This window comes from Catenovulum sediminis (genome assembly GCF_007289895.1).
Taxonomy (GTDB): Bacteria; Pseudomonadota; Gammaproteobacteria; order Enterobacterales; family Alteromonadaceae; genus Catenovulum; species Catenovulum sediminis.
The window spans coordinates 749,726-980,411 of record NZ_CP041660.1 but is presented as its reverse complement, the minus strand read 5'-3'; the positions used below and the strand labels follow the sequence as shown (position 1 = coordinate 980,411).

Annotated in this window: 159 protein-coding genes, 6 tRNA genes, 2 other RNA genes and 3 pseudogenes (2 of these 170 cut by a window edge); 112 read left to right on the top strand and 58 right to left on the bottom strand. The window is 41.1% G+C overall.

What is annotated here, in order from left to right:
* The 8 genes from FNT16_RS03815 to araA form a co-directional block, all read left to right on the top strand.
* Positions 1–206, top strand: the 3' portion of a protein-coding gene (locus FNT16_RS03815; RefSeq protein WP_185976677.1) for a TonB-dependent receptor. It extends 3,052 nt beyond the left edge of the window; only the last 206 of its 3,258 coding nucleotides appear in the window; its start codon lies beyond the left edge, outside the window; its stop codon occupies positions 204–206.
* Between the two features lie 103 nt (positions 207–309).
* On the top strand, positions 310–1,869 hold the full coding sequence (locus FNT16_RS03810; RefSeq protein ID WP_143870300.1) for a tryptophan halogenase family protein: 1,560 nt from the start codon (positions 310–312) through the stop codon (positions 1,867–1,869).
* 19 nt (positions 1,870–1,888) lie between these two features.
* Positions 1,889–2,620: a SapC family protein gene (locus FNT16_RS03805; RefSeq protein WP_143870299.1), complete on the top strand. Its 732-nt coding sequence runs from the start codon at positions 1,889–1,891 to the stop codon at positions 2,618–2,620.
* A 12-nt stretch (positions 2,621–2,632) separates the two neighbouring features.
* On the top strand, positions 2,633–3,349 hold the full coding sequence (locus FNT16_RS03800; RefSeq protein ID WP_143870298.1) for a DUF6445 family protein: 717 nt from the start codon (positions 2,633–2,635) through the stop codon (positions 3,347–3,349).
* A gap of 257 nt (positions 3,350–3,606) precedes the next feature.
* Complete coding sequence (locus tag FNT16_RS03795; protein WP_185976676.1) at positions 3,607–4,443, top strand: DUF2059 domain-containing protein; 837 nt, start codon at positions 3,607–3,609, stop codon at positions 4,441–4,443.
* 453 nt (positions 4,444–4,896) lie between these two features.
* Positions 4,897–6,561: a ribulokinase gene (locus FNT16_RS03790; protein WP_143870296.1), complete on the top strand. Its 1,665-nt coding sequence runs from the start codon at positions 4,897–4,899 to the stop codon at positions 6,559–6,561.
* Positions 6,558–7,256 (top strand): L-ribulose-5-phosphate 4-epimerase, encoded by a 699-nt coding sequence (locus FNT16_RS03785; protein WP_143870295.1) that lies wholly within the window; start codon positions 6,558–6,560, stop codon positions 7,254–7,256. The genes FNT16_RS03790 and FNT16_RS03785 overlap by 4 nt, the downstream gene beginning before the upstream one ends.
* 119 nt (positions 7,257–7,375) lie before the next feature.
* Positions 7,376–8,878 carry an L-arabinose isomerase gene (gene araA / locus FNT16_RS03780; RefSeq protein ID WP_143870294.1) on the top strand — a complete coding sequence of 501 codons (1,503 nt, stop codon included), beginning with the start codon at positions 7,376–7,378 and terminating at the stop codon, positions 8,876–8,878.
* Between the two features lie 87 nt (positions 8,879–8,965).
* Here the strand turns inward: araA and FNT16_RS03775 are convergent, their stop codons facing one another.
* Positions 8,966–10,141 carry a multidrug effflux MFS transporter gene (locus FNT16_RS03775; protein WP_143870293.1) on the bottom strand — a complete coding sequence of 392 codons (1,176 nt, stop codon included), beginning with the start codon at positions 10,139–10,141 and terminating at the stop codon, positions 8,966–8,968.
* A gap of 163 nt (positions 10,142–10,304) precedes the next feature.
* Here FNT16_RS03775 and FNT16_RS03770 point away from each other — a divergent pair, with 163 nt between their 5' ends.
* Entirely contained in the window at positions 10,305–11,225 is a 921-nt protein-coding gene (locus FNT16_RS03770) for a type 2 periplasmic-binding domain-containing protein (RefSeq protein ID WP_143870292.1), read from the top strand.
* Between the two features lie 127 nt (positions 11,226–11,352).
* On the opposite strand, the gene FNT16_RS03765 is transcribed toward FNT16_RS03770, so the two are convergent.
* Both FNT16_RS03765 and FNT16_RS03760 read right to left on the bottom strand, forming a co-directional pair.
* The gene (locus FNT16_RS03765) at positions 11,353–12,933 is read right to left on the bottom strand and encodes a sodium:solute symporter family transporter (protein ID WP_143870291.1); all 1,581 of its coding nucleotides are present in this window, start codon (positions 12,931–12,933) and stop codon (positions 11,353–11,355) included.
* A 965-nt stretch (positions 12,934–13,898) separates the two neighbouring features.
* Complete coding sequence (locus FNT16_RS03760; protein ID WP_143870290.1) at positions 13,899–14,426, bottom strand: RDD family protein; 528 nt, start codon at positions 14,424–14,426, stop codon at positions 13,899–13,901.
* 185 nt (positions 14,427–14,611) lie between these two features.
* On the opposite strand from FNT16_RS03760, the gene FNT16_RS03755 reads away from it, so the two are divergent.
* Together FNT16_RS03755 and FNT16_RS03750 are read left to right on the top strand one after the other, a co-directional pair.
* Positions 14,612–14,698, top strand: a tRNA-Leu gene (locus FNT16_RS03755).
* Positions 14,699–15,198: 500 nt separating this feature from the next.
* Positions 15,199–17,403, top strand: a complete 2,205-nt coding sequence (locus FNT16_RS03750) for a PEP-CTERM sorting domain-containing protein (RefSeq protein ID WP_143870289.1) — start codon at positions 15,199–15,201, stop codon at positions 17,401–17,403.
* Positions 17,404–17,457: 54 nt separating this feature from the next.
* Here FNT16_RS03750 and FNT16_RS03745 read toward each other — a convergent pair whose 3' ends face one another.
* The 3 genes and pseudogenes from FNT16_RS03745 to FNT16_RS03735 form a co-directional block, all read right to left on the bottom strand.
* Positions 17,458–18,486 (bottom strand): LacI family DNA-binding transcriptional regulator, encoded by a 1,029-nt coding sequence (locus FNT16_RS03745; protein ID WP_143870288.1) that lies wholly within the window; start codon positions 18,484–18,486, stop codon positions 17,458–17,460.
* A gap of 69 nt (positions 18,487–18,555) precedes the next feature.
* Positions 18,556–19,667 (bottom strand): annotated as a pseudogene (locus FNT16_RS03740) (polysaccharide lyase family 7 protein).
* 159 nt (positions 19,668–19,826) lie between these two features.
* Positions 19,827–22,727 (bottom strand): TonB-dependent receptor, encoded by a 2,901-nt coding sequence (locus tag FNT16_RS03735; protein ID WP_143870287.1) that lies wholly within the window; start codon positions 22,725–22,727, stop codon positions 19,827–19,829.
* Between the two features lie 652 nt (positions 22,728–23,379).
* Here FNT16_RS03735 and FNT16_RS03730 point away from each other — a divergent pair.
* The 4 genes from FNT16_RS03730 to FNT16_RS03715 all read left to right on the top strand — a co-directional run bounded on the left by FNT16_RS03730 (position 23,380) and on the right by FNT16_RS03715 (position 28,290).
* Positions 23,380–24,147, top strand: a complete 768-nt coding sequence (locus FNT16_RS03730; protein WP_143870286.1) for an SDR family NAD(P)-dependent oxidoreductase — start codon at positions 23,380–23,382, stop codon at positions 24,145–24,147.
* Positions 24,148–24,189: 42 nt separating this feature from the next.
* Positions 24,190–25,437, top strand: coding sequence for an Nramp family divalent metal transporter (locus FNT16_RS03725; RefSeq protein WP_143870285.1), 1,248 nt, complete (start codon positions 24,190–24,192; stop codon positions 25,435–25,437).
* 88 nt (positions 25,438–25,525) lie between these two features.
* Positions 25,526–26,020: a gluconokinase gene (locus FNT16_RS03720; protein ID WP_143870284.1), complete on the top strand. Its 495-nt coding sequence runs from the start codon at positions 25,526–25,528 to the stop codon at positions 26,018–26,020.
* A gap of 29 nt (positions 26,021–26,049) precedes the next feature.
* Complete coding sequence (locus FNT16_RS03715; RefSeq protein ID WP_143870283.1) at positions 26,050–28,290, top strand: polysaccharide lyase 6 family protein; 2,241 nt, start codon at positions 26,050–26,052, stop codon at positions 28,288–28,290.
* Between the two features lie 44 nt (positions 28,291–28,334).
* Here FNT16_RS03715 and FNT16_RS03710 read toward each other — a convergent pair whose 3' ends face one another.
* Positions 28,335–29,039, bottom strand: coding sequence for a SapC family protein (locus FNT16_RS03710; protein ID WP_143870282.1), 705 nt, complete (start codon positions 29,037–29,039; stop codon positions 28,335–28,337).
* A 358-nt stretch (positions 29,040–29,397) separates the two neighbouring features.
* Here FNT16_RS03710 and FNT16_RS03705 point away from each other — a divergent pair, with 358 nt between their 5' ends.
* From FNT16_RS03705 to FNT16_RS03665, 9 genes are all read left to right on the top strand, one after another.
* Positions 29,398–30,219, top strand: coding sequence for a DUF6174 domain-containing protein (locus FNT16_RS03705; protein WP_143870281.1), 822 nt, complete (start codon positions 29,398–29,400; stop codon positions 30,217–30,219).
* 288 nt (positions 30,220–30,507) lie between these two features.
* On the top strand, positions 30,508–41,949 hold the full coding sequence (locus FNT16_RS03700; RefSeq protein WP_143870280.1) for a non-ribosomal peptide synthetase: 11,442 nt from the start codon (positions 30,508–30,510) through the stop codon (positions 41,947–41,949).
* Positions 41,940–48,044: a non-ribosomal peptide synthetase gene (locus FNT16_RS03695; protein WP_143870279.1), complete on the top strand. Its 6,105-nt coding sequence runs from the start codon at positions 41,940–41,942 to the stop codon at positions 48,042–48,044. Before FNT16_RS03700 ends, FNT16_RS03695 begins: the two co-directional genes overlap by 10 nt.
* A complete protein-coding gene (locus tag FNT16_RS03690) occupies positions 48,044–48,799 on the top strand; it encodes a thioesterase II family protein (RefSeq protein ID WP_143870278.1) in 756 nt (251 codons plus the stop codon). The genes FNT16_RS03695 and FNT16_RS03690 overlap by 1 nt, the downstream gene beginning before the upstream one ends.
* Positions 48,799–49,563, top strand: a complete 765-nt coding sequence (locus FNT16_RS03685; RefSeq protein ID WP_143870277.1) for a sulfotransferase-like domain-containing protein — start codon at positions 48,799–48,801, stop codon at positions 49,561–49,563. Before FNT16_RS03690 ends, FNT16_RS03685 begins: the two co-directional genes overlap by 1 nt.
* 1 nt (position 49,564) lies before the next feature.
* The gene (locus tag FNT16_RS03680) at positions 49,565–52,114 is read left to right on the top strand and encodes a penicillin acylase family protein (RefSeq protein ID WP_143870276.1); all 2,550 of its coding nucleotides are present in this window, start codon (positions 49,565–49,567) and stop codon (positions 52,112–52,114) included.
* Positions 52,105–53,802 carry a cyclic peptide export ABC transporter gene (locus FNT16_RS03675; RefSeq protein ID WP_143870275.1) on the top strand — a complete coding sequence of 566 codons (1,698 nt, stop codon included), beginning with the start codon at positions 52,105–52,107 and terminating at the stop codon, positions 53,800–53,802. Before FNT16_RS03680 ends, FNT16_RS03675 begins: the two co-directional genes overlap by 10 nt.
* Before the next feature lie 41 nt (positions 53,803–53,843).
* A complete protein-coding gene (locus tag FNT16_RS03670) occupies positions 53,844–56,756 on the top strand; it encodes a bifunctional diguanylate cyclase/phosphodiesterase (RefSeq protein WP_143870274.1) in 2,913 nt (970 codons plus the stop codon).
* Positions 56,722–57,354: a biliverdin-producing heme oxygenase gene (locus FNT16_RS03665; RefSeq protein ID WP_185976675.1), complete on the top strand. Its 633-nt coding sequence runs from the start codon at positions 56,722–56,724 to the stop codon at positions 57,352–57,354. Before FNT16_RS03670 ends, FNT16_RS03665 begins: the two co-directional genes overlap by 35 nt.
* Positions 57,355–57,442: 88 nt before the next feature.
* On the opposite strand, the gene FNT16_RS03660 is transcribed toward FNT16_RS03665, so the two are convergent.
* A complete protein-coding gene (locus FNT16_RS03660; RefSeq protein WP_143870272.1) occupies positions 57,443–60,586 on the bottom strand; it encodes an efflux RND transporter permease subunit in 3,144 nt (1,047 codons plus the stop codon).
* Complete coding sequence (locus tag FNT16_RS03655) at positions 60,583–61,791, bottom strand: efflux RND transporter periplasmic adaptor subunit (protein ID WP_185976674.1); 1,209 nt, start codon at positions 61,789–61,791, stop codon at positions 60,583–60,585. Before FNT16_RS03655 ends, FNT16_RS03660 begins: the two co-directional genes overlap by 4 nt.
* Before the next feature lie 379 nt (positions 61,792–62,170).
* On the opposite strand from FNT16_RS03655, the gene FNT16_RS03650 reads away from it, so the two are divergent.
* Genes FNT16_RS03650 through FNT16_RS03630 form a run of 5 tightly spaced genes read left to right on the top strand, consistent with a single transcriptional unit; the run spans position 62,171 to position 70,841 of the window.
* Entirely contained in the window at positions 62,171–63,037 is an 867-nt protein-coding gene (locus FNT16_RS03650; protein ID WP_143870270.1) for a homoserine O-acetyltransferase/O-succinyltransferase family protein, read from the top strand.
* Positions 63,038–63,040: 3 nt separating this feature from the next.
* On the top strand, positions 63,041–64,060 hold the full coding sequence (locus FNT16_RS03645; RefSeq protein WP_143870269.1) for an MBL fold metallo-hydrolase: 1,020 nt from the start codon (positions 63,041–63,043) through the stop codon (positions 64,058–64,060).
* A 5-nt stretch (positions 64,061–64,065) separates the two neighbouring features.
* The gene (locus FNT16_RS03640; RefSeq protein ID WP_143870268.1) at positions 64,066–64,674 is read left to right on the top strand and encodes an MBL fold metallo-hydrolase; all 609 of its coding nucleotides are present in this window, start codon (positions 64,066–64,068) and stop codon (positions 64,672–64,674) included.
* Positions 64,664–70,018 carry a non-ribosomal peptide synthetase gene (locus tag FNT16_RS03635; RefSeq protein WP_143870267.1) on the top strand — a complete coding sequence of 1,785 codons (5,355 nt, stop codon included), beginning with the start codon at positions 64,664–64,666 and terminating at the stop codon, positions 70,016–70,018. Before FNT16_RS03640 ends, FNT16_RS03635 begins: the two co-directional genes overlap by 11 nt.
* A 31-nt stretch (positions 70,019–70,049) precedes the next feature.
* On the top strand, positions 70,050–70,841 hold the full coding sequence (locus FNT16_RS03630; RefSeq protein ID WP_185976673.1) for a phytanoyl-CoA dioxygenase family protein: 792 nt from the start codon (positions 70,050–70,052) through the stop codon (positions 70,839–70,841).
* Here FNT16_RS03630 and FNT16_RS03625 read toward each other — a convergent pair.
* On the bottom strand, positions 70,798–71,655 hold the full coding sequence (locus tag FNT16_RS03625) for a 4'-phosphopantetheinyl transferase family protein (RefSeq protein ID WP_143870265.1): 858 nt from the start codon (positions 71,653–71,655) through the stop codon (positions 70,798–70,800). The genes FNT16_RS03630 and FNT16_RS03625 overlap by 44 nt on opposite strands.
* Before the next feature lie 98 nt (positions 71,656–71,753).
* Between FNT16_RS03625 and tpx the strand changes: the two genes are divergently transcribed.
* Positions 71,754–72,248: a thiol peroxidase gene (tpx, locus tag FNT16_RS03620; protein ID WP_143870264.1), complete on the top strand. Its 495-nt coding sequence runs from the start codon at positions 71,754–71,756 to the stop codon at positions 72,246–72,248.
* 119 nt (positions 72,249–72,367) lie between these two features.
* On the opposite strand, the gene FNT16_RS03615 is transcribed toward tpx, so the two are convergent.
* Entirely contained in the window at positions 72,368–73,321 is a 954-nt protein-coding gene (locus FNT16_RS03615) for a D-2-hydroxyacid dehydrogenase (RefSeq protein WP_143870263.1), read from the bottom strand.
* 96 nt (positions 73,322–73,417) lie between these two features.
* Between FNT16_RS03615 and FNT16_RS03610 the strand changes: the two genes are divergently transcribed.
* From FNT16_RS03610 to FNT16_RS03580, 7 genes are all read left to right on the top strand, one after another.
* Positions 73,418–73,702, top strand: coding sequence for a putative quinol monooxygenase (locus FNT16_RS03610; protein WP_143870262.1), 285 nt, complete (start codon positions 73,418–73,420; stop codon positions 73,700–73,702).
* 49 nt (positions 73,703–73,751) lie between these two features.
* The gene (locus FNT16_RS03605; protein ID WP_185976672.1) at positions 73,752–74,036 is read left to right on the top strand and encodes a 2-dehydropantoate 2-reductase N-terminal domain-containing protein; all 285 of its coding nucleotides are present in this window, start codon (positions 73,752–73,754) and stop codon (positions 74,034–74,036) included.
* A gap of 11 nt (positions 74,037–74,047) precedes the next feature.
* Positions 74,048–74,569 (top strand): Rossmann-fold NAD(P)-binding domain-containing protein, encoded by a 522-nt coding sequence (locus FNT16_RS03600; RefSeq protein WP_185976671.1) that lies wholly within the window; start codon positions 74,048–74,050, stop codon positions 74,567–74,569.
* A 199-nt stretch (positions 74,570–74,768) separates the two neighbouring features.
* The gene (gene xdp1 / locus FNT16_RS03595; protein ID WP_143870259.1) at positions 74,769–75,548 is read left to right on the top strand and encodes an exosortase-dependent surface protein XDP1; all 780 of its coding nucleotides are present in this window, start codon (positions 74,769–74,771) and stop codon (positions 75,546–75,548) included.
* A gap of 122 nt (positions 75,549–75,670) precedes the next feature.
* A complete protein-coding gene (gene prsT, locus FNT16_RS03590; protein WP_143870258.1) occupies positions 75,671–78,469 on the top strand; it encodes an XrtA/PEP-CTERM system TPR-repeat protein PrsT in 2,799 nt (932 codons plus the stop codon).
* Positions 78,470–78,485: 16 nt separating this feature from the next.
* Positions 78,486–78,998 (top strand): hypothetical protein, encoded by a 513-nt coding sequence (locus tag FNT16_RS03585; RefSeq protein ID WP_143870257.1) that lies wholly within the window; start codon positions 78,486–78,488, stop codon positions 78,996–78,998.
* A gap of 98 nt (positions 78,999–79,096) precedes the next feature.
* Positions 79,097–85,936 carry a glycoside hydrolase family 30 protein gene (locus FNT16_RS03580; protein WP_143870256.1) on the top strand — a complete coding sequence of 2,280 codons (6,840 nt, stop codon included), beginning with the start codon at positions 79,097–79,099 and terminating at the stop codon, positions 85,934–85,936.
* Positions 85,937–86,037: 101 nt separating this feature from the next.
* Here FNT16_RS03580 and FNT16_RS03575 read toward each other — a convergent pair whose 3' ends face one another.
* Positions 86,038–86,721: an FMN-dependent NADH-azoreductase gene (locus FNT16_RS03575; protein ID WP_143870255.1), complete on the bottom strand. Its 684-nt coding sequence runs from the start codon at positions 86,719–86,721 to the stop codon at positions 86,038–86,040.
* Positions 86,722–86,855: 134 nt separating this feature from the next.
* Here FNT16_RS03575 and FNT16_RS03570 point away from each other — a divergent pair, with 134 nt between their 5' ends.
* Positions 86,856–87,707 carry a LysR family transcriptional regulator gene (locus tag FNT16_RS03570; RefSeq protein WP_143870254.1) on the top strand — a complete coding sequence of 284 codons (852 nt, stop codon included), beginning with the start codon at positions 86,856–86,858 and terminating at the stop codon, positions 87,705–87,707.
* A 166-nt stretch (positions 87,708–87,873) separates the two neighbouring features.
* Positions 87,874–88,389, top strand: a complete 516-nt coding sequence (locus FNT16_RS03565) for an O-acetyl-ADP-ribose deacetylase (protein WP_185976670.1) — start codon at positions 87,874–87,876, stop codon at positions 88,387–88,389.
* On the opposite strand, the gene FNT16_RS03560 is transcribed toward FNT16_RS03565, so the two are convergent.
* The 4 genes from FNT16_RS03560 to FNT16_RS03545 are packed head-to-tail and all read right to left on the bottom strand — an operon-like array spanning position 88,364 to position 91,995.
* Positions 88,364–89,821: a sensor histidine kinase gene (locus FNT16_RS03560; RefSeq protein ID WP_143870252.1), complete on the bottom strand. Its 1,458-nt coding sequence runs from the start codon at positions 89,819–89,821 to the stop codon at positions 88,364–88,366. The two genes, FNT16_RS03565 and FNT16_RS03560, sit on opposite strands and share 26 nt — an antisense overlap.
* Before the next feature lie 3 nt (positions 89,822–89,824).
* On the bottom strand, positions 89,825–90,514 hold the full coding sequence (locus tag FNT16_RS03555) for a response regulator transcription factor (RefSeq protein WP_143870251.1): 690 nt from the start codon (positions 90,512–90,514) through the stop codon (positions 89,825–89,827).
* Positions 90,515–90,570: 56 nt separating this feature from the next.
* Entirely contained in the window at positions 90,571–91,281 is a 711-nt protein-coding gene (locus FNT16_RS03550; protein WP_143870250.1) for a spondin domain-containing protein, read from the bottom strand.
* Positions 91,282–91,290: 9 nt separating this feature from the next.
* Complete coding sequence (locus tag FNT16_RS03545) at positions 91,291–91,995, bottom strand: spondin domain-containing protein (RefSeq protein WP_143870249.1); 705 nt, start codon at positions 91,993–91,995, stop codon at positions 91,291–91,293.
* A 613-nt stretch (positions 91,996–92,608) separates the two neighbouring features.
* Here FNT16_RS03545 and FNT16_RS03540 point away from each other — a divergent pair.
* Genes FNT16_RS03540 through FNT16_RS03530 form a run of 3 tightly spaced genes read left to right on the top strand, consistent with a single transcriptional unit; the run spans position 92,609 to position 100,036 of the window.
* A complete protein-coding gene (locus tag FNT16_RS03540; RefSeq protein ID WP_143870248.1) occupies positions 92,609–95,761 on the top strand; it encodes a glycosyl hydrolase family 18 protein in 3,153 nt (1,050 codons plus the stop codon).
* Positions 95,762–95,816: 55 nt separating this feature from the next.
* A complete protein-coding gene (locus FNT16_RS03535) occupies positions 95,817–97,379 on the top strand; it encodes a lytic polysaccharide monooxygenase (protein ID WP_143870247.1) in 1,563 nt (520 codons plus the stop codon).
* 32 nt (positions 97,380–97,411) lie between these two features.
* Entirely contained in the window at positions 97,412–100,036 is a 2,625-nt protein-coding gene (locus FNT16_RS03530; RefSeq protein WP_185976740.1) for a glycosyl hydrolase family 18 protein, read from the top strand.
* 86 nt (positions 100,037–100,122) lie between these two features.
* Here the strand turns inward: FNT16_RS03530 and FNT16_RS03525 are convergent, their stop codons facing one another.
* Positions 100,123–101,082: a glutathione S-transferase family protein gene (locus tag FNT16_RS03525; RefSeq protein ID WP_143870245.1), complete on the bottom strand. Its 960-nt coding sequence runs from the start codon at positions 101,080–101,082 to the stop codon at positions 100,123–100,125.
* A gap of 172 nt (positions 101,083–101,254) precedes the next feature.
* On the opposite strand from FNT16_RS03525, the gene FNT16_RS03520 reads away from it, so the two are divergent.
* Entirely contained in the window at positions 101,255–101,989 is a 735-nt protein-coding gene (locus FNT16_RS03520) for a glutathione peroxidase (RefSeq protein WP_143870244.1), read from the top strand.
* Positions 101,990–102,093: 104 nt separating this feature from the next.
* Here the strand turns inward: FNT16_RS03520 and folD are convergent, their stop codons facing one another.
* Both folD and mutS read right to left on the bottom strand, forming a co-directional pair.
* A complete protein-coding gene (gene folD, locus FNT16_RS03515; RefSeq protein ID WP_143870243.1) occupies positions 102,094–102,951 on the bottom strand; it encodes a bifunctional methylenetetrahydrofolate dehydrogenase/methenyltetrahydrofolate cyclohydrolase FolD in 858 nt (285 codons plus the stop codon).
* A 57-nt stretch (positions 102,952–103,008) separates the two neighbouring features.
* The gene (gene mutS, locus FNT16_RS03510) at positions 103,009–105,597 is read right to left on the bottom strand and encodes a DNA mismatch repair protein MutS (protein WP_143870242.1); all 2,589 of its coding nucleotides are present in this window, start codon (positions 105,595–105,597) and stop codon (positions 103,009–103,011) included.
* Between the two features lie 35 nt (positions 105,598–105,632).
* Here mutS and FNT16_RS03505 point away from each other — a divergent pair, with 35 nt between their 5' ends.
* From FNT16_RS03505 to FNT16_RS03490, 4 genes are all read left to right on the top strand, one after another.
* Positions 105,633–106,136 (top strand): CinA family protein, encoded by a 504-nt coding sequence (locus FNT16_RS03505; protein ID WP_143870241.1) that lies wholly within the window; start codon positions 105,633–105,635, stop codon positions 106,134–106,136.
* A gap of 860 nt (positions 106,137–106,996) precedes the next feature.
* A complete protein-coding gene (locus FNT16_RS03500) occupies positions 106,997–107,839 on the top strand; it encodes a hypothetical protein (RefSeq protein ID WP_143870240.1) in 843 nt (280 codons plus the stop codon).
* 157 nt (positions 107,840–107,996) lie between these two features.
* Positions 107,997–109,040 (top strand): recombinase RecA, encoded by a 1,044-nt coding sequence (gene recA / locus FNT16_RS03495; protein WP_143870239.1) that lies wholly within the window; start codon positions 107,997–107,999, stop codon positions 109,038–109,040.
* 190 nt (positions 109,041–109,230) lie between these two features.
* Positions 109,231–109,560 (top strand): hypothetical protein, encoded by a 330-nt coding sequence (locus FNT16_RS03490; RefSeq protein ID WP_143870238.1) that lies wholly within the window; start codon positions 109,231–109,233, stop codon positions 109,558–109,560.
* 28 nt (positions 109,561–109,588) lie between these two features.
* Here the strand turns inward: FNT16_RS03490 and ssrS are convergent.
* Positions 109,589–109,769: non-coding RNA, 6S RNA (gene ssrS, locus FNT16_RS03485), on the bottom strand.
* 222 nt (positions 109,770–109,991) lie between these two features.
* On the opposite strand from ssrS, the gene FNT16_RS03480 reads away from it, so the two are divergent.
* The 4 genes and pseudogenes from FNT16_RS03480 to FNT16_RS03465 all read left to right on the top strand — a co-directional run bounded on the left by FNT16_RS03480 (position 109,992) and on the right by FNT16_RS03465 (position 114,408).
* Positions 109,992–110,582, top strand: coding sequence for a UPF0149 family protein (locus tag FNT16_RS03480; RefSeq protein ID WP_143870237.1), 591 nt, complete (start codon positions 109,992–109,994; stop codon positions 110,580–110,582).
* Positions 110,583–110,626: 44 nt separating this feature from the next.
* A pseudogene (pepP, locus tag FNT16_RS03475) lies at positions 110,627–111,954 on the top strand (Xaa-Pro aminopeptidase).
* A complete protein-coding gene (ubiH, locus tag FNT16_RS03470) occupies positions 111,951–113,165 on the top strand; it encodes a 2-octaprenyl-6-methoxyphenyl hydroxylase (protein WP_143870236.1) in 1,215 nt (404 codons plus the stop codon). The pseudogene pepP and the gene ubiH overlap by 4 nt, the downstream one beginning before the upstream one ends.
* A gap of 1 nt (position 113,166) precedes the next feature.
* On the top strand, positions 113,167–114,408 hold the full coding sequence (locus FNT16_RS03465; protein ID WP_143870235.1) for an FAD-dependent oxidoreductase: 1,242 nt from the start codon (positions 113,167–113,169) through the stop codon (positions 114,406–114,408).
* A 411-nt stretch (positions 114,409–114,819) separates the two neighbouring features.
* Here the strand turns inward: FNT16_RS03465 and FNT16_RS03460 are convergent, their stop codons facing one another.
* The 3 genes from FNT16_RS03460 to FNT16_RS03450 form a co-directional block, all read right to left on the bottom strand.
* Positions 114,820–116,019, bottom strand: a complete 1,200-nt coding sequence (locus FNT16_RS03460) for an IS4 family transposase (protein WP_185976664.1) — start codon at positions 116,017–116,019, stop codon at positions 114,820–114,822.
* A 687-nt stretch (positions 116,020–116,706) separates the two neighbouring features.
* Positions 116,707–119,859, bottom strand: coding sequence for a bifunctional proline dehydrogenase/L-glutamate gamma-semialdehyde dehydrogenase PutA (gene putA / locus FNT16_RS03455; protein ID WP_143870234.1), 3,153 nt, complete (start codon positions 119,857–119,859; stop codon positions 116,707–116,709).
* Between the two features lie 122 nt (positions 119,860–119,981).
* Entirely contained in the window at positions 119,982–120,587 is a 606-nt protein-coding gene (locus tag FNT16_RS03450; RefSeq protein ID WP_143870233.1) for a TIGR04211 family SH3 domain-containing protein, read from the bottom strand.
* A 211-nt stretch (positions 120,588–120,798) separates the two neighbouring features.
* Between FNT16_RS03450 and FNT16_RS03445 the strand changes: the two genes are divergently transcribed.
* Positions 120,799–122,328 (top strand): CYTH and CHAD domain-containing protein, encoded by a 1,530-nt coding sequence (locus FNT16_RS03445; protein ID WP_143870232.1) that lies wholly within the window; start codon positions 120,799–120,801, stop codon positions 122,326–122,328.
* 30 nt (positions 122,329–122,358) lie between these two features.
* Positions 122,359–123,849, top strand: coding sequence for a glycerol kinase GlpK (gene glpK, locus FNT16_RS03440; RefSeq protein WP_143870231.1), 1,491 nt, complete (start codon positions 122,359–122,361; stop codon positions 123,847–123,849).
* Between the two features lie 9 nt (positions 123,850–123,858).
* Here glpK and zur read toward each other — a convergent pair whose 3' ends face one another.
* Positions 123,859–124,302, bottom strand: a complete 444-nt coding sequence (zur, locus tag FNT16_RS03435; RefSeq protein ID WP_143870230.1) for a zinc uptake transcriptional repressor Zur — start codon at positions 124,300–124,302, stop codon at positions 123,859–123,861.
* Between the two features lie 257 nt (positions 124,303–124,559).
* On the opposite strand from zur, the gene glgX reads away from it, so the two are divergent.
* On the top strand, positions 124,560–126,728 hold the full coding sequence (gene glgX, locus FNT16_RS03430; RefSeq protein ID WP_143870229.1) for a glycogen debranching protein GlgX: 2,169 nt from the start codon (positions 124,560–124,562) through the stop codon (positions 126,726–126,728).
* Between the two features lie 36 nt (positions 126,729–126,764).
* Here the strand turns inward: glgX and FNT16_RS03425 are convergent, their stop codons facing one another.
* On the bottom strand, positions 126,765–127,700 hold the full coding sequence (locus FNT16_RS03425) for a hypothetical protein (protein ID WP_143870228.1): 936 nt from the start codon (positions 127,698–127,700) through the stop codon (positions 126,765–126,767).
* Between the two features lie 189 nt (positions 127,701–127,889).
* Between FNT16_RS03425 and FNT16_RS03420 the strand changes: the two genes are divergently transcribed.
* Complete coding sequence (locus FNT16_RS03420) at positions 127,890–128,660, top strand: ThuA domain-containing protein (RefSeq protein WP_143870227.1); 771 nt, start codon at positions 127,890–127,892, stop codon at positions 128,658–128,660.
* A 116-nt stretch (positions 128,661–128,776) separates the two neighbouring features.
* Here FNT16_RS03420 and FNT16_RS03415 read toward each other — a convergent pair whose 3' ends face one another.
* Positions 128,777–129,487 (bottom strand): NUDIX hydrolase, encoded by a 711-nt coding sequence (locus FNT16_RS03415; RefSeq protein ID WP_246072342.1) that lies wholly within the window; start codon positions 129,485–129,487, stop codon positions 128,777–128,779.
* A 537-nt stretch (positions 129,488–130,024) separates the two neighbouring features.
* Between FNT16_RS03415 and FNT16_RS03410 the strand changes: the two genes are divergently transcribed.
* Positions 130,025–132,610 carry a glycoside hydrolase family 3 protein gene (locus FNT16_RS03410; protein WP_143870225.1) on the top strand — a complete coding sequence of 862 codons (2,586 nt, stop codon included), beginning with the start codon at positions 130,025–130,027 and terminating at the stop codon, positions 132,608–132,610.
* An 89-nt stretch (positions 132,611–132,699) separates the two neighbouring features.
* On the opposite strand, the gene FNT16_RS03405 is transcribed toward FNT16_RS03410, so the two are convergent.
* On the bottom strand, positions 132,700–133,872 hold the full coding sequence (locus FNT16_RS03405) for a XylR family transcriptional regulator (RefSeq protein ID WP_143870224.1): 1,173 nt from the start codon (positions 133,870–133,872) through the stop codon (positions 132,700–132,702).
* A gap of 170 nt (positions 133,873–134,042) precedes the next feature.
* Here FNT16_RS03405 and FNT16_RS03400 point away from each other — a divergent pair, with 170 nt between their 5' ends.
* The 3 genes from FNT16_RS03400 (at position 134,043) to FNT16_RS03390 (ending at position 139,178) form a co-directional block, all read left to right on the top strand.
* Complete coding sequence (locus FNT16_RS03400; protein ID WP_143870223.1) at positions 134,043–135,479, top strand: sugar porter family MFS transporter; 1,437 nt, start codon at positions 134,043–134,045, stop codon at positions 135,477–135,479.
* Positions 135,480–135,893: 414 nt separating this feature from the next.
* On the top strand, positions 135,894–137,066 hold the full coding sequence (locus FNT16_RS03395; RefSeq protein WP_143870222.1) for an FAD-dependent monooxygenase: 1,173 nt from the start codon (positions 135,894–135,896) through the stop codon (positions 137,064–137,066).
* Positions 137,067–137,345: 279 nt separating this feature from the next.
* Complete coding sequence (locus FNT16_RS03390; RefSeq protein WP_143870221.1) at positions 137,346–139,178, top strand: polysaccharide lyase family 7 protein; 1,833 nt, start codon at positions 137,346–137,348, stop codon at positions 139,176–139,178.
* Positions 139,179–139,327: 149 nt separating this feature from the next.
* Here FNT16_RS03390 and FNT16_RS03385 read toward each other — a convergent pair whose 3' ends face one another.
* From FNT16_RS03385 to FNT16_RS03375, 3 genes are all read right to left on the bottom strand, one after another.
* Positions 139,328–141,268, bottom strand: coding sequence for a glycoside hydrolase family 97 protein (locus FNT16_RS03385; RefSeq protein WP_143870220.1), 1,941 nt, complete (start codon positions 141,266–141,268; stop codon positions 139,328–139,330).
* A gap of 100 nt (positions 141,269–141,368) precedes the next feature.
* On the bottom strand, positions 141,369–142,529 hold the full coding sequence (locus FNT16_RS03380; RefSeq protein WP_143870219.1) for an aldose epimerase family protein: 1,161 nt from the start codon (positions 142,527–142,529) through the stop codon (positions 141,369–141,371).
* Positions 142,530–142,561: 32 nt separating this feature from the next.
* Positions 142,562–143,455, bottom strand: a complete 894-nt coding sequence (locus FNT16_RS03375) for a type 2 periplasmic-binding domain-containing protein (RefSeq protein WP_143870218.1) — start codon at positions 143,453–143,455, stop codon at positions 142,562–142,564.
* A gap of 618 nt (positions 143,456–144,073) precedes the next feature.
* Here FNT16_RS03375 and FNT16_RS03370 point away from each other — a divergent pair.
* The 3 genes from FNT16_RS03370 (at position 144,074) to FNT16_RS03360 (ending at position 152,332) form a co-directional block, all read left to right on the top strand.
* A complete protein-coding gene (locus FNT16_RS03370) occupies positions 144,074–147,541 on the top strand; it encodes a LamG-like jellyroll fold domain-containing protein (protein WP_143870217.1) in 3,468 nt (1,155 codons plus the stop codon).
* A 137-nt stretch (positions 147,542–147,678) separates the two neighbouring features.
* Positions 147,679–150,594 carry a TonB-dependent receptor gene (locus tag FNT16_RS03365; protein WP_143870216.1) on the top strand — a complete coding sequence of 972 codons (2,916 nt, stop codon included), beginning with the start codon at positions 147,679–147,681 and terminating at the stop codon, positions 150,592–150,594.
* A 256-nt stretch (positions 150,595–150,850) separates the two neighbouring features.
* A complete protein-coding gene (locus tag FNT16_RS03360) occupies positions 150,851–152,332 on the top strand; it encodes an aldehyde dehydrogenase family protein (RefSeq protein WP_143870215.1) in 1,482 nt (493 codons plus the stop codon).
* An 82-nt stretch (positions 152,333–152,414) separates the two neighbouring features.
* Here the strand turns inward: FNT16_RS03360 and FNT16_RS03355 are convergent, their stop codons facing one another.
* Positions 152,415–153,176, bottom strand: a complete 762-nt coding sequence (locus FNT16_RS03355) for an IS5 family transposase (RefSeq protein ID WP_143870214.1) — start codon at positions 153,174–153,176, stop codon at positions 152,415–152,417.
* Positions 153,177–153,616: 440 nt separating this feature from the next.
* Between FNT16_RS03355 and FNT16_RS03350 the strand changes: the two genes are divergently transcribed.
* The 6 genes from FNT16_RS03350 (at position 153,617) to FNT16_RS03325 (ending at position 159,841) form a co-directional block, all read left to right on the top strand.
* Positions 153,617–154,417, top strand: a complete 801-nt coding sequence (locus FNT16_RS03350) for a PAS domain-containing protein (RefSeq protein WP_143870213.1) — start codon at positions 153,617–153,619, stop codon at positions 154,415–154,417.
* The gene (locus tag FNT16_RS03345) at positions 154,417–154,785 is read left to right on the top strand and encodes an STAS domain-containing protein (RefSeq protein ID WP_143870212.1); all 369 of its coding nucleotides are present in this window, start codon (positions 154,417–154,419) and stop codon (positions 154,783–154,785) included. The genes FNT16_RS03350 and FNT16_RS03345 overlap by 1 nt, the downstream gene beginning before the upstream one ends.
* A complete protein-coding gene (locus FNT16_RS03340; RefSeq protein WP_143870211.1) occupies positions 154,782–155,204 on the top strand; it encodes an anti-sigma regulatory factor in 423 nt (140 codons plus the stop codon). The genes FNT16_RS03345 and FNT16_RS03340 overlap by 4 nt, the downstream gene beginning before the upstream one ends.
* Entirely contained in the window at positions 155,194–155,766 is a 573-nt protein-coding gene (locus FNT16_RS03335) for a SpoIIE family protein phosphatase (protein ID WP_143870210.1), read from the top strand. Before FNT16_RS03340 ends, FNT16_RS03335 begins: the two co-directional genes overlap by 11 nt.
* 31 nt (positions 155,767–155,797) lie before the next feature.
* The gene (locus FNT16_RS03330) at positions 155,798–158,509 is read left to right on the top strand and encodes a response regulator (protein WP_143870209.1); all 2,712 of its coding nucleotides are present in this window, start codon (positions 155,798–155,800) and stop codon (positions 158,507–158,509) included.
* Between the two features lie 240 nt (positions 158,510–158,749).
* Positions 158,750–159,841, top strand: a complete 1,092-nt coding sequence (locus tag FNT16_RS03325; protein WP_143870208.1) for an HD-GYP domain-containing protein — start codon at positions 158,750–158,752, stop codon at positions 159,839–159,841.
* Between the two features lie 4 nt (positions 159,842–159,845).
* Here the strand turns inward: FNT16_RS03325 and FNT16_RS03320 are convergent, their stop codons facing one another.
* Complete coding sequence (locus FNT16_RS03320; RefSeq protein WP_143870207.1) at positions 159,846–160,850, bottom strand: helix-turn-helix transcriptional regulator; 1,005 nt, start codon at positions 160,848–160,850, stop codon at positions 159,846–159,848.
* A gap of 274 nt (positions 160,851–161,124) precedes the next feature.
* Positions 161,125–162,093: a glycoside hydrolase family 43 protein gene (locus tag FNT16_RS03315; RefSeq protein WP_143870206.1), complete on the bottom strand. Its 969-nt coding sequence runs from the start codon at positions 162,091–162,093 to the stop codon at positions 161,125–161,127.
* Between the two features lie 254 nt (positions 162,094–162,347).
* Between FNT16_RS03315 and FNT16_RS03310 the strand changes: the two genes are divergently transcribed.
* From FNT16_RS03310 to FNT16_RS03295, 4 genes are all read left to right on the top strand, one after another.
* Positions 162,348–163,769 carry an MFS transporter gene (locus FNT16_RS03310; protein WP_143870205.1) on the top strand — a complete coding sequence of 474 codons (1,422 nt, stop codon included), beginning with the start codon at positions 162,348–162,350 and terminating at the stop codon, positions 163,767–163,769.
* Positions 163,770–163,786: 17 nt separating this feature from the next.
* Positions 163,787–164,740: a glycoside hydrolase family 43 protein gene (locus FNT16_RS03305; RefSeq protein WP_246072340.1), complete on the top strand. Its 954-nt coding sequence runs from the start codon at positions 163,787–163,789 to the stop codon at positions 164,738–164,740.
* 86 nt (positions 164,741–164,826) lie between these two features.
* Positions 164,827–167,202 carry a glycoside hydrolase family 127 protein gene (locus FNT16_RS03300; RefSeq protein WP_143870203.1) on the top strand — a complete coding sequence of 792 codons (2,376 nt, stop codon included), beginning with the start codon at positions 164,827–164,829 and terminating at the stop codon, positions 167,200–167,202.
* 89 nt (positions 167,203–167,291) lie between these two features.
* The gene (locus tag FNT16_RS03295; protein WP_143870202.1) at positions 167,292–168,683 is read left to right on the top strand and encodes an MFS transporter; all 1,392 of its coding nucleotides are present in this window, start codon (positions 167,292–167,294) and stop codon (positions 168,681–168,683) included.
* A 134-nt stretch (positions 168,684–168,817) separates the two neighbouring features.
* Here the strand turns inward: FNT16_RS03295 and FNT16_RS03290 are convergent, their stop codons facing one another.
* Both FNT16_RS03290 and FNT16_RS03285 read right to left on the bottom strand, forming a co-directional pair.
* Complete coding sequence (locus FNT16_RS03290; protein WP_143870201.1) at positions 168,818–169,531, bottom strand: FadR/GntR family transcriptional regulator; 714 nt, start codon at positions 169,529–169,531, stop codon at positions 168,818–168,820.
* Between the two features lie 202 nt (positions 169,532–169,733).
* On the bottom strand, positions 169,734–170,792 hold the full coding sequence (locus FNT16_RS03285) for a glycoside hydrolase family 43 protein (protein WP_221935058.1): 1,059 nt from the start codon (positions 170,790–170,792) through the stop codon (positions 169,734–169,736).
* A 145-nt stretch (positions 170,793–170,937) separates the two neighbouring features.
* On the opposite strand from FNT16_RS03285, the gene FNT16_RS03280 reads away from it, so the two are divergent.
* Complete coding sequence (locus FNT16_RS03280; protein WP_246072339.1) at positions 170,938–171,963, top strand: arabinan endo-1,5-alpha-L-arabinosidase; 1,026 nt, start codon at positions 170,938–170,940, stop codon at positions 171,961–171,963.
* Between the two features lie 235 nt (positions 171,964–172,198).
* Entirely contained in the window at positions 172,199–174,124 is a 1,926-nt protein-coding gene (locus tag FNT16_RS03275; protein WP_143870200.1) for a family 43 glycosylhydrolase, read from the top strand.
* Here the strand turns inward: FNT16_RS03275 and FNT16_RS03270 are convergent.
* Both FNT16_RS03270 and FNT16_RS20330 read right to left on the bottom strand, forming a co-directional pair.
* Positions 174,103–175,380, bottom strand: coding sequence for a DUF2252 family protein (locus tag FNT16_RS03270; protein ID WP_221935057.1), 1,278 nt, complete (start codon positions 175,378–175,380; stop codon positions 174,103–174,105). The two genes, FNT16_RS03275 and FNT16_RS03270, sit on opposite strands and share 22 nt — an antisense overlap.
* Before the next feature lie 116 nt (positions 175,381–175,496).
* Positions 175,497–175,670: a hypothetical protein gene (locus FNT16_RS20330; RefSeq protein WP_185976765.1), complete on the bottom strand. Its 174-nt coding sequence runs from the start codon at positions 175,668–175,670 to the stop codon at positions 175,497–175,499.
* Here FNT16_RS20330 and FNT16_RS03265 point away from each other — a divergent pair.
* Together FNT16_RS03265 and FNT16_RS03260 are read left to right on the top strand one after the other, a co-directional pair.
* A complete protein-coding gene (locus tag FNT16_RS03265; protein WP_221935056.1) occupies positions 175,669–177,927 on the top strand; it encodes a glycogen debranching protein in 2,259 nt (752 codons plus the stop codon). The two genes, FNT16_RS20330 and FNT16_RS03265, sit on opposite strands and share 2 nt — an antisense overlap.
* Positions 177,928–177,941: 14 nt before the next feature.
* Positions 177,942–178,787 carry a hypothetical protein gene (locus tag FNT16_RS03260; protein ID WP_143870198.1) on the top strand — a complete coding sequence of 282 codons (846 nt, stop codon included), beginning with the start codon at positions 177,942–177,944 and terminating at the stop codon, positions 178,785–178,787.
* 72 nt (positions 178,788–178,859) lie between these two features.
* Here FNT16_RS03260 and FNT16_RS20690 read toward each other — a convergent pair whose 3' ends face one another.
* Together FNT16_RS20690 and FNT16_RS20685 are read right to left on the bottom strand one after the other, a co-directional pair.
* A complete protein-coding gene (locus FNT16_RS20690; RefSeq protein WP_246072454.1) occupies positions 178,860–179,045 on the bottom strand; it encodes an SOS response-associated peptidase in 186 nt (61 codons plus the stop codon).
* A 36-nt stretch (positions 179,046–179,081) separates the two neighbouring features.
* A complete protein-coding gene (locus FNT16_RS20685; protein WP_246072338.1) occupies positions 179,082–179,294 on the bottom strand; it encodes an SOS response-associated peptidase in 213 nt (70 codons plus the stop codon).
* 176 nt (positions 179,295–179,470) lie between these two features.
* On the opposite strand from FNT16_RS20685, the gene FNT16_RS03250 reads away from it, so the two are divergent.
* The gene (locus FNT16_RS03250; RefSeq protein WP_143870197.1) at positions 179,471–180,196 is read left to right on the top strand and encodes a carboxylesterase family protein; all 726 of its coding nucleotides are present in this window, start codon (positions 179,471–179,473) and stop codon (positions 180,194–180,196) included.
* 143 nt (positions 180,197–180,339) lie between these two features.
* On the opposite strand, the gene FNT16_RS03245 is transcribed toward FNT16_RS03250, so the two are convergent.
* The gene (locus tag FNT16_RS03245) at positions 180,340–180,624 is read right to left on the bottom strand and encodes a type II toxin-antitoxin system RelE family toxin (RefSeq protein WP_143870196.1); all 285 of its coding nucleotides are present in this window, start codon (positions 180,622–180,624) and stop codon (positions 180,340–180,342) included.
* Positions 180,614–180,865: a type II toxin-antitoxin system Phd/YefM family antitoxin gene (locus tag FNT16_RS03240; protein ID WP_143870195.1), complete on the bottom strand. Its 252-nt coding sequence runs from the start codon at positions 180,863–180,865 to the stop codon at positions 180,614–180,616. The genes FNT16_RS03245 and FNT16_RS03240 overlap by 11 nt, the downstream gene beginning before the upstream one ends.
* A 535-nt stretch (positions 180,866–181,400) precedes the next feature.
* Between FNT16_RS03240 and hsdR the strand changes: the two genes are divergently transcribed.
* The 9 genes from hsdR to FNT16_RS03195 all read left to right on the top strand — a co-directional run bounded on the left by hsdR (position 181,401) and on the right by FNT16_RS03195 (position 193,448).
* Positions 181,401–183,872 carry an EcoAI/FtnUII family type I restriction enzme subunit R gene (gene hsdR / locus FNT16_RS03230; protein ID WP_143870194.1) on the top strand — a complete coding sequence of 824 codons (2,472 nt, stop codon included), beginning with the start codon at positions 181,401–181,403 and terminating at the stop codon, positions 183,870–183,872.
* A gap of 118 nt (positions 183,873–183,990) precedes the next feature.
* Positions 183,991–185,463 (top strand): N-6 DNA methylase, encoded by a 1,473-nt coding sequence (locus tag FNT16_RS03225; RefSeq protein ID WP_143870193.1) that lies wholly within the window; start codon positions 183,991–183,993, stop codon positions 185,461–185,463.
* Positions 185,463–187,142 carry a restriction endonuclease subunit S gene (locus FNT16_RS03220; RefSeq protein WP_246072337.1) on the top strand — a complete coding sequence of 560 codons (1,680 nt, stop codon included), beginning with the start codon at positions 185,463–185,465 and terminating at the stop codon, positions 187,140–187,142. Before FNT16_RS03225 ends, FNT16_RS03220 begins: the two co-directional genes overlap by 1 nt.
* On the top strand, positions 187,139–187,276 hold the full coding sequence (locus FNT16_RS20680) for a hypothetical protein (protein ID WP_246072335.1): 138 nt from the start codon (positions 187,139–187,141) through the stop codon (positions 187,274–187,276). The genes FNT16_RS03220 and FNT16_RS20680 overlap by 4 nt, the downstream gene beginning before the upstream one ends.
* A 9-nt stretch (positions 187,277–187,285) precedes the next feature.
* A complete protein-coding gene (locus FNT16_RS03215; protein ID WP_143870192.1) occupies positions 187,286–189,202 on the top strand; it encodes an ATP-binding protein in 1,917 nt (638 codons plus the stop codon).
* 143 nt (positions 189,203–189,345) lie between these two features.
* Positions 189,346–190,818: a KAP family P-loop NTPase fold protein gene (locus FNT16_RS03210; RefSeq protein ID WP_143870191.1), complete on the top strand. Its 1,473-nt coding sequence runs from the start codon at positions 189,346–189,348 to the stop codon at positions 190,816–190,818.
* Positions 190,819–190,820: 2 nt separating this feature from the next.
* A complete protein-coding gene (locus FNT16_RS03205; RefSeq protein ID WP_143870190.1) occupies positions 190,821–192,149 on the top strand; it encodes a GIY-YIG nuclease family protein in 1,329 nt (442 codons plus the stop codon).
* A 363-nt stretch (positions 192,150–192,512) separates the two neighbouring features.
* Positions 192,513–193,037: a type IV toxin-antitoxin system AbiEi family antitoxin gene (abiEi, locus tag FNT16_RS03200; protein ID WP_143870189.1), complete on the top strand. Its 525-nt coding sequence runs from the start codon at positions 192,513–192,515 to the stop codon at positions 193,035–193,037.
* 15 nt (positions 193,038–193,052) lie between these two features.
* On the top strand, positions 193,053–193,448 hold the full coding sequence (locus tag FNT16_RS03195) for a nucleotidyl transferase AbiEii/AbiGii toxin family protein (protein WP_246072333.1): 396 nt from the start codon (positions 193,053–193,055) through the stop codon (positions 193,446–193,448).
* Between the two features lie 21 nt (positions 193,449–193,469).
* Here FNT16_RS03195 and FNT16_RS03190 read toward each other — a convergent pair.
* Positions 193,470–194,230, bottom strand: a protein-coding gene (locus FNT16_RS03190) for an IS5 family transposase (protein WP_143870188.1) whose coding sequence is annotated in 2 segments (ribosomal slippage) — positions 193,470–193,681 and positions 193,681–194,230 — 762 coding nt in all. Because the reading frame shifts where the segments join, the coding sequence is not laid out codon by codon here.
* A 100-nt stretch (positions 194,231–194,330) separates the two neighbouring features.
* On the opposite strand from FNT16_RS03190, the gene FNT16_RS03185 reads away from it, so the two are divergent.
* Complete coding sequence (locus tag FNT16_RS03185) at positions 194,331–194,828, top strand: nucleotidyl transferase AbiEii/AbiGii toxin family protein (RefSeq protein ID WP_246072331.1); 498 nt, start codon at positions 194,331–194,333, stop codon at positions 194,826–194,828.
* A gap of 105 nt (positions 194,829–194,933) precedes the next feature.
* Here the strand turns inward: FNT16_RS03185 and FNT16_RS21200 are convergent.
* From FNT16_RS21200 to FNT16_RS03170, 3 genes and pseudogenes are all read right to left on the bottom strand, one after another.
* Positions 194,934–195,026: pseudogene (locus FNT16_RS21200) on the bottom strand (integrase arm-type DNA-binding domain-containing protein); the annotation flags it as partial.
* Positions 195,027–195,211: 185 nt separating this feature from the next.
* Positions 195,212–195,576, bottom strand: a transfer-messenger RNA (tmRNA) gene (gene ssrA / locus FNT16_RS03175).
* Positions 195,577–195,664: 88 nt separating this feature from the next.
* Complete coding sequence (locus FNT16_RS03170; RefSeq protein ID WP_143870186.1) at positions 195,665–198,004, bottom strand: reprolysin-like metallopeptidase; 2,340 nt, start codon at positions 198,002–198,004, stop codon at positions 195,665–195,667.
* A gap of 253 nt (positions 198,005–198,257) precedes the next feature.
* Here FNT16_RS03170 and FNT16_RS03165 point away from each other — a divergent pair, with 253 nt between their 5' ends.
* Positions 198,258–200,525, top strand: a complete 2,268-nt coding sequence (locus FNT16_RS03165; RefSeq protein ID WP_143870185.1) for a YgiQ family radical SAM protein — start codon at positions 198,258–198,260, stop codon at positions 200,523–200,525.
* Positions 200,526–200,566: 41 nt separating this feature from the next.
* Here the strand turns inward: FNT16_RS03165 and FNT16_RS03160 are convergent, their stop codons facing one another.
* From FNT16_RS03160 to FNT16_RS03150, 3 genes are read right to left on the bottom strand one after another with little or no spacing between them, the layout of a single operon-like run.
* Entirely contained in the window at positions 200,567–202,666 is a 2,100-nt protein-coding gene (locus FNT16_RS03160; RefSeq protein ID WP_143870184.1) for a TonB-dependent receptor plug domain-containing protein, read from the bottom strand.
* A 43-nt stretch (positions 202,667–202,709) separates the two neighbouring features.
* On the bottom strand, positions 202,710–202,877 hold the full coding sequence (locus tag FNT16_RS03155) for a DUF2496 domain-containing protein (protein WP_143870183.1): 168 nt from the start codon (positions 202,875–202,877) through the stop codon (positions 202,710–202,712).
* Entirely contained in the window at positions 202,878–203,153 is a 276-nt protein-coding gene (locus FNT16_RS03150) for a late competence development ComFB family protein (RefSeq protein ID WP_143870182.1), read from the bottom strand.
* Positions 203,154–203,368: 215 nt separating this feature from the next.
* Here FNT16_RS03150 and FNT16_RS03145 point away from each other — a divergent pair, with 215 nt between their 5' ends.
* Entirely contained in the window at positions 203,369–203,953 is a 585-nt protein-coding gene (locus FNT16_RS03145) for a sigma-70 family RNA polymerase sigma factor (RefSeq protein WP_143872852.1), read from the top strand.
* The gene (locus tag FNT16_RS03140; protein WP_143870181.1) at positions 203,946–204,626 is read left to right on the top strand and encodes a ChrR family anti-sigma-E factor; all 681 of its coding nucleotides are present in this window, start codon (positions 203,946–203,948) and stop codon (positions 204,624–204,626) included. Before FNT16_RS03145 ends, FNT16_RS03140 begins: the two co-directional genes overlap by 8 nt.
* Positions 204,627–204,688: 62 nt before the next feature.
* Here the strand turns inward: FNT16_RS03140 and FNT16_RS03135 are convergent, their stop codons facing one another.
* Positions 204,689–205,921: a cystathionine gamma-synthase family protein gene (locus FNT16_RS03135; protein ID WP_143870180.1), complete on the bottom strand. Its 1,233-nt coding sequence runs from the start codon at positions 205,919–205,921 to the stop codon at positions 204,689–204,691.
* A 52-nt stretch (positions 205,922–205,973) separates the two neighbouring features.
* Between FNT16_RS03135 and FNT16_RS03130 the strand changes: the two genes are divergently transcribed.
* Complete coding sequence (locus FNT16_RS03130; RefSeq protein ID WP_143870179.1) at positions 205,974–206,402, top strand: OsmC family protein; 429 nt, start codon at positions 205,974–205,976, stop codon at positions 206,400–206,402.
* 149 nt (positions 206,403–206,551) lie between these two features.
* Here FNT16_RS03130 and FNT16_RS03125 read toward each other — a convergent pair whose 3' ends face one another.
* Complete coding sequence (locus FNT16_RS03125) at positions 206,552–206,812, bottom strand: DUF1289 domain-containing protein (protein ID WP_143870178.1); 261 nt, start codon at positions 206,810–206,812, stop codon at positions 206,552–206,554.
* A 178-nt stretch (positions 206,813–206,990) separates the two neighbouring features.
* On the opposite strand from FNT16_RS03125, the gene FNT16_RS03120 reads away from it, so the two are divergent.
* The 13 genes from FNT16_RS03120 (at position 206,991) to FNT16_RS03060 (ending at position 219,099) form a co-directional block, all read left to right on the top strand.
* Positions 206,991–207,458, top strand: a complete 468-nt coding sequence (locus FNT16_RS03120) for a chemotaxis protein CheX (RefSeq protein ID WP_143870177.1) — start codon at positions 206,991–206,993, stop codon at positions 207,456–207,458.
* Between the two features lie 20 nt (positions 207,459–207,478).
* Positions 207,479–207,901 carry a secondary thiamine-phosphate synthase enzyme YjbQ gene (locus tag FNT16_RS03115; RefSeq protein ID WP_425456697.1) on the top strand — a complete coding sequence of 141 codons (423 nt, stop codon included), beginning with the start codon at positions 207,479–207,481 and terminating at the stop codon, positions 207,899–207,901.
* A 310-nt stretch (positions 207,902–208,211) separates the two neighbouring features.
* On the top strand, positions 208,212–209,699 hold the full coding sequence (locus tag FNT16_RS03110; protein ID WP_143870175.1) for a methyl-accepting chemotaxis protein: 1,488 nt from the start codon (positions 208,212–208,214) through the stop codon (positions 209,697–209,699).
* 321 nt (positions 209,700–210,020) lie between these two features.
* Positions 210,021–210,097 (top strand) — tRNA-Pro (locus FNT16_RS03105).
* Positions 210,098–210,130: 33 nt separating this feature from the next.
* A tRNA-Arg gene (locus FNT16_RS03100) sits at positions 210,131–210,207 on the top strand.
* Between the two features lie 25 nt (positions 210,208–210,232).
* Positions 210,233–210,308 (top strand) — tRNA-His (locus FNT16_RS03095).
* A gap of 22 nt (positions 210,309–210,330) precedes the next feature.
* A tRNA-Pro gene (locus FNT16_RS03090) sits at positions 210,331–210,407 on the top strand.
* Between the two features lie 234 nt (positions 210,408–210,641).
* Positions 210,642–211,940 carry a trigger factor gene (gene tig, locus FNT16_RS03085; RefSeq protein ID WP_143870174.1) on the top strand — a complete coding sequence of 433 codons (1,299 nt, stop codon included), beginning with the start codon at positions 210,642–210,644 and terminating at the stop codon, positions 211,938–211,940.
* Positions 211,941–212,038: 98 nt separating this feature from the next.
* A complete protein-coding gene (clpP, locus tag FNT16_RS03080; protein ID WP_143870173.1) occupies positions 212,039–212,671 on the top strand; it encodes an ATP-dependent Clp endopeptidase proteolytic subunit ClpP in 633 nt (210 codons plus the stop codon).
* A gap of 64 nt (positions 212,672–212,735) precedes the next feature.
* Complete coding sequence (gene clpX, locus FNT16_RS03075) at positions 212,736–214,025, top strand: ATP-dependent protease ATP-binding subunit ClpX (RefSeq protein WP_143870172.1); 1,290 nt, start codon at positions 212,736–212,738, stop codon at positions 214,023–214,025.
* A gap of 159 nt (positions 214,026–214,184) precedes the next feature.
* Positions 214,185–216,533, top strand: a complete 2,349-nt coding sequence (lon, locus tag FNT16_RS03070) for an endopeptidase La (RefSeq protein ID WP_143870171.1) — start codon at positions 214,185–214,187, stop codon at positions 216,531–216,533.
* A 236-nt stretch (positions 216,534–216,769) separates the two neighbouring features.
* Positions 216,770–217,045 carry a nucleoid-associated protein HU-beta gene (hupB, locus tag FNT16_RS03065; protein ID WP_143870170.1) on the top strand — a complete coding sequence of 92 codons (276 nt, stop codon included), beginning with the start codon at positions 216,770–216,772 and terminating at the stop codon, positions 217,043–217,045.
* Positions 217,046–217,203: 158 nt separating this feature from the next.
* A complete protein-coding gene (locus tag FNT16_RS03060; protein ID WP_143870169.1) occupies positions 217,204–219,099 on the top strand; it encodes a SurA N-terminal domain-containing protein in 1,896 nt (631 codons plus the stop codon).
* A 52-nt stretch (positions 219,100–219,151) separates the two neighbouring features.
* On the opposite strand, the gene FNT16_RS03055 is transcribed toward FNT16_RS03060, so the two are convergent.
* Genes FNT16_RS03055 through pspF form a run of 6 tightly spaced genes read right to left on the bottom strand, consistent with a single transcriptional unit; the run spans position 219,152 to position 225,464 of the window.
* Entirely contained in the window at positions 219,152–219,937 is a 786-nt protein-coding gene (locus tag FNT16_RS03055; RefSeq protein ID WP_143870168.1) for a peptide ABC transporter ATP-binding protein, read from the bottom strand.
* Position 219,938: 1 nt separating this feature from the next.
* On the bottom strand, positions 219,939–220,928 hold the full coding sequence (locus tag FNT16_RS03050; RefSeq protein ID WP_143870167.1) for an oligopeptide/dipeptide ABC transporter ATP-binding protein: 990 nt from the start codon (positions 220,926–220,928) through the stop codon (positions 219,939–219,941).
* Positions 220,925–221,815: an ABC transporter permease subunit gene (locus FNT16_RS03045; RefSeq protein ID WP_143870166.1), complete on the bottom strand. Its 891-nt coding sequence runs from the start codon at positions 221,813–221,815 to the stop codon at positions 220,925–220,927. Before FNT16_RS03045 ends, FNT16_RS03050 begins: the two co-directional genes overlap by 4 nt.
* Positions 221,808–222,833 carry an ABC transporter permease gene (locus tag FNT16_RS03040; RefSeq protein ID WP_143870165.1) on the bottom strand — a complete coding sequence of 342 codons (1,026 nt, stop codon included), beginning with the start codon at positions 222,831–222,833 and terminating at the stop codon, positions 221,808–221,810. Before FNT16_RS03040 ends, FNT16_RS03045 begins: the two co-directional genes overlap by 8 nt.
* A complete protein-coding gene (locus FNT16_RS03035; RefSeq protein WP_246072328.1) occupies positions 222,830–224,446 on the bottom strand; it encodes an ABC transporter substrate-binding protein in 1,617 nt (538 codons plus the stop codon). Before FNT16_RS03035 ends, FNT16_RS03040 begins: the two co-directional genes overlap by 4 nt.
* The gene (gene pspF / locus FNT16_RS03030; RefSeq protein ID WP_143870164.1) at positions 224,436–225,464 is read right to left on the bottom strand and encodes a phage shock protein operon transcriptional activator; all 1,029 of its coding nucleotides are present in this window, start codon (positions 225,462–225,464) and stop codon (positions 224,436–224,438) included. Before pspF ends, FNT16_RS03035 begins: the two co-directional genes overlap by 11 nt.
* 166 nt (positions 225,465–225,630) lie before the next feature.
* Here pspF and pspA point away from each other — a divergent pair, with 166 nt between their 5' ends.
* From pspA to FNT16_RS02995, 8 genes are all read left to right on the top strand, one after another.
* Positions 225,631–226,308: a phage shock protein PspA gene (gene pspA / locus FNT16_RS03025; RefSeq protein WP_143870163.1), complete on the top strand. Its 678-nt coding sequence runs from the start codon at positions 225,631–225,633 to the stop codon at positions 226,306–226,308.
* A gap of 11 nt (positions 226,309–226,319) precedes the next feature.
* Positions 226,320–226,556 (top strand): envelope stress response membrane protein PspB, encoded by a 237-nt coding sequence (pspB, locus tag FNT16_RS03020; RefSeq protein ID WP_143870162.1) that lies wholly within the window; start codon positions 226,320–226,322, stop codon positions 226,554–226,556.
* On the top strand, positions 226,553–226,975 hold the full coding sequence (gene pspC, locus FNT16_RS03015) for an envelope stress response membrane protein PspC (protein ID WP_143870161.1): 423 nt from the start codon (positions 226,553–226,555) through the stop codon (positions 226,973–226,975). The genes pspB and pspC overlap by 4 nt, the downstream gene beginning before the upstream one ends.
* 24 nt (positions 226,976–226,999) lie before the next feature.
* Complete coding sequence (locus FNT16_RS03010; RefSeq protein WP_143870160.1) at positions 227,000–227,344, top strand: 4a-hydroxytetrahydrobiopterin dehydratase; 345 nt, start codon at positions 227,000–227,002, stop codon at positions 227,342–227,344.
* Between the two features lie 76 nt (positions 227,345–227,420).
* Entirely contained in the window at positions 227,421–228,485 is a 1,065-nt protein-coding gene (nadA, locus tag FNT16_RS03005) for a quinolinate synthase NadA (RefSeq protein ID WP_143872850.1), read from the top strand.
* Between the two features lie 128 nt (positions 228,486–228,613).
* Positions 228,614–228,704 (top strand) — tRNA-Ser (locus FNT16_RS03000).
* A gap of 127 nt (positions 228,705–228,831) precedes the next feature.
* Entirely contained in the window at positions 228,832–229,143 is a 312-nt protein-coding gene (locus tag FNT16_RS20515) for a hypothetical protein (RefSeq protein ID WP_221935055.1), read from the top strand.
* Complete coding sequence (locus FNT16_RS02995) at positions 229,104–229,679, top strand: type 2 periplasmic-binding domain-containing protein (RefSeq protein ID WP_221935054.1); 576 nt, start codon at positions 229,104–229,106, stop codon at positions 229,677–229,679. Before FNT16_RS20515 ends, FNT16_RS02995 begins: the two co-directional genes overlap by 40 nt.
* Here FNT16_RS02995 and FNT16_RS02990 read toward each other — a convergent pair.
* Both FNT16_RS02990 and FNT16_RS02985 read right to left on the bottom strand, forming a co-directional pair.
* Positions 229,676–229,954 carry an amphi-Trp domain-containing protein gene (locus FNT16_RS02990; RefSeq protein ID WP_143870159.1) on the bottom strand — a complete coding sequence of 93 codons (279 nt, stop codon included), beginning with the start codon at positions 229,952–229,954 and terminating at the stop codon, positions 229,676–229,678. The genes FNT16_RS02995 and FNT16_RS02990 overlap by 4 nt on opposite strands.
* Positions 229,947–230,686, bottom strand: partial view of a metallophosphoesterase gene (locus FNT16_RS02985; RefSeq protein WP_143870158.1) — the 3' portion only. Its footprint extends 580 nt past the window's final position; the window shows 740 of its 1,320 coding nt (coding positions 581–1,320); its start codon lies beyond the right edge, outside the window; the stop codon is at positions 229,947–229,949. The genes FNT16_RS02990 and FNT16_RS02985 overlap by 8 nt, the downstream gene beginning before the upstream one ends.

Here is a 230,686-nt window from a genome sequence, read left to right as displayed (position 1 = left end):
ATGGTGACGGGGTTGTCTTTGTTGATGATTACGCTCAGTGGGATGCCAGTGGTAGTTTAGAGCTAACAGAAAACTTCTCTGTTTTCTTTGAAGCACTTAACTTAACGGGTGAAACAACTTCTAAGCATGGTCAGTATGCTAATCAATTCTTAGAAGCAGAAGACAGTGGAACTCGATACGCTGTGGGTGTTCGAGCCAGCTTTTAATTAAGCAATTTCATTAGCAGGCACCTAATGAATGAAGTGGGCTATTCAATAGCCCACTTATTTAATTGTCGACGGATACGAGAACTTTCATATTGAGCGAGTTATGAACCGTAAAAATAAAGTGGTGGTATTAGGCGGAGGCACAGCCGGTTGGTTAACAGCAGCCCGAATTGCCGCGCAGCATAAATGTCAATTAGAAACTTCAAAGGTTGAAGTGTGTTTAATTGAATCGAGTGACGTACCGCCCGTTGGGGTGGGCGAAGGGACTTGGCCAACGATGCGCAATACTTTAAAAGCGATTGGCATTAGTGAAACTGAGTTTCTGCGCGAATGTGATGCCTCTTTTAAACAGGGCGCAAAATTTGCCAAATGGCGAACGGGGGCAGAAGATGACTTTTACTATCATCCTTTGATGTTACCACAGGGTTTTACCCAGTTTGATCTGACGCCGTATTGGCAGATGCAATATCAAGATAAAATTTCATACTCTAATGCAGTGTGTTTTCAAGAAGCCCTGTGTGAACAAGGCCGAGCACCTAAAAATGTTACCACAGCCGAATTCGCCAGTATTGCCAACTACGCTTACCATTTGGATGCGGGTAAATTCGCCAGCTTATTGAAAAAACATTGTGTCGAAAAACTAAAGGTACGGCACATAGTGGACCATGTTGTGCAGGTTAACAACACCATTGATGGCAATATCGCCAGTTTAAGCAGCCAAAATCATGGTGAAATTAGCGGTGATTTGTTTGTTGATTGTAGTGGTTTCGCCTCATTGTTATTAGGGCAGCATTATCAAGTTCCTTTTGTTGATAAGCGTGATGTTTTATTTATCGATAAAGCCTTAGCCTTACATGTGCCTTACGCATCAGAGCAGGAAGATATCAGCTCGCATACTATATCGACAGCACAAAAAAATGGCTGGATATGGGATATAGGTTTAACCAGTCGTCGTGGTGTTGGACATGTTTATTCAAGTAAGCATACGTCAGAACAAAGCGCGGCAGATGAATTATACGCTTATGTAAAACAGCTTAATCCAGCAATAGCACAAAATTTTGATTATCGAAAAATTGATATCCGCAGTGGACATAGAAGCCATTTTTGGCATAAAAACTGTGTTGCGGTGGGATTATCCGCAGGCTTTTTAGAGCCTTTAGAGGCCTCTGCTTTGGTTTTGGTTGAGCTTTCAGCCAATATGATTGCACAGCAGTTACCGTTTTCAGGACGGGAGATGGAAATTGTTGCAAAGCGTTTTAATGAAACATTTTTATACCGCTGGGCACGTATCATCGATTTTCTGAAGTTACATTATATGCTGACGCAGCGCACCGACAGTGCATTTTGGCGCGATAACTGTGACCAAACCAGCATCCCGGATAGCTTGTTGGAGCTATTACAGCTTTGGCAAAAACGACCACCCGCTGATTTTGACTTTAGCAGCAACAATGAAGTCTTTCCTGCAGCCAGCTATTTATATGTTTTATATGGAATGGGCTTTAAAACAGACTTTGCACAACAGTCATATCTGTATCAAGATGAAAAGCAAGCACAGCAGTGGTTTGCACGCAATCAACAGATGAGTCATCAACTGGTTAAAAGTCTGCCTACTAATAGAGAATTATTAAATAAAATCCGCGAATTTGGATTGAGTAAAGTTTAACAGCACACAGAAGGTCATTATGAGCAGCACAAACAACAATATTGTCGCATTAAATCCAGAACATCATCGCGATATCCGAATAAAATCAGAGTTAATTGAGCAGCACGGCAGTCAGTTGCATTTAGTACCCGCTGTCTTATCTGAGTTTATCAAACTGGCAGTGCACTACCCCATTGTGATCACAAAAAATAGTCAAACGGGACAGTTTATGTGTAGTGCAATGTTAGGTCTGTCACAAGGAGAGAACTTGTTTTGGCAAGCGGATAAATGGAATGCCGTGTATGTACCCTTGCAAGTTAGGCGACAACCCTTTTTTGTTGGACAAGAGAAAGAGGAAGGAGCAGATAAAGCCAGATTTGTATTGTGCATTGATGAAAACAGTCCTGCAATTAGCCAAACAGAAGGTCAGGCTTTGTTCGATGATGCAGGTGAAGAAACAGAATTTTTTAAAAATAGCCGCAGCATTATCAGCGAAATATTGCAAGGTGAACCACTCACTCGAGATTTTTTAACCCATTTAGAGCGCTTAGATTTGATTGAAGCCATCAGTTTGGATATTACGCTGGCAAACCAGCAACAAATGAAAATTAATGGTCTTTATACAATATCGCAAGATAAACTCGCTGACTTAGATGCAGAGCAACTTAAACAATTGCAAACTAAAGGATACTTAGGGCCAGCCTATTGTTTAGCACATTCTGTGGCGCAAATTTACGCGTTAATCGATCGCAAAAATCAGCAGCTTACGTAACTTGAAATTGTGATGAGTGAATTAGACTCTCAATACCTAAATACACAAGCAAAAAGTGAAATTGTGTATTTAGGTGAGCATAAAACCCCAGTCTTAGTGATTGATAACTTTTCCCGTTGCGCACTTAAGTTAAAACAAGATGTGATAGCACACAATCAGTTTAAACAAACCCCCAGCGATTATTATCCGGGCCTTAGAATGCCCGGACCAAAACAATATGCAGAAGAAATTTGCAGTTTATATGCACAGCAATTAAATCAAGTATTTACGATGCATACGGGCTTATGGCAAAGTAATTTATGCGCCTATTCGTTAACAACTACCCAACCCGAAAAACTAAAACCGATTCAAATGTTGCCACATTTTGATACAGCCAACGACAATCAATTGGCCGTTGTCCACTATTTATGTGATGAAACATTTGGTGGTACTGCATTTTTTCGTCATAACAGTACAGGTTACGAGCGTATTAACAAAGCACAGTTGAACAACTATGCGACACAACTTAAACAGCAGGCAATGGCTGCAAGGTTACATGAAAAGCCAGGGTATTTAGCCGAGCAAAACAGTTTGTATCAAAAAATTGGCCAAGTAGATGTGGTGTTTAACCGAGCGGTTGTTTATCCGGGGAATCTTTTACATTCGGGGCTGATAAAGCCGGCATTATTGTCTGACGATCCGACAACCGGACGCTTAACGCTCAATACCTTTATTGTTAATACGCCCTAAAATAGCGTTAAACTTAGACGTGAAAATTACCATATATTAAGAAATACTACATTTAACATTTAACATTTAACATTTAACATTTAATATTTAACTTTAAATTAACGATTTTTCTCAATAGAATGGCTGCGCTAAATAGATGTGTTAGATCATTTTGTACGGTAAAAGTTTACCTCTGGCAAATCAGAAATACCGATACAAACAATTAATACACCTAAGGAATTAGTGAATCAACTCAATTAGAAATGGAATCAAACTATATGAAAACACTCACGTTAAAATCTGCTTTTTTACTACTAACTGCATTTTGTTGTTCGGCAATCGCACAACCTAGTGACGAAGCAATTGAAAAACTATTAGATGCATCCGGTATCTCAAAACAAGCAGCACAATACCCGCAAGCCGTGCAAGCTGGTTTTATGCAAGGTGTGCAGCAAGGTGCACCTATACCTAAAAAAACCGTTGATTTAATCTTAGGCAGCGCACAGCAAAAAATTTCACCTGAAGTTGTACTGGGCAAGGTTAAAGAGCGTATTAAATCTTCTTTAACACAGGCTGAAATAAATCAATTAATGGATTGGTATCAATCTGACACGGGCCGAAAAATAGCGCAAGCCGAAGAAAAAGCATCGACTATGCAAGGGTATCAAGAAATGATGTCACAAGCGCAAACTTTGCTCGGCCATACTAAACGCGTTGAGACTGCTAAACGAATTGATGACTTGGTTGGTGCAACTCAATTTACCATGGCCGTTCAAGAGCAATCGGGTGTTGCTGTATATAGTGCAATTATGTTTGTAGTCGCGCCTAATCAACCGTTAGATCTAGCACCGTATGAAGCACAAATGCAAGCGATGGCGCCGCAGATGAAACAAAGTATAGAGCAAATGGTGACAGTTTCTTTTGTTTATTCGTATCAGGATATTGCAGATAGTGAACTGGCTTCTTATGAAAAATTCTTAGCCAAACCTGTAACCGCTAAATTTAATAAATTAGCTATGCAAGGTGTTAATCAAGGCTTTCAAATTGTATTGGCAGATTGGGCGGCCGATATAGGTAAAATTATTGTAGAAGAACAAGCCGCGACAGCAGGCTAAATTCTTACGGGCGAAACCCGACTGTGGTTTCGTCTATTTAACCGAGCTTTATTTCCTTTTCCTCTTTCTTCTTTGTTTTTCTTCTTGTACTTCTTCTTTCCTTGCCTTCGCTATTTTGCTCTTTCTTTGTTTTCATTTTAAATTTTTCTTTGCCACTGGTTTGTATTCGGCCTACATGTTAATTAAAAGTAATATTTAATTTTTATAATGCTTTATTTTTGTTGGTTTAACTGTAAGACTTTAAGTTTAATTTATATTTATATTTTTCATATGGTTAGGTTTAATAATCGCTAGGAATGAAATAATTGTTCACTTCAACTTATTTAAAATTCATATTTACCTCGTTGACATATCATTCATTAGTATTACTATATAGTGGTAGTATTTAATTGGTGGGGATTAACGAAAACCAATTAAGCCAACTTATTTAGTGATAAAGGTTACGGTGAAATTATGACGTCTTATGCATTAGGCTTGGACTATGGTTCAGACTCAGTCCGGGCATTGCTGGTGGATACCCAAAGCGGCAAGGAAGTAGCAACCAATGTGGTGTATTACCCCAGATGGAAACAAGGTTTGTATTGTCAACCGGCAAACGATCAGTTCCGTCAACATCCATTAGACTATATCGAAAGTTTGCAAGCAGTTGTGCAAGGCTTGTGGCAAGTCGCCCCAGTCGGCGCTGCAGAGCAAGTGGTTGGCATTAGTTTTGATACCACAGGCTCTACACCGGTAGCAGTCGATGAAAATGGTTTAGCCTTAGCGTTAAAAGCAGAATTTGCTGAAAACCCAAATGCAATGTTTGTATTGTGGAAAGATCACACAGCAATAAAAGAAGCGCAAGAGTTTACAGCAGCCGCTGAAAAAGCGGATGAAAATTACCTTAAATACGAAGGTGGTATTTATTCATCAGAGTGGTTTTGGGCGAAAGCATTACATGTTTTACGTCAAGATGAGGCTGTTCGCGCTGCGGCATATACTTGGGTAGAACATTGTGACTGGATGTCAGCACTGATTACAGGTACGACTCATCCTAAAGATTTCAGAGCCAGTCGCTGCGCAGCAGGGCATAAACAAATGTGGCATGAAAGCTGGGGGGGATATCCGCCAAACACATTCTTCACGTCAGTCGATCTGGTATTAGATGGCATTCGCGATAGATTACCGGCACAAACCTACACAGCCGATCAAGTCTGCGGAAAACTGACCGCAGAATGGGCCGAAAAACTGGCTTTGCCAGCAGGTACGGTTGTCACTTTTAGTGCATTCGATTGTCACATGGGGGCTGTCGGTGCGAATGTTAAACCAGGTGTACTGACAAAAGTGATGGGGACATCAACCTGCGATATCGCAATCGCCAGTGCGCAGGACATTGGCGACAAATGCATTAAAGGGATTTGTGGGCAAGTTGATGGGTCTGTTATGCCGGGCATGATAGGGCTGGAAGCCGGACAATCTGCATTTGGTGATTTGTATGCATGGTTTAGAAACCTGATTAACTGGCCGCTTAAAAATATCGAAACCTCAGATGTACTGACCGCCGAACAAAAAACGCAATTGGCACAAGAATTAGAAGATAAAACCCTGTTTAAACTAGGTGAAGAAGCCGCAAAACTGCCCATTGGCTCTACTGGCATTACCGCTTTAGATTGGGTTAACGGACGCCGTACACCTGATGCAGATCAAACAGTCGCAATGGCCATTACCGGTTTGAAAATGGGCAGCCAAGCACCGCAAATTTATCGTTCATTGGTTGAAGCAACCGCATTTGGGGCACGTGCCATTATCGAAAGATTCAAAGCAGAAGGTGTTGATATCAGCTCTGTTGTGACGATAGGTGGGATTTCGAAGAAGTCTGATTTTGTGATGCAAACCTGTGCAGACGTTTGGAACTGCCCAATCGACGTATTAGAAAGTGAACAAAGCTGCGCATTAGGTGCGGCGATATTTGCCTCGGTTGCTGCCGGTGTTTATCCCAGTGTTTCAGCCGCGCAGGAAGTCATGGCATCACCAGTTTGTAAAACCTATCAGCCGAATGCCGAAAATGCTGCGCTATACGAAAACTTGTACAAACAATATCAGGCGTTAGCTGCCTACGTAGATGGAGGTCAAGCATGAGCCAATATTTAGAGCTTAAACGTGAAGTATATGAGGCCAATATGGAGCTGGATAAGCGTAAATTGGTGACTTACACCTTTGGCAACGTTTCTCAAATTGACCGAAAAGCAGGGGTTGTTGCGATAAAACCCAGTGGTGTCGCGTATGAGGTATTAAAGCCAGAAGATATTGTGATAGTTGATTTAGAAAACCAGCGTGTTGAAGGCAAACTGAATCCATCTTCAGACACTAAAACCCATACTTATTTGTACCGTACTTGGTCAGAAATTGGCGGGGTCACACACACACACTCTACCTATGCAACTGCATGGGCGCAGGCACAAATTGCCATCCCATGTTACGGCACAACGCAGGCAGATTATGTTTATGGTGAAATTCCGTGTGCGGCCGTGATGAGTGATGAACGTATCAATGGTGATTATGAAGAAGAAACCGGCGCGCAAATTGTTGAGTGTTTTGCAGATCGCTCACCACTTGAATCGCCAATGGTTATTGTCGCCGGACACGCGCCCTTTACCTGGGGTAAAGATGCCGCTAAATCTGTCTATCACGCAGTATTACTAGAAGAAATCGCCAAAATGGCTTACCTCACCAAAACTTTAACGCCTTCAATTAGGGATTTAAAACAAGGTTTGGTCGACAAGCATTATTTACGTAAAAACGGCAAAGATGCGTACTACGGACAAGGTAAATAGCGGACAAGGCAAGTCACGGACAAGGCAAGTCGCGGTCAAGGTAAAACAGGCTGGGCAAATAAAAACCAGCATTCAATCTGATAAATACAGATTAAAGCATTAATTAAAGGTGAAAACTCATGAGCGTATTCGGTCAAAAAGAAGTGTGGTTTGTGACAGGCTCACAACACTTATATGGTCCAAAAGTATTAGAACAAGTCGCTAAAGACAGCGATCAAATCTCAGCTGGCTTTAATCAATCTGATAAGGTTTGTGTCAATATCGTCAACAAACCCACGGTGAAATCACCAGAAGAAATTCACGCAGTATGTCAGGCTGCCAATGCGGACAAAAACTGTGTTGGTTTAATTTTGTGGATGCATACCTTCTCACCTGCAAAAATGTGGATACAAGGTTTAAACGAACTACAAAAGCCGTTTATGCACTTGCACACCCAGTTTAATGCGGCTTTGCCTTGGGGTGAGATTGACATGAACTATATGAATACGCACCAAAGTGCGCACGGATGTCGTGAATTTGGCTATATCGGCACACGAATGCGTAAAGAGCGCAAAGTGGTTGTTGGCTATTGGCAAAATGCGGATGTACAACAACAAATAGATGATTGGTGCCGAGCGGCGATTGGCTGGAATGAAAGCCAAAATTTAAAAATTGCGCGTTTTGGTGACAATATGCGTCAGGTTGCCGTGACTGAAGGGGATAAAGTTGCTGCGCAAATTCAATTTGGTTATCAGGTACATGCATACGGATTGGGTGATTTAAGTGCTGTTGTGAATGAGGTATCAGAGGCCGATGTCGCGGCACAAATTGACCTCTACGCGCATGACTACGAGATAGCTGAAAGCTTATTTAAAGATGAATATCAATTAAATATGCTGAAAAATGAAGCCAAACTAGAACTGGGTATGGCTAAGTTTTTACGAGATGGCGGATTTGGTGGTTTTACCAACTGTTTTGAAAACTTAACGGGTTTAACCGGATTACCGGGGTTAGCAACACAAAGATTAATGTCTCAGGGTTATGGTTACGGCGGCGAAGGTGACTGGAAAACGTCTGCCATGGTGCGCATTATGAAAGTCATGTCACAAGGCATAAGTGGCGGCACATCATTTATGGAAGACTACACCTATAACTTTGGCACAAAAGATCAAGTTTTAGGCGCACATATGTTAGAGGTGTGTCCATCGATAGCAAACGCTAAACCTAAACTCGAAGTGCATCGCCATACCATTGGCATGAAATGTGACGTAGCAAGATTATTATTTGCCGGTAAAGCCGGCCCTGCAATCAATGTCTCACCCATAGATATGGGTAATCGATTCCGCATTATTGTCAATGAAGTGAACGCGGTTGATCTACCAGAAAATACACCGTATTTACCAGTTGCATCTGCGCTTTGGGAGCCAAAGCCGAATCTGTCCGTTGCCGCTGCGGCGTGGATCCATGCGGGTGGTGCGCACCACACGGCGTATAGTCAGGCGATTACCACGGATAACATTGCGGATTATGCAGAAATGGCAGGTGTAGAGCTTGTGGTAATTGATGACAGTACAAATATCCGTCAGTTCAAAAATGAATTGCGCCAAAACGCAGCATATTATGCATTATCACAAGGTTTATAAGTTGTTTATGTAAGTCTTAAATCACATTCCCATGTGTATTTTTAGCCGGCGAAAGCCGGCTTTTTTGTCACTATCGAACTTAATAAATTATGATGTGCTCCGTTTTTGTTGGCGCGCATTCACCGCAATCACAGCACAACTACTGCAAAGCACCAAGACGATACTCACTGGCAATAAGGTCATATTGTACAAAGCGGCAGATAATGCACTGACTGACGCGCCTGTCATATGCTGAGAAAAGCCAAATACCGCAGAAGCCGAACCTGCATTTTTAGCAAAGTAGTCAAAATAACAAGCCTGCGCGTTCGGGCCAATCCCGCTGATAGCACCAACAGCAAGCGCAAAACCAATAAAAACCAAAACGATATTATTGGCAAAATAGAGTGCGCATAGCAGTATCATTAAGCCACCACTGAGCTGTATTAATAAAAATGCACATAATAAAGTATGCGGCTGATAATAATTTAACAACCAGGCATTCAGCCGGTTGCTGATAATAATCACCAGCACATTTAGCGAAAAAAACAGCGCGAAGTCATTCGCCGATAACGCAAAATATTGCATGTAAATTAACGGAGAATTGGTTAAAAACACCATCAATACGGAATAACCAAAACATTGCGCCAATAGATACTTGATAGCTTGCCGGTGGCTCAGAATCTCTAAAAAAGATGATCTGGCGACATTTGTATGGGGTGACTTTCCGACATCCGGCAATAATTTTATGGTTGCAAATGCGATTGAAAAGGCGAATACCGCTAAAAAAATAAAAATCGCAGGCCAATTGGCAAACTGTAAAATTAACGAACCAATACCGGGTGCAATTGCAGGTGCGATCATCATTATCAAAGCGACCAATGCAAAAAGTTTGGCGGCATCTGCACCTGAAACCCTGTCTCTGATTAACGCGGGTACACAAACAGATGATATTCCGCCACCCAAAGCTTGCACTACTCTAAAAATCCAGAAACTCTCGATATTCTGTGTGGTGGCTATCAGGCAGGACGAAATCGCAAAAATGCTGATCCCCAATAACATGATATTGCGCCGGCCATGGATATCCGATAATGGCCCACCTATCAGTTGACCAAAAGCCAAACCAAAAACATATAAACTAACGGTCACGCTGACCCATTCAGCTTCACTATTTAAATCCTGTGCGATTATTGTTATCGCAGGTAAATAGGTGTCAATGGCAAAAGGTGATAGCGCAAAAATAGAAGCGAGCAAAACCGTAAGCGCTTTTGAAATATGAGTTGTCATACGACTCCGTTTTTGCTTTTTAAATCATCTACTGAGTATTTAAAAGTCTTTGGAATGAGGAACATTATAACGTGATTAGTTTTATACATCGAAAATAATAGACTATCCTTAATGTTAAGATTTTTAAACCTGCCTAATCAACAAGAGCGATTTAAATAACTTGATGAAAACATTGCAAATTGCTTTTTTTTCAATATTTTCTGCATTTTTTCAATCTGCCGTGAGTGCCCAATCGGCCAGTCGTGCGCTATCTAAGGTTGAAACTGTTACCATTTTTACGCATATGGGGAGTGAGAGTAGTACAGATACACGTAATTTATATGACAAAAAAATACTGAAACTGGCATTAGATAAAACCGTTGATGAATATGGCCCTTATCGCATGGTTGCCAGCGAAAAAGGTTTAACTTTACAGCGTTTAATGAAATTGGCTGAAACCGGATTCTATCATAATTTTTTCTTTAAATTTTCAGCAACCGATGAAATGACAAAACGTTTTCTGGCCATACAAATCCCGGTCGATCGCGGAATTGTCGGTTTTCGTGTCGCGTTTGTCCATGCCGACAGTAAAAATAAATACGCCAACGTGCGCACCACAGAAGACCTGCAAAAATACTCTATTATTCAAGGGATAGGCTGGCTTGATAGCGATATTCTAAAAGAAAATGAGTTAAGTGTTTTTAAAGTTTCAGGTTACGACAATATGTTTGAGATGATCTCGCGCAAACGGGCTGATTTGTTTTTTCGCGGTATTAATGAAGTAGAAGAAGAGTTACACAATTTTCAGCAACAGCACCCAAATTTAATCGTTGAGCCTAATATTTTGTTGCAATATCCGTTGCCCCGATTTTTTATGACAGCAAAAAGTAATACAGAACAAGCTAAAAGAGTGGAATTGGGATTAAAACGTGCTTTTGCTGATGGCAGTTTTGTTGAACTTTGGAAAACTTATTATTTACCCAGTATTGAGACTGCCCAATTGTCCGGCCGTCGTATCATTCAGCTAGAAAATCCCTATATTAAAAACCTTGATTCAGGTTATACACAGTACAACTTTTCAGTCAGTGAGTTGTTGCGAGAGTAAAGGCGCTAAAATCTTGTGAATAATGTTTAGCACTGAATCATCGGGTGAGGGAACAAAGAGTAAATAAATCGAATAGAAAAAAACGGCCCATGAAGAGCCGTTATTCGTTTAATTTTTTGCTTATCTTTTATCCAAGCGTGACATATAAACCAATTAAAATTAAGAACACACCTAACCCCGCAATACGGAAGCTGGGCGTTGTCGCCATATCTATGCCTTCTAAATCTAATGCCTTCGGATCGTCTTTATTACCCATTAGTACGGTTACCAGTACAGACAAGATTAAACAAATCACAAAAATAATCGCCATACGATTTAAGAAAGGTATTTCAGGGGCCAGCACTTTTAACAATATCGACAGAGCAAACGAACCTATTGCGGCAATCAAAGCTGAATAAACATTGGCTTTTTTCCAAAACATACCTAATAAGAAGATAAGTAAAATACCCGGTGTAAAAAAGCCGGTATATTCCTGAATATATTGGAATGCCTGTTTAGAACTGGCCAACAAAGGCTGAGCCGTCAACATGGCTAATATAAGTGATACAAATACCGTGATACGACCCACTTTTACCAATTGCTGCTGCGACTGATTTTTCTTAAAGTGGCTATAAATATCCATCGTAAAGATGGTTGAAATACTGTTACACATAGAGGCAATCGAAGATACGATAGCAGCCACTAGAGCAGCAAACGCCAGACCGCGGAAACCTTCAGGTACCAGTTTTAACAGCTCTGGATATGCTTTATCAGGCGTATCTGCAATTTCAGGTGACAATAAGAAAGCGGCGATACCCGGAATAACCACAATTATCGGCATAAAAAGCTTCATATAGGCCGCAAAACAAATACCTTTTTGTGCTTCTTGTAAACTTTTAGCTGCCAATGCGCGTTGAATAATATATTGGTTGAAACCCCAATATGCCATGTTGACTATCCACTGACCACCCAATAACATCCAGATGCCAGGTAATTGATCGTAGCCGTGTTGGTCTTCTTCTAAGAGTAAATCAAACTTATCGTTCGCGTGATTAAACAGATAATCCATCCCTTCGCTTGCACCAGCTGTTGGCGCAACAAACTGAATACCTATTGCTTCCAGTGCCACATATAAGGTGACTATGCCACCAATGACCAATAGAACAACTTGCACAATATCGGTTAAAGCAACCGCTTTTAGACCACCATATAGAGAGTAGGCAACCGACAAAACGCCCAAAAATATCAAGCCGTAAATAATGTTTACATCTGCCACTGTATTCATGGCTAATGCACCCAACCACAGCACTGACGTTAAGTTTACAAATATATAAATGCCTAACCAGAAAATAGCCAGTACGGTTCGTACGTTCGTGCTATATCTGTGCTCAAGAAATTGCGGCATGGTGTAGATATTTTGGTGCAGATAAATCGGTAGAATCCATTTCGCAATGATGATGAGTGACGCGGCAGCAATGAGCTCATAAGCTGCAATTGAAAGACCAATGTCGTAACCTGCACCCGTCATACCAACGATTTGTTCGGCCGATATATTAGATGCGATTAACGAGCCACCAACAGCCCACCAAGGCAGTGATTTACTTGCAAGGAAATAATCTGAAGCGTTTTTATCATGGCCGGGCTTTTCACGGGAAACCCACGAAGCCAGCGAAATGATAAAAACGATATACATAGCAAATATCGCTACGTCAATTGTTGATAAATACATAAAAGGCCAAACCTCTCGTCATAAGTATTGCTGCTTATTGACGCCGCAGGCGCCAAACTATCTAAAAGCGTTAAGTCCAATGAACGAACGCCTATTCGTTAACAAGATAATACGAATAAACAATGGTTAATATTATGTTTATGGTATTACTAAATGTAAATATAACGGTTTTTTAAGCAATAAAATAGGCCTTATAGATAAAAACTGTAAAATAGTAGTACTAATTGGGTGATCTAGAGGTCAGCATCACTCGAAACTCGAAACTCGAAACTCGAAACTCGAAACTCGAAACTCGAAACTCGAAACTTGAAACTCGCAGCTAAAATGTAGGTCGGGACTTTAGTCCGACACAAGCAGGAAGCACAAATATAGAAATAAAACCGCCACCCCAAAGGAACACCCCCAAGCTCGATGCTCTCAACTCGTCGCTCGCAACTAAAATGTAGGTCGGGACTTTAGTCCGACACAAGCAGGAAGCACAAATATAGAAATAAAACCGCCACCCCAAAGGAACACCCCCAAGCTCGATGCTCTCAACTCGTCGCTCGCAACTAAAATGTAGGTCGGGACTTTAGTCCGACACAAGCAGGAAGCACAAATATAGAAATAAAACCGCCACCCCAAAGGAACACCCCCAAGCTCGATGCTCTCAACTCGTCGCTCGCAACTAAAATGTAGGTCGGGACTTTAGTCCGACACAAGCAGGAAGCACAAATATAGAAATAAAACCGCCACCCCAAAGGAACACCCCCAAGCTCGATGCTCTCAACTCGTCGCTCGCAACTAAAATGTAGGTCGGGACTTTAGTCCGACAAAAGCAGGGAGCACAAATGTAGAAATAAAATTGTCACCCTAAAGGAACACCCTACAATGAACTTGAAACTTGAAACTTGAAACTTGAAACTTGAAACTTGAAACTTGAAACTTGAAACTTGAAACTTGAAACTTTTTGCTCGTCGCTCAAGTCACATATAACCTTTCCAATTAACGTGCTTGTTCTCTTCTTTACTTAAAACAACAACCTCGGTACCAGACATAATATCGTGCAAAGCGCGTTTTTTACTCCACGGAAAAATAACCCACAGATTACTCAAACCAAACAAAGAAAAGAGCAAGCGTAAAACACATTGCAAATGCGTTAATTTGTCACCATCTAAACTGCGCAACTGCAAACGCCAGGTTTTCATTCCAGCGGTTTGACCACCACGGCGCCAAAACCAAATATAAAATCCAAAAAAGCAGAATATTAAATAAAAACGATAAAGCCAGTTCGTTCGTGCATACTCAGACACATCCATACCCATTGGCAGTTCAATCAACTGCATCGCATTTAAAGCATAAATAAAAGCCAAAGCTAAAGACGAAGCCAGCAACATCAAGGCGGTAATAATTAATGCATCATATACCCAAGCACCTAAACGGCGAACAAAACCAGCTCGCTTTGTAATTGGAGAAGTAGAAGGGGCATGAACATGATTTGATTGCGAAGACATAAAATATACTTACTAAAAACAAGCTGCGAATAAGGCCATATATAATACGGTTTATCACGCATACTGCAATTTAATATAAGCTTGCATGAAATTTAATCAAACAAACATAAAAATTAAAAAAACTACTTGCCAGAAACACTTAGCTTTGTATAATGCGCGTCACTCTTTCGAGTTATCTCCCCAGTGCCTGGGTGGCGAAATTGGTAGACGCAGCGGATTCAAAATCCGCCGGAGTAACATCCGTGACGGTTCGAGTCCGTCCCTAGGCACCATATTCAAACAAAAAAATTTTGATAAAAATCATCTAATTAAAGAAACTAAGATTAAATCTTAGTAACTGAAAATAATCTATCAATTTTTCTTAATTTAACGGTTAAGTCCTGTGCCACCCCAGCAATTGAGCTGAAGTTATAATATGAACCTGTTTCGTTTGAAGCTTGTTTAAATATTCGTCACACCAGTCAATTTGAGCATTTAAAGTCATAAACTCTTTTCTCAATGTCATATAAACCAGAGCATCAAGTGGTTTAAATATCGTTAGGCCTCTATTTACCAATCGATACCCAAAATACATTGAATTGAAAAGTTGCTTAGCGTTTTATATTACTCTTTGACCATTACACATAAAACTGTCAGCTTTTTTTACATTAAAACGCGGGGATATCAATAAGTAACTCCATGTAACTGAAAAATATAATAAAAAATTAAGTGGCCCTTTTTTTGCTTTGACTTTTGTTTGTTAAATTTTTCAAAAGCAGGATTGCTAATTCTAATGATAAACCCCGATTCGCCTCTAAACCAACCCTTAAAAAACTCTAACCACTCTAGTTTTTTGTGTTCAATACTATTCGCGTTTGTTTTTTTTAATACCCAAACTGTGTTCGCCACGCCAACTTGTGAGCCAATTCCTTCTCCACTAATTGGAACATATACTATAAGTGCGAGTGAGTGCAGGAGTAACGCGACAGCACTCGATATCTTTGGTCAACTATACAATAGGGGGACTGTTACCAATACAAGTGACGGTGATATCAATATCGGTTCAGGCTTTACAGGCGAATTTTACAACGAAAATACCCTAATTAATTATGGGCGTATCGTTAGTCAAGCCTTCTATTTTGAAAATGATAAAACGTTTATCAACGAAGGGACGATGAATTACGCTGGAGGGGTTGTGAGCAATTTAGGTGAGACTAATAACAAGGGGGATATGACCGTTAGCTTCTTTTCAGAATACCATAATGAGGGGACTGTAACCAATCAGGGTAATTTTATGAATGATGGTCACTTTTTCAACACTGGCAACATAGCAAATACAGGTGCTTTTATAAATAATGGTATATTGGGTTACCCGTACTTGAGTTATGGTGTCCCTACTGTCAACGACATTGCTAACAGCGGCATCTTAGTCAATAACGACAACCTCAGTAGCACGACTATAACTAACATTGGGGCGCTGACAAACAGCGGTACGTTAACGAATACTGATGCTTTTACCAATAGTGGAACCATAACTAACGATGGTATCTTACTCAGTGGAAACACTCTGACCAATTATAGCACCATAACTAACGATGGTATCTTACTCAGTGGTAACACTCTGACCAATTATGGCACCATAACTAATAGTGGCTCATTTAGCTTTAATGAAGATGAAGAGTATCTCTCTATCGCGAGGTTAGACAACGCGGGTATTTTAATTAATACAAGTGATGGTGTTTTAAATTGGAATACAAACGCCCTGATTATTAATAGTGATACAATCGAAAACCATGGTGATATCAATATCGGTTCAGGCCTTACAGGCGAATTTTATAACGAAAATACCCTAACTAATTATGGGCGTATTGTAAGTCAAGCCTTCCATTTTGCAAACGATAAAACGTTTAACAACGAAGGGACGATGCATTACGCTGAAGGTATTGTGAGTAATTTAGGCGAGACCGATAACAAGGGTGATATGACCGTTGGCCTATTTTCAGAATACCATAATGATGGGACTGTAACCAATCAAGGTAATTTTATTAATGATGGTCGCTTTATCAACACTGGCAATATAGTAAACACGGGTGCTTTTGTAAATAACGGTACCTTGGATAACCCGTACGTGAGTTTCGGTGTCCCTATTGTCAACGAAATTGCCAACAGCGGTATCTTAGTAAATAACGGCGACCTCAGTAGCAAGACTATAACCAACAGTGGTACTTTGACGAACAACGGTACGCTAACGAATGCCGATGCTCTTAACAATAATGGCATATTGGATAACCAAGGTACGATTCACGTAAATGTCAATGCGAGTATCAACAATACAGGCGGCGTCGTTAATAATACCGGTACCATTGAGTATGCTGGGTCTTCTTTGTTAGATGGTACCCTTCACAATAGTGGGATTATCCATATTAGCCCAGAGGAGGTGTTAACGTTATCGGGTAACCTATCTGGCTCAGGTGGTTTTGTCGGTGACACCTACTTAAATGATATTACAATTAATCCGGGTAATAGTCCGGGGCAATTAAGTTTCACTGACAGCATTTGGGATGACGTTGTTTTAAACATTGAATTTGGTCGTGCCTCGGATGGCAGCTTATTATTTGATAGTATTTTTATCGACGGTGATCTGACTTTGTTTAATCCGATAAGTCTTAGCTTTAATTTGCTCGATGGCCTAAGTTGGGATGATTTGAGTGGTACGTCGTTTGACTTCTTTGCGGTTACCGGCAATGTCGCAGATGCTGATGGTGCGCCATTGGCGATTACTGACTGGTTTAATGGTTTAAGCGATGGTATGAATATAAGTATCACGACCTTAAGCGAGGGCTGGTCGTTTGCGTTGAATTTTGTCGATGATTCAGGTTCATCTGATGGTGACTCCAATCCTTCAAGTCGACCCACTGCAGTGCCTGAACCAAGTACTCTAGCTTTGTACTTCATTGCAATATTCACATTATTTTTGTGGCGTCGCCGAGCCATTTAAAAATGAAAGGCGCTGTTAGCGCCTCATCTTAATCTGTGCATGTTAAATCTTTGGCTAACGAAGTTGCTTTTCACTCGGGCTGGCGCAGGATTCACGTGTGACCAATTCACAAGGTATTTGAATGCGAGTATTAAAAGATTTGGGGTGGTTAAGTTTATTAATCAGCAACCGGGCTGCTTCTTCGCCAATTTCGTAAGGTTGCTGTTTAATAACGGTAATCGGCACTTTAAAAAACTCTGCATTCGGGATTTCTTCAAAGCCTAATAACGAAACACGGTCGGGAATGCTAATATCGGCATCGTTTAATGTTTTTAACACATCAATGGTAATGGCAATTTGCTGGGTAAAAAATGCGGTCGGTGGTGTATCCGATTTTAAAATTTCAAGCGGACAGCGCTGTAAACCTGTTTGCCGGTTCCAGTAAACGATTAAATCTTCATTAACCGTCAGGTTAAACTTATTATGCGCTTCTACAAAACCCTGAAACTTATCGTGTCTTGATTTCACCGTTTCAAACTGCTGTGTCACAAAACATATTTGTTTGTGGCCCAATTCCAGCAGGTATTTGGTCGCTTCACACGAGGCGCGTTTATAGTCGGCAACCACAACACTGGTATCACAATCTTCGTGCTCTAACTGAAACTGAATGACAGGCACAGTATTGCGCGAGGTTTCTTCGATAAGTGATGCATTGGTTCCGCACGAGGCAATAACGATACCGTCAACGTTTAACAGGCAGAGTGCTTTAATGGCACTTTCTTCTGTTTTGGGGTCAAAATCGGTATTGTAGATAATCAGATCATAACCATGATTTTTGCAATAATCGTCCATACCGCGAATTGCTTGCCCGGTGTAATTACTTGAGATATCCCTAACAATCACACCCAGCGTGCGGGTTTTATTGGTTTTAAGGCTGCGCGCAATGTTGTTTGGCACATAGTTCAGTTCTTCGACTGCTTTTTGAATTCGCAAGCGTGTCTCTAACGACATAAAATCAAAACGTCCGTTTAAAAATTGTGAAGCCGTGCTTTTTGAAACACCGGCTTTTGTCGCTACATCTATTAATCTTACTTTTTTATTCATTTATATTGCTACCTTGCTTGCTGGCATCTGTAAACTGATGCCAGAAGTTGGTTTTAATTTATATCACAGTTATTCCGTCATCGCTTTGGGCGCACTAAGCTGCAAGTGTGAAAATGTTACGCTGGTATAATTGCCATCTGCTTTATCGGTTTGCCAGTCGCCCGTCCCAGGACACGCAGGGTAGCGAAAGCTGGGGCATCTTTGGTGCTGCACTGGTTGTATGCACCGGCTTTAAAAAATAACCAGTCTTTTAAGTAACCTTGCGGATGATCATACTGATCAATATCGCCGTTTGCATCTTGATTATTCGCTAAATTTATTTTGTGTTTAACCGTCGGATGATTTTCTGATGAAAATTCCAAGTACATAGTATCGCCATATACGTTTACGATGTAACTAAACTCTTCACCCAATGCAATGCCTTTTGCACCCGGATCTTCATCACTTTCCCAACCATGGCCCCATACTGGGTAATCAATATCGATACGGTTGGGATCATCTTTGACTAGATTTCGTTCATAATTCCAAAATACCGAGCCAGTTGCATGATGCGGAAATTTTTTGTAATAAATTTTAAGTGGCTCATTGCCCCAGCCAAAACCTGAGCCTTCTTCTTTTATCTCGTCTAACTTGCCAGCATGAATTTGTCCAACCACAACAGAATAGGCAGGTGGTTTGTCGGCATATTTAGCATTTAAAGAAACATGATTAACTTTTAAGCTGGCTTCCATGCGTGCGCCCACCGAGGCAAATTGTTTTGCTTGCGGGTGTGAAGCTAGCGCAAAATAACTTTTCGGGTTACGCTCACCGACTTTGTCATCTGTATCTTCGTCAAATACCTGTCTCAATTCGCTGCGAGTGTTGGTTGAATTCGGGGTGGTAATCGCTTTATTCGGCGATGCAAAAACCATATGTTGGTTGTCATCCAGATAAAAATAGTTGGCAATTTGATAGCTTGCTAAATCTTTGGCACTGATGGTGTCGGCATTGCCACTTTGGTCTAAATCGAGTGGGATGGTTAAATTCCATTTACTCAGGTCAAAAACCTGTCCGGGTGTTTTGTGTGCGCTACTGGTTTTGCTGGTCGCGCTTGCAGTACTGGCAGATAAAGCTGTGTTTGTCGGTTCAGCAGTATGACTTGTACAGGCTGTTAAGCTAATCAGTCCGGTGACCGTTGCCATACAGGCAAGGCGTGTTTGCTTTAATGTAATCATTTTTTGTGCTCCATTTAACTTGGCTTACAACAACAGGTTGTGAATGGCGACAGAGAAAAAGCAAAAATCCAGGAGGCAAGACAAGGGGGGGAAGCCTACCTCCCAGATTTTTACTAAAAATTGTGGTTAAAACTTACCGCGTACACCAAAGGTAATGCGGCGATCGGCTTCACTGTATAACCAAGGGCTGTCAAGCTCGGTGACTTGACGAATTGGCTCACCTGTTAAGTTAACGGCATTCGCTATCACGGTGAAATGTTCATTGACATCGTAGCTGGCAGAAACGTCGAACTGACCACGTGAATCCCGATAGTTATTCCCTAATGTTGGGTCAAAGAAAGGGGCATCCGGATCGGTTCGGTTGTATATACCAGTGGCAAGTGCACCGACTGGACGAACACGTTTTTCATCTTGGCTATCTAGATATTTGTCACGCCAGTTATAGGCGACACGCAGCTGAATACCATCACTTTCCCAGTAAATCTGACCATTGAAGGTATGGTTTGAGATATTCAGTAGCGGGTTGCCATCAGGTTGTTCACTGTCGGCATAGGTGTAGTTAGTTGCAAAACCTAAACCTGGAATAAAGTCTAATTGTTGCTGGTACGCTAATTCTAAACCGACAACTTCACCGCTGCCGCCGTTCACGTCGGTATCTATTACAATACCGGTCAAGCCGGCATCGCGCTGCGCTTCAACATAGGCTAAATCTTGGTTGCCGGTTGCGTATGTTACGTCAGATTGGCTCACGCCGGCTGTATCCAACAAACAAACATTGACGTATTCTGTTACGTTTTGCCCTGTGATAGTATCCGGATCGGCAACACATGAGCTGCTGCTAACGGTAAAAGATTGTACATCTTTATAGAAAATCGCAGCGGAGGCCATCCCCCCATTGGCAAAATAATGCTCAGCTGAGAAGTCATATTGAGTAACACGGTAAGGGTCTAATTTATACGAACCTTGAGTCCCCGTTACCAGTGAGTTATCGACACTTAGGGCAGGGCTTAATTCGCCAAAGTCGGCGCGGCGCATAACTTTTGCCGCAGCAAAACGCAAGATGGTTTCATCACTTAGGTTATAGCTTAGGTTTAAGCTAGGTAAAAAGTCAGAATAGTCATACTGGCCTGTTTCATCATAGGTATTTGAAACCAGTTCTGTTGCAACATAACGTGCGCCTACTACTGCGGTAATATAATCAAAATCTAAATTAAACTGAGTATACAAGGCTTGCGTTTTTTCATTGATGTTAGCGTATGAACCTGTATTGCGAACCATGTTGTCGTCTAAGCTGCCGGTTAATGCATGGCTACTGCCATCTAACATTTGTTTAACTCTGTCGTAAGTACCATTAATGTCGTACGCTAACAATGCACCATCGTATACCCAGTAATGGGTTAGGGCGTTATTGCCGGAAATGCCGTTTTGTTCAAATGAATTTGCGTGGTTAATTTCTTTAAATCCGCCGTATGCGTCATCAAATTCGTCGGCCCAGGTTGGTCGCACAACCCCATTGTATGAAACACTGGTTTGCAGGTTTTTCAGCTCGCTGCCATTGTTGCGTAAATCATGTCTGTCCAGTTCGTAGTCTCTATCTGTTGTGCGCACACCGGCTTTGACAGAGCGGATAAATGCGATGCCAAAAGGTTCGCTGTATTCAAGGTCGAGCCGTATCGCAGTTTCTTCATTATCTATCGTATATCTTTGGTGGGTAAATTGGCGAATGGCCAAATTATCTGGATTTAACAAGGCATCAGAGTCTGAGAAGGCGATACCAGGTACTTTATCACCCTCTTGTGTCATGGTAATGGTAAACAAATGTTCTGTAATTGTACCGTCTGCTTCGTATTGTTCACGCGAAATGGGGCGTAAATTAAATTCTGATTTGGTGCGTAAGGCTTCCGATTTAGTGTAAGCCACTTCGCCGGATACTTTCAGTTGATCTGTTAACTGAAATTCGCCCCCAAGCGCGTTTGAAGTCGATTCATTGGTGGTAAAATCTGCCCAGGTTTTGGGTTGCACAAAAACACTGCCCGAGCCAAAGTTATGTAATTGGCCGTGGTTGTCACCGTATGCACTGTTGAGTACTAAATCAGAATAATCTTTGCTGTCATTGAGTACTGAGTAGGCTTCTTGTCCACCGTCCAGTTCGGTTGCATTGATATCTAAATAGACAAAGCCTTCTAACTCTTTTGGTGCCCACTGCAATGAGATACCGTATGCGGTGCGGTCGCGTTTTTCTGTTTTTTGTTCAGCGGTATTCTGGCTTCGGACTAAAAAGTTACCGCCTGCATTGTTGGCTTGTTCGCTGATGCCGTCGCCGTCTAAATCTAATTCTGTTGGGGTCACTAGGTTAAAAAATTCATCGCGGCGTAAAGTTCTGTCTTGTATGGCTAGAATGGCGGACGCACCAAATGAACCCGCATCACCTAGATCCCAGTTTGTGCCTGCTGATATGTTAAAGCGGGGTGCCCAGTTTTCGGTTTTATCGGCATATTCAGCATCTAAAGTAAAAGCGACCAGTGGTTCTTTTAATTCAAGTGGGCGAACGGTTTTCATATTAATGGTACCGCCCAGAGCACCTTCTATCATTTCCGGCGTAGGTGATTTAATCACTTCTACGGTTTTTAAAAAGGTAGAAGGAAAATCCTCTAAGCTGATGCCGCCGCGGCCACTGCCAGAAGTTGAACGACCATTAAGTTCAACCCGGTTTTGTGAAATACCACGAATGGTGACAGACTCGCCGACACCAAAATTTGAGCTAATGGATACCCCGGTAATACGTTGCAGCGCTTCTGCAATATTATTATCTGGTAGTTTGCCAATGTCTTCAGCCACGACCGCATCTACAATGCGCGTATTAAAGCGTTTTTGCCGAGCTGATTCAGCCATACTGCCAGCTAAACCTTTTACTTCGATAACTTCTACGTTTTCATTTTGTGCATCTTGAGCTTGTGCCATTAAAGGCAATCCCATTGTTGATGCAGATAAAATTGCTAGGGTTAGTTTAGATAATTTTTTGTTCATGTTTTGTGTCTCCAAGTAGTGAGCCTGCTAAACACTCGTAAGCTTCTGCTACAACATTGAAGTTAAATACCAAGTGTTCTTGGACAATTAATTTGCAACTAAATCGGTTTAGTCTGGATTTAAAAAATTTTAACAACTAAATCGGTTTATCTTTTTGTTGCCAATAACCCAGATGCCCTTAGGGTTAACATTACATTCACATAAAATGAAATTAAGATCAATCTATTGTTCAATAAAAATATCACTATTTTTTATAAAAATAGTTTAACTTGTTGTTTTTGTTGTTATTAATTTATTTTTTATTGTGCTTTGAGTGTTGGGTGAATTTTGAATTGTTAAAAACACACACCGAGATAAAGTGCAGATTGTGGTTTGTACCTTGTCTATCGTACTTGGGTATTCATACAAAAACTGCATGGTATTTAGTAAATGGATAAACCGTTAAATGTAAAATATTAGTGTAGTTTTGCTGTTTTTTGCATATTTTAATGGGTTGACAAGTAAATTTCTCGTGATAAATTGAATTTAGCTAAAACGGTTTAGTTTTGTTTTTGAGGTTTGAAAGCTGATTTAAAGGTCGTTGTTATATCAAAGGTATGACGCGATTTATCCTGAAAATATTGAATAAATACATGAATTTTAAGGTAATAAAATGAATACACTCGTTGGTAAAAATGTATTGGTGACCGGTGGCGCTAGTGGTATTGGTGGTGCGATCTCCGCAGCGCTGGCTGCACAAGGTGCAAATGTGATTGTTCACTACTATCGTTCGAAAGAAGCGGTTGAAGTTTTGCAAAATGAAGTTTCAGAAGCTGGGGTGGGTAAAATTATTCCGTTGCAGGCAGATTTAACCGCTGAAACTTCGGTTAATGAATTTGCGCAAAAGGTTGCAGCGCAAGTTGGTGCGCTAGATGTGTTGGTTAATAACACAGGTGACTTAGTAGAACGCTATGCGCTTGATTCCGTTAAAAATGAATTTTGGGAAAAGGTGATGGCGGTCAACTTAACGTCTATGATGATGGTAAGCCGAGCGTTATTACCGTTATTGAAAAAAGCGCAAGATGGCGCGTCAATTGTCAATCTTTCTTCTTTAGCCGGGCGAAAAGGTGGTCATGCGGGTTCCTTGGCGTACTCCACATCAAAAGGTGCGGTACTAACCTTCAGCCGTTCTTTGGCGTCAGAGCTTGCTGAACATCAGATTCGGGTCAATGCAATTGCACCCGGTTTAATTTTAGGTACGCGTTTTCATGCAACTCATACAACGGACGAATCAGCCAATAAAACCATCGGTGAAATTCCGTTGAAACGGGCCGGTAATCCATTTGATGTTGCCAGAGCCGTTGTATTTTTAGCTTCTGAATATAATGGTTTTATAACGGGGGCAACAATTGATATTAACGGTGGTGTATATATGGCTTAAAGGCCATTTATATATTAAATGCAACGATTATTGAGGTTTGATATGCCATCAATTTTTAAAAAGATTATGAGTTTTGGCCCTGCGTTTTTCGCAATCGGTTATACCATAGGTACGGGCAGCGTAACGTCGATGATCGTTGCCGGTAGTAACTATGGAATGCAACTGTTGTGGGTTTTGTTTTTAAGTTGTTTGTTTTCGGGGGCACTGATTTACGCATATGGTAACTTTGCCATTGTTACCGGCAAAACCGCACTTTACAGTTTTAAACAACATCTAAAACTTGGTAAGCCAATTGCCATTATGATTATTATTGGCGTGACCTTCGGCCAATGGAATTCTTTGATGGGGATCCTGGGGATTTCATCTAACATTATTTTTGAAATGCTGGCTTTGTATTCTCCCTCCCTTGTCGACTATAAATATCAAACGGTGTTGGCGATCGCCGTCACTGTGATTGCAACTATGTATGCCATCATGTTGATTGGTAAGTACTCGTTGTTTGAAAAAATTCTGGTGATGTTTGTCTCCTGTATGGGGATTTCGTTTGTATTTTCGCTGTTTATCGTACATCCGTTACCGTCTGAAGTGGTTGCCGGTTTTGTGCCGACGATCCCAGAAGTTGAAGGCGGGAAAATGATGGTTGCCGCATTTGTTGGCACTACGATGGCCGCCGCTACTTTTCTTTCTCGACCCTTATTTATTCAGGGGAAAGGTTGGAATATGGCTCATCAGCAACAGCAGAAAAAAGATGCCTTTGTCGCCGCCGCTTTGGTTTTTATTATCAGTGCATCTGTTATGGCAGTTGCGCATGGCGCTTTGTATCACCAAGGCAGCAAAATCACCCATGTGTTAGATATGGTAAACGCGCTTGAACCGATAGCCGGTAAAACCGCATTAACCGTATTCTTTTTTGGCACGTTAGCGGCCGGTTTATCGTCGGTATTCCCGTGTTTACTTATTGCTCCTTTATTGGTGGCTGATTATCGCTCGGGGAAATTAGATACTCGCTCAACTCAATTCAGGGTTATCACGGGTGTTGCATGTGTATTGGCATTAACTATCCCAGTGTTTGGTTTTAATCCGATTAAAGGACAAATTTTAACTCAGGTGTTTAATGTTTTTGTTTTGCCTTTAGTCATTATTGGAATTTTATCGATCATCAATAATAAAAGTTTGATGAAAGAACATGTAGCGGGCAAGTCGCTTAATGTGATTCTGGTATTTGCGCTATTGTTTGCGATTGCGATTTCAATCAATGGGGTGGTGGCCATTGTAGGTCAATTTAGTTAAGGCCTAATTTAACTGAGGTTCACTATTACTATAACCGAATGAACGAGCGCAAATTCAACTTAATGTAAAATTCTAAGAGAGTTTTCCAATGTTAATTGTTGTTGCTGGGGTCTCTGGTACGGGTAAATCAACAATTGGTCAAAAATTGGCAGAGCAAATTAATTTGCCATTTTTTGATGCCGATGATTTTCATCCAGAATCCAATATTACAAAAATGCGCCATGGCACACCATTAACCGATGCTGATCGTTGGCCATGGTTATGTGAGCTGGCTGAGCTGTTGGCAGAATATGAATCCAAGGGCGGTGCTGTGTTGGCTTGCTCGGCATTAAAAGAAGTATATCGCGAATGTTTAGCCAGCAAATCACAACAGCCATTGCAGTGGATCATACTTACCGGCAGTTTTGAGCTGTTATCTGAGCGCATTAATAACAGACATAATCACTTTTTTGACGGCCGTATTTTGGCGTCGCAACTGTCGACTTTTGAGTCGCCAGACTATGGTCTCATTGTTGATGTTAAAAATAGCATCGACAGTGTCGTTAATCAGGCTATCGATTATTTGCAGACACAATCTGCATAATTTTTTGCAAACAAATAAGGAACTGTAAGATGTTTAAGTTACCGTTAACAAAAGTCAGTCAGCGGGTTTTCTTACTCTTGTTATTGGCTTGTCCGCTGTTCAGTCATGCGCAAGTTGTTAACAACATAGAGCAATTTAATCAAGCGGTTAAAACCCTTGCGCCGGGCGATACACTGGTGATGGCAAACGGGGTGTGGCGTGATGTCGAGTTGGTGTTTAAAGGCAAAGGGCATAAAAACAAGCCTATTAAATTAAAGGCACAAACGCCGGGCAAAGTGATCATTTCAGGGCAATCTAATTTAAGCTTTTCCGGTGAATATTTAGTGGTTGAAGGCTTGGCTTTTAAAGATGGCTACACGCCAACGGGTGAAGTCATTGCTTTTCGCACGTCACTCGATGATTTAGCAAACCACTCACGTTTAACCAACGTTGTGGTCGATGATTTTAGCCATCCTGAACGCCAGTTATCCGATTTATGGGTCGCTGTGTATGGTAAAAACAATCGTATCGATCACAATACGTTTGTCAATAAACGCAACCGCGGTGTAACGTTTGCGGTACGCATGAATTCAGAAGGTAGCCGTAAAAATAACCATATTATCGAGTATAACTATTTTGGCCCACGTCAGGTTTTAGGGGCTAATGGTGGTGAAACTTTGCGTATTGGTACCAGCCACTATTCACGTGAATATGCAAATACTCTGGTGCAGTACAATTATTTTGACCGGACCAATGGCGAGCATGAGATAATTTCAAATAAATCCAGTGGCAATACTTTCCGCGGTAATGTTTTTTATGAAGCGCAAGGGACCTTAACCATGCGCCATGGTCACTATACAAGGGTTGAAAACAACTACTTTTTAGGCAACCGAAAACCCAATACTGGCGGTATCCGCATCATTAATGAGCATCAAACCGTTAATAACAATTATTTGTATGGACTCACGGGGCATCGTTTCCGCGGTGCTTTGGTGATTATGAATGGTGTGCCGAACTCTCCACCAAACCGATATGATCCAGTGATCGAATCGACTATGAATAATAATATTGTTATCGACAGTGATTATATTCAGCTATGTGCCGGAGCCGATGCTGAGCGTTCTGCGCCGCCAAGTAGTACAGAAATGCAAAATAACATCATTATGGGGAAACATAACCTGTCGCCATTTACCGTTTTTGACGATATTTCTGGCATTAGTTTTAAAGGTAATGTGCTCAATAAAGACGCCAGCAACCCGATTCAATCCGGTTTTAGCTCCGAACCTTATTCAGTGCGTGAGAATCAATATGGATTGCGTGTGCCAGCGCAAAAGCTGATCGACAAAATTGCTTTTGGTGAAGTTAAATTACCTGTCACTAAAGCAGAAACAGGGGCAAACTTTTACCCGAAACAAGATCGACATGTGGCGTTTCAAAGTGGTCAAACGCTTCTGGTTAAAGCCGGCACAGATACGCTTGTGAGCGCATTAAATCGCAGCCAACCGGGGGATACTTTGGTGTTAGAAAACGGCGGCGAGTATTTGTTAACACGTTTTGCGAATATCCAACATCCAGTGACAATTATGGCTAAAGCCGGTGAAAAGCCGATTATTCGTTCAGAGAAGCCGAGCTTTATTGTAATTGAAAATGGAGGTGCGCTAGAAGTTGAAAATTTATGGTTTGATGGTGCTGAATCGCCTGATTATAAAGGCAACAGTGTGATCCGTACCAGTCGTTATTCAATGAATATTAACTATGCTTTGTCGGTTCGTAATGTCAAAGTAACGGATTTAAACGTCAACGGCTTTTTCTATTTCTTTAAAGCGCATCCGGGCACTTTTGCAGACTATATCGAAATTCTTGATTCTGAAATGGTTAATATTACAGGTGCTATTTTACAGCTAAATAAAGAAACAGATGATTTAGGTGTGTACAGTGTTGAAAATTTAACCTTGTCAGGTAATACCTTTAAAGATATTAAAGAAGAGGTCGCAACTGTATATCGCGGTGGCACAGATGAAAGTACATTTGGTCCTATGGTGACGGTAAACAATAACCGTTTGATTAATGTAGGGAAAGGTTCAACCCATAGAAGCGGCGCTTCAATGTACTTTCATGGGGTACAAAAGCTACATATTGCCAACACAGAGTGGGATAACAGTGCGCCATTAGAATTGTATTTAACCAATGGCGAGCCTATTACCTTGATTGAAGATATTCAACTTAAAAATACCCCTAAAATCCGTGCGAATAATACGGGTTATCAGCTAAATAACGTCACGTATAAATAAGCTTTCGAGCTTCAATAAAATAACGTAACGCCCAACCTAAGCTATTAATGGTTATGTTGGGCTTTGCGTTTTAACGCGATCAATTTATCGATATTTTGCATTGAATGTTGTATCAGATAACAGGGTTGTAATAATCCTAGATGAAACAAGTGCAAAACAAAATCATCATTCAGACCCGCTAATTTATCGATTGCAATGGTATATAAACCATTTAATGTCGAATGCGACACATTGAGTTTTTTCCCGCCTAGTTTTACCGGTTCTAATAAACCGTACTCCTGTAGTGTACTGACAAAGTGTTGTGTGGGATGAGCCGCCTGATAAATCTGTTCTAACAGCGCCATTTTTTCACGTAAATACGCAGTTGGTTTGCCACTGTCCGTAAACAAGGGTTCGCCTTCATTTGGGTTGACGCTTGGGTTTTTCACATCAACAAATATTTGGCCATTAGATTGATCCACTAAAAATGGCTGTCTGGCAAAAGCCAATGGAATTTCTGGTGTCAACCAATGGCCATGCTGAAAGCAGACATTTTCGTGTTCTTCAAAACCCAGCAGGGCCACCAAGACAAGTTCATCTGCATGGCCATGGTGTGAAAAACACAGTGGAAAATGCGCCGCTAATTTGTCTACTTCTGGCAATAACACGGGTGCCATATGGGTATGGTTGTGCAGATAGTTGGTATCACCAGTCTTAACGCATAATTGTTGATGTTTAGCTTGGCTGAGAATCTGATAGTCGGTTATCATTTTTTAGCCCTCTTGTTTGCGTGTTGATCTAATGAGTCTAGTTGCTCAAGGTGTTATTTGTCAGGCATAACAATCAAAACATTGGCTGTAAAATGTCGCGATCTGTAAACAATTCTTATACGCTTCGATCAATAAGGTTGTAGGCAGCAACGTTTCGTATTGGCCTGCTTTGTTGCGCCCGTTGGATTGCAAATCAATACAAAAGATTACATTCGATAACAGATATTTAACGATTTCTCTTTTATGCTTATTGTTAATTTATAGCAGTAGTCAGTAGCACTAATCAGTCACATTTAATCGGCAACGTTGAATCAATAACGTTAAATCAGTAACGTTTAATCAGTAACAAGGAGTCATAATGAACAAGATAAAATATCTAACTGGATGCGTATTTTCAGTGGTATCGGTTGTTTTAGTGGGTTGCGACGATGATATTGAATTTGAGATCCCAGAAGCAGAAAAGCACATTCGAGTATATCAAGATGACCAAATGTTAGCATGTGATCCAGCAAGTGCGATCGCGCTTTCAACCAGTGCCCAGTTGTTAGCTGAAAACAGCATTGAAATTCATTGTAGCCAAAAAGGATACGATGGTTTTTCGTATCCCGAATCCTGTGGTTCAGATACCGGCAGCATAAACGTATTTACCATTCACAAAGGCGATTTGAACGAAGCTGAAACACTTGGTTTTGCGCCTTTATCTGATTTACCGGAGGCGGTTGTTGATAGACACTGTGAATACAAGGTCATCAGTGATCATAAAAAATTCCATTTATTGGCTGATGTAAAAGCAGCAATTGAAGATTGGCAAGACACAGACACGCAAGATTACGAGTTTGAATTTCAGCAATCTTTTGTTGATTGTCCTAATGTTGCGGCACCACCAAAAGTGAGAGTTACCGTCGAGAATGAGGTGATCACACAAGTATATGACTTGGACAATCAACAGTTTTTAAATAATCTGGATGATTATCAAACCATCAGCGCGTTATTAGAAGCGTTTAAATTACAAATTTGGATGACACCTAGAAAAGCTGCACTGAGTGCCAGTGAGTTAGATAAGTTACCCGAATATAGCGAGCAGGGTGTGCCGTTGAGTTATTACTACGACCAAGGCAGTGCGGCTTGTGATGCGCCTAACACTCAGCTCAGTAATTTTGTTGATTTGAGCTCAAACTAAACGACATACAGGTACTATTTACAATTCATCTTTAATGAGCGGGCCGTAAAGGCCTGCTCTTTTTCCGCAATACAATGATTCTGCAACGCACTACCATTATTCAGCCAAACAATTATCCAGCAATTATCCAGTAATTATCCAGTAATGCTATTCCTTATTTTTGCATACGAATTCATACGTTATTTTTGTAAAAAAAATGTTTAACTAAAGAATGCCTGAAATCGCATTTATTCGGTTTTTGTTGCGCTCTCGCAAAAACCTTAACAGTTAAATATAAGAATTCGAACAATGACTGGAATCAACAAGAAAGAAAATAAAAACAACAAGGTAGTTGACGCATACCCACTTAGCAATATGCAGGTGGGAATGTATTTTCACTATATGCTGGCAGAAGCGTCAGCGGTTTATCATGATGTTTTTCACTTCAAACTAAAATGTCAATGGCATGTAACTGAGTTTGAAAACGCGATAGCGACAGTGCTTGCACATCACCCGATACTCAGAACTGCATTCGATTTTCAAAAGTTTAGTGAACCTATGCAATTAGTGCATGCAAAAGGTGTGGTTCGATTCGAATATAGCGCGGTTAACATACAAAATGATCATCAACTGCAAGCATGTATTGCGGACAAAATCAGCGAGTTACAAGCTAGACCTTTTGACCTGTCTCAGCCCAGTCAAATTCGATTTACCGTATTACAAGGGGTAGATGGCTGTATTGAATTGCTCATAGACGCCCATCATATGATTTTAGACGGCTGGAGTATGGCCGTTGTATTAACTGAGTTATTTCAAAATTACCTCGCAAACATTGGTTTGATATCCGCCGGACAGGTTGCACCGCCAGTTACAAAAAATTTATTTAAAGAATTTGTCAAAGTAGAGCGTCAAATTTTACTCAATCAAGCAGCGCTTGATTATTGGCAGACGCAACTCAAACCACTTGATTATCATGCGTTAAAACTAGGGCAGAGCAAGGCCGATGAAAACAATATAGTTCGTTGCCTGAAATTTGATATCGACAGAACACAGGTTGAACAGCTAAAACAGTTAGCCGTAAAGTGTAAAGTAGATATTCGAACCTTATTATTAGCGGCGCATTTACGTCTCATCGCGTTTGTGAGTGGCCAGCCAAAAGCGACAAGTTTAGTGGTAAGCAATAGCCGCTTAGAGCAATTAGGCGGCGATAAAGCGGTGGGCTTGTTTGTTAACTCTTTACCTGCCAGCAGTGATTTAGCAGACATGAGTTGGACGGCTTTGATTGAAAAACTAAGCCAGCAACAAGCTCAGCATATGCCTTACCGCGCTTTTCCGATTGCTGAAATGGTAAAAACGCAAGGGCACCCAATTAGCAATGTATTGTTCAACTTTGTTCATTTTCATGTCTATGAATTAATTCAAGGAATTGATGGCTTTCAGGTACTGGATGCGCAAATAGATGAAAAAACGAATGCTGATCTGGCGGTTACTTTCATTCAAGGGTTATCCGGTTCACTCAGTGTAATGTTGCAATACAATACGGCAATGGTAGCTGAATCATCTGCGCAGCAGCTACCCGAGTTCTACCGCAATGCATTGCAGTCTATGTGTTTAAAGCCTGATGATAGGTGTTTGCAACATTCATTAATGTCTAAACAGCAGGTGCAAGCCGTTATCAATAATAGTTATGCACTGGCACACACACCACTGCGCCATGAGACGATTCACTCGCTCATTGAAAATGCCGCGCAGCAGTACGCAAGTGATACCGCTCTGACTTTTGAAGGGAAGCAGCTGAGCTATCAAACCTTTAACGAAAAGGCCAACCAGCTTGCACACTTGATTCGTCAACAGGGGATTGGCGCGGGAGATATTGTTTGTTTATGTATCCAACGTTCATTTGAGCAATTTATCGCGGTGCTTGCGATATTAAAAGCCGGTGCGGCTTATCTGCCGCTAGACACCAGCTTTCCGCCGGGCCGCATGCAAACCATTATCAAAGATGCAAATCCCCAGTTGATTATCACTCAACAGCAGTTTGCAAATATTTGCCCAGCCGCGACCCACAGCCTATTGATTGATGAAGAAAACTGTCAAAACGCTATTTTAAGTCAACCGGTTGGCCAAATGGCTGCAGATGTTAGAGATGCGCAAGCAAGTGATCCGGTGTTTTGTTTATATACCTCAGGCACAACCGGAAAACCGAAAGGTGTGCTGATGTCGCATCAGGCAATGAGTAATTTGTTGTTTGCGCAAACCGAGCATAATCCGTTGTTGCGCGAAAGAATGCGTACATTGCAGTTTGCTTCAATCGGTTTTGATGCATCATTTCACGAAATGATCTCTACCTTAATCTGGGGCGGCACTTTATGTTTAATCTCAGAGCAAGCGCGTAAAGATATTCATCAATTGCCCGAGTTTATCCAGCAGCAAAAGATTGAGCGTTTATTTATGCCTTTTGCCGCACTTAAGGTGTTGTCCGTCAGTGCATTACAAGCTGGTTATTTAAACTGGCCAATCAAACTCATTGTCACTGCCGGTGAACAGTTACAAATGACAGATGAGTTATGTGGTTGGCTAAAACAGATGCCGCATGCTGTACTCGACAATCATTACGGGCCGACCGAAACGCATGTGGTGACGGCCTATCGTCTTGATGAAACCCCCTCAAACTGGCCGTTTCATCCGCCAATCGGTAAACCACTGGCCAATTGTCAATGCTGGGTCTTGGATCAAAATAGAAATTTATTACCCGACGGTGTGCAGGGGGAGCTGTATGTATCAGGGGCGTGTTTAGCATCCGGTTATTTAAACAACCCAGAACAAAGCGCTGAAAAATTTATTGAGCATAGTTTTGACGGCGAGAATAGGCTTCGGCTCTACCGAACCGGCGATCTTGTGAGTCGTTTAGACGACGGTAATTTAATGTTTTTAGGACGAGCCGATGAGCAAGTTAAAGTAAGGGGTTATCGTGTAGAGCTGGCTGAAGTTGAATATCAGTTAGATCAATTGCCCTCGGTTGCCTCTGCTCTGGTCCTGCCACAAAAAGACAGTTTAGGTTTAAATCAATTAGTGGCGTATGTGGTATTGGAAGCTGCTCAGGTTTTAAGGTTCTCGCCCACTAAACCCACCTCCACACCGCTCTCCTCACCAACCACTATGACAGCCGACAAAGCGAGTAAAGACAAGTGGGCTGCGCAGATAAAATCACAACTACAAAATAACTTGCCGGATTATATGTTGCCATCTGCCATCCAAATATTGGATAAATGGCCACTGACGGCGAATGGTAAAGTTGATCGTCGAGCGCTGCCCAAGATAGAGACAATCACCAGCCAAAATGAATATCTGCCCGCTAAAAATGAAATTGAAGCCGAGCTTATTAATATCTGGGCTAAATTGCTCGCGATGCCAAGTGATAAAATCAGCACGTTAGACAACTTTTTTGAGTTGGGTGGCCATTCTTTGCTGGTGGTTCGTTTGGTTGCGAATATCCAAAAAGTATTGAATCGTGCAGTTAAACTGAAAGATATTTATCAATACCCGAGCATTGTTGCACTCGCCAATTTTCTGCAAAATGCAGAGCAAAAACAATACCCGGCTATCGCTGCGCTAGAGCGCACGCAAGATGCTTATCCTTTGTCATTTGCCCAACAAAGATTGTGGTTTATTGATCGCATGCAAGGCGGTTCGGCCAACTACAATATGCCCGCACAAATAACGGTGGAAGGGCATTTTAATCTGACACTTGCACAACAAGCGCTTGCTCAGATTGTTGAGCGTCATCAGGTATTAAGAACGGTTTATCGTGATGGTGAAAATGGCCCGCTACAACAGGTATTAAAAGATGTTGATGTGCAGATTCGACGAATAGATTTTTCTGCGTTAGAAAAAACAGAACGAGCGAAAAAAATTGCTGAGCTGACGCAAATGGATGCCGAAAAACCATTTGATTTGTCGCAAGATATTATGCTGCGTGCCAGTTATATTCAATGCGCTAAACAGGCTGGGGTATTGTTATTTAATATGCACCATATAGCCAGTGATGGCTGGTCTATCGCAATATTTGCGCGAGAGTTTGTGTGTATTTATCAAGCATTAAAGTCGGGCGAGGCGCACGGTTTAACCCGCTTGCCAATTCAATATATCGACTATGCGGTGTGGCAAAAAAATCACTTAACCGGAGCGGCTTTTGATGCTCAATTGAGCTACTGGCAAAAGCAATTGTCAGATGTCCCGACTGTCCATAGTTTGCCTCTTGATTTCCCCAGACCGCTTGAACAAAGCGGCACAGCACAGATGCACAAATGTACACTGCCAGCGGGTTTAGCGGATCGTATTGCTGATTTTTGTCGGCTGCAAGGTTTGACGCCTTTTATGTTTTACCACGGCGTATTAAGCTTTTTTATCGCGCGTTACAGCTATCAAAAACAAGTGATTATTGGCACTGTGGTGGCCAACAGACGACAAGCAGAGTTAGAGTCTTTAATTGGCTTTTTTATTAATACCTTAGTTTTACGCACGGATATTGATAGCAAACAGAGTGTTGGTCGTTATTTTGCTGCCATCAAAGAAACAAATTTGCAGGCGCAGGAACATCAGGATATTCCATTTGAACAGTTGATCGAGCATCTCAATATAGCACGCAGCACTCAACATACCCCTTTGTGTCAAATTCTGTTATCGATGAACAATAATGAGACGGTCGATCTCACATTGGATGATGTTAAGTTTACAACGCAAATTAGCACCGGCCAGGCGAGTAAATTTGATTTAGAGATAGAGGTGGACGAAACAAACGAACAAACCCAATTACAATGGTTGTACGATTGTAATTTATTTGCGCCACGCAGCATTGCGCAAATGGCTGAACATTATGTTAATTTGCTGGAAAAAATGCTGGATGCAAAGCGCTGCTTAGCTGACATAGGCTTGTTAACTGCGTCTGAATTTGCGCACCTGCAGCAAGCACACCTTGCCGCACGATCAATAAAGAGCTCAGTACTAAACCAAGGTAACACAGATAAGCAGCATACCGATTTTGTGAATACCCAATTAATGCACAGCGCATTTGAAGCGCAAGTAAAACGAACGCCGAATGCAACTGCGATAGTAAGCGGCACGGCTCAAGCCCCTCAAATTTATAGTTACCAGCAATTAAACCAGCAAGCTAACCAACTCGCACGATTTTTATTACAGCTGTTGGCTAAACCGCAGTCGAATCATACAAACCGTGAAACGCCGAGCATAGCGATTATTTGCCAGCGCAATTACACAACGGTTGTCAGTATATTAGCCGTTTTAAAAGCAGGCGCGGCCTATATTCCACTGGATGCGAATACGCCAGTAGAGCGGATCAATAATATCGTACAGGACGCAGCTGTCACTATCATTCTTGGCTCTCAGGAAAGCTCAGAAAATAGCACTCAAAGTAACCATGTGTCTTGTATTGATGTAACTCAGCTGAATCAATACAAACATTTTAACAGCCAGAATCTGACTCCGGATGAAGTACGAATAAGTGCAGAGGATCTTGCGTACATCATATATACCTCAGGCTCAAGTGGCACACCTAAAGGCGTGATGGTTGAGCATGCAAGCATTCATCAGCACTTGATAAACTGGTCACAAGATTTAGCCATTACATCTGCAGATCGGTTTGTATTATTTTCGTCACTGAGCTTTGATGCATCTATTGAACAGTTGTTTACCCCTTTTACTCTGGGGGCCAGCTGTTATTTGTTGGCAGATAACCAACAAACACCAGATGTTTTATTATCCATTATCCAGTCGTTAAAAATAACTGTGTTGGATATCCCGCCAGCTTATTGGTCTGAATTTATTCAAACGGTTGATGCCGCGGATACTGCCGATTGCCTTTTGCACACCTTAATATTGGGCGGTGAGCGTTTTCCAACCCACTCATTGCTGCAAATAGAGGATAAATTTCCCGCACTAGAGCAAATTATTAATGCGTATGGACCAACTGAAACCTGTATTACCGCGCTTAGATACAAAATAGCGCGTGCTGAATTTAGTCAGATAACAAGCATGCCAATTGGACAAACGTTTGATGACAGTTTAGCCGGTGTACTGGATGCGGATAATAACCCATTACCGGATGGTGCAATGGGCGAGCTTTATTTGGCGGGGCCTCGTCTGGCACGTGGTTATCTGAATAATCCACAGCAAAGTGCACAGGTTTTCTTTGAACACCCTAGATTGGGCGTGCGGATATATAAAACCGGCGATAAAGTGCGCCGCCTTAACAATGCACAGTACGTTTTTGACGGACGTATTGACGAGCAGGTTAAGATTCGTGGCTTTAGAGTGGAGTTGGCGGAAATAGAACAACAAATTAGCCGCCTTGCGCAGGTGAGCGACACAAAAGTGATTGTCAGTGAAACGCAAAAAGGACAATTAAAAGCGTTTGTCAAACTGACCGCACCAAGTGATGAGGAACAAGCTGAAGCTGTCTTTAAAGATATTCGGCAACAACTGAAATCGGCTTTACCTAATTACATGTTACCCAATGCCTATTGCTTGGTTGATGAATGGCCGATGACACTGGGTGGAAAATTAGATACAAAACATCTGGATGCACGCGCTAGCATTTCGTTTAATCAAGCTTATCAAGCGGCGACAAGCGAAACCGAAAAAACGCTGGTTCGGTTATTTGAAAACCTGTTACAAGTTGAAAAAGTCGGTGTCAATGACAGCTTCTTTGATTTAGGTGGCCATTCAATTTTAGCCGTGCGTTTGGTAAACCAAATTAAACAATCATTGGGTAAACAAATATCGCTAAAAGCCTTATTGGATTACCCGAAAGTACAAGATATCGCTGCACTGATAGAAAAAAGTGACGCGGCACAGGCAAGTTTACCTGTTATTACACATAATGCGCAGGGACGTTATCAGCCATTTCCTTTAACGGGTATTCAGCAATCCTATTTTATCGGACGAAAAGATGATTTCGCTTTGGGTAATGTCGGTGCGTATGGCTATTCAGAGATTACCGCGCAGCAACTGGATGTAGAACGCGTGCAGCAGGCATGGAATCGTTTAGTCGAACGGCACGATATGTTGCGTATGGTGGTCGATGAAAATGGCGAACAAGTTATTTTACCAGAGGTGCCCGAATATCAAGTAGCGTATTTTGATTTGTCAGCGTTACCAGACACTGTTAAAAAACAGCGTGTGTTAGCGCTGCGTGAAAAAATGTCGCATCAGGTTTTCTCGGGTATGCAATGGCCTTTATTTGATTTAAAGGTCAGCCGTTTGGCAGATAATGATTTTATTTTGCATATAGGCACAGATGCATTGGCAATGGATGCATCCAGTACCATGATCATTGAACAGGAGTTTTATACCTTATATCACCAACCGGATACCCACTTACCTGATTTAAGCTTAACCTTTAGTGATTATGTACATGCGTTAAAAGCACTTGAATCGCAAGATGTTTATCTCGCTGCCAAAGCTTATTGGTGTCAGCGTGTGGCAGACTTTCCGTTTGCACCCACATTGCCACTGGCGCAAGATCCTTCACAAATTAAGGTACCTGAATTTGAGCGCCGAGATTTTGTTTTACCTAAAACACAATGGCAGGCTTTGCAACATCAAGCCAAGCAGTATCAGATTACAGCGACCGCTTTGGTGTTGGGCGTGTTTGCCAAGGTCATAGAAAGTTGGAGTGATAATAAACACTTTGCTTTGAATTTAACCCTATTCAACCGACTTCCGGTGCATCCGCAAGTGGAAAAAATTGTTGGTGATTTTACCACTTTAACCTTACTGGAATTTAATTCGCAGCAAGGCAACTTTGATTTTGTGCATTATCTGAAAAACACGCAACAACAGTTGTGGCGTGATCTAGAGCATAGTTTATTTGATGGTACTCAGCTGTTAACTGAACTGATGCGACATCATTCAGGTGTGATCAGTTATCCGATTGTATTTACCAGCACTTTGGGTTTACAAAGTAGCGACGATATTCAGCGATTTACGCCATCGCAACAACATTTAATGGGAGAGACAACTTACAGCATCTCACAAACCTCACAGGTTTGGCTGGATTGTCAGATCAGTGAAGAACAAGGTGAATTACAGCTGGTTTGGGATAGCGTCGTAGATTTATTTCCGCATGGCATGTTGGATGATATGTTTGCCGCCTTCACCTCGACACTGCAAACAATGAGCAAGCAAGGTCTGCAAGCGAGCCATCTGGATTTGCCGCAGTGGCAACAAAATCTAGTCCGGACAGTAAATCAGACAGACAGTGATCTGCCACAGGGTTTGTTACATCAGCCGTTCTTAAACGCGGCGAAAAAGTTTGCGAATAAAACCGCAATTCGCTGTCAACAAGGCTGTTTAACGTATGCGCAATTAGAACAGGAAAGTGCAAAGTTAGCGCAGCAACTTAGGCAGCAAGGTGCCTGTGCCAATACACTTATCGCGGTTGTAATGGACAAAGGCTGGCAGCAAATTGTCGCTGTGCTGGCTATATTGCGCTCGGGGGCTGCGTACTTGCCTATTGATGCTAACTTGCCAGCATCCCGGATCGCCTTGTTACTCAAATCGGGCGAAGTTCAGCAAGTGGTGACAACCCGCGAACATACAAATCAAATACCCGAACAGCTCATCATACAGGTATTGGCAGATGAAATACCGGCAGCCGATACACACACAGGTACAGATAGGGTGATTAAGTTTGACGATTATCACAATCAAGCCAGTGATCTGGCGTATGTGATTTTTACCTCAGGTTCAACCGGGATGCCTAAAGGGGTGATGACCGACCACGCCGGCGCGCGAAATACGATAGAAGATATTAACCAAAGATTTGAGGTTAGTGAAAAAGACAGTGTTTTTGCTTTATCAAATTTAAATTTTGATTTGTCTGTTTATGATATTTTTGGGGTTTTAGGCGCAGGTGGGTGCCTAGTACTGCCCAGCTCGGATGAATACCGCGATCCTACAGCTTGGTTAAATTATTTGCAGCAACAGCCGCAGGTCACTCTGTGGAATACAGTACCAGCGTTAATGCAAATGTTAGTGGAACACCTTGAAAGCAAAACACAGGACAGGCCTTCTTTGGCTCTGCGTATTGTTATGATGAGTGGTGACTGGATCCCGCTGGATTTACCTGAGCGCATCCAAAAAATATCGCCAGCCAGTCAGGTTCATAGTTTAGGCGGCGCGACAGAGGCTTCAATTTGGTCTATTCACTATCCGATAGTGGCGCCTACTGCGCCTACTTCAGTTGTTACTGAAAGCACATCTCAAACCAATACGTCAAATCTAGCGTTATCTTCGGTCCCCTATGGTAAAGCATTAGCCAACCAGCAATTTTACGTTTTACAGCAAGACTTATCTTTGTCGCCTGTTTGGGCTGCCGGTGATTTATATATTGCGGGTGTTGGACTGGCAAAAGGCTATTGGCGGGATGAACAAAAAACTGCGGCCAGTTTTATCGACGATCCGGTTCGTAACATTAAATTATACAAAACCGGTGATCGTGGACGCTTATTGCCTGATGGCAATATAGAATTTTTAGGTCGGGAAGATTTTCAGGTCAAAATTCAGGGATTTCGTATTGAACTGGGTGAAATCGAAACAAACTTAAAACGCCATCAGTTGTTAAAAGAGGTTTTTATCAATACCTTTGAAACGGGCGGGCAAAAACAACTGGTTGCTTATTATACGCAGTCGAATCCTTCAAGCGCTGAGTTGGAAACAAGCGCTGAAATAGACACAAGCTCTGAAGTTGAACAATTAGCACAGCTATTGGAATTTAAAAAATCAAATCGCGCTATCCGTGACAATTTTGACATGCACGCTAGGGTTATCGAGCTGCCGGCGGTTGATAAAGTTGTTCCACTTAAAACAAACAGCAGCCTGACACCAGAAACCTTTAATTCTGTTGCCTCAATTGCGTTCTCCGAACTGAATCAAATATTAGCAGTTTGCAGACGAGTAGCATGCGAAACTTCGATTAATGCCAAGGCTCTGTATCCCTCGGCCGGCTCTACCTATGCCGTTCAGCTTTATCTGTATTTACCTGAAAATGCTGGCATTAAAGATACGCAAGGTCAGTTATTAGCAGGGTGTTATTATTATCACCCGTTGAAGCATCAGCTCATTAAGCTATCGCAGCACCGCTTACCGCTGCAACAAGTGAGTTTATTTCTGCTTGGCGACGAAGAGGCAATCGTGCCTGTGTATGGTCAAAATAGCGAGCTGTTTTTACAGGTTGAAGCGGGTTATATACACAATTTAATGCAAACTTGTCTTGCGCCTGAGTTGATGCTTTGCGGCTTGCAAAATGTGGCCGAATTGTCGTCTGAAATCCCGCAGGCTATGGCGTTAAGTGCAAAACACCAGTTGATTTCAGTCTTGCAAATACAGTCAAAGCAGCAAGCGCAACAGAAAGCGCAACAGCCAATAAACCCAGCTCATCACCACCCAACTGAGTGCACCGATGCAAGCAGCGACAACAGTAACAACAGTAACAACAGTAACAATAGTAACAATAGTAACAACAGTGAAAGTTGCAACAAAGGTCAGGGTTTAAGCGATATAAGGTTATTACCACAAGGCTGTATACAGAGAGGCGATAATATTACCCACTGGCAGCGAAAAAGTTATCGTCAGTATCTACCGCAAGCCCTGTCGCTTGCGCAATTAAATAATTTACTCTTGTCTGCGAAACAGGCGGCAACTGAGATTGATAGCTCAACAGAGCTATACCTTAAAGTTGATAAAAAAATCACCAGTGCAGAGCTTACGCTACCCATCGGGATATACCATTATCAATGGCAAACGCATGCTTTACACTTATGTTGGCAAACGCCGGTAGGGAATTTATATTCGGGTGAAAATGCACGGATAGCGAACGGTGCCGCGCTCAACTTTATTTTTGTTGCAAAACAAAACGAAAACGCCTTGGCGGCCGGTTTTATCTCACAAGCAATGACGTTAGCAGGTTTAGCTAAACAGGTCGGGGTTTGTGCCATGGGGCAGCTAAACCACTCACTGTTAGTTGCCGCTCTGCCTCAAATTGCGGATAAAAAAGTAGTGCATAGCTTAACGGTCGGTGCAATCAACGCTCAGATGTTTAATCAACAAAAACCAACTGAACCCGCAGCGCTGGAACAACAACTAGCTGATTTTCTGGCACTTTCATTGCCAGATTATATGGTGCCAAAACACTTTATCGAACTACCGGCTTTGCCGCTTACAGCAAACGGCAAGATTGATAGAAAAGCACTTCCGTTACCTCAGACAGAGCAGGCGCAAAGTGATTGTCTCGCAGAGCAACAGGGAAATAGTAAATTACTGTCGGATATTTGGTCTCAGGTATTGGCACTCGAAACGGTATATCAACAGGACAACTTTTTCCAAAAAGGCGGAAATTCTTTGTTGGCGGTACGCTTAGTTGCACAAATTAAAGAGCAGATGTTGGTCGACTTACCAATCGGTAAAATTTTTGAAGCCCCTGTTTTTGCCGACATGCTGAATACAGTTGAAATGGCGATAGCCGAAGCTGCGTTGTTGAGACAAGTAACCGCCGCCCAGCCCTTAGCTAAAGCGGCATCTGATGCTGAGAAAAACAGACTAAAACAACAGCCTGCCGGTCAACAGTCAGAGCAACAATCAGAGCCACAATCAGAGCAACGACAAGCCGCAGAGCAAACCGAAGATAAAACAGAAGAACAAGAACAAAATCAAGGAACAACCTTATGGATTTAAGTCACAACTTAAAGCGTGTCATTCAACAATGTGCCAGTGAAAATGTTGCACTTCAGTACAACAACGAACAATTGGGGATTACCGCTGGTCAGGCCGGTATAAGCGCTGAGTTAATGGCGCTGCTAAAAACGCACAAAAGTGAACTGATTAATTGGCTTGCACACAATCAAGCCCGGCAAACGCAGCCCGCGATACCCGAATTAAAAAAACAAAATAAATCGGGGACAGCGCATAACGATAAAATTGTACTGTCTTTTAATCAAAGGCGGCTTTGGTTTATCGAACAGTTAGAATCCCATGCATCGGCTTATAACATTCCATTTGTGATGCGCATCAAGCAAGCAATTGATATCGATAAATTGAATTGGGTATTTAAAAGGTTATTACACAGGCACACCGTGCTTCGAACCTGTTATCAAGTCGAAAATGATGAGCCGGTGGCAGTTGTAAAAGAAGTTGATGATTTTCAAATTGAATGCCTTGATTTATCAAATGCGGGTGACAAACAAGCAGAGCAGGTTGAGCAGTCTGTGCAGCAACTGGTCAACTATAAATTTGCGCTGGCAACGGATTATATGCTGCAGGTCCGGTTAGTTAAATGCAGTGAAAATGAATATGTTTTACTGATGTGTTTGCACCATATTGCCGGTGATGCTTGGTCGATCAATATTTTAATTAATGAGTTTATGCAGTTATACGCACAGCCTGAGTTACAGGCAGACGAAAGTGCGGTAAATGACGCTACAGCACTGCAATACTCTGATTATGCAGCGTGGGAAAAAGCCTTATTTGACGGACAGCATTTAACGCCTCAACTAACGTTTTGGAAAAACAAATTACAGAATTTGCCGACAGTGCATAGTTTACCCTTAGATTTTAATCGACCGGCAACGCAAAGTTTTAAAGGGGCGAGTATAACCAGTACCGTTGACGCCATTTTATCAAAGCAGTTAACCCAGTATGCACAGCTGCACAATGTGTCGGCTTTTATGATTTTTCATACTGTATTTGCCTGTCTATTGCACAAATATTCGGCGGCAGATGATATTGTGATCGGTGCGCCGATTGCTAACCGGCGTGATCCGGCTTTATCAAATGTTGTTGGCTATTTTGCCAATACCCTAGTATTGCGCTCAGATTTGTCATCGGATCCAAGTTTTAACGAACTCTTAGTCAGCAATAAAGCGTATTTACTTGCCGCTTATGACAACCAAATGATGCCATTTGACAAGCTTGTCGAAGCGTTAAAACCAGAGCGCAATTTAAGTCATTCGGTTTTATTCCAGATTATGCTGGTGATGCAAAATTCAGAACAAAGTGAATTTGACCAAACGGTACTCAATGCACAAGCTGATAGCATAGCGCATACAAACGCTAAGTTTGATTTAGTCTTGGAGGTGGTTAACGGGCAGGCCGGCTATCAATTATGTTGGAAGTACGCCAGTGATTTGTTTACTGAAAATAGCATGCAAAAAATGGCGAACCATTTTAATCATTTAATGCGGCAGTTGTTGAATCAACCTGACTTACCCATCAGTCAGTTGCAAACCCTAACGCCGCTTGAAAGTGAAAAAATACTGCGTCAATACAACCATACTCAAGTGTCGTGGCCTGACACTTTATGTTTGCATCAGGTATTTGAAGCGCAAGTTAACAAGCACGCACATAACATTGCATTGCTTGACGACAATATGCAGTACAGTTATTTACAATTGAATCAAAAAGCCAATCAGCTTGCTTGGTATTTACGTGAACAAGGCGTTGAATATGGCGATTTAATTGGATTGCATGCAGAGCGCGGCAGCGATTTAATTATCGCTTTATATGCAATATTAAAAGCGGGCGCAGCGTATGTACCCTTAGATCCGACTTATCCGCCAGCGCGCTTAAAGTACATTCTGGCAGATGCCAAACCTAAACTGGTCCTCACTCAATCAGCGATTTGTCAGGCTTTGGCTGATTTTTCGCAGCTTACAGGAAAAACTGTTTTGCTGGATGAAGACCCGCAATTTATCCAATATCCGACTGACAATTTAACAGAGCAAGTCATTTGTCCTGCGCCAGAATCAAAGGCCTACGTGATTTATACATCTGGTTCAACCGGTCAGCCTAAAGGTGTTATTTGTTCTCACCGCGCGATCGCCAGCCGGATTTTTTGGATGCAGAAAACGTATGCGCTCAGTGCTGCTGATGTGATGTTGCAAAAGACACCCTATAGTTTTGATGTTTCCGCCTGGGAGTTATTATGGACTTTGATGAGCGGCGCTAAACTCGTTTTGGCGGCGCCCGGAGGGCATGCCGATCCGCATTATTTACAAAGCATGATCGCTGAGCATCAAGTCAGCATTATTCATTTTGTGCCGACCATGTTACAAAGTATGTTAAGCGCCGATGCGTGGCCCAAAAACAATGCACTAAGATATGTTTTTTGTGCAGGAGAAGCTTTACCACAAAGTTTAGTCGAAGCTTTTTATCAGCTTGTCGGACAACAAACCGTTTTGGTTAATCGCTATGGGCCTACTGAAGCGCCGGCTGCAACTCACTGGCCCTGTATACAGATGCGGGACGATAAACGGATTCCGATTGGCAAACCGACCAGTAATACCTTGGTTTATGTGCTGGATAAAAATCAACAACCCGTCCCTTCGGGTGTTGTGGGTGAACTCTATATTGGTGGTGAAGGACTGGCGGACGGGTATTTAAATCAACCTCAACTGAGCGCTGACAAATTTTTGCGCAACCCGTTTGCGACTGGTCGGATTTATAAAACGGGTGATTTAGTCCGTTGGCTTGAAGATGGGACCTTGGATTTTATCGGGCGTCGCGATAATCAAGTGAAGCTTAGAGGTTATCGCATTGAATTAGGTGAAATTGAAAAGCATTTAACCGCACATGCATCGGTAGAAGAAGCGATTGTGGTTTTAAGTCAAGCGCCTGCCAGATTAATTGCTTATATTAAAGCCCAAGCTGAAATGAAAGGGCAACACTCAGATATCGTCGCTGAATTAAAAAGCGAATTACGCCAGAGGTTACCGGATTATATGTGTCCGGCGGTGATTATACCGATCGACAGTTGGCCGCAAACAACCAGTGGTAAAATTGATCGCAATGCATTACCCCAAGCGCCGGTAAACCCGGTACAAACGACAGAAAAACCGATTAATCAAATTGAGTTTAAACTGCGTCAAATTTGGTCTGAAGTGCTTAATATGCCGGCGCATTCAATTGCTCGCGACAGCAACTTTTTTGAACTCGGCGGCGATTCTATTTTATCTATTCAAGTGGTTTCTAAAGGCGCTAAAGCGGATATTCATTTTAGTGTTCGCGAGTTATTTAAAAATCCAACCATTGAATCTTTGGCCGGAAAAGTGACAAGCAGTATACAAAACCGTGCCGATCAGGGTGAAGTGAAAGGGCAACTGGTGCAATTACCAATATACTGCAGGTTTTTGTCACAACAACAAAAATTAGATCATTACAATCAGGCTGCGATGTTGGCCGTACCCGCGCAGTTAGACCGTGCACTTTTATTTAAATTTCTACAAATTATCGTGCAAAAACATGATGCTTTAAGGCTGCGTGTAGATGGCCAAAAATCACTCTACTTTAAGCCTTTAGATGCCGATGAATTATTATCCTGTATTGAAGTCGTTCAGGTTAAACAACTGGCGGATACCCAATTTATTGAAACGCGCGCCAATCAGGCACAAGCCAGTTTAGATATTACCCACGGGCCTATTATGAAGTTGGTTTTATTTCAGGCCGGTAAAGCGCAACGTTTATTATGGATTATTCATCATATTGCGGTAGATGGTGTCTCTTGGCGCGTATTGCTTGATGATTTAGCGCAGCTTTGGGCTCAGCACCAAAGCGCCGAACGCATTAACCTAGGCGACAAAACCTGCTCACTGCAACAATGGAGCCAAGCTATGCTAGATGCCAGTAATAGTAAGGCATTGCTGGCCGAAAAGCCTTATTGGACAGAGCAAAATCAAGCCGTAAAACGGCTTAATCAAGATGCCGCCACACTCGCCGATAAAAAATGGGCGACTGTGCAATTTGCACTACCGCAAGCGGCAACAGAACAGCTCATTGGTCAATGCGCACAAGCTTATCAAACGCAGATTAACGAGCTGTTGTTAGCGGCTTGGTTTATTGCTTTTAAAAACTGGTCGGGTGACGGTTGCTTGTCATTAGCGCTTGAAAGTCATGGGCGCGATGATTGTTATACTCAACTGGATAGCAGCCAGACGGTTGGATGGTTTACCACACATTATCCTTTTACCTTTCGCAGTGACCAGTCGAGCACTGCTGAAATTATTAAAAGCATTAAAGAAGCATATCGTAAAATTCCAAATAATGGGCAAGGTTATGGGCTGTTAAGTCAGATGACCAATACACAAGCGCGAATCGAATCCTGTTTGCCAGATGTGGTATTAAATTATCTGGGGCAGTTTGATCAAACATTGTCTGCCGCGCAAGAGATAGGTTTTGCCAGTGAGCCGACAGGCGATTTTATTGCAGCCGATTATCAAGAAAAATTTTCGTTAAGTTTTACAGCCGTGGTGCACGGTGGCAAAATGTCGGTCAATATGGATCATGATTTGGCAGTGATTAGCCAAAGTCAGGCAGAAAACCTAAAACAAGCGGTATATGATGCTTTGCTTGAGGTCATTCAGCATTGCACTGAAATACGCCAGCTCAGACAACCAGAGTTGCAGCCGGTCGCGGTTTATCCTGTGGTTCGCTACCTTATTGAAAATCAAAAATGGTTAGCCCATTTTAACGCCTATGACTTTTATGGCTACCATAAAAACACGGTTAATCTACCTCTGCTGGAAGCCAGCCTAAACCGTATTATCGATTTAAATTCAGCTTTGCGGCTCAGATTAGATTATCAAAATGATAAGGTAGAGCAATACCTCGCGCCCACTGGTATTGAGTATCGAATTGAACAGGTTGAGCTCAGTCATTTAGCAGCAGAGGAAGCCATTGAGCAGTTAGAGTTATTAGCGAATGACTATCAAAGACAGTTTAGGTTAGACAAAAACGCACCATTATTTAAATTTGTAAACTTTAGCTTACCGGAGGAATTAGGTAATCGCTTGCTGTTGATATTTCACCATATGATAGTCGATGGAGACTCAAGAGCTTTGATTCGTGAGCAATTAGTCAGTCAATACCGCAATTTATCGCTGGGCAAAACACGTACCGCAACTGGGTCTGATTATATTGCTTGGTTAAATCATTATTACCATCATTTTAAGCAATTTTCAGCTAATGAATTGCAATACTGGCAAAACTTTGAATGGTCTGAATTATCTGAAATTACCCCGATGAAATCGCCACAAGTGTATCAGGTTGTTGACCATGCTGTTGAACAGCTGGAATTTAAGTTATTGGAAAAACAAGAAGCTGCGCAATTAGCCAGCTTGTCATCACCAGCGGGCAAAGCGCTATTATACGATGCTTTGTTATATGCAGAGTTGCAGGCCATCGAACCTTTTCTTACACGTCAAAAAGTATTAATTGAAACCGTAAACGACAACCGGAAAAGCACTGAGCTACATGCACCTGCAGAAAATCTAATTGGTAATTTAACCAGTAACGATGTGTATATGATAGATATGTCATGCTTGGCGACATTATCGAAAGCGCAACAACTGATTGAAATAAACCGGCAACGCAGTACACAGCAGGGCGTTAGACAAGCCAGTTTGATGAGTCTGATATATGGTGATGAGCCGCAATCTGCATCATTAGACAGAGATTACCAAAAATATTTGCCTTGGTTGGGCATTAACTTGTTTATTAACTGGGGAAGCGAATCACAGGATACACAAAGTGCCGAGGAGCAACCCTTTTGGTGGGCGACTGAGTATGGTGGTGATAAAGAAAGCCGCAGTTTGGCAGGGGTGCGGGGCCATGCATTTTTTGTCCATATTGAACTTTGTGAGCAGGGCGTTATCGCCAGACTGCATCCGGATTTATGTCGTTTGTATAACGCAGATGTCGAACGCGTTTTACAGCAGATGCGGGTCAGTCTGCAAACGCTTTTACAAGACGACAGTGTTATGCAACTAAGGAGTGTGTGATGAATAACCCGTGGTTAACGCTGGCCAGCCAAACCCCAAATGCTCAAGCAACCTTGTTTTGCTTACCCTATGCCGGTGGCAGTTCGGCTATTTTTCACCCTTGGCGGGCGTTATTAAAAGATAATATTGATCTTGCATTGGTACAGTTACCGGGGCGGGGCGCACGTTTTTCCGAGCCGGCGATTAATGATATTGAGCTATTGTCAGAACAATTATTTGCGGCTATTCGCCCGCACTTTAGCAAACCTTACTTTATCTTTGGTCATAGTATGGGGGGCATGTTGGCGTATGAGCTGGTAAAACGTATTGAGCAGGCGCATTTACCCATGCCACAGCAGTTGATTTTATCTGCAACCCGACCGCCGCAAGTTGCTTATCAGGATAAAACCTATCACTTACCACAAGCTGAATTTGTTGAAAAACTGAAAACGCTAAATGGCACGCCCGACGAGATTTTGCAAAACAAGGAGCTCATGGCTTTGTTGTTACCTATGTTAAAAGCTGACTTTGAACTAGCAGAAAACTTTTATCAGCCAAACCCGACAAAAATCCATTGTCCGACCCATGTTTTGTGCGGCACGCAAGATACACGGGTGCCGAAAAAGATGTTGTCTAAATGGTCTGAAGTGATTGCGGCAAATTGCCAGTTTAGTGAGATACCAGGCGGACATTTGTTTTTAGAAACTGCAACAGAGGCATTATTGCGTGTAATCAATACAGAGCTGCAAGCGCAGCTTGAAAAGGTATCTGCCTGATGAGAAATGAATGTCGAATTGCGATGTGGTCTGGGCCACGTAATATTTCAACGGCGATGATGCGGGCATTTGAAAACCGGGCGGATACCTGTGTAGTGGATGAGCCTTTATATGCTTATTATTTACAACAAACCGGTTTACAGCACCCAGCGAGAGCAGAAATATTGGCCAGCATGTCTACTCGTTGGCAGCTAGTTGCCGAACAGTTAACGCAGGGAGCGCTTGATACAAACTGCACGGTTTTTTATCAAAAACATATGACACATCATGTTTTGCCTGAAGTCGATTTGGCTTTTACCAAACATCTTAAAAATGTATTTTTATTGCGTGAGCCAGCCAAAATAATCAACTCGTACGCCAAAATTAGGCCGCAATTTAGCATTGATGAGTTGGGGTTTGTGCAGCAATGGCATATTTATCAATATTGTCTGGCCAATAACACGGTGCCCCCCATCGTAATGGATAGTCAGTGGGTTTTATCTGAACCTAAAAAAGCACTGAGTGCGTTATGTAGCCATTTACATATTCCTTTTTCAGAAAAAATGCTCTGTTGGCCAAAAGGGAAAAGACAAAGTGACGGCGTTTGGGCGCCCTATTGGTATGCCAATGTAGAAGCTTCATGCGGCTTTGAAAAGGCAAATGATACGGTTGTTCAAGTAGCCCCTCAGTATCAAAAAATATATCAGCAAGCGCGCGAGATATATTTGAAAATGCAACGCAGCGCGACTTTGATAGCGGATAAAAGCTCTGCTGAGGTTTATTGAGATGCATTTTGTTACTCTTGTCATTCAACGTCACCCCTTATTGGCGCGCGTTTGCCTGTTTGTTTTGTTACCGATTGTCTTGTTATGTTTTGCCACCTTATATGTATTAGATTTAAGTCTGGCGCAAAATCATCAACAAATTAAAGTGCCAGATCTGAATGCGCCGGTGACGATTGATTATGACCACAACGCGATACCCACAATCAGCGCGAGTGAAGACTTAGCGGTGTTTTATGGTATGGGATTTGTCCATGCGCAAAACCGCTTATGGCAAATGGAGATGAACCGGCGCACAGCTGCGGGTCGCTTGAGCGAAATTTTAGGGCGCTCGACACTTGAATCAGACAAATTGATGCGTGTTTTGGGGCTATACGAAAACGCGAAAAAAATGTGGCAGCAATTACCGGCCGCTGACAAAAAAGTGCTGAAGGCTTATGTCAAAGGGGTTAATGCCGGTATGGCTCAACTGAACGTTCTGCCACCCGAATTTTTGTTATATCAGCATCAACCCGAAAAATGGACAGAGGTGGATTCATTATCTTGGATGCAGCTGCTGTCTTTTCAGTTATCAAATAGTATGCTAACTGATATCCAGCGTGCCGCGCTTATTCAGGCATACGGGCTAGAAAAAACGCAAGCGTTGATGCCGCTTGATATTGATGCATCTGCGATAACACAACTAGCCACAGTACAAAACATGGCCGATCTTGAGCCTTTGATGGCATTGGCGCAAAACTTTCAGGCACAGCAAAAACAATTTGTTGGCAGCAACAGTTGGGTGGTATCGGGTAAACATACTAAAAGTGGTCAACCCTTATTGGCAAATGATCCACACCTAGCTTACAGCACACCTGCGATATTTTATTTGGCAAAATTAAATGGTGGCAAATTGGCTGCAGAAGGGGCCAGTTTCCCAGGTTTACCTTTTATCGTAATTGGGCGTAATGCGCAAATTGCTTGGGGATTAACCAATATGATGGCCGACACGCAAGACATTTATGTCGAGCGGGTCAATCCAAACAATATAAATCAATATTTGTATGACGGAAAATATTTAGCGATGCAGCTTAAAACTGAGCTGATTGAGGTTAAATCTGATTTTTTAAAACCGGCTGAACCTGCAGTAACAATTAATATCAGACGCACCATCCACGGGCCCGTTATCAGTGACCTCAATCGCAGCGAAAATAGCTTTGCATATAGTCTTAAATGGACGGGGGATGAACAAAACGGAGGCACTTTTAGTAGCTTTCTGGCATTAAACTACGCACAAAACTGGACGCAATTTAAACAGGCTTTGAGTACCTTTGTCGCACCGGTACATAATTTTGTATATGCTGATAAACAGGGCAACATAGGCCGTTATGCTCCGGGTTTAATTCCACTACGAAGTGATAATTCAGGGATGTTGCCCAAGCCGGGATGGTTAAGCGACACTAACTGGCGGGGTTGGATTGAACACGCTCAGTTGCCACAACAATATAACCCAGCGAGCGGGATGATTGTTGCAGCAAATCATAACTTGTTAGCAAAGGATTATCCTTATTATCTGGGTCATGACTGGGCGCCCGGTTATCGCGCGCAGCGTATACAATCACTATTACAATCATTAGTACAATCAGGATCACTGGCAGAGCCACAAAGTTTTAAAAATATCCAACAGGATATTACCTTACCTAAAGCGCAGGCATTTTTAACGGTCATTCGAGATTTGCAAGCTTGGTTAGCAAACCATCAGGCGCAAACGCAAAACGCTAAAAATCAGCAAACTGAAAAATATACTCAAACGCTGCAATTTTTGGCTATCTGGCAAGGTGAGATGTCAGCCGATAGTGCTCAAGCAACTATTTTTAGCGCTTGGATGGCGCATTTTACCCGCTTGCTAGTAGAAGATGACATACAAGCGACAGCTGATTTTATCAACGCACGTAATTACTTGGCGCAATTTAAAGAGCAGGAAAATCTATGGTTGTTGCAGCAGGTTTTATTACAAGGCAATACATTGTGGTGCGATTATCAGCTGACAGCCACAACTGAAAGTTGCCAGCAGTTACTGTGGATTGCGCTACAGCACGCGGTGGATGAACTGGAAAAGTCTTATTCATCGAATATCGAAATGCTGCAATGGCGGCAAGTGCATTTTGCTCATTTTCCGCATTTTCCAATGAGTGATGCTAAATACCTGATTCGCAGCCGTGCTAAAAGCGACAATCTTTTGGCCGGGCTGTTTCATCGTCAAGCGCAATCTAAGGGCGCGGGTTATACGATAAATGTTGCGCCTGTTGCGCTGGATGAAACAAGGCGTTTTGCCCAGTTTGTCGGGCCGGTTTATCGCCAAGTGATAGAACTAACCGACAATGGCCAGTTTTGGTTTACGGCCATAGCGGGGCAGTCCGGTAATCCGTTGAGTCAACATTATGATGATTTTACCGATGCGCATCAGGCCGGGCGCTATTTTACTTTTTCAAGCGGTGAGACGGATAGAGATAAACTTCCTCTGATGTTACTACCTGAATTGACTGTTAGCCAGCGAGCGTCCCAATGGAATTAAAAAAAATATCTGATTTGTATTGGGCCAACACCCCAAACCTGTTCTTTTCTTCTTTAACCTTGGGGATGTTTACCGGCTTGTGTTACGCCACTTTAGTGCCGTTTATCATGTACGCGACCAGTGCCCAGCAAATTGATCCCGTGTCGCTTGAAATAAGCAATTTTAGTTTTTTCGACTCACCCACAGCATCGATGGCGAAGGCATTTTTATATACTTGCCTAGCGATTATTTTGTTGAAATCTATCTCGCATATTTTGTCGGTTTATATTGTGCACAAGAGTACAGTTTTACACCGCATTGAATTGTATAAACGTATCAACGCACTTTCGTATTCAGCGCTAGAGCGTATTGGTCAAGCACGTTTGATTAACATTATTAATGTTGATATCCACAATATCTACTCAGCGGCTACCAGTTTGCCGTTTATCTGGATTAGTTTAATAACCGTGATGGGCACTTTAAGTTATCTGTTGTATTTAAATGAACGGGTATTTGTCTTTGTTTTGTTCGCGATCTTAATTGCGATAGTCATTTATCAAATTCCCAGTATTTTAGGCGTGCGTTATTTTTCGCGTTCCAGAGCGAGTTTTGACAAAGTACAGGATGGTGCAAAAGGGCTGATATATGGCGCTAAAGAATTAAAGCTAAGTCGTCATAAGTCGCAAAATTATCTCAACGAAAATTTGATTAAACCTGAATTTGACGCGCTGCAAGATAACTTTAAAGGAATGGCGATTGTCACTTTTGCTGAAGTTTATGGAGAGCTTATTGCGTTTTTAGTGATTGGTATTGTTATTTTTCATTTAACATACATGTATGCGATTGACCAAACAGAACTATTTGGCATTGTAGTGGCTTTGTTATATCTAACCGGGCCGGTTAGCATTATTTTAGGCAGTTTAGGTGAGATCCAAAAAGGCAAAGTTTCACTAAAACGTATTCAGGCATTTTATGCTGAAATGCATGAAGAGAAAAATGCTGATGTGCAGCAAACCGTGATGCCGCCACAAATCATGCTACTCAAAAATCTCAGTTACCAATATGCTGATGCGACTGCAGATAACAGCTTTGCATTAAAAGACATTAACCTAAAATTTAAGCAAGGCGAAGTCACCTTTATTGTGGGGGGCAATGGCAGCGGAAAATCAACCTTATCAAAATTATTAACGCTGCATTACCATGCAACCGCAGGACAGATCTTATATGACGGCGTTGAGCTTAACAGCAGCAATTTGCAAAGTTATCGAGAACATATTTCAGCTATCTATACCGATTTTTATCTGTTTGAAAAGTTATATGGTGAGATAGACGAAGAAAAATCAGCACGTTTATTGTCCTATCTTGAACTACAAGAAAAAGTAGTCATTAAAGACAATCAATTTAGCACATTGAATTTATCTGATGGCCAACGTAAGCGTCTTGCGCTATTTGCTGCATTATACGAAAACCGTCAAATTTGCTTATTTGATGAATGGGCGGCCGATCAAGATCCCAGATTTAAAGATATTTTTTATCGTACTATTTTGCCATCGCTCAAAGCGCAGGGGAAAATTATTATCGCCATTACCCATGATGATCGCTATTTTGATTATGCCGACCAGCTTGTGTTGATGGAAAACGGGCGAGTCAGAGAGGTTAAATACCGCAAAATTAAATCTTGTGCAGCTGAATCAACACGCCCAAATTAAAAGCGACTATACTTTTATTAAATTAAATTGTATGCGGCAGGATGATGGCGAAGGAAAACGAAACACAAAGTGTTATCACCAGAAAGATCACAGCTGCGGAAGCAGAAAAATGCGCGTCTGAGCCTATCCACTTAATAGGTAGCATCCAGCCTCATGGTTTTGTGTTTGTACTTGATCCTACAACCTTGAAAATCGTTCAGTACTCAGACAATTTTGTGATGCTTTTCAATCAATATGCAAAAAAACAATTTCTTACCGAAGATACACAAATATTAAATACCTCAATCTTTGATTGGATAGAGCTGACAGTTAAAAATGCGTTCGATCGCCTCTGTTATGAGCAAACAGATAAAGTAGAATTGAATTCAAATGCGCTGATTTCCAATGTGCAATGGGAGTGTGTTGGTCATCTTGCCAAGCAATGGATATTACTTGAATTTGTTCCAACTTCACAGGACACATATGACTCGTTTGAATTAATTTCACAAATGAACCGGATGGTGCAGATTTTAAGAAGTGCGCAAGGTACTCAAGAGTTGTTTGATACAATTACCAATCAGTTTCAGCAATATACGCAGTTTGATCGCGTCATGATGTATCGTTTTTTGCCCGATTGGTCGGGGGAGGTTGTCTCAGAAGCGGTATCAGAGCAAGAAAAAGTCAAATTTTTACATATGCGTTTTCCTGCCGATGACATACCCAAACAAGCCAGAGAGTTGTACACATTAAATAAAGTACGTGTTTTTGCCAATGCAGATGCAGAGCCTAGCAAGCTGATCCCCAACGTTTTACCAGATGGGCAATTGTTAGATCAAAGTTACGCGTTGCTGCGGAGCATATCGAATATGCACCGTATATACTTAAACAACATGGGCGTAAAAGCAACGCTGACCTTGTCAATTATAGTGGAGGGTAAGTTGTGGGGGCTTGTGGTATTTCATCATAATCTGCCCAAATCACCTCCCAATCATGTTGTTTCTCAAGTTAAACTCACCTGTGAGCTTTTCAGTGAAACCCTGTCTTCCTACTTAATGCCGGCCATACAGATGATGGAAATTACTCATTTAATGGCGGCGAAAAGTGTGATTGAAGCAACCTTTAACAAGGCCAAAATGCAGGCGATATCGCAGCAGATTTTTGCCAATGCACTCACAGAGATTCATAAAATTGTAGGCTATGATTTTATCGGGATTATCTATGGTGATAAATGTTACTGCTTGGCGGACGAGCAATTTAAATTGCTATCTAAAAAAACAATCAAAGCGATCGATAAGTTATTTGCTGACCCAGAGCGTTTACAATATCAATCGTATAAGCTGCATGCTGAAAATAAAACCATTCCTGGACTTGAAAGCATGGCAGGTATCAATGCCATGCGCTCTAAAATACCGTCAGATTTCTATGTGTTTTTTGGTAAAAAAGAGGTGGTTAAATCCATTCAGTGGGGGGGCGTACCCAATACCGTTAATATTGTTGTTAAAGGGCAAGAACGTCATTTAGAACCAAGAAGTTCATTTGCCTTGTGGCGTGAACAAGTAAAAGGTCAATGTGATTATTGGCTACCCCAAGACGATAAAATTCTAGAATATTTTTTTACCAGTTGTCGTGATTTTACCAGCGTTAAAAGCAATGAACTGTTAATGAAAAAGCTTGAACAAAATGCACATTATGATTTGCTAACCAATTTAGCTAATCGTGCATATTTAAAAAAGTTCATTGACGGCATGCGTCAGAATTCTAATAAACCAGATGAAAAAATGTCTGTCCTTTTTATCGACCTAGATAATTTTAAAGACGTAAATGATTTTATGGGGCATGAAACGGGTGACCGTTTATTGCAAACAATTGCTATTCGTTTAAAAGAATGCTCGCGGCCAAACGATTTGGTGGTCAGGCTTGGTGGTGATGAGTTTATCATTGTGTTTATCCATGAAAATCAATTGGATTTGGCCGCAATAGCTGAAAAAGTGGTGACGACGGTTGGAGAGCCTATTCTTGATCATGAACATACTATTGTGATAACCCCCAGCGTTGGGGTTATCAGTGGTAATGTACAAGATATTGACTTTAATGAAATGCTGAAACGAGCAGATATTGCGATGTATTCCGCTAAAAATAAAGGCAAAAACGGGTTTCACATTTTTGACAGTAAAGATCAGGAGGCATTTAATAAAAAAGCGATATTAACCCTAGATTTGCGAGACTATGTTAACTCTGAATGTATAGAATTACATTTTCAGCCGCAATGCGATTTTAATTTAAACCTCTCAGGTGCTGAAGCGCTCGCTAGGTGGAAACACCCGAAATTTGGTTATATCAGTCCTGAGATTTTTATTCAGATGGCTGAAATGAATAATTTGATTAAACCTTTGAGCTTGCATATTTTCAAAAAAGCATGTGCAACGCTCGTGGATTGGCGTGGGCACAATTTACCCCCTAACTTTGATACCTTGTCTGTCAATATTAGTCCGAGCTTACTGTTGGATAGGTCGTTTGAAAACAATATGATGGATATCTTGCTTGCATATGGTTTGACCCCGAGCGATATCCGATTAGAAATCACTGAATCTATTTTTATGCAGAACTATGAATTGGCCATTGCTAATTTAAAATCTCTGCGCAAACTGGGTTTCACAATTGCATTGGATGATTTTGGGACGGGTTTTTCATCTTTAAATTATCTGTGGAAGCTCCCCATTGATGAAGTGAAAATTGACAAGTCTTTTATCGCCAACATGAGCCAAGATGATAGTTTGTTTACTATGGTAGAAAGTATTATTGAACTGTGTAAAAAGCTTAAGCTTGAAGTGGTCGCCGAAGGTGTTGAAAGTCGGGTTGAATTTAATATTTTAAAAGGCCTTGGTTGTGATACATGCCAAGGATATTACTATAGTAAGCCCTTGCCCAGCGAGTTATTTATTGAACAACATATTAAAAAACCTAGTGCCACTTAGTCAACAGTTGAAGTGTGATACCAGTTGTTATCATGCAAGGTTGGATCAAGTGACTGTACTGCAGAATTTACTGTCTGCGGATCTCACGCCGTTACAGTACGAAACGACTATCCTGTATTTTTATCACTGCTTAAAAGCATGGGTCGCTGTGTTTAAACAAGCGGAACGTCAGTTAAACATTCCTGCATTTGCACGGATTGAATGCCATCTGGCGGCCTTAGAAACAGAAGTCAGTCAATTTAACTATCAACTAAAACCTGCAATACTGATACCTCTGCCTGAAATCAAATCCATTGAACACTATTTGGGGTACAGTTATGTCTTAACCGGCTCGCAAATGGGCGCACGTTTTATTATTAGAAAGCTACAAAAGTCGCCTTTAAAGTCACGCTATAGGTTTAATTATTATCAGACTCAAAGCGCACAGGCCGCGGAGTGTTGGTTGACTTGGAAAAGCAGCTTAGATCAGTTTTCAAAAAACAGTGCAATCAATCAACAAGCGGTCATAAATGCTGCATTAGCGTGCTTTAACCAGTTAATTAACTGGTTTGAATGCCGGCACAAAGTCTGCAAAGTCAGCATTTATAATACAGAATAAAATACAGAGTCAAATTCAGAGCAAAATACAGAGCAAAAGGCAGAGTAATATAACGCTAAGCTGGCCGTATGGGCGGCCAGTTGAACATTTACTGAGAATAGCTTTTTCGGCTTACCGCAGTGCCTTTTATTTTTTGCCAAAATGCTTTACATGCACAAGATATTTTATAACCTTGCCAGTACAAAGTTGGGACAAAAATAAGTGTCACGACCGAGGCAAATAACACACCAAATGATAGAGCGACCACCATTGGGATTAAAAACTGAGCTTGGTTGCTCTTTTCAAATAATATCGGCATCAAACCGATAAAGGTGGTTAATGAGGTTAAAACAATTGCTCTAAATCTATCCCTGCCGGCTTGCAAAACGGCTTGTTTTATTTCAATGCCCTGTTTTACTAATTCTTTAAGTCGTGTCAATAATACCAGATTGTCATTCACGACCACCCCGGCGCAGGCTAAAAAGCCGAAAAATGACATCATACTGATATCCAAATCTAATAATAAATGTCCCCATATTGCCCCCATAAAACCAAAGGGGACTGCGGTCAGAATTAAAAGTGGTTCCCAATAAGAGCGAAAAGCAATCGCCATCAAGGCATAGGCTATGGCTAATGCAAATAATAAATTACTGTATAAACCTTGGGTAAACTCCTGTTGTGCTCGTAAATTTCCGTCTGTGCTGAGGTTCAGACCCACATATTTAATTTGCCAGTCGGCTAAATTGTCTTTGAGCATTTGCTGGGTAATGGCATTGGCATCATGACCTTCTTTGACATCTGCGGTTATTTCAATGTTACGTCTGCGGTCAACACGTTCTATTTGGCTAAAACCCGGCACCAGCTTAATATCCGCGACACTGCCAATAGGTACTTCTGTGCCGTCTGCTGTGCGGATCCGCATATTATAAATTTGTTGTAAACTGAGGCGGTTTTCTTTAGGGTATTTAAGCATGACACGCACATCTTCTTTCCCTCTTGGGATGCGTTGCACTTCTTCACCATAAATCGCTTGTCTGACTTGTCTGGCGATTAAAGCCAAGTTAATCCCCAGCGTTTCGGCATGTTCTTTGATAGATAATTCAACTTCGATTTTTTCAGATTCCAAACTGGTACGGACATTGTGCACACCCGGATAGCTGGCCAGTGTTTGTTTGATATCATTTACCGCTTGTTGCTGGCTTTGCATATCGTTTGCCGCAATATTCATATTCAAAAATATGTCAGACTGATTGCCGCCAAAACTAAATGCCAAAGAATAGTTTTTGGCTTCTGGTAGTGGGCCAATGAGCTCTTCCAGTCTTTGCGATACCTGTTGCATCGGGACTATGCGATGTTCGGGTATTTCCAAACCGACAAATATATTGGCATTGCCCATGCGTGAAGTGGTTTTAATTTCAGTTACAAAAGGCATGTTGTCGTTGGCGGCTAACAGGGTTTCATCCTGTTGCAGTTGGTGCGCCATTTTATCTATATGCTGTGCAATGCGCTTTGCTTCGCTATACGGCGCGGCTTCCGGTAAATCCACGTTGACTGCAATAAAGCTTTGTGGAATGTTCGGGAAAAAGCTGGTGTTCAGCCAACCACCTGTATAGGTCGCCACACTGAGTGCAAACGCTAATGCGAATACAGTTAGTGTAGCACCACTTTTGTTTATCATGCTTTGCATTTTTGCACCGTAAATCTGTTGTGCAAGATAATCCAGCTTGTTGGCGAAGTGATGTCTTACTTGCTGTAATGTTTTTAACAGTAAGTTGTTACTTGGTTTTTCAGCTTTTAAGTGCGCTAAATGCGCAGGCAGTATTAATAAACATTCAACCAGTGAAAAAATCAGGCTCAAGGCGACGACAAAAAAGATTGAATGGGTAAAAGGCTCAACATCCATGGGCACAAATAACATTGGCGCGAATAAGATAATGGTACTTAAAACGGCTAAAATAACGGGTTTCAACACGGCTTGAGTGCCAATGACAGAAGCATCTAACCTGTTTGTATTTGTTTTGCTTTGTTCACTGTAAATGCTCTCGGCAACGACAATCGCATCATCTACCACAATACCTAATACAATTAAAAATGCGAACATCGAAAACATGTTTATCGTGATATCAAAGTAGGTTAACAACCAAAGTGTGCCAGCAAATGCCGTTGCAATACCAATACAGACCCAGAGCGCTAAAGCGGGCCGCAAGAACAAGACTAAAATCAAAAATACCAGCGCTAAACCCCCTAAAGCGTTATCACTCAACAAGGTTAAACGGCTATCGAATAATTCTTTCATTTCATAGTTGATATCGATGTGCATACCGGGCGGTAAATTATTTTGTAAATCTAATAGATAGTTACGCGCATTCTCAGTGCCGGCAAACAGATCGGGTTGGTCGCTGATCATAACCTGAAAATCAATCGCTTTTTCGCCATTAAAATAGACTTCTAAATCATCTTCGGTAAAGCCATCTGTGATTTTTGCGATATCGCCTAGTTTGATTTCTTGGCCATCCAGACTGGATAAAATCACGATATCGGCAAACTGCTCGGCACTATAAGCTTGGTTGCGGGTTTGGATTTGAATGTTACCGACTTGCGTTTTGATATTGCCGGCGGGTAAATTTAGGGATGAGCTGCGAATTGCTTGCGCCACTTGATCAAAGGTGAGCTGATATTTTCTAAGTTGATACTCGGAAACTTCAATGCTCACTTCATCTGCTTTTGTGCCTGTGTAACGCACATACGAAACCCCCTCTAATAATGCCATTTCATCTGCAATTTGCTGCGCTCTGGCTTTCATCAGAGCATCATTCGCATTGCCTGAAAGGGTAAAAAACATCAGCGGCACGCGATAAATTTGTTGATTAATAATAGGCCTTTCAGTATTAGACGGAAAAGTATTGATTGCATCCACTCGCATTTTGATATCGGCCAGTATGTCTTTAATCGGATAACCTTCAATGATTTCAACCGCGACATTGGCGCTGCCATTTCGTGCGGTAGATCGGATCTGGAAAATGCCCGGTAAGTCGGCAATTGCTTCTTCAATACGTGTCACGATTTGTTGTTCAACTTCTCTTGGACCCGCGCCCAGATAACTCATGTTGATATTCACCATGTTTACCTCGGTTGCCGGAAATACTTCTTTTTCTACTTCTTGAATCCCGACATAGCCACCGATAAAAATAGCCAACATGAGTAAGTTGGCTGCCACTGAATTGCGCGCAAACCAGTCTATTAATTTACTCATAACTCACCCGCTGCCTGGTTTTTCTGTGCTACTTTTAATCGAGTCGTCTCAGCTTCAACGGCTGTGCCGGGTGATAAAAATCCAAGCTTGTTAATAATAACTTGGTCGCCATTTTGCAGTTGTTCGCTGCTAATCCACACATGTTTATCTGTGCGAGCAATTACCTGTACTTCTGCTTGTTTAACCTGTTCGTTTTGACCAATCAAATAAATTTGATTACGTTTAAACAGCGCATCTTTTGGCAGTTCGATGAGTTTTTCGATTGGTTTACTGGAAATATTGGCTTCGACAAATAAGCCAATCAATAATGGCAGTTGGTAGTTTGATATTTGCGCGTGCGCTGGAATATCAACAATCAAATCAAGCATGCGCGTTTTATTGTCTATTTTGGCGGAAGTGCGACTAATATGCGCACTCCACTGGTGTTTTTTGCCGCCAAAGTGCGCTGTTAATAAAACAGGATTTTGCTTATTTTTTTGTTCAAACTCAGTTGTATTGGGTAATGCAATCAAAGATGCTTGCTGCTCTGTCAACGGCAACTTTACTTGTAGTTGGCTGGTATCCAGTATTTGTGCCAGTGGACTGCCACTTGTCACAAACTGCCCGACACCCACCGATGTTGATTCGATTCTGCCAGCAAAAGGCAGACTGATAGTGGTTCGTGTTAGATCCAAATTGGCTTTTTCTAACCTTGCTTGCGCAGCCGCTACTTTTGCCTGAGCGGCAATGAGCTGTGGTTTGCGTTTAAAAAGTTGATTTGCATCTGGGTCGCCTAGATCTTGCCATTGCTTCGCGGCTTCTTTAGACAGCGCTTGTTCGGTTGCCAGTTGCATTTTAGCTTCTGCCAGTTCAGCTTTGGCTGAAACCACGGCAAGCTTGTAATCAGAATCATCTATTTTCAGTAAAGTTTGCTGCGCAGTAAAATGACCACCGTCAGCAAAAGCATCCGCAACATAAGTAATTTTACCACTCACTTGAGGCATTAACTGCGATCGTCGAATCGCTTCTACTGTGCCTTGGGTTGTAACTGTGACCACATGGCTTTTTGCATCGACCGCCACAGTTTTTACTCGCGTTTTGACCACCTCGGGTGGTTCAAATGGCGCAGGTTCTGGTTTGGGTTTGGCGTTTGCAACCACAAGCACCACCGCGATCCCAGGTATCAGTATTTTCAAAGCAAGTGGAATTCTATGCCATATGTTCACAAGCGTACTCCTTATTTAAGTTGCTTAGCTACATCCTGTTAAACATACAATTTAAAGTGTAAATAAACTGAAAATAAATATTTTTCGGCTTTCTCTGCAATGGTAAAAGCTATATTTAATTTTTATCGTTTAAATGTCTTTTATATCAGCTGTTTGTCTTTTTTGTTTGAAACAGGTTTGCGCGTCTTTTAAGCATCATAAAGCAAAAAGGTAGATGCGTGTACCGTTAACATTTGTATAAAGAATTGCATACGTATGCAGCAATAAAATTGCAGTAATTTGGCTAAAAACACAGTAACCTCGAAAAAAGCGTGATGCATTTTTATTCACTTTATGAAATTGCAAGTAAGTAAAAAAATAATAAAAAGAGGGGCTGGCGATGTGTTTACGTTTGGGTGTTATCAATCTGATGCCAAACCCAGAATGTTATCAGCAAGAGCTATTGGCATTATTTGGACAGCTAGATATCAAGGTGAATTGTCGTTGGATCCGGTTAACGGATAAAAGTTATCAAAGTGCCAATTCAAGCCTGAGTGACTATAGTTTTTTTTCATCTATCAAACTGGCAGAGTTAGATGCAGTGATTGTCACAGGGGCACCAGTCGAGTTGTTGCCGTTTGAAGAAGTTGTCTACTGGCAAGAGCTTATAACGATAGTACAGCAACTCATGCAAAGACAAATACCTGTGTTGGGGCTTTGTTGGGGGGCGATGGCGCTGGCAAAATTGATTGGTGTCGACAAAAAACAGCACAGCTCTAAAATCTTTGGCGTTTATCCTCTTATCGCAACAAATAACGCAATAAACAACGCAACAAGTATCACAACAAATATCGCAACAAATATTTCAGCAAACACATCTAGTACGTTCGGTTACAACCCTTTTAGTACCTATGCCTCTTTTTCACAGCAAGATTTAGAATTGTTGATTAACAAGGGGGACGTATTACCCATTTATCAATCGCCGCAATTAGGCACAACCCATTTCGCTACACGAAATGGCTTACTAACCATGTGTCTGAGTCACCCCGAATACACATCGCAAAGACTGCAGCAAGAATGGGTGCGCGATCAGGCGCGTAATGATGTGGATCCGCCGGTTGGTTTGACTGCATCTATTACAAATAAAACAGCAGACAGCAGTTATTGGCTAGCCGATTCAATCAATATTTTTACCGACTGGTTTGCGCGCGTACGCGAACTAAACCATCAAGCATTACCGCCCAAAGCGCTACAATTTGAGAGTTAAACCATGAGTACCCCTGTATATTTACGACCTGATGTTTATTTTGAACCCCTCTTTAACCAGTGGTACATGTGGCCCTATTTATTAGCGCCAGCACCGGCTGCCATGAATTTAGCCAATCATCACACGCGCTTAATGCAGTCGTTTATCGCTAATGCCAAATTGCACGCGCAGGCTGCAAAGCTCAAGAGTATGGTTGGCAGTTCAATTGTAAATTGTGATGAGCAGCAGGTGGAGGCTATGTTGTCATTACTTGAGCAGAGTCAGAATCAATTAAGTGATTTATATGAATTTGCAAAGAGCTTAAAGCAGCTTGACCAACTATTGCTGGCTGAAGCAAATGGAGAAAGTCTAGAAGGTTTATATGAAAAAATACCAGACAACCTAAAAGGTTACGTTGAGTTGGTTTATGACTTAAATAATCAAGTGTCGTATCGTTTAATTGAAGGCTTGTTATATTTAAGCCCCTTATTTAAAAAGAGTAAACAAACTTTATGTTTTGGCGATTTAGCCAGTGATAAACGTCCATTTGTGCTCAGCACGCCTAGGCTCGCCGATGCGAACCATTGTCAAATTACTGTGCCCTTTAGCCATGCGTTTTGTCAGGCTTTATTTAAAATGCGTGAAGTGCCGATGTCGCTTGCTGCGCTAAATAAGCTATTACCTGATGATTGCGATTTTCGTGGCGGCAAAAAGTTCAGCGAGCTGTTTACGCAGCAAGCCCCGCCAATTCGAGCGCCGTATAGTGATGAGGGGGTACGGGTTGAATATATCGGACATGCGGGTGTGTTAATTGAAAGTAAAGATATCTGTTGTGTTATCGATCCTGTTCTCGCGTACCAAAATGACGAAGATAACCGGCAAAAATTTACCTTTGCAGATCTGCCAGCCGTGGTCGACTATGTCATGATCACTCATACCCATATGGATCACTTATGCATCGAAACCTTGCTGCAAATTAAACACAAGGTTAAAGCTATTTTAGTCCCTAAAAATAATGGGGGAGTCTGGCCGATCCTTCAATAAAATTGATGTTGCAAAACTTGGGTTTTGCTCAGGTAGTTGAGTTGGAAGATATGGAGAAAGTGCCAATTTCAGATGGTTACATCTGTGCACTCCCATTTTTAGGCGAACATGCCGACGTTAATATTCGAAGTAAAGCGGCTTGGCTGATCAATATTCAGGGGCGCACAATTGTCTCAGCTGCTGATTCTTCTAATTTAGAAGCTGAACTGTACGACAAGATTAAATCACATATTGGCAGGATTGATATTTTATTTATTGGCATGGAGTGCACCGGAGGTCCAATGCGTTGGTTGTATGGCCCTTTATTAACCCAACCCATTAGCAAACAAGCAAATGAATCGAGGCGCTTTAATGGCTCAGGTTTTGCCTCAGCAGCCAAAATTGTCGATATATTAAACCCCGAGCAAGTCTTTGTTTATGCACTGGGGATGGAACCTTGGTTTGCCTACTTTATGGGCATTTCTTACAACGATGATGATGCGCAAATGCTGGAGTCTCAGCAATTGGTCGACAAATGTTTAAGTGAAGGCAAGGTTGCGGAACGCTTATTTGGCCGCAAAAAGATGCGCCTAAATGCATTAAAATCACAAGCAGGTAGCGGCGATGCAAGCTAATAATATTATCGACAGTTTAGCGAACTGGGCGAAGAAAACACCCAATGCCAATGCATTTACATTTTTACTGGCAAACGGCACTTCGCAAACATTAAGCTATGCAAATCTTTATGATCGTAGCCAAAAAATTGCTCGACAATTAAAACAACATATCCAGCCAAATCAAGCTGTCCTTTTGTGTTTTGCACCCGGCTTACAGTTTGTTGAAACATTTTATGCTTGTTTAATCGCAGGGGTTGTCGCGATCCCTTTATACCCACCGCGCGCCAATCAAAAACAAGCGCGCATATCAGCAGTGCTGCAGTCATCTGGAGCGCAGGTTATTTTGACCGATACGGCCGCGCACAATGCAGTTGCAAAATCGCTTGCTGATGGTGCGCCGCAGGCCACTATTTTAAATCTACAGCCACCAGCCAGTGATGAGCAGGTAGTCGAAAAGGGGGCGTTTTCAGATATTGCATTTTTGCAGTATACCTCAGGTTCTACCGGCGCTCCCAAAGGGGTTGTCGTAACACACAATAACATTGTTGCTAATTTGGACGCTTTAGTTGAAGCGACAGGAGCTAATACGAAAGATGTATTTGTTAATTGGTTACCGGTATTTCATGATTTAGGCTTAATTAACACGGTATTATTACCCGTTTATCTGGGCAGTCATTCGGTGCTAATGGCACCTGCGCAATTTATCCGAGAGCCGCTATTTTGGTTGTCAGCCATTGATAAATTTAACGGCAGTATTTGTGGTGGTCCTAACTTTGCGTTTGATCACTGTGTACAAAAGTTGAATCAATCACAATTGGCACAATTAAATCTCTCCAGTTGGCGCGTTGCATTTAACGCTGCTGAACCTATCAATGCCGATACGTTAACTGCATTTAGCAATTTGTGTAAACCCGCTGATTTTGACAAAGCTGCATTTTTCCCGAGTTATGGGATGGCCGAAGCGACGGTATTTATTTGCGGTCGTTTTTATCAGCAGAGCTCGGTTAGATATTTTGATCGTCAGGCGCTTAATCAAGGGCGAGCGATCAGCATCCATATTCAATCATCCGAACACCTAGCGCACAACACTTCTGCATTGCTTTCTTGTGGTCGGACCCCTTCAGAGCATGCAATAAAAATAGTGGATAGAGAATCACAGACTGAGTGCGCAGAAGGGCATATTGGCGAAATTTGGTTTAATGGGCCGAGTGTTGCATCGGGTTATTGGCAAAATGTGCAGCAAAGCCAGCAGACTTTTAATAATCGCTTAAACAACAGCGATAGCCAATCAGTATTTTTAAAAACAGGCGATCTGGGTTTTGTTTTGAATCAGGAGCTGTTTATCGTAGGACGTTGTAAAGATCTGATTATCGTTAACGGACAAAATATCTATCCGCAAGATATTGAGTGGCTGGTAATTGATTGTAGTGACGAGTTAGAACGTTTGTCGTGCGCGGCTTTTAGTTTGCCACAACACAACTTGCAACAGGACAATTTACATCAAAACGATTTACATCAAAACCACAGCCATCTGGCGGTGGCCGTTGAAGTTAAAAGAAGTCGCTTAAGAAGTTTTAAAGATATAGCAAAAGTGGAAACGGTTGCCAAAGCAATACGGGCACGTATTGCGCAAGAGCTTGAAATTACCATTGAGCATGTGTTGTTTTTAGCGCCTGGACAATTGCCCAAAACTTCCAGTGGCAAGGTACAACGAGCCGCAACAGCTCATTTACTTCAGCAATCTGAACTTAATATTTATGCGCGCAGTGATTTACCCAAGCTAATGGCGCAATCAGCTGATATGACAGGCATCAGTACGAACATTGAGCTGTCAGAGACTCAACAAAATCTAGCGGGCTCAGGTAGTACAATCAGCTTGCAGTTAAAAAAGATTTGGATGCGATTATTATCTTGCACTCTGGATGAGCTTGACAATCTTGATATTCCATTTACCGCATTGGGTGGCGATTCAATTAAGTTAATGACGCTGGCGGCTGAGATTGAACGTGAATTTTCCGTGCATCTCGACGAGTCAGCTTTGTATGCCAATTTAACCCTAGCCCAGCAATTATTGTTGATCCAAACCAGTTCAGAAAACACACACTCACAGATTACCGCGTTGGGATTACAGCAAGGCAAACTATCTGCTGCGCAAAACAGGCTTTGGTTTTTACAACAGGTTGTGCCAGATAGTCGGATGCTGAATATTTCTGTCCAGCTGAAATTCAGTGGTGACTTTGAGCAATCGGCTTTTACGACTGCCTGGCATGCTTGTTTAAAACGCCACCCAGTATTAACAGCAGGTTTCTGTCAGCAAGGCGATGAAATTGTAATGCGTTTTGCTATGTATCCTGAACAAGATTTACAAAAAATTGACTTGACGGGACAAGATGAAAATCAAATAGCAAGGCAACTGGCGGAGTTAAAGCAGCAATATGAAAATTGCCATTTTGATTTGTTGTCTCAACCCGTCTATCAGGCGCACCTTGTAAACGAGACTGAACAGCAAAGTCATTTTTTCTTTTGTGTTCACCATATCGTGGCAGATGCTTGGTCATTTAAGATATTTTTAGAGGATTTGAGTGATTATTACCACCGTATTAGAAATGCAGAAGTGGCTGAATTAGCACAGATTGATATTAACTACTTGGATTATGCGGTTTGGCAGGAAAAACAATTAAGCGCTGAAAAGCAGCAAAATCTAAGCAATTTTTGGCAGCAAACATTATCGCCAATGCCGGCAACTCTGGCGCTGCCGTTTGATTATTCGCCGACAAAAGAAAAATCATACCGAGGTGGCAAAGTTAGTCGTACGATAACCGGCTTACATCCCCAGCTTGAAGCATTTGCAAAATCGCAAAATGTGACTGTTTTTGCTGCCTATTGTGCGGTTTATCAAATTTTGTTAAGCCGTATCAGCGGGCAACTGGATGTGGTGATTGGTACAGATGTAATCAACCGCGAAAACGCGAGCTTACAGCAGGTTTTTGGTTTTTTTGTCAATCAAATCGCCCTGCGTACTGAGTTAACTTTGGATGACACAATGCAAGAGGTTGTCGCCAAGTGCCAAAACACGGTATCCGCCGCTCAGGTGCATCAATTTTTGCCGTTTGAGCAGGTGGTCGAGTTGGTTGATAAAGCGGGGGATTTAAGTCGATCACCGGTTTTCCAAGTGAAATTTTTATTAAATCCGTCACCCTTAAAAGCGCTTCAATTGGCAGACGTTAAAATTGAACAACAGGCCTTGCCTGTGCAGCATGCCCAGTATGATCTAACTTTTGCAGTTGATTTTGAGTTAGATGGTTCAGCGCAGTTAAATTGTCACTTCGATGGTGCTTTATTTGCGCCTTCTACGGTTGGACAACTTGCAGATAGTTACCTGCATATTCTGAATCAACTACTTGTTCATAGCGACAAGTGCTTAAGTCAGGTCGAATACCTGACGCCAAATCAGCAGCAGATTTTAGAGCAATATAGTACGGGGCAAAAAGTTGAAGTGACTCAGCATTTTACCGATGGATTAGCGCACTTTGCAGATGAAACACCCGATAAAATTGCTTGTATTACCGAGCATCATCAATTTAGCTATGCTGAGATTAATCAACGGGCCAATCAGTTAGCGCATTTACTGCTGGCGGTTGGTGTGCAAAATTCAGTTGTGGGGATTTCACTTGCTCAGTCGGATGAGCTATTGGTCGCCTTATGTGCAATCGGCAAAATTGGCGCGACATTTGTACCGCTAGACCCCGGATATCCGCCTGAACGACTTAGTTTTATGCTCGCAGATAGCGAAGCCAGCTTTCTACTGGGTGACAGTGAAACATTGCCTGTTTTGGCTGATGATTTCTTAGGGACTATGCTAAACCTGCAAGAATTTTCTGAACTTTTGTCTGTCCAGTCGGGAGAAAACCCAGCTGTTAAGATTGCAGCCGAATCATTGGCTTATATCTTATATACATCGGGTTCTACCGGTCAGGCTAAAGGTGTTAAGGTCAGTTATGCTGCGCTTAACAACCTGTGTAACTGGTATCTTGATTTTTCTAAAACCACCGCAGACAGCGTAGCGCTGCAACTGATACCGTTTGGTTTTGATGCCAGTATTAAAAACTATTTTGTACCCTTAATGGCAGGTGCGCAGTTAGTGCTTGTCAATCAACCGAGTTTTGATGCCGAGTGCGTTTTAGCGTTAATTAAGCGCTACAAAGTGACAACCACAAATTGTATCCCCAGCGTTTTTTCTGCATTGGTTAGTTTAGCAAAGTCGCAAGATTACAGCGCGCTAGCGAGTTTCCAGTTTGTTGCATTTGGCGGTGAAAGGTTAGAATTTGCACACTTTAAAGACTGGATACTGAGTTCTGCGTTTAATGCGTCGATAGCGAATATATACGGTCCGACAGAATGTACTGATATCTCAGCCGCGCATTTACTCAGCGCGCAGCAAGCAGTGAGCCGGGCGCAAGATGAAAATCAGTTAGCCCAAGCATTTCCAATTGGGCGACCTATCCAAAATTGTCAGTTAGTTTTGTTAACTGAACAAGCTGAAAATCAGTTTAGTCGCACTATGCCAGGAGCCGTTGGTGAGATTTTTATTACCGGGCGATGTTTGGCCGAAGGTTATATGCAATCACTGACAAATCAAGGGAAGTTTGTACAGTTACCCCAAGCAAGCACGTTATTTTATCGCACCGGTGATTATGCTAAGTGGAATCAACAAGCTGAGCTTATATATTGCGGCCGTGCGGATGAGCAGGTGAAGATTAATGGTGTCAGAATTGAGCTAGCTGAAATTGAATCAGTCCTGAGCGAACATCCTGCGTTAGATAAAGTGTGTGTATTGTTTAAGCAAGATAGATTAGTTGCTTATGTGCAGTCAGCTGCACTTAATCCACCTACACCAGAGCAATGTCGTAATATCGTTAAAGCCAAATTGCCATCTGTTATGGTGCCGCATCAAGTTATTTTTGTTGATGTTTTTGCCACCTTACCAAACGGCAAAATCGACCGCAATAAACTGGCTCAGATCAGAGTTACGGAGGCAAAACCCAATGTGGATTTTGTTGCGCCAAAAACACCGGTTGAAACGATTCTAATCTCCTGTATTGAAGACGTATTAAAAAAGCAAAAGGTCAGTATGAGCGATAACTTTTTTGAGTTAGGCGGGGACTCAATATTATCAGTTCAACTGGTTGCGCAATTGCAAAATCAAGGCGTACAGCTGGCCGTAAAAGATATTTTTGATGCACCTACATTTTCAGAGTTGGTGTTGTTGGTAACGCAACAGGCCGCCACAACAGACGCGGCAGAAAATACAGCCTTTGACTTTCTTTCGGAAGATGATTTGGCCCTTTTAAATCAAGAATAATAAATCGCTATGCACAATAAAGGACACACTCGTGGAACAAATATCGCAATATCGTAGCCAGGGTTACGCTTTTCACCGACAGGCTTTTAATCAGCAGGAAGTGAAAGAAATTAAACAAAAAATTATGCTTTATGGACAAGCGTATGATAACCCAGGGATTGTCAAAGAAAACGATGGCCAGACGTTACGCGGTTTACATGGTGCACATTTGTACGATACGTTTTTTGCTGAATTAGTTAAAGATCCGCGTTTTATTGTATTGGCGCAGGAATTGATTGCTGAACCATTTTATATCCATCAATTTAAAATCAACGTTAAATCTAAAATGAAAGGGGCGTCCTGGCCATGGCATCAGGATTTTGTTTTCTGGCAAAACGAAGATGGTATTGCGCAGTCAAACATGGTTAATATTGCGCTGTTATTAAGTGATGTCGAAATTCTGCATGGGCCACTTTGTGTGATCCCAAATAGCCATAAAAACGGCAATTTGTGCCAGAAAATTAACCGAAAAGATAATTGGATGAGCGATGTTTCAAGTGATTTGTCATACCAACTGGATGAATATACGGTTGCTGAACTAATCGATACACACGGAACTCAGTACATTACCGGTAAAGCAGGTGATATATTTTTGTTTGATCCGCAATTAGCACATTGCTCGTCCAGTAATCTGTCACCTTTTAACCGAGAGTTGATGATTATTACTTACAACCCATGCACCAATCAGCCGCAGATCGCAGCAGAAGAGGGGCGGCCAGAGTTTTTGTGTGGGCGAGATTTTAACCCGTTAGTTGAGTTAGCAAACAATCTTGCCAAAAGCTAAATTGGCATGTAAAGCAATTGTCGAATTTTAGGGTGGCTAACTTTGGGTGATTAAGCTCAAGGCATAAGGTTTGATTGTGCATATCAACGGACAATAGATTTGCGCAATCAAAACCGAAAAATTGCTGAATATATGGGTACAGTGCTTTGTACAAACTCTCTTTCGCTGAAAATACCAAGGTAAATGCAATGTGTTTAGGCAGTGGTAATTTTTCGATTAAAGCGATTTCGGTATCTGACATCACAAATTTAGCCAGTTCGTTAGCTGTGCTGCTGGCAGCATAATGTTCTAAATCTAAGCCGGTAAATGTGGATGGGCTGGCCGGTTTTACCACACATATCGCTTTATTTTCAGAGTGGCTTATTGAACCTTGTAACCCTTCAGGCCAAATAGGTTCTCTATTGTCGCCTACTTGGACTTGTTGCTGCGCAAAAGTAGCGATTCCATTAGTGAAACTGGATTGTGCTTTTTGCTGTAAAGTTCGCATTGCCAACTGAGCCATATAACGGCCGGCTAAAAACTCACTGCGCCGTTTAACCACTGCTTTTTTTTGTCTGTCGGGAAAGTTGACATTTAACAGGGTAAACAATTCGTCACGATAAGCTTGTTTGTCAAATTCACACGCGTATATCACCGAACCATCGGTATTGATTTTTTGTAGTGTATTTTTAATAAACCGAGCGTGTTTGGCTGTTCTGGGTTGTAAAGGCATCTGTGCTTTATTGCTTGTTATCTTTTTATTTGTTGTATCATTATATCGACCGTTTGCCGAATAAAATATCCAATCTAAACCGCAAACGACTTTTAATCTCACAAATATTTTCTAACACAGCCTTGTAATTTACCAATAAAGCTAAACATACTGTTAAGCGAGTTATACAAAACCGTGAAACTCAATAAAAGGAGCTCAAAATGGCAACTGTAACACTAAAAGGCAATGCAATAGAAACTGTTGGCCAATTACCAGAGGTTGGTTCTCAACTACCGGATTTTAAGCTGGTTAAAACTGATTTAAGTGAAGTTTCGGCAAGTGACTTCCAAGGTAAAAAACTCGTATTAAATATTTTTCCGTCTGTTGATACGGGCACTTGTGCAACGTCTGTTCGCACTTTTAATCAACAAGCAGCAGAGATTGAAAATACAACTGTATTATGTGTTTCCGCAGATTTACCTTTTGCTTTGGCACGTTTTTGTGGCGCAGAAGGTATTGAAAATGTAGAAAGTGCTTCAGGTTTTCGTTCTTCATTTGGTGAAGACTATGGCTTAACCTTTAAAACAGGTCCTTTGGCCGGTTTATATTCACGCTGTGTTGTCGTGGCAGATGAAAACGGCAAGGTTTTATACACTGAACAAGTCGCCGAAACGGCAGATGAGCCAGACTACAAAGCAGCATTGGCTGCGCTATAAATCAATAGTACGGGGTAAGTTGATATTTACCCCGTTTTTTCCCTTATTAGTACTTCGCTTTTATCTCGCTTTTATCTCGCTTTTATCTCGCTATTAGTTAGTCATAACGCTTTGTTAGCTTAAACAATCCGGTTTGTTGATTTATCTAATTTAAAGTTTTCGATATTGTGCGCGATGATGTTCACCAACCTTTGTCTGGCCTGCTGGCTGGACCAAGCCGTGTGTGGTGTCAAAATTAAATTGTGCAAACTTTTATCTAATAAAACATGCCCTTTCGGTGGTGGTTCGATTGATAATCCATCCAATAACGCAGCTTGTATACGGTTTTCTTTTAGTGCCAGCGCCAAAGCTTCTTCATCAATTAATCCCCCTCGCGCGGCGTTGATTAAAATCGCGCTGGGTTGCATTTGTGCTAAGAAATCTTTGTTCACCATTTTTTGATTGTCGTTTGTCAGTGGACAATGTAATGAAATAATATCGGCTTGCTGGAGTACAGTGTCAAATGCAATCCGGCCGGCTCGGATGGTTTGACGGTTTGGTCGTTCTGCTATCAGTACCTGCATGCCAAACGCCTGTGCTAATTGAGCGGTCGCCTGACCTGTTGCACCAAAACCGATAATGCCAAGTTTCTTATCTTGTAAATCAAATATCGGATAGTCTAATAAACTAAAATTGGGACTATTTTCCCAGCGTCCGTCTATACTGGCTGCATGGTAACGGCTAATTTGATTGGCCCAATTTAACAGCATGGCGAATACATGTTGTGCCACACTGACCGTTGAATAACCTTGTACATTGTAAACTGCAATATTAGCGGATTTACAAGCGGCTATCTCAATATTGTTGTAGCCGGTTGCGGCGACACAGATTAATTTTAGCTTTTTTGCGATTATAAAATCTTCGGCATTTAAATTCACCTTGTTACTAATGATCACATCTGCTTGTTGTAAATAAACGTTTTTATCTGCTAAAAACGCATTTTTAGAAAGCAAAGTTAAATTATCACATTGGTTTTTAAGTAAGGTGTAATCAACTTCACCCAGGGTATCGGCGTCTGCAAAAATAACATTCATGGGTATCTTCCTGCTTTCTTTAGTGAAAAGTGCTATAACTTAAATAGAGCTGATCTTATCAGCATAAACTATTTTTTGGCAGTAAAGGGAATCTCTATGTATATAGTAACCGTTGAGTACGTCATTGATTCGGGGCATATTTTAACTTTTTTAGATGCCGTATTAGAAAACGCGGAAACATCGCTGCACCAAGAGCCTGGCTGTCATCAGTTTGATGTTAATCAAAGTCACGAAAACCCAACACAGTTTTTTTTATATGAGCAATTTAACAGCGATGTTGATTTTCAACAGCATTTAGAAAGTGAACATTATTTAACGTTTTCACGTAATGTGAGTCATTGGGTTATCAGTAAAGAAGTTCGAACCTGGTATAGTTGTTAAAATCGGGTATCTTTGTATCCGCTTAATAATTTTTAATTTGAGGTTTTGTGTGCGCATTTCTGTTTTGGGAGCTGGCTGGTTAGGTTTACCATTTGCTCAATTATTGATTGAAAAAGGGCATCAGGTACAAGTATCAAAACGCAGCGAGGAAGGTGTTAAACAATTGCAGGCGCAAGGGCTCAATGCAATCCAGTTTGACGCAGATAATTTATTAAAGGATGAACATATCAATTTAGATAATGCACAATTAAGCGATTTTTTTAACTGTGATTTATTGCTGATTACCATCCCCCCGGCTTTAGACAAGGGCGAGGGCAGCAATACCCTGAATTAATCCGTGCCATTGTGAAACAGGCAAAAATAGATGGCACCCGCAATATTATTTTTACCTCATCTACCGCTGTTTATCCAGATGTTGACGCGCAACTAACAGAAGACGACGCGACAAACTGGAATGAAAAAGCCGAACTTTTGTTAGCAGCAGAAAATGCTATTCAGCAGTCGGATTCCAACTGGTTGATTTGCCGCTTGGCTGGTTTGTTTGGCCCGCAGCGCAACCCAGCTCGATTCGTAAAGCATATGCGGGCTATCAATAAAAATGCGATCGCGAATATGGTGCATTTAAACGAAGTTTGCAGCGCTTTATTGTTTTTAATAGAAAAACAAGTCAGTCACCAAATTGTTAATATTTCAAGCAAGCATGTTGTCAGCAAATTAGATTTTTATACAGCCGCACTGACCCACTGTGATGAATCTATCAATTTGCCAGAAATAATTGACGGTACGCAAACAAAAACAATAAATGTGAACAAGTTAAAGGCAATGGGTTATCATTTCCTTTATGATTCTGCGATTGACGCGCTTTAGCGTATGTTTGGTTTTTGTTGGTAACTTACAAAGTAAGTTGTCGGTTTATTTTACAAAGAAGCGTCTAAACTTTCGTGTCGATAGTGTAAGCTTATAATTCGGTTAGTTTTTATTATCTTGGTTTGGTTTTTGCTTGGTGCTATTCGGTAAGGTATAAAATTCATTTTAACCCAGTATTTAGATTGTAGGGATCTGTATAATGAAAAAAATATTAATGTCGGCGGCTTTGTTGGCCATCTCTGCAACAGCGCAAGCCGCTGTTGAAACCTATACGTTTAACATGTTAGGCAATGGTACTGGTGGTGTGACGTATAATAATGCATCTGCTTATTCTTCACTCAGTTTTTCTGACAGACAAGGTAGTAATACTATCACTGCGGATATGACCGCTTGGTCTGATACATATGGTGACAATGATGACATCATTAAAGATGGTAATTTTTATAAGTGGTATTCTGATGGTTGGGGTATAGTTAATGATGACGAAAGTTCCTCAGATGATCCTGGACACTCTATAGATAACACTGGTTGGTGGGCTGACTACGATTTTATTCTTGTCGAATTCAGTGAGTCAGTAGAACTATCTGGTATCGACCTGGGTTGGGATTATGGCTCTACCGCTGACCTGAGTTTTGTAGCACTTGGAGATTCGGCGCCTATTATGGATGGTAAGAAGTGGAGTGACTTTACAGGATACGACTCTTTTAATGAAACAATCAATGACAGCTACAGTGGCAACGACGGTTACTATCAGCTTGATTCAGGTTTAGAGTCCACCTACTGGCTTGTTGGCGCTTATAATCATATCTTTGGTGATTGTTTGACGACAAATAATGATGGCTTTAAATTAGCTGGCTTACAAGTTAAAGCAAGCTCAGATCCTTCTGGCCGTCCGATTCCTGCCCCAGAGCCTGCTAGTTTAGCTGTTTTTGGTTTAGGCATGTTAGGGTTGATGTGGCAGCGTAAACGCAACGCCTAATTTACGACCTTATATAACCAGATTCCGAAAAAAAGATGGCTTAGGCCATCTTTTTTTTTGTTATAGTTTGCAACCAAAGAACCGGACTAATCGTTTGCTCAAACAGTTGAATTGGAATTCGCATGAAGCTTAAAGCAATTTTTTTATTATCAAGCTTATTAACGGTACAGGTTTTCGCTGATGAGAGCCATTATGAAGATGCATTAAAATCATTTAATGAACAAGACTTCGATACGGCTTATATTCACTTAAAAAATGCGTTAAAAGAAAACAACAATCACCTACCCGCAAAAATATTGTATGCAAAGTTGCTACTGCGAAATCGCTATTACAGCGAAGCGATTGAAGAATATCAAAAAGCATTTCAGGCGGGCGCAGATATCAACCTGATTATTGAGGATTGGGCAACCGCCTTGTTGTTGGATAAACAATACCAAGAAGTGATTGCTTTGGGTTTAGGTAAACCGCTCAACCGAGAAAGCCAGTTTGATTGGCTAATGTTACAGGCACTTGCATTTGAACATATAGGGCAGTTTGAAACAGCTAAACAAAGTTACCAAAAAGCCTTGCAGTTACAGCCGAATAATTCTCGCGTATTAAATAGCATCGCCTGGAACGAAATAAAACAAGGTAATTATGAAAGCGCTGCTGCTTTAGTTGAACAAGCGCTATTGGCCAATTCAGCCGATGTTAAAAGCTGGCATTTAAAAGGCAAGTTATATGAAATTCAGGGAAAGACAGAAGACGCATTAAAAACTTACCAAACTGCACATAACCTGTTACCGCAGGATACCGTTATTATGCGTTCATTGGCCGGCGTATATGTAAAGTTAGATGAATTGACAAAAGCACAAGAATTAGTCGATAAAATATTAGAGCAAGATTATACTGACGCTGAGGCTTTGTTGCTGCGTAGTTGGATATTAGCGGAGCAAAACAATAATGACGAAGCGGCTAAAGTGCAAAAAGAACTACTCGAAAAAATGTCATTGATCCCCGAAGAAGAGCTCAAACAGCGCGTTTCTTTATTGTTTATCAGGGGGCTAACGGCTTTTGCTCAAGGTAATGTAGAGCAAGCGCGCAACGACTTAGAATCATACGTAGAACAAACCCCAGGAGATTTAAAGGCAATTGATTTGCTGGCTGATATCTACTTAAAGCTAGGCCAACAAGATGCAGCTATGAGCTTGTTTCAACGTAATGAAACCTATTTATTTGAGAGTCTCCCGTTATCACTAAAATTGTCGCAAATGTATTTACAGCAAGGTCAATATTATCGTGCTGATTTGTTTTTAAGTGAATTAAGAGAGCGATATCCAGATAACGAGCAAGTCATTTTGTTATCTGCACAAACCCTGATTGCGCGGGGTAAGCAAGATAGTGCAGTTAAAATGATAGAGCAAAGTGGGTTAGGTAATGGTCAGCAAACCAGTAAGGGTTTGCAATTGTCTCAAGCTTTATTGTTTTTACAGTCGGGTGCTTATGACAAGTCTTTAGAGATTGCTAATCAACTGTTAGCCGAAAATGAAAATCAAATTGATTATTTATTGTTAAAAGGCGCCAGTTTATTAAAGCTAAACCAATTAGCAGAAGCAGAAGCTGTCCTCAATGAAGTGATTAGTCAGCAAGATAAACACTTTAGCGCTCGCTTTAACTTAGCGCAATTACATAAAATTCGCGGTGATTACACTAAAGCGCAACAACTGTTGGCTAATTTAACCGTTGAAAGACCGGATCATAAACAAGTCAGTTTTATGTTAGCTGAAGTTGAATTTAGATTAGGCAATTTGCAACTGGCAGAAGATATGCTGGCTAAACTGGCTGTTTTAGACAGGCAAAATAAAGCGGTTGCAGAAATTTACAGTCAAGTTTTATTAGCCCAAGGGAAAGCTGAAGATGCTTTAGTACAAATTAATCGTCTTAATAAACTCGATACCTTGAACCCAGAATACTTGTGGCAACGCGCATTAATTTATATTGAGCTTGCCCAAATCCCAGATGCAATGAATGATATGGATGTGTTATTTGGTATATGGGCTGAAGATGCGCAAAAATTATATAATTTGAGCCAGTTGCAGGTGCGAGTTAATGCGCTGCCTAAAGCGCAGCGCAGTTTACAAAAAGCGATTAGTCTGCAACCAGAAGCCGCCATTTTGCATTTTGAAATGGTGAAGCTTTTAATTCAGCAAAATAAATTGGCTTTAGCCGATGCAAAACTAAATGTGTTAACTGAGAAATATGAAAACAATGCCAATCTAGCGTTACTGAAAGGGGATTTAGCAGATAAACTTAATCAACCAGACGTAGCCTATCAGTATTACTATCAAGCGCTAGAGCTCGACAGTAATTTTGTAGCGGCTGCGGCAAAATTGTATCAGTTGTCTAAACAAGGGATAGAAACACAAAAAACAACACAAGTTTTGCAACGAATTTCACAACGCAATCCGGATAATGTTTTTCATCAAAATTTGTTGGCCGATCATTATCTGAATATTGGCAATAACCAACAGGCTAAAGAGCAGTATTTGGCGCTATTGCAAAATGATAATTTTAAAGCCAATCATATAGTGCTTAACAATCTGGCAAATTTATATCTGCCGGAGAATCCAGCGGCTGCGCAAGGTTATATTGAACAAGCAATGCGTTTAAAAACAAACTCTGCTGCGGTACTGGATACGCAAGGTTGGATTTTTTATTTGCAAAATAACTACCGTAAAGCGTTGGAGTTGTTTCGACAAGCATATGTGATTAATTCTTCCGATCCGACCATTCGTTATCATTTAGCTGCAACTTTAGATAAATTAGGACGCCGGCAAGAAGCCATTCAAGAGCTCAATAGTGCACTGAGTTTAAGTGAAGACTTTGTGCAAGTGCAGCAAGCTAGAACTTTACTTGAACAATTGTCACAAAACGAAATTTAAAAATTAAAGGAATATTATGAAAAACTTATTCGCAATAACAGGTGCAGCTGCAATGGTGTGCTTATTGTCCTCATGTGCCAGTACTGACAATGAAGCCGAATTGACAGAAACTTTGCCTTTTATTCATATTAATATCAACTCAGGTGAAGCTGACTTACTAGACCGAGAAGTTGCTTGTAATAATACGTATCAGTTTAGATTTGGCCAGTCTCTTTCTGAACAATCTTTCGCTTATAAAAACTTGCAGGCTAAATATGTTTCAGGCGTCGCGACTATCATTGGTACACCTGCCGAAAATGCAAACTGTGTTGTTACTTTATCATTGCAGGCTGAGCTATTTGCCAGCATCAGTAACGAAGAGATTATCAATGGTGCCGCTGTTTATCAGGGCGACTTTATTCAATCTATTCATTTGGCGCCACAACAACTGAATCTAGAGCAGGATAATTATGCCCAGCTAATCGATGCCGCGTTATTATTTTCTGCTGCAATTCATCAACGGCAAGTACCCGTGGGCGCTTACCGGTAATAATTTCTACTTTGACAAAAGTTTGACGCAAAACTGGCACTAATTTAGCAGTGAATCAATACTAAACTATTGGTGTCTGATGTTTTGCGGAGTTCAGCTTGCGACGTATTTTAATCTTAATTTTTTGCCTGTTAACTTTATCAGCTTGTGGGGGCGGTGGTGAAAGTACTGACGGGAATAATAATCAAGGTGGATCCGGCGAGCAAAATGATGGCAATAACACGCCTGTATTGGCAAGCCAGTTAACGTTTGATGGCAATCAATTGCCTGCAGAATGTGAATTTGATAACAACCAGCTTAGAAGTTTTTCGCAATGTAACCCAGAATTTAGTATTTCATTGCTTTCAGGCAGCGCACAAGGTGCCAGTTTTGTTGGTCAGGTGTCAGAAGATGGTGGTATCAGTTGGCAAAATGTAACCACAGATAATAACCGAGTATTTGTTGTCGATCTTGTTAACCGCACCGGTAATTTGTCGGTCCGCGCTTTGATGCAGTTTGATGGCGAACAAACCGTTACCGATGTTGTTGAGCTGCAAATATTAGACAATTCTATCGAAATTCTGAGCGCTAACGACTTTGCAGTCGCAAAAACTTTGTATTTAAAGATAGAGGAATCGCAAAGAATCACTTTGCCGAGCTGTCGCGATCCTCAAGACGATAAGCACAAAGTTATTTTAAGTTTAAACGGCCGTTTTTTATTGGAGCAAAGCTCAGGCGTTACGATACCGTTAAATGCCAAGTTGTTTAAACAAAATGATGTTATTTCAGCCAGTTGCCAAGACGATTTAGGGGCAATTCAAACTGCGCCAGGCAGTTTGCAAATTTCGTTTGCGAATAATCCAAACAATAACCAGCCGCCTGTCGTCAGCTTTTTAAATTTAGATGATACGACAAAATACTTTTCCGGAAAAATCCGAGACCAACAGTTATTAGATATTTGTGTTTTTGCCTCAGATGCTGAAGGTCAAAACCTGACAGCGACTTTTAACGCAGATATTGAATCGACGAGCCAAACCAATCAAACAGAAACAATTGATTTAACGGCCAATGGTTTATGTACCCAATTAGAAACGCATAGCCTAGGTAACAACAAGGTCACCATTAATGCCGCGGTGACCGACGGTTTAGATGAAACGCCAGCGAGTTTATCTTTGGGCGTGATTCATCAGGATACTTTGCCGTTGGCAAGCGCACAAAACTCATCTTGTTTAGTCGGCGAGGCACAGAAAACGGTGCCAATTGACATACCAAGGGATACAGAGTTTGACGTTTTTTCTGTCGCTGTAGTGGATGCGCAAAGTGGTGAGCTGCTAAAAACGCTGGAGCAAACTGAAAGTGCAAGTATTACATTTTCTTGTCAACAGGCAGGGTTAACGCGTTATCAACTGACGACCAGCAGTCGTGATGCCAGTGTTTCTAGTATCACCTATAGTCACAGTGTGACTAACACGGGAAATCAAGCGCCAGAGTTAGCGATAGATGTTGAAGGCGAACGTGTTGGGCTTTTATATCGTGATAATCAGGATTTGCAAATATGTATTGATGCGCAAGATGCAGATAATGATGTATTGACGAGCGAATTAGCCTATCAGTGGGGTAATGGTAATAAAGCCAATATATCACTTACTGATAACTGTGCTGAATTATCGACCCAAGGTCGAGGTGGTCAAAAGCTTATTTTGTTTGCCAGTGCTAACGATGGGCAAACTCAGGTCGAAAAAAGCTTAAACCTGAATACCATTCACTCAGATACCATTCAATTTGCGGTAACCCAAAGTAACAGCTGTATCGAAGGAAATGATAATCTACTCTACTCAATTTCATTGCCCGCAGATTCGGAAGGGGATAGCCATACGCTGGACGTATTAGATTTAGACAGCCAAACCGTGCTGCACTCATTGGGGGCTGTTAACAATGGTTCGTTTGAATTAAGCTGCCAAACGGTCGGCCAGCAAGCTTTTGTACTACTGACACGTAGCCGCGGTTTAAGTGTTGTGTCCACCAATTATTTGCATACAGTAACCGAAGCCGAAAACTTAGAGCCAGAAGTGAGTTATACACTTGAAGGTGAGCAGATAGGTCAGCCAGCAGAACTTAATTTTCGCGACAATCAGAATATCTCTCTTTGTGTCACGGGGGACGATCCTGAAGGGCAGCCGGTTTCAGTGAGTGGACGTTTTGGTTTTAATGGCAATTTAGATAATGTAATCAACCTGCAAAACAATTGTCAGGCAATTAGTTTATTTGATCGTGGCGGGCAAACGCTGCAAATTGATATTCAGGGCAGTGATGGTGAAGTACAAAATAACCTTGATCCCATCATTATCAATGTTGCGCGCGATACCATTCAGGTTGCCAGTAGTCAGTCGCAAACCTGTGAAATTGGCGATTCATCCTTAACTTACACAGTAGCTGTACCGGATGATACAGAAGGCGATAACAATCAATTATTGGTTTTAAATGCAAACGACAACGCGGTGATTTCTAGCTTGGGGGTCGTTGATAGCACGGCCAGTTTTAGTTTACCGTGCAACACGCTAGGCACAACTGAATTTTATATCCGCAATCAAAGTAGAGGTTTAACGACCTTTTCGCGTATCTACAATCATACTGTTGACTCGGCGCCTAATCAGCCACCGAGAGTTACCTTAGTGGTTTTAAATGCAGAAATGATTGGCGATGAACTCAGAGATAATCAAAATATTTCTGCCTGTGCAATTGCATCAGATGAAGACGGGGATAATTTAACCACCACGTTGCACTATCGTTTAGACGATGACGAAGCCCAGCAAGTAAGTCTCAATTCAGGCTGTGGTGAAATCTCACTGGATGCCGCGGGTAATCGCACAATACAAATAACCGCCAGTACAAGTGATGGATCGGATAGCGACTTAGATGTGAGAAGTTGGACGATTCATCAGGACACCTTGCCTTTTGCCTACAGCCAAAGCCAAACTTGCCGACAAGGTGATGCAGCGCGCATCTATACAGTTAATATGAATGCGGATGTTGAAGGTGATGAGTTTTCGCTGGCCGTATATCACGCAACCAATAATCAACTGATCACCAGTTTAGGCTCAAGTGTACCTGCAACATTTTCACTCGCTTGCAATAGCAATGGTGTGACACCGTTTGTGATCCGCAATACCAGCCGTGGTTTATCCAGTTTTTCGACGACCTATCAACATGTGGTGGCGGCTGAAAATAACACAGCGCCACAGATTGTCTTGTCAATCGATGGTTCACCACAGCGATTTAACGGTGCACTGCGTGATGAACAAAGTATCCGGTTATGTGCGCAAGTTTCAGATGCGGAAAATGATAATCTAAATACCCAAGTATTTTATCGTTTTGACAATCAAACCCAACAAACATTGACACTGAACAACTTGTGCGGTGATATTTCGTTAATCGGTCGTGGTGGGCAAAGTCTGATTATTGAAGGCTTTAGCAGTGATGGTACAGCGACCGGCAACGATACTTTAAATGCAGGGCGCATTTATTTAGATACGATCCAAACACCGGTCTCAGGCAGTGGCAGTTGCCGGGCAGGTGATGCAGAAAATATTTTTAGTGTGCGTGTCACCGCGGATGTAGAGAGTGATCCTTACAGCATAGATGTGGTTGATGCTATCAGTAACCAAGTGTTGCGCTCGCTTGGGCAAATCACACAAGGTACTTTTAGCCTGCCGTGCGATGAAGAAAATGCAATTGATTTTGTGCTGCGTAATACCAGCCGTAATAAAGTACAAAACTCATTGATTTATAGCCATGTAGTCGGCAATACACTGAATGCGAAACCTCAATTAGAAATTAGTATTAACCAAGCTGAGCAATTTAGTGGGCAAGTGCGCGACGGACAAGAAATTGAAGTCTGTTTAAGCGGCTCAGATGCCGATGGCGATGCATTAACCTACAGTGCTTCGTATCAGTTTTCCAGTGGAAGCTTTCAGTCTTTAATTTTGGATACAAATCAGTGTGGCACTATCAGTACGCGGCAAAAAGGTGGGCAAACCTTATTAATACAAGGTTTTGTCAATGATGGCATTGCACAAACCACTCAGTTAGAAGAAGTTGGCGAAATCCACACAGACACGCTGGCAATTGCCGAAACGGTTTCGAGCGACTGTAGTTTAGGCGAGCAAGCGATTGAATACAGTATTGTTTTAGAGACTGATGCGCAAGGGGACCAAAGGCAAATTCGAGTGGTAGAGCAGGCTAATCAAACCGAAATTGCACAATTTTTAGAGGGTGACACTTTATCTTTTAGCCTGCCATGTGACGCGGTAGGGCAAACCGAGTTTATCGTGCAAACCGTTAGTCGGGATTTAACGCAAGATTCAGAAGTTTATATTCATACCGTGAATCCAAATTTAACCAATCAAGTTAATGTATGGCTAACGCGGGGCGATGGCTCACAATTATTGAGCGAACAAAATCAACAGATTTTAAGAGCCGGAACCGGTACAGCAACACATCAAATTGATGTCAGTGATGCCCAACCGAAACAAATTATTACTGGTTTAGGCGCAAATTTAACGGATAGTGCCGCCAGTTTAATTTACCAGTCAGCACAAGCCAATAGCATCGTCGAGCGTATATTTTCAGCAGAGCAAGGAATTAATTTACAGCATTTACGAGTCCCTATGTCGGGCATGGGCGAGTTTATATCGCGCGCTGCACGCAGTTATGATGATGTTGCCGTGGGGTTAACCGACCCTGAGCTCGAGCAGTTTTCGATAGGGGATGATGAAGATTATTTATTGCCACTCTTGTCTACTATAAAGAATGAAAATCCAGAAATTGAATTGCATGCCGTATCTTGGAGCGCGCCAGCGTGGATGAAAGACAACAGCAGTTTAAACGGCGGCAGTTTACGCGTTGAGTTTTATCAAAGTTATGCCAATTATTTTGCTAAGTTTTTAACAGCCTATGAAGATGCAGGGCTTACATTTGACAGCATCAGTTTACAAAATCAACCGCATTTACAGGATACCTATCCATCTATGTTGTGGGCATTGGCAGATTATGAGCTGTTCTTTCAAGACTTTTTCTTTCCCGCAATGAGTGCCTTGCCAAAATTACCGGATATCTGGGTTTGGGATGGCAATTGGACTGATTTTGACAGTCAGGCTGACTTTGATATTGCATTATTTGCGGAAAATCTGATGGATAATGATTTTATCTATGCCAGAGCACGAGCTATCGCCATGCAGTGTTATCAAGCCGATAATGGGGCCTCTGACTATACGCAAGCAATTGAAAACATTTCAGATTTACCGCGTACACGAGATGTCTATCTAACGAGTTGTCGCAACCGTGAAGATGGGCGCAGTTTTGGCCAGTATTTAACCGCAACGTTAAATGATTTTCTGCTGCCTGTTTTTCAGGCGGGCGCAAAAGGCATTTTTTACGATAGTTTAGCTTTGGATGTTAATAATGGTCCACAGCAAGGTGGCTGTACCGATTGTCGCGCATTGGTCACAATAGATAACGCCGGTAATATGCAAGCTAATGCTGAATATTACGCCTTTGGTCATATTAGTAAATTTTTGCAATCCGGCGCTGTTTTAATTGAGGCGGTTTCTGGTAATGCGCAAGTACAAAGTATCGCCTTTAAAAACCCAGACAATACCATTGTTACTGTGGTTTTGAATTTAACGGCAGATACACAAGAGGTTGATATCAACTGGCAAGGGCAATCGACCCATTATCAATTAAATGCATATGATGTGGTGACATTTGTCTGGGATTCAGATAACTCACCTGTCGTCGATTTACAAAAAATCGCGCAAGCGAATGCATTAGCACGAGATCTGGCAAGTGTATTTGACGCCATGCGGGACACTAACGGTTTGTATATTGATCAAATTGAATTGAACAGTACAGATGAAAGACCACGCAGTGTTGCAACCACAGGGTTAGCATTGGTCGCTTTATCGATAGCGCAGCAAATGGAATGGGACAGCAGTGCTGCAACTAAAGTTTTAAATACCTTAGAAGTGCTCAATGGAGGCAATGAAAATATTGTCTTATCGCGCAATGCTGACGGTATGTTTGCCAGTCAGCTTGATGCGAGCGGTGCTGCTATTTTAAACAGTCAAGGTGAAATGGAATTTAGTGTGACAGACACTATGACATTAGTTGCTGGCGTTCACTTTGTACGCAATGCGTTTAGTAATAATGGACTGATTCGCGAAGCTGCGGATATTTTCTTAACCTCTGTGACTTACGACAACCTGATTGAAAATACAGATAGCGGGTTAGTTGTCACTACGCAAAATGCGCAAGCTGAGACGCTTCAAACACAAGGTGTCTACAACCAACAAATGTTAACTGTATGGCTTGCGATGAATTATGACAATAGTTTGGCCGCTGAGCTATGGCAAAGGTATTATGCGACGGGGCAGCAATTTCCAATCCGTTTTTATGACGGTTATGCGATGCCGGCGAACGAAGATGAAAATAGCATTTCGGCTACTTTGCATCAGTTGAATTATTATTTATTAAATTCAATATTGAATTCAGCGAACTACCGGCAGTTATTCGCTAGCCATGCAAACGCTGAAAAGTCTTTCTGGTTAGACGCAAAAATAGCGCCAGCTTATGTTTGGGGCTTTGCGCTGCCGGATTCGTTAGATGTACACAGTAGCAACCGGGCACATCCAGCTGTTATTGCAGGCTTTATTCCAGCAAACAATAATTTATTAGATGATTTATTGTTGTGGCAAGACAATAATTTGGCTATTTTAGCAACACAGGTAAATGGAATCGAGATCCCTTGGGCTTATCAGGCGGATGATCCAAACAGTTCAGCACAGCAGATTAAAGCGGAAAATTTGGCGGTGATGTTGTTTGGTCTGGCAGCGCACCCTGGGTTATTAGATATTCAGTTTTTCAGAGTGAACAATGATTTTGAATTTACACCTGAGGAATAGATTAATAACAAAGCCTTGTTAGCATGTTCGTTTTGGCCTTCAAGTCGAGTTTAATAGCCCGACTTGAGGTATACAGTTTTTATAGAAGCATGGTAATAGAATTAGGTACCAGTTTCCGTCACCCTAAGCGCGAGTTCAGCCGCTAAATTTTCAGCTTGGCGTAACGCGTTTGCAACAGACTTTTTATGCCGTTCATCCGCAAACTCCTGAAATTCAGAAATAATTTCATACATGGTATCAGCGCCCAAATATTTGCTGAGGGTACGCAAATGAGGTAGCAGATGGTTTGCGCTTTCTCTAATTCCGCCTTTTTCAAATCCAAACTCTCCGCATGAAGTGATTGCGATCAGTGTTTTACCTGACAGTAAAGGTTGCAGCGGAAAGTCTCCTCGTGCAAGATCAAAATCAAATGTTTTGTTGATACGGACTATTTGGTCAAACCAGGCTTTAAGTTGTGCTGGCATACCGTAATTGTACATCGGCGAAGAAATTACAATGATGTCAGCTATTGTTAGCTCGGCTATCAAAGAGTCTGATAGGGCTAATATTTGTTTTTGTTTATCCGTTTTCTTTTCATCCGCTGTAAATACGGCTGCTATCCATTCTTGTGTAATAAAAGCCGGAGGGTTTTGACCTATATCTCGATAGATATACTCATCTGTCGGTCGATGTGTGCGCCATCTGTTGGTAAAGTTTAAAGCTATCTTTTTTGAGATTGAGCCATGTTTTGAGCTTGCGTTTAAAACATCTCTGACGCTTGCATCTATATGTAATATAGTGGGCATTTGTATTTCCTTCTAGGTTTGATGGTAAATGGGATTTTGCAACCCATTGTGGTCATTCACAAACGTAAAAAACTCACTTAAAGATGAGTTAAATTCATCTATACTGTTTTTTTGGAAAAGTAGGTGGAATCATCATGCAAGTATCTTTACAAGCGCTTAAAGCATTTGAATCAGCTGCCCGGCGAGGTAGTTTTAAATTGGCAGCGGAAGAGCTATCACTCACGCCAACCGCTATTTCACACCATATTAATAACTTGGAAGGGCGCTTAAATGTAAGTCTATTTAAGCGAGAAGCCAGAAGCGTGACCTTAACTGAGGTGGGGCGAAGGCTTGCGATTGCTACGTCGGATGGGTTTGCTCAGATTGAACGTGCATTGGAAGAAATTAAATTGTCAGGTTATGTTGTAAGGGTAACCACAACCTCTTCTTTGGCCGCCTTGGTGTTGCTGCCTAGCCTCAAAGATTTTTCGCTGTCTAATCCCAATATCTCCGTTGAAGTATCTACAGGTGAATCATTAGACAGCTTACCTTATGTTATACCTGTCCGTTTTGGTGATGCTAGCACTGTGCAAGCTGGTGACATTGTGAAGTGTGAATCATTTGATGTCTATGGTGCTTACGGAATGCAGACCCCCTCATGGTCTGCCAAGCCGATAACGATATTTTCCACCGAATGGAAAAATTCAGAGTTGCCAGCGCCACCGCTGAAAGCTTGGCTGGCTAAAAATGGCGTAGAGCAAGCTAATATTACCGTTAAGAAATTTGACCAAGAGTTTTTTGGTATTCAGCAGGCAATGGCTGAAAATGAGTTGGTTTTTTGTTCGACAACACTGGCGAAAAGGTTGCTAAAAACAAAGCAATTACAGCATTTTGGGACCCACTCGGTTGAATCTGAACTGTGTTATTATGTGGCCAAAAAAGCTCACTTCGAGGGTAAAAATGCACGCATATTTTTAAGCTGGCTGGATAAACTATTGATGGATTAATTGGCAGTTAGCTCTTCTCGCTAGACTATGTTAATGCCATCGAGTCAAGCGTATTGAATTAAGTGTACTTGTTCACATGTTTTAATTTTGGCTTGTATAAATATTAATCAGCTGCAAAAATGAAAACATTCCCATTATTCGCTGCGTAATCTAAAGGCGAGTGAGCATGCAAATTGAAATTCTAGATGTTGATATTACAAAGTTAGCTGTTGACGCAATTGTCAATGCAGCCAATCCCTCACTATTAGGGGGTGGAGGCGTCGATGGTGCGATTCATCGAGCCGCTGGGCCTGAGTTGAAAGAAGCCTGTCGTGCCTTAGGTGGCTGTAAAACGGGGCAGGCTAAAATAACGGCGGGTTTTCAGTTAGCGGCCAAGTATGTCATTCACACCGTTGGACCCATTTGGTATGGTGGACATGAAGGTGAACCCGAAGATTTAGCCCGCTGTTATACCAATTCTTTGTTATTAGCCGAAAAACACCAGCTGCAAAGTATCGCTTTTCCGGCTATTAGCTGTGGCGTGTATGGTTACCCAATTGAGCAGGCTTGCCAGATTGCGATGCACACAGTAAGTCAGTTTAATGCCAGTGCGACCCATCTGCAAAAAGTGATTTTTGCCTGTTTTGGTGCACGGACTTATGAAGCTTTGTGCGATGCTAAGCGTACGCGAGCGCAAAACTAAAGCAGGTGCCTTTTTGCGCTTCGCTGCTTACCTGAATATCCGAATTATGCATGTTTAATAAATGGCGGACGATGGCAAGTCCTAATCCCGCATGATGGTTTTTCCCTCGGCTATTGGTTGCGCGATATTTAGCTTCAAAAATTGCCTGTAATTCATTTTTCGGTATCCCAGTACCCGTGTCCTGCACGGAAATACAAATGTTTTCCTTTTGTGGAACAATGGCAAGTGTCACTACATCATTTGCTTGGCTATGACGAATCGCATTATCAATTAAATTAACTAAGATGCGCTCTAATTTTGCAATGTCCGCGCGCGCAATTGGGTAATTATTTTGCGGGTGCTCTAGTTTTAAACTGATCTTCGCTTGCTCAGCCTGAAAACTAAGGCGTTGCATTACGTCATGTGCCAGTTCAACTAAGTTGACCGGCTCAGGGTAGAGTTTGATATCACCACTTTCTAACCGCGCTAGTTCAAATAAAGCTTCCACTAGCTGGCTAATTTGTTGACCGTTTTTTAGCGCAATTTTTATAAGTTCGTCACTGCGTTTGTCGGTCGGACTGATCAACCAGGTTTCGAGGTAACCATTGAGTGCGGTGAGTGGGGTTCTAAAGTCGTGAGAAACATGTGATAACAATTCACGCCTAAGTTGCTCGGTTGATTTAATCTGACTTAATTGGTGTTTAATATGCTTGGCTGACTGACTAAAGCTTCGCTCAAGCTCCTGAATTTCTTTGGCGGCACATAAAGGTTTGTCGTCTGATTGCAAGTGAGCAAAATCATTTTGTACATAACTGGATGTGCGTTGGCTGAGTTTTTTTAAGGGTTTGGTGACGGTATGTATGGCTAAAAACATTGCCAATAAACCAAATAGGATGGTTAATGCTAATATCACTAAACTGTCTTTTAATACTTTACTATCGGCTAGCAATGCTATTGTATTGTCTAATTTTTGCCCGCCAATAATGACATATAAATAACCACTTAATGCGCCATTTGGCGTCAAAATCGGAGCGGCAGAAAATATTTTATGGCCACCGGGTGTTCTTGGATCATCTCCGTATAAAGGAAAATTCGCCCCATTTATAAAGTTTTTAATGGGTTGCAAATTAATTTTATTGAGTTTTACAACGCCTTCAGGTGCTGAGTAAGCCAAAATATTGCCATCGGCATCGGTTGCATAAAACTCCCATTCCGGACCCAGTAACATTTGGGTATGAAAAACAGGTTTAAGCGCCGCAATTTCAATAATTCCCTGCTGTAAACTGGGGCTGTCGTGAATTAAATGATGGGCGAGTTCTTGATGTAATTTTTGTTCAACCTCATGCGTAAATTGTTCACTGCTATGTAGATACCATTGAAATAAAACAGCGGTTGCGGCTAAAAATAAAAGCCCAATAATCAACGCCAATTGGTTGGCAAGTGAACGAAACATAGTTTAACTCCCATCAAATTTATAACCTACACCCCATACCGTAATTAACCATTTCGGCTTTGCAGGATCTGTTTCCAGTTTTGCCCGCAGTCGGTTGACGGTTGAATTTACGGTATGTCCAGAGCCTGCATGTTGGTAGCCCCATATCTCATCCAACAACTGCTCGCGTGAAAATACACGTTGCGGGTGTTGAGCTAAAAAATGTAAGAGTTCAAACTCTTTTGCTGTTGTTTCCAGCACTTCTTGTTTAAGTTTCACCTGGTAACAATTTGCATCAATGCTGAGCTCGTTAAAGGTTAGACAGCTTTTGACTTCATTTTGAGTGTTACTTTTGCATCTTCGCAGATGCGCTTTAACCCTGGCCTGTAATTCAAGCACCGAAAAAGGTTTACTTAAATAATCATCCGCGCCACTTTCCAATCCAACGACAACATCCAGCTCGGACGATTTGGCGGTTAACATAATAATGGGTATATCCGGGTGCAATTGACGCATGCGTTTACACAGTTTTAAACCATCCGTACCGGGCAACATAATGTCAAAAATGGCTAAATCATATTCTTGGTTTAACTGTTTGTATGCTTGACTGCCATCATTAAAAAGACTGACTTTATGGTCCAGCATAGATAAATTGATGGAGACAATATTGGCAATGTCCGGATTATCTTCAACCAGCAAAATGTGTTTACCCATAAAATGTTCCGCCCCTTTTTAGGTCCATTAAAGATAGGAGCGGATTAATAGCAATTTTATTGCATGCGTTTAATCACTATTTTTGCGACTGGGTTATCAAACTTATGTGTCGGTTGCAAAACAGAACCAGAAAGCTCATATTCAGTTATCACGCCAGCGTGTATATGTACTCTATTCACATCGTTGCGCGCACTATTATAACCTTCACCGCCTGCCGCAGGGCCGGGCAATGCACTTTCGTCGTTCGCTTCTGTACCAGCATCGTATACATGAAGTGTTTTCATCATCGATTCACCAATAGCCAAGTTGCTTAAATTAAGATTTTTTAAGCCGGTAAAGGCATCATTGGTATTAACCAGCATAGTCGCTAAGCTCATTTGGTAACCTTTGCTTGGATGTGTTTCTACCAGCCAACTGTCTGTCGCGCCAGGTGCTAGTGGGCCCTCTGCATGGTAAGCTTGTTTAATACCACTTTGATTGGAAAAATCACTGGCATCACCCCCTTCGGCAAGTTTTTCTAATGCGCTATTGGCTGCTTGTCCCAATTGCCATAAATGGGTATCAGCTTCATGTATCACGATACTGGGTGGCGAGAATGGTTGACCTTGTGTATTGTTGGTCAGTGTAATCTGATACATGGCGGTTGTTTCCTGCATCGGATCCTGATGATCGTCATCGTCGTCATTAAAATCAATTGAACAGGCCGACAAAGCGGTTATCAAACTGAGCAATGTGAGTTTACGAACGCCTGTAATTAAATGTTTCATAAAACCCCCTTATTTTACGGTTATGACGAGTTTTGCAACTGGGTTTAACCAACGATGCACACGACTATCTATGTCAGAAATACCGCCAGATGCATTTGTGTCACCTAAGTTGCCTGGGTGGATATGTACGTTGGTATTATTTTCGGTGCTGGTTACGCCACTGCCGCCTGTACCCCCATCACCTGCCGGTGCCGCTGGAATGCCAGGTGTACCCGCCGCACCACCGCCGTTAATTATCTCGTCATTGGCTTCTGTACCAGCATCATAGGCATTGAGCATAATCTGGTAGGTTCCAGCTTGTGTCGGAATTTTCCAGCTATCTAAACCCACAAAGCCATCATTGGTAGGCAGCAGCATGGCGGTTAATGAAAGATACATATTGTCACCTGTATCTAGCATGCCACTTGCCATTTCGCCGGCCATCAACATGCCTTGTGCTGGATTTTGTAAAGTGACACCTCCGGCCGCTTCAACATTGGCGACTAAGTCATCGATTGCGCCGCCTTCTGCCATTTTTTGCAGTGCAGCAGAGGCCGATTCACCACTATGGAATAACGCCGTTTGCTGATCGTGCGCCGCAACTAGTACGGGTGTAAATGTGATTCCGTGTGTCAGGTTGTAAACTTGAACATCTAGTTCAGCTGAGATGACGCTTTGGTTATATGTCACTGAAGAGATGAGTGCAACCGATAATAAAGTTAGTTTGGTTTTCATAATAGACCTCGTTTTCTATTTTTAAATGAGTGCTTTAAGCCGATAAGTTTCAGGGTAAGTGTGTCAGTTGATTATCCCAACTGAGTGCTAAAAACATCACAAAAGTGTCTCAATACAACACAAGTTGGTTGCATAAAAAGTTTAACAACAGAGCGTTTTGGGACATGCAGCCTAGTCGTTGCTAATATCTTTGCTAATGTCTTAGCAAAAGAAAGCGCGAGCGGAATGATTTTGTTTACTGAACTGCATTTAGATAGAAATATAGAGTACTAATAGTTTTTTTGTTATATGCTATTTCTAAATGGTATATGTTGTGTATTTGTTGCAAAAAAGAACTGTGCAATTTGTCTTTTTAAGGTCTTTTGGCATGTCTTATCTAAATCCTTTTAGCTGCCGATATTAAAAAGATCTTAAGAAAAAAATGTCTTGTTATATTTGAATTTTAATCCCATTTCTGAAAATGAACGCATAAAGCTATTGACCTAAGTTCTTTTAATTGCCGGTCAAAAAGTATATTGAACAACATAAAAAACTTGTGGTAGCTTAAAATGGAATGTAATAAAAATGTAAATCATTTAACACTAACATCAAGCATACACATGGGGAAAGCGAGATGAAATCAACTAAATTACTCAGGCATACAAGTATAGCAAGTGCTTTGTTTGGAATACTGGCAGCGCCAGCGGCCAATGCGTTAGATTGCTCGGGCATTGAAGCTTGGCAACAAGGACAAGCATACAGCGGAGGCAGTAAAGTACAAGCACAAGGCAGTGCTTATTCTGCAAACTGGTGGACACAAACTGATCCTGTGGAGAACTCTGGCGAGTGGCAAGACTGGTCTTTTATTGCTGTTTGTGACAGCGCTGTCTCAAATGAGGCGCCTGTGGTATTTAATTTGTCTCCGCAAAGTGGTTTTTCTATGCCTTCTGGTGACAGCGTTGTCATATCGGTTGATGCTTCTGATGATAAAACCGTTAGCCAAGTCGAATTTAGTGTTGATAGCGTTGTTATTGGTGTTGATTTACAAGCGCCTTATGAAATGCAATGGACAGCAGAAAAAGGTGAATATTCAATCAGTGTTATTGCCAAGGATGATGAAGGGCTCGTGTCTGAACCTGTTAGCGTCAGCATCCTTGTGACTGAGCAAGCAGGTCCGATTAATGAAGCCCCTGTCGCCAACATTCAGTTGACATCAACGAATCAAATTACCGTCGGTGAAAGTGCTGACTTTATCCTATCTGCGACAGATGCTGACGGTTCAATTGAGAGATTGTCATTTTCATTAGCAGGGCAAAATTTAGCAACAGTGCAAGCGACACAAGCTGAATATCAGTGGACAGCAAATGCAGCGGGCGATTATGAATTTACCTTGGTGGCAACAGATAATGAAGGCGACATTGATACTAAAAGTGTGACCATTTCTGTTCGTGAATCTGCTGATAACAAGAATGCAGATGATTGTCGCCCGGCCGGTTTATACCAAACACCGGGCGTTAACACGCCTTATTGTACGGTATATGATGTAAATGGCCGCGAAATGATGGGCGCTGACCATCCACGTAGAATCATTGGATACTTTACCAGTTGGCGAAATGGTGCAAATGACCAACCGAGTTATTTAGTTAATGACATCCCTTGGGATAAAATCACCCATATCAACTATGCATTTGCGCATGTAGATGCAAATAACAGAGTATCGATTGGTGATCCAAATGCGCCTGGCAATCCGGCAACTAATATGGAATGGCCAAGTGAGCAAGGCGCAGAGATGGACCCCTCATTACCATATAAAGGCCATTTCAATTTATTGAACAAGTACAAAAAGCAATATCCAGATGTTAAAACTTTAATCTCAGTCGGTGGTTGGGCTGAAACAGGGGGGTACTTCGCATCAGAAGGGCGTGTTGCAAGTGGCGGTTTTTATACTATGACAACAAATGCCGACGGCAGTACTAACTATGCAGGGATTCAAGCATTTTGCCAAAGTGTGGTCGAATTTATTGAAAAATATGGTTTTGATGGGGTTGATATCGATTATGAATATCCTTCTTCAATGAATGATTCAGGCCACCCTGATGATTTTGAAATTTCTAATGCGCGCCGAGCAGGATTAAATGCGTCATATCGAGTATTGATGAAATCCTTGCGGGAAACCTTAGATGAGGCGGGAGAAGCAGCCGGTAAACACTATATGTTAACAATAGCATCTCCTTCCTCTGGTTATTTACTAAGAGGTATGGAGACTTTCCAAGCGGCGCAATATTTAGATTATGTCAATATCATGTCTTATGACTTACATGGTGCATGGAACGCTCATGTGGGCCACAATGCGTCACTGTTTGACACTGGTAAAGATTCAGAGTTAGCCGCTTGGAATGTTTACGGAACAAAAGAATTTGAAGGTATTGGTTATTTAAACACAGATTGGGCGGTCCGCTATTTTCGCGGGGCACTGAGTGCCGGTAGAATCAATATTGGTATCCCATATTATACGCGTGGTTTCCGTGATGTATCGGGTGGCGAAAATGGACTATGGGGTCAAGCTCCGTTGCCAAATCAAAGTGAATGCCCGAAAGGGACTGGAAGTGGCGAGAAAAACAAATGTGGTAACGGTGCGATTGGCATCGACAATTTATGGCACGATAAAGAGAACGATCGAGAAGTTCCAGCCGGTAGTAACCCACTATGGCATGCTAAGAATTTACAAAGCGGAGTCGTCCCGAGCTACTTAAGTGTATATGGACTTGATCCAGTTTCAGATCCAGATGATCGGCTGGTCGGCACTTACCAAAGATTCTACGATGAGGTTGCTGTCGCGCCTTGGTTATGGAACGACGAGAAAAAAGTTTTTATTTCAATCGAAGATGAAGAATCTATGGCGACTAAAGTTGATTATGTAATCGACAATGGTTTAGGCGGTATTATGTTTTGGGAATTGGCTGGTGATTTTGCTTATGATCAAGCCAAAGATGAATATTTTATGGGCTCAACCTTAACCAGTTTAGCGTATGATAAATTTAATCAAAGTGGTGTCGCTTATGATGTACATATGGGCAGTGCAGACTTTGAAATTCCAGCTGAGGCAGTAGACATAGAATTTGTCGTTAAGGACTTTCCGATAGGTGATGATAACTATCCGATTAGCCCAACATTTAGTTTTACCAATAACTCAGAACTTGATTTAAGTGGCGCTAAGGTCTCGTTTGACGTGCCGGTTGCGACATCGGCAATATTTAAATCGAATTGGAATGCACAAGAAAAGCTGGGTATGGCTGTAGAGGTGAATCGCTCGAACGCGGCGGGTAACAATATTGGCGGTTTTGAAAATGAATTTCATCGCTTTTCGATTAGCTTTGTGAATGAATGGGGCGGAGAAGCCAAAGCATTTGCACCTGGGGATACCATTGACGCACAGGTGATGTACTACATGCCCATTACTGGCCCGGTAAACTTTACCATTGAAAAAGATGGTAAGGTATATGCGTTTAAGGCTGAGTATCCGAATTTATCGAACGCTCAACCGACTGAGCCAACGGATCCGAACGATCCCACAGAACCCACTGAGCCGACTGACTCATGTGAAGGAAAACCTGTGAGTGAAATACCCGTTTATCCCAATTGGCCACAAACTGATTGGCAGGGTAATCCGAGTCATGCCGCCGGTGGTGATTTAATGACGCACAACAATGCTGTCTTTAAAGCCAAGTGGTGGACTCAATCTGAGCCCGGGACAACGGCTGATTGGGAGCAAGTTTGTCGTCTATAAAATAACACTCATCCTAGGCGTGCTTGCCACGCCTAGCTATTTTAAGGAGAAAATAATGCTTAATGTTTCACTTAAGCCAAGCACCTTAATGTTAGCGGCTTGGTTATTACCAACAATTGTAAACGCGCATGGTTTTATGGAAAGCCCAAAAGCACGGCAAGCCATTTGCCAAGCTCAAGGTGGATATTGGTGGCCGGAAGATGGTTCTAATATTCCCAATTTGGCGTGTCGCGCGGCTTTTTTACAAGCGGGCCACGTTCAGTTTATTCAAGAGCACGAATTTTCAGTTAATACTGCGGATTATCATAATATTGATGCGGTGAAAAACAATATTGTAGATGGGCGTTTATGTGCCGCTGGCGACCATGAAAAGCGAGGTATGGATCTGCCGTCTAAACATTGGCAAAAAACGCAGGTAACGCCTAATGCTGAGGGGCAAATTCAAGTTCGTTTTTTAGCAACGACACCACATAATCCGAGTTTTTGGCAATTCTACTTATCCAAAGCAGACTTTGATGTTACAAATCAGGCATTAAGCTGGGATGATTTGGAATTAATAGATCAACATGGGAATATCGAATTTTTCAAAGCCCCCAATGGAAATCGTTATTACGAAATGAGTGTTCAGCTACCGCCTGATCGCAGTGGCGATGCTATTTTGTATACAAGGTGGCAGAGAGATGATGTGGCCGGAGAAGGGTTTTATAATTGCAGCGATATTCAGATTCAAGCAGACTTTCAAGTTAATGAATGGTTTGAGCTAGGCTATTATGTAAAAACTGGCCAGCAACCACAGGTAAATGAAACGATTTGGTTTAGGCTGTTTGATAGCAGCGGGCAGGAAATTATCAATGAACATCTACTCGTGACGGAAGAAAATCAAATAAGCTGGCATCAAGTTTTAGCTAAACAATTACAACTGCAATACGCTCATATAGTAGAAGTTGGTTTAAAAGGTGCCGATGGTACTGTTGAGTATGCGCAAAATGATGTTGCGATAAATAAGGTATATGCAACAAACGCGGATTATACACACGTGTTGTCAATACAAGCACAAGAAGAGAATACACCGCCAATAATACACCCACCGAACACTATTGAAATGGCTGAAAATTCACGAATTGATATTCACCTCCATGCGTTTGATGATCAACAAAGCGAGTTAATTTACAACTGGACAATACCGAGTGCATTCACTATGACGGGCGGTGGGCAAAACATCACTCTGGCTTCTGGCACAGTATCAAGTGACACTGAATATCAGATATATGTGACTGTTTCGGATGGGGAGTTAACAAGTGAAGCTGGATTTATTGTGATTGTTAATGACAGCGCTGTCTGTTGTTTGCAACCCTGGGATGCGAATCGTACTTATACTGCAGGGGATGAGGTTCAATATGCCGAAACAGCCTATGTTGCCAAGTGGTGGAATCAGGGAGAACAACCCGATACGAGTGCAGCTTGGCAAATGAAGCAAAACGCCAGTAATAAATCTTGGAATCCAACTCAAGCTTATCAAAGTGGTTCTGAGGTGGTGTACGAAGGACAACGTTATCGAGCGAAATGGTGGAATAAAGGAGAACAGCCAGGATCGGCTGATGTTTGGGAATTAATTTAACACAACAATTGTACTAATAAAGGGTAATAATGATGAAAAAAAGACTATTGACCGCAGTGGCGGTAAGCTCTGCAATGATGTCATGGCAATTACAAGCAGCACCTTCTACGCCCAGCTTAAACTGGGAACCTCAAGAGTATTCTTTTGTAGAGGTCGATCTGGAGGGTAATGGTTCGTATCGGGATATCGTAAGGGCTAAAGAGCAAGTCGATATCAATATAGAGTGGAATGCATGGAGTGGCGATGGCGGTGATAATTACAAAGTTTATTTTGATGACCTGCTTGTTAATCAAGGCGATTTACCAGTGGGAACTAAAAGTGGAGTCATTAATTTCCCGTATGAAAGTGCGGGTCGGCATACATTATATGTTGAACTCTGTGAGGGGGATGTTTGCGCCCGTAGTGCTGGAAAACCGATTGTAATCGCGGACACAGATGGTGCACATTTAGCGCCATTACCAATGAATTATGATGCCAATAATGCAAATTATGGAACACAACAAGATACAGTAACCGGTGCTTACTTTGTTGAGTGGGGTATTTATGGTCGTGATTTTGATGTTACAAAAATACCAGCGCATAACTTATCGCATTTATTATATGGATTCATCCCCATTTGTGGGCCTAATGATTCGTTAAAAGAAATTGAAAATGGCGGGAGCTATAATGCATTGACGAAAGCTTGTGCAGATTCACAAGATTTTGAAGTTGTAATACATGATCCTTGGGCCGCTGTACAAAAAGCATTGCCAGGTGTTGACGCTAATGATCCGATTCGTGGTACGTATTCACAATTGATGGCGCTAAAACAACGATTTCCGGATCTAAAAATTCTTCCTTCAGTGGGTGGTTGGACACTGTCGGACCCATTTTTCTATTTTACCGAAAAAGCCAATCGCGACACATTTGTTGCATCAACCAAAGAGTTTCTGAAAACTTGGAAGTTTTATGATGGTGTCGATATAGATTGGGAGTTCCCAGGCGGGGGCGGCGCGAACGCTTCTTTAGGAGATCCAGAAAAAGATGGCGCAGCTTATGTTGCATTGATGGCTGAACTACGCGCCATGCTGGATGAATTAGAAGCTGAAACCGGTCGTGAATACGAGTTAACTTCGGCTATAGGTGTGGGTTACGACAAGATTGAAGATGTAGATTACGCAGCTGCTGCGCAACATATGGATTATATTTTTGCAATGACCTACGATTTTTATGGTGGTTGGAACAATGTAACAGGTCACCAAACGGGAATTTATTGTGGCGAGCATTTAACTGCTGGTGAATGCGATGGTACCGGATTGGATGAAGAAGGAAACCCGCGTAAAGGTCCAGCGTATACGATAGATAATGCGATTAACTTGCTGTTAGGGCAGGGCGTTGCTGCAAAACAAATCGTTGTGGGTGCAGCTATGTATGGACGTGGTTGGGAAGGCGTATTGGAAGCAAATGCAGAAGATCCAAATAACCCAATGACAGCTCCGGGCAACGGCAAATTAACCGGTACTTCAGCGCAAGGTGTTTGGGAAGCTGGTGTAATTGATTATAAGGGTATCAAAGCAAACATGATTGGTGACTCTGAAACTGGCATTAATGGTTTCGAAATGGGCTATGATGAAGTTGCGGAAGCAGCTTATGTGTGGAATCGTTCAAATGGCAAATTAATTACCTATGACAGCCCACGCTCAGTTATTGCGAAAGGTCAATATGTACGTGCGCATGGATTGGGTGGACTATTTGCATGGGAAATTGATGCAGACAATGGCGATATCCTAAACGCAATGCACGAGGGTTTAGCGGATGGAACCCCACCCGCTAACAAAAAACCAGTTGTTTCTGTGCCAAGTTTAGTCACTGTTGATTCGGGGGCGAGCACTGAAATCTCAGCAACCGCGAGCGATGCAGACAATGATCCACTGACTTTCTTGTGGGATGCTGATAGTGCATTAACTGTGGCAGATATCAATACGGCAACCTTAATGGTAACCGCGCCAGAGGTCACACAAGATACTGACTTTACAGCCGTGCTTTCTGTGGCTGATGGGCAGGCCACTGTCTCTAAATCTGTGACAGTAAGAGTGTTAGCAGTATCTAGTGGAAATAATGTACCCGTCATTGACAGTATTGCAGATGTGAGTGTTGAGGAAGGAAGTAGTGTAAACATTGCAGTCAATGCAAGTGATGCAGACGGGGATACGTTAACATATAGCTGGAATGTGCCACACGGTTTAACCTTAGTCGGTAGTGATCAAAACGTTACTTTGACAGCGGGAGAAGTATCAGCCGACGCTGCATATACGGTGTCTGTTACGGTCAGCGACGGGCAAGCTGAAACGACAGCCAACTTTGTGGTCACTGTAACTGATACAGATTCAACTCCCGGTGATACATGGGATGCAGGCGCAATTTATCATGCGGGTGATGTGGTTATATATCAAGGCGTTGAATACCGCGCAAAATGGTGGACTCAAGGTAATCAACCTGATTTAGGTGGACCATGGGAAGCGGTTAATCCAGACACAACACCGGGCGGCACGACTTGGAATGCCAGTGCTGTTTACAACGGTGGCGACCAAGTAACTTATCAAGGCGAGACCTATCAAGCACAGTGGTGGACGCAGGGTGAAGAGCCCGGAGTTGCGTCTGTGTGGGTTAAACAATAAAGCGTATTTTAATTTAAAGAGATGGCAAAGCCGATGAAGTCAAACGCATCGGCTTTTCAAGTTTTATGGGAAAACTAGGTACATATTTATAGATTCTCCCTGCCATGTGGTGCAGCCAGATCCAATTCGGGTCCAATTGGGATAACTCGAGTCGGATTGATCATATCGTGGCTATAATAATAGTGGCGTTTAATATGCTCGAAGTTAACCGTGCTGGCAATGCCTGGATATTGATATAACTCGCGTAGATATCCCAATAAATTAGGGTAATCTGCTATTCGGCGAAGATTGCATTTAAAGTGGCCAACATAGACAGCGTCAAAACGGATTAAAGTTGTAAACAAGCGCCAGTCTGCTTCGGTAATTTGTGGGCCTAATAAATATCTGTTCTCAGCTAACCTTACTTCTAACACATCTAAAGCTTTAAACAATTCTGTTACCGCATCTTCGTAGGCGATCTGACTTGTCGCAAAACCCGCTTTATATACCCCATTATTTATTTTGTGATAAACAAAGTCATTGATTTCGTCAATCTCGGCTTGCAATGCAGCAGGATAAAAATCTAATGTATTGTCAGTTAGACAATCAAATTGTTGATTGAAAATACGGATGATCTCGGCCGATTCATTGTTAACGATAGTCTGGTTTTTACTGTCCCATAATACTGGTACTGTAACTCGGCTGGTAATTTCTGGATTCGTCTTTTGATAGAGTTGATATAAAAAATCAAAGCCATACAATTTATCTGCTGTCGAGCCTTCAAATTCAGCAAATTGCCAGCCGTTTTCAAGCATGTCCGGGTGCACAACAGAAACACCTATATGCGATTCTAATCCTTTTAGTTTACGAAAAATTAAGGTGCGGTGGGCCCAAGGGCAAGCTAAGGATACGTATAAATGATAACGTCCAGATTCGGGTTGAAACTTGGCATCTTCTTCATTTGAGATCGAGTCTCTGAATTTTGATGATTGGCGAACAAATTGACCTTTGTTGTTTTTGGTATCATACCACTTGTCTTGCCATTGACCTTCGACTAATAAACCCATGTTGAACCTCCTAAACTAAATATTTGCTATCTTCTACGTAGCAATCGGAATAATCGATGACTATGATTACTTTAATCTGTTTTTCAATTTCGTTCGTAACAATCATAATAGACTCAATTCAAACAGGCAGACAGCCGTAATACAAATATCTTAGTGTTAAATGGAGAACCACATGTTAAATAATAAAGAAGGTCAAAAAGTCCCCAGTGCTAGTTTTGTTGTAAAAACAGACGATGGTTTTAAAACCATAAGCTCAGAATCAATTTTCGATAACAGAACGGTTATCGTGTTTTCTTTGCCCGGTGCGTTTACCCCAACTTGTTCGTCGACTCACTTGCCTCGTTACAATCAATTGGCTGATGTATTTAAAAAACAAGGGGTTGATGAAATTGTTTGCCTTTCAGTTAATGATACTTTTGTTATGAATGCTTGGGCGGCAGACCAAGAAGCGGAAAATATTACGTTAATCCCAGATGGTAACGGTGAGTTTACTGACAAAATGGGGATGTTGGTTGATAAAGCCGATTTAGGTTTTGGCAAGCGTAGCTGGCGTTATGCTATGTTGGTTAAAAATGGCGTTATCGAAAAAATGTTTATTGAGCCGCAAGTAGAAGGCGACCCGTTTGAAGTATCGGACGCAGATACCATGCTCAACTACATTTGTCCGGATTTAGAAGTGCCTAAATCAGTTAGTTTATTTACCAAACCCGGATGCCCATTTTGTGCTAAGGCGAAAAAATTATTAACTGAAAAGGGTTTTCAGTACGAAGAAATATTATTGGGTGAAGGGATTGGCTTAACCAGCTTAAAAGCTGTTTCTGGTCGGGATACGGTTCCGCAAGTGTTTATTGATGGCCAGCACATTGGTGGCAGCGATGATTTAGAGGCCTTTTTTGCGCAGGCTTAAGACGTATAAATTGTTGATTTAAAGTGTCACTAATCAATTCGCATTTTATAAAAAAGAGAGGTTAACAACCTCTCTTTTTCTATTAGCAAGCAAATTATTACAAGCTATATTGCTTCTCGGGCTTCGCAAGCCTGTAACGTGTTGGCGATTAAAGTTGCCACCGTCATTGGACCAACCCCACCGGGTACGGGCGTTATAAATGCCGCTTTCTCGCTGGCTGCTGCAAATTCAACATCGCCCACTAATTTACCACTGTCCATGCGGTTAATGCCTACATCAATCACAATTGCGCCGGGTTTAATCCAGTCACCCGGAATAAATTCTGGTTTACCAACAGCAACGACCAGTATATCCGCACGGCGTACGTGGCTTTCTAAATCTTGTGTAAATCTGTGGGTTACGGTTGTTGTACATCCAGCCAATAACAATTCAAGCGACATAGGACGACCAACAATATTTGAAGCGCCCACGATAACAGCTTCGCAACCGTGTGGATCTTTACCTGTACTTTCAATTAAGGTCATGATGCCGTACGGGGTGCAAGGACGTAGTGTTGGAATACGCTGAACCAATCGGCCGATATTGTACGGGTGAAATCCATCTACATCTTTTTCAGGTGCAATGCTTTCTATTACGAGTGTGCTGTCCAAACCTTCAGGTAAAGGTAACTGCACTAAAATACCGTCAATTTCGTCATCATTGTTGAGCTGCTCAACTTTTGCCAATAAAGCTTCTTGTGTGGTGTTCGCAGGCATATCATAAGATTTTGAAATAAAGCCAACTTGCTCGCAGGCGCGTCGCTTGTTTTCAACATATACCTGTGATGCAGGATCTGCCCCAACCAAAATCACCGCCAGGCCGGGTGCTCGTTTGCCGGCAGCTTTGCGGCTATCAACTGCTTCTTTCACATTTGCTCTAACTGATTGAGCAATATTTTTACCGTCTATTATTTGCGCTGTCATCTGTTCAATCTTTCTCTTAAATCGCTAGCTGGCTATATTGTGGCATGAAATCTAATATTATTCAGCTTGTTGTTTTAACAAATATAAAAAGTCCAGTGCTTGACGTGGTGTCATACTATCTGGATCGCAGTTGGATAAAGCTTCTGCTAACGGGTGTTGTGCCGTTAACCAGTCTACCTGTTGGGTAACCGCAGGTGCTTGTGTATTTTCATCTACTGGTAAATCCTGCATATTTTCAAGCTCGGCGAGTTTGCGCCGTGCTTGATGAATCACGGGTTTGGGTACGCCCGCTAATGCTGCAACTTGTAAACCAAATGAGCGGTTTGCTGCCCCTTCTTGCACAGCGTGCATAAAGGTAATGCTGTCACCGTGCTCTACTGCATCTAAATGGACATTTGCAACACTTTCAATTTGTTCGCTCAATTGGGTCATTTCAAAATAGTGCGTGGCAAATAAAGTATAAGCTTTTATTTTATGTGCTAAGTTTTCTGCACATGCCCATGCTAAAGACAAACCATCATAGGTGCTGGTACCGCGGCCAATTTCATCCATTAAAATTAAACTATGTTCAGTTGCGTTGTTTAGAATATTCGCGGTTTCTGTCATTTCTACCATAAAGGTTGAGCGCCCGCTGGCTAGATCATCAGAGGCCCCAATGCGGGTGAAAATACGATCAATCGGGCCAATTTCAGCCGCTTGAGCGGGGACAAAACTACCAATGTACGCCATTATGGTAATTAAAGCCGTTTGGCGCATATAGGTTGATTTACCGCCCATGTTAGGGCCTGTAATAATCAGCATTTTTCGTTGTGGATTTAATTCTAGCGGATTAGCGATAAAAGGCTCTGAACTGAGTATTTCAACCACCGGATGACGACCTGCTGAAATATGAAGCCCGTTGTTTTCGCTAAAGTGCGGCCGACAGTAGTTATAAGTTTCAGCTCGCTCTGCCAAATTATTCAGTACATCTAAACGGGCAACTCTGTCGGCTAAATCTTGTAATTCGCTGACATGTGGTTCAAATATATCAAACAGCGCTTCATATAATTGTTTTTCCAACGCCAGCGCTTTGCTTTGTGCGGTTAATACTTTGTCTTCCAGTGATTTAAGCTCTGGTGTGATAAAGCGTTCTGCATTTTTTAATGTTTGTCTGCGGGTATATTCAACAGGTGCATCAGTTGCTTGTGCGCGGGATATTTCGATAAAAAAGCCATGTACTTTGTTGTAACCAACTTTTAAGGTGCTCAATCCAGTTTTTTCTCGTTCGCGAGTTTCAATTTCACTCAGTATATTTTGTGCACCCGCACTGAGTCTTCGTAGCTCATCCAGCTCTGCGTTGTAGCCTTCAGCTAACACGCCACCGTCTCTAATAATGACTGGAGGGTTTTCAACAATCGCAATGGTTAGATGTTGGAATAGGTTCTCGAATGCATTTATCGCATTTGCATAAGTTTGCAGCGTATTATCTGCGCTGTTTATCAAGCGTTCTTTGATTTCGGGTAAAATTGCGAATGCATTTCTTAAACGAGAAAAATCGCGTGGTCTGGCTGAGCGCAGTGCAATACGAGAAATAATCCTTTCTATATCACCCACTTGTTTTAATAAACTTCGTAAATCTGTGTATATGCCGGCGTTAAGTAAGCTTTCTATCGTATCTTGTCTTTGCTTGAGCTGCTGATAATCGCGGATTGGATGGACAATCCAACGTTGTAATAAACGACTGGCCATGGGGGTTGCCGTATTATCTAACACACTAAGCAATGACTGGCCTTTAGCGCCGGATAAACTTTCATTCAGCTCTAAATTGCGGATAGAAACAGCGTCTAGGTATAAGTTTTCTTCCAGGCGAATTAGTTTTAATCCGCGTAAATGCGGTACGGCTGCTTTTTGCGTATCTTTAACATATTGCAAAATCGCACCAGCCGCGCCAATAGCAGGGTGCTGCGCACTTAAACCAAAACCGTTTAAATCTTGCGTATTAAATTGTTTGCATAATTGTCTGAAAGCAGCTTCGCCTTCAAAATCCCATTCGGGCCTGCGTTTAATCGCTTTGATATCTTCAATTAATTGCAGGTTGCTAAAGTTATCCGGATATAATAATTCAGCCGGATGTGTTTGTTGCAAAAAAGATTGTAAAGATTCATTGGATTGAATTGCGGCGACTTCAAAACGGCCAGATGTAATATCCAAAATGGCGACACCAAATTGGTTTTGTCCATGTTCTGCGATTGCCATTAATATATTGTCGCGCCTATCATCTAACAAAGATTCTTCAGTAATGGTCGCGGGGGTTAATACACGCACAACCTGCCGCTCAACCGGCCCTTTACTGGTTGCCGGATCGCCTATTTGTTCGCATATCGCGACTGATTCGCCCAATGCGACCAATTTAGCTAAGTAGGTGTCAACTGCATGATAGGGTACGCCGGCCATTGGAATGGGCTGACCCGCGGTTTTTCCTCTATGGGTTAAAGATATATCGATGAGTTCAGCAGCTTTTTTTGCATCGTCAAAAAATAGCTCGTAAAAATCCCCCATTCGGTAAAATACTAAGATGTCTTTATACTCTGCTTTTATTTTCAGGTATTGTTGCATCATTGGGGTGTGTTGACTCAAACTTTGTTCTGAATAAATATCTGTACTCATTTGTTATTTTTTACCTGATTTGAGATTTGCCGAGCATGTATTGGACTGAAATTACTCAAGCCGCTGAAAACTGTGGCGCTATTTTAACGCGTAAAGGGCTGACTATTGCAACCGCTGAATCATGTACCGGTGGTGGCATTGCTTACGCTTTAACCGAAATCGCCGGTAGTTCTGCCTATTTTACCCAAAGTTGGGTAACTTACAGCAATTTAGCGAAACAAAATTGTTTAGGCGTGGCAGCAGATACGTTAGAAAAGCATGGTGCTGTTAGCGAACAAGTGGTTGCTGAAATGGCTGCTGGCGTGCTGCAAAACTCCGGTGCTGATATTGCGGTGACTACAAGTGGTATCGCAGGGCCAGGTGGGGCAACCGATACTAAACCCGTTGGCTTAGTACATTTTGCTTGGCAAATTAAAGGGCAAGACGTCGTGTGTGAACACAAAGTATTTGAAGGTGACCGTGCCGCTGTTCGGCAACAGGCTATTTTATATGCGTTGAGTAAAATTGAAGTTTTGCTCAAAAACTACCCTTTAGGATAGTTATCATAGCAGTTAGAGTTTGGTAACGTCGTAGATTCATTAATGATATTAAGGGAAATAAAATAATGTTGATTAGGGCGTGTTTATCTTTGTTTATAATTTGAGCTGAGAGAAAAAATGGTCTTAGGCAAGGCAGAAATAATGAAGTTTAGTCATCTAAATAAGTTATTTCTAACGCTGCATCAGACCATTTTGGCCTCAGCCCGAAGGGCAATGGCTATTTTAACCCTTAACGGCATTAGAATTCGTTTATTTAGAATGACTAAACCCCACTCATTCTGCTTTGTTAATGATTAAAATAGCCTATTGCTCAAAAATAATACAAAAATAAACACGCCCTAGGGCGTGTTTATCTTTGTTTATAATTTGAGCTGAGAGAAAAAATGGTCTTAGGCAAGGCAGAAATAATGAAGTTTAGTCATCTAAATAAGTTATTTCTAACGCTGCATCAGACCATTTTGGCCTCAGCCCGAAGGGCAATGGCTATTTTAACCCTTAACGGCATTAGAATTCGTTTATTTAGAATGACTAAACCCCACTCATTCTGCTTTGTTAACGATTAAAATAGCCTATTGCTCAAAAATAATACAAAGATAAACACGCCCTAGAACGTTATCAGAAAATGAAATCGCTTTAGTTTGTGGTGCGACGCGAGATGCAGAAATTGAAAGTTCAAATGCAGATCATATAAATGATTTTTGTGGAGATAGTGGCTTTCGATATGATTATGTTGGCACTACGGGCGGGGTTGACACTTATGCAGCATATTGTCTAGACCCATTTGGGGGGGGGGAGGTACTTACGCTGGATGGGAATACTCAGTCGCGTCTTAATTTCACAAGTGACAAGAGGGAATGCCAATGCTCGGGATTCAATCATTATTATGTGTGGTTCTAGTGTGTACCATAGGTTTGTTGGTAGCCCTCTATCCAAATACAGCATCCATAAATAAAGTTAATCATGTGCCTACTTCGGACGAAGCTCTGGTTCATGAATTTAATGAAAATTATGCTGCAACAGCGGCTTTTAACTCGTTGGTAAAAGAAAAAACAGAGCAGCAGGCAACTGATCCTACTGAGCATCCAGCTAACTATAGTCAGCCTTCAAATAGGCAACAAGCCCCAGAAACTGGCGAAGAAACACCAATTGACCATAATGCTATGAATATCGACACGTTTTTGCAACAACAGCGCTATAAAGCTATGGTGACAAAAGAGTTTGTTGATGTTCCACTTGAAGAGGTAATAGCCAGTCTTAAAGACGTGCCTGAATTTATGCTACAAGAAGTACCAGGTTTGAAAGACCACCCACCTACAAACAAAGATTATTCTGCGACTAATTTTCCTATCAGTCCTGTATATATGCAATTTCCAACTGTGCCTAGAATTTGGTACGACCGATTTGGGTTCCTTCAAGGTAACTTTAAGGATAGTCGTGCACTATTGTTAACAAAAAAATTATCAAAGTGGGTTGCAAGTGCATGTCCTCATTTAGATATTTTGCATGTAAAATGTAATATGACTGCATGTGAAATAGATTTATCCCCAATTAAAGGGTTGGACTTGACTGGTAAGGGGTGGTGGTCACCTTGTTATATTCCAAACTACTTAAGATCCATAGGTTACGAGACGCAACTTAGACATGCATTATTACCCAGGCATTATCGACAAGAAATTTATAGTTTTTACTCTGAGTATTATTAGTGTCTAGTTGAGATGCCGGCAAAGCGAATGTTGCCATCTGACCATGGCACCCATCAACAAACACCCCACAAAAAATTTCCAACAAAAAACTTGATACTGTATGAGTAACCAGTATACTTTAACCCAACTTAACGAATACCCAGTCGGAGATTTTTTAATGAGCGACAACAAACAAAAAGCCCTTAGTGCAGCATTAGGACAAATCGAGCGTCAATTTGGTAAAGGTTCGATTATGAAGTTGGGTGATAACTCAGCATTGGACATTGAAAGTATTTCAACAGGCTCACTAAGCTTAGACATAGCGCTAGGTATAGGTGGTTTACCTTGTGGTCGTGTTGTGGAAATCTTTGGCCCAGAATCTTCTGGTAAAACAACTTTAACTTTGCAGACAATTGCAGAAGCTCAGAAAAAAGGCAAAACCTGTGCGTTTGTGGATGCTGAGCATGCACTTGATCCTTTGTATGCAGAGAAGCTAGGCGTTAATATTGACGAATTATTGGTTTCTCAACCAGATACCGGTGAACAGGCGTTAGAAATTGCAGATATGTTGGTTCGCTCAGGTGCGGTGGATGTGATTATTGTTGACTCGGTCGCCGCGTTAACACCAAAAGCTGAAATCGAAGGCGAAATGGGCGATACCCATGTTGGTTTGCAGGCTCGACTTATGTCGCAAGCGTTACGTAAGTTAACAGCCAATATTAAAAAATCAAACACGCTATGTATTTTTATCAACCAGATTCGAATGAAAATTGGTGTAATGTTTGGTAACCCTGAAACCACAACTGGTGGTAACGCACTTAAATTTTATGCGTCGGTGCGATTAGATATTCGTCGTACAGGCGCCGTGAAAGAAGGTGACGAAGTAACGGGTAGTGAGACTCGTGTAAAAGTGGTTAAAAATAAAGTAGCACCACCATTTAGACAAGCAGATTTCCAGATTATGTACGGACGTGGTATATCAAAAGAAGGCGAATTGCTTGATTTAGGCGTTAAAGAAGGATTAATCGATAAATCAGGTGCTTGGTATAGCTATCAAGGCAATAAAATTGGTCAGGGTAAAGCAAACTGTATTAAATTCATGCTTGAAAATGTTGAAATGGCTAACGAAGTTGAAGCTATTTTACGTGAACGTTTATTGCTACCCACTAAAAAGGATGCAGCTATCGCTGAAGAAAAATTAACCGAAGCTACAGGTGAATAGTGTAATAAAAGGTTAATAACCGCGTAATAGACTTGTTAAAAAAGCACCTTCGGGTGCTTTTTGTATTTAAAAATTCATTTTATAGGTTTTAAGATCATTTTCTGTGCACTATACTCATCGACCAAGCTGTAAAAAATGACCCATTAATCATCAATCGTAGTTTGTTTGATAGTGACGGAGTACAGAGAATATGACTACCCATGAAGCACGCCGAATTATTTCATTTTTAAAAGAGAAAGGGATCCACGGCGCTTGTTTATCTGACATTGCAAAAGCGACTGATATGGACCTGTTAAAACTGAAAGAGTACATGAATGAGTACAACGAACTTTTCAGTAAAGTAGGTTCAACAGATAAATATACTTTGAATCGATTTGGTCCGTATCAAGGCAATGCAGAGCAAATGCTGGCATTTGTTGAAAAATACAATCACTCTAAACTGTGTTTTGATAAACGAATTATTTGGATGTCGTCAATGATTGCTGTGTTATTTGCGGTGTTTGCAACTAATATTTCTTAAACACAAAGAAAGGAGCTTTCAGATAAGGAAGCTCCCCAAGATACCGCACCGGGTATAGCCCTTGAACCGTGAAGTTCAAGGCGGAAAATACTACGTTACCGTAGGCTTCTCGGTTCATGCCGAGCTTGCACAATAGTAAAGAAACTATCTTCCTGATAAAAAAGTATCGGCTCAGGGACATAACCCATTTGCGCGCATCTCAGGGAACAAAACTTTTAACTTTTTAAGACTGATGTCTTGAAGCGCGCACTGTACCACGCGCTGATTGTATTTCAAGTACATAACTCAGTTACTTTGTATTTTAGTTTTTGAATGCGTGTTTTTCCAGCAAACAGCTTAGATATAGTTCAAATTATGCAAGTCTGTTTGTTGCACTCGAAGCTCGGTGATAACATATAGAGATTATTATTTAGGTACTTAGGCAATCCAATATGGCCGATTCTCAATTACCCGATTACGATTCATTTGATTTTTTCCTTCATCAAAATGAGCTGCCGTGCTCTGCTGCTGAAATTCACGGTATCATCTGCGGCTGTTTATGCGCAGGCATGCCTTATCAACATGCACAGTGGCGTAAATTCATCAGTGAGTTTGCATTACAGGATGCAGAGGTTGACGACACAGTCGCGGAAAAATTCCGTCAGATGTATCAAACCACATATCATCAATTGCTTGATCCAAACTTTAGTTTTCAGGTGTATATACCAGAGAACGACGATATCCCATTGAATGAACGTGCGCAGATATTGTTAGAGTGGTTATCTGCGTTTATCTCATCTTTTGGTGCGGTTGTTGGTGAGCAATTTTCTGAGGTTGATGATGAAGTACGTGAAGCTTATCAAGATCTAATTGCCATTAGTCAAATGGATACTGAGATGGAAGAAACTGAAGAAAACCTGATTGCCTATGAGGAAGTTGCCGAGTACATACGCATGACAACCATCATGTGTTTTGGAGAATTAGGCGATCGAAGTGGGCAAGAAGGCGGTAAAGACGTTTTTCAAAAACCAACTTTACATTAATAAACGACAATTAAACCAAAGCCTTGAAATAGGGAATGCATATAATGAAGCCAGTTCAATTGGAATTTGCTAACAGACGTCAAGCGATATTGGCCGAGATGCTACCGGATAGCGTCGCTATTGTTGCTGCCGCATCAGAGCAAACCCGCAGTAATGATACTGAATATCCATTTCGGCAAAATAGTGATTTTTGGTATTTAAGCGGTTTTAACGAACCCGATGCGTATTTGTTATTGGTAAAAAAAGATGGAGTTGAAGAAAGCATTTTATTTTGCCGAGCTAAGAATAAATTGGCTGAAATTTGGAATGGCCGGCGACTCGGGCCAGAAAAAGCAGCAGAACAATTGGCATTTGATCATGCATTGCCAATTGAAGAATTTGAAGAATACGCCCGCAAAGTGTTAAACGGTGCGACAACTCTATATTGGCGACATGGAGACTCGGAGCTTGATCAAAAAGTTATTGCTTTGCTAAAAGCGGTTCGCAATATGGGTAAATTAGCGTCGACACCTCATCAACTATTCGACTTTTCTAAAATTGTGCATGAAAAACGCTTGTTCAAAACTGACTCTGAGATCGCCATTATGCAAAAAGCAGCAGACATCAGCACGGATGCCCACAAGCGCGCGATGAAAGTGTGCCAGCCTGGTATGTATGAATATCAAGTTGAGGCTGAGATAAAACATGAATTTGCGATGCAAGGCGCACGTTTTGAAGCATATAACAGCATAGTCGCGGGGGCGATAATGCATGTATATTACACTACACCGAAAACTCAGAGCTATTGCAAGATGGCGATTTATTATTGATTGATGCTGGCTGTGAATATCAGGGGTATGCTGCCGATATCACACGTACTTTTCCGGTAAACGGTCGTTTTAGTGAAGCGCAAAAACAGATTTATCAATTAGTCTTAGATGCACAAACTGAAGCATTAAAAGTCTTAAAACCGGGCAACACCCTACAGCAAGCAACAGATGTGGCGGTTGATGTTATTACGTTAGGGCTCATTGATTTGGGGATTTTAACGGGAACTTTGGCTGACAATAAAAACAGTCAGAATGAGCAACCGCCTGCTTATCGTAAGTATTTTATGCATGGTTTAGGTCATTGGTTGGGATTAGACGTGCACGATGTTGGTCAATATAAGTGTAATGGTACAGAGCGTGTATTAGAGCCAGGCATGGCTTTAACCGTAGAGCCGGGGATTTATATTTCTGAGGATGCAGATGTCGAGGACAAATGGAAAGGTATCGGTGTGCGCATCGAAGATAATATCGTTATTACAGACGATGGACATCAGATATTGACGGCCAATGTGCCAAAAACAATTGCGGAAATCGAAAGTTGGATGAGTGCCAATAACGCATGACAGATAAAGCTCAGTTTGACATAGCCATTATCGGCGGTGGTTTAGCGGGCAGTTGTATGGCCGCTGCCTTGTTAACTGCATTAGATACAATTAACTGCAAAATTGCAATTGTAGAAGCACAACCTGCTAAAAACATTGAACACAATAGTTTTGACAGCAAGGCAATCGCGCTGGCATATGGTTCGGTAAAAGCTCTGGCTAAATGGGGCATTTGGTCCGAACTAAAAAAAGTGGCTTATGCGATTGATAAAATTGAAGTCAGTGAGGCGGGCAGTGCTGGATACAGTTTTATCGATCTCGACCAATTTCATCAGGCTTTAGGTTATGTTGTTGAAGCTGCTCAGTTGGGGCAAGTTTTAACTTCCTTTTTGCAGCAATCAAAATATCAAGACAAACTGGAATACTTCTGCCCGGACGAGTTACAAACACTACAACAACACCAAGACCGGGTTGAGTTAACGCTTAAATCCGGCCAAAAACTTTCCGCCAATTTGTTGTTAGCATGCGATGGGGCAAATAGTCAGGTTCGAACTTTGGTTAATATCCCTGTGCATGAGCAAATTTATCAACAATCTGCAGTGACGACTAATGTACAAGTTGAATTAAATACAAAGCAGAATATTAGCCATCGAGCTTATGAGCGATTTACTGCGCATGGTCCTCTAGCAATGTTGCCAATTGCAGATGATAAATTTGGTTTGGTATGGTGTGGTTTGCAAGCGCAATCTCAGCACCTTATAAGCTGTAGCGAAGCTGAGTTTATTCGCTATTTACATACTCAGTTTGGCTATAAAGCTGGTAGAATTGTTAAAGTTGGTAAGCGTAATATGTATCCGTTAAAACGCTTGGCGATGCAGCAAATCTATCATCACAGGGTACTGTTTTTAGCCAATGCTTCACATACGGTCCACCCGATCGCCGGGCAAGGCTTTAATTTGGGTATTCGGGATATTTCGGCGGCGGCAGATTTGATTACACATGCAGTTCAACAGCAGCAAGACTTATGGCAAGTGCAAAACTGGCAAGGTTATATCGCGAACCGCAATCTGGATATTCAAACCATTTTATCTGCGACAGACATTTTAGTACGTGGTTTTTCAAATGATTATCAACCACTTAAATTTGCACGTAACGCTGGACTTATTGGCTTAGAGTTATCACCTTGGATAAAACGCAAATTTGCTCAAGCTGCTATGGGACTGGGAGTTTAACATGATAGATAAGTTTGATTTGGTTATTGTTGGGGCTGGCATCGTCGGCCTGACCTGTGCTTTAGCGGTGGCGCGAACAGGAAAAAAAATCGCTGTGGTTGCCGCAGAGTTGGCGGAAAAAAGGACCGCGGATAATGATAATGCAAGTTTGGATGCGTTACGGGTAAGTGCAATAAACCAAGCAAGTATCAATGCTTTTTGCCAATTAAATGTGTGGCAACGGCTAGCTGGTGAAGGTCATACACCATTTAGTGATATGTTAGTTTGGGACAAAAATAGTCACGGTAAAATTGAATTTAGCGCAGAAAATTATAACGCTGATTTTTTAGGCCAGATTGTGCAAAATAGTGCTTTGATTACGGCTTTGTTACTGGAATTAAAAAGTTATGATAACTGCCAACTATATCCGCATAATGCTAGCCAGCTTGATGCAAAAGAATCGGAACCTGTTTTATTGCAATTAGACAATAACCGTTTGTTACAGGCTGAGTTTTTGGTGGCGGCAGATGGCGCGCATTCTAATATCCGCAAGTGGCTGGATGTAAGTCTCAGTTTCTCTGAATATGGACAAACGGCAATTGTCGCAAATATTCAAACCAGTGAAAAACACCAAAATACCGCACGGCAAATTTTTACACCGTCTGGTCCACTTGCGTTTTTACCTTTAGCAAATCCGCATCAATCTTCTATCGTTTGGTCGCTTGATTTTGATGAATGCCAGCAAACACTGGCTTTGGATAAAAATGCTTTTGAGCATAAGTTAGCGGCTACTTTTGATGGAGTAATGGGGACAACCGAGTTGATTTCAGAGCGTATTTCATTTCCTTTGGTTGCTCGCTATAGTCAGCAATTTATTAAAAACCGGTGTTTATTGATAGGCGATGCAGCGCACACTATTCATCCGCTTGCTGGGCAAGGGGCAAATTTAGGTATTATGGATGCGTTAGCTGTTGCCGAGTGTATTGGGGAGCATTGGCCGACGGAGGAAAGTTTACAAACTGACAAGCTTGCTGCAATGATGCGGCAAACCATGCGTTGGCGCCAGTTAGATGCACTAGAAAGAATCGCTGCGATGGAGATATTTAAACGTAGTTTTGGTAGTGATTTTTTACCATTGAAGATTGCGCGCGCAGAGGTAATGAATATTTTAAACCATATGACACCAGTCAAAAATCAGATGGCTAAAATTGCGATGGGGTTATCGGGTAAACTACCTGAACTAGCGAAAAAAATGCCGCTATAAATTAGACTAGCACAGTATATTCAAATTTACTGCTGTTATCCAAGCTCCAAGCTCCAAGCTCCAAGCTCCAAGCTCCAAGCTCCAAGCTCCAAGCTCCAAGCTCCAAGCTCCAAGCTCCAAGCTCCAAGCTCCAAGCTCCAAGCTCCAAGCTCCAAGCTCCAAGCTCGATTTGTAGGTCGCGGCTTTAGCCCGACACAAGCAGAAAGCAAAAATGTCGAAATATATATGGACGCCCTTAGAGAACGATCTTGTAACTCGAAACTCGTCTCTCTAAAGGACAAACTACACAGATCGCAGTTCAAAGCTCGCTACTTTTATCTTTTTTGCTTGATTGTCGGGCTAAAGCCGCGACCTACAATGTTGGCGAAACTTGTAGCTGGTAGCTCGAAGCTTGATTGTCGGGCTAAAGCCTTAGGGATCCCCACAATTAAGGTGACATCTCGTTTCCATAATGAGTAACTCAAAAGCTTCTTGGAGCATCGAATTTGTTATAGCAAAACTTGAATTCAGCAATATTCTTTTGGCCAGATAGCAATATGATAAGACACGCCTTCGCTTTTCGGTATTGGCCTGAAAGTGTCGGTGATAACCTTGCAATTCTGCAGCTTTTCCAATGACGTATAGTTGCCACTGAGCCAGCAAAGCGATGAGTAGCAATGCCTGTAAACGCTCGATAGATTGGCTTCTAGAGCGCCTTAAGCCCAGCCCATAATATTCGTTTTTAGTGTCTCTAAAAGCTTCTTCTATTGTCATTCTACGCTTGTAAATATTAACCAGAGCAAGAGCAGAAAACTCATCTTCAGGTAGATTACTGACCAGAAACCAGGGCTCACTGTTACCTTTTGAATATTTTTTATAGCTGTTGCAGTTAGGTCGTTTCGTGGGTTTTTTGTGTTTCTTTGGTGGGGGTGATGTTTTATACAAGACGCCTCTGCAAGACCACTTGTGTTGTTTTGATAAGACTAAACCTTTTAAGGCCGTGGGTTTTGTTTTGGCCTGTGAGTGATAGGCATCCACCAATGTCCATTCTGAGTTATCGTCTGTTTTACATTTTACAGTGCCACGAGTACGTGCAAGCCAATACCAATTTAATTTATCAATTGCTTTGAACCATGGCACTTTAAATCCAGCGTCTGTAACAATCACAGGACAACACTCATCGGGCAGAATCTGCTTTAAATTCTGAAGAAACTTGACATGAATTTTATGGTTATTCATAGCGCCTTCAGCGTGTACCTCTTCATAGATGGTAAAAGCTCGACCATCAAATGCGACCGAAGCTCGAAGTAGTACAAAGCTTTGGTCGTAAACACTTGACCAGTCAACAATAATGGGCAAAGCATCCTCAATTCCACCCGTTAAATAAGCGGTCAGAGTCTTATAAAATTGCGTGCGGTTTTGTTGTAATTTCTCATTTTTAAGTAATCTATCAACACGTTTGATGCAATGTTTTTCTGTAGTGGAAGGGCTTTGCTCACCAAGTGTTCTGCCAATCGCGGTTAGGCTTAACTTCGCACCATGTTGAACACAAGAAACGGTATCGGAGAGTGCCTTTTTAATTCGTTTATCCAGTGCTATTGAATTTTCTGAAAGCAAGTTTGATAATAACAATTTGATGCCCCTTGTTGTAACTTGTTTTTGGCGAAATTAGTTTAACCAATAAGTGGGCATCTTTTCAAAATTTGTGGGGAGCCTTAAGGCTAAAGCCGCGACCTACAATGTTGGCGAAACTTGTAGCTGATAGCTCGAAGCTTGATTGTCGGGCTAAAGCCGCGACCTACAATGTTGGCGAAACTTGTAGCTGGTAGCTCGAAGCTTGATTGTCGGGCTAAAGCCGCGACCTACAATGTTGGCGAAACTTGTAGCTGATAGCTCGAAGCTTGATTGTCGGGCTAAAGCCGCGACCTACAATGTTGGCGAAACTTGTAGCTGGTAGCTCGAAGCTTGATTGTCGGGCTAAAGCCACGACCTACAATGTTGGCGAAACTTGTAGCTGGTAGCTCGAAGCTTGATTGTCGGGCTAAAGCCACGACCTACAATGTTGGCGAAACTTGTAACTTGTAGCTCGAAGCTTGATTGTCGGGCTAAAGCCACGACCTACAATGCGGGCGAAACTTGTAACTTGTAGCTCGAAGCTTGATTGTCGGGCTAAAGCCACGACCTACAATGCGGGCGAAACTTGTAACTTGTAGCTCGAAGCTTGATTGTCGGGCTAAAGCCGCGACCTACAATGTTGGCGAAGCTCGTCGCTCGTCGCTCGTCGCTCGTCGCTCGTCGCTCGTCGCTCGTCGCTCGCAGCTAATTTCTCGTCCCCAACAATTCCATAGTGCCTCCGATCGCAGCCGAGTTTTCACTGATCGTTTTTTCATTTACAAAGGCCTTTAGATAATTGGGACCACCTGCTTTTGGCCCGGTACCGGATAGATTCATGCCCCCAAAGGGGTGGCTGCCAACAATAGCGCCGACTTGATTTCGGTTAATATAAATATTGCCGACCTTAGCTTGAGTCGCTAGTTTGTGCCAGTTCGTGGTATTGCGGCTATGAATGCAAAGTGTCAGGCCATATCCGAGCGCATTAAGTTGTTCAACTGCATTTTCAGCCTTGTCATAACAGACTAAGTGTAACACCGGACCAAAAATTTCTTCGCGCATTTCGTTTATCGAATCAATCTTAATTAAACAAGGTGCAACATAGTTTTGCGTTGTTAAGTGTTTGGGAAGTGGGGTTTGGTAAATAACTCGATTTTGTTCCTGCTGCAGTTTGATATATTGATTAATTTTATGTTTGGCGGCTGCATGGATAACGGGGCCAATATCGCATTCTGCTAGATTGGGCTCTGATATAATGAGTTCGGCCATGCATTGCTGCAAACGCGCTACAAAGTTTTCGTAGATGCTGTGATGTAATAATAAAATACGTGCAGCAGAGCAGCGTTGTCCAGCACTATAAAAAGCAGATTGCAGTACGTCCAATATAGCTTGCTCGTGCTGGGCTGTTGCATCCACTAGCATTGCATTTAAACCACCAGTTTCTGCGATCAATGGAATTTTGTTCGGGTGCTCTATTAATAATTTTTCGATATCTTTGGCGGTTTTATTTGAGCCGGTAAAACACACGCCATTCAAATTTAAGTGAGTGTACTCAGAGTGGCTTAACAGTAAGTTACCAATGGTCGAACCTTTAGCTAAACACAGCTGAAATACCCCTTCATTTATGCCAGATTGTTTGATTAACGCCATACTATATATCGCAATTACCGGGCAGGACTGCGCGGGTTTGGCAATAACGGTATTGCCACTCACCAATGCGGCGATACTTTGGCCTAAAAAAATCGCTAATGGGAAGTTCCACGGCGATATGCAAACAAATGTCCCTTTAGCTTGATAATGTAAATAGTTTTCTTCCCCCACAGTAGAAGGCAATTTTTGAGCGTGTAACTCATGCTTTGCCAATTCAGCATAGTAAAAACAAAAGTCTATTGCCTCGCGCCATTCGTTTAGTGCGTCTGATCGTGTTTTACCTGCTTCGTAAACCAGCAAGAATAGCAATGCATCTTGTTTTTCTATCAGTTTTTCTGCTAACCGCAATAGGCAATTGCTGCGCGTTTCGAGCGAGGTCTCACGCCATGTTAGTTGTGCATCAATAGCATTTGAGTAGAGTTGTTTTACGTCTTTGGTTTTGCTTAGGTAGGGCGCTGCGATTACTTGTAATTGTTTTTGTATATCTGCATGTGAACTTTGCGCAGGCGAGCGTTCGGTGCGCAATGGATCAAAAAACGCATCGTCAGGCCAACTTAACAGCAAATTATTAAAATGCGCCAGTTGTTGTTGTTCTGCCCAATCAAAACCCGGTGCGTTTTTGCGAGTTTGGTAAATATCTTTGGGCAAGCAAAGGCGTTTGTCTAAGTTATGATCAAGCGTCGTGTTAACCCCATTAAATTCGTGGGGTTCTATTAGGTTGTCGGCAGCTTGCGTTTGATCACTTAGCTTGTGGACAAATGATTGATTTGCGCCGTTTTCTAATAAACGCCGGATCAGGTAAGGTAAAACCGTTTTATGTTCGCCGACCGGTGCATAAACTCGTATCGGCCAATGGGTTAGCTGTGAAAATGCAGCGTAAAAACCTGTTCCCATACCATGTAGGTGTTGCCATTCAATTGTTTTGTTTTGCGGTTTGCATTGTTTACTTAATGCTTCAAGCTGGCAAATACTATTAATATTATGGCTGGCAAATTGAGGGACTAATTTTTGATTACCGCAGCTTAATAAATAGTGCGCACAGATTAAAAAATGAGCGTCTGTATCTTGTTTACAACGAAAAACCGGATAGTTGCGCAAACCTAACTGCTGAGCACGTTTTATTTCACTATCCCAATACGCCCCTTTAACCAGTCGAATAGGGATTGTACAATCTAGCTCAACCGCCAAACAATTTAACCAAAGTAGCTCTATCAAGGCTCTTTTGCTATATGCTTGCACCGCCAATCCAAATTGCTGCCAACCCTGCAAATGTGCGTTACGACGCACCGCCTCAAAAACCGCTAACGTTATCATCAATCTGTCAGATTCTTCTGCGTCTATCGTCAGGGCAATATCATGTTTTTTGGCCAGCATGGCTAATTGTAAAACGTCATTAATGAGTTTGTTTTTTATTTTTTCAAAGTGTAGAACGTCAAATTTTGCATGCAGAGCGGACAATTTAATGGAAATGCTATGATGTCTGGTTGTTTGAGAGGGTATATCTTTTTCTGATTTCCTGCGCTCAGCTAAAGTCATAATGGCTTGTTGGTAAGCATTAAAATATTGCTCTGCTTCCATCGAGTTTAGCGCCGCTTCACCTAAACAATCAAACGAGCATAACTGGTTTTTTTTATCTGCTTTAGCAACAGCTTCTTGCATATTCTGCGCATAAATAAAATGTTGTGCAAGTAAGTGCATACTCTTTTTTATCGCCGCGTAAATTAGTGGAGATGACATTCTTTTTATGGTTGGGTTTTGGTCAGATATCAGTTTTTTGCTGATTGTTAGCAGCTGTTCGCTGAGTTTCTCAAACGTATTTTGATTACTCTTTTGTGGTTGCCAACGAGCCATTTTATCTTTAATCAGTGCAATCGCGCTTGGTTTGTCTTCAACTCTAAGGAGTGCCTCTGCCAAACTCATCAATGCTTTGCCTTCTGCACTGTTGAGCTTTAAATGGGCAAAAAAAGTTTCGAGTGCCCAAGGTGTTTGCTGTATGTGTTCACGCGATTTTTGTATCAGTTCAATCGTCTGCTTGGCCACCTGCTTTTGTAATGTTGGGGGTATTTTAATTTGTATAGCGGATAGCTGGTGAGACAGCAGTTGATCGTCAATTAAATGGTATTCAACCATCATTTGATGCAAAGCAGATAGTTGCTGTTCTGCCTGCGTCAGATGGATTTTCTTTGAAAATATGGCGGATGAGAGCTGCATAAAAAACCATTAAACGCTGCTTCGCTTAATGCTAATTTTAGACGTTTTGTTGCAGAACGCTAAGTTGCAACGCAGAAAAGCAAAAACCGACCCAAAGGTCGGTTTTTGCAAGCGTTCACAATTTAAAAGAGATCAGGAGATCGTTTTCTGCGACGCGGCATCATTGCTAGGATGTAACCTATGATTAAGCTACCAAGTGATAACATACCGCCTTTAATAAGCCAGTCCATTTTAACTTTTTCTTGATTTTCAACGTCTTGTTGTTGCAGTACAGCTAGCTGTTTTTGCGCACTTTCTAGTTTGTTTTGTAAATCCTGAGTGCTTTGTGTGTGACGTTGTAGTTGTCCTTCAATCAGCATTTTTTCACTCTTTTGAGTATTCAACTCGTTTTCCAACTGGCTGAGTGACTCTGTTTTTTCTGCCAACTCGCTTTTCAGTGTTTTAAGCTGTTGTTGTATGCTGGCAGTCTGGCTGACATATTGGCTTTCTATCCAACCGGTTTTACCGTCTTCGTACTGAATTTGACTAAAACTGCCATCTTCCGACTTGGCCAAAATTTCAATTTGGCTGCCTGCCACTACGGTGCCTACAATGCGGTAATTTCGGGTAGGCCCTGTGTGTACAAATACCGTAAGTTCGTCAGAGATATAAGCTTTGTCGGTTTGTTGTGCGAATACAAAATTAGGCACAAGGGTGATAAGTGCGAGTGCGAATAGGCGTGATTTCATTAAAAGCTCCGAAATCTGATTGATTTTTATAGTTTTGTCCAAGCTAAGATGGCTACTATTAAAAACCTTATTGCATTTGATTACCAGTAATTAATCTGATTATCCGATATTTTCACAACACTAAAGCTTGAAGTCGTGGACTCCGTCAGGTATTTTCTCTTGCTATACTAAATTATGCGTGTTGCACGCCAGAAATCTTTAACCAAAAAATATGGAAACTGAGATAGAGCTTAAATTTGCCGTTGCGTCTTCAGAAGAAGACGAAGGTGAACCCATACTCGAACAATTGCAAAAATTATTGACGCCCATTCTTCAAAACCAAGGGTATAGCCACAAACGATTGACCAATACTTATTTTGATACAGCACAACAATCGCTAAGAGCGCTGGATGCTGGGTTAAGAGTCAGAACGGTAGATGGTGAATCAGAACAAACCTTAAAAACGGCTGGGAGCTCTGTCGGTGGCTTACATAAAAGGCCAGAATATAATATTCCAACGACAGCCAATGTACCCGATTTAAGTTTATTCCCTGCAGAAGCTTGGCCAGATCACGTTTCCATTCAAGATTTACAAGACGCGTTGACGCCGCTATTCACGACAGACTTTACGCGTCATAAATGGCGCGTGTTGTCACAAGAAAGCTTAATTGAAGTGGTTTACGATTCAGGTGCTGTCAGTGCACAGGAAAATCATACACCGATTCATGAAATCGAAATTGAACTGGTTGACGGCGACATGCGTGAACTGTTTAGTTTAGCCGACATACTTGTCGACAAATTACCACTGCGTTTATCAAACGACAGCAAAGCCGCACGCGGATATCGTTTGTTTTTAAACCAGCCCATGCAAGATAAAAAAAGCCTGGGTACGGTAAACCTGAGCGCAGATTTAGATGTTGAAACCGCTTTTGCACGAGCCATCGAGCATGGCCTGGCACATTGGCAACATCATGAAGAAATATATTGTCGAGAAGGACATATTCGCAGTTTAAAACAGCTATTACGCGGTATTTGGTTGGTGCGTCATACACTTTGGTTATTTCGTGATTATGTGCCCAAAAAAGCCAGCTCTGAAATCCGCAAAGAATTAAAATGGTTAAATAATGAGTTTGAATGGTTAGATGGCGCGCTCCATATCAAGCAACTTACTTCAAAAAAAGGCAACTATCGCAAACGCATTGGTGAAGATGAACGTCTGTTAAATTATTTAGAACAAACGTTTGCCAGCACGCTAAAAGAAAATGCTACTGTGCCTTTGTTTTATAGTCAAAGATATAATCGAGTCATTTTAAAACTAATGCGCTGGTTAACCGAGCGCGGATGGCGTTGTTATTCAGAAATAGATGAAAATTTACTGAGTGAGAATATTTACTCGGTTGCAACTAAACTGAATCAGCAAAGCTGGGTTAGAATCCAGAAAAAAATGCCATCAAAAGAACAATTCGGCATGCAAGATTACATTGATGTTGAGCGCTCGATTGGTAGAGGGTTACTAACCGGCGTGTGTGTCGGTAGTTTATACAATGAAAGTGACCGAATGGACTTTCGTTCGCCTTGGCTGGATATCATGGAAGGTATATCTGATTTGAAAACGCTGAATCTGTTTTTACAGTGTTTAGACTCATATACCGAAGACAATCAACAAGAGCTGCAGCAGTGGGCGGAAAATAAGATAACTAATTTAGTAAAAGTTATGGAGCAGTCGAGGCAGTCAGCTCTAAAAATGGTTCCATATTGGTAATTTTCTAAGCGATATAGGTTTTAAAAAATAATGATAAAAAAGTGGATAGTCGCATTTGATCAAGGTACCACCAGCTCCAGAGCTTTGGCTTTTGATATGGAAGGGCATGTTGTCGCTAAACGGCAAATTGAAACTGAATTGGATTATCCACATTTTGGTCGGGTTGAGCAGTCACCTGAATTTATCTGGCAACAACAGCTGGCGGTATTTGAGCTGTTATTAAGAGATTTACAAGCTCAGCCACATGATATTGCGGCAATCGGTATTTCTAACCAGCGTGAAACAACCGTTATCTGGGATAAAAAAACGGGGCAGGCAATTTATCCTGCTATCAGTTGGCAGGATACCCGTACGCAGGCTGATTGCCAGAAAATCAGAAACAGTCAAGATGCAAGTTGGATTTGCGATAAAACCGGCCTGCTACCAGATGCATATTTTAGCGCCAGCAAAGTTAAATGGATCTTAGACAATGTGGAGGGTGCCAGAGAACAAGCGCAGCGTGGTGAGCTGGCCTTTGGAACCATAGATTCTTGGTTGGTTTGGAATATGTCTGGGCAAAAAACGCATATTACAGACATTACCAACGCATCTCGCACCATGTTATACGATATTCATCGCCAAGTATGGGATAGCGATTTGCTGGCTTATTTTGATATACCAGCCGAAATACTACCTCAAGTTGTTGACTGTTCGGGAGAGCTAGCCATTTTTGAATACCAAAACAGTCAAATTCCAATTTGCGGAATTGCAGGTGATCAACAAGCCGCCTTGTTTGGGCAAACGTGTTTCCATCCGGGGATGGCCAAAAACACCTATGGTACGGGCTGTTTTTTGTTGATGAATACAGGTAAAAAAATCATTCGCAGCCATAATCAATTATTAAGTACTGTTGCTTGGCGTATTAATGGTGATATTCAATATGCATTAGAAGGCTCAGTATTTGTTGCAGGCTCTGCTGTGCAATGGATGCGTGACGCGTTGCACTTTATTGACAATGCCGCAGAATCAGAAGCGCTGGCGCAAAATGCAGAAGAATCAGAATTAGTAATCGTACCTGCATTTTCAGGATTAGGCGCACCCTATTGGCAAGGTCGTGCCAAAGGTGCGGTTTTTGGTATGGATTTTTCAACCGGACAAGCAGAGTTTTGTCGTGCTGTTTTACAGTCATTGGCGTTTCAGACGGCTGATTTGATTGATGCAATGTGCAGTGATACTGGCGAGCCATTCGTTAAATTAAATGTAGACGGTGGCGCATGCGCGAATGGTTATCTAATGCAATACCAAGCTGATATCTTAAATTGCCCGGTAGATGTACCGCTTGAGCATGAGTTAACCGCAACGGGCGCCGCATATTTGGCAGGTTTGCATCTTAAATGGTGGGATATGCAAACATTGGCACAAAAACGTGAGATCGCGCATCTGTACCAACCACAAATTACGCCAATCGAGCGACAAAAAGCGTTGGAAAAATGGCAGCGAGCCGTTAAATGTACTTTAGCATGGGCTGATGATCGGGCGTAAAAAACCGAACTATCCTTTATTTGAATCAATGCATGAGGCGCACAAACCATGCGCTTCTATTGTCGGTTTTAAAATTTTAAAGCCCGACTGCTTTGCTGCTTTATTAAGCGCATCATGAATGGTTTTATTATCGATTTCTTGCACATAACCACAATTATCACAAATCAATAATTGCGCCTTGTGGTGCTCAGCAAAATGGCTACATAACACATAGGCATTTTGCGATTCTACTTTGTGTACAAAACCCTGCTCAATTAAAAAATCAAGCGCACGGTAAATCGTAGGGGGTTTAGCTTTGGTATCAATTTGTTGAAGCTGAGTTAATAAATCATAAGCACCTACTGAGCCCTGTGCATCAGCTAAAAAACAAAAAACCTGTTCTCGTACTGGGGTAAATCGAGCACCATTTTGCTGACATACTGTACGTGCTTGTTCTAACAATTTATTACTCATAATGATGTGGTTCTACTCGCTTCTCTGTTCAGTCGTTAATTGTACTTGAAGAAATTACCATTACCAGCATTATAAAGGTATTACATCAAGGTTAGCGGGGTGCAATTAATTTGTCGTGAGAATGTATGCTGAGTGTTGCGGTATAAGACGTTTTCATTAAATCTTAGCTAAATTTTGTATTGTGCATTGATTCTGTTTTGCTCGCAGGGTACAAATTAGCCAGTAGTTTATTGTTTAAACTTACTCTGGAGTCAATTATGAGTAGAAGGAACCTAAAGGTTTTGCCCGGCCGACCTTACCCACTTGGAGCTAGTTGGGACGGAAAAGGGGTGAATTTTGCATTATTTTCGGAAAATGCAGACTATGTTGAATTGTGTTTATTTGATGCAAGCGGAAAAAAAGAAACGCACAAGTTCAAATTAGCCGAAAAAACCGATCAAGTTTGGCATGCATATATTCCGCAGTTAAAACCAGGTCAATTGTATGGATATCGTGTGCACGGCCCTTATAAGCCGAAAAAAGGGCTGAGATTTAACCCTTCAAAGTTACTGATAGATCCATATGCTAAATCCATCGTAGGCGATATTCGCTGGCATGACGCAGTTTTTCCCTATCAAGTGGGTGACGTGAGTAACCCAGACTTAGATCTTATTGCAGACACGCAAGATAGTGCGCCTTACATGCCCAAGTGTGCGGTTACTGACGCTCAATTTGACTGGCAGGATGATCAAAAACCGGATATCCCGTGGCATAAAACTGTGATTTACGAGTTACATGTAAAAGGCTTTACACAGCTTAATCCACATATTCCACCTCATTTACGTGGCACTTACGCTGGCTTAGCACAGCCTCAGGTGATTCGGTATTTAAAATCTTTAGGGGTGACCGCTGTTGAGTTGTTGCCAGTTCATTATTTTCTAAATGACAGGCATTTAGTCGAAAAAGGGCTTTGTAATTATTGGGGATACAATTCGATTAATTATTTTACACCGGATATGCGATATGCCAAAAGTGGCAAAATAGAAGAGTTTAAAGAAATGATAAAAGCTTTTCATGCTGCCGGTTTAGAAGTGATTTTAGATGTTGTCTACAATCATACTGCAGAAGGCAATCATCTAGGCCCTATGTTGTCCTTTAAGGGTATTGATAACCCTGCGTATTATCGATTAGTTGAAGACAATGAGCGTTATTATATGGATTACACCGGGACGGGTAATACCTTGAATATGATGACCCCTAAAGTTTTGCAACTTGTGATGGATAGTTTGCGCTATTGGATTGAAGAAATGCATATTGACGGTTTTCGTTTTGATCTCGCATCCGCGTTGGCTAGGGAGTTACATGATGTTGATAAACTCGGTGCTTTTTTTGACATCATTCATCAAGATCCAGTTATTTCTCAAGTTAAACTAATTGCAGAACCTTGGGATATTGGCGAAGGGGGTTATCAGGTTGGAAATTTTCCGGTTGGCTGGACAGAGTGGAATGGTAAATACCGAGATACTATTCGTTCTTTTTGGAAGGGAGATGAAGGTCAAATTGGTGAATTGGCTTACCGGTTAACGGGTTCAAGTGACTTATATGAGCATAGTGGTCGCAGACCCTATGCCAGTATCAACTTTATTACTGCACATGATGGCTTTACCCTACATGATTTAGTCAGTTATAACGATAAGCACAATCATGATAATGGAGAGAATAATCAAGACGGTGACAATCATAATCTAAGCTGGAATATGGGGAGTGAAGGACCCACTCGAAGTGCAAAGATTAATGCATTACGACAAAAGCAAAAGCGCAATTTTTTAGCGACTTTATTGTTGTCTCAAGGCGTGCCCATGATCACGGCGGGTGATGAATATTGCCGTACTCAAAATGGCAATAATAATGCGTATTGTCAGGACAATAAAATCAGCTGGTTTAACTGGCGCGAAACGGAAGAAAAAAATGCCTTGCTGGCTTTTACCAAAATGCTGTTGGCGCTTAGAAAAGCGCATCCGATATTCCATCAACGTCATTTCTTTCAAGGTCATCCGGTTAGAGGGAGTGAAGCAAAAGATATTTCCTGGATTTCAGTTGATGGGATGGAAATGTCTGAAGCAGAATGGGCCAGTGCTGAAACTAAATGTATTGGCATGCATTTGCATGGACAAGCGTTAAAAGAGTGCGATGAAAAAGGTAAGCCTTTAAGAGATACCGACTTTGTCATTTTGCTGAATGCACATGATTGTGCTGTTGAATTCGCAATGCCCAATAGCTTAGGAGAAGAGTATACATGGCGATTAGTTTTTGATACTGCACTGACGGAAACAAAACGCCAAGACAAACGAAAAAAATACCAGGCTGGAGATGTGTATTATTTGCAAAGTCGTTCGTTTGTTTTACTCAGTAAAAACCGCAAACAAAGTGTAGGACGGCCAGTCTAATACTGGCCACAAAATGTGCGCGTAACCGTAGCCGTTTTATAGCGTAACCTCAGCTAAGTAAATTGCACTTGCATAGCTATAGCGGTTTTCTTGGTGTTGCGAGTAATAACTAACGTGCAGTTTATTATCATGCGCTAGCATTGCAGGATAGCTATTATCACCGGCTGATGGTAGCTGTAAAACCGGCTTAATACTCTTAGTATTGATATCCAACTCGAACAACCAAGTGGTTAAACATCTAGGACGCTGAAAACGGCGCGCCGCAACTAAAATGCGTCCATTTTCTAGTTGAAGCATGCAAGGACCGCCTAAATATAAACCCAGATCGTACCATTTCCAGTTATGGTTAGAGATATTACTGATGCCCAGTTGAGCTGAAAATGAGTCAGCATCTCTTCTTAAGATACAAATCGTACGACCATCGGGCAGCTTTAACACATCACTCTCGTTTGGATAACCTTTCGCATTATTTTTAAGACTAAAGAGCGCATCGTTAACTAAGTGAAATGCCCTGAGTGGGTCGCCTTGATAGAGACGTACAGTATTTTGTTTGCGGTTGTAAGCAATCCCTAAATCATTTCGAATTCGCCACATCCACCAATTGTTGTGGCCTATTATTTTCGCTGAAGACCAGCTGTATCCGGTTAAACTGAAACTAATACAGTTTTCGTTTGCGATGTTTTGGCCGTTTTTATCAAAGCGTTTCCGGTAAAAACTGAGTAACATTTTACCACTATGGTGCTTGATGAGTTTAGGATCTCGTAAATCAGCAGAAATATGGCGCACCGAAGAGATCAACTGCCAACGCTTTAAATCGTCAGAGACGAGTATTCGGATGATGCCGTCTGGGCTTATATGGTTAGTGGCTTCTCTAAAGCAACAATAAAACCGGCCATTAAATTCGATTAAGTCAGTAAATGCATTGTGTCTGTTGTTGCGCCAGATGCAGTCAAGTTGAGTTAGCTTTGTCATATTATTCAGGTTATCCCATTTGCAGTAAGTATAAATGTGAAGCTTGTTTTAAGCGAATGAGATAAACATGCCCTAATTATATAATTTGCTATTACAGATATAAAATTTATTTTATTGCCATGCTTGTTGTTTTAGTTTTAATTTTTCGTGATATGTTTGTGCCAATCTTAATTAGCTTAAAGGCAATAAATGAAAGTACAAAATATTTTTAAAGGACTTTTGTTATTCGCTTTATTTGTGAGTAATTCGATAATGGCAAAACAATTTAAAGCATTGGTTTTTACTAAAACAAATGGTTGGCATCACGAATCTATCTTAGATGGCGTGCAAGCAATGAGGCGTCTAGCCGAGCGGCATCACTTTGATATGGAATGGCATGAAGACCCGAGCCGACTTAATGCAGAGAATCTTAAACAGTTTGATGTGATTGTATTTCTGTCAACAACAGGGGATATCTTTAACGCCGAACAAAAACGTGCAATAGAAGCGTTTATTCAGTCTGGCAAAGGATTTGTCGGCATTCACTCGGCTTCGGATACTGAGCATAACTGGCAGTGGTATACAAAATTAGTGGGCCATACATTTTACATACATCCTGAAATACAAACCGCGCGATTAAAGGTCGAAAATAAATTTTTTCCAGGTTTAGAGCATTTACCTGAGCAGTTCTTATGGACAGATGAATATTATGAATTTTCTGAAGGGTTAAATGAAAATTTGAATTACATTTTAACCGTTGATGAAAATTCGTATTCTACAGATGCACAATGGGGCGAGCTTAGCGCAAAAGGTATGGGCGATTTCCATCCAATTGCTTGGTATCAGCAGTATGATGGGGGGCGTTCATTTTATACGGCACTTGGCCATATGCCTGCGGCATACCAACAAGAAATCTTTTTAAATCATCTATACGGCGGTGTTTATTGGGCAGCAACCGGCAAAGGTATGCTCAATCAATAGTTTTTAGCCATTGCTGGAGAAATCGCTGGAAAAATTGCAAAAAAAAGGATTCTGTTTTCTAAGAATCCTTTTAAATTAATTTGTTTGTGTCAAATTATCCGCTGTTACTCAAACGATTAGAATTCGAAATTAAATCCAAATTCTTTCAGTTTTTCGTAAACGTTTATATCAAATCGATACAAAGTCGCGGCTCTATGTGCCACTGCCTGTTGTTTTTCTTTACAGTTGATTAGTAAATTCATTTTTTGAATTTTACGGCGGAAATTCGGTTTATCTAATTTAGTATCTAAAATTGCTTCGTAAATTTCTTGTAATTGCAAGAGCGTGAATTTTTCAGGTAATAAGCTAAAGCCAATAGGCTCATGGCGCACCTTGTATTTTAGATGCTCTAAACAAGCGTTAAGTATTTCTTTGTGGTCAAAAATCAGCTCGGGAACTTCTCGAATATCAAACCACGCAACTTCATGGGTATTATCGCCTTGCTGTAATTCGGCTTCTTCAAAGCGAACTAAAGAGTAATAGACGACGGTAATAATTCGACGGCCCGGGTATCGGTTAACTTTACCAAAAGCACCTAATTGGTCTAAGTATAAATTTACGACCCCTGTGGTTGAGGTGACAACTCGGTGAGCCGCTTCTTCTAAGCTTTCGTCGTATTGTACCCAGTGACCGATTAAGCCCCATTTATCAGCGGCTAACCCCTCTTTGTATTTGACTAACAATACCTTTAGTCGTCCGTTTTGCATTGCAAAAATTAAATTATCGACGGAAATACTCGGCATGACGTTTTCCGGTAATTGTTCTTCTTTATCCATTTCTGCTGCCATTAAAGTTTCAGTGTGTGTCATATTTTAATAATGATTATTTTAATTAGAAGGTTAACTTACAAACTAAACGCTGAACGTTTTCATCGTTTACAAATTTTTTCCAATCATACACCGTTTAAATTGCTAATTAAAAGTATGGCAGTGATAAAAAGTGTGACTTATTTTTTGCCTGATTCCTCAATTAAAAAGAGTCTGAAGAGATTAATATTATTTAAAACATATGGTTACGCTTTATTATAAATAAAAATAACTTTCATGAGTGATTTAAATTGAATGCTGAGGTGCATTTTAAAGAAACCCAATCTGCTTGCAAAATTCAATACGTGGACTACTTTTTAGTTAAAAAAGGCTTGATGATAATAAGATAACTCGGATGTACAGTGCACAAATCGTACACAAACAGCACACATCCAAGTCTTAAATAGTAATGCTTTGGTAATTGTTTATATTTTGTTTTTTTGCTTCAAAGATCAAAATCGACTGCTTTATTTTATGCAGGATGTCAGTCGTTAATCTTAAATATAACTAGGTCTGTTTATGAAAAAACTGTCATTTACCCCGCGAAGTCTGGTTCTCACGGCGTTTATAGCTTCCTTGTCTGCCTGCTCGCAGCAATCAGAAGATAAAAAAGCAACCGGACAAGAACAAAAAACTGTTGAACACCAAGCTGAAAATGCTCAAGTGACATGGCCGTATGCAAATAAAAATTTAAAAAGAGATGAAAAGGTTGAGCAAAAAGTAGCTGAATTATTGGCGGGTATGACTTTAGAGCAGAAAGTTGCTCAAATGATACAGCCGGAAATTGGATACTTAACGCTTGAGCAAATGCGTAAATATGGTTTTGGTTCATACTTAAATGGTGGTAATACCGCGCCATACGGTAACAAAACAGCAGCCCCGCAAGAATGGTTAAAGTATGCAGATGAAATGTATGAAGCTTCTGTTGATGACTCAGTAGACGGCAGCAGAATACCGGCTATTTGGGGAACGGATGCTATGCATGGCCATAGTAATGTATCTGGTACCACGTTATTTCCTCACAATATCGGTTTGGGCGCGGCACGTAATCCTGAATTAATGCAAAAAATTGGTGATGCGACGGCGAAAGAAGTAGCTGTTACCGGTATTGAATGGAGTTTTGCGCCTACGGTTGCCGTGGTACGCGATGATAGATGGGGGCGAACTTATGAAAGTTACTCTGAAGATCCTGAAGTTGTAGCCTCATATGCAGGAGAAGTTGTAAAAGGCATTCAAGGTGAAATAGGCGTTGATTTTCTAAAGGGTTACCGTCGTATTGCGACAGCAAAACACTTTGTCGGTGACGGTGGTACATTAAATGGTATCGACCGAGGTGACACGATTGCCAGTGAAGACGATTTACGGGATATTCATGCCGCCGGTTATTTTACCGCTATTGAAGCGGGTGTGCAGTCTGTAATGGCTTCTTTTAATAGTTGGAAAGGTGTGCGTTTGCACGGCCATAAATATTTATTAACCGATGTGCTTAAAGGACAAATGGGATTCGATGGTTTTGTTGTGTCTGATTGGAATGCGCACAAATTTGTTGATGGATGCACGCTAGAGCATTGTGCTGCTGCGATTAATGCCGGGGTTGATATATTAATGGTACCAGAACATTATGAAGCGTTTTACCATAATACGGTGGCACAGGTAAAAAGTGGTGAAATTCCAATGTCTCGTATAGATGATGCGGTTAGTCGTTTTTTACGGGCTAAAGTGCGTTGGGGTTTGTTTGAGCGAGGCAAACCATCAGAGCGCGTATTGTCAAATGAGCTCTCGGTATTTGGTGCAAAAGCACACCGAGAATTGGCGCGTCAAGCGGTTAGAGAATCACTTGTGTTGCTGAAAAACAATGATCAAATTCTACCGCTTAACCCTAAACAAAATATTCTGGTTGCCGGTGATGCAGCACACAATATGGCTAAGCAAGCGGGTGGTTGGAGTGTATCCTGGCAAGGAACGGACAATACCAATGAGGATTTTCCTGGGGCGACTACCATTTATCAAGGGCTTGCTGATGCCGTTAAACAAGCTGGTGGTCAAATAACTTTAAGTGAAACAGGTGACTATAAAACTAAACCTGATGTTGCTGTGGTTGTGATTGGTGAAAAGCCATATGCAGAATGGTTTGGTGACATTCAGTATATTGAATACCAGAAAGAGACGAAAAAAGATCTCAAGTTGTTACACAAGCTTAAAGCGCAAGGCATTCCAGTGGTTACCGTTTTTATCAGTGGTCGTCCATTATGGGTTAATAAAGAATTAAACGCTTCGGATGCATTTGTTGCTGCTTGGCTACCCGGTTCAGAAGGGCAAGGGGTTGCGGATGTTTTATTACGTAAAGTCAGTGGTGAAATAAACTATGATTTTAAAGGAAAATTATCTTTTTCTTGGCCTAAATACGATAATCAGCTTGTACTTAACCGCCATGATGAAAATTACGATCCATTGTTCGCTTATGGATTTGGCTTGCGCTATCAAGATGATGTTAATCTTGCACAGTTGGATATCAGTTCACGTGTAAAATCGCAGTCTGATACTGATTTAGGTTATGCTTTATTCTATCGTCAATTGGCTGAAGGTCTGAATTGGACACTCGGTGATATGCAGGATTGGAATGTGATTATCAATGGACCAGCTGGTACAACAGCGGGTAGTGACAACTTAACAGTACAAGGTATTAACTTGGCCTACCAAGAAGACGCAAGACGTTTTGTGTGGGCTGGCGATAGTTTGGCGATTGCGAGTTTAAGCTACACAGATGCTAAGGATATGTCTGAGCTTATTGACGCACAAACTGTATTGGAGTTTGACTTACGGCTCGATTCGGCGCCACAGTCTGCTGCGACTATGGGGCTATTTTGTACTGCTAACAGCTGTGCAGCTGAAATCGATTTAACCGAATTTTTAGTTCAGCAGAAAGCGGGTCATTGGGTACATGTATCGGTAGATATCAGCTGTTTAGCGAATGCCAAACAGGTGAACGCGGTGACAACACCTTGGTCACTAAAAACCGAAGGAAAACTAGGCTTAGCGGTTTCTAATTTAACCTTGTTAAAAGGGGATGTGGAAGCGTCGCAGTTATCTGTCTGTGATAATTAATCACTAAAGGTGAAAGGTGAAGGCTTAACGTTAAATTTTAAACCCATGGCGAATGCTGTGGGTTTTTTCATCTTAGCCATGTTAGAAATTTAGCTACTGTGTTTTTTTCTAAACTCACTTGGCGTCATATCATAACGTGATTTAAAGACCATCATCATGTACTGCGGAGACTTATAACCAACACTTTCTGCAATTTGCGCGAGTGTCATTTTACTATTTAGCAAGTAATCTGCGACTAAATTTAATTGCTCTTCAAAAATAAAATCATGCACAGTTGAGTTCAGTTCTTTTCGGAATCTTTTGTCTAAATTGGCGCGGGATACATTTAAATGATTTAAAACGTGCACCACTTTGATTCCTTTCGCTGCATTCGCTTTAATATAAGACAAAGCGCGTCGTACGAGTTCATCAGCTATTACTTCTACGTCTGTACTATGACAAACCTGTAGACCAATAGGATCAACAATATGTAGTTTTTCTTCAGGTGGCACGCCGCTCATGATTTGATTGAGAATAGACGAAGCTAAATATCCCATGTGTTCACTGCCTTGCATCACAGTACTGAGTTGATTGCCGGTGATATCCAATATAAGGTCGTCACCGTCGACCCCCAAAATAGCAACCTCCTCTGGAATACTAACGTCTATCTGGTGGCAGGCTTCAAATATCTGCCAAGCTCGCATATCGCTAGGTGCCATTATGGCAATCGGTTTGGGTAATGTTGCTATCCACTCAGCCAGATTATTCAAGTTTTCAACTCTGTCTAAGACCTGACTCTGTGGTTGATAGGTGTATATAGAACTTGAACGACCCGATATAGTTTTGGCATGTTGGATAAAAGCTTCTGCACGCTCGCCTGCCCATAGACAACTTTTGTTAACAATTCCGGTATAAAACGCCAGTTGTTTAAAGCCTAGTTTAAATAGATGTTCAGCACCGATTTTAGCGATTTCATCATTATTTGTTGCAACATAGTGAATATTTTTGGGGTAGTTAGTTTTATCTCGATATGAGCTGCCCACTGCGACACAAGGTAACCCTTTATTCATCACAAACTCTGCGATTGCCGGATCATCAAAGTCCGCGATGATGCCATCTCCCTGCCAGCTTTTTAGGTTGTCTAAGCGCGTGACTAAATCGTCTTCTACGCAAATATGCCAATGTGCCGCTTCGCGAGTGTACCTAGATATGCCTTTAATTATCTTTCTGTCATAACCTTTGTTGGCATTAAACAAAACGGCTACTTTTTTTACTTTTCGCATATGGGCATTATCTCTGATATTTTTTATTGGTTTATCATTTTATCAAATTTTATATGGGTAATATGAAATTTCATATGGCTCAAGATAGCAGAAGTTTTGTTAATATAAAATATCAAGCTTGTTGCGTTTTTTGAACGTGTAACATTTTAATTAAACATAAAGGTCAGAGTATGGAAGGTATTGCCAACAACCAGACTAATACTAATTATGGTGGTGAAAATACACTGCTTATATTAATCGTCAGCTGTATCGCCACAATAGGCGGTTTTTTATTTGGTTTTGATAGTGGCGTAATTAACGGCACTGTTGAAGGTTTGCAGGTCGCGTTTAACTCAGATTCTGCAGGCACTGGGTTTAACGTGGCTTCTATGTTACTTGGTTGTGCAATAGGTGCCGCTTTAGCTGGCCGAATGGCTGATTTATACGGTCGAAAAACCATGCTTATTATCTCATCGATTATGTTTATCGTGTCTGCTTGGGGATCGGGTATTGCAACATCTTCTGAAGAATTTATTGTTTATCGGGTAATTGGTGGTATCGCTGTAGGGGCTGCCAGTGTAATGACTCCGGCTTATATTAGTGAAGTTGCGCTGGCGCGCTATCGTGGGCGTTTAACGACAATACAACAGGTTGCGATTATATCGGGTTTAACCGGCGCATTTTTAAGTAATTATATGTTAGCGGAAATTTCCGGTTCTGCGCTAAATACATTGTGGATGGGCTATGACACCTGGCGCTGGATGTTTTGGGTTGAGTTAATCCCAGCTTCTATATTTTTATTTGCTTTATTTTTTATTCCAGAAAGCCCGCGCTTTCTGGTTGCTAAAAATAAAACGCAGAAAGCGCGATCTGTTTTAGTGAGATTGTATGGTCAGGAACAGGGTCAGCAAAAATATTTAGAAATTGAAAAGTCGTTAGATCAAGGCAATAAACATCAGCCAAAAATAAGTGATCTGATTGATAAAACAACTAAAAAAGTACGCCCTATTATCTGGATTGGTATTGGTTTAGCTGTGTTTCAACAATTTGTCGGTATTAATGTGGTGTTTTATTACGGTGCTGTACTTTGGCAATCGGTTGGTTTTTCTGAGTCTGATTCGTTATTTATTAATGTTTTGTCCGGTAGTTTGAGCATCGGTGCTTGTATTGTTGCTATTTTGCTGGTGGATAAATTGGGACGCAAACCGCTATTATGGTTTGGTTCTTTAGGCATGGCGGTTTCGTTGGCTGTTGCAGCTTATGCGTTTTCAACCGCAAGTTTAGATGCAAATGGTGCTCTTTCGCTGTCTGAAGATATGGGGACTTTGGCATTGATTTTTGCGAACTTGTATGTGATTTTCTTCAATGCATCGTGGGGCCCTATCATGTGGGTTATGCTGGGAGAAATGTTCCCCAACCAAATCCGTGGTTTAGGTTTAGCGATTGCAGGATTCTTCCAATGGGTCGCTAATTTTGCAATTACTATGACATTCCCTATTTTATTAGGATCTGTTGGATTGGCGTTTGCGTATGGTTTTTATGCCTTATGTGCTGTGATTTCTGCATATTTTGTTTACAAGTATGTGTATGAAACTAAAGGTAAAGAACTGGAAGAAATGCAGGGTTAACATTGTCTAAGATATTTTCTGATAAGCAGTAAATCGCAGCAATTGCCCGACATGTTTTTTGGTGTTTACAAGGTTAAATATGTCGGGTACTTAAAATCGGACAATTGAGAATGGTCACCTCCAAGGAATGATCTACAATTCCAGTGAAGCTCGAAGCTCTGCCTGATTGTCGGGCTAAAGCCACGACCTACAATGTTGGCGAAACTTAAAACTTAAAACTTGAAACTTGAAACTTGAAACTTGTAGCTTGTAGCTTTTTGCCTGATTGTCGGGCTAAAGCCACGACCTACAATGCTGGCGAAACTTGAAACTCGAAGCTTGAAACTTGAAACTCGAAGCTCGAAACTCGAAGCTCGAAGCTCGAAGCTCGAAGCTCGAAGCTCGAAGCTCGTCTCGAACACAAAGGAATTGACTATGAATATAGGAATATTAGGCGGTGGTATTGGTGGTTTAAGTAGCGCTATCGCTTTAAAACAACGCGGTTTTAAGGTTGATGTTTACGAGCGTCATGCTGGGCCTAGTGAGATTGGCGCTGGTATTGTTTGTTGGCCCAATGCTTCATTTGTTTTAGAACAGTTAGGTGTGTTGCCTCAGGTTGCAAAGGTGGCTGGTTTAATCAGCTTTATGAAGCGTTATTCATCTGAAGGTGAAGCGCTTGGGTCAATGGATATTCGAAAACTAAATAACTTGATGGCATATCCAAGCTATTCTATTTTGCGTAAAGATTTAATGCGCATTTTAACTCAACGTGCATATGAATTGGGTATTTTAATACACTATCAACATAACGTTCAGTCATTGTCAGAAAATATCACTGAGCATAAGCAGAACACAGCGGTTCACTTCACAAACGGTAGGACTATTCATCCTGATGTCATCATAGGTGCGGATGGACGAATGAACTCAATGGCGCGATTGTTCGTTACCGGCGATCATAAACCTGTTTTTCAAAAGTTTATAAATTGGATTGGCGTATTTGAAAGTGATTCAGAGATTTTCCAAGATAAAGCAGTTTCTGACTATTGGGGCGTCGGTCAACGTTTTGGCGTGGTACCCATTTCCAAGTCGAAAGCCTATTGGGCGGCTGGTGTCGTAGCCGAGGAAATTGATGATATAAAGGTTGATACCTTTAAGCCTGATTTAACCAATTTATTTAGAGGCTGGCCCGATCCGATATTTAAAATCATTACACAAACACCGCTAGCCAGTATTGGTAAAATATACGTGCATGATCACGATCCGATTAATAATTGGCATAAAGGTAATGTGCTTTTATTGGGGGATAGTGCACATGCTCCATTACCAACATCAGGTCAAGGCGCCTGCCAAGCTTTAGAAGATGCGTGGCATCTGGCACGCTATTTAGAAGAATACTCTGAAGAACTTAATTTGGCATTAAGCAAATTTACAGCAGCAAGAATGACAAAAACACAAGGGATAACGATGGCGGGTCGTCAATTAGCAGCATCAATATTCAACGAAGATAAAGCGTATTGCCAAGAGAGAAACATTCGCAGCAAAGACACTGATTACGGTTTGGTTGTTTCTGGTATGGCTAAAAACTGGTCTTTTGGGTTACCAATTTGATGTTTTTACTCTGTTTTGTAATACGTATTTTAATTTTTTGTAAGACTTCTTTTCTCTGTGCTCCTTTTTTATTATTTACTAAAAATAATTTCAAAAAATAAATAAAATTTTTTATTGCTTATTTTGCTTTATCTATCTGAAAAATAAAGTTTATAAAATTGTAATACCAATTTGTAATGTGTTTTTGGTGTTTTTGTATTATAAAACTGCTTGATCAATTTTAAATATTTGTTATAACTTTGTTCGGGTTGATCACACAACACATACAAAGGGGTAATAATGAAAACTACTACACATAACAATTATTTGGCATATTGCATTTCTGGTATTTTAGCGGCTTGTGGCGCAAGTCAGGTTAATGCAGCAGAAGTGGCGATAACAAATCCAGGCTTTGAATCAAGCTGGGACGGGTGGAATGATACCGACCCATCTGCTATTTCTGGAGACGCATATACCGGAAATCGTTCAGCAAAAATGACTGGTTCAAGCGGCAGAGCGGAGCAGTCAGTTTCAGTTAGCACGAATACACAATACCGACTAACCGCATATATTAAAGGTTCGGGCGAAATCGGCGCTGTTGCGGGCGGCACAACATATAGCCAATCAGGTGGCGACAGTAGCTGGCAACAGGTATCAGTAGAATTTAATTCTGGTTCAAACACTTCGGTGACCTTGTTTGCCCAATACAATGGTGGAGAAGGACGGTTTGATGAATTTAAGCTAGAAAGTATATCCACGCCCACACCAACCCCTACGCCTACACCAACACCGAGTGGAGTAGATTGTAGCGGTAGCAGCGACTTGACGATTGTTGATGCATCTGATGATGGTACACATGATGGCCATGGCCCAGATAATACTATTGATGATGATCTTTCTGATGGCTCTCGTTGGTCATCTAATGGTAGCGGAAAATCGATTACCTATGACCTAGGCGTACTTTCTAAAGTTAAAGATATTCAGCTAGCGTGGTTCAAAGGCAATACGCGTGTTTCGTACTTTGACATAGATACTTCAGCCAACAATAATGATTGGACGTCAGTGTTGGTTAATGAGCAATCCAGTGGCTCTTCTGCCGGCTTTGAAACTTATAATTTTGCAGATACCGATGCGCGTTATGTGCGTGTTACAGGTTATGGAAATTCATCGAATACTTGGAACAGTATTATTGAAGCCAATATTCGCGGATGCACCGATGGAAATACCCCAACCCCAACCCCAACCCCAACACCGACTCCAACGCCAACTCCAGCAGGTGATTTAGACCCGAATCTTCCACCATCTGGTAATTTTGATTTATTAGATTGGACATTGGGTGTACCGGTTGATGACAATAACGATGGTAAATCAGACACCATTAAAGAAAACCAGCTTTCTAGTGGTTATGAACATAGCCAATGGTTTTATACTGCTGCCGACGGTGGCATGGTATTTAGAGCCCCTATTGATGCACCAAAAACTTCAACCAATACCAGTTATACACGTTCAGAGCTAAGAGAAATGTTGCGTCGAGGTGATACCAGTATCAGCACTCAAGGTGTTAATGGTAATAACTGGGTTTTCTCTAGTTATTCCTCTTCAGATAGAAACGCAGCGGGTGGTGTTGATGGCGAATTAACGGCCACTTTAAAAGTAGATCATGTTACATCTAGCGGTTCTTCCAGTCAGGTAGGGCGGGTGATTATTGGCCAAATACATGCTAAAGACGATGAACCAGCACGATTGTATTATCGCTTGTTACCGGGTCATACAAAAGGCTCTATTTATCTGGCACATGAGCCGGGTAACGGCAATAGTGAACAGTGGTATAACATGATTGGTGACCGTTCAAGTTCAGCTTCGGAACCTTCAGATGGTATTGAGTTAGGTGAAGTTTTCAGTTATTCCATTAAAGTGACGGGGAATACCTTAACAGTCACTATTTATCGTGACGGTAAATCAGATGTTGTGCAGACAGTTGATATGAGTAACAGTGGTTACCATGATGGCTCTGACCAATATATGTACTTCAAAGCCGGTGTTTATAACCAAAATAATACAGGTGATGGAGATGACTATGTGCAGGCTACTTTTTATAGCTTAGATAACACCCACAATGGCTATAACTACTAATATTAATAACTACTAATATTAATTCTAATAACTATTAATATTTATTAGTTTATCCTGCTCATAAAAAGACCGCAGCATGATCAGTCTTGGCCAGCTGCGGTCTTGTATTTTTAGCTTTATTTTAGCTTTATTTTACCTTTAGCGCTTTTTTATTCTTTGACTTGAATTAAAAATCCATCATTTGCTAACAGTGAGACTTTTGTGTCATCGGTTAATTTAATGGGGCTGCGGACCATATTTGCCTGTCCTTCACCCGTTTTAATGATAAACGCATTTTTACCGGTAAATTGTGACAAGTCTAACGTAAGCGTTTTTGTTTTCTGCTCACCATTAATACCGGCAATGTACCATTGCTTATCGGTACGTCTGGCAAATACGGCTAATTTCCCCGGAAAACCCTCAACGAATACAGACTCATCCCAGCTTGCGGGGATTTCCTGTAATACTTGTTTAACATAATAGGGTGTATTCTTCATACCCGCTGGTGTTTCAACTATGTGCTGAATACCCGAAACAAATAAAACACTTTGCGCCAATTCAAATGCATTTGTCGTTTTGCGTTCGATATTCGGGATGTCATTAAAAGTGGTGGGGGTGAAGTCCATCGGGTCAAATAAGTTACGACTAAACGGCAACATTGCGCTATGGCTAGCGGCCAAGTCGGCAGACTTTTGCGAAAAGGTGATCATTTCAAAACCATGTACCGCTTCTGATGTCATTAAATTCGGATAGGTTCGGTTTAAACCTCGCGGTAAGGTTGCACCATGAAAATTCACCAATAGTTCGTAATCTGCCGCATCTTGCAATATATCGATATAATATTGCATCATCGATTGACCATCACCGGCAAAAAAGTCTATTTTTACGCCTTTAATGCCCATCTCATTAAGTTTTTTAAACTCTGCCCGACGCTGTTTTTGGGTTAGCAAAGCATGTTTAGGTGTATAAGGGGTTGTATTCCATTCACCGGATGAGTTGTACCAAACTAATACACCAATGCCTTTGCTGGCTGCGTAATCGGTCAGTTCTTGCATTTTTTCATTGCCGATTTTTTGATCCCAGTCGGCATCCACCAAAGTGTATTGCCATTTCATATCAGCCGCATGGTCAACAAATTCTTTTTGCACAGAAAATATCGTAAAGTCGTCCTTTAATAGGCCCCAGCTCCAAGAGGCAATGCCAGGTTTGATAAAATCGGTGTTTTGTATTTTATTCGGCTCGGCTAAGTCGGTTCCGAGTGTCGATTCACTTACGGTTTTCAGATCGCCCAGCGCAATAATTCGCCACGCAGTTTGAAATGGTAAACCGCCATTGCTCATCAATTTTCCATCGGTAAATACTTCAGCATCCATCGGCTTGTCTATTTCATATTGCCCATTTGGCGATTCGCTGCTTAGGCGTGCCGCGTTATGTTGTGCTTGTATACCGGCTTCTGATATCGCGACCCAAGTGTTTGCGCTTTTAAAAAGTGCAGGAAAAACCCAGCCGGCACCGGTTGGTGACGGTGTGTCTACTGCAATATCCATTAAGTAGTGTTCTTCATAGCTAGGGTTGGTATTTGACCAACCGGTTTGGGCTTTTGCAACAGGTTGTAACCAAGCGCGTGTTTGCATATTAAAATCAAATTCAGTTAACTCATCAAGCAGTTCAATTTGTTGATCTGCATTGTCTTCTTGCGAGGCTAATACTTGATATTGAAAAGCAACACCATCATTGGAAACTCTAAAGCGAATATTCAGTTTTTGCTGATTTTCGTTTTGAAGGGTGAAAGTTTGCTCATTTGCTTGATATGCAACATTTTTCACTTTTGCAGAATAGAGTTGATAGGTATCGATAATTTTAGAAACGTCGGATTGCTCTGATAGCGTTAAGTTTGACGCAAAGACCCTATCTTTAAAAACCAGCCCTAATTCTGAACTTTCAATCACTTCTACATTGTTGCGATAAACTGAATAAAAAAGTTGTTGATTTTCGTCGAATTCAAGTTTGACTTGAATGGCATGATCTGGGCTTTGTAATGTTAAATTAGGGGATTGGCTACAAGCTGTTATCAGTGTGGCTCCTAATAAGGTGAGAGTGTGTTTAAACATTTTATCTATCCATAATTATTTATTGTTGTTGAATCGCATAGTGGTTCAAAATAAAAGGCCGTGCTCGGCCTTTTACCCGCTTTTTGTCAGCAAATTGAGCTTACTCGGTGGTAAATTTATAACTCATGCGGGTATGGTAAACTTCACCCGGGTTGAGCAAAGTGCTTTGAAAGCGAGATTGGTTAGGTGCATCCGGAAAATGTTGCGGCTCTAAACATAAACCATTTCTATATTCAAAGGTGCGTCCTTTACCTTTAGCGCTACCATTTAAGAAGTTACCAGAATAAAATTGAATACCGGGTTCTTCTGAATAAATCTCTAATACACGACCTGACTTTTCTTCGCTTAAGCGAGCCGCTAATTTATATTCAAAATTGTTTTCGGTCGTTAAAACCCAGTTGTGGTCATAGCCTAAGCCGTATTCCAATTGTTGATTCTTCTGGTTTATACCTTGACCAATCGGGGTTGCTGTACGAAAGTCAAATGGTGTGCCTTTTACTGGCATAAAGTCGCCCGTTGGGATCAAACTGGAATTAACGGGGGTAATATATTCCGCTGGTATCATTAATTGATGATCTAAAATATCGCCTTCACCGGCTAAATTAAAATAGCTATGTTGGGTTAGATTGACATGCGTTTTTTTATCTGTGGTGGCTTTGTAATCTATTTTCAATTCATTACCAGCCAATCGATAATCAACTTGTACGGTTAAGTTTCCGGGGTAACCCGCATCACCATCTGGGCTAAACAATTGCATTTTTAAGCCTACATCTGCGCCATCAACATAAGGTGTGACAAACCAATTTTTACTGTCGTATCCCACATCGCCACCATGTAAGTGGTTTTCGCCATCATTGGTATCCAATTGGTATTGAATGCCATCTATCGTAAATTGACCTTTGTTGATGCGGTTACCGTAACGGCCAATCAAAGCCCCAAAAAAGTTACTGTCGGTTAGATAGCCATCAATTGAATCATAACCGAGTACGATATCCGCTAACTTTCCATTTCTGTCTGGTGTTTTGAGTGAGGTAATAATACCGCCATAACTGATAATGGAAACTTCGATACCGGTAGGGTTAGTCAATGTGTATTCAGTTACCACTTCGCCATTGGGCAAAGTCGCATAATACTGACTTTTAATGGGCTTTAACTGTTTGTTATCAGTGTTATTTTGCTGTTCACTTATCGTATTACAACCTGCCAACACAGTGGTTAAAACCGCTAGTAATTTAATTTTTTTTATCGGGCTATTAAACATAGTTTCCTCCGCAGTGTTAAACCGCTAATTTGTTATTTTGAAAGGGGTAGATTATTGATATCTAGCCATAAACTTGGATCTTCAAACGGTGTGGCATCTGGAATATTTGGATTATCTATTTCAAACATCACCCGCTCGGTTAAATGTGCTTTTTCGATGACATCTTTGATCATTGGGTTGCTAAAAAAGTAATCATCAAAGCTACCATCCCGAATGGCCTGTCTAAGACCGGCTTCTATTTTGTTGGCTAGGTTAAAATTGTCTTTACGGACAAAAAAATAAGCCGGCATCGGGTATTTTAGTAAGATGTGTTTTTCAACGGTGAGCGGGAGTTCTGGACGCGCCGCTATTTCAGACCAAGGCTCATGCACACCACGCGGGAAATAATCATAGCGCCCCCCCTCTAACATGTAAAAAAGGTTCTCGTACCGGCGGGTGCCAATTACCGGAATTCCGGCGCTGCGTAATATTTTAGTATCTGCCCAAGTTCTTTCTTGCGCAGCGGTCAAACGCTGCAAATCTGAAAAAGTGTCAACAGCATCAAATTTAGCTTGGTTGCCTTCTCGGATTATAAAAATACGGTGACCTAACAGACCTTTATAAAGCGGAATTCTGATCGGCAATAATTCAGTTTCCAGTTCTTTTGAGGTGCCCGTCCATGCTACTTCTATTTCACCTGCTTTTAATTGTTCCATCATGGTGACTTGCGGTAAAAAGCGACTGGCGGGTTGATATTGGTAGGTATTTTGTGCGTCGTAATCTAATGCAAGTTTTAATAAGCCAAACTGATATTCTTCTTTGGCACCTATGCCTTCAACTTTATTGTGTCTAATTGTCAGCTTTTCAGCTAAGGCAAAACAAGGTTGGCTAGTCAGAACTAGACTCATAAAGACCAAACACCACTTTTTCCAATAGAGATTACGCATGTGATTACCTCATTATTTGATAAAGTAATACTAAATTATTGTAGTTGGTAAAATCAATCTATTATTATGTGTTTTTTGATTTAAATGTAATTTTTTTGTGAATTTTGGTTTGTATGGCACTATATCAATGGGCGATCGTTTGTCATGTTAGTTTATTTTTTAAACGTATAAATATGATTAAAAAGGAATCTAGATTGTTAATAAGCACAATATTTACTTGTATGAACAGAGTTGATTAATGTCGATTTGGTCTCTAATATATAAAATGATAGTGACTTTAACTTAAATTAATTCAATGTGTTAGGTTTGTTATTTAGATTTTTTAGTAACTAATTTATATTGTTGTTTAACAAATTCTTTACCTTTCACTTTTTTTTTGACATACTTTTAAAAGTATTACTAAAATACTGTAGTGGTTTGCTTGGAGCGGAATTCCAGTTTTCCAACTCGTATTAACATAATAACAACGAGAATATACATGAGCACAATCGAACAGATAGGACACACTAACAAGTCATTGATGGCAAAGCTGCTCGTTCAAATAAGTGCATCAGAACACGGGTTCAGTGGCTTTGATGTTTTAAAAGGTTTTAATACAGCGTTTGTGAGGTTAAATAAATGAAATTCAAACTAACCGTACTAGCGGGGATTGTGGCACTTTCTGGTTGTACAGAAAGTGGAGAAGACAAAAAAGATCTTCCAACGACAACTCTGCCCAATAATTCAGATTATATTGCAGCTGACCCCACAGCCAGTATTTCGGATAGCTCTGCATACAATGATTTTGCGGTGCACGATCCATCAGTGATAAAAGCAGATGGTGCATATTATGTATTTGGTTCGCATTTTGGTGTCGCCAAAACAACCAATTTAATGACTTGGGAAGCGGCAACGCGCGCACCGTTTGATGATTACGAAACAGAAGCCGCTGAAGGTATCGCATGGTCAGATGGTTTTGTCGGTAATTGGGCGGCGAACGTTATACAAGCACCTAACGGTAAATTTTGGTTTTACTATAATCACTGCGCATTTGATAACCCCAATACAGAAGAGCGCGACGAAGTTTGCTGGCATCGCTCTTATATGGGGCTGGCTGAAGCGGATTCGATCGAAGGCCCTTACGTAAATAAAGGATTATTTTTGCGTACCGGCCACACAGATGAAGAAATCCAAGGCGATTTTCCGGTTTATGACCCTGCAACAGGTGAAAATCTAGATTCTTACAACCCTGCGGTTCATCCCAATGGTATCGACCCAACGGCTTTTTATGATAAAGACGGCAATTTATGGATGATATACGGTTCATATTCAGGTGGTATATACATACTGGCAATGGATGAAACCTCCGGGATGCCAGAGCCAGATCAAGGTTTTGGTAAACATTTGGTGGGTGGTGATTTTAACGCCATCGAAGGCAGTTTTATGATGTACAGCCCAGAAAGTGACTATTATTACTTATTCTGGTCGTATGCCGGGTTTGCTGCAGATGGCGGTTACAACATCCGGGTGGCGCGCGCTAAAACACCGGATGGTCCGTTTTTAGATGCTGCGGGTAACGATATGGTGAATGCCCGCACCGCGAACAATATGGGTAATAAATTAATGGGCAGTCATTTATGGACATCGTCCTATGGCGATCCATCTGCTCAGTATGGCTACAATGCTCCAGGCCACAACTCTGCATTATATGATGCAGAATTAGGCAAACATTTATTATTTACCCATACCCGCTTCCCACAAGAAGAAGGCCGTTTTGAAAATATCGAAGCGCATTCTATTCGAATTCATGAAATGTGGATTAACAGTGACGGTTGGTTAGTTGCTTCACCGCATCGTTATGCACCGATTGAGGGGGAAAATATTGCAGACCCTGAAGACATTGCCGGAGATTACCGCTTAATTTTGCAAGGCAATGATTCAAATAATGATGAGCATGAATCTGTTTATGTCACGCTGACCAATCAAGGACGTTATATTCAAGGGCAAGTTTCCGGCTCGTATCGATTATATCCAAGCGAAGGGGGCCGTGTATCATTAACGATTGATGATGTGACTTATAAAGGACATGCTAAATGGCAGTGGAACGTTGAAGATCAGCGTTTGGAAGTGGTTATCTCTGCGATGAGCTCGGCAGGTGAGTCAGTATTTGCTGCTCAGTTACCCGAAAAATCGGTCAGTCAAATTGTAGATGATATCAGTTTAGCAATAGATCAAACCTTCGCAAACCCTGTAACACCAGGTGAGTTATTGCCCGTTACTAAAGATCTTAATTTTTCAACTGAAGGTGCACGTGGTGCGACTATCAGTTGGTCAACCAGTCACCCTAGGTTTGTTTCTAGCACTGGTAAAGTCACTCGTCCGAATGTAGACGAAGGCGATACAGTGGTTACTTTAACGGCTAATGTTGAATTAAAAGGGCAAACAGCAACCATCACTAAAGATGTAAAATTGATTGCGCGTTCTACCTATAACCGTACCGCACATTATTCATTTGACAGCAGCTTAACTGACGGCCTAATGAATTTTGATAATGCCATCGCGATTGGTGCAAACTTAACTAAACCTGAGAGTGCTGATGTCGAGCCAGTTAATGCCGATATTGGCAGCGAAACATTTGTTGAAGGTCAGGTCGGGCAAGCGGTTAATCTAGACGGCAGTTACGGTATTTTGTTGCCGAATAATATTATTGCCAGTGACCAATATACTGTTTCTTTCTGGATGAATGAACGAGCAGATATGCAGTTTAGCCCTGCGTTATTTGTTGGTCATACAGCCGATCCGTTTGAAAGATGGATTAGCTTTTTACCTTCTAGTTGGGATGCTAATTTAATGGTTTGGGCGCGTCATGATGAAGATGACGGTGCTTTCCCTTGGTTTGATGCAGTAACTGGTGTTGCTTATCCAGATCAAGAATGGCATCACGTGGCTTATGCCTATAACCAAGGTTCAGTAGAAGTATTCTTTAATGGTGAGTCAGTTGGTACGGGGAGTGGGTTAGAAGACTTTTTCACCAATAAACCTGCGTCTACGACAATTAGTTTAGGTGTCAATTATTGGAATTTACCGCTTAACGCCTATATCGACGAATTTAAAGTGTACGACGATGCGTTATCAGCGGCTGAAATCAAAGCGTTAGATGTAGATATATTGCCAGCTGATCAGTTATTGAGTATTGCTGAGCAAGATTTGGATTTAGGCAATCTAAACTCAGTAATTGATAACCTAATACTACCGCATACGGGTCCGTTTGCATCTGCATTATCATGGTCATCCAGTGATGATTCGGTGATTAATCCACAAACTGGTGAAGTCACTCGACCTGAACGCGGTCAAGCTGATGTAGAAGTCACTTTAACTGCCACTATTACCTTAGATGGTCAATCAACCACTAAAGAATTTGTCGCCAATGTTATTTCTAAAACACCGCCCGCTCCGGTAGCACGTTTTAGCTTTGAAGATAATGTTGAAGATACAACTGGCAACTTTGCAGCTGGTGAAGCGGCAGATAAAACGGAAACAACACCATTAATTACACCAAGCAATCAAACCTTGACCTATGCACCCGGTGTTGTCGGCTCAGCGCTTGACTTTAAAGGTGATGAAGGTCCGGGCGTTAAACTACCAAATGGTTTAATTCAGGATTATAGCTATACCATTTCTTTATGGTTGAATCCAACGGTTAAAACACAGTTTACCACTGCGTTCTTTGGTTACGCTGCCAGCAATAGTTGGGTGAGTTTAGTTCCGTTTGGCCCGGGTGCTGGCGATACTATGCTGTGGTCTGGTGAAGCTTGGTTTGACGGTACGATTGGTTCGCAGATCCCTGCGGGTGAATGGTCGCACGTGGTACTTGTTGTAAATGAAGGTGTATTTAACGCCTACCTAAATGGTGAACTTGTGAATACATTAAATGGTTTCCCGGATGTGTTTACCCCAGCCGGTGCAAACTCTAAGTTCGCACTTGCGACAAACTTGTTCCCAGTTGATGCAAATTACAATGGGTTGATGGACGAATTGGTGATTTACGATGACCCAATTTCTGTTGATGACGTGCAAGCACTTTATAGCGAGCGAAGTGCTCAATAAGCCGTAATCGATACTTAACCAATATTAGTAACCAGTATTAGTAACCAATAAGCAGTGCAGTGAGGCAATGCCTCACTGCAATCAGAATACGTACAAGCCCAAACAAAGGGCTCTATAGAAAATTTTGGGAGAACAATATGTTTAAACCCTCGTTAGTCAGCTCTGCAATCGCTACCGCATTATTTGCGTTCAGTCACAATGCGATTGCACAAGAAGCTCAAGAAACAGAAGTAGATAATGACGTTGAAGTGATTCAAGTCAGTGGTATACGCGCTTCAATGATTAAAGCCGTCGATCTTAAGCGTGAAGAAATCCAGGTTGTTGACAGTATCGTTGCCGAAGATATTGGTAAATTCCCAGACAATAACGTTGTTGAAGCTTTGCAACGGGTGCCCGGAATACAGGTCACTGACCGCGCATCCGGTGAGGTAAATGCGGTTTCTATTCGGGGTCTAAGTGATGTTACAACCACTATTAACGGTCGCCAAATCTTTATCTCGACTGGTCGTGGATATACTTTGGCCGATACGCCAGCCGCATTAATCGCAGGTGTTGATGTATATAAAACACGTTCAGCGTCTCAAGTTGAAACGGGTATTGCCGGACAAATCGATGTGCATACACAACGTCCGTTTAATTTTGATGGATTTAAACTGGTTGCCGCGGCACGCGGTATTTATCAGGACCAAGCGAAAGAGTTTGATCCGAATGTCAGTTTAATGTTGTCAAATCGCTGGCAGTCAAGCATAGGTGAATTTGGTGCTTTGGTTAACGTCGCGTATGCAGAAACCAATTGGCGTGATATGAATATCACATCTGGTGCAGCGGTACCTTTTGCAGGGCCAGAGCCTCAATCGCCTAATTTACAACCTTTTCAGCGAATCAATGGTGGCTGGCAAGCGGGTTTATTAGAAGGTTTACCTTTCGCTGAAGGTTCGACTCTAACCATCGATGGTGTTGAAGAAGAATACTTTTTAGCTCGGGATGCGGTTTTTGCTTCTGATTTTACCGGTAAACGAGAAAGACCAGCGGCTAATATTTCATTACAATTTAGACCGAATGACCAGTCTGAATACTTGTTTGAGGCTTTCTACAACGGTTATCGTGCACAAAGCTTTAATAGTTTGTTCTTTACCTTTGTCGATTCAAATGCAGACACGAATTTCAATGATGACTTCAAAGTTTTTGAAGGCACAAATATCATCAAAGAGCGTACCGTATATGGTGCCGGTGGTTTTAACAGTGGCGATGCAGGTATTGGCAAAACAGACAGTTACGTATACGCCTTGGGCGGTAAGTGGGAAATAACACCCGACTTTAAACTCGAGTCGGAAATTGTTATGCAAAACAGTACCTTTGAGTCTGAGTTTTTTGCAACCCGCTGGAATCCTAGATTTGAAAATAGCAATGGTGATTGGACGCCAGGTTATTACGGTGTTGAAGTTGATTTTAACAATGGTAATGGTATTCCTTCACTGGCGTTTTTGGATAATCCAGCAACCGAGCGAGATGATTCTGTATTAACGAATCCTGAAACCTACACTATGGGTACTGCTTGGGATAGCGGCGGCAAAGATGAAGGTTCTTCTGTTACCTTTACTTTGGATGGGCAAGTTTATACCGATTTTGCCGGTATTACAGAAGTTAACTTTGGTGTGCGTTATGACGTTCGTAAAGCCGATGGTTATGGTCGTGGTGCACGTGCAGAATGTGCGGACAATGAAGATTTAGGCTTTTACTGTAATGATATCAACGGCACCGATCCAGACTTAGCCTATTACTCATCTGATTTCTTTGATGACAGAGCAGATTTCCCAACAGATTGGGTGATTGGAGACGGAAACCACTTGTTTGCCGAACGAGAATTTTACCGCGATGCGTATGGCTTTAATGGTTACCCAGAAGGTGGTTTGAAGTTGTATGATGGTGGTGTGCCGACCGTGTTTACACTTGAGATGTTCCACGGGATGAGTGCAGAAGAAACTTCTGCTTCGGTTTACACAGAAGCTAAATTCTTATATGAAACCAATATCGGTGATATTGATGGTTCATTCGGTTTACGCTATTCAGATGTAAAAACCGACACTTTGTTTAGACAACGCTGCCGCGATCCACAGGTCTCTCCAACAGCTGATAATGCAATGGATGCAGAGACCATAGTTAATTGTGAAGGCGAAGGTTTACACGAAAGTAGTAAGTTATTGCCCAGTGCCATCGTCCGTTATACCTTTTTGGATGATTGGTTAATGCGTTTTGCGTATACCGAAACCATTCGACGTCCTGATTTTGGGGCATTTAATCCGTTACGATCTTATTCTCCGGATGTCACAAATGTGGGTTATGGAACCGCTTGGCAAGGTAACCCAGATTTGCAACCGGTTGAATCGGTCAATATGGACTTTTCACTGGAATATTATTTTGGTGAAGGCAACGCGCTATATGCCACAATCTTCAGCCGTGATATCGAAGGTTTAATTGTTGATACAACGCGTTCTATCAGTTTGGAAGGCGCTGAATATCCGTTTGTCTTAGCACAGCCGAATAACGCCGGCTCAGCAAAACTAGAAGGGGTTGAACTAGGGTTAGTTTATTTCCCAGAAAACCTACCGGGTGTATTGGATGGTTTTGGTGTGCAAGCGAGCTATACTGCGCTGGAATCTAGTCAGACCAATCCACTGTTTAACAGTGACGGAACCTTTGCCGGGTATGAAGAATCTGAAATGTTTGGTATTTCACCGGATTCATTCAGCTTTGTATTAGCATATGAAAAAGACGATTTCAGTTCGCGTTTATCCTACGTAAAACGTGAAGCATTTATGCATCGTTATGAAGCAAGACTGTTTGCTAACCCGTTGCCGGTATGGCGCAGACCTGAGACCAGTGTTGATTTTCAGGTTTCGTATGACGTGACAGAAGCGCTCACTGTGACTTTTGATGCAACTAATCTTACCAACGAGTTGTATCAGGAATACTATCAGTACGATGATATTTACAACTTCTACACAGGCAACTACAGCCGCACATTTGCACTGGGTCTTCGTTACTCATTGTAAATGCCTGACTCGCTTAGTTTAGCTGATTAAACTAAGTCTGCTTAAAAACCCTCTCATTTACTGAATGAAGAGGGTTTTTGTTTTTCAATTTTTATATTAAAAGTAAATTTTATGTAAAATTTAAGCTGTGCTACACTTTTTAGCAATTTACATCATTGAACGATTTTTTGCCTATTGTTATATACAGTCATTCAGTCTTGATGTGCCAATTTTTAAGTCATTTAGTGTATCGTTAAATTTTATAATAAGGTGAGTTATGTCGACAATCGACTGGTCTGTGCAAGCCGATACTTTTAAACCTGAAGTACGTTCGTTAATAAACGGTCAGCATTTTGATGCAGACGGAGAACTATATAAAAAGACAAGTCCAATTGATTTACGCTCATTGTCCGATATCGCGATTTTAAACGAAAAAGAAGTGAATATTGCGGTAAATGCCGCACGTAAGGCTTACAATTCTCGGTGTTGGGCGGGCTTACCACTGACCAAAAGAAAAGAGATTTTATTTAAATTTTCTGATTTAATTAATCAACACGTCGGCACTTTAGCCTTGTTAGACTGTTTAGAAATGGGCAAGTCGATTCATAATTTAATGTATGACGATATCCCAACCGGAGCGGCCAGTATTCGCTGGTTTGCTGAAGCTTTGGATAAAGTATATGACCACTGCGCGCCCGCACGAGATGGTGCATTAGGAACAATCACCAGTGAGCCACTCGGCGTTGTTGGCGCGATTATTCCTTGGAACTATCCTATGATTATGCTGGCTTGGAAAATTGCACCGGCATTAGCAATGGGTAACTCTGTGGTGTTAAAACCCGCCGAACAATCGACCTATTCTGCAATTAAAGTCGCAGAGCTGGCACTTGAAGCCGGTATTCCACCTGGCGTTTTTAACGTGGTCACCGGCGATGGCCGAACAGGGCAGGCACTTGCTTCGCATATGGATGTCGATGGCATATTTTTTACCGGCTCAACCGAAGTGGGTAAATTAATAATGCAATATGCTGCACAGTCTAATTTAAAAAAAGTTGCGCTGGAATGCGGCGGAAAAAGTCCATTTATTGTGTTAAACAGCTCAAAACAATTAGAGTATGCTGCACAATCGATGGCGCGACACGTCTATTTTAACCAAGGTCAGATTTGTTCTGCGGCCTCGCGACTGATTATTCAAGCCGAATGTGAAGCTGAGTTTTTGGCGTTATTAAAACAGCAAATCAATCAATACCAACCTGCCAATCCTCTGTTAACTGATACGCGCGTGGGGGCTATGGTCAGCCATCAACAATTGGACAAAGTCGTCAATTATGTTGAAATGGCGGTGCAGAGTGGAGCGGAGGTATTTGCCGGAGGTAAAGCGGTTGAGCCCGTCAAAAATGGCGCGTTTTACCAGCCTACTATTTTAACCGGGGTGCGAAATGATATGCCGATTGCACAGGAAGAAATATTTGGTCCTGTGGTATCCGTTATCCGGGTAAAAGACACAGCTGAGGCTGTGCAAGTTGCAAACCAAACTAAATATGGTTTAGCCGCAGCTGTTTGGACTGATGATTTTAATACTGCGCACCAAGTGGCATCGCAACTTAGAGCCGGTACCGTGCACGTTAATGCCTATGGTGAAGATGATGCAACCGTACCATTTGGTGGCATGAAGCAGTCTGGTCTGGGCAAAGACAAGTCGATTTGGTCTTTGCAGCAATATGCCGAAATGAAAACCACTTGGTTCAGATATAGTTAGTTTTTAGTTTTGATAATGAGAGCGTGTATGTGCAAGCGCAACACGCTCTAGGGCCTGTTGATCTTTGTGTGTTTTTTATACATTAGTAATGCATCGGTAACCACATTATAGCGAATGCCAATGACACCATTGAAGCATAATTTCTTTCTAATTTATCGTATTTTGTTGAAATTGCTCTAAAATGTTTAATTCTAGCAAAAGCATTTTCAACTAGATGGCGATATTTGTACAAGCACCAATCCATATCTTTGTTTTTCTTTGTATTGTCTTTACGTCTTGGTATCACTGCTTTGCTATTAGCTTGCTCTGTTACAAAATCCCTAATGGATTGGCTGTCATAACCTTTATCTGCAACCACATAATCGCTTTTCGGTGAGTTCCTAATTAGGGCTTCGGCCATAATAAAATCATTTCGCTGCCCACCTGTCAGTTCAAAATGGACTGGATATCCATAGCTATCTACAGCTAAATGGATTTTGGTAGACAAACCACCACGACTTTTTCCAATTGACTCATCGTTCTGACTTTGTGCACCGCTACTATGCTGATGCGCTCTCACAATAGTGCCATCAATAAATAACCACTCAGAGTCTGTAATATAAGCTAACACTTTGAATATATTATCTAATATCCCTTTCTTAGACCATAAATTAAAGCGCCTATAAACTGTACTCCAATCGCCAAAGTCAGATGGTAAATCGCGCCAAGGAATACCTGTGCGCATTCGGTAGAGAATGCCTTCCAATGTATTTCGATGTTCAAATTTATTATAAACTCGACCTGTTTCTTCCATCAGTAATTTTAGCTTTAACCAAGCTTTATCTGTTAACATAGTTCTAGGCATAACGGCTCATTGGTGTTTTGTTTTTTGGCGAAACCATTATACCTTAGTCGTTATGCCGCCTATTTATTAAACAAAGATCAACACGCCCTAAAGCAGTGCTCTTTGATATTCGCTTTGTTATTTTGCGGGTAACGCCTGCCGTCAGTTTAATGCCCCTTATTTATTTACCTTTGTTTTTTACCACTCGTCTGTTAGCAGTGCGCCGCTTTATCTTTAACTTTTTGTCTGTTTATCGTTTGCGATGTTTTGCAAGATTTTCGTCGCAATATATCCGCCGACTAGTATGGACATATTTTTTCTCAGCGACTACTTTAAAAGCTGACAGCGATTAAATTAGACAGTTTTTAATTTAGACAGCTATCTAATCTAGGCAATTGGTAACAACCTATCATTTGCCAATCAAAGCAAATGATAGGCTCGTCAAAAAAGGGAAATTCAGTATGGCACTTGGGCATGAATTAAAAAACAAAGCGATTATAGCCGCAATTGATAAATCTATGGGTATTGTCGAATTTAATATGGATGGCACCATTGATGATGCAAACCTAAACTTCCTCAATATTGTGGGTTATAGCCTTGAAGAATTAAAAGGCAAACACCACCGGGTACTTTGTGAACCTGAATACGCTGCCAGTGAAGAATACAAAGCTTTTTGGCATGAATTGAATCAAGGTCAATTCAGGTCGGGTGAATATAAAAGAATAAGTAAAAATGGCATGGCTGTTTATTTGCAGGCTACCTATAACCCCGTATTTGATGAAAACGGACAGGTTATTAAGGTGTTTAAGATAGCAGTGGATGTCAGCGATAAAAAACGACTCGAACTCGAAAGGGCAAAGCAGGAAGCCATGTTGATGGAGCTGTCTACACCGGTTATGAAAATATGGGATAAGATGTTGTTGTTACCTATTATCGGTGTGGTGGACTCTCGCAGAGTTCAATTGATTATGGAAATTTCACTGCAAAACATCATGGAATTTCAGGCCAAGATTATGATTTTGGACATACAAGGTGTTCCCGCAGTAGACAGCGCGGTTGCAAACCATCTAATTAAAGTGGCTAAAGCCGCTAAATTAATGGGATGCACTTGCATTATTACCGGCATTTCACCAGCAATTTCACAAGCATTAGTTAATTTAGGCATAGAGCTAGGTGATATCGTGACGCAACCGAGCTTAAAAGAAGGTATGAATGCCGCATTGGTGAGTATGGGCATGGAAATTGGCCAAAGTTCAAAGTGATGAATGCATCAACCGAGTTTTTTGAACCGACGACCTATATCACGCGTGATTGTTTGGTTGTGCCAATTAATCAGGAATTGTCGATAAAAAATGCACTGCATATTCAACGTTTGTTATTGCAAGAAGTTGCAATAAAGAAGCCAGTGGGCGCCATTATCGACTTGTCTGGTGTGTGTATTGTAGACAGTGCATTGTGGCAAGTATTCTACCAAACTGCGAAAATGATCCAGACACAAGGTTACGCTTGTGTTTTTGCGGGTTTGAGTCCGGCTGTTGTCGTTGCAATTATTGAATTGGACGTCAACACTGAAAATGTCAACTTTGCACTGCAACTCGAATCGGCGCTTGAAATGCTGGTGAATAAATGACAGTGCAAAGCTGCACGATTGATATTGTTAGTGACATTGATGTCATGTATGCAGCCATGACTGCTAGAAGAGTATCTGCTGAAATGGGGTTTTCGGTCACGCATCAATACTTAAATGCCACTGCGACCAGCGAATTGAGCCGAAACATATTGGTATATGCTAAGCAAGGTCGCATTGAAATTTTGCCATTACTGAATGCAGAAAAAAATGGCATAAAAATTATTGCTGAAGATAGTGGACCCGGTATCCCTGACATTACGAAAGCCATGACAGAGCACTACAGCACGGGCGGTACAATGGGGGTAGGGTTGCCGGGTGTCAAACGTGCAATGGATGAATTTGAGCTAATAAGTGAACTGAATAAAGGCACTAGAATCACCATAATTAAATGGTTACAGGAGGTTAAGGATGATGGTTAGGTATCCTATTGCTGACAAAGCGCTATCTGATGTGAATGGAGATATCGCTGTGGTTGAATCACATCGCAATCACCTGCTTGTTATATTGGTAGATGGTGCGGGACATGGCATGAGGGCACATCAGATAGCATGTAAAATGGTTCGTTATTTGCAAACACATCAAGCATCAGACCTTCCCAAATTAATGTCTGACCTGCATTCCCAATTTTTAGGAACACGTGGAGGTGTTGCTATTATCGGTAAACTGAGTTTACTTGAGCGGCATTTCAAGTACGTTGCGATTGGCAATATTTTTATCAGGCATGTGGGGGACTCAGCTAAATACTTACCCACTCAGGATGGCGTATTGGGTTATAGTATTCGTACACCTAAACTAAATACAGTGGCGCTTGAAGAGGGGGATAGTTTGGTATTGCATACAGACGGTATATCTATGCGTTTAACTGAGGTGGATTGTCGTAACATGGGTCGCATAGAATCCAATAAAATGGCGTTACAAATAATCAATCGCTTTGCAAAGAATGATGATGATGCATGCTGTGTTGTGATGACATTCAGTTAATATTAATCGAGCCTGAATTGAGGTAGGTTTTATGTTGGAACTAGGAACCTTAACCGTATTCGACGATAGTGCATTGGTTCATTGCCGCTATAAAATTAAATCCCTAGCAGAGCTGCTTAATTTCAGCTCTATTGAAGCAACGCGGTTGGCGACTATTGCATCAGAAATTTTTAATCAAACTAAGCATTTCTCACCGTCTAGCCAGATACGCATTGGGATAAAAACGCAAGCACGTCAATATGGTTTGTTTTTTCAATACTCAGGCGTAACTGCGGCACATCAAATCAGATGTTTTGCGCATGCGCTAGATCAATTGAGCTTTATAAAAGAACAGGATGGCCGCTATCTAATAGAAGTATTTAAATATCTGCCAGAATCTTTTGTTAAACCCTCTTTAGCACAAGTAACTAACGTGAAATCGATGCTTGCGGTAAAAAGTCGGGAAGAGCTAATGGCTGAGCTAAAAAATGCATTTTCCGAAGCTGAATCGGCCACTCGTGCTAAATCAGAATTTTTAGCAAATATGAGCCATGAAATTCGAACCCCAATGAATGCAATCATTGGTTTGAGTCACTTAATACTGCAAACAGAACTCACCGCCAGGCAACAAGATTATTTATTGAAATTACATGGGGCTGCCAATTCATTGCTTGGTTTGCTAAACGACATTTTAGACTTTTCTAAAATTGAAGCAGGCAGAATGGATTTAGAGTCAGTGCCATTTGAATTACAAGATGTTTTAGATAATTTGTCCTGTATTGTCATGCCAAAAGCTAATGAGAAACAATTGGAAATTTTGTTTCACGTACACCCGGAAATACCTAGGGTATTAGTTGGAGATTCGCTTAGACTGGGGCAAATACTCATTAACTTGGTTAATAATGCGATTAAATTTACGCAGCAGGGAGAGGTGTTGGTTGAAATAAAGTTATTACGGCAGCATGAACAAGGCGTCGAGTTGCAATTTTCAGTCAAAGACAGTGGCATAGGTTTGAGCAAAGAAGCAACCAAGCGGTTGTTTAAACCATTTAGTCAGGCTGACAGCTCAACTACACGAAATTTCGGGGGGACTGGATTAGGTTTAACGATTTGCAAAAGATTAACCGAGATGATGGGCGGGCAAATAGGGGTTGAAAGTGAAAAAGGTATAGGCAGTACATTTTATTTTAGCTGTTTTCTTGAAGTTGGCATGGAGGCGAGTCAAGTGTCTACTAAACACGAAAGTAATGTCGAACGACTGCAGAATAAACAAGTTTTATTGGTAGATGACAGTGAAACTTCATTAAAAATTTTGCAAGAGCTGGTAAAAAAATTACAAATGAATGCGGTAACAGCCGATAGTGGACAAACGGCAATTCGCTTAATACAAGAATATGACCGGCAGGGAAAATCGTTTGATTTTGTGTTAATGGATTGGCTAATGCCGGAGTTAAATGGCATTGAAACAGCACAGTTGATTAAAGCAAACGATGAGCTATCTGTACAGCCAATCATCATTATGGTGACTGCGTTTGAAGCTGGTTTAATTACGGACTCGCGAGAAGAGTCATACTGCGATGGTTTTTTAAGTAAGCCGGTGGTACTAGATTCCTTGAAAAAAGCCTGCGTACAGGCGATTGATAAATCTTCATTAAACAATCAAACGACTACAACAAAAGGAAAAATCAATCTTTCGTTTTTCGAACAGCTGTCCGGCAAGAGTATACTACTGGTTGAAGATAATGAAATTAATCAGTTGGTCGCTAAAGATTTATTAGCGCAGGCTAAAATATCGGTTGATATCGCAGAGAATGGTCAAATTGCGGTCGATAAAGTTTTGTCTGGACAAACTTATGATGCAGTTTTAATGGATATTCAGATGCCGATAATGGATGGCCATCAAGCGACAAAAGAAATACGTAAAAACAATAACTTTAATAACTTACCCATAATCGCGATGACAGCCAGTGTCTTGACTAGTGATAAAGAACACTGCATTCAATCCGGTATGAATGATCATGTTGCTAAACCAATAGATCCGAATGTGTTATTTGCAACCCTCAAACGTTGGATAGCAGGCCCACCAACCAGCGCAAAAGCGCCAAATAAACAATTTAAAAGTGGTGCTGTGTCACAAGTAAAGCAATTTTTTCCAACCCTAAAACATATTGATACGGTAGCAGGGGTTAAAAATATCGCTGGTAATATACAAAGTTATAAAAAACTGTTGCTTAAGTTTGCTACGAACAACAAAAATATAGGCGTTCGTATCGAAAATGCCTTGAGTGAAAAAGACCATGATTCTGCCCTACGGTATGCGCATACTTTAAAGGGGGTAGCAGCAACATTGGGTGCACTCGAATTGTCAAAGAGAGCAGCCCAGTTAGAAGAAAGCCTAAAAAACAATAGAGCGCAAAAACGGCTTTATTTAGAAAAGTGCCACCTTGAGTTAGATGCAGTTATTGGTGAAATAGAATCGAATCTGCAGGATGATATCCCCCAATCTGAATCGTTAATAGATGGGGCAAGTATTAGTTTTGATGAGCATATTTCACCTTGGATATCAAAGCTGGACGAAATTAAATCATTATTACAAGAAGATGATACTGATGTCGCCGAGTGTGTTTATCGTCTCATTGATGCGATAGGTCATTCGCCATTAAGAGCGCATCTACTTGTTGTACAAAAACGTGTTGAAAACTATGATTTTGACGGCGCACTGGCAGCACTCGAGACATTATTAAATGCTTCTAAAAACTCTTAATTTTTGTGTTTTTAATTTAAGCATGAGCAAAGCTAGCAGATTACTGAACTTGCAATGATATGGATAGTTAATCTGCATGTTTACTCTGATACTGTAATTATCAAATGTGCGAACTGAAGACGATAAACAGTATCGCAATGAGCGGTTTGAGTAAGTCAAAGTTAAGTAATCTCTATAAGCTAGAGATGCCAACATACTTTCTCAGATTGCACTCTATCTAGTTTTGTGAAGGAGTTAGTCATGCAAGAAGACCATGATGAAAAACCTGTTGTACTGGTAGTAGACGACTCGCCGGAAAATTTGGATGTACTCAGTGGGATACTTAGAGCAGACTACAAAGTAAAAGCAGCTTTATCGGGTGAGCGGGCGTTAAAAATAGCTAACTCATATAAACAACCCGATATGATTTTGTTAGATATCATGATGCCAGAGATGGACGGTTACGAGGTTTGCTTTCGCCTGAAATCTAATCCAGCAACCCGTAAAATACCGGTGATTTTTGTTACCGCTAAAGAACAGATTGATGATGTGACTAAGGGCTTTCGCTTTGGCGCGGTCGATTATATTGTAAAGCCAGTGCAGCCTGCAGTTGTATTGGCTAGGGTAAAAACACAGTTGGAGCTTTATGATCAAAACCGGATGTTAGAAGGTAAAGTAAGGCTTCGCACGCAAGAATTAAATGATACTCGGCTGGAAATAATTCAACGTTTAGGCCGAGCTGCAGAGTTTAAAGATAATGAAACCGGCTTGCATGTTGTAAGAATGAGTCACTATACCCGTTTGATTGCCGAAGCTGTCGGTTATGGTGAAGGATGGGCTGATCTGTTGTTTCATGCATCTCCTATGCATGATGTTGGAAAAATCGGCATACCAGACCATATCTTAATGAAACCCGGACCACTGAATGAGCAGGAATGGGAAATCATGAAAACACACTCAGAAATTGGTGGGCAAATAATTGGCAATCATCAATCAGAACTTTTAAAAACAGCTCAAATTATTGCGTTTACTCATCATGAAAAGTGGGATGGCTCAGGTTATCCATATGGTTTAAAAGGAGAAGAGATACCACTTCCTGGTCGAATCGTCGCTATTGCAGATGTGTTTGATGCTCTAACCTCTGAGCGGCCTTATAAAAAAGAGTGGAGCATAGAGGATTCGGTCCAACAAATTTACCAAGGTAGCGGTACGCATTTTGATCCTCATTTGATTAATATCTTTCGAGAGGTGTTACCTGATATTCTTGATATTAAAGAGCAATATGCCGAATCTAAATATGTCGAAGAACCTGTCACCGGCAGTATGAATGTCATTGAGCTGTATGCAGGTTAACCTGTTAAGTTTCACTGTCGAGGTGAGCGCTTTTTAGGATTTCCGATGGTGCGGTGCCAAATGTATGTTTAAATATTTTTGCAAAGCGGCCTAGGTGAGTGAATCCGCAGGCTAAAGCAACTTCACTAACAGTTGAAGATTCTCGTGTATCTGATAAATAAGTGTATGCTTGTTCGAGTCTGCAATGTGTCAAAAATTCAAAGGGCGTATATGGGCGATATTTTTTAAATGCTCGGCTCAGTGAAGACACACTGCAACTGGCAATCTCAGCGAGCTGTGCCATTTCAATTTTTCTATTGGTATTTTTTCGGATAAATTCTTCAACTAACAGTATTCTTTTTAATTCAGTTGTATGTTGCGGCTTATGCAGCAGATTATACAGATTGTTTGGATAATTCATCAGCATGTCGTTGATAAAAGTATTTTCCAAATCTAGCTCAGCAATAGGGGTATTTGCACGACGATTATTAAGCTTTAAAAAATTAAGGCTGGCAATAAACTTACGAGTGGTTAAGGCGGTTAGTTTATTTTGCAAATTAGGCGTTGGAGAAAAATATAAATCTGGGAATTTTTCCTTTTCCAACCATTGATAGACATGATAATAAAATAATGAATTTGGGATGCATATCTCTAGTTTTTTGCAATTTGAACTGCAGGTTACTTGAGCATGAGTATGCTCGTTTAAAATAATAGGTTGTTGCGCATTTCCCTGGAACTGAGTTAATTCAGTTGTAAATGTACTATCGCCAGACAAATGAATAATCAGCAGCGTACATTGGTCATCAACTTGAGTGCGGTAGTGAAAATTGTGTGTAAATTCCAAATAACTTATGTTGAGGGCATTTGCCTGACAGGTATGAATCAGATACTTAAATGGCGCTTTGTTATCATAAATCCAGGTTATCGTTTGCTTGGGATATAATTGTGCTAAAACCGCCTGCGCAGCTGCAAGATTATCACCCTGATATCGAGTTTGATTCGAAGCTCTGTATGTTTGTTTACGTTTCATTCCTTGAACCTTATTCGCTCATTAAATTTGCGCTTGGTTGCTGTACGCCAGGTGGCGTTAAAGGTCGCTAGGTTTGCAGTTAAGATACAGTATAGTTGATCAATCTTAAATTTGGGATTGTGTTATCGATGAATCTCTTTTGACGGTAAGATGACAAAGTAAGGGGCGGGTTGATTACGAGTGCGCAATATCACAAAGCTACTATAGATCGGCGGGATAATCAAAGAACAAGCTACTAAACTCATAGCTTGTTCTGAAGATATTAATTAAACGCCTATTTTACAGGCTGAGTGATGCCTTCTGTGGTCATTTGGATGCGTTTAATAGAACCATCTTCGTTGTAGTACATTGGCTCTACCGCAACAGAACGGCGGAAGCGACCGCCACTTTCCTGACCATCTTTTGGTGGCAAGCCACCGGTGTGGTAGAAGAAGTAACTTTGCCCTTTAAATTCAATCACAGATTGGTGGTTAGTTTCACTGTTACCGGCCAGTTCGTTTAAAACCCCTTTAAACTCCCAAGGACCATGAATGCTTTTGCTCATCGCATAACAAATCTTTTCCGGGAATTCACAAGCGTATGAAACATAATAGTTATCGTCTTTTTTATGTACCCAAAGCGCTTCGGTAAAGTTAGGTAGGTCAATGGTTTTAATTTCCCCATCAAGCTCTATCATATTGTCCTTTAACTTGACATATTTAGGCATTAAGTTGCCAAAAAACATATAAACATCGCCGTTCTCTTCAATATGAATTGCCGGATCAATATCATCCCAGTCGTTTGGTGTGTGTTTGGTCATATCATCGGTGATTAACGCGCTGCCGCGTGCATCTTTAAATGGTCCGTAAGGGGTATCTGCTACCGCTACACCCACGGCAAAACCCGGCTTATCTTCTTTATGGCGTACCGTTGTATAAAAATAAAATTTACCATTTCGTTCAACCATATGGGCAGCCCAAGCAGAACCTTTAGCCCATTTAAAATCGGTTGCTTTCATGATAGGGCCATGTTGCTGCCAGTTCACCATATCTTTAGAGGTGAATAACAGCCAGTCATGCATCTGGAAAAAAACATTGTTACTCGGTGATTCATCGTGGCCTGTGTACAAAAAAACTGTGTCGTTGTAGACCATTGCAGCTGGGTCGGCTGTGAAAACATTGTCAATAATTGGATTTTTAGCAATAGTACTGCCTGCTGTTAGAAGCATGGATGCAGCCGCTAATGATTTAACTAGGCGTTTCATAATTATAATTTCCTGTTGTAAAAGTAATACAATACTACACAAAATATTTACCAAAATGCAAAGCTTGTCAACCTGTTTTGTAAATTAATGGGTTTTGTAGTTGAGTTGAGTTGAATTAAACTATTTTAATTGGCTAGATTGACAATAGAGATACATCTAATTAACATGTGATATAGTAATACTAATAGTGTTGCGTTAACCGGCCTAAACTGGTGAATTGCGCCGCATGGCTATTTAATTAAGAGGTATAACGGATGCAAGCAGGTAAGTTGTCAACCCTGGAAAAAGTGGGCTTTGGCGCAGGCGATATGGCTGTCAACGTAGTGATATCTGCGATGATGCTCATTATCAGCTTTTTTTACACAGATATATTTGGTTTAAAGCCAGCTGACTTAGGGGTAATGTTGCTTGTAGTGCGTTTAATTGACGCATTCACCGATCCTTTGATGGGCTTGATAACAGACAAATACAATAGTCGTTGGGGGCGCTACCGGCCTTATTTTCTGTTTTTATCTGTACCCTTTGGCATTTCGGTATTCTTAACTTTTAGTACGCCCGATTTAGATTACAACATGAAACTGGTATGGGCATATGCTACCTACATCTTCGTAACTATCATGTTTACCAGTGTCACCATTCCATATATTTCTTTGATTGGTGTATTGACGGATAATCCAAAAGAGCGGTTATCTGCAAATGGCTATCGTCTGTTTTTCGCCAAAATCGCGGCATTTTTAGTGACTATCATCGTTCCTTTAGTGGCCGATGCCGATATTTTTCAAGGCAATATTGCAGCGGGCTATCAAGCTGCAATGGGCATTATGGCGGTACTTGGTGTTTTGCTTTTTCTATTTTGTTTTTTCACAACGACTGAGAGAATTGAGCATATTGTTGATAAAAAACCACTGTTCGAGCAGTTTAAGTTGCTGCTTAAAAATGACCAATGGCTGATTTTGTGTGGAGTCTGCTTTTTCGTCACTATTGGTTATGTTGTACGTGGCTCTATCGCGATTTATTACGCTAAATATTACTTAGGTGGCGATGCGCAATTTCAAAGTTTATTTATGTCAGTTGGGGTTTTAGCAGCCATTTTAGCTATGGTTGCCTCGACTTGGATCACTAAAACTTATTGTAAAGTTAAATTGTTTAAGTTTAGCCAGCTGTCGGTTGGTGTATTCAGTTTGTTGTTGTTCTTTTTGGTACAACCGGGCGACATGATGCTGGCGCTGGTTTTGTATTTTATTCTGTCTTTTGCCGTTGATTTGCATGCCCCTGTTTTTTGGTCTGCGTTATCTGAGTCTGTCGATTATGGTGAGTACAAAAACAAAAAGCGTGTTTCCGGGTTAGCCTATGGCGGGATTTCTTTTGCGCAAAAAGCCGGCATGGGTTTAGCGGGCGCTATGGTTGGATGGATTTTAACGGTATTTGATTATGTACCAAATCAAGCACAAAGCGAAGAAGCCTTATTTGGCTTATCGTTGGCGCTATGTATCGTCGCCGGATTTTTTCATGTAGTCGTTGGTTTATTGATGAAAAAATACATTATCAACGACCAGTTTTATAACGATTTTAAATTAACTTTAAATGTAAATATTCATACGACTGAAGCCGAACAGCAAAATAATAATGTTGCGAGTAACAAAGACGTATGCATTCCTTTAGCTTCACAAAAGTAGTAACCGCGGAGAATTTTGTGACTGATAATAAACCTTTAATTGAACAGCGAGCCGACCCTTTTATCTATAAACACATAGATGGTTATTACTATTTTACGGCTTCTGTACCTGAGTACGATCAAATTGAATTACGTCGTGCAAAAACGATTGCAGGGCTGGCCGATGCAGAAAAAGTAACTGCTTGGCGGAAACCGGATTCTGGCGCATATAGCGAGTTAATTTGGGCGCCCGAGATTCATTTTAATCATGATGCGTGGTACGTGTATTTTGCGGCAGCACCAACACGCGAACTAAAAGATGGCATGTTTCAGCATCGGATGTACGCTATTAAAAATGAACATGCTAATCCATTACAAGGTGAATGGTCATTCTGTGGAAAAATAGAGACGGGTATGGACACTTTCTGTTTGGATGCCACAACATTTTGCCATAAAGGTATACTATATTATGTATGGGCGCAAAAAGAAGTCGGAATAAAAGGTCATTCGAATATTTATATTGCACCCATGGAGACGCCTACTCTGCTCGCTGGAGCGCCTAAACGTTTGACGATACCAGAGTTAGAATGGGAAACGCGCGGCTTTTGGGTTAACGAAGGCCCGGCGGTGATTAAGAAAAATAGAAAAGTATTTATTAGTTATTCGGGCAGTGCAACGGATGAAAATTACTGTATTGGTCTAATTTATGCGGACGAACAAGCCGATCTTTTAGATCCTGCCAGTTGGACAAAAATAGATAAGCCAATATTTCAGACAAATGCAAAAAGTAAAATGTTCGGCCCCGGTCACAATAGTTTCACTGTGTCTGAAGATAACAGCAGGGATGTATTGGTATTTCACGCCAGAAACTATACCAAAATAGAAGGTGATCCTTTGTGGAATCCAGATCGCCATACCTTTGTTAAGTATATCGAATGGGGTGAAGATGGAATGCCTATTTTCGGTTGCCCCTCACAGACGCTAAAAAATTAAGCCACGATTAAGCCACATAATAGTGGCTTTTTTGTTGTTACTTTTTGACATTTATCATTATTGAATACCTTATGAGCAACCTTGTTATGACGCGTATTATTGTATTGTGCATCGTTTTATGGTCTACCGCTGTTCAAGCAGATAAAACGACCGTGCAGCTTCAGCCTTTTCCATTGCCAGCGGTAAAGTTAACGGATGGTCCTTTTTTACATGCCCAGCAGACCAATATTGATTATCTATTGCGAATGGAAGTAGATAGATTATTAGCACCTTATTTGCGAGAAGCGGGTTTGCCTATCAAATCTGAATCGTATGAAAATTGGGAAAATACCGGTTTAGATGGACATATTGGAGGTCACTATTTAACAGCATTAAGCTTAGCGTTTGCTGCATCGGGTGATGAAAGGTTAAAACAAAGGCTTTCATATATGTTGACTGAGTTGCGCAAAGCACAATTAGCAAATGGAGATGGTTATTTAGCGGGCATTCCAGCGGGTCAGTCTGTTTGGAGAGAAGTTGCTAGTGGCAATATTGAAGCTGATTTATTTTCAATGAATAAATTGTGGGTTCCCTGGTACAACCTACACAAAATTTATGCGGGTCTGCGTGATGCCTACCAAATTGGCGGTTATCAGGTTGCACTGACTATGCTGATTGAACTTGCTGATTGGGCGGATCGTTTAGTTGCCAATTTAACGGAAGCTCAGATTCAGCAGATGTTGATAACTGAACATGGTGGAATGAACGAAGTTTTTGCCGATTTGGCTGCGATAACAGGCAACAAAAAGTATCTTAAGCTTGCCGAGTTATTCTCGCAAAAATCGATTTTAAATCCTCTGTTACAAAAACAAGATAAGTTAAATGGCTTACATGCCAATACACAAATTCCTAAAGTTATTGGTTTTAAGCGTGTTGCTGAAGTGGCGGGTAACAATAACTGGACTGACGCGGCTGAGTATTTTTGGCGTACCGTTACACAAAAACGCACAGTTGTGATTGGCGGAAATAGTGTGCGTGAGCACTTTCACGCAGCAGATGATTTTTCTTCTATGTTGGATGATGTTGAAGGTCCTGAAACTTGCAACACATACAATATGCTTAAGCTTAGCAAAATGTTGTTTTTAAACCATCCATCCGCTGAGTATATTGATTATTACGAACGTGCTTTATACAACCATATTTTAGCGTCACAACACCCAGAGCATGGTGGTTTAGTCTATTTTACACCGATGCGTCCAAGTCACTATCGAGTCTATTCTAAACACGATGAAGCAATGTGGTGCTGTGTCGGCTCCGGCATAGAAAATCACAGTAAATATGGTGAGTTAATTTATGCACAAGCTGAAAGTCAATTATTTGTGAATTTGTTTATTGCATCAGAGCTGGATTATCAGCAAGCCGGTTTGAAATTAGAGCAAACGACGCTTTTTCCGGATATCGCTGAAACGACGTTTAAGTTTAAAGCGGCAGGGAAAAGATCAGCTGATTTTATTTTTAATCTGCGTATACCCAGTTGGTTAAATCGCGACGTTTTAATAGTAACTATTAATGGGAAAATAGTTAAAGCGCTTAATATCGACAATGGTTATCTAGCTATACAGCGAACTTGGCAAGCGGGCGACCAAGTTACATTGAGCCTACCTAGTAAACTAGAGTTGGAACAAATACCTGATAAACAAAATTATTATGCAGTTTTAAAAGGCCCTATTGTATTGGCCGCTCAAGTTAACCCGTTTCCACAAGAAAAACTGAATTTTGTCGGTGATGATAGCCGAATGGGGCACATTGCTAATGCCCCTATATGTCCGCCAGAAGCCACCCCAGTGATGGTTGGTGAGCCTGAATCTTTTATCGCACAATTACAACCTGTTGCGGGGCAGTCATTGACTTATCGAGCAAATACAGCTGTTTATAACCCGAACAATGAAAACTTAACTTTAATCCCGTTTTTCCGTTTGCATGATAGTCGCTATCAAATTTATTGGCCGCAGGCTACAAAAGATGATTTGCAAAGCTTTTTACAAAAGGGTGAGCAAGTCGCGGCTGAAAAAGCCAAACTTGAAGCTATCACCATAGATAAAGTCGCGCCGGGCGAACAACAACCTGAAGCCGATCATTTTTTTGCCGGTGAGCGAACCGAAGCGGGTGTGCATATGCGCAGACATTGGCGTCACAGCCAAGCTTGGTTTAGTTATCAAATGAAAGATCAAAACAAAAAAGCAAACTATCTGCGCGTAACTTATTTTGGATTAGATGCGGGACGTCATTTTTCCATTTGGATTGCGGGACAAAAAATTGCAGATGTTGATTTAACCGGTCAACAGGGCAATGAATTCTTCCATGTCGATTATGAGATCCCGCAATCGGTGAAAGATTTATATCAAGATACTTTTGAACTGAAATTCGTGGCCGATGAAGGTTCAGTCGCCGGTGGTATTTATGGTGTTAGGATTATTGAGTAAAAAATCACCGTGAACTTTATACAATAATACTATATAATCATATGGAGGTTGTTATGTTATGCCCTCTATTGTATTGATTAGGTATTTTTATGTATTCACCAACATCATTTAGTAAAGCGCGTTTAAAGCGTCTTGAAAAATTCGGCTACGGGGCCGGTGATATGGCCGTTAACGTGGCTTATTCATCTATGATGTTACTCATCACTTATTTCTATACCGACGTATACGGTTTAAAGCCACAAGATATGGGCATTATGTTTGCCATCGTGCGCATTGTTGATTCTTTGCTGACTCCCATTATGGGCTATATTACCGATAATTATACAACCCGTTGGGGTCGCTATCGTCATTACTTTTTAGCCCTTTCAGTGCCATTTGGTTTATCGATCTTTTTAACTTTCAGCACGCCCGATTTAGATTACGCTGGCAAGTTGGTGTGGGCGTACGTTAGCTATATTTTTGTCACTTTGATGTTTACGGCCGTCACGATCCCGTATATCTCAGTCTTATCTGTCATGACAACAGATAAAGAGCAACGCTTATCTGCCAGCGGATATCGGTTATTCATGGCAAAACTAGCGGCGTTTGGTGTGACGATTATTGTGCCTGTGTTAGCAACTTCCGACATTTGGCAAGGCAATACGCAACTGGGGTTTCAGGCCGCAATGGGCATGATGTCATTGTTAGCCATTATATTGTTGATATTTTGTTTTGCGAACGTACGTGAGCGTATTGTCTATCCCAACGTTAAACTAGGCTTTAAAAAACAAATCCATTATGTGCTGAATAATAAATTACTTATGTTGTTATGTTTAAGTTGTTTGTTGAGTACCATTGGTTTTATGGTGCGCGGCGCGATGGCAATGTACTATGCTGAGTATTATTTAGGTGGCGGTGCAAAGTTACAGTCTTGGTTTTTAGGCGTTAATGTAACCGGCTCTATTTTGGCGATGATAGCGTCAACTTGGCTGACGAAACGTATATGTAAGATTAAGCTGTTTTATCGAAGCCAAATTATAGCGGGTGCATTTAGTGTTTTGATGTACTTTTTGATCGCGCCAGATAGTATTATTTTGGCCTTTATATTATTTTTTATTCTCAGTTTTGTAGTTGACCTACATGCGCCTGTATTCTGGTCTGCAATAGCAGATGCGGTTGATTATGGCGAAGAAAAAGATGGTGTAAGAGTGCCCGGCATGGCTTTTTGTGCGGTTTCATTCTGTCAGAAAATTTCAATTGGTCTCTCAGGTATTATTGTTGGCATTTTACTGGTGATACTCGATTACGTGCCTCAGCAAAACGCGAGTGTGTATACGATGCAGGGAATAGCATTTGCATTTACTATTATACCGGGCGTGTTTCATATTTTAGTTGGTTGTATCATGCGTCATTATCGGGTAACCGATCGGCAGTTTAAGCAAGTTAAAATAGCAAATATAGACATGCAGAAAACGCTAAGTATGCGTGTCGCTGTTAAATAATACGTTTTCAATAGGGCTTTAACAAAGCGGTAGATGAAAGATGATGAGGTTAAAAATAAAAAGAGCTGATCCTTTCTATACCAGCCCTGATTTTGCTTGTTAATGCAGCTTATCGTGTAGAGGATTTATTTTGATTACAATGCTTGCTTAGCACCTTCATCGGTTACATTTAATAAAGAAGACATTTCAAATCGAGCGCGTTCTGGGTTTGCGTCACGAATACCTAAATAGACCGCTTTATGCATGGGTAATGAAGCCAACCAGTACTCTTCACCACGACTCGTTGTTACACTGAATGATTTTATTAAGGCTGCTTCTATCATAATACCAAATGATTCCATAAAAGCATTGCCAGAGGCATCTAAAATGGCTTGATGAAACTCTAGGTCTGAATAAAAAGTTTCTTCTGTACCATAAGTTGCCGCTTCCATTTTATTATACGCCGTTTCAATTGCGGCTAATTGCGCTTCAGTGCGATTGGCTGCTGCTAGGTAGGCGGCTTTGGGTTCGATTGCTTGGCGGATCTGGAATAAATCTTCTAATAACTCTTTGCCAGATGAGGTATCAAAACTCCAGTTTAAAATATCTGGGTCGAGCATATTCCAATATTTTTTCGGATTGACGCGTGTACCGGTTTTCGGGCGTGATTCGATAAGCCCTTTAGCGGATAATACTTTAAAAGCTTCTCTAAGTGCGGTACGTGAAATTTCGAACTCGTTCATGATGATTGCTTCTTGCGGCAATACAGAACCTTCAGGGTAGACACCACTGACAATTCTTTCGCCTAAGGCATTAGCAACTTGGCCATAAAGACTTCTTTTTGTTACTCTTCGTTTGCTGTCTAACACGACACTTCCTTCCCGTAGCTTTAATACTTTATTAATATCATAGTTTTACCGTGTAAACGCATAAATATCCAGCGCTACTTGGTAGTATTTGCCCATATCCTAAACGAAATTACTGTTTTATTAAATCAATCAGTTTATTTTGCTAACAAAAAACCGAGCCATTGAAGCTCGGTTTGTATGTAATATCGGTTTTTACTGATTTTTAGTCAGCTAAAGTTTGGCCAAAGTCAGGGAAGCCATTGTCTTTCCATTTTATCACGCGAACGCGCGCATCACGATTTGGATCGGTTAATGGATTGCCAATTAATTCTTTATACGTACGTGCGTGATAAATCATCAAATCTGTTTTGCCATCTTCTGCCACAGTAAAACTATTGTGACCTGGGCCGTAGCGTTTTAAGTCAGGATTGGATGAAAATACCGGCTCTTGTGATTTGCTCCAAGATGCTGGATCCATTAAATCCGCATCAACATCAGCCCACAATAAACCCATTGTATAGTTGTGATCGGTTGCGCTGGCCGAGTAGGTGACAAAAACTTTACCGTTTCTAATCAGTACGGCAGGCCCTTCATTCACTTTGTAACCTATAATTTCCCATGGGAGTTCAGGTTTTGTTAACTGAATAACAGGTTGTTTGATGCTGGTTGGCGATGTCATTTCAGCCATCCAAAGTGCTGTATTGTAGCTTGCATCTCTATCTTGTTGTGCCCAAATTTTGTAGCGTTTGCCCTTGTGCGTAAAGGTTGTTGCATCGAGTGCAAAACTTTCCCAACCACTGTCTACCTGGCCTTCTTCGACCCATTCACCTTCCATTGGATTTGCCGAATCATTAGACAGGGCGTACATTCTGATATGCCAGATATCTTCTGCTTTGGCTGCGGCAAAGTAGATATACCATTTGCCATCAATTTTGTGTAGTTCAGGCGCCCAGATATGGTAGCTCATAGGGCCTGATGCATGCTTGCGCCAGACAACTTTTTCTTCAGCTGTTTTGATACCATTGATGGTATCTGATTGGCGCAGAATGATGCGGTCAAACTCAGGAACTGACGCGATAAAATAATAAGTGTCATCTGTGTCTTTATAAACCCAAGGATCGGCACGTTGGGGGGCAATCGGGTTGTTATAATCTGTATTTTTTATCTCAACGCTTGATGAATCATCCGGGCCTGCACAACCTGCCAAAATTGCAGATGCTGCAAAGATTAACCCTGCTGTGGTTTTTTTGAATACACTAGATAGATATGTATGAGTTTTCACGTGGACCTCTTCTCATTAGGTTAATGGCTAACTTATTTTGTTAATAATTTAAAGAAATCATTACAATAAAGTATTACTATAGCATTAAAATAAAAATGTGCTATTGTTAATTTAAAATTTTGTTAGGTGTAATTTGGAGTAAATAGTGGTGGATGTTAAACAAAAACTGATTGTTGGGGTGATAGCTGCAATGGCTTTTATTGCGAGTATGGTTAATGCGCAAGAGGTGATTGTGCATGATCCTGTGATGGTCAAAGAAGGTAACCAGTATTATTTGTTTAGTACAGGGCCGGGGATTGTATTTTATCAATCGGACGATTTAGTTAATTGGAAACCGCAAGGCTCTGTATTTGATCCCGTACCTAAGTGGACAAAAGAAACTGTGCCTGAATTTGATGGCCATATGTGGGCACCTGATATTTATTTTCATCAGGGGCGTTATTATCTCTATTATTCCATTTCAGCGTTTGGCAAAAATACGTCGGCTATTGGTGTTGCCAGCACGCCTACGCTGGATAAAAACAATGCGAATTATGCATGGCAAGATCATGGCATGATTGTGCAGTCTGTGCCGAATCGTGACCTATGGAACGCCATTGACCCGGCTATTATTCAAGATGAAAATGGTGACACTTGGATGTCTTTTGGCTCGTTTTGGTCTGGTATTAAAATGGCGCGTTTAGCGGATAATTTGGTTGAACTATCGCAACCTCAGCAATGGGCTGCCACTGCAAAGCGTGAACGTTCAATCTTCACGCCGTCAACGGACGCTTACCCAGGGGCGATTGAAGCGCCTTTTATTTATAAAAAGGGTGAATACTTTTATCAGTTTGTCTCTTGGGATTTTTGTTGTCGTGGTGCAGAAAGTACTTATAAAGTGGTTGTGGGGCGTTCAAAATCTGCGATCGGTCCTTATCTCGACCAAGCGGGTGTTGATATGGCTAAAGGTGGCGGCACCATTGTGATTCAGGGCGATAAAAACTGGTATGGTCTTGGCCACAATAGTGCTTATACATTTGACGGCAAAGACTATATTGTATTTCACGCATATGATGCCAATGATAATGGCGCACCTAAATTAAAGATAATTGAAATGCAATGGGACGCAAACGGCTGGCCTGTTGTACCTGCTCATGAGATTGTCGAATTCAAAAGCAAAATTGTTGAATAATTAGCTCAACCAGCTTTATATCAAAAGTAACGCTTATTTCCAAAGACCTTAGGAGAAACCAAAAGGAGCGATTGGAAAGAGCGTTATTTTGCTTCTAATGGTTTCGTTACGCCAATAAATCTGCCAATTAATTTTTATGATATTGCATCAAATAGTTTGAATTAATGTTAAACATGGTATAGTAATACTAATGTTTGTGGCCTGAGTGGCTGAATATCTCACGAGTAGGAAGAATATGAAATCAAACTTAGTTAAATCGACAATTAAGTCGTTAAAACATCTTTGTATGGCTGGGCTCGCAACAATTGCACTTGCAAGTTGTAGTGCGACATCTGAACAAGCGGGTAATGCGCAAGTCGATACCCGTATTGCTAAAGACACTTTTGCTAATCCACTCTTTCGTAATGGTGCTGATCCTTGGATGCATTATTACAATGGTAACTATTATTTAACGACAACCACTTGGACATCACAACTGGTGATGCGTAAATCCCCGACAATAGCGGGATTGGCAGACGCACCAGAACACTATATTTGGTCGGGTGATGATCCAAGTCGCTGTTGTAATTTTTGGGCCTTTGAATTTCACCCGTTACAACGCCCAGAAGGCATGCGCTGGTATGTCATTATTACCTCTGGTGTAAAAGATCACTTTGGTGGACAGCGCAATCACATATTAGAAAGTGAAGGTTCTGATCCTATGGGGCCATATAAATATGCCGGCACGCCGATGCCGGACCATTGGAACATTGATGGTAGTTATTTTGAGCACAATGATGAACTCTATTTTATGTGGTCTGAATGGCATGGTGACGATCAGGTTAATTTGATTTCCAAAATGACAAATCCTTGGACCTTAACCGGTAAACGCACGGTTATTACAAAGCCCGAATATGACTGGGAAAAATCAGGGTTGAACGTTAACGAAGGTCCTGAAATTATCAAACACGATGGTCGTGTATTTTTGACGCATTCATCTAGTTTTTGTAATACCGAAGATTATAAATTGGCTGTGGTTGAGTTAGTGGGTGAAGATCCGCTTGAAGTTAGTTCATGGAAAAAATACGACAAACCGTTTTTCAGTAAAGCGAATGGTGTATATGGCCCGGGCCATCACGGCTTTTTTACATCGCCCGATGGGACAGAAGAATGGTTAATTTATCATGGTAACTCTTCTCCAACCGATGGTTGCAGTGGAACACGGGCAGCAAGAGCGCAACCATTTACCTGGGGTGACGACGGATTACCCGTATTTGGCGAGCCGTTAATGGATAAACAGCAGTTACCTGTACCCAGCGGCGAGCAAGGCCCATTAACTGCTAAAGTTGAAGGTGTGCGATACCGTGTGATAAACCGTCAATCAGGTATGTGTTTGCTAACTGATAAAAACGGCCAAATGACAGTGGGTGAATGCCAAGGTAATGTCTCGGAATGGGTGCTTGATCCGGCAAATGACGGTTTTTATCGATTGGCCAGTGCAGCGCACGGTACTTTTATGACAGAAGAAAATTGTGGCAGTGAAGTCACTGGTGTTTCTGCTCAACCTTGGGTTTCGTCAAACTGCCAGCGTTGGTCGGTTGATGCCTCTGAACATGGCTGGTTAAGATTTGCAAATGCACAAAGCATTAATCACTTACAGGTTGAAAACTGTAGCATTGAAAATAACCAAGGGGTTGAAACCGGTGGTGACCGATTTACAACCTGTACCGACTGGCGATTAGAGCCCGTTTCTACGTTTGCGATGATTAATGTGAACAGTGGTCGTGTGGTTTCTGTTGACAAATGCAGTCAAGAATTAGATGCAAATATTGTTCAGCACGAATATACAGACGCGGATTGCCAGAAATGGCAAGCCAGTTCAACAGGCGATGGATATTATACTTTTCAATCGCTTGATAAATCAGGCCTGTGCCTTGCGGTAAATGGAGTCAGCGATGGTAAACAGGACATTGCAGATAATGTGGTACATGCAGCTTGCAATGAACCAGATAGCGAGTGGCGATTCGAATTTTTGCAAAATGGCGCGCTGCGTATGGTTTCACGCCACTATGGATTAGCCTTAAAAGTTGCAGACTGTTCGCTTAAAAATGGCGATAACATTATGCAACAAGTCTGGAAAGATACCGTTTGTCAGCACTTTTATTTCCGCGTAGCTGAATAACACTGAGTTTGCAACCATTGCCAATCAGCAATCACTTGATTGGCATATTGGTTTGCATTTTGCAGTAAATCCGCTTTTAAATCAGGCAGGGTATCAGCAACCATTTTTTCAAACAGATGTGAACGCCTGTCTCCACGAGCATGTGCTAAAGCTAATGCTTGACCACATGCTTGTGCATATTGCACCAAATGTTTTGCTTTACCCGTTTGTAAGATATCCTCCGGTGCCAAACCAACACGCGCATGATGACGCGAGCGAATCAGCCAATGTGACTTTTTCCATAATAACTCGTCTAATACTAAGTCAGCATTACGCTGCATTCGGTACTGGCACATAACTGTTAAATGCGCCGGATTCAATTGATTGACTGGGCTCAAATCAGGAAAATAATAGAGAGGTGCTGCTTGGCGCTGCTTTTTTACTTCGACAATATGGTACAAATGATGAGTATCTGGATCAGACTTTTGTGTCGGGCCAACTAATAAATAGTACCTTTGCATATTAACCGAGCCGGTACCTGCGCCTAAACGCTGCACTATATCGATGATGTTATCGTCAACGTATGGTGCGAATGCTTTTTCTGCAGCCTGATACTGTTGCCGGCTCAGCCGTTTAAAGCGTTCTGGATTATCTCTGAAACCAAGGGTTTCTTGTGTCAGATCAACCGCTTTAGCCAGTGAACTTTTACTGTTAAATTTAGCCCCTTTACAGGTTCGGCTATGCGCTTTTTTAAACGCTTTGTGCAGTACATGTTGTTTAGCAAAGTTGTCTAACACATAGTTATAATTGATTTTATTTTTTGCTAGTTTTTTACAGGTTTTACGATAAGCATCGAGAAATTTATGTTGTGCTATTTCGTGAATATCTGCTGGACAGCGCACTCTGTCTAACGCGCCAGCTAAATGAATACTGACCAAACAACGCATTAAATCCCATGCCGCATGGCCCATGCAGGCATCGTCAAAATCATTGGGTGCGAAAATAACGGTATCCCCATGTGAACCTTCTTCGCTTAGTAAACCGAAATTGGATATATGGCAATCACCGATAATTGTGGTTAAGGGCCAGTTGAGTATGTTTTCTGGTAATTTCAGGAGGGTACTGGCGAGATCTTGATAAAACAATGCAGCACTGCCACGAAAAAATAAAAATGGGTCTATTGCCATTTTTTGATGTTTTGCCACCCCTTCTTCAGGGAGATAACCATCTACACGTTTAAAGGTTTCATTTAATAAAGCTTCTCGTGTTTGCATCATTATTTCCAAAATTTGTATTGTTACTCATAAGGTTAATGCTTTTGGCGGAATTTGCCAAAGAAGCAAGGCAAAAGCGAACATCGGCTGAATACGTATGCAAGAAATTGCTAAAATTGTTAACGGGTGGTTAAATTTTGAGGTATTTGTATAACACCTAAAACAACACCTAAAACAACACCTAAAGCAACACCTAAAATAATACCTAATATGGAACCACACACAATGAACAGCACACACTTGATAAAAAATAAACGAAGCTTTTGGTTGGTTTCGTTTATTGTTTTGCTCATGCTTTTTCTGCCTTTTATCGGTCATGCCGGCGTTAATACAAAAGGTTTAGGCGCAAGTTACACCGACAATAAACAAACGATTGAGTTTAAAATTTATTCAGAAAATGCAACGCGTATTGAGCTGTATTTATATGCGCAGGCAAGTGGCGCCGATGAAATTGAGCGACATTTATTAACTAAAAACAGTGAAAACATTTGGTCTATCAGTCTTTCAGTACAAAATTTAGACAGTCGATTAACCAGTACTGTTTATTACGGTTACCGTGCTTGGGGGGCAAACTGGCCGTATCAAGAAGATTGGCAAAAAGGTACGTCAGTCGGATTTATCAGTGATGTAGATGCGCAAGGCAATCGGTTTAACCCGAATAAATTACTGCTTGATCCATATGCGAAAGAAATGAGCCACGACTATATCACACCACAATGGAACGACGGAACCGTATACGCATCAGGTTCTCAATATCGCAATATTGACAGTGCCCCGTATGCGCCAAAAGGGATTATATTAACCGATGATGCTCAGTCATATGGTGTGAAACCAACGCGTGCTTTAAAAGATGACATTATCTACGAAGTGCATTTGCGTGGGTTAACTAAAAATGATTTATCTATTCCAGAACAATATCGAGGCACGTATAAAGGTGCAGCATTAAAAGCGGCTTATTTGGCTGATTTAGGTATTACCGCAATCGAATTTTTGCCAGTGCAAGAAACACAAAATGATACCAATGATATTGTAGAGTCGACTGACGGCGATAATTATTGGGGCTATATGACACTAAATTATTTTGCGCCCGATCGCCGCTATGCAAGCGACCAATCAGATGGTGGTCCAACAAGAGAATTTAAAGCTATGGTTAAAGCATTTCATGACCATGGCATAAAAGTTTTGGTTGATGTTGTTTATAACCACACAGGCGAAGGCGGCGCATGGTTTGCGGGGGATTCATCTACGTATAACCTCTACTCGTGGCGTGGTTTAGATAACCCGACTTATTATTCTTTAACGTCTGATAGACAACACAACTGGGACAACACCGGTGTGGGCGGTAACTACAATACTTACCATCCAGTCGCGCAAGACCTGATTATTGATTCGCTCGATTATTGGATTAATGACTTAGGGGTTGATGGTTTTCGTTTTGATTTGGCTTCTGTGTTGGGCAATACCTGCCAGCATGGCTGTTTTAACTTTGACAAAATGGATGCACAAAACGCGTTAAACCGCATTATTAACGAATTTACAGAACGGCCTGAATGGGGCGGTTATGGTACCGATTTTATTGCAGAACCATGGGCTATTGGTGGAAATTCGTATCAGGTTGGTGGTTTTCCGGCAGGCTGGTCTGAATGGAATGGGAGTTATCGCGATACCTTGCGTAAAGATCAAAACCAGATGGGACTAGAGTCGATTTCTTTGGGTCAACTGGCAAATATATTTACCGGCTCAGCATCTTTGTATCAAGATGACGGGCGTAAACCATGGAACTCGGTAAACTTTATAGTTGCGCATGATGGTTTTACGCTCAAAGATTTATATTCATGCAATAGTAAACACAACACACAAGCTTGGCCTTTCGGGCCATCTGATGGTGGCGAGAGCAACAATCATAGTTGGGATCAAGGTTGGTACAATCAAGCTTCAGCACAAAGACAGGCCGCTCGAAATGGTTTCGCGTTATTAATGTTAAGTGCCGGCACACCTATGATGACAGGCGGTGATGAGTATTTGCGTTCGATTCAATGCAACAATAATCCTTATAACCTAGACTCAGTTGCTAACTGGCTAAACTTTAGCTGGGATTCAGCACAAAGTAATTTCAATATATTTGTTAAACGCATGCTGCAATTTAGAAAAAACCATCCTGCATTACGGCCAGCCGATTTTTATCAATCTATTGATACAAATGGCAACGGCATGGAGCAGTTGCGTTGGTTTATGCCCAACGGCAATGTTGCGAACGCCAGCTACTTCAATGATACCAATAATCATGCTATCGCTTATCGCATTGATAGCTCTGAATTTAGCGAGCCCACCGCGGCAATATACATTGCTTATAATGGTTGGTCAGATACGGTCAATTTCACTTTGCCGTGGCCGGGTGTGGGTAAAAATTGGTATCGGGTAACAGATACGTCAAGTTGGAATGAAGGCCCAGAGACAATCAAATCACCCGGACAAGAAGATTTTATCGGTGGTGAATATACGTCTTACGGCTTGAATGGCCGCGCAGTGTTAGTGCTGATTGCAAAATAAACGGAGAAATGTAAATGAAACTCAAACATATACTGGCTACTTTGATAATCGGTGCAACTTTTAACAGTCATGCCGCATTGATAACAGTGGCGCAAGACGATGCTAATAACTATGGTAACCAATGGTTAGGTAATGGTGGCTACGGATTTGATGAATGGCATTTTATCAGTGACGCTTCTACCGGCAATGCCGGTGGGTTTTTAGCCAATAAAAGTGCCAACCATGATGTAAATCATATTGCTTCAAACCCAACGAATAATGCCTGGGGCAGTTATGCCAACGGCGGTGGATTTAATCAATTTGAAGCTTATCGTGGGTTTTCTAACAATGCTTTAGATGCGGTTGGCGACAGTTTTTCTGTTGCTTTTGAACATGGTGCTATTACACAAGGTGGCGCTGTCGGTTTTGTATTAAGAAACCAAAATATTCACAATACAATTGGCGACTATAACGCATTGAGCCGGTTCGAATTTGGCTTTATTGGTGGTGGTCAGCATTACAGTATTTTTGACGGGCAGGGCGTGATAGATACCGGAATTGATTTTACGGAAAATGGTTTGCGCTTAAATCTGCAGTTATTAAGTGAAAATATTTATCAATTGGATATTTTTAATGCATTGGATAACAGCTTGATTCAAAGCCGAAACGGTTTGTTAGGCGGAAGCGGTGCTATCAACAGTGTGGCTTTATACAATCGTGATGCTGAACTAGCAAATGCGTATTTTAACGATTTGTTGATTGCAGAAATGGCAGTAACAGATATTCCTGAACCGCCACCTTGGCTGCTAATAAGTGCTGCGTTGTGCTGGTTGGGAATGCGCCGATCTAACATAAACGGTATTAAAAATTATAAAAATTAAGTTAATGCTCGTAACTGAATGACTGTCGAGTAAATAACGGTAGGGATGTAATGTGCGATAAGGATGTCGCCATTATTCGGTAGTATCAAAACTTTGATTGATAGTGTAAAGCGCTGCTAATTCATCTGTGCTGGCGTTAAACCAATAACCCATTTCGCTTTTATCTATTATAACCGGCATTCTATGATGATACGCAGCGCATTGTTTTGTCCATTCATACCAGCCAGTGCAGGGGATAATGCAGCGATGATTTTGAATGGCATTTATAAAGGTTTTCTTTTCGTTGACCGATTCTTATTTGGCATTTATCAGTAAAGTTTTTGACCACTGAGGTTTGATTCCCCAACTTAAGTTTTTTTGTATAAATTGCCCGTTTTGCGGGATAACGCAGGCGACCTTTTGTGTCGGTTTGAGATCTGTATTACTGGTGGTTTGAAAATTAAGACCTAGCTGTTCACTGACCAGTTGGCTCAGTGGATCTGCAATTACATTTAATCGTCCGCACATATTTTTTGCCCAAATTTCGTTAAACTTTTATCTGTAATTAATACTAGTGCATATTAGAGCATATTGGTGCAAATTAGATGAGACAGATAAATAAGTGCCTATCAATTAACTCACACTCGTTTTTGTTAATCATGTATTATTTTATTTAAATGAAAAATTTTATTAAGTGAAATTTGATGAAAAATATAATGCAGACTTTTTTGCTTGGCTTGATACTGGTTGGTTGTGCTCAGGTGGCGCATTTTGAAACTTCAAATGATGGCCAAATTATTGAAACGCAAATCAGCGTTAGTAAAGCCATAGATATGAATTATTTGTTATATAAGCCGGTAGACGCTGCGCAAAAACAGCAAGCTTTGTTGTTATTTTTGCATGGTGGCGGTGAAGGCGGTGATAACCCTCAGGCAATAAAAAAGCACGGCCCACCCAAGTTAATCGCAGAAGGTAAAGCATTTCCATTTTACGTACTGGCACCCCAAAACCCGTATAAAAATGGCTTTTGGGATGACCAAGCCGTGTATGAATTACTGCAAAAAGTGATTGCGGAGCATAATATTGACCCAACAAAAATTTATTTAAGCGGAATGAGCAGAGGCGGATATGGGGCCTGGCGTTTAGCGATGAATTACCCTAATATTTTTGCCGCAATGGCTGTTGTGTGTGGCGCATCCGTACCCAAAGCATACGCTGCTAAAGTTAAACATATCCCCATTAAATTATTTCACGGCGAGAAAGATCAGGTGATCCCTGTCAGTGAAACAATTGAGATGTACAATGCGTTAACAGCCTTGAATGCGGATGTAACGTTAACTGTTTATCCGGAAGCTGATCATGATAGCTGGACACAAACTTATCAAGAAGATGCGCTATATGACTGGTTTTTAAGCCATTCAAGAGATTAGGGGGACTGCACATAGTCGCGTATTAAACTATCAGCGGTGTGAACGAATAGCTCGTTGCCATATTTGCCTGCTAATTTGTGCACGTTTGAGCGATTCTTCTAAACTAAAAGTGTCCGATATTGCTTGACCAGTACAGTTAGTGTCTAAACCCTACTTCTAACTGTTTTATAAACTTTATCTTTATCTCTTTTGCCTACACCTAAAACCAATACGGTAATTTCATTGTCATTGATTTCGTAAACTAGACGATAACCAGCGGTACGAAGCTTAATTTTATAGACAGAATCAAACCCGCTAAGTTTTGCAGACGGAACTTTTGGGTTTTCTAGTCGCTCAGTTAGTTTCTTTTTGAACTGATTTTGAATTGGTGGCGCGAGCTTTTTCCATTCTTTTAACGCCACGGGTAAAAACTTTAACTTATAAGTCATCCAGTGATACTTCTATCGCTTGGGATTTATCTTTTAGTCGCTCTTTAACTAATTTAGTTAGTTCAACATCATCAAGCATTTCCATCATCCATTCGTACGTGTCTGCTGGGATTAGATAAGCAGCTGGTTTATTGTGGTTCAATATCGCAATTGGAGAACCTGCAGCCTCGTTTAATAAAGCTGTTGGACTTTTTTTCAATTCCGAAATGCTGGCTGAACAATCTGCTAAAACTTGTCTCATAGTAACAAACCTAAAAAAGTGTTTATTTATGTACTTATTTTAGGCTTGTTTTGCATTGAGTAAAGCGTTTTGTGTGATTATTGCCCAAGTTAACACTTAAAAGGTTGAAATAACTTTTAGGGTTAATCGTTTTTAATCCATTTACCGCAGGTTTTAATAATCATTCCCCAGTCTTCATGGCCCATTTTTTGTGCAAACCATAATGGGTTTTTGCCTTGGGAAAGCATTTGAGAAGCAAAGGTATGGCGTGTTTGGTATGGATTTTGGTAAGTTAAATATAATCTAAAACTAGTCTACTAATTAAATTTCGCAGTTGATAGTCCGACAATCAAGTATCTAAATCATATCAATCAATTTATATTTTTAGATAGTGGAGTGGTGCAAGATTTAGTTCTTTCAATTAACCTTGGTATATCCTAGCCCATTAACTTTATTGGCTTTTTTAACACTTGCTATTGCAATAATCTCAGTTAACCATTGGCATCCAATAAGGTTTAAGGTACATTTTGCCTGCTGATAGAAAAGGATTACACTGATGGCAAACCAGATAAACAAAAAAGCATTTACCGAAACTGACATCATTACCAAATTTGTACTACCAGCCATTCAACAATCCGGATGGGACGACATTACTCAAATTCGCCAAGAGGTTAAACTACGTGACGGTAAAGTAATAGTGCGTGGGCAACTCGGTGTACGTAAAACGGTTAAATCAGCAGACATTGTTCTTTACCATAAACCCAGTATGCCGCTTGCTGTGATAGAAGCTAAAGCAAATAAGCACGAAGTAGGTAAAGGGCTCCAACAAGCACTCGATTACGCCAATTTACTTGATGTGCCGTTTATATTTGCCTCTAATGGCGACGGCTTTATATTTCACGACAAAACCAAGCTAGGCACCTCTGATGCTCACAACCTTGAATCTGAAATTCGCTTAGAAGATTTCCCGTCACCGCAAGAGCTTTGGGCTAAATATTGTGCCTACAAAGGCTATACAGAATCGCAACTCCCTATAATAAATCAAGCCTACTATGATGATGGCAGCGGCAAGCATCCGCGGTACTATCAGCTTCAAGCAATTAATAAAACAGTAGAAGCTATCTCAGCTGGTAAAGACCGCGTACTCCTTGTTATGGCAACCGGCACCGGTAAAACTTATACCGCGTTTCAAATCATTTGGCGCTTATGGAAATCACGCGCTAAAAAACGCATATTATTTTTAGCCGACCGTAACATATTGGTTGATCAAACTCGCATTAATGACTTTCAGCCGTTTGGCACCTCAATGACCAAAATCACCGGCAGAACAATCGACCCCGCTTACGAAATACACCTAGCACTTTATCAAGCGCTAACAGGGCCAGAAGAATCTCAAAAAGCCTTTAAGCAAGTAGACCCTGATTTTTTTGACCTCATTGTTATTGACGAGTGCCACCGTGGTAGCGCAAGCGAAGATAGCGCTTGGCGTGAAATACTCACCTACTTTGAAAGTGCTGCTCAAATTGGTTTAACCGCTACACCAAAAGAAACTGACGAAGTATCAAACACCGATTATTTTGGCGACCCTGCTTATACCTATTCGCTTAAAGAGGGCATAGAAGATGGCTTTTTAGCGCCATACAAAGTGGTACGTGTTGATCTTGATGTTGATCTACAAGGCTGGCGGCCAACAAAAGGGCAGGTTGATAACAACGGTGAAGTAATACAAGACCGCATATACAACCAAAAAGATTTTGACCGCACTATGGTGATTGACGAGCGCACCCAGCTGGTGGCCGAAACTATTACTAACTATTTAAAACGCACAGACCCTCTGGCTAAAACCATCGTGTTTTGTAACGACATAGATCACGCCGAACGTATGCGCCGCGCCCTTGCCAATTTAAACCCAGAGCAAATGGCTAAAAACGATAAATACGTGATGAAAATCACCGGCGATGATGAACTAGGCAAAGGCCAGCTCGACAATTTTATAAACCCGAAACGCCCGTACCCAGTTATAGCCACTACCTCCGAACTGATGACCACAGGGGTAGACGCCAAAACCTGTAAGCTAGTAGTGCTTGATCAAAATATTCAATCAATGACTAAGTTTAAACAAATCATTGGCCGTGGCACCCGTATTGACGATCGCTACGGCAAGCTATGGTTTACGATACTCGACTTTAAAAAAGCCACCGAGTTATTTGCCGATGAACGCTTTGATGGCACCCCAGAAAAAGTAATTAAAGTCACGCCTACCGATATTGAAAACGAAAACGTTGATATTGAATCACACGATGACGATACAACTGGCGCAGAGCAGCCTGATAGCGCTTTAGATAGCCAATTAGGCGAAGATGAAACCAATACAAATAACGACACTATTAACGAGCCCAGAGGCGACGGCAGCCTTGATGGTGAATGGAATGATGATACCAATAAAATGGTTAAGTACCGTGTCTCAGGCGTAAACGTTAATAAAGTGGCAGAGCGAGTACAGTATTACGATACCGATGGTAAACTTGTTACTGAGTCATTTATAGATTACACCCGTAAAACCATGAGCAAACAGTTTAGTTCACTCGACGACTTTGTTAAGCGTTGGAACGAGTCAGACCGTAAGCAAGCTGTAATAGATGAGCTTGCCGAAGAGGGCATTATTTGGTCAGCGCTTGAGGAAGAAGTCGGCAAAGACATGGACCCCTTTGATATGATCTGCCATGTCGTTTACGACCAACCTCCACTTACCCGCAAAGAGCGCGCAGATAACGTTAAAAAGCGCAACTATTTCACTAAATATTCGGGTACCGCACACACCGTACTTGAGAACCTTCTGTTAAAATACGCCGATGTAGGCGTGCAAGAAATCGAATCTATACAAGCGTTAAAAGTTGCGCCATTTACCGATATAGGTAACACCAAAGAAATCATCAAAAATGGCTTTGGTGGTAAAGCACAATACGAGCAAGCACTTAAAGAGCTTGAAGCCGAAATTTACCAAATGCCAGCGCCTAAAACAGCCTAAATTAATGTTTGCTGTTGCTATGTATTAGCCTCAGCAAACATTAAACCATTTAAAATTAAACAGCTTTCATATTGGCTTACAGCCGCTGTTTGTAAAAATAATTAAATAAGAGAAACCTATGTCTATCAGTTCAGCTATTAAATCTATTCAAGATATTATGCGTAAAGACGCCGGTGTCGATGGTGACGCACAGCGCCTTGGCCAAATGTCGTGGTTATTATTTTTAAAAGTATTCGACGCGCAAGAAGAAGAACTAGAGCTAGAATTAGACGATTATCGTGCGCCAATCCCTGAGCAATTTTTATGGCGTAATTGGGCGGCCGACAACGAAGGCATAACGGGCGATGAGCTTTTAGAGTTTGTAAACGACAAGCTATTCCCTGAGCTTAAAAACCTAACCGCACCCATAGATAAAAACCCGCGTGGCTATGTTGTTACACAAGCCTTTAGCGATGCCTTTAACTACATGAAAAACGGCACGCTACTTCGCCAGGTGATCAACAAGCTAAACGAAATAGACTTTACCGACTCAAAAGAGCGCCACTTATTTGGCGACCTGTACGAGCAAATATTAAAAGACCTACAAAGCGCAGGTAACGCGGGCGAATTTTATACCCCGCGTGCTATTACTAAGTTTATAGTAGCAGTAACCGACCCAAAACTAGGCGAGTCAATTATGGACCCAGCTTGTGGTACCGGTGGCTTTTTAGCCTGTGCGTTCGACCATGTAAAAGCAAACTATGTTAAATCGGGCGACGACTACCAAATACTGCAAAAGCAAATACACGGTGTAGAAAAAAAGCAACTCCCGCACTTACTGTGTACGACTAATATGATGCTTCACGGTATTGAGGTACCGGTACAAGTTAAACACGGCAATACCCTTAATAAACCACTTTCAAGCTGGGATGACCAAGTAGATGTTATCATCACTAACCCACCATTTGGCGGCACCGAAGAAGACGGTATAGAAAAAAACTTCCCCAGCGACATGCAAACTCGCGAAACAGCCGATTTGTTCTTACAGCTCATTATAGAAGTGCTCAACACGAAAGGGCGCGCCGCAGTTGTATTGCCCGACGGCACTTTATTTGGTGAAGGCGTAAAAACCAAAATTAAAAAGCTATTGGTAGAGGAATGTAACTTACATACCATAGTACGTTTACCCAATGGCGTGTTTAACCCGTATACCGGCATTAAAACTAACATACTATTTTTTACCAAAGGCACACCCACAAAAGACGTGTGGTTTTACGAGCACCCCTACCCAGCAGGCGTTAAAAACTATAACAAAACCAAGCCAATGAAGTTTGAAGAGTTCAAAACGGAGCTCGAATGGTGGGGCAATGAGGCAGACGGTTTTGCCAGCCGAATTGAGACCGAGCAAGCGTGGAAGGTATCAATCGATGATATTATTGCCCGTAACTACAACCTAGACATTAAAAACCCGCATGTAGGCGAGGCAATCAGTCACGACCCAGAAGAGCTACTAGCCGATTACTCAAAGCAGCAAGCAGACATACAAGCACTACGTGACCAGCTTAAAGGTATATTGTCAGCGGCGCTTTCTAAAGATGTTGAGGGCAAGTAATGGCTGAGACTAAAGCACCAAACACAAGCGCCGAGCAGCTAATCACCGAACACCTTGATATTTGGACCACAGCCATTGAGCAAAACTCGTCATCAGGGCGTGGCTCATCTAAAAAGTTTTCACTTCACGGTATTAAAAAACTGCGTGAACTTATATTAGAGCTCGCAGTGCGTGGTAAGTTAGTACCACAAGATCCAAACGACGAACCCGCCTCAGTATTATTAGAGCGTATAGCTGCTGAAAAAGCGCAATTGGTTAAAGATAAAAAAATCAAAAAGCCAAAAGCATTACCAGAGATTAGTGAGGATGAAAAACCGTTTGAATTGCCTGAAGGTTGGCGTTTTTTAAGGTTAGGAGAAATTGGATATTGGGCAATTGGTTCTGGTTTTCCACAGGCTATTCAAGGAGAAACGGGTAAAGAGGTTTTAGTTTGTAAAGTTAGTGATATGAATCTAGAGGGAAATGATAAGTATATATACACGACTAAGAACTCTGTTGATTTTGAAACAGCTAAGGTGAAAAAGTTAAAAATACATCAAAAAGGAACTGTAATATTTCCAAAAATAGGCGGCGCAATCGCTACTAATAAGAGAAGAATAATATTTACCCCTACAGTTATTGATAACAATTGCTTAGGAATTACTCCATATAGTATTTTTGAAAGTGAATATCTTTACTTATATTTAAAATCGGTTGATTTTACTTATTTTCAAGCTGGAACATCAGTCCCAGCATTGAGTCAAACAGTACTGGAACTGATAGCTTTAGGTTTGCCACCGTTATCAGAACAAAAGCGTATTTCTAATAAAGTGAATGAGCTAATGAGCTTGTGTGATGCGCTTGAGGCACAAACTGAAAATAGTATTACGGCACATCAAACATTAGTTGAAGTGCTGTTAGAGGCCTTACTAAAAGCACCAGAGCAAGGAGCAACACCGGAACAAACCGCTGAACAGTTCCAACAAAACTGGCAACGTTTAAGCGAGCACTTCGACACGCTATTCACCACCACCGCCAGCATCGACACGCTAAAACAAACCATTTTACAACTCGCAGTAATGGGCAAACTCGTCCCACAAAACCCAAACGACGAACCCGCCGCCAAACTCCTAGAGCGCATAGCAGCAGAAAAAGCCCAACTGATTAAAGACAAAAAAATCAAAAAGCAAAAACCACTGCCTGAAATTACCGACGAAGAAAAACCGTTTGAATTACCAAGAGGTTGGTCATATACAAGATTAGATGACCTTTGTGCAAACGTAAGTTCCGGTTCCACACCTCCTAAATCAGAATTAAGTGAAAGCGGCGATATTCCATTTTTAAAAGTCTATAATATTCAAAATCAAGAGATTGAGTTTAAAGAACGCACACTATTCGTTACAAAAGACGCTCATATGAGTAAGTTGAATCGCTCCATTCTGTTCCCTGGTGATGTAATCATGAATCTTGTGGGGCCACCCCTTGGTAAGGTTGCAATAATGCCGAGTACTTATCCTGAGTGGAATTGTAATCAAAACATTGTTTGCTTTAGACCTCTCGAATTAGAGTTGAACAAATATATTTATACTTACTTAAAATCACACCTTTTTCTTAATTACATAACTTTGGTTGGTTCTGCTGGCCAAGACTTCATTTCGGGCACTAAATGTAGAGCAATTGCTTTACCTATCCCCCATTGAGTGAACAGCATCGAATTGTCGCTAAAGTCGATGAATTAATGACTCTATGCGACCAACTCAAAGCCCGTTTAACCGACGCACAAACCACTAAACTTCATTTAACCGACGCCATAGTCGAACAGGCGATTAATTAAGGTATTTGTATGAGCCAAAACATCAGTCAACTGTCAGATATTGATTTGTTAAAAGAAAGTGCGGAAGTTGAATGTAAACTGGCATCTGGCCGAGATGGGCAAGGCGCAGTACCGGATGATATGTGGCAAACCTATAGTGCTTTTGCAAATACCAGTGGCGGGAAAATATTTTTAGGTGTGCGCGAAAGAAAAGGCAAGCTGTCTTTAGAGGGCATTAAAACCCCAGCAAAACTGGTCAAAAATATCTGGGATTCATTAAATAATCCTCAAAAGGTCAGTGGCAATTTACTCAAAGAGAGCGACGTAAGTATTGAGTGTCTTCAAGGCAATCAGATAATTTGTATCAATGTGCCTCGATCATCAAGACATGATAGGCCGGTCTACATTAATGGTAATCCATTAACGGGTAGTTATATAAGACGATATGAGGCAGATCAAAAATGTAGTTCAGAGCAAGTTCAGCGCATGTTAGCCGAACGGCAAGACGCAAGAGACAACAAAATTTTGCAAGGGTTTGGTGTTGACGATGTAGACGACGAATCTTTACGTATATACCGCCAAATGTTTAAAGACGCTAAACCACAAGGGCATCCGTTTTTAGAGCAAGATGATCTTGGTTTTTTACGTTCAATTAAAGCGTGGCGCAAAGACAGACAAACAGGTGAAGAGGGCTTAACCTTAGCGGGCTTGTTAATGTTTGGTACTTGGGATGCTTTGCAAGAGGCATTACCCAATTATTTTTTAGATTATCAAGAAAAAGGTGAAGGCGAAGCACGCTGGATAGATAGAGTATTTTGTGATGGCTCGTGGACGGGCAATATTTTCGATTTTTATCGCAAAATTTATCGCAAACTAACCAGCGATTTAAAATTAAGTTTCACTTTAAAAGACGGCCAAAGGGTTGATCAAAACCCTGCTCACGAAGCAATTAGAGAAGCATTAGTGAATACATTGGCTCATGCCGATTATTTGAGTGACAGTCAAATTTTGGTTGAAAAATATCCGGACTATATTCGTTTTCGTAACCCAGGCTTAATGAGAGTGCCTGTTAAAGATGCGATAGCGGGTGGCGAGAGTATTTGCCGCAATCCAGCTATTCATCAAATGTTTTTAAATATTGGTTTAAGTGAAAAAGCAGGTTCGGGCGTACCTAAAATTTACAGTAATTGCCGCCTACAAAATTGGCAACCACCTAATTTATTTGAACGTTACGATATTGAACAGACCATTTTAGAGTTAAGAATGGTTAATTTAATTCCTGAAGAAATTACCGCAAAACTGGTTTCGCTATTTGGTGACAAATACCAACGATTAAATGAAATTAAAAAGTTGATTTTACAAACGGCGATAACTGAAAACTGGTTTACCCACGAACGAATTTGTTTGTTAACCAGCGCTAACGGCCGTGAGGTCACTTTGGCATTGAGCCGTTTGGTGAGTAATGGCATGTTAGTAGGCAGCGGCGAACATAAAAGCAAAGTGTATCATTTGGCTGATGAGGTTGTGCCGACACCTGAAAATGAAAGCGGTCAAAAAATAGAGTTTGTCGCTTCGCCTAAAGAGGGACAATTATCACTGACTCTCGATTTAGCTCCGGACATAACTCCGGACATAACTCCGGACATAACTCCGGACATAGCTAAAGCTAATGAAGATTTATGGAAGCAATTAGTGGGAATATCAGAACCCATTCGTAAAAACAGCGGGCGCCCTTCAAAAGCGGATGTACGTCAAACTATTGTTAATTTATGTATGGAAGCAAATGGCAAGTATATGAAAGTAAGACATTTTTCTGAATTGTTAGATATAAAACCTGACACCATTCGAAAAAACTATTTAACCCCTATGGTAAAAGAGCAAATATTACAACTGGCTTACCCAACGGCTACCCGTCATCCGGATCAGGGATATGCGATTAAAGAGTAAGCTGGCCGCGCCTTCTATTGAAGACGGGGCCGTAACTCTTTCTACACATGGTAGATGAGATGATTAGATCATTAGAGTGAATGACCTTTTTATCAAGTTTTTCTTTATTTATAAATGAATGTAAAGGCTAAAAACGAACAATTATGGGTAAGAATAAAAGCAAATATGCGTCATGGTTAAGCGAATACACATTTGAAAATTGTAAACTGAATCGTGGCGAGTACGGTAAGTTTTTAGCAGATTATGTCACCGGTGAACATGGCGGTTTTGTATTGAATTTAAACGGTGCTTGGGGAACAGGGAAAACCGAGTTTTTACGTCGTTTGTATACTGAGCTTGTTAATCGAAAGCACCCAACCATATATATCGATGCTTGGGAAAGTGATTTTTCGCAAGTACCGCTAACTGTTGTGGCGAGTGAATTATTAACTCAATTGACCGATTTTGCCGATGTAAGTGAGAAAGATTTTGATAAGCTCAAAGAATATTTAGGCAAGGTTGTAAAAGCGGCTGTAATCGGTGGTGCTGGTTATATCACTAAAGAGTTAATGGGCGATGCTGGCACAGGTAGGGAAGTCGCGAAAATTTTGTTTGAAAGTGAGCCAAAAGACTTTCTTAACCAAGTAAAATCAGGACATGAAGAGCAAGTTAAGGCTATTGTTGAAATTAGAGAATCACTAGCCAAATTAGCGGATTGTTTGGCTGGCGAACCTTATAAAAAATCCATTCCTGTAGTGGTGCTAGTGGATGAACTGGATCGCTGTCGGCCAAGCTATGCGATAGAAATGCTTGAGGTTATTAAGCACTTTTTTACCACGCCAAATTTTGTTTTTGTGGTAGCAACGGATACCAAACAATTACAAACATCCATTAGAGCCGTGTATGGTAATGATTTTGATTCTGCCACTTATTTAAAACGCTTTTTTAATCGCACCGCGGAATTGTCAGAGCCAGATATACTAAATTATTTGAATACTAAAAATATAGAAATTGACTTGGGCAATTCGGCAGTCAAACTCTACCCAGCGCTCAACCATCATTTTAAGAAAGAAGACTTAGTGAAATTTTTAACTTGGTGTTTTGAGGCTTATGGTTTGAGTATTCGAGATACTGATCAGATAATTGCTAAATTAAATGCGTGCTTGCGACATATTTATAAATCCTCAAAAGACAAAAATTCACTTGTGAATGCTTTCGCTTTGGTGTTAGCGATTATTGAACATGGCCTAGCTATACCTCAGTTTTATAGCCGAACTAATGATAAAGCTGAAACTTACAGTACCGAGTTAACGAATATTCATGGGCAATTGATGATTTTAAAAAACCCAGTTGTTGAAGATAAACATGAAAAAGTACATCTCAAAGAAATTATTCAGTTTATTGACGATGTATCAGTTTTTCATACACGTGAGGCTCAAGACGGTTATTTGGAAAAGTATAAAAAATTAGATTATTGTCGGTTTGAAGTTAAAAGCAATCCATCAACCGTGCTCACTGAAATACAACGTTCAGTTCAAAAAATTTTTGATGGGGTTAATAATCAGCCGAATAACTACAAAATTTGGCTTTGGGACGACTATAGAAAGTTAGTGCTATTGGCGGGGCATATTGATTAGTCATGGATATTGAAATTAAAGCTGCTATTGAAGGAATAGACTGGTGCTATAGTAAAGAACTAATCCAAACTGAAACCCTGAAAGCCAAGTACAAAAAAGGCACTCGAGTTTATATCGTAGAAAATCAAACCAATGGTTTGTCAAAAAACATCAAAACGAATTCTGGACGGGTTTTAATTGGCTTTTTACCGGATGAAGCTATTGATTGGGTCACATTTCAAGAGGCAGCAGGTGAAGCTGTTTATGGTGTTATTCATAAAGTTGAAGGTGTTTTTCCTTACCTAAAGGTTGAAGTTAAACTCTCCATAAACCCCATTGAGATACCAAAAACACAAAAATCGTCCCTTTTAGCTAGAACTCCTATTAGGCAAACCAAAACCTTAACTCCAGTTTTAAAATCTGACAATAATAAAGCAAAACACCCTATCACCAATAAAGCATTTGCAACTAAGTCGCTAGATAAATTTGTCAAAGATAACCGCGGGATATGCGGAATCTATTGTATTTATTCAAAGGAGTTTGCAACCTATATAGGTCAATCCGTTGATGTTGGAGGGCGAGTTAGAAAGCATTTTTACGAGCTAAAAAGCAATAAGCATCATAATACTCAAATGCAAAATGACTGGAATGAAAAGGGGGAACGTTTTTTTACATATCATCTAGTCGAAAGCTGCGAAGTAGAGAGTTTAGATGAGTTAGAAGCTTTATATATCGAAAAATATCAAACCTATCGATACGGTTACAATAGTACGCCAGACGGGCAGGGAATTGTTGTCGTTGAATCCGCAACAGTAACGGCAATTTCTGAATGCAACGCTATTGATAAGGCCGAGCAAGCAAACCAAATATTTCCGATTGAAAGTGAAGAGCAAGTAATAGACGCTGAGAAAAAAGCGACGCATAGAAATTTGGAGCGCATTGAAACTATTAATGAAGTAATCTCTGAAAGGAATGTTAGTTTACAAGATAGTGCTAACTATGTTGCAAATAGTTCAGGTTCTGCAAAGTATGTTACCTCTGGCCGTAGTCATAAAGGTTTTACTATGTATGGCGATCAGCGTATCCAAAAAGAATATAATCAAATCCTAGAGCGATTAAATCAAAAGTTTCAAGACGAAGCTAATAAACTAAAATTCTCAGATGGAGCACTTATGTTGATGTCGAAGAACACGCGTTACTTTGCGAAACGGAGGTCTAAAGTATTAAAGCCGTTTCGTTCATTACTACTCTCAGTCCAAACTGAAACTAAGCGCTTTGAAAGAAGTATGGATACAAGCGGTTTGTTAACGCTACAAGCCAAATTAAAAGAATATATTGAATATTACTCCTAGTTACCTTGTGCACGTATAACTTTAATGCACACGTTTCTGGGTTTATTTGTGCATATATTATTGTTGATGTTTACTTCTCGGCTGCATACTCATGTATTTATCTGGCTTGAATGAAATCTAAATACATGCCACTTAAGGGTACATCAAACAACTTGTTGCCGTTGAATGACGCTTAACTTTGTTGGTATATGTTTTCATTAAAACTAGCTTCTTCCATCTCTTGTCTCTATTGGTCGTCACCACGGCTCTAACCAAGTCTACAAAATAACACTTATTAGGTAATTTTTTGTATACTTACTTTGCTATTATTCATGGGTAGGTCTACAATACATTACCTTATTGGTTGTTTAGTGTGGACCTGACATGACAAAAACTGACAAACTTCTCTCCATTTTTGCTCGGTCAGTTAAAACTGGTGGTGGTATTCATACTGCGTCAGAGTTGGCATTTATGCTCGGGGAGCCTTGCAATTCAGCATTTTTAAAATTGTTAGCTGATGGCGTCAAAAAAGGAAAATTTAGAAGAGTTGCGAAAGGGCTATATGAAAGCACACTTACACCACCAGAGCCTGAGAGCGCTATTTATAAAATAATCACTAAATTACGTAGCAATGTTCTTAATTATATTAGTTTGGAAAGTCAGTTAAGTCATACCGGTGATATTTCACAAGTGGTGATGGATAGGTTGACTGTTGTCACCAAGGGACGAAGTGGTATTTTTGCAACCCCATATGGCTTGATTGAATTTACTCATAGTAAAAAAACTATTGAGCAAATTGCCCCTAATTTATATTTTGATCCCGAAATTAAAATGTATCGAGCAACAACAAAACAAGCGATAGCAGATCTTAAACATTGTAACCGCAACTTGCATATGCTGAACCTTTAATACAAGGAAAGTAAGATGTTAAAACAACAAATACGCCAAATAATCCAAGATAATCCAGAACATGCCACGATTACTCCAGTAATAGAAAAAGAAATACTGCATCACGACATTATGGATGTACTTATTAAACAAGGTGCAATGCAGACCTTGAGCTTTATTGGCGGTACTTCATTAAGAATGTGTTACAACAGTGCCAGACTATCCGAAGACCTTGATTTTAATGGTGGATATGATTTTAAACCGTCTGATTTTGATGGTTTAGAGTTTGAAATCCAAAAATACATTCAAAAAAAATATGAGACGGATGTTTGGGTTAACAAACCAACTGAAGATAATCAAGGTAACACTGCGTCGTGGAAAATAAGTATTGAAAAAGAAGCTAACCGGCCTGATTTACCTAGGGGCTGTTGATCTTTGCTGTATATTTTTCAATCAGCAATGCATTGGTAACCACATCATCGAAAATGCCAGTGATACCATACTGGCATAATTCCTCGCCAACTTTTCATATCTAGTTGATATTGAACGATAATGTTTTATTTGAGCAAACGCATTTTCAACTAAATGTCGATATTTATAGAGACACCAATCAACGCTATTTTTATCAATATCTTGCCCATAATTACGTTTGGGTATCACTGAGATCCCCCTTTAGCTTCAATATACTTTCTAAGCGCATCACTATCGTATCCTTTGTCGCCTACGAAAATGTTGATTTCTCTTAAATGGTCAACCAAACTTTGTGCCCGAGCTATGTCGTTTCTTTGGCCTTCTGATAGCTCAAAATAAATGGGTAGCCCGCCACTATCTACGGCTAGATGAATTTTTGTAGAATTACCACCTCGGCTCTTTCCTATACATTCACTTTCTTCGGTTGCTGCGCCTGTACTATGCTGATGAGCTTTGATAATTGAGCCGTCTGCAAAGACCCACTCGTAATCAGCCAGTTTGGCTAACTCTTTGAATAATATATTCAATAACCCTTTCTTTGACCACAAATTGAAGCGCCTATAAATGGTATTCCAGCTACCGAATTCAGTTGGTAAATCTCGCCACGGGATACCGGTTCTTAACTTATAAAGTATCCCTTCAAACGTCATTCTGTGTTCTGGTTTGTTATAAATGCGGCCTGTACTCTTCATTATTTGAAGTAGCTTTTGCCACCACTTATCAGTTAGCATTAGTCTTGGCATGGTATTGAGTTGTTCTTTTACTTTTGGCGAAGCAAATTATAACCCTTTATCATGCCGCTCAAAAACTAATCACGAAAGATCAACAGCCCCTAGGCAAAAAATGCATGTAGATGTTTGTGCCATCCCTTCTTTTGATATTGAAAAACGGCCATTGCTTAATCACTATAATATTGTGGTGCCAACAGAAGGTATACTTGTTCCAGTGCAATCGCTACAAGAGACTCTAGCAGATAAATTAATCGCATTAGCCTATCGTTCGAGACGAATTAAACCTAGAGATATTTGGGATATTGTTTGGATTAAACAGCGCGGGATAAGTTTGTCAAAAGAGCTAGTTGAAAAAAAACTAACCGCCAGAGAAAAACCATTTGATGATTTTCGTCAAGCATTAAGCACTCAATTAGCTAAATTGATGCAAAACACTGAAGTAAAAGATGATTTTAATATGGAAATGAGCCGCTTTATACCTCTCCAAATCAAAGAAAGAACGTTAGATAATCCTGAATATTGGGCTTATGTGCAAGCAGAGGTAAATGCGATTGCTTCTGCTCTTCTGCGTGATAACGAATCAAAAAATAAGTTTGATATGGGGTTTTAGTGAAATCAAGATGCGATTCTCTGAACCATACAATATAGCTTGCCCCAATTGTCATAGCTCCAACTCATGGCCACAGATATTTATCGGCGCAGAGGTGAGTTTGAACAAGCTATCGCCGTCAGACAAGTTATATTCTTTGTCTTTTGGTTTAGCATTGTTAATTTGAGTATTGTTTAAGGGTCGGGCAACTCTAGGCATAGTAACATCCATTCTATCAATCGTAGTAACACCGGTTTTTAGTAACATCGCCCAGTGTTACTAAAAATGTTACTACAAATTGCGGATGTTACCAAACAAATAGGAACAACTAAGAACAAGAGATGTTGTATTTTATTGATTTTAAAGGGTTTTTAGTGCGTTATCGAACAATATGGAATGAGGGGTGGTGGAGCCGGGGGATTTGAACCCCCGTCCGAATAACTTCCGTCTTCGGTACTACATGCTTAGTTTGTCTTTAATTTCACCTAATAGCTGCGAACAAACACGCCACTGCTAGGCTATCCTGAATTAGACTTCATGCTTCAGCTCTCAGGCGGGAGCATCCACACTATCTTGTTTGGGTTTGAACTTCTGTTATTCCCCGTCTTACAAGCGGAAGCTAGGGCAGAAGTGCTACAAGCAGGTTATTAAGCTGCTAGAGCGTAAGTTTCGTCGTTTGCGACTATTTTTTTGCGGCTTTTTACGTGGCCAACCGCCCCACGACATGCACCTTAGAGTTTTAGAAATCCGTCGAATCCTAATCGGCCCCTGATCAGGGAAACTCTCAAACTCAGGACGGGCGAGTTTACGGGTTTTGCCTATAAACTTCAACCTGTCTTTAATAGATATAGTGATTATTATTTTAATTTCAAGCGGCTACGTCTAATTAATGCAGCGATTCCGAGTATTAATACTAAAATACCATTGCTTGAACCAGAGCTACCCGCTTTTATTGTAACATTTGGCGTGTCGTCTTCTGGTTCAGGTGAAGGCGTTGGTGTCGGTGTTGGGCTAGGTGTCGGACTCGGCGTTGGCTCTGGTTCCGGTTCGCTCACCTCTGCAACGGTTATTGTAAAGTTAAACTCGTTGCTTTGATTAGCCCCGTCGCTGACTTGTACTGGAACTTGTAATTGGCCGGAAAAATCAGCATTTGGTGTAACAGTGTTATTAACTAGGCTGTAGTTACTACCCGTGTCTGCGCTCAGTGTAAAACTGGTATCGTTAATGTCATCAATGATTAAGCTGGCGGGTGTAATTTCAAAACTCTCACCTTGCTCTATGCCGGTGGCTTTTTGCCCTGTAATTAGAGGCGATTCATCTGCTTGTATCGAGAAAAAGCCTTCGCTTAAGTTAAAGAAAGTTTGTTCACTACACATCACCATAACTTTGCTTTGCAATGCAGAAATATTTGGCAGCTCAACCGTGGCGCTGCCAGAGTTGTTTACGCTATTGGCTAAAGTGTGATTAAAAGAAGCTCCAAAATCATCTGTCATCAGGATATCAACATGACGACATAATGAATCTGTACCAGCAACGTCCCAAGTGACATTTATAGTTTGACGTCCATTAAAGCTTTGCTCTGCGCTTGGGCTTAATACCTTAAACGGGCCGGTTGTACCGTCTACATTTAGGGTTAATTGCTCGGTGACTACAGCGCCATCACCATCTCGCACCACAAGTTTAAAGTTTAAGTCGCGGCTGCTTTTGGGCAGTATTTCAGCATTGGTTGAACGTTCAAATACCAGGTCGTCTAAATTTGGTACATATCGAGTCGAACCTGCCGTTGGTAAATAATTTCTAAAAGCAGGGCCATTTATTGCATTTGCCCAATCAGACCTGTCTGTTGTTTCGTCACCTAAATCATATTGTTCCCAGCTATACAGTAAGTTAAGTGAGTCTGAATCATTTGCGGTTGCACTGAGTATAAATGGCGTTTCTGCTGGGATAGTCATTGTCGTTAGATTCGTTTGTATTTCAGGTGGTTGATTACCGTCATTGGTATAAGTACCGCAAAATCTGCCCGCACCAAATCGAATGTATTGATGAATTTCTTCAATTGTTTTGACATGAAATGCGGCAATGGAGCTATTTTGAATGTTTTCATTTTGCCCGTTATCACTGCATATACCCGCATAACCCATTATGGTTACACCGCCGCCGAGTTCATAGGCTGACTGGGATTGTCTGGCATCTTCGCCACCACAAAAACCGGCAGTACCGTTAAAAGTGTGATTCGCGCCAAACTGATGGCCAATTTCATGTGCGACAAAATCTACATTAAAAGCTTCGCCCGTTGGACGGCGGGTTCCGGTTAGCCCTTGAGCTTTAAACCCTGTTCTGCAGACAGCGCCAACTTGTGCTAAACCGCCCCCATCGGTGCCAAAAACGTGGCCAACATCGTAATTATCACTGCCTATGGTTTCGTCTATTGTTGTTTGTGCTGTTTTAATATCTGCCGATGGGTCGTTGTTTTTGTATGGATCTGTACTGCTGGAGGTGAAAATTAATGCATCCATGTTATTCACCAATTGCAATTTAATCGCCAGATCGCGCAGATAAATTTGGTTAACACGGTTGATTGTGGTGGTAATTGCATTCAGCGCAGCGGTTTTTGAACCAAAAAAGCTGGTGTATTCAGCAGTAGTTGAAACGGCTAAACGAAAAGTAGTCAGGCCCGGGTTTTCAGCTAATGCGCCTCGCGCTGCGATTGGGGTTGCAGGTGTATCCTTGTGTAATACTGAATCTTTTAGTTCGCCATGTTGGTAGCGGTAAAACTTATAAACACCCTGCGCGGCCGGATCTAAATAAAAGGTTTGGTTATTATGGGTAAACATGGCATGAAAGCCATTTGGCCCAGAGTCAAAACGCCCTGTGTTTTCTGGTTTGTCTATTTGGTAACCCTGATAGGTTCTAATATCTGGATAAGCTTGTTGCAATGCGCTAGGTAATATCGGGTCGAATTTAACGATAAATTGAATGCGTTGATTAAGCTCATTTGGTAAATCGAGAATTGCACTTTCATTGGCTTTTAAGCTTTTGAGTTTTTCAATTTGCTGGGTGGAAAGGCTATTCATTTTATAACCCGTAATTACCTGGGTATTTTCCGAATTGCTTACTGATTCAACAGCGACTTCTTCCCAAGTATGCCCCAGTATTGGCAGACAACATAATAATATCGGGGTTATAAGTTTCTTCACATTTATCTCACTTTTTTAGCGGGTATCTAAACAGACCAGATAATTAATTAAAAAATCCCATAGTTTTTATTCTAGGCAATTATCAAACGTTTTGCTGCTTCATTTTTGTGCACTGGTGCAAGGCTTTGGTATTTGTATTTTAAAGTCTACATATTGCTATCTTTTGTTGTTTGTTTGGTTTTTATTCGATTTCATTCATCCCTTAAATTTGCTAAACTCCGCGCCCATTTCGAACAAACTTCCGGTACCTTTGATGCAAGCACAGCGGCAATTACAAAGAATGCGCGCAGAGCGCGATTTATTTTCTTATCAAGATCAGCCGAGTACTGCGTATAACCCAGCTCCATTTTTGCCAATGAGCAAAAAAGAGATGGCTCAGTTAGGTTGGGATAGCTGTGACATTATTATTGTAACCGGCGATGCGTATGTCGATCATCCAAGTTTTGGCATGGCGGTAATCGGGCGAATGCTCGAAGCGCAGGGTTTCAGAGTAGGTATTATTTCTCAGCCTGACTGGACCAGTAAAGAAGATTTTATGAAGCTAGGTCAGCCTAACTTATTTTTTGGTGTAACGGCTGGCAATATGGATTCGATGATCAATCGTTATACTTCTGATCGTAAATTGCGCCATGACGACGCTTACACCGCGGGTAATGTCGGTGGTAAGCGTCCAGATCGTGCTGTCACTGTTTATACGCAGCGTTGTAAAGAAGCTTTTAAAGTGCCCGTTGTTATTGGCGGGATTGAAGCGAGTTTACGGCGCATCGCACATTATGATTATTGGTCTGATAAAGTGCGCCGTTCGGTATTGTTTGATTCGAAAGCCGATATTTTAGTTTATGGCAATGCAGAGCGACCATTGGCAGAAGTAGCGCATCGCTTGGCGGCTGGTGAAACTTTGGATGATATGCAAAATATTCGCGGTACAGCAGTTTTGCGAAAAGAACCTTTACCCGGTTGGTATGGCGTTGATTCAACTGATTTAGATAAATTGGGGAAAATTGAGCCAATTCCCAATCCATATGAAATGATTCAGGAATCAAGTTGCGATACAAAAAAAGCAGAAGTTGAAGCGCTGGACAACGAGGTTGCGGCACAGCCTATTATGGTTCAGCCTGCCAAAACTCGACGACCTTGGGAGATGACATACGTTAATCTGCCGCCTTATGATGTGGTTCGAGCACAAAAAACCTATTATGCCCACACTTCACGGATCTTACACCAAGAAACCAATCCGGGTTGTGCACGTGCTCTGGTGCAGCGCCATGGTGACCGAATTGTTTGGGTTAATCCGCCTGCTTTCCCGTTAGAAACCAGTGAGATGGATGCTGTTTTTGATTTACCCTATGCGCGTATTCCGCACCCAAGTTATGGTAAGGCGAAAATCCCGGCTTACGATATGATAAAAACCTCGGTTAATATTATGCGTGGGTGTTTCGGCGGTTGTACATTTTGCTCAATTACCGAACATGAAGGCCGAATTATTCAGAGCCGTTCTGAAGATTCGATTATTCGAGAGATAGAAGAGATTCGCGATAAAGTACCGGGATTCACAGGTGTTATATCTGATTTAGGCGGGCCGACTGCCAATATGTACAAGTTACGTTGTAAACACCCTAAAGCGGAACAGACCTGTCGTCGAATGTCTTGTGTATGGCCAGATATTTGTGGTCACATGGATACTGATCACACACCAACAATCAATTTGTACCAGCGCGCCAGAAAAGTAAAAGGCATTAAAAAAATACTGATTGCATCTGGCGTGCGTTACGATTTAGCCGTTCAAGACCCCAGATATGTCAAAGAATTAGCGCAACACCATGTTGGAGGCTATCTAAAGATTGCACCAGAGCACACAGAAGAAGGGCCTTTAGATAAAATGATGAAGCCTGGTATGGGCACTTATTATAAATTTAAAGAGCTGTTTGATAAATATTCTAAAGAAGCAGGCAAAGAGCAGTATTTAATCCCTTACTTTATTTCGGCGCATCCGGGTACAACCGATATGGATATGGTGAATTTGGCCTTGTGGTTGAAAAAGAATAAATTTCGCCTAGATCAAGTGCAAAATTTTTATCCTTCACCTATGGCGAATGCGACCACTATGTATCACACCGAAGCAAACCCAATGCATAAAGTGACGCATAAAAGTGAAAAAGTATTCATTCCGCGTGGTGATAGACAACGTAGGTTGCACAAAGCTTTGTTGCGCTATCATGATGAAAAAGGCTGGCCAATCATTCGTGAAGCATTAAAAAATATGGGCCTGACAAAGCTGATCGGTAATGGGCCAAATTATTTAGTGCCGCCGGCTGATAAAAGTAAAAAAACAGCGGTTCGAAAGCGTTCTGAAAGTAAAGGTCAGTTTACTAAAGCGGTTACGCGATTCTCTTCCGATCAGCCGCATAACAATAAGGCTGCAAAAGGACGAAAAGGAAGCAGTGTGAAAAAGCGCGGTAGCGCTAATAACTCAAATGGCCAAAAAGTGGTTTCGAGTACTAAAAAAAACAAGCGCCGTTAAACGAACGCTTGGCTTTTTGGTTTTGTGTTGGGCTTATTTAATTAAAAAGATACTTCTGCTCCGACAAACCACTGTAAACCGCGGTTAGGCACACCTTGGTCTGCAGAATTGCTAATCGCGGGTGTGCGGTATTCAGTATCGAACAGATTTTTTGCAGCGGCAAATACGCGGGTATTCTCATTGATTTGATAAGAGACTTTCGCATTAGTCACCCAATAGTCATCCAGTTCAACCAATGTGCCTTCCCGGCTTTTATATTCGACGGTTTGCTTTTCACTCTGATAATTAGTTGACAGGTTAAAGTTCCATTTTTGATATTGATAATTGGCAATTGCAAAAAATAAGTTATCTGATTCTTTAAACTGATCTTCAGCTTTATCTAAAATATGCGTTGCACCTAGCTTAAAATACATATTAGATTGCGGAATGTAGGTTAACTCAGCTTCTAAGCCTTCGGTTCTTTGGTTTTCTTGCTGATTAAGCAGCACCACTTGGTTATTTTGCACACCGGCTAAAATCGGGTCTTTTATCTGATGGCTAAAGTAGGTTGCGGATGCTGTCCATTTTTCAAAATTGCCGAGCCAGATTAAATCAAACGACTTTACAATCTCAGCGTTTAAGTTGGGGTTACCCTGAACCAATGGGTTGTTTTGTAAACCAAGCTCATTTAACTGGGGGGCTCGATACGCTTCACCATAATTTATTTTAAAGGTATGGTGCATATCAAAATTATGCACGACACTTATTCTTGGACTGGTATTACTGCCAATATCACTATACTTGTCGTAGCGTGCACCTAATGTCATTTCCGTTTTGTCACCCAGACGAATTTGCGCCTGTGCAAATGCGCCATTTATATCTCGCTGTGTTGCACTTACAAACAAGATATTTTCACGAAACTCACCATCAAAATGTGCAATGTTCGGATGTTGTTGAGGTTTGATTGCGCCACCACTTGCTAAGTACGTGGCGCATTCAATTGAATTAAGACAACTTTGGTAATCAATATTGGTATACGATCTATCTTTTTCTAGTTTACTGCTTCTATGCTCTAAACCGACACTTAAGCGTAAGTCACTATTGAGTTGATAGAAATTGTTTACTCGGATCCCTTTAGCTGTTTCATAAATTGGGGTTTTAGCCAGCAGCGGTGCTGTTGTGGGTGGGGTCGTTACTTCAAAAAATGCAAATTCACTCGTTCCTTGAATAGATAAATCTGTTTTATTATCCCGATAATCTAACCAGATATCCGTTTGCAATGTATCAGACCAGTCCACTAAATGGTTGAGCGTGACAAAAACAGATTCAGTTTTAGAGAAATTGAATCCTTTGCCAATATTGCCTTGGATATAATAATCTTCAGATTGCTGTTCACTACTGGTAATGTGCAAGGCAGTTTTTGCATATTTAAGGTTGAAGATCAATTCTTTGTGCTGAATAGCATCATATAAATCGTGCTGCTCAGTTGAGATAAAGCTATCCGTCTCTTGTTTGTATAGGTCACCTTTGTCACGACCATATGCAGCTATTGCCTGTACTGAAAAATCTCCTGCTTGATAACCTGCAGAGGCACTATATTCTCGTCCGCCCATATTCCCAGCCGCAAGACTGACTTGTGGGGTGTGTTTGCTTATGGTTAAAATATTAATCACACCTAAAAAGGCGTTTGAACCGTAAATAGAAGATCCCGGACCTTTAATGACTTCTATTTTTTCAACAATAGAGAGTGGTATAAGTGGCAGTGTGTAATCATTCGCGCCAGAGTACTCGCTATTGATGCGCTGGCCATTTAACAGAATGAGGATCTCACCCCCACCTGAACCCGATGCTCTGCCACGCGACGATACTTTATTAAATCGTGGATCCCTGTCGGATTGAACGCTTTGAAACCCGGTTACAAAATTTAATATTTCATCTAGGTTGGTTAAACCTAATTGTTGAATTTCCTGACGGTTAAAGATTGCCACACTAGACGGTACGCTGGTTAACGTTTCATTTGTTAAAGTAGCGCTCGCAACTTCAAGTTGCATTAATTCTTCAATTGGAAGTGAAAATAAATCTTCTGCATGCGTCTGCGCCCACACTTGAGTTGCTAGGGTGCAAGATGTCATTAAAGCTAAAAACTTAGGGATATTTTTCATGTAATATGTTTCACGGTTAAATGCACTCGAAACAATTGGGCCGTCAGGCGTTGTTGTTTTCGCTTGTTTCTCTTTCTAATTTTTCTTTGAAATCTTGCTCAACAATTTTTAGTGCTTTAAGTACTTCATCGGCTGGCATGTCATTGCTTTCTAAAAGAAAGATCAAATCAACCGCAAGTTTAACATGCCTTGGTGCATCTTCGAGCGCCATTTATACTTTCCTTTTATCTCTTTCTTCTAAAAACTTCATTGAGCTGCGGATCGCGCTATCTACATTGAGTTCCATTTGTAATCTTTCCGCTTGCGGCATATAAAAAGCCATATCGACTTCATAACGGATATATCTGGGAGGCAATTGATTTAGAATCAGACAACATAAATCGGCTAGGTAATCAGAATCTTGATTATTCTCCGTAATATTCATACTGTCTAGCTTATCGACGACAAGTTTTTCGTAATAGTTGTGGATATCATCGTGTAATTTCACGTGTTTTGCTCCCTGATACATATTTGCAACAAGTGTATTACCGATAAAGCTTAGTTGCAATCGGTAGCGCACGCCAAAAAATATTTAATTTAATGTGATCCTATGTATAAACCGGCCGTAAAACGTTTAAAGCAAAAAAAGAGTTGGATATGATGGGCGTTGTCAGTCAAGATACAAAACACAATATCTCTCAACATGAGCTTGCTAAAAGCGTGATGGTCGAACCGGAAAAGCCAAACGATTGGAGTGAACTTTTGCACAGGGTTGCAATGCACCGCGATCGTAGGGCGTATACTTTAATTTTTAATCATTTTGCACCAAGGCTAAAATCCTTTGGTTTGAAATTATTGAAGCAAGAACAATTGGCGATGGAAATGGTGCAGGATACCATGTTGAATGTATGGTTAAAATCTCACTTATTTGATTCCAGCAAAGGGGCCGCGTCAACATGGATATATACCATAGCAAGAAATGTGCGTTATGACATGTTACGTAAAGCCAGCCACAAAAAAGAAGAAAATTTTGCCGATGATTTATGGCCAATTTTAGAAGAAAGATCTAATAACAACGAACACCATGCGTTTACCTTATTAGAGAATCTGCTACTGCAAGGTGAGCTAGTTCAGTTTTATCCCGTGATGTCAGAGTGTCAACAAATCGTGATTGAAAAAGTATATTTAGAAGAAAAATCTCAGCAAGAAGTCGCTGACGAATTGCAAATACCGCTTGGAACTGTTAAATCCAGAATTCGTCTAGGGCTTGGTAAAATGCAACAGGCGATGGAGCAAGACCATGATTAAATTTCATCCATCAGAGAGATTGTTAAGGGGTTTTGCTGCGGGAGAACTCTCCTCTGGTATTAATTTGGCGGTCGCGACGCATGTTGAATATTGTCAATGTTGTAGCGAAACCGTTGCAGCAATTGAAGACGAATTAGCCTTTGACCTTTGTAAGCTGGATGACGAAATACAATCTCCATTTGACGATATGTTGACTTCTATCCTAAGCGCAAGTGATGAAACGGCTGTATTAGCTAAGGATGCGTTTACAACGGATAAGCGAGAGTCATTTGTGCAGATAGATGGTAAGAAGTTTAAGTTGCCGCGCACGGTACAAAGAAAGATGGAACGGCAAGAAGGGCAAAACTGGCGTAACTTGGCCGGTATTCACTCAAGTGCATTAGGTGATTTTGATGAATATCGTGCCAGTTTGATTTATATTGAGCCAGGTGTACAAGTGCCTATGCACAAGCATAAAAGTATTGAAATGACAGTTGTGCTGGCAGGCAGTTTAAGCGATGAGCAGGGCGTATATAAGCCAGGTGATTTCATTGTGTTAGATAACAACATTGAACACTCGCCAAAAACTCAACAGAGTCAATGTTGTTTATGTTTGACTGTGATGGATGCGCCTATTCAATTTACACAAGGTATATCGCGGTTATTAAATCCGATAGCACATTTACTGTTTTAGATATTTAAACGGGCTGGCAAGCCCGTTTCTTCGCTCTATTTGCTCTATTTTGCTTTATTAACTTAAAGCAAAGCGGCTTCTAGGTCTGCTATTAGGTCTTCGCAATCTTCAATGCCGACAGACAAGCGAATCATATTTTCACTGATCCCCATTGATTTTCTTCTAGCTTCACCCATCTCGTGATATATCGTCGGTGCTACCGGGATTGCCAGTGTTCTGTTATCCCCTAAATGTGTCGAGCAGAGAATTAATTCTAGTTTGTTTATCAGTCTAAGTGGATCTATACCTTCTTTCGGGGAAAAGCTTAAGATCGCGCCGTTGTGTTTAAATAGCCGTTTTGCCAAGGTATGCTGCGGGTGGTTTGGTAATCCCGGATAATAAACTTTTTCTATTTTGGGGTGCGAATCCAAAAAATTGGCCAGTTGCAGTGCATTTGCACAGCTTCTGTCTAAACGCAGCGCCATTGTCTCAGAGCCGACAGATAATAAATGCATAGAATCAGAGCTTAAACAAGCGCCCATATCACGTAAACCTTTCTTTTTTATTTGCGTGATAGCCCAATTAATGGCATCACCTTTTTTATAGGCATCATTAATGTTTTCGAACTTTTGCCAATCAAAACGACCCATATCTACAACAGCACCACCTAACGCGTTGGCGTGACCGCCAAAATACTTGGTCAATGAGGTCACAATAAAATCGGCTTGGTGATTTTGTGGTTGCAGTAAGTAGGCTGGCGTCATTGTATTGTCGACTACAAACACGATGTTTCGTGCTTTAGTTAATTTTCCTAACCCCGTTAAATCAGCTACTTGAGTGACTGGATTGGCAATGGTTTCAGTAAATAGCATACGGCTGTTAGGTTTTATGTTGCGGGCAACGTCTTCAATATTTGTCACGTCAACAAAACTCACTTCTATCCCATAATTTTCTAACGTTTGCGCAAAACTATTGGTATTGCCAAATACAAAGCGGCTCATTAATAGGTGATCGCCTTGCTTTAACATCGTCAACATTAATGTGGTCAAGGCGGCCATGCCGCTTGAAAATACTAAACATGCATGTCCTTGTTCTAAATCTGTGATTGTATTTTGCAAGCAAGAAATGCTGGGGCTGGATTGGCGAGCATAAGCATGTTGGCTGGATTTACCTTGAAAAACATCCACCAAATCTTGAGCGTCTGAATATGCAAATAGAACTGACTGGTGTATCGGCTGATGAATCGCACCATATTCTGGTTGCTGCTTTCTTTCGGCGTGAACTAATTTACTTGTGAAACCTTTTACTTTTCTCATATGCGCTAGTATGTCAGTATTAATATATTCAGAGTGTAAATATTAGGTCATTATGTCAACCCAAAAATTACAAATTAAATGGTGCGGTGAAAAACAATTTGAAGCAACCTCAGCCGCAGGTCATAAAGTTAAAATGGATGGGCCACCTTCTGGTGGTGGGATGGATGCCGGCACAAGGCCAATGGAAATGGTTTTGATGGGACTCGCGGGTTGCTCAGCCTTTGACGTTGTCACCATATTAAATAAAAAAAGAATTGAATTGACTGCGCTGGATGTGCACGTCGAAGCGTACAGGGTAGACAAGATACCTGCGGTTTTTGAATCAATACATTTAACTTTTGTTATTCGCTCACCCAATGCAACGGAAAAAGCGCTGAATCACGCCTGTTCTTTATCGGTTGATAAATATTGTTCAGTCGCCGCGATGTTAAAAGCCGGAGGCGTAAAAATACACTTTTCAGTCGAGCATATTAATACATAGTCTAGGGCGAGTTTATCTTTGTTTATAATTTGAGCCTCAGCCCGAAGGGCAATGGCTATTTTAACCCTTAACGGCATTAGAATTCGTTTATTTAGAATGATTAAAATAGCCTATTTCTCAAAAATAATACAAAGATTCACACGCCCTAGCTAGAATAAGCTCAGTTGTTCGGCTTGTATTTGTTTTAGTAAAGATTGTTCTTTTTCTTTCATTTTTTTGCTGTTGAGCTTTTTTCTGCGCATTTCGCAAAGAGATATAACTTGAATTTTTTGCGCTGCGGTGAGTTTGGGCCAATAAAACCTTTCCTCGCGGCTGCGCAAACAACCACGACAATAGCCTCTCGGGCCTGACTCGCAGACACCGATGCATGGGCTTTCTACTTCTATTTCAAATAAACTCGCTTGCTGCATGGCTGTTTTATTCTGAACCTTTATAACTAAGTGTATAACATATATGTTGTTTTTGGTGTAACCTGCTACACTTTTAAATAAAGTGAATAAACTTTTTCTGGTTTACAAACACTTTTCGGCAAGGCAAACTTGCTCGATAAATATTTTTAACTCAAAAGGGTCGTGTTAGGAACTTGTTATGAATGTAGAATTCGTCAACCCCTTCCTGTCTTCACTAGTAAATGTCATTAGCACTATGGCTATGTTAGAGCTTAAGCCATTAAAACCTCGCTTGAAAAAAGACGAAGTTGCGCGAGGCGATGTGTCCGGTTTAATTGGCATGGTAGGCCCGCAAACTAAAGGTTCTTTCTCCGTTTCGTTTGAAGAGGGATTGGCGCTTGAAATAATGAGTCGTATGTTGGGTGAGAAACCAGATGGTATTAATGAAGAAGTGACAGATATGGTGGGGGAAATAACCAATATGGTCACCGGTGGCGCAAAAAAGTTATTAGCTGAAAAAGGCTATGATTTTGATATGGCTACGCCTATGGTGGTTTCAGGTAAAGGTCACACGATAGCTCACAAGTCGGACGGTCCAATCGTGATAATGCCGTTTGAGGCTGAAGCAGGTTCTGCGCATATCGAAATTTGTTTCGATAAAGTTTAACGAATACAAGCAGAACTTAGATTATGTGGTTTCAAAAAAATATATCTCTAACAGCAAAGTCACGTGGATTTCATTTGGTTACAGATGAAATAGAACGACAGCTTAATGAACTGAATCAAATTGAAACAGGTTTGTGCCATTTATTGTTGCAGCACACATCGGCAAGTTTGACGTTAAACGAAAACGCGGATCCAACTGTACGCGCTGATTTTGAAGATCATATCAATTATATGGTCCCTGAAAAGCAAAGCTACTACCGACATACATACGAAGGTGATGATGATATGCCTGCGCATATTAAATCAAGTTTGTTGGGCGTTAGTTTAACTTTGCCGGTTCGAAGCGGGCGTTTTGCCCTTGGGACTTGGCAAGGCATTTATCTTGGTGAACATCGAGATTTTGGTGGTAATCGAAAAATAATGGTGACGTTGCAAGGAGAGTGATTTTATTCAAGTTTTGGCTTGTGTATTTTGCTCAACTGTCATACCTTTAACATTAACACCTTATTTTTTAACGAAATGAATACTTAGTGTACACATTTCGAATTAAAAAAGTGCGTGTCACCAATTAATAACTATAATTGATCTGACATCAATATTTAGGTTTCGTAATTTCTCATGCAAGATTGATTCAGGTTGTTGATTTAATTATTTAAATGGCAATCGTTTCATTAAAGCTTTGTGTTTAAATGCCGAAACAATTGCATGAACAGAATAAAACTAGCAGTCTGCAGCTTAGAGGTTAAAAATAAATATGCAATCGATAGCCAAAAAAGTACTCGTGGTATTATTGATCGTTAACTTTGTGGTTTTGGGCATAGCCGCATTTTGGACTATGACGATACAAACAAGTGACGAGAATGACAGGTATGATGCCAACAAAGCCGAAGTTGTTAAACAGTTGCAGGTGATATTGCAAGACCCCGTTTTCTCCTATGATTTTCCCTTAATACAAAGCATTATCGATGCTTACATGCCTGATCCAATCATTGCGCAAGTAAAAGTCACTGATCACAGAGATAAAGATATGGCAGAGACTAAACTTAAGCAGGAAGTTGAGCTCGATGGCCAAGCTAGATGGTATGAGATAAACAGTAATGATGGCGAATTAATTGGTAAAGTGAAGATTGCGTTTTCTCGCTCAGCTGTAGATGAAAGACTATCTTCTCAGTGGAATCAAAAATGGACTTCAATGTTCATTTCTATGATTGTCTTAAGTATTTTGCTGCTAATTTTAATTCGAAAAGTAGTTGTAGAGCCGCTAACGCAAGTGAGTAATGTATTGCGTGATATTGCTGCCGGTGGTGGTGATTTGACACAGCGTATTCCGGTTAAAACAAATGATGAAATTGGCACACTTGCGAATAATTTCAATAGTTTTATTCAAAAAATACAAGATATCATTGCAGATGTAGCACAAGGTGCGAGTGGTTTAGGTGGGTTGTCTTCTACTATCAGTGACGTTTGCCACAAAACTACGATGAATACACATGAACAGAAAGAGCAAACCGAACACTCACTCAACTATTTAAAACAATTGTCTGAAGCAACTGGTGAAATTGCACAGAATGCAGAACTGACGGCTTCAAGTACCACCGAAGCCTTTGACATGGCAGCACAAAGTAGAAGTGATGTACAAACGAATTTAGAACATGTTCAACAGTTAGTGGATGAGTTAGAAAATAACGCCAAAGTCGCATCAGAGCTTAAATCTGCCAGTGAGAATATCGGTGGCGTGCTGGATGTGATTAAAGGTATTGCTGAACAAACTAACTTACTGGCACTGAATGCGGCGATCGAAGCGGCGCGCGCTGGTGAAACCGGGCGAGGGTTTGCGGTGGTTGCCGATGAAGTACGTTCACTCGCGAGTAAAACCAGACAATCAACTGAAGAGATTGAAAGTATTATTGCTTCTTTACAAAGTCGTGCAGATGATTCTTATAAAGCGTCATACCGCAGCAAAGAGCTGGTCAGTGAAACTATAGAATCAACTGAAAAAACGGTACAGTCGTTTAAAGCAATCTCAGATAAAATGAGTGGCATTAACGATATGATTATTCAAATAGCCAGTGCAACTGAAGAACAGTCTCTGTTAACTAAAGAGGTCAGTCAGGGCATAGAGCACTTGTTAGATGGTGCAACCCAGTTAGCATCAGAAACAAATGAACTAGAGCACAGCACACGCGCTATGATTGAAGTAGAACAACAATTGTCAGAACAGATTAAACAATTTAAATATTAATATATTTTACTAAGCTAAAAAAACCAGCCTTGGGCTGGTTTTTTTATATCTGATATTCGTATACTGTGTGGATCTTTGTTTTATTTTGGCGTTTATCTGCTGATACTTGTACCTGCAACGTTGGTGACTTTTATATTCGACTATCATGGTAAAAGTGTAACATTGGGCTTGAAGTGCATTATTTTTGTTCGTTTTGATTTAAAATTAAACAAACAAACACTTATTCGGATAATTCATTAAAAAACTTATAAAAAGTGTTTGACCTGCCTCATGGTTCTAGGTAATATGCGCCCCGCTGTCGAGGGGGACCTCGCAATAAGTCGGTGATTAGCGCAGCCTGGTAGCGCACTTGGTTTGGGTCCAAGGGGTCGCAAGTTCGAATCTTGCATCACCGACCACTCTTTCTAAATGAGTCGTTAGGATCCCGATATGCGTCCTTAGCTCAGCTGGATAGAGCAACGGCCTTCTAAGCCGTGGGTCGCAGGTTCGAATCCTGCAGGACGCGCCATTTAGAAAAAATTGCACCTTATATGGTGGCTGTAGCTCAGTTGGTAGAGCCCCGGATTGTGATTCCGGTTGTCGTGGGTTCAAGTCCCATCAGCCACCCCATTTCTTTTCGAATTCCTTGTATCGGTGATTAGCGCAGCCTGGTAGCGCACTTGGTTTGGGTCCAAGGGGTCGCAAGTTCGAATCTTGCATCACCGACCACTATTTCTTCAATTTTAACGCTTCATTATAAAAAATTACGCTTTATCTGTATTCTTACTCGACTCCTTGCAGACTCATAGCTATAATGCTGCGTCATTTTTTTAATGTACAGAATTCTACCAACTCTCAGTTAGCAAAATTATTGGGTTAGGTATTCAGTCGTTTCTGGGCTCTAAAATAGAGAAGCCCCAAAGGAAAAAAGAGCCAAAAGGCTCGTAATTTCGAGGTATAGCAATGCAAGTTTCTGTTGAAACAACTCAAGGCTTAGAACGCCGAGTGACAATTACAGTTCCTGCGGACACAGTTGAATCTGCAGTTAAAAGTCGTCTACAACGTTTGGCAAAAACTCAGCGAATTGATGGTTTTCGTCCTGGTAAGGTTCCTGTAAGCGTAATTAAAAAACGTTTTGGTGCAGCTGTACGTCAAGAAGTTGCTCAAGAAGTTATCCAACAAAATTTTTATCAGGCGGTTGTTCAAGAAAAATTGAACCCAGCAGGTACGCCTCAAATACAAGAACAGTCGTTAAACGATGGTGAAGATTTTAAATTTACTGCCGTATTTGAAGTTTATCCAGAAGTTCAGGTAGAAGGTTTAGAAGCTTTAAAAGTTGAAAAGCCAACAGCTGAAGTAACAGATGAAGATTTAGAAAATATGTTGGAAACTTTACGCAAGCAACATTCTAAATTTGAAACAGTTGACAGTGCGGCCGCAGACGGTAGTCGCATCAACTTAGATTTTGAAGGTTTAATCGACGGCGAAGTTTTTGATGGCGGTAAAGCTGAAGGCTTTGATATCGAAATAGGCTCTGGACGCATGATTCCAGGCTTTGAAGAAGGAATTATCGGTTTATCAGCAGGTGATGAGAAAGAAATTGAAGTCACTTTCCCTGAAGAGTACCACGCTGAAAACTTGAAAGGTAAACCTGCGGTTTTCAAAATCAAGGTAAACAAAGTTGAAGAACGTGTTTTACCTGAAATCGATGACGAGTTCATCAAGTTATTTGGTATTGAAGAAGGTGGGATTGACGCACTTAAAAAAGAAGTTCGTCAAAACATGGAGCGTGAATTGAAACAAACGCTTAAAGCAAAAACCAAAGAAAATACTATTTCGGCATTATTGGATTCAGTGAGTATTGATGTGCCACAAGCGTTGGTTGAGCAAGAAATTGATGCTTTACGCCAACAAGCGGTACAACGTTTTGGCAATGGTCAACAAAACATGCCTGAATTACCTGCAGAATTGTTTAAAGATCAAGCTGAGCGCCGAGTTAAAACTGGCTTATTATTATCAGAGTTAGTGAAAGCGAATGAGATCAAAGTTGACGAAGCGCGCGTAAAAGAAACTGTAGAAACTATGGCTTCTGCTTATGAATCTCCAGAAGAAGTTGTTGAGTACTACTACAACAACAAAGAGATGTTAGCGAACATTCAAAATGTTGTGATGGAAGATCAAGCTATTGACTTTATCCTTGATCAGGCTCAAGTTGAGACTATCGCAAAATCTTTTGACGAAATTATGAATAAACAAGCATAATTATTCATTTTTCTGATTGACTAAGCAGGGGTCACCTTGTTTAAATGGCTTGAATGTTATTCGTTCAGGCCATTTTTATTTATAGAGCAAAGGAATTCATGAATACACAAAATTCTTCTTTCGATCCAATGAGTGCACTTGTTCCAATTGTTATTGAACAAACAGCAAAAGGCGAACGTTCGTTTGATATTTACTCTCGACTCCTGAAAGAGCGTGTAATATTTTTAGTCGGTCAGGTTGAAGATCATATGGCCAACCTAATCGTAGCTCAATTATTATTTTTGGAATCAGAGAACCCAGAAAAAGATATTCATATATACATAAATTCGCCAGGTGGTTCTGTTACTGCAGGAATGGCAATTTATGATACAATGAAATTTATCAAACCTGACGTTTCGACCGTTTGTATTGGGCAAGCTGCCAGTATGGGTGCATTTTTATTGTCTGGTGGGGCTAAAGGTAAGCGTTTTTGCCTGCCGAACTCACGTGTCATGATTCACCAGCCTTTAGGTGGTTTCCAAGGTCAAGCGTCTGATTTTGAAATACATGCTCGTGAAATTTTAGCTATTAAAGAGAAGTTAAATCGATTAATGGCCGAGCACACAGGACAAGATTATGAGCGCGTAGCGCATGATACTGATCGTGATAACTTTATGACGGCAGATGCTGCGTTAGAATACGGTTTAGTCGACAAGATATTATCGCATCGTGACGAAACTCGTTTAAAATAATAAAGTCATAGCTTTATTATACGTTGCAAGACTAACCGCGAATAGAAATGATAGAGGTAGGTAAATGACAGATTCCCGCAAAGGTGATGGGTCAGGCGATAATAAATTATTGCATTGCTCATTCTGTGGTAAAAGTCAGCATGAAGTCCGCAAGTTAATTGCGGGTCCATCGGTATTCATTTGTGATGAATGCGTTGAGTTGTGCAATGATATTATTCGCGAAGAAATTAAAGAAATCGCACCAGAAGCCAAGTCGGTTAAAGAAAAATTACCAACGCCATCTGAAATACATAAACATTTAGATGATTATGTTATTGATCAACAGCAAGCTAAGAAAGTTTTGTCGGTCGCGGTATATAACCACTATAAGCGCTTAAGAAATAGTGAAAAAACTAAAACCAATGTAGAACTTGGTAAAAGTAATATTTTGCTTATTGGTCCAACCGGTAGTGGTAAAACATTATTGGCTGAGACGCTTGCGAGATTTTTGGACGTGCCATTTACAATGGCTGACGCGACGACCTTAACCGAAGCAGGTTATGTTGGTGAGGATGTTGAAAATATCATTCAAAAGTTATTGCAAAAATGCGACTATGATGTCGAATTGGCGCAGCGCGGTATTGTTTATATTGATGAAATTGACAAAATTTCTCGTAAATCCGATAACCCATCGATTACTCGGGATGTATCGGGTGAAGGCGTTCAACAGGCGTTATTGAAGCTTATTGAAGGCACAGTTGCTTCTGTACCTCCACAAGGTGGGCGTAAGCATCCACAGCAAGAATTCTTGCAAGTTGATACTTCTAAGATTTTATTTATCTGTGGTGGCGCGTTTGCTGGCTTAGAAAAGGTTGTTGAACAACGAACAGCGAAAGGGACAGGCATTGGTTTTGGCGCGACCGTTAAAACCAAAGATGAAGAGCAAACTTTAAGTCAGAAATTTGCAGATGTTCAACCAGAAGACTTGGTGAAATATGGTTTGATTCCTGAGTTTATTGGACGTTTACCTGTTGTTGCGACTTTATCTGAATTAGACGAAGCTGCTTTAATTCAAATTTTAAGTCAGCCGAAAAATGCATTAACCAAGCAATATTCTGCACTGTTTGAAATGGAAGATGTAGAATTAGAATTTCGGGATGATGCTTTACATGCAATTGCTCGTAAAGCAATGGAACGCAAAACCGGTGCGCGAGGTTTACGTTCGATCTTAGAAAATGTTCTACTGGACACCATGTATCAACTTCCCTCGTTAGATGATGTCAGTAAAGTGGTGATAGACGAAACCGTCATTGGTGGTGAGTCAGACCCATTACTGATATACGAAAACAGTAATAAACAAGCCGTATCAGAATAGTTAAAAACCCGCTTCGTGCGGGTTTTTTGTTCTATCAAGCAGTTAAACGCAACCTAAAGACATTATTTAATTGCAAGGGATTGGTTTAATTGCTTGATATGGTTATATTGAACCCCATATAAAAAGGTTATAACAATTCAGCGGAAAGAGAAGCTTAATATGACGATAGAAACATCCGGGCGTATCGATATTCCGGTATTAGCACTGCGTGATGTAGTTGTGTATCCACATATGGTTATTCCATTGTTTGTCGGTCGTGAAAAATCCATACGTTGTTTAGAAGCTGCGATGGAAAATGACAAACAAATATTTTTGGTGGCTCAAAAAGATGCTTCGATTGACGAGCCAGCCACTGGAGATATTTATGAAGTGGGCACAGTTGCTACCATCTTACAACTACTAAAATTACCGGATGGTACGGTAAAAGTCCTTGTTGAAGGTAATCAGCGCGGAAAAATTAATCGTTATTTACAAACAGACGAGTTTTTCTCTGCAGAAGTTGATTTTATTCATGCGCCTGATATTGACGAGCGAGAGCAGGAAGTTTTAATCCGTTCTGCCGTGAATCAGTTTGAAGGGTATGTAAAATTAAATAAAAAGATACCACCTGAAGTCTTAACTTCGTTAAATGGGATCGAAGAGCCAGCAAGACTGGCCGATACCATGGCTGCTCACATGCCGCTTAAACTAGATGATAAACAAACGGTTTTGGAAATCGTTGATATCTCGGAGCGTCTAGAGTTTTTAATGGCGTTGATGGAGAGTGAAATCGATTTACTACAAGTCGAGAAAAAAATCCGCGGCAGGGTTAAGAAACAAATGGAAAAAAGCCAGCGCGAATATTATCTGAATGAGCAAATGAAAGCGATTCAGAAAGAGCTGGGTGAACTAGATGATGCACCTGATGAGTTTGAAACGTTACAAACCAAAATCAAAGAGTCAGGTATGCCTAAAGAGGCAGAAGAAAAAGCCTTAGCAGAACTGCAAAAGCTAAAAATGATGTCTCCTATGTCGGCTGAAGCGACAGTAGTACGGAGTTATATTGATGCAATCTCGTCTGTTCCATGGAAAAAACGCTCAAAAGTGAAGAAGAATCTACCTGCTGCACAAGAGATCTTAGATAAAGATCATTATGGCTTAGACAAGGTTAAAGAGCGTATTATTGAGTATCTAGCGGTTCAGCAAAGAACAAATAAAGTAAAAGGGCCTATTTTATGTTTAGTGGGCCCGCCGGGGGTCGGTAAAACTTCACTGGGTCAATCAATTGCTAAAGCGACTGGCCGCAAATATGTTCGCATGGCACTGGGTGGTGTACGCGATGAAGCTGAGATTAGAGGCCATCGGAGAACGTATATTGGTTCAATGCCGGGTAAAATCGTTCAGAATATGACAAAAGTAGCCGTTAAAAATCCACTGTTTTTGTTAGATGAAATCGATAAAATGTCGGCGGATATGCGCGGTGATCCCTCATCTGCTTTGCTAGAAGTTCTTGACCCAGAACAAAATAATGCCTTTGCTGACCATTATTTGGAAGTTGATTACGACTTGTCAGACGTGATGTTTGTTGCAACTTCTAATAGTATGCGGATTCCCGGTCCGTTGTTAGATCGGATGGAAGTCATTCGTTTGGCCGGTTATACCGAAGATGAAAAGCTTAACATTGCACAACGCCACTTGATCCCTAAACAAATCGAACGTAATGGTTTGAAAAAAGGCGAAATTGAAATTGAGGAATCAGCAATATTAGGCATTATTCGCTATTACACGCGTGAGGCTGGCGTACGGAGTCTAGAGCGCGAGATATCGAAATTGTGTCGCAAAGCCGTTAAAACTATTTTAATGGATAAGAGCATTAAGACAGTAAAAATAGGACAAGATAACTTAAATGAATTTTTAGGTGTCCAGCGTTTTGATTATGGTAAAGCAGACGATGAAAACCAAATTGGTCAGGTCACAGGTTTGGCTTGGACTGAGGTTGGTGGTGACTTACTAACAATTGAAACTACGGCTGTTCCAGGGAAAGGTAAAATGACTTCAACTGGTTCCTTGGGGGATGTTATGCAAGAGTCCATTCAAGCGGCCATGTCCGTTGTTAGGGCGCGTGCAAGCAAGTTACGCATCGCTGAAGATTTCTACGAAAAACGCGATATCCATGTTCATGTTCCTGAAGGTGCGACACCTAAAGACGGACCCAGTGCGGGTATAGCAATGTGTACTGCGCTTGTTTCTTGTTTAACGGGTAACCCGGTGCGTTGTGATGTGGCGATGACCGGCGAAATCACATTGCGCGGTGAAGTATTAGCAATCGGTGGGTTGAAAGAGAAACTGTTGGCAGCACACCGGGGTGGAATTAAAACCGTGATTATCCCGAAAGATAATGCACGTGATTTAAAAGAGATCCCCGCTAATGTGATTGGTGATTTGGAAATTCATCCAGTTAAATGGATCGACGATGTCTTGAATATTGCGCTAGAATCGCCACCAGAAGGCTTTGAAATTGTAAAATAATTGCATTTCTTGCAGTTTAGGGGCTTCTTATTTGAATTTTTTATGGTAGCCTTGAGAAGTTTAGTCAGCCCTTGCAGTGCAGGGGCTGCAGCAAAATTCGTAAAAAATAGGCAAAGTTAGGTTTACTTACTTGATTAGTACCAGTAAGCCTGATATAAAATCTTGACTAATTAAGCCGCATCGGCGTTCGTGCTCGATATAGTGGCAGTATAATAACAATTGAAGGGGATGAAATCTTGAACAAGTCTCAACTCATTGACAAAATTGCAGCGGGCGCTGATATCTCAAAAGCATCAGCAGGTCGTGCATTAGATTCTTTTATAGAAGCCGTTACTGAATCCTTGCAAGAAGGTGATCAAGTTGCTTTAGTTGGCTTTGGTACTTTCTCTGTACGTGAGAGAGCCGCTCGTACGGGCCGTAACCCTCAGTCAGGTGAAGCGATTGAAATTGCAGCTGCAAATATCCCTGCATTTAAGCCGGGCAAAGCGTTAAAAGATGCAGTAAATAAATAAAAAATTACTGACTTGTATTGCCAGTATCGTAAGGCAGGCTTCGACCGAAATCGAAGCCTTCTTTGTTTCTGAACAATAGAATTTTCTTACTCGGTTTAATAACCACACTCAATTAAGTTCTTGACCCAATAAGTACTTAACTTAAGAAGAGATCCAGCATGTTAGAAAAAATCCGTGAAGGTAGCCAAGGACCCGTCGCTAAAATAATACTCGGTTTAGTGATTTTCAGTTTTGCATTGGCAGGTGTCGGTTCATATATCAACTCAGGTAGTGAACCCAGTGCAGCAGAAGTAAATGGTAATGAAATTAAACGCAGTCAGTTAGAGAGAGCGTATGAGAATGAGAAAGCTCGTATGGAATCTCAATTTGGTGAAATGTTTAGCCAAATCGCCTCTGATCCTGCCTATTTAGCTAATTTTAAACAAGGTATTCTGGAGCGTTTGATTTCAGAAAAACTGATTAGCGATTTAGCAACACGTTTAGATATTCGTATTAGTGATGAAGAAATCAAAAAGACGATTTTTGAAATGCCTGAATTTCAGGTAGATGGCAAATTTAATAATGACAGATACTTACAATTATTAACACGTGCCAATTACACGCCAGCAAAATTTAGAGATAGTATGCGTGAAGACTTAACCCGTCGTGCATTAGTTCAGGCGATTACGGATACCGGATTTGTCTTAGAGCATGAAGCAAAAGCATTCCAAGCACTACAATTACAAAAACGTAACCTTGAATATCTGGAAATCCCAGTTGAATTATTCCGCGATTCAGTCGAAGCGACGGAAGAAGAAATTCAGGCTTACTATGATATGAATTTAGATAAGTATGAAACGCCACAGCAAATAGATTTAGCTTATGTTGAATTGAAATTAGAAGATGTTGCAGCAAACATCGAGGTCACTGAGCAAGAAATAGCCGAATTTTATCAGGCTAACCAGAGCAGCTACCTGAAACCAGAAAGAAGACGTGCATCTCATATCTTAATTGACAGTAGTGAAGATGCGCAAGCGGCAGAGGAAGAAGCAACAAAGCTGTTAGCTGAAATTAATGCGGGTGCTGATTTTTCTGAGCTCGCTAGAGCACACTCAGATGATACTTTTTCTGGCGAAAATGGAGGCGATTTAGACTTCTTTACTAAAGGTGTTATGGATCCCGCATTTGAAGAAGCGGCTTTTGCTTTACAGCAGGTTGGTGATGTTTCTGGACTGGTAGAGTCTTCATTTGGTTTTCATATCATCAAGTTGACGGGTATTGAAGAAGAAACCGTAAAACCATTACAAGAAGTACGTGATGATTTAGTCAGCCAGATTCAAAATGATAAAGCGCGTGATATATTCCTCGAGAAACAACAAACATTAGCTGATTTAGCGTTTGAAATACCGACGACTTTGGCTGATGCAGCAGAAGCCGTTGATTTAGAGGTTAAACACACAGGACTAACGGCATTGACAAGTCAAAGCTTCCCATTTAACGAACGCAAAGTGACGGAAGCAGCACTGTCAGATGATGTACGAGAGCAAGGTTATAACAGTAGTGTAATCGAGATTTCTGGTGAACATTTAGTGGTTGTTCGTGTTAACGAATATCAGGAAGCTCGTACGCTACCTCTGCAAGAAGTTCGGGCTCAGGTTAAAGCGTCAGTTGAAACAGAAATGGCTCAAGACGTTGCGCAACAATGGGTAGACGAGTCAACTGCTAAATTGGCTGCTGGTGAAAGCATCGAGAATGAATTGGCTGATTTTGGCTTAAGCTTCAAAACCGCTGCGGAAGTAGAGCGTTATGGTAGTGATGTACCCGCCGCTGTTGTTAAAAAAGCATTTGAAATGGCAGAGCCCAATGAACAGGTTTCTGTTAGCTGGGTTGAGATGAATCCGTCAAAGTTTGCATTAATCAAAGTGTTGGATGTACTTGAAGCTGAAGTGCAGGAAATTGATGTTGCGACGCAGCAACGATTAGAATCAGCCTTAGTTGATTATCACTACCAAGCGTTAATTGATGGTTTACGTGAGCAAGCGGAAGTTGTGAAATACCAAACCGCAACACAGTAACGATACAGATAACGGCAAACTTAAATTGCAAATTAATAAAGGATAGCTCAGGCTATCCTTTATTTTTTCTCAGCATTTGTTGTGAATACAACAGCTTTTTAGTCACTACATGACGTGGGTTACTGAGTACTTCAGCGGTTTTTCCACGTTCTACAACTTTCCCTTCACTGAATACAAATAACTGATCACTGATATGACGTACGATATTTAGATTGTGAGTCACAAAAACATATGCCAAACCAAAAGTTTGTTGTAGATCGAGAAAAAGGTTGACCATTTGAGAACGTGTGGATGGGTCCATCGCTGCAAACGGTTTATCGGCAACAATGATTTGGGGGTCTAAAATTAAAGCCCTAGCAAGTGCGATGCGCTGTTTTTGCCCACTCGATAACATGTGAGGATAATGCCATATGTAGTCTGCTAATAAACCCACTCGGTTAAGTGTTTTTTTAATCTTTTCCTGTCTTTCTAGAGCGGTTAGATTGGTGTTTAGTTTCAGCGGCTCTTCTAAAATTTGTCCTATTGATAAACTTGGGTTCAGTGATGTAGCCGGATCTTGAAAGATCATTCTAATATGTTTACAGCGCGTCTTGTTATCTGCCTGCTTGAGCTTCTTCCCATTTAACAAAATTTCTCCACTAGATGGGTTTTCAGCCCCTGCCAAAAGTTTTGCTAAGGTCGATTTACCAGAGCCTGTTTCCCCGACAATAGCCATAGTTTCATAGGCATTTAGAGAAAAGCTAATTTTGTCGAGCGCGACAATTGGTTTTACACGCCAAGGTAACAAGTGATGCTGATAGGTTTTAGACAGATCGTTTACTTCTAATAGTACAGACATATTAGCGCTCTAAGTTGATTGGGTAGTGGCAACTAAAGACATGACCTTTTAACTTCACACTTTTAGGGGTGATTACACATTCTTTCTGTGCTCTTGGACATCTTGGACCCAACCGGCATCCTATCGGTAAATGCTGTAAAGGGGGGGTCGAGCCTTGTAAGGTGGTTAAGCGAGATTTGGGTTTTAAATCGTCTCCCAGTCTTGGAATTGTATTAAATAAAATTTCTGTGTAGGGGTGAAACGGATGTTTTAATAAATCTCGGACACTACCAGACTCAACACTTTGCCCACTATATAAAATGGTCATTTCGTCGGCATACTGGGTCACTGAATCTAAGTCATGGGTTATCAACAATACTGACATATTCTTGCTTTCGTTCAGCTTTTGCAGCAGCCTGAGTATTTGAATTTTTGTTGTGCTTTCCATTGCGTCCGTGGGTTCATCTGCAACTAAAAGTTTAGGGCGTCTGGCAATGGCCATCGCAATCATTACTTTTTGGCACAAACCTTCTGAAAGCTCGTGTGGGTAGCTCTCGTAACACTTTTGATAATGTTTAATACCAACTTTTTTTAACAGATTGCTGACCTTGCCATAGATTTCTTTTTTTCGTTGCCAAAATGAGGAGACGCATTCTGCTTCGGGAATCACCTCACTGAGCTGTTCTCCTACAGTGGCTGTTGGGTCTAAGCAACGGCCAGGCTCTTGAAATATCATAGCGATATCTCTGTGGATTATTTGCCCCCTTTGTTCCGGCGACAAACGCAATAAATCCTGACCTTGCCAGAACATACGATCAGCTTTGACTTCCCACTTGTCGGATAAAGTGGCAGTCAGTGCTCGGGCGAATAGCGATTTGCCAGAGCCCGTTTCACCGACCAGACCATGGATAGAACCTTCACGCATCGAAAGGCTCATTTTGTCGATAGCATTCACTTCGAGGTTTTCAGTTTTTAATGTTACGGTTAAGTTACGCACGTCTAATAACATTATTCACTCCTTTGTTTTAATGCGTTTCTTAAACCGTGGCCAACTGTATTCACTGACAGCAAACATAAAAACATAGTCACACCGGGTAAGGTTGCTAACCAAGAAGCACGATAAATTAAGTCTATACTGCCTGCCAACATGGCGCCCCATTCAGGCGAACCTTGTTGTGCGCCTAAGCCTAAAAAACCTAATGCTGCGACATCTAACATGGCGGCAGAAACCGCTAAAGAATACTGCAATATAATGGTTTCGATAATATTGGGAAATACCGAACTGATAAGTATTTGAAAATCATTAGCGCCATCCAGTCTAGCGGCTGTTACATATTCTTTTTTAAATTCGTTTTGCACAGCAATACGTGTTCTATGCACAAATTGTGGTATTAAAACTAAAAACACAGCCCATATTGTGTTGAATAAACCCGGACCCAATGCCGCGACGATAACAATGGCCAGCAGTAAAGAGGGGATGGATAGTATAGTATCCAGCAAGTGATTAAAAACACTCGCTCGTATTCCTTTACTCATGCCGGCCAACGCCCCTAATGCTAAGCCAACAACCATAGCAGCCAGTGCAACCAGCAGGCTTAATCCAAAGGTTATTTGGGTGCCATAAATCAGACGAGACAGTACATCACGTCCCAGATCGTCTGTCCCCAGCAAAAAATGTACATCGCCTGCGTTTTGCCAGGATGGCGGTAATAATACATAGTCTGTATTTTGCTCTGTGGGTGAATAAGGTGCGACGAGTGGAGCAAAAATGGCGACTATGATAAAAAAAATAACAATACAAAAACAAACCCAAGAAACATGGTCTGCTCTAAACTTAGCCCAGGCCAATTGGTATGGGCCTGGGTACTGAATTTCGTTATAGATATCATTATTAGCCATTAATTTCTTTCCTAACGAGCGGGTTTAGTAAGGTGTGCACGATATCGGATAGAACATTGATAACCACCATAAAAGACGATACTAATAACAAGGCGGCTTGAATCACAGGGTAGTCTCGTTGGTAAATAGCTTCAATTAACCAGTGACCTATTCCGGGCCAGGAGAAAATGAATTCGGTAATCATGGTACTTGTCATTAGGGTATTAAATAATAGACCAAATTGCGGAATAATCGGTAGTATCGCATTGCGAAATACATGTTTTCTAATGATTTGAAATGTTGATAATCCTTTAGTCTTGGCCGCTTTTATATAGGGCGTTGCCATGACATTGATAACTGAACTGCGCATCATGCCAATTAAGATTGTGGTTGGTAAAATTGCTAATGTGATGGTTGGTAAAACAAGGTGACGCAGAGCGTCTTGATATATTTGATATTTGTTATCTAAATTACTCAGTGCAATGTCGATTAATAAAATGCCCGTGTCACTGGGGACTTCATACAATAAATTAAGTCGCCCTGAGATGGGCAACCAAGCTAAATTTAGTGAGAACAATAACATCAAAAGGAGTCCCATCCAGAATATGGGAATGGAGTTGGCAATGGTTGCACTAGAAAATATAACTTTATCAATCCAGCTATTTCGTTTAACGCCCGCCCATAAACCTAAGGGTAATCCGACAATTGCAGTGAGTATCAGGGCATATGCACTTAGTTCAGCCGATGCTGGGAAAACACGCATAAAGTCATCAAGGACAGATGCATCTGATGAAAACGAGTTGCCGAAATCGCCTTGAACAACTCTTTGCATATAGACAATGTATTGCACAAAGTAAGATTCGTTTAATGCAAGTTCCTCGGTTAATTTTGCGTATTCCTGATAAGTTAAACTCTGTTGTCCGGAAAAGTTAATCGCTGCATCACCTGGGAATAGGTGAGCCAGAGAAAATGATATTAAGCTGAGCAAAAACAGCGTAGTCACCAGCAAGTTAAAACGCCGTATAAAATACACAATCATTTTATCTTTTCCACATGTTTAAAAGAGATAGCAGAGTAGGGCGAAAACTTAATATTCAGTACGTTATCCTGCTTGGCCAAAAAACTCAGAGAATGCGCAATTGGAAATATAGGCATTTCTTGATGTAATAAGCTTTGCGCTTGCATATATAACTCTTTTTGGCGATTTAAGTCGTCACTTAGCATTGCACTTTTGACTAATTCATCAAAGTGGGGATTACACCATGCTGCTCGATTATTTCCAATGACAGCTGCTGCACAGCTCAGTGTGGCGGTTAAAAAGTTGTCAGGGCTAACCATATCAGCTGACCAACCGATTAAAACAGAATCGTGCTCATGACTTGAGAGCTTTTTACGCAATGTACTCCATTCGTAGTCGACAATTGTCGCATTGATACCCACTGCTGCCAAATTAGCCTGAATTAACTCAGCCATTTTTAACGAGTTAGGGTTATATTCGCGTTCAATATGGGGGCTCCAAATTTCAAGTTCAAAGCCTTCTTCTATACCGGCTGCACGGAGTTCTTTTTTTGCTTGTTCCGGGTTATATGTAAGGTGTGGTAAATTCGAATTGTAACCCCAAGAGCTGGGTGGAATCAGTGAGTTGGCCGGAAACGCCATCCCATAATAGATGGTTTTATAGATAGTTTGCCTATCAATTGATTTTGCTAACGCTCTTCTTACTTCTGCACGATCAAACGGGGGTTTTAGTGTATTAAAGGCCCAAAACGCGACATTTTCAGCATTTTTGGATTGTAACGTCACACCAGCTTTATCTTGTAATACCTCCATTTCACTTGCCACAGGATGGGCAACCACGTCACATTCGCCTGTGATCAGTTTCGCTAAGCGACTTGAACTTTGTGGTGTTATATCGTAAACAAGCTGGTTAATATGTGGTTGCCCTTGCCAGTAATCCGGGTGTGCTTTAAAGCGAATAAATTCGTCTTTAACAAAGTTATCAAAATAAAAAGGTCCAGTGCCGATTGGATAGTTGTCCAATTGAGATTTTGATGATTGTAATTCTAATTTCGCGCCATACTCAGCAGACAAGATAACCATGTAGTCTGTCGCTAAATGATGCAAGAAGCTGGCTGATTGTTGATTTAAATGAAAACGAACATGGTATGGGGATACGGCCTCAATGTCTTTAATCAACGCGTCCAGTTCATAACTTTGCATATGCGGATAGCTGTCAGCACTGCTGTAAAAAGGATGCGTAGATAAACGCCAGCGATTAAAGCTAAAAACAACATCTTGTGCATTTAATGTGCGACTGGGAATAAAGTAGCGTGTCTGATGAAACTTTACATCTTTGCGTAAAAAAATATCAATGGTTTTACCGTCCGGGCTGGTTTGCCAACTTGTGGCAATCCCGGCTGTTAGATCGCCAGTTGCAGCGTCCAATTCAATCAGGCGGTCATATAATTGTTGTGAGCTGGCATCTAAAGTAATGCCGGATGTGGTCGTTTGGGGGTTAAAACTTTCAGGGTTACCTTCAGAACAATAGATGAGTCCGTTCGCTAGAGTGGTATCTTGCGCCCGATCACAACCAGCAAGCAGAAAACTAATCGATAAAGTACTGAACCAAAGTTTGATTAGTTTATTCATCATTTCGAATGGCATCCAATAGTTGATATTTTTTTAAGTATCCACGCAGTTGATGATAACTGACTTGCAGTAACTGCGCTGCTTTACGCTGATTAAAACGGCTTTGTTTGAGCGCAGATTGCAACAGCGAGATCTCGAAATCAGCGGATGCTTGTTTAAAATCGATTGGCATTTCAAATCTACTGTTAGCCGTCATAAGGTTTTCTTTATTACCCGTCTGCGTTGCTTGTGTTGTCGGTCTAAAAGGTGAATCGAATGGGTCAAATATAATATCGTCGATTGCTACATCTGGGTTATTCCACCTGTAAACACTGCGTTCAACTACATTTTTTAATTCACGAACGTTACCCGGCCAATGATACTCTAAAAGCGCTTTTTCTGCATCTTTCGTAAAACCGGAAAATAGCGCCATTTCCAATTCTCTGGCCATTTTCACTGCAAATTGTTCTGCCAATAAAAGAATGTCTTCTTGCCGATGTCTTAGTGGGGGTAAAGTAACGACGTCAAAGGCCAAGCGGTCTAATAAATCAGCTCTGAACTGACCGAGTTGCGCCAAAGCGGGCAGGTCCTCATTGGTCGCTGCAATTAAGCGCACATCCGTTTGAATTTGTTGATTACCACCTACACGTTCAAATTCGCCATATTCAATCACTCTAAGTAATTTCTCTTGTACCATTTGAGATGTATTGGCTAATTCGTCCAAAAATAACGTGCCTTGGTGTGCGCGCTCAAAGCGACCCGCATGTTTTTTGGAGGCACCTGTAAACGCACCGGACTCGTGACCAAATAATTCACTTTCCAGCAGATTTTCATTAATCGCCGCGCAATTTAATTTAATAAAAGCGTGCTGCCATCTGCCAGATAAAAAGTGTAATCGTTCGGCCACTAATTCTTTGCCGGTGCCACGTTCGCCAATGATCAGTACCGGCTTGTCCAAAGGCGCTAGCTGAGAAATACGCTCTATTACACTTAGAAAGTGATTGGATTGGCCAACCAGTGTTTGAGAGTTCGCTTTATCCATAGTTGGTCTAATTCCTCAATATGTGGTTAAAATGATTATCTACCGCTTTTATTTAAAAAGCCAATTAAATAAAAAGATATATATTTCAATAGGATGTATTTTGGCATGATGTTTGATTAACAATTAATGTAAGTGCAATTTTGATTACCGTAAAGAGGGTTTAAGTATGGGTATTTTTTCGAGATTTACAGATATCGTGAATTCAAATATCAATGCACTATTAGATAAAGCAGAAGACCCTGCAAAAATGGTGCGTCTGATCATTCAAGAGATGGAAGATACACTCGTTGAAGTGCGTTCTAGTTCAGCTAAAACTTTGGCCGAGAAAAAAGATTTAAATCGACGCTTAAGCCGTATCGAACAATTACAAGTTGAATGGCAAGAAAAAGCAGAGTTAGCGTTGAGTAAAGACAGAGAAGATTTGGCTCGTTCTGCATTGATTGAAAAGAACAGAGTGGCGCAACAGGGTGAAATTTTAAAGCAGGAAATGCATCATCTCGATGAACAGCTGGACAAGTTACAATCTGAAGTTCATCAGTTGCAAGACAAGTTGACCGATGCAAAAGCGCGCCAGCAAACACTCTTGCTTAAACAAAATACGGTTAATTCAAGAATTAATGTAAAGCGTCATTTAGATAGTCAAAAAGTAACAGATACGATGAATAAGTTTGAAGCTTACGAACGTAAAATTGATGATCTAGAGGCGGTTGCGGATAGTTATGATCTGGAAAAAAAGAATTTACGAGACGAGTTTGCAGATCTCGCAGCACAAGATGAGTTGGACAATGAGCTGGCTAAACTTAAGTCAAAAATGAAAAAGCAAAACACTGACAGTAAAGAATAAGGAGGCTGCGCATGACCGCTATCATTGCGCTGCTTGTTGCGCCTGTTATTTTGTTTATTGTCTTTGTCGCACCGATCTGGCTTATTTTGAACTATCGTAGCAAAAGACAAGTTAACCAAGGTTTAACCCATGAAGAGCGGGAGCAAATGCAGCAGCTGGCATTGCGTGCTGAAAAAATGTCAGAGCGCGTGACAGTGCTAGAAAAGTTGCTTGATTTAGAATCACCTAACTGGCGAGAGAAAGTATGAAAAATGTGACGAATAAACTAATGCGGGATATGCAAAACAGAAGAATCGCGGGCGTCTGCGCGGGCTTTGCAAGATATTTTGGCTTGGAAAACTGGGTTGTCCGTATTGTTACAGTAGGCGCATTGTTTTTTTCATTTAGTTTGATATTTTTTGCATATGTTGCGGCGTGGTTGATCTTGGAAAGAGACGATGAAATGTTCAATTCAGGAAAAAATAATAGCCAAACCTTTGATACAAAGACAGATGACAACTATCATTTTGATATCAAAGCCAATGCGTGGCAGGCGGGACAACCACCTAAACATGCATTAAACAGTATTAGCAAAGCATTTGAGCGTTTAGAATCTCGCATACAGGCAATAGAAAAATACGCAACTTCTGAACGCTTCCGTGTCGAAAGAGAAATTAATCGACTGTGAACAATTAACGAGAAGGCGTTAGATATGAGTGATAATTTAGCACAACAACACTGTGAAGCATGTCGTGTAGGGGCGCCACTGGCAACAGAAACAGAGCGAACCGATTGGTTGAAACAGCTACCTGACTGGCAAATTGAACAAAGTGATGGCATTGACAGGTTAACACGGCAATTCTCATTTAAAAATTTTGTGCAAGCACTAGAGTTTACCAATCAGGTAGGCGAATTGGCTGAAAGTATGGCACATCACCCCGCTATTTTGACCGAGTGGGGCAAAGTGACAGTCAGTTGGTGGACACATAAAATTAAAGGATTACATAAAAATGATTTCGTCTGCGCTGCGAAAACAGATGAATTGTTCAAATCCTAACCATTAGAAGTATACCTTTTCGAGATAGGATAGCGTATAATTCGCCGCAGTTTTCCTTACTGAAGAAAGAATGCAAATGGCACAAATTGAGTTAAATGCAGGGTACGAATTTAATTTCCCTGCAAAACCAGTCCCTTTAACTTCTGAGCAAAAAGCTGAATATAAAGCACGTATCAAAGCATTATTGGCTGAAAAAGATGCTGTGTTAGTTGCTCATTATTACACAGATCCTGAAATTCAGGCATTGGCTGAAGAAACCGGCGGTTGTGTATCTGACTCACTTGAAATGGCCCGTTTTGGTCGTGACCATCCAGCAAAAACTTTGATTGTGGCTGGCGTACGTTTTATGGGGGAAACAGCAAAAATATTAAGTCCAGAAAAACGCGTGTTTATGCCAACGTTGGAAGCGACTTGTTCGCTTGATTTGGGCTGCCCAGAAAAAGAATTCAGTGAATTTTGTGATGCACACCCAGATCATACCGTGGTTGTTTATGCCAATACATCTGCTGCAGTTAAAGCGCGTGCTGATTGGGTGGTTACTTCATCTATCGCACTTGAGATTGTCGATCACTTAGACAGTGAAGGGCACAAAATAATCTGGGGTCCGGACAAACATTTAGGTGCATATATTGAACAACAAACCGGTACAGAAATGCTTAAATGGAATGGCGCTTGTATCGTTCATGATGAATTTAAAGCTAAACACTTGCATGAGCTTAAATCTATGTATCCGCAAGCCGCAGTATTAGTTCACCCTGAGTCGCCGGCATCTGTGATTGAATTAGCCGACGCAGTGGGCTCTACCAGTCAACTGATTAAAGCGAGTCAGGAACTGGAAAATGAAATGTTTATCGTGGCAACGGATAAAGGCATTTTTTACAAGATGCAACAATTAGCACCGCATAAAACATTTATTGAAGCACCTACAGGCGGTAACGGCGCAACCTGTAAGAGTTGTGCGCATTGTCCGTGGATGGCAATGAATGGTTTGGTTGCGATTGAAAATGCATTGATCGCGGAAGACTTGTCTGAGCATGAAATTTTTGTCGATGAGGCATTACGTGAAAAAGCTTTGCTGCCTCTCGACCGCATGCTTAATTTTGCTGCAGAACTTAAGATGAAAGTAAAAGGTAACGCGTAAAGTAGCCTATTAATTTTGTCACTATCGGTTGTTAATTAGGCAGTTGATACAATTTCAAGCCATTTTAATTAAACAAGGCTTGCCAAAAGGGGCTGATTTACCTATTATTCAGCCCGCTTTCAAAACACGGTGAGGTGGCTGAGCGGCTGAAAGCGCACGACTGGAACTCGTGTATACGTTAATAGCGTATCGAGGGTTCAAATCCCTCCCTCACCGCCATTCCCCTATATGTTATTTTCCTGTATTCCATACGTTTTCATTAAATAAATATTGTCAGCATCTTTGTAACTTCGTGTAACATATATTAGGATTAATCTGATAACTAAAATATTTTATGGAAACACACATGCGAAGTTTTTTTACCTGTATTTTATTGGCCTGGATGGCTGTTTTTTCAGCCAGTGCTAAACAAATTACACTCAATATTACAAAAGCTGATCAGTCAAACGACCAGTACCAACTAAAGCTTTTAACGGAAGCGCTTTCACGCGATCCCGACAATCAATACAAATTTAATCATGCGCAAACAAGACTTAATGAAGGGCAGTTGATTAACTATATTCAATCCGGTGAAATTGATGTGATGTGGGGGGCACGAACAAAGAATATGAAAAAATCATGCTACCCATTCGTATCCCTTTATTTAAAGGATTATTAGGCCATCGAATTTTTATCATTCGCCAAGGTGAACAACATAGATTTTCTAATGTGCGTTCACTCAGTGATTTGGCTGAGTTTAAAATGGGGCAGGGAGCTAATTGGGCCGATACTAAGGTGCTCAATGCAGCGGGTTTAAATGTTGTGACGACAACAAAATATCATAACTTGTTTTATATGTTAGAAGGTGGCCGGTTCGATCTATTTCCACGCGGTGTGCACGAACCGTTTGCGGAAGTTGCCAGCAGGCCAGAATTAAATTTAACGGTAGAAGAAGATTTATTATTAGTTTATCCATTGGCGGCTTACTTTTTTGTAAATTCTAATAATTTTAAACTGGCCCAAGCGATAGAAAATGGTTTATTGGAAATGATTGAAGACGGTTCATTTGATGAATTCTTTTACAGCAACCCCATGATATCGCAAGCGTTGAAAAATGCTGAGCTAGAAAGGCGCAAGATTTTTAGAATCTCAAACCCGAATATGCCAGCCGCAACGCCGTTTGATGATAAAAAATTGTGGTTTAAAATAGACTAGACTTTTTTACTTTGAATTTTTAACGGGCCTTTTGTTGTTAAGTCAGTTGGTTGTTGCCAGCTGACTTTTAAGTTGAATTTATTTTTATTGTTGTCTTTGCTGGCCGAGAGCTTTAACTGCATTAACCCTTCAGGTTTTAGCTGAATTTTACTCTCCTCGTCACTGAACTCCAGCGTGCCTGTTTTTAAGCCTTCAGTGATACTTTCCAGAATTTCGATTAAGCTGTTGGTATCGTGTAATGATGCGTAGTGGAAATTTGTATTTTTTTTATCCATGCTGTTTTATTTTCTCCGGTTGGAATACTTTAATATGTTTATAATCTGTGCTGATCCCTATAATTTCAGCTTGTGGAGTGATTAATGTCGCACCAGCTCCGGAACCCGAAAGTCTTTCTTTTTGTCTGGAGTTGATGTCTAAAGTCACGTCACATTCAAAATGTAATAATTGTTTACGGATTGCAATTCTTTGACCATGATGCAAATTTCTGTGGCCGTGCATAATTGCATAAATGCCAGCTTGATGCGCTTGCTCTGTCCCAACTTCTGTCAGTGGCATATCGACAACTCGGTATTTCGTTCTAATTGTGTTGGCCAGAGGACCGTAATAAAACTCAAACGGGCTACCATTTAACTGTTCTTTAAAGCTGTTATTGATGTGACTGACACCAAATTCATTTAACATGGTTGCAGTACGATCGTCCAATCCAGCATGTACATACAACAATGAGCCGGTTTTATGGGCGAGCTTTAATCTTTTAAAAAACCAATAAAACTCGCCGTCTGGTTGTAAAAATAGCTGTTGCCATTTGATTGCTGCGGCATAGGCTTCACGCACTGTTAATTGATGTTGACTGCAGACGTGTGAAAAGCGCTCGACTTTTTTATTTATCTTTTGCATTTCTCTGTCGATGGCAACCTGAGGCATAACCCAAGTGGCTAACTGCGGAAATTGTTGCCACCAGTTCTCCTGAGGATATAGCATTCTTTCACATTGCGCTTGTTCGGGGG

Bases quoted from the DNA above. Each gene is read 5' to 3' on its own strand.
- FNT16_RS03535 (WP_143870247.1), top strand. From the start codon at position 95,817: ATGCTTAATGTTTCACTTAAGCCAAGCACCTTAATGTTAGCGGCTTGG.
- FNT16_RS03520 (WP_143870244.1), top strand. From the start codon at position 101,255: ATGTTAAATAATAAAGAAGGTCAAAAAGTCCCCAGTGCTAGTTTTGTT.
- FNT16_RS03800 (WP_143870298.1), top strand. From the start codon at position 2,633: ATGAGTGAATTAGACTCTCAATACCTAAATACACAAGCAAAAAGTGAA.
- FNT16_RS03010 (WP_143870160.1), top strand. From the start codon at position 227,000: ATGAGTGATAATTTAGCACAACAACACTGTGAAGCATGTCGTGTAGGG.
- clpX (WP_143870172.1), top strand. From the start codon at position 212,736: ATGACAGATTCCCGCAAAGGTGATGGGTCAGGCGATAATAAATTATTG.
- FNT16_RS03220 (WP_246072337.1), top strand. From the start codon at position 185,463: ATGGCTGAGACTAAAGCACCAAACACAAGCGCCGAGCAGCTAATCACC.
- FNT16_RS03680 (WP_143870276.1), top strand. From the start codon at position 49,565: ATGCATTTTGTTACTCTTGTCATTCAACGTCACCCCTTATTGGCGCGC.
- FNT16_RS03210 (WP_143870191.1), top strand. From the start codon at position 189,346: ATGGGTAAGAATAAAAGCAAATATGCGTCATGGTTAAGCGAATACACA.
- FNT16_RS03165 (WP_143870185.1), top strand. From the start codon at position 198,258: ATGCAAGCACAGCGGCAATTACAAAGAATGCGCGCAGAGCGCGATTTA.
- ubiH (WP_143870236.1), top strand. From the start codon at position 111,951: ATGACAGATAAAGCTCAGTTTGACATAGCCATTATCGGCGGTGGTTTA.
- FNT16_RS03395 (WP_143870222.1), top strand. From the start codon at position 135,894: ATGAATATAGGAATATTAGGCGGTGGTATTGGTGGTTTAAGTAGCGCT.
- prsT (WP_143870258.1), top strand. From the start codon at position 75,671: ATGAAGCTTAAAGCAATTTTTTTATTATCAAGCTTATTAACGGTACAG.
- FNT16_RS03160 (WP_143870184.1), bottom strand. From the start codon at position 202,666: ATGAAAAATATCCCTAAGTTTTTAGCTTTAATGACATCTTGCACCCTA.
- FNT16_RS03275 (WP_143870200.1), top strand. From the start codon at position 172,199: ATGAAATCAAACTTAGTTAAATCGACAATTAAGTCGTTAAAACATCTT.
- FNT16_RS20685 (WP_246072338.1), bottom strand. From the start codon at position 179,294: ATGTGCGGACGATTAAATGTAATTGCAGATCCACTGAGCCAACTGGTC.
- FNT16_RS03370 (WP_143870217.1), top strand. From the start codon at position 144,074: ATGAAATTCAAACTAACCGTACTAGCGGGGATTGTGGCACTTTCTGGT.
- FNT16_RS03060 (WP_143870169.1), top strand. From the start codon at position 217,204: ATGTTAGAAAAAATCCGTGAAGGTAGCCAAGGACCCGTCGCTAAAATA.
- FNT16_RS03505 (WP_143870241.1), top strand. From the start codon at position 105,633: ATGTATTGGACTGAAATTACTCAAGCCGCTGAAAACTGTGGCGCTATT.
- lon (WP_143870171.1), top strand. From the start codon at position 214,185: ATGACGATAGAAACATCCGGGCGTATCGATATTCCGGTATTAGCACTG.
- FNT16_RS03610 (WP_143870262.1), top strand. From the start codon at position 73,418: ATGTATATAGTAACCGTTGAGTACGTCATTGATTCGGGGCATATTTTA.
- FNT16_RS03360 (WP_143870215.1), top strand. From the start codon at position 150,851: ATGTCGACAATCGACTGGTCTGTGCAAGCCGATACTTTTAAACCTGAA.
- FNT16_RS03550 (WP_143870250.1), bottom strand. From the start codon at position 91,281: ATGAAACATTTAATTACAGGCGTTCGTAAACTCACATTGCTCAGTTTG.
- FNT16_RS03125 (WP_143870178.1), bottom strand. From the start codon at position 206,812: ATGCAGCAAGCGAGTTTATTTGAAATAGAAGTAGAAAGCCCATGCATC.
- FNT16_RS03525 (WP_143870245.1), bottom strand. From the start codon at position 101,082: ATGGGTTTATTAGTCGAAGGTCAATGGCAAGACAAGTGGTATGATACC.
- FNT16_RS03450 (WP_143870233.1), bottom strand. From the start codon at position 120,587: ATGAAATCACGCCTATTCGCACTCGCACTTATCACCCTTGTGCCTAAT.
- FNT16_RS03640 (WP_143870268.1), top strand. From the start codon at position 64,066: ATGTTGCAAAACTTGGGTTTTGCTCAGGTAGTTGAGTTGGAAGATATG.
- FNT16_RS03145 (WP_143872852.1), top strand. From the start codon at position 203,369: ATGGTCGAACCGGAAAAGCCAAACGATTGGAGTGAACTTTTGCACAGG.
- FNT16_RS03345 (WP_143870212.1), top strand. From the start codon at position 154,417: ATGAATGCATCAACCGAGTTTTTTGAACCGACGACCTATATCACGCGT.
- pspC (WP_143870161.1), top strand. From the start codon at position 226,553: ATGAAAAATGTGACGAATAAACTAATGCGGGATATGCAAAACAGAAGA.
- FNT16_RS03790 (WP_143870296.1), top strand. From the start codon at position 4,897: ATGACGTCTTATGCATTAGGCTTGGACTATGGTTCAGACTCAGTCCGG.
- FNT16_RS03810 (WP_143870300.1), top strand. From the start codon at position 310: ATGAACCGTAAAAATAAAGTGGTGGTATTAGGCGGAGGCACAGCCGGT.
- FNT16_RS03410 (WP_143870225.1), top strand. From the start codon at position 130,025: ATGAAAAAACTGTCATTTACCCCGCGAAGTCTGGTTCTCACGGCGTTT.
- FNT16_RS03390 (WP_143870221.1), top strand. From the start codon at position 137,346: ATGAAAACTACTACACATAACAATTATTTGGCATATTGCATTTCTGGT.
- FNT16_RS03225 (WP_143870193.1), top strand. From the start codon at position 183,991: ATGTCTATCAGTTCAGCTATTAAATCTATTCAAGATATTATGCGTAAA.
- FNT16_RS03730 (WP_143870286.1), top strand. From the start codon at position 23,380: ATGAATACACTCGTTGGTAAAAATGTATTGGTGACCGGTGGCGCTAGT.
- FNT16_RS03765 (WP_143870291.1), bottom strand. From the start codon at position 12,933: ATGTATTTATCAACAATTGACGTAGCGATATTTGCTATGTATATCGTT.
- FNT16_RS03110 (WP_143870175.1), top strand. From the start codon at position 208,212: ATGCAATCGATAGCCAAAAAAGTACTCGTGGTATTATTGATCGTTAAC.
- FNT16_RS03265 (WP_221935056.1), top strand. From the start codon at position 175,669: ATGCTTTTTCTGCCTTTTATCGGTCATGCCGGCGTTAATACAAAAGGT.
- abiEi (WP_143870189.1), top strand. From the start codon at position 192,513: ATGACAAAAACTGACAAACTTCTCTCCATTTTTGCTCGGTCAGTTAAA.
- FNT16_RS03725 (WP_143870285.1), top strand. From the start codon at position 24,190: ATGCCATCAATTTTTAAAAAGATTATGAGTTTTGGCCCTGCGTTTTTC.
- hsdR (WP_143870194.1), top strand. From the start codon at position 181,401: ATGGCAAACCAGATAAACAAAAAAGCATTTACCGAAACTGACATCATT.
- FNT16_RS03120 (WP_143870177.1), top strand. From the start codon at position 206,991: ATGAATGTAGAATTCGTCAACCCCTTCCTGTCTTCACTAGTAAATGTC.
- zur (WP_143870230.1), bottom strand. From the start codon at position 124,302: ATGAGTAATAAATTGTTAGAACAAGCACGTACAGTATGTCAGCAAAAT.
- FNT16_RS03205 (WP_143870190.1), top strand. From the start codon at position 190,821: ATGGATATTGAAATTAAAGCTGCTATTGAAGGAATAGACTGGTGCTAT.
- FNT16_RS03570 (WP_143870254.1), top strand. From the start codon at position 86,856: ATGCAAGTATCTTTACAAGCGCTTAAAGCATTTGAATCAGCTGCCCGG.
- FNT16_RS03055 (WP_143870168.1), bottom strand. From the start codon at position 219,937: ATGTCTGTACTATTAGAAGTAAACGATCTGTCTAAAACCTATCAGCAT.
- FNT16_RS03685 (WP_143870277.1), top strand. From the start codon at position 48,799: ATGAGAAATGAATGTCGAATTGCGATGTGGTCTGGGCCACGTAATATT.
- FNT16_RS03240 (WP_143870195.1), bottom strand. From the start codon at position 180,865: ATGAGACAAGTTTTAGCAGATTGTTCAGCCAGCATTTCGGAATTGAAA.
- FNT16_RS03710 (WP_143870282.1), bottom strand. From the start codon at position 29,039: ATGATAACCGACTATCAGATTCTCAGCCAAGCTAAACATCAACAATTA.
- FNT16_RS03365 (WP_143870216.1), top strand. From the start codon at position 147,679: ATGTTTAAACCCTCGTTAGTCAGCTCTGCAATCGCTACCGCATTATTT.
- FNT16_RS03315 (WP_143870206.1), bottom strand. From the start codon at position 162,093: ATGAAACGCCTAGTTAAATCATTAGCGGCTGCATCCATGCTTCTAACA.
- FNT16_RS03490 (WP_143870238.1), top strand. From the start codon at position 109,231: ATGACTACCCATGAAGCACGCCGAATTATTTCATTTTTAAAAGAGAAA.
- FNT16_RS03465 (WP_143870235.1), top strand. From the start codon at position 113,167: ATGATAGATAAGTTTGATTTGGTTATTGTTGGGGCTGGCATCGTCGGC.
- FNT16_RS03635 (WP_143870267.1), top strand. From the start codon at position 64,664: ATGCAAGCTAATAATATTATCGACAGTTTAGCGAACTGGGCGAAGAAA.
- FNT16_RS03480 (WP_143870237.1), top strand. From the start codon at position 109,992: ATGGCCGATTCTCAATTACCCGATTACGATTCATTTGATTTTTTCCTT.
- FNT16_RS03185 (WP_246072331.1), top strand. From the start codon at position 194,331: ATGCATGTAGATGTTTGTGCCATCCCTTCTTTTGATATTGAAAAACGG.
- FNT16_RS03405 (WP_143870224.1), bottom strand. From the start codon at position 133,872: ATGCGAAAAGTAAAAAAAGTAGCCGTTTTGTTTAATGCCAACAAAGGT.
- FNT16_RS03770 (WP_143870292.1), top strand. From the start codon at position 10,305: ATGAAAACATTGCAAATTGCTTTTTTTTCAATATTTTCTGCATTTTTT.
- FNT16_RS03775 (WP_143870293.1), bottom strand. From the start codon at position 10,141: ATGACAACTCATATTTCAAAAGCGCTTACGGTTTTGCTCGCTTCTATT.
- tpx (WP_143870264.1), top strand. From the start codon at position 71,754: ATGGCAACTGTAACACTAAAAGGCAATGCAATAGAAACTGTTGGCCAA.
- FNT16_RS03760 (WP_143870290.1), bottom strand. From the start codon at position 14,426: ATGTCTTCGCAATCAAATCATGTTCATGCCCCTTCTACTTCTCCAATT.
- tig (WP_143870174.1), top strand. From the start codon at position 210,642: ATGCAAGTTTCTGTTGAAACAACTCAAGGCTTAGAACGCCGAGTGACA.
- FNT16_RS03420 (WP_143870227.1), top strand. From the start codon at position 127,890: ATGAAAGTACAAAATATTTTTAAAGGACTTTTGTTATTCGCTTTATTT.
- FNT16_RS03695 (WP_143870279.1), top strand. From the start codon at position 41,940: ATGGATTTAAGTCACAACTTAAAGCGTGTCATTCAACAATGTGCCAGT.
- FNT16_RS03675 (WP_143870275.1), top strand. From the start codon at position 52,105: ATGGAATTAAAAAAAATATCTGATTTGTATTGGGCCAACACCCCAAAC.
- FNT16_RS03575 (WP_143870255.1), bottom strand. From the start codon at position 86,721: ATGCCCACTATATTACATATAGATGCAAGCGTCAGAGATGTTTTAAAC.
- FNT16_RS03670 (WP_143870274.1), top strand. From the start codon at position 53,844: ATGATGGCGAAGGAAAACGAAACACAAAGTGTTATCACCAGAAAGATC.
- pspA (WP_143870163.1), top strand. From the start codon at position 225,631: ATGGGTATTTTTTCGAGATTTACAGATATCGTGAATTCAAATATCAAT.
- FNT16_RS03540 (WP_143870248.1), top strand. From the start codon at position 92,609: ATGAAATCAACTAAATTACTCAGGCATACAAGTATAGCAAGTGCTTTG.
- FNT16_RS20330 (WP_185976765.1), bottom strand. From the start codon at position 175,670: ATGAGCAAAACAATAAACGAAACCAACCAAAAGCTTCGTTTATTTTTT.
- FNT16_RS03140 (WP_143870181.1), top strand. From the start codon at position 203,946: ATGATTAAATTTCATCCATCAGAGAGATTGTTAAGGGGTTTTGCTGCG.
- FNT16_RS03335 (WP_143870210.1), top strand. From the start codon at position 155,194: ATGATGGTTAGGTATCCTATTGCTGACAAAGCGCTATCTGATGTGAAT.
- FNT16_RS03385 (WP_143870220.1), bottom strand. From the start codon at position 141,268: ATGTTTAAACACACTCTCACCTTATTAGGAGCCACACTGATAACAGCT.
- FNT16_RS03615 (WP_143870263.1), bottom strand. From the start codon at position 73,321: ATGAATGTTATTTTTGCAGACGCCGATACCCTGGGTGAAGTTGATTAC.
- FNT16_RS03785 (WP_143870295.1), top strand. From the start codon at position 6,558: ATGAGCCAATATTTAGAGCTTAAACGTGAAGTATATGAGGCCAATATG.
- FNT16_RS03330 (WP_143870209.1), top strand. From the start codon at position 155,798: ATGTTGGAACTAGGAACCTTAACCGTATTCGACGATAGTGCATTGGTT.
- FNT16_RS03130 (WP_143870179.1), top strand. From the start codon at position 205,974: ATGTCAACCCAAAAATTACAAATTAAATGGTGCGGTGAAAAACAATTT.
- FNT16_RS03295 (WP_143870202.1), top strand. From the start codon at position 167,292: ATGTATTCACCAACATCATTTAGTAAAGCGCGTTTAAAGCGTCTTGAA.
- putA (WP_143870234.1), bottom strand. From the start codon at position 119,859: ATGCAGCTCTCATCCGCCATATTTTCAAAGAAAATCCATCTGACGCAG.
- FNT16_RS03215 (WP_143870192.1), top strand. From the start codon at position 187,286: ATGAGCCAAAACATCAGTCAACTGTCAGATATTGATTTGTTAAAAGAA.
- FNT16_RS03260 (WP_143870198.1), top strand. From the start codon at position 177,942: ATGAAACTCAAACATATACTGGCTACTTTGATAATCGGTGCAACTTTT.
- FNT16_RS03795 (WP_185976676.1), top strand. From the start codon at position 3,607: ATGAAAACACTCACGTTAAAATCTGCTTTTTTACTACTAACTGCATTT.
- FNT16_RS03310 (WP_143870205.1), top strand. From the start codon at position 162,348: ATGCAAGCAGGTAAGTTGTCAACCCTGGAAAAAGTGGGCTTTGGCGCA.
- FNT16_RS03040 (WP_143870165.1), bottom strand. From the start codon at position 222,833: ATGATTGTGTATTTTATACGGCGTTTTAACTTGCTGGTGACTACGCTG.
- FNT16_RS03805 (WP_143870299.1), top strand. From the start codon at position 1,889: ATGAGCAGCACAAACAACAATATTGTCGCATTAAATCCAGAACATCAT.
- FNT16_RS03320 (WP_143870207.1), bottom strand. From the start codon at position 160,850: ATGAAACGTAAACAAACATACAGAGCTTCGAATCAAACTCGATATCAG.
- FNT16_RS03245 (WP_143870196.1), bottom strand. From the start codon at position 180,624: ATGACTTATAAGTTAAAGTTTTTACCCGTGGCGTTAAAAGAATGGAAA.
- FNT16_RS03530 (WP_185976740.1), top strand. From the start codon at position 97,412: ATGAAAAAAAGACTATTGACCGCAGTGGCGGTAAGCTCTGCAATGATG.
- folD (WP_143870243.1), bottom strand. From the start codon at position 102,951: ATGACAGCGCAAATAATAGACGGTAAAAATATTGCTCAATCAGTTAGA.
- FNT16_RS03415 (WP_246072342.1), bottom strand. From the start codon at position 129,487: ATGGCAGCAGAAATGGATAAAGAAGAACAATTACCGGAAAACGTCATG.
- FNT16_RS03735 (WP_143870287.1), bottom strand. From the start codon at position 22,727: ATGAACAAAAAATTATCTAAACTAACCCTAGCAATTTTATCTGCATCA.
- FNT16_RS02990 (WP_143870159.1), bottom strand. From the start codon at position 229,954: ATGGATAAAAAAAATACAAATTTCCACTACGCATCATTACACGATACC.
- clpP (WP_143870173.1), top strand. From the start codon at position 212,039: ATGAATACACAAAATTCTTCTTTCGATCCAATGAGTGCACTTGTTCCA.
- glpK (WP_143870231.1), top strand. From the start codon at position 122,359: ATGATAAAAAAGTGGATAGTCGCATTTGATCAAGGTACCACCAGCTCC.
- FNT16_RS03155 (WP_143870183.1), bottom strand. From the start codon at position 202,877: ATGGCGCTCGAAGATGCACCAAGGCATGTTAAACTTGCGGTTGATTTG.
- glgX (WP_143870229.1), top strand. From the start codon at position 124,560: ATGAGTAGAAGGAACCTAAAGGTTTTGCCCGGCCGACCTTACCCACTT.
- FNT16_RS03645 (WP_143870269.1), top strand. From the start codon at position 63,041: ATGAGTACCCCTGTATATTTACGACCTGATGTTTATTTTGAACCCCTC.
- mutS (WP_143870242.1), bottom strand. From the start codon at position 105,597: ATGAGTACAGATATTTATTCAGAACAAAGTTTGAGTCAACACACCCCA.
- FNT16_RS03565 (WP_185976670.1), top strand. From the start codon at position 87,874: ATGCAAATTGAAATTCTAGATGTTGATATTACAAAGTTAGCTGTTGAC.
- pspB (WP_143870162.1), top strand. From the start codon at position 226,320: ATGACCGCTATCATTGCGCTGCTTGTTGCGCCTGTTATTTTGTTTATT.
- FNT16_RS03660 (WP_143870272.1), bottom strand. From the start codon at position 60,586: ATGAGTAAATTAATAGACTGGTTTGCGCGCAATTCAGTGGCAGCCAAC.
- FNT16_RS03380 (WP_143870219.1), bottom strand. From the start codon at position 142,529: ATGTTTAATAGCCCGATAAAAAAAATTAAATTACTAGCGGTTTTAACC.
- FNT16_RS03340 (WP_143870211.1), top strand. From the start codon at position 154,782: ATGACAGTGCAAAGCTGCACGATTGATATTGTTAGTGACATTGATGTC.
- FNT16_RS03325 (WP_143870208.1), top strand. From the start codon at position 158,750: ATGCAAGAAGACCATGATGAAAAACCTGTTGTACTGGTAGTAGACGAC.
- FNT16_RS03690 (WP_143870278.1), top strand. From the start codon at position 48,044: ATGAATAACCCGTGGTTAACGCTGGCCAGCCAAACCCCAAATGCTCAA.
- FNT16_RS03270 (WP_221935057.1), bottom strand. From the start codon at position 175,380: ATGATGCAAACACGAGAAGCTTTATTAAATGAAACCTTTAAACGTGTA.
- FNT16_RS03400 (WP_143870223.1), top strand. From the start codon at position 134,043: ATGGAAGGTATTGCCAACAACCAGACTAATACTAATTATGGTGGTGAA.
- FNT16_RS03425 (WP_143870228.1), bottom strand. From the start codon at position 127,700: ATGACAAAGCTAACTCAACTTGACTGCATCTGGCGCAACAACAGACAC.
- FNT16_RS03355 (WP_143870214.1), bottom strand. From the start codon at position 153,176: ATGCCTAGAACTATGTTAACAGATAAAGCTTGGTTAAAGCTAAAATTA.
- FNT16_RS03700 (WP_143870280.1), top strand. From the start codon at position 30,508: ATGACTGGAATCAACAAGAAAGAAAATAAAAACAACAAGGTAGTTGAC.
- xdp1 (WP_143870259.1), top strand. From the start codon at position 74,769: ATGAAAAAAATATTAATGTCGGCGGCTTTGTTGGCCATCTCTGCAACA.
- pspF (WP_143870164.1), bottom strand. From the start codon at position 225,464: ATGGATAAAGCGAACTCTCAAACACTGGTTGGCCAATCCAATCACTTT.
- recA (WP_143870239.1), top strand. From the start codon at position 107,997: ATGAGCGACAACAAACAAAAAGCCCTTAGTGCAGCATTAGGACAAATC.
- FNT16_RS03720 (WP_143870284.1), top strand. From the start codon at position 25,526: ATGTTAATTGTTGTTGCTGGGGTCTCTGGTACGGGTAAATCAACAATT.
- araA (WP_143870294.1), top strand. From the start codon at position 7,376: ATGAGCGTATTCGGTCAAAAAGAAGTGTGGTTTGTGACAGGCTCACAA.
- FNT16_RS03545 (WP_143870249.1), bottom strand. From the start codon at position 91,995: ATGAAAACCAAACTAACTTTATTATCGGTTGCACTCATCTCTTCAGTG.
- nadA (WP_143872850.1), top strand. From the start codon at position 227,421: ATGGCACAAATTGAGTTAAATGCAGGGTACGAATTTAATTTCCCTGCA.
- FNT16_RS03445 (WP_143870232.1), top strand. From the start codon at position 120,799: ATGGAAACTGAGATAGAGCTTAAATTTGCCGTTGCGTCTTCAGAAGAA.
- FNT16_RS03745 (WP_143870288.1), bottom strand. From the start codon at position 18,486: ATGAATAAAAAAGTAAGATTAATAGATGTAGCGACAAAAGCCGGTGTT.
- FNT16_RS03500 (WP_143870240.1), top strand. From the start codon at position 106,997: ATGCTCGGGATTCAATCATTATTATGTGTGGTTCTAGTGTGTACCATA.
- FNT16_RS03585 (WP_143870257.1), top strand. From the start codon at position 78,486: ATGAAAAACTTATTCGCAATAACAGGTGCAGCTGCAATGGTGTGCTTA.
- FNT16_RS03715 (WP_143870283.1), top strand. From the start codon at position 26,050: ATGTTTAAGTTACCGTTAACAAAAGTCAGTCAGCGGGTTTTCTTACTC.
- FNT16_RS03560 (WP_143870252.1), bottom strand. From the start codon at position 89,821: ATGTTTCGTTCACTTGCCAACCAATTGGCGTTGATTATTGGGCTTTTA.
- FNT16_RS03375 (WP_143870218.1), bottom strand. From the start codon at position 143,455: ATGCGTAATCTCTATTGGAAAAAGTGGTGTTTGGTCTTTATGAGTCTA.
- FNT16_RS20515 (WP_221935055.1), top strand. From the start codon at position 228,832: ATGCGAAGTTTTTTTACCTGTATTTTATTGGCCTGGATGGCTGTTTTT.
- FNT16_RS03035 (WP_246072328.1), bottom strand. From the start codon at position 224,446: ATGATGAATAAACTAATCAAACTTTGGTTCAGTACTTTATCGATTAGT.
- FNT16_RS03195 (WP_246072333.1), top strand. From the start codon at position 193,053: ATGTTAAAACAACAAATACGCCAAATAATCCAAGATAATCCAGAACAT.
- FNT16_RS03555 (WP_143870251.1), bottom strand. From the start codon at position 90,514: ATGGGTAAACACATTTTGCTGGTTGAAGATAATCCGGACATTGCCAAT.
- FNT16_RS03650 (WP_143870270.1), top strand. From the start codon at position 62,171: ATGTGTTTACGTTTGGGTGTTATCAATCTGATGCCAAACCCAGAATGT.
- FNT16_RS03045 (WP_143870166.1), bottom strand. From the start codon at position 221,815: ATGGCTAATAATGATATCTATAACGAAATTCAGTACCCAGGCCCATAC.
- FNT16_RS03350 (WP_143870213.1), top strand. From the start codon at position 153,617: ATGGCACTTGGGCATGAATTAAAAAACAAAGCGATTATAGCCGCAATT.
- FNT16_RS03705 (WP_143870281.1), top strand. From the start codon at position 29,398: ATGAACAAGATAAAATATCTAACTGGATGCGTATTTTCAGTGGTATCG.
- FNT16_RS03250 (WP_143870197.1), top strand. From the start codon at position 179,471: ATGAAAAATATAATGCAGACTTTTTTGCTTGGCTTGATACTGGTTGGT.
- FNT16_RS03300 (WP_143870203.1), top strand. From the start codon at position 164,827: ATGACGCGTATTATTGTATTGTGCATCGTTTTATGGTCTACCGCTGTT.
- FNT16_RS03135 (WP_143870180.1), bottom strand. From the start codon at position 205,921: ATGAGAAAAGTAAAAGGTTTCACAAGTAAATTAGTTCACGCCGAAAGA.
- FNT16_RS03750 (WP_143870289.1), top strand. From the start codon at position 15,199: ATGATAAACCCCGATTCGCCTCTAAACCAACCCTTAAAAAACTCTAAC.
- FNT16_RS02995 (WP_221935054.1), top strand. From the start codon at position 229,104: ATGCTACCCATTCGTATCCCTTTATTTAAAGGATTATTAGGCCATCGA.